The 225,979-nt window shown below is 58.7% G+C and carries 218 protein-coding genes and 17 pseudogenes (2 of these 235 running past the window's edge); 120 read left to right on the top strand and 115 right to left on the bottom strand.

Annotated elements, in window-relative coordinates; translation table 11 throughout:
- Window positions 1-711, bottom strand: the 5' portion of a protein-coding gene (locus ISN39_RS23500; RefSeq protein ID WP_022712652.1) for an ABC transporter ATP-binding protein. Its footprint begins 108 nt before the window's first position; only the first 711 of its 819 coding nucleotides appear in the window; the start codon lies at window positions 709-711; its stop codon lies beyond the left edge, outside the window.
- 76 nt (window positions 712-787) lie between these two features.
- Complete coding sequence (locus ISN39_RS23495) at window positions 788-1,789, bottom strand: ABC transporter substrate-binding protein (protein WP_194730660.1); 1,002 nt, start codon at window positions 1,787-1,789, stop codon at window positions 788-790.
- Between the two features lie 152 nt (window positions 1,790-1,941).
- On the opposite strand from ISN39_RS23495, the gene ISN39_RS23490 reads away from it, so the two are divergent.
- On the top strand, window positions 1,942-2,637 hold the full coding sequence (locus tag ISN39_RS23490) for a GntR family transcriptional regulator (RefSeq protein WP_194730659.1): 696 nt from the start codon (window positions 1,942-1,944) through the stop codon (window positions 2,635-2,637).
- 161 nt (window positions 2,638-2,798) lie between these two features.
- On the opposite strand, the gene ISN39_RS23485 is transcribed toward ISN39_RS23490, so the two are convergent.
- The 10 genes from ISN39_RS23485 to ISN39_RS23440 all read right to left on the bottom strand — a co-directional run bounded on the left by ISN39_RS23485 (window position 2,799) and on the right by ISN39_RS23440 (window position 11,942).
- Window positions 2,799-3,872 carry an ABC transporter ATP-binding protein gene (locus ISN39_RS23485; RefSeq protein ID WP_194731890.1) on the bottom strand — a complete coding sequence of 358 codons (1,074 nt, stop codon included), beginning with the start codon at window positions 3,870-3,872 and terminating at the stop codon, window positions 2,799-2,801.
- Window positions 3,869-4,669: an ABC transporter permease gene (locus tag ISN39_RS23480; RefSeq protein WP_194730658.1), complete on the bottom strand. Its 801-nt coding sequence runs from the start codon at window positions 4,667-4,669 to the stop codon at window positions 3,869-3,871. The genes ISN39_RS23485 and ISN39_RS23480 overlap by 4 nt, the downstream gene beginning before the upstream one ends.
- Window position 4,670: 1 nt before the next feature.
- Entirely contained in the window at window positions 4,671-5,543 is an 873-nt protein-coding gene (locus ISN39_RS23475) for an ABC transporter permease (protein ID WP_194730657.1), read from the bottom strand.
- 118 nt (window positions 5,544-5,661) lie between these two features.
- On the bottom strand, window positions 5,662-6,672 hold the full coding sequence (locus tag ISN39_RS23470; protein ID WP_194730656.1) for an ABC transporter substrate-binding protein: 1,011 nt from the start codon (window positions 6,670-6,672) through the stop codon (window positions 5,662-5,664).
- A gap of 39 nt (window positions 6,673-6,711) precedes the next feature.
- Window positions 6,712-7,044 carry an NIPSNAP family protein gene (locus ISN39_RS23465; RefSeq protein ID WP_194730655.1) on the bottom strand — a complete coding sequence of 111 codons (333 nt, stop codon included), beginning with the start codon at window positions 7,042-7,044 and terminating at the stop codon, window positions 6,712-6,714.
- Between the two features lie 5 nt (window positions 7,045-7,049).
- Window positions 7,050-8,513: an aldehyde dehydrogenase gene (locus ISN39_RS23460; protein ID WP_194730654.1), complete on the bottom strand. Its 1,464-nt coding sequence runs from the start codon at window positions 8,511-8,513 to the stop codon at window positions 7,050-7,052.
- 5 nt (window positions 8,514-8,518) lie between these two features.
- Window positions 8,519-9,559 (bottom strand): LLM class flavin-dependent oxidoreductase, encoded by a 1,041-nt coding sequence (locus ISN39_RS23455; protein WP_194730653.1) that lies wholly within the window; start codon window positions 9,557-9,559, stop codon window positions 8,519-8,521.
- Window positions 9,556-10,491 (bottom strand): flavin reductase family protein, encoded by a 936-nt coding sequence (locus tag ISN39_RS23450; protein WP_194730652.1) that lies wholly within the window; start codon window positions 10,489-10,491, stop codon window positions 9,556-9,558. The genes ISN39_RS23455 and ISN39_RS23450 overlap by 4 nt, the downstream gene beginning before the upstream one ends.
- Window positions 10,488-11,285 carry an alpha/beta fold hydrolase gene (locus ISN39_RS23445; protein WP_246763399.1) on the bottom strand — a complete coding sequence of 266 codons (798 nt, stop codon included), beginning with the start codon at window positions 11,283-11,285 and terminating at the stop codon, window positions 10,488-10,490. Before ISN39_RS23445 ends, ISN39_RS23450 begins: the two co-directional genes overlap by 4 nt.
- Window positions 11,286-11,342: 57 nt before the next feature.
- Window positions 11,343-11,942 (bottom strand): amino acid synthesis family protein, encoded by a 600-nt coding sequence (locus ISN39_RS23440; protein WP_194730650.1) that lies wholly within the window; start codon window positions 11,940-11,942, stop codon window positions 11,343-11,345.
- A gap of 376 nt (window positions 11,943-12,318) precedes the next feature.
- Here ISN39_RS23440 and ISN39_RS36670 point away from each other — a divergent pair.
- Window positions 12,319-12,508 (top strand): annotated as a pseudogene (locus ISN39_RS36670) (addiction module antidote protein, HigA family); the annotation flags it as partial.
- A 57-nt stretch (window positions 12,509-12,565) separates the two neighbouring features.
- Here ISN39_RS36670 and ISN39_RS23435 read toward each other — a convergent pair.
- From ISN39_RS23435 to ISN39_RS23400, 8 genes are all read right to left on the bottom strand, one after another.
- On the bottom strand, window positions 12,566-13,261 hold the full coding sequence (locus ISN39_RS23435) for a GntR family transcriptional regulator (protein ID WP_194730649.1): 696 nt from the start codon (window positions 13,259-13,261) through the stop codon (window positions 12,566-12,568).
- A gap of 143 nt (window positions 13,262-13,404) precedes the next feature.
- Window positions 13,405-14,289: a formyltetrahydrofolate deformylase gene (purU, locus tag ISN39_RS23430; RefSeq protein WP_074072547.1), complete on the bottom strand. Its 885-nt coding sequence runs from the start codon at window positions 14,287-14,289 to the stop codon at window positions 13,405-13,407.
- Window positions 14,290-14,371: 82 nt separating this feature from the next.
- Entirely contained in the window at window positions 14,372-15,679 is a 1,308-nt protein-coding gene (gene glnT, locus ISN39_RS23425; protein ID WP_194730648.1) for a type III glutamate--ammonia ligase, read from the bottom strand.
- Between the two features lie 81 nt (window positions 15,680-15,760).
- Complete coding sequence (locus ISN39_RS23420) at window positions 15,761-17,089, bottom strand: FMN-binding glutamate synthase family protein (protein WP_194730647.1); 1,329 nt, start codon at window positions 17,087-17,089, stop codon at window positions 15,761-15,763.
- Window positions 17,090-17,103: 14 nt separating this feature from the next.
- Entirely contained in the window at window positions 17,104-17,790 is a 687-nt protein-coding gene (locus ISN39_RS23415; RefSeq protein WP_194730646.1) for a GXGXG domain-containing protein, read from the bottom strand.
- A 39-nt stretch (window positions 17,791-17,829) separates the two neighbouring features.
- Entirely contained in the window at window positions 17,830-18,735 is a 906-nt protein-coding gene (locus ISN39_RS23410) for a glutamine amidotransferase family protein (RefSeq protein ID WP_194730645.1), read from the bottom strand.
- Between the two features lie 95 nt (window positions 18,736-18,830).
- Window positions 18,831-19,493 carry an XRE family transcriptional regulator gene (locus ISN39_RS23405; protein ID WP_194730644.1) on the bottom strand — a complete coding sequence of 221 codons (663 nt, stop codon included), beginning with the start codon at window positions 19,491-19,493 and terminating at the stop codon, window positions 18,831-18,833.
- 183 nt (window positions 19,494-19,676) lie between these two features.
- The gene (locus ISN39_RS23400) at window positions 19,677-20,636 is read right to left on the bottom strand and encodes a GlxA family transcriptional regulator (protein WP_194730643.1); all 960 of its coding nucleotides are present in this window, start codon (window positions 20,634-20,636) and stop codon (window positions 19,677-19,679) included.
- A 95-nt stretch (window positions 20,637-20,731) separates the two neighbouring features.
- On the opposite strand from ISN39_RS23400, the gene ISN39_RS23395 reads away from it, so the two are divergent.
- From ISN39_RS23395 to ISN39_RS23380, 4 genes are read left to right on the top strand one after another with little or no spacing between them, the layout of a single operon-like run.
- Complete coding sequence (locus ISN39_RS23395; protein ID WP_074072555.1) at window positions 20,732-21,982, top strand: sarcosine oxidase subunit beta family protein; 1,251 nt, start codon at window positions 20,732-20,734, stop codon at window positions 21,980-21,982.
- Between the two features lie 23 nt (window positions 21,983-22,005).
- A complete protein-coding gene (locus ISN39_RS23390) occupies window positions 22,006-22,284 on the top strand; it encodes a sarcosine oxidase subunit delta (RefSeq protein ID WP_194730642.1) in 279 nt (92 codons plus the stop codon).
- Window positions 22,281-25,244, top strand: coding sequence for a sarcosine oxidase subunit alpha (locus tag ISN39_RS23385; RefSeq protein WP_194730641.1), 2,964 nt, complete (start codon window positions 22,281-22,283; stop codon window positions 25,242-25,244). Before ISN39_RS23390 ends, ISN39_RS23385 begins: the two co-directional genes overlap by 4 nt.
- Window positions 25,237-25,770, top strand: coding sequence for a sarcosine oxidase subunit gamma (locus tag ISN39_RS23380; protein ID WP_074072559.1), 534 nt, complete (start codon window positions 25,237-25,239; stop codon window positions 25,768-25,770). Before ISN39_RS23385 ends, ISN39_RS23380 begins: the two co-directional genes overlap by 8 nt.
- Window positions 25,771-27,234: 1,464 nt before the next feature.
- Here ISN39_RS23380 and ISN39_RS23375 read toward each other — a convergent pair.
- The 14 genes from ISN39_RS23375 to ISN39_RS23310 all read right to left on the bottom strand — a co-directional run bounded on the left by ISN39_RS23375 (window position 27,235) and on the right by ISN39_RS23310 (window position 40,514).
- Entirely contained in the window at window positions 27,235-28,875 is a 1,641-nt protein-coding gene (locus ISN39_RS23375; RefSeq protein ID WP_194730640.1) for a phosphoethanolamine--lipid A transferase, read from the bottom strand.
- 138 nt (window positions 28,876-29,013) lie between these two features.
- A complete protein-coding gene (locus ISN39_RS23370; protein WP_194730639.1) occupies window positions 29,014-29,202 on the bottom strand; it encodes a hypothetical protein in 189 nt (62 codons plus the stop codon).
- A 50-nt stretch (window positions 29,203-29,252) separates the two neighbouring features.
- Entirely contained in the window at window positions 29,253-29,981 is a 729-nt protein-coding gene (locus tag ISN39_RS23365) for an SDR family oxidoreductase (RefSeq protein WP_194730638.1), read from the bottom strand.
- A 53-nt stretch (window positions 29,982-30,034) separates the two neighbouring features.
- On the bottom strand, window positions 30,035-31,051 hold the full coding sequence (locus ISN39_RS23360; RefSeq protein ID WP_194730637.1) for a carbohydrate kinase family protein: 1,017 nt from the start codon (window positions 31,049-31,051) through the stop codon (window positions 30,035-30,037).
- Window positions 31,052-31,071: 20 nt separating this feature from the next.
- Complete coding sequence (locus ISN39_RS23355; protein ID WP_194730636.1) at window positions 31,072-32,055, bottom strand: hypothetical protein; 984 nt, start codon at window positions 32,053-32,055, stop codon at window positions 31,072-31,074.
- A gap of 80 nt (window positions 32,056-32,135) precedes the next feature.
- The gene (locus ISN39_RS23350; RefSeq protein WP_194730635.1) at window positions 32,136-32,861 is read right to left on the bottom strand and encodes an SDR family oxidoreductase; all 726 of its coding nucleotides are present in this window, start codon (window positions 32,859-32,861) and stop codon (window positions 32,136-32,138) included.
- Between the two features lie 12 nt (window positions 32,862-32,873).
- A complete protein-coding gene (locus ISN39_RS23345) occupies window positions 32,874-33,644 on the bottom strand; it encodes a glucose 1-dehydrogenase (protein ID WP_074072568.1) in 771 nt (256 codons plus the stop codon).
- A 25-nt stretch (window positions 33,645-33,669) separates the two neighbouring features.
- Window positions 33,670-34,731 carry a sn-glycerol-3-phosphate ABC transporter ATP-binding protein UgpC gene (ugpC, locus tag ISN39_RS23340; protein ID WP_194730634.1) on the bottom strand — a complete coding sequence of 354 codons (1,062 nt, stop codon included), beginning with the start codon at window positions 34,729-34,731 and terminating at the stop codon, window positions 33,670-33,672.
- 10 nt (window positions 34,732-34,741) lie between these two features.
- Window positions 34,742-35,785, bottom strand: a complete 1,044-nt coding sequence (locus tag ISN39_RS23335) for an NAD(P)-dependent alcohol dehydrogenase (protein WP_092585804.1) — start codon at window positions 35,783-35,785, stop codon at window positions 34,742-34,744.
- A gap of 28 nt (window positions 35,786-35,813) precedes the next feature.
- On the bottom strand, window positions 35,814-36,053 hold the full coding sequence (locus tag ISN39_RS23330; protein WP_239603066.1) for a DUF2160 family membrane protein: 240 nt from the start codon (window positions 36,051-36,053) through the stop codon (window positions 35,814-35,816).
- A gap of 4 nt (window positions 36,054-36,057) precedes the next feature.
- Window positions 36,058-36,894, bottom strand: coding sequence for a carbohydrate ABC transporter permease (locus tag ISN39_RS23325; protein ID WP_194730633.1), 837 nt, complete (start codon window positions 36,892-36,894; stop codon window positions 36,058-36,060).
- Window positions 36,894-37,775 (bottom strand): sugar ABC transporter permease, encoded by an 882-nt coding sequence (locus ISN39_RS23320; RefSeq protein ID WP_022712687.1) that lies wholly within the window; start codon window positions 37,773-37,775, stop codon window positions 36,894-36,896. The genes ISN39_RS23325 and ISN39_RS23320 overlap by 1 nt, the downstream gene beginning before the upstream one ends.
- A 113-nt stretch (window positions 37,776-37,888) precedes the next feature.
- Complete coding sequence (locus ISN39_RS23315; protein ID WP_194730632.1) at window positions 37,889-39,322, bottom strand: extracellular solute-binding protein; 1,434 nt, start codon at window positions 39,320-39,322, stop codon at window positions 37,889-37,891.
- A 238-nt stretch (window positions 39,323-39,560) separates the two neighbouring features.
- Window positions 39,561-40,514 carry an AraC family transcriptional regulator gene (locus ISN39_RS23310; protein ID WP_074072574.1) on the bottom strand — a complete coding sequence of 318 codons (954 nt, stop codon included), beginning with the start codon at window positions 40,512-40,514 and terminating at the stop codon, window positions 39,561-39,563.
- Window positions 40,515-40,922: 408 nt separating this feature from the next.
- Here ISN39_RS23310 and ISN39_RS23305 point away from each other — a divergent pair, with 408 nt between their 5' ends.
- The 4 genes from ISN39_RS23305 (at window position 40,923) to ISN39_RS23290 (ending at window position 45,354) form a co-directional block, all read left to right on the top strand.
- Window positions 40,923-41,807: a sugar phosphate isomerase/epimerase gene (locus ISN39_RS23305; RefSeq protein WP_194730631.1), complete on the top strand. Its 885-nt coding sequence runs from the start codon at window positions 40,923-40,925 to the stop codon at window positions 41,805-41,807.
- A 102-nt stretch (window positions 41,808-41,909) separates the two neighbouring features.
- A complete protein-coding gene (locus tag ISN39_RS23300) occupies window positions 41,910-43,103 on the top strand; it encodes an ROK family transcriptional regulator (protein ID WP_074072576.1) in 1,194 nt (397 codons plus the stop codon).
- Window positions 43,100-44,083 (top strand): sugar kinase, encoded by a 984-nt coding sequence (locus ISN39_RS23295; protein WP_194730630.1) that lies wholly within the window; start codon window positions 43,100-43,102, stop codon window positions 44,081-44,083. Before ISN39_RS23300 ends, ISN39_RS23295 begins: the two co-directional genes overlap by 4 nt.
- Window positions 44,080-45,354 (top strand): D-tagatose-bisphosphate aldolase, class II, non-catalytic subunit, encoded by a 1,275-nt coding sequence (locus ISN39_RS23290; RefSeq protein WP_194730629.1) that lies wholly within the window; start codon window positions 44,080-44,082, stop codon window positions 45,352-45,354. The genes ISN39_RS23295 and ISN39_RS23290 overlap by 4 nt, the downstream gene beginning before the upstream one ends.
- Before the next feature lie 234 nt (window positions 45,355-45,588).
- Here ISN39_RS23290 and ISN39_RS23285 read toward each other — a convergent pair whose 3' ends face one another.
- Window positions 45,589-46,497: a hypothetical protein gene (locus tag ISN39_RS23285; RefSeq protein WP_194730628.1), complete on the bottom strand. Its 909-nt coding sequence runs from the start codon at window positions 46,495-46,497 to the stop codon at window positions 45,589-45,591.
- A 171-nt stretch (window positions 46,498-46,668) separates the two neighbouring features.
- Between ISN39_RS23285 and ISN39_RS37975 the strand changes: the two are divergent.
- Window positions 46,669-46,842, top strand: a pseudogene (locus tag ISN39_RS37975) (GFA family protein); the annotation flags it as partial.
- A gap of 115 nt (window positions 46,843-46,957) precedes the next feature.
- Here ISN39_RS37975 and ISN39_RS36665 read toward each other — a convergent pair.
- Together ISN39_RS36665 and ISN39_RS23275 are read right to left on the bottom strand one after the other, a co-directional pair.
- On the bottom strand, window positions 46,958-47,056 hold the full coding sequence (locus ISN39_RS36665) for a low affinity iron permease family protein (protein WP_246763497.1): 99 nt from the start codon (window positions 47,054-47,056) through the stop codon (window positions 46,958-46,960).
- Between the two features lie 234 nt (window positions 47,057-47,290).
- Window positions 47,291-47,677 (bottom strand): low affinity iron permease family protein, encoded by a 387-nt coding sequence (locus ISN39_RS23275; RefSeq protein ID WP_194730627.1) that lies wholly within the window; start codon window positions 47,675-47,677, stop codon window positions 47,291-47,293.
- 477 nt (window positions 47,678-48,154) lie between these two features.
- Here ISN39_RS23275 and ISN39_RS23270 point away from each other — a divergent pair, with 477 nt between their 5' ends.
- A complete protein-coding gene (locus ISN39_RS23270) occupies window positions 48,155-48,364 on the top strand; it encodes a hypothetical protein (protein ID WP_052451938.1) in 210 nt (69 codons plus the stop codon).
- 593 nt (window positions 48,365-48,957) lie between these two features.
- Entirely contained in the window at window positions 48,958-49,287 is a 330-nt protein-coding gene (locus tag ISN39_RS23265) for a hypothetical protein (protein ID WP_194730626.1), read from the top strand.
- Between the two features lie 528 nt (window positions 49,288-49,815).
- Here the strand turns inward: ISN39_RS23265 and ISN39_RS23260 are convergent.
- The gene (locus tag ISN39_RS23260) at window positions 49,816-50,022 is read right to left on the bottom strand and encodes a CsbD family protein (protein WP_194730625.1); all 207 of its coding nucleotides are present in this window, start codon (window positions 50,020-50,022) and stop codon (window positions 49,816-49,818) included.
- A 421-nt stretch (window positions 50,023-50,443) separates the two neighbouring features.
- On the opposite strand from ISN39_RS23260, the gene ISN39_RS23255 reads away from it, so the two are divergent.
- The 5 genes and pseudogenes from ISN39_RS23255 to ISN39_RS23240 all read left to right on the top strand — a co-directional run bounded on the left by ISN39_RS23255 (window position 50,444) and on the right by ISN39_RS23240 (window position 53,809).
- A complete protein-coding gene (locus tag ISN39_RS23255; RefSeq protein ID WP_194730624.1) occupies window positions 50,444-51,376 on the top strand; it encodes a LysR family transcriptional regulator in 933 nt (310 codons plus the stop codon).
- A 143-nt stretch (window positions 51,377-51,519) separates the two neighbouring features.
- Complete coding sequence (locus ISN39_RS23250) at window positions 51,520-52,233, top strand: SDR family oxidoreductase (RefSeq protein WP_194730623.1); 714 nt, start codon at window positions 51,520-51,522, stop codon at window positions 52,231-52,233.
- A 21-nt stretch (window positions 52,234-52,254) separates the two neighbouring features.
- Window positions 52,255-52,494: a 4-oxalocrotonate tautomerase family protein gene (locus ISN39_RS23245; RefSeq protein ID WP_194730622.1), complete on the top strand. Its 240-nt coding sequence runs from the start codon at window positions 52,255-52,257 to the stop codon at window positions 52,492-52,494.
- 146 nt (window positions 52,495-52,640) lie between these two features.
- Window positions 52,641-53,245, top strand: a pseudogene (locus ISN39_RS36660) (glyoxalase).
- Window positions 53,246-53,407: 162 nt separating this feature from the next.
- Complete coding sequence (locus ISN39_RS23240) at window positions 53,408-53,809, top strand: cupin domain-containing protein (RefSeq protein ID WP_194730621.1); 402 nt, start codon at window positions 53,408-53,410, stop codon at window positions 53,807-53,809.
- A gap of 1,157 nt (window positions 53,810-54,966) precedes the next feature.
- Here the strand turns inward: ISN39_RS23240 and ISN39_RS23235 are convergent.
- Window positions 54,967-55,404 carry a response regulator gene (locus ISN39_RS23235; RefSeq protein ID WP_239603042.1) on the bottom strand — a complete coding sequence of 146 codons (438 nt, stop codon included), beginning with the start codon at window positions 55,402-55,404 and terminating at the stop codon, window positions 54,967-54,969.
- A 407-nt stretch (window positions 55,405-55,811) separates the two neighbouring features.
- On the opposite strand from ISN39_RS23235, the gene ISN39_RS23230 reads away from it, so the two are divergent.
- From ISN39_RS23230 to ISN39_RS23185, 9 genes are all read left to right on the top strand, one after another.
- Entirely contained in the window at window positions 55,812-57,023 is a 1,212-nt protein-coding gene (locus tag ISN39_RS23230; RefSeq protein WP_194730620.1) for a glycosyltransferase family 4 protein, read from the top strand.
- An 8-nt stretch (window positions 57,024-57,031) separates the two neighbouring features.
- Window positions 57,032-58,009 carry an NAD-dependent epimerase/dehydratase family protein gene (locus tag ISN39_RS23225; protein WP_194730619.1) on the top strand — a complete coding sequence of 326 codons (978 nt, stop codon included), beginning with the start codon at window positions 57,032-57,034 and terminating at the stop codon, window positions 58,007-58,009.
- A 344-nt stretch (window positions 58,010-58,353) separates the two neighbouring features.
- Complete coding sequence (locus ISN39_RS23215; protein WP_194730617.1) at window positions 58,354-59,235, top strand: dihydrodipicolinate synthase family protein; 882 nt, start codon at window positions 58,354-58,356, stop codon at window positions 59,233-59,235.
- Between the two features lie 23 nt (window positions 59,236-59,258).
- A complete protein-coding gene (locus ISN39_RS23210) occupies window positions 59,259-59,918 on the top strand; it encodes a GntR family transcriptional regulator (RefSeq protein WP_194730616.1) in 660 nt (219 codons plus the stop codon).
- 51 nt (window positions 59,919-59,969) lie between these two features.
- A complete protein-coding gene (locus tag ISN39_RS23205; protein ID WP_194730615.1) occupies window positions 59,970-61,301 on the top strand; it encodes a sugar ABC transporter substrate-binding protein in 1,332 nt (443 codons plus the stop codon).
- Entirely contained in the window at window positions 61,301-62,236 is a 936-nt protein-coding gene (locus tag ISN39_RS23200) for a sugar ABC transporter permease (RefSeq protein ID WP_194731888.1), read from the top strand. Before ISN39_RS23205 ends, ISN39_RS23200 begins: the two co-directional genes overlap by 1 nt.
- Window positions 62,236-63,057: a carbohydrate ABC transporter permease gene (locus ISN39_RS23195; RefSeq protein ID WP_022712712.1), complete on the top strand. Its 822-nt coding sequence runs from the start codon at window positions 62,236-62,238 to the stop codon at window positions 63,055-63,057. Before ISN39_RS23200 ends, ISN39_RS23195 begins: the two co-directional genes overlap by 1 nt.
- A gap of 16 nt (window positions 63,058-63,073) precedes the next feature.
- Window positions 63,074-64,036: a PfkB family carbohydrate kinase gene (locus ISN39_RS23190; protein WP_194730614.1), complete on the top strand. Its 963-nt coding sequence runs from the start codon at window positions 63,074-63,076 to the stop codon at window positions 64,034-64,036.
- Window positions 64,037-64,358: 322 nt separating this feature from the next.
- Window positions 64,359-64,805 carry a GNAT family N-acetyltransferase gene (locus ISN39_RS23185; protein ID WP_194730613.1) on the top strand — a complete coding sequence of 149 codons (447 nt, stop codon included), beginning with the start codon at window positions 64,359-64,361 and terminating at the stop codon, window positions 64,803-64,805.
- A 45-nt stretch (window positions 64,806-64,850) separates the two neighbouring features.
- On the opposite strand, the gene ISN39_RS23180 is transcribed toward ISN39_RS23185, so the two are convergent.
- The 6 genes from ISN39_RS23180 to ISN39_RS23155 form a co-directional block, all read right to left on the bottom strand.
- Window positions 64,851-65,108: a hypothetical protein gene (locus ISN39_RS23180; RefSeq protein WP_194730612.1), complete on the bottom strand. Its 258-nt coding sequence runs from the start codon at window positions 65,106-65,108 to the stop codon at window positions 64,851-64,853.
- A gap of 104 nt (window positions 65,109-65,212) precedes the next feature.
- Entirely contained in the window at window positions 65,213-65,911 is a 699-nt protein-coding gene (locus ISN39_RS23175) for a TfuA-like protein (protein WP_194730611.1), read from the bottom strand.
- On the bottom strand, window positions 65,908-67,059 hold the full coding sequence (locus tag ISN39_RS23170; protein ID WP_246763398.1) for a YcaO-like family protein: 1,152 nt from the start codon (window positions 67,057-67,059) through the stop codon (window positions 65,908-65,910). Before ISN39_RS23170 ends, ISN39_RS23175 begins: the two co-directional genes overlap by 4 nt.
- A gap of 51 nt (window positions 67,060-67,110) precedes the next feature.
- A complete protein-coding gene (locus ISN39_RS23165) occupies window positions 67,111-67,329 on the bottom strand; it encodes a hypothetical protein (RefSeq protein ID WP_194730610.1) in 219 nt (72 codons plus the stop codon).
- A gap of 23 nt (window positions 67,330-67,352) precedes the next feature.
- Window positions 67,353-69,197 (bottom strand): peptide antibiotic resistance protein, encoded by a 1,845-nt coding sequence (locus ISN39_RS23160; RefSeq protein WP_194730609.1) that lies wholly within the window; start codon window positions 69,195-69,197, stop codon window positions 67,353-67,355.
- An 8-nt stretch (window positions 69,198-69,205) separates the two neighbouring features.
- On the bottom strand, window positions 69,206-69,649 hold the full coding sequence (locus ISN39_RS23155) for a helix-turn-helix transcriptional regulator (RefSeq protein ID WP_194730608.1): 444 nt from the start codon (window positions 69,647-69,649) through the stop codon (window positions 69,206-69,208).
- A gap of 401 nt (window positions 69,650-70,050) precedes the next feature.
- Here ISN39_RS23155 and ISN39_RS23150 point away from each other — a divergent pair, with 401 nt between their 5' ends.
- Window positions 70,051-70,248: a hypothetical protein gene (locus tag ISN39_RS23150; RefSeq protein ID WP_194730607.1), complete on the top strand. Its 198-nt coding sequence runs from the start codon at window positions 70,051-70,053 to the stop codon at window positions 70,246-70,248.
- Window positions 70,249-70,321: 73 nt separating this feature from the next.
- Here ISN39_RS23150 and ISN39_RS23145 read toward each other — a convergent pair whose 3' ends face one another.
- From ISN39_RS23145 to ISN39_RS23125, 5 genes are all read right to left on the bottom strand, one after another.
- A complete protein-coding gene (locus ISN39_RS23145; RefSeq protein ID WP_074072602.1) occupies window positions 70,322-70,606 on the bottom strand; it encodes an acylphosphatase in 285 nt (94 codons plus the stop codon).
- A gap of 92 nt (window positions 70,607-70,698) precedes the next feature.
- The gene (locus ISN39_RS23140; protein WP_194730606.1) at window positions 70,699-72,441 is read right to left on the bottom strand and encodes a TRAP transporter large permease subunit; all 1,743 of its coding nucleotides are present in this window, start codon (window positions 72,439-72,441) and stop codon (window positions 70,699-70,701) included.
- Window positions 72,438-73,145, bottom strand: coding sequence for a TRAP transporter small permease subunit (locus ISN39_RS23135; RefSeq protein ID WP_074072604.1), 708 nt, complete (start codon window positions 73,143-73,145; stop codon window positions 72,438-72,440). The genes ISN39_RS23140 and ISN39_RS23135 overlap by 4 nt, the downstream gene beginning before the upstream one ends.
- 37 nt (window positions 73,146-73,182) lie before the next feature.
- Window positions 73,183-74,325 (bottom strand): TRAP transporter substrate-binding protein, encoded by a 1,143-nt coding sequence (locus ISN39_RS23130; protein WP_194730605.1) that lies wholly within the window; start codon window positions 74,323-74,325, stop codon window positions 73,183-73,185.
- A gap of 237 nt (window positions 74,326-74,562) precedes the next feature.
- Complete coding sequence (locus tag ISN39_RS23125) at window positions 74,563-75,486, bottom strand: DMT family transporter (protein ID WP_194730604.1); 924 nt, start codon at window positions 75,484-75,486, stop codon at window positions 74,563-74,565.
- Window positions 75,487-75,597: 111 nt separating this feature from the next.
- Between ISN39_RS23125 and ISN39_RS23120 the strand changes: the two genes are divergently transcribed.
- Entirely contained in the window at window positions 75,598-76,473 is an 876-nt protein-coding gene (locus tag ISN39_RS23120; protein WP_194730603.1) for a LysR substrate-binding domain-containing protein, read from the top strand.
- Here ISN39_RS23120 and ISN39_RS23115 read toward each other — a convergent pair.
- Window positions 76,448-77,440 carry a GlxA family transcriptional regulator gene (locus tag ISN39_RS23115; protein ID WP_194730602.1) on the bottom strand — a complete coding sequence of 331 codons (993 nt, stop codon included), beginning with the start codon at window positions 77,438-77,440 and terminating at the stop codon, window positions 76,448-76,450. The two genes, ISN39_RS23120 and ISN39_RS23115, sit on opposite strands and share 26 nt — an antisense overlap.
- 101 nt (window positions 77,441-77,541) lie before the next feature.
- Between ISN39_RS23115 and ISN39_RS23110 the strand changes: the two genes are divergently transcribed.
- The 10 genes from ISN39_RS23110 to ISN39_RS23065 all read left to right on the top strand — a co-directional run bounded on the left by ISN39_RS23110 (window position 77,542) and on the right by ISN39_RS23065 (window position 91,286).
- Window positions 77,542-78,444: a 3-keto-5-aminohexanoate cleavage protein gene (locus ISN39_RS23110; RefSeq protein WP_194730601.1), complete on the top strand. Its 903-nt coding sequence runs from the start codon at window positions 77,542-77,544 to the stop codon at window positions 78,442-78,444.
- A 7-nt stretch (window positions 78,445-78,451) separates the two neighbouring features.
- Entirely contained in the window at window positions 78,452-79,954 is a 1,503-nt protein-coding gene (locus ISN39_RS23105; protein WP_194730600.1) for a carnitine 3-dehydrogenase, read from the top strand.
- On the top strand, window positions 79,951-81,111 hold the full coding sequence (locus tag ISN39_RS23100) for an acyl-CoA dehydrogenase family protein (RefSeq protein ID WP_194730599.1): 1,161 nt from the start codon (window positions 79,951-79,953) through the stop codon (window positions 81,109-81,111). Before ISN39_RS23105 ends, ISN39_RS23100 begins: the two co-directional genes overlap by 4 nt.
- Before the next feature lie 4 nt (window positions 81,112-81,115).
- A complete protein-coding gene (locus ISN39_RS23095; protein ID WP_194730598.1) occupies window positions 81,116-83,170 on the top strand; it encodes an acetate--CoA ligase family protein in 2,055 nt (684 codons plus the stop codon).
- 6 nt (window positions 83,171-83,176) lie between these two features.
- Window positions 83,177-83,959: a carnitinyl-CoA dehydratase gene (locus tag ISN39_RS23090; protein WP_194730597.1), complete on the top strand. Its 783-nt coding sequence runs from the start codon at window positions 83,177-83,179 to the stop codon at window positions 83,957-83,959.
- 120 nt (window positions 83,960-84,079) lie between these two features.
- Window positions 84,080-85,669, top strand: a complete 1,590-nt coding sequence (locus tag ISN39_RS23085) for an ABC transporter substrate-binding protein (protein WP_194730596.1) — start codon at window positions 84,080-84,082, stop codon at window positions 85,667-85,669.
- A 96-nt stretch (window positions 85,670-85,765) separates the two neighbouring features.
- The gene (locus ISN39_RS23080) at window positions 85,766-86,773 is read left to right on the top strand and encodes an ABC transporter permease (protein ID WP_194731886.1); all 1,008 of its coding nucleotides are present in this window, start codon (window positions 85,766-85,768) and stop codon (window positions 86,771-86,773) included.
- Window positions 86,770-87,597 (top strand): ABC transporter permease, encoded by an 828-nt coding sequence (locus tag ISN39_RS23075; RefSeq protein WP_194730595.1) that lies wholly within the window; start codon window positions 86,770-86,772, stop codon window positions 87,595-87,597. Before ISN39_RS23080 ends, ISN39_RS23075 begins: the two co-directional genes overlap by 4 nt.
- Window positions 87,590-89,221: an ABC transporter ATP-binding protein gene (locus ISN39_RS23070; protein ID WP_194730594.1), complete on the top strand. Its 1,632-nt coding sequence runs from the start codon at window positions 87,590-87,592 to the stop codon at window positions 89,219-89,221. The genes ISN39_RS23075 and ISN39_RS23070 overlap by 8 nt, the downstream gene beginning before the upstream one ends.
- Window positions 89,222-89,282: 61 nt before the next feature.
- The gene (locus ISN39_RS23065; protein WP_194730593.1) at window positions 89,283-91,286 is read left to right on the top strand and encodes a CocE/NonD family hydrolase; all 2,004 of its coding nucleotides are present in this window, start codon (window positions 89,283-89,285) and stop codon (window positions 91,284-91,286) included.
- 2 nt (window positions 91,287-91,288) lie between these two features.
- Here the strand turns inward: ISN39_RS23065 and ISN39_RS23060 are convergent, their stop codons facing one another.
- Both ISN39_RS23060 and ISN39_RS23055 read right to left on the bottom strand, forming a co-directional pair.
- A complete protein-coding gene (locus ISN39_RS23060; protein ID WP_194730592.1) occupies window positions 91,289-92,185 on the bottom strand; it encodes an alpha/beta hydrolase in 897 nt (298 codons plus the stop codon).
- Between the two features lie 91 nt (window positions 92,186-92,276).
- Window positions 92,277-92,753 carry an Lrp/AsnC family transcriptional regulator gene (locus ISN39_RS23055; protein ID WP_194730591.1) on the bottom strand — a complete coding sequence of 159 codons (477 nt, stop codon included), beginning with the start codon at window positions 92,751-92,753 and terminating at the stop codon, window positions 92,277-92,279.
- A gap of 102 nt (window positions 92,754-92,855) precedes the next feature.
- On the opposite strand from ISN39_RS23055, the gene ISN39_RS23050 reads away from it, so the two are divergent.
- Window positions 92,856-93,401 carry an alpha/beta hydrolase gene (locus tag ISN39_RS23050; protein ID WP_194730590.1) on the top strand — a complete coding sequence of 182 codons (546 nt, stop codon included), beginning with the start codon at window positions 92,856-92,858 and terminating at the stop codon, window positions 93,399-93,401.
- An 89-nt stretch (window positions 93,402-93,490) separates the two neighbouring features.
- On the opposite strand, the gene ISN39_RS23045 is transcribed toward ISN39_RS23050, so the two are convergent.
- On the bottom strand, window positions 93,491-94,195 hold the full coding sequence (locus ISN39_RS23045; protein ID WP_074072620.1) for a transcriptional regulator NanR: 705 nt from the start codon (window positions 94,193-94,195) through the stop codon (window positions 93,491-93,493).
- A 176-nt stretch (window positions 94,196-94,371) separates the two neighbouring features.
- On the opposite strand from ISN39_RS23045, the gene oiaX reads away from it, so the two are divergent.
- The 11 genes from oiaX (at window position 94,372) to dhaL (ending at window position 107,148) form a co-directional block, all read left to right on the top strand.
- Entirely contained in the window at window positions 94,372-95,628 is a 1,257-nt protein-coding gene (gene oiaX, locus ISN39_RS23040; RefSeq protein ID WP_194731885.1) for a 3-oxo-isoapionate-4-phosphate decarboxylase OiaX, read from the top strand.
- A 5-nt stretch (window positions 95,629-95,633) separates the two neighbouring features.
- Window positions 95,634-96,971 (top strand): four-carbon acid sugar kinase family protein, encoded by a 1,338-nt coding sequence (locus ISN39_RS23035; protein WP_194730589.1) that lies wholly within the window; start codon window positions 95,634-95,636, stop codon window positions 96,969-96,971.
- 387 nt (window positions 96,972-97,358) lie between these two features.
- A complete protein-coding gene (locus ISN39_RS23030) occupies window positions 97,359-98,186 on the top strand; it encodes a phosphogluconate dehydrogenase C-terminal domain-containing protein (RefSeq protein ID WP_194730588.1) in 828 nt (275 codons plus the stop codon).
- 82 nt (window positions 98,187-98,268) lie between these two features.
- Window positions 98,269-99,210 carry a D-ribose ABC transporter substrate-binding protein gene (locus ISN39_RS23025; RefSeq protein ID WP_074072624.1) on the top strand — a complete coding sequence of 314 codons (942 nt, stop codon included), beginning with the start codon at window positions 98,269-98,271 and terminating at the stop codon, window positions 99,208-99,210.
- A gap of 75 nt (window positions 99,211-99,285) precedes the next feature.
- Window positions 99,286-99,930 (top strand): DUF2291 domain-containing protein, encoded by a 645-nt coding sequence (locus tag ISN39_RS23020; RefSeq protein WP_194730587.1) that lies wholly within the window; start codon window positions 99,286-99,288, stop codon window positions 99,928-99,930.
- Entirely contained in the window at window positions 99,927-101,477 is a 1,551-nt protein-coding gene (locus ISN39_RS23015; protein WP_194730586.1) for a sugar ABC transporter ATP-binding protein, read from the top strand. Before ISN39_RS23020 ends, ISN39_RS23015 begins: the two co-directional genes overlap by 4 nt.
- Window positions 101,474-102,538, top strand: a complete 1,065-nt coding sequence (locus ISN39_RS23010) for an ABC transporter permease (RefSeq protein ID WP_074072626.1) — start codon at window positions 101,474-101,476, stop codon at window positions 102,536-102,538. The genes ISN39_RS23015 and ISN39_RS23010 overlap by 4 nt, the downstream gene beginning before the upstream one ends.
- A gap of 1 nt (window position 102,539) precedes the next feature.
- The gene (locus tag ISN39_RS23005) at window positions 102,540-103,574 is read left to right on the top strand and encodes a Gfo/Idh/MocA family oxidoreductase (protein ID WP_194730585.1); all 1,035 of its coding nucleotides are present in this window, start codon (window positions 102,540-102,542) and stop codon (window positions 103,572-103,574) included.
- Window positions 103,571-105,436 (top strand): hypothetical protein, encoded by a 1,866-nt coding sequence (locus tag ISN39_RS23000; protein ID WP_194730584.1) that lies wholly within the window; start codon window positions 103,571-103,573, stop codon window positions 105,434-105,436. The genes ISN39_RS23005 and ISN39_RS23000 overlap by 4 nt, the downstream gene beginning before the upstream one ends.
- A 56-nt stretch (window positions 105,437-105,492) precedes the next feature.
- Window positions 105,493-106,497: a dihydroxyacetone kinase subunit DhaK gene (locus ISN39_RS22995; RefSeq protein WP_194730583.1), complete on the top strand. Its 1,005-nt coding sequence runs from the start codon at window positions 105,493-105,495 to the stop codon at window positions 106,495-106,497.
- Between the two features lie 3 nt (window positions 106,498-106,500).
- Window positions 106,501-107,148, top strand: coding sequence for a dihydroxyacetone kinase subunit DhaL (gene dhaL / locus ISN39_RS22990; protein ID WP_194730582.1), 648 nt, complete (start codon window positions 106,501-106,503; stop codon window positions 107,146-107,148).
- A gap of 467 nt (window positions 107,149-107,615) precedes the next feature.
- Here the strand turns inward: dhaL and ISN39_RS22985 are convergent, their stop codons facing one another.
- The 3 genes from ISN39_RS22985 to ISN39_RS22975 are packed head-to-tail and all read right to left on the bottom strand — an operon-like array spanning window position 107,616 to window position 110,910.
- On the bottom strand, window positions 107,616-108,734 hold the full coding sequence (locus ISN39_RS22985; protein WP_074072631.1) for a site-2 protease family protein: 1,119 nt from the start codon (window positions 108,732-108,734) through the stop codon (window positions 107,616-107,618).
- A gap of 3 nt (window positions 108,735-108,737) precedes the next feature.
- Window positions 108,738-109,523 (bottom strand): slipin family protein, encoded by a 786-nt coding sequence (locus ISN39_RS22980; protein ID WP_194730581.1) that lies wholly within the window; start codon window positions 109,521-109,523, stop codon window positions 108,738-108,740.
- Between the two features lie 28 nt (window positions 109,524-109,551).
- On the bottom strand, window positions 109,552-110,910 hold the full coding sequence (locus tag ISN39_RS22975) for a nodulation protein NfeD (protein WP_194730580.1): 1,359 nt from the start codon (window positions 110,908-110,910) through the stop codon (window positions 109,552-109,554).
- 309 nt (window positions 110,911-111,219) lie between these two features.
- On the opposite strand from ISN39_RS22975, the gene ISN39_RS22970 reads away from it, so the two are divergent.
- On the top strand, window positions 111,220-111,453 hold the full coding sequence (locus ISN39_RS22970) for a hypothetical protein (RefSeq protein WP_194730579.1): 234 nt from the start codon (window positions 111,220-111,222) through the stop codon (window positions 111,451-111,453).
- Between the two features lie 678 nt (window positions 111,454-112,131).
- On the opposite strand, the gene ISN39_RS22965 is transcribed toward ISN39_RS22970, so the two are convergent.
- Genes ISN39_RS22965 through ISN39_RS22955 form a run of 3 tightly spaced genes read right to left on the bottom strand, consistent with a single transcriptional unit; the run spans window position 112,132 to window position 113,101 of the window.
- A complete protein-coding gene (locus ISN39_RS22965; RefSeq protein ID WP_246763397.1) occupies window positions 112,132-112,554 on the bottom strand; it encodes a DUF2243 domain-containing protein in 423 nt (140 codons plus the stop codon).
- A 50-nt stretch (window positions 112,555-112,604) separates the two neighbouring features.
- Complete coding sequence (locus ISN39_RS22960; protein ID WP_074072635.1) at window positions 112,605-112,811, bottom strand: hypothetical protein; 207 nt, start codon at window positions 112,809-112,811, stop codon at window positions 112,605-112,607.
- A gap of 59 nt (window positions 112,812-112,870) precedes the next feature.
- Window positions 112,871-113,101 (bottom strand): hypothetical protein, encoded by a 231-nt coding sequence (locus tag ISN39_RS22955; RefSeq protein ID WP_194730577.1) that lies wholly within the window; start codon window positions 113,099-113,101, stop codon window positions 112,871-112,873.
- Window positions 113,102-113,352: 251 nt separating this feature from the next.
- On the opposite strand from ISN39_RS22955, the gene ISN39_RS22950 reads away from it, so the two are divergent.
- Entirely contained in the window at window positions 113,353-113,703 is a 351-nt protein-coding gene (locus ISN39_RS22950; RefSeq protein WP_074072636.1) for an antitoxin Xre/MbcA/ParS toxin-binding domain-containing protein, read from the top strand.
- Window positions 113,704-113,712: 9 nt separating this feature from the next.
- Window positions 113,713-114,216 carry an RES domain-containing protein gene (locus ISN39_RS22945; protein ID WP_194730576.1) on the top strand — a complete coding sequence of 168 codons (504 nt, stop codon included), beginning with the start codon at window positions 113,713-113,715 and terminating at the stop codon, window positions 114,214-114,216.
- Between the two features lie 216 nt (window positions 114,217-114,432).
- On the opposite strand, the gene ISN39_RS22940 is transcribed toward ISN39_RS22945, so the two are convergent.
- Window positions 114,433-114,621 (bottom strand): hypothetical protein, encoded by a 189-nt coding sequence (locus tag ISN39_RS22940; RefSeq protein ID WP_194730575.1) that lies wholly within the window; start codon window positions 114,619-114,621, stop codon window positions 114,433-114,435.
- Between the two features lie 55 nt (window positions 114,622-114,676).
- Complete coding sequence (locus ISN39_RS22935) at window positions 114,677-115,966, bottom strand: ABC transporter substrate-binding protein (protein ID WP_194730574.1); 1,290 nt, start codon at window positions 115,964-115,966, stop codon at window positions 114,677-114,679.
- Between the two features lie 186 nt (window positions 115,967-116,152).
- Here ISN39_RS22935 and ISN39_RS22930 point away from each other — a divergent pair, with 186 nt between their 5' ends.
- The 6 genes from ISN39_RS22930 to ISN39_RS22905 are packed head-to-tail and all read left to right on the top strand — an operon-like array spanning window position 116,153 to window position 124,284.
- The gene (locus tag ISN39_RS22930; RefSeq protein ID WP_194730573.1) at window positions 116,153-118,663 is read left to right on the top strand and encodes a hypothetical protein; all 2,511 of its coding nucleotides are present in this window, start codon (window positions 116,153-116,155) and stop codon (window positions 118,661-118,663) included.
- Window positions 118,664-118,677: 14 nt separating this feature from the next.
- The gene (locus ISN39_RS22925) at window positions 118,678-119,772 is read left to right on the top strand and encodes a glycoside hydrolase family 88 protein (protein ID WP_194730572.1); all 1,095 of its coding nucleotides are present in this window, start codon (window positions 118,678-118,680) and stop codon (window positions 119,770-119,772) included.
- Complete coding sequence (locus ISN39_RS22920) at window positions 119,769-121,133, top strand: glycoside hydrolase family 28 protein (RefSeq protein WP_194730571.1); 1,365 nt, start codon at window positions 119,769-119,771, stop codon at window positions 121,131-121,133. Before ISN39_RS22925 ends, ISN39_RS22920 begins: the two co-directional genes overlap by 4 nt.
- A complete protein-coding gene (gene ugpC, locus ISN39_RS22915; RefSeq protein WP_194730570.1) occupies window positions 121,121-122,227 on the top strand; it encodes a sn-glycerol-3-phosphate ABC transporter ATP-binding protein UgpC in 1,107 nt (368 codons plus the stop codon). Before ISN39_RS22920 ends, ugpC (ISN39_RS22915) begins: the two co-directional genes overlap by 13 nt.
- A gap of 1 nt (window position 122,228) precedes the next feature.
- Window positions 122,229-123,224 (top strand): sugar ABC transporter permease, encoded by a 996-nt coding sequence (locus ISN39_RS22910; RefSeq protein ID WP_194730569.1) that lies wholly within the window; start codon window positions 122,229-122,231, stop codon window positions 123,222-123,224.
- 13 nt (window positions 123,225-123,237) lie between these two features.
- Complete coding sequence (locus ISN39_RS22905) at window positions 123,238-124,284, top strand: carbohydrate ABC transporter permease (protein WP_194731884.1); 1,047 nt, start codon at window positions 123,238-123,240, stop codon at window positions 124,282-124,284.
- Window positions 124,285-124,290: 6 nt separating this feature from the next.
- Here the strand turns inward: ISN39_RS22905 and ISN39_RS22900 are convergent, their stop codons facing one another.
- From ISN39_RS22900 to ISN39_RS22875, 6 genes and pseudogenes are all read right to left on the bottom strand, one after another.
- Entirely contained in the window at window positions 124,291-125,328 is a 1,038-nt protein-coding gene (locus ISN39_RS22900; protein ID WP_074072645.1) for a LacI family DNA-binding transcriptional regulator, read from the bottom strand.
- Between the two features lie 179 nt (window positions 125,329-125,507).
- A complete protein-coding gene (locus tag ISN39_RS22895) occupies window positions 125,508-126,338 on the bottom strand; it encodes an inositol monophosphatase (protein ID WP_194730568.1) in 831 nt (276 codons plus the stop codon).
- Complete coding sequence (locus tag ISN39_RS22890) at window positions 126,335-127,162, bottom strand: glycerophosphodiester phosphodiesterase family protein (RefSeq protein WP_194730567.1); 828 nt, start codon at window positions 127,160-127,162, stop codon at window positions 126,335-126,337. The genes ISN39_RS22895 and ISN39_RS22890 overlap by 4 nt, the downstream gene beginning before the upstream one ends.
- A 14-nt stretch (window positions 127,163-127,176) precedes the next feature.
- Window positions 127,177-128,280: a sn-glycerol-3-phosphate ABC transporter ATP-binding protein UgpC gene (gene ugpC, locus ISN39_RS22885; protein ID WP_194730566.1), complete on the bottom strand. Its 1,104-nt coding sequence runs from the start codon at window positions 128,278-128,280 to the stop codon at window positions 127,177-127,179.
- 2 nt (window positions 128,281-128,282) lie between these two features.
- Window positions 128,283-129,200 carry an ABC transporter permease subunit gene (locus ISN39_RS22880; RefSeq protein WP_194730565.1) on the bottom strand — a complete coding sequence of 306 codons (918 nt, stop codon included), beginning with the start codon at window positions 129,198-129,200 and terminating at the stop codon, window positions 128,283-128,285.
- A gap of 3 nt (window positions 129,201-129,203) precedes the next feature.
- Window positions 129,204-129,659, bottom strand: a pseudogene (locus tag ISN39_RS22875) (ABC transporter permease subunit); the annotation flags it as partial.
- A gap of 244 nt (window positions 129,660-129,903) precedes the next feature.
- Between ISN39_RS22875 and ISN39_RS22870 the strand changes: the two are divergent.
- A complete protein-coding gene (locus ISN39_RS22870; RefSeq protein WP_194730564.1) occupies window positions 129,904-131,058 on the top strand; it encodes an ROK family transcriptional regulator in 1,155 nt (384 codons plus the stop codon).
- Between the two features lie 19 nt (window positions 131,059-131,077).
- On the opposite strand, the gene ISN39_RS22865 is transcribed toward ISN39_RS22870, so the two are convergent.
- Window positions 131,078-132,136 (bottom strand): D-TA family PLP-dependent enzyme, encoded by a 1,059-nt coding sequence (locus tag ISN39_RS22865; RefSeq protein ID WP_194731883.1) that lies wholly within the window; start codon window positions 132,134-132,136, stop codon window positions 131,078-131,080.
- Window positions 132,137-132,344: 208 nt separating this feature from the next.
- Between ISN39_RS22865 and ISN39_RS22860 the strand changes: the two genes are divergently transcribed.
- The 7 genes from ISN39_RS22860 (at window position 132,345) to ISN39_RS22830 (ending at window position 137,219) form a co-directional block, all read left to right on the top strand.
- On the top strand, window positions 132,345-133,187 hold the full coding sequence (locus ISN39_RS22860; RefSeq protein WP_194730563.1) for a transporter substrate-binding domain-containing protein: 843 nt from the start codon (window positions 132,345-132,347) through the stop codon (window positions 133,185-133,187).
- Window positions 133,188-133,245: 58 nt separating this feature from the next.
- A complete protein-coding gene (locus ISN39_RS22855; RefSeq protein ID WP_194730562.1) occupies window positions 133,246-133,908 on the top strand; it encodes an amino acid ABC transporter permease in 663 nt (220 codons plus the stop codon).
- A gap of 6 nt (window positions 133,909-133,914) precedes the next feature.
- Complete coding sequence (locus tag ISN39_RS22850) at window positions 133,915-134,574, top strand: amino acid ABC transporter permease (RefSeq protein WP_194730561.1); 660 nt, start codon at window positions 133,915-133,917, stop codon at window positions 134,572-134,574.
- 12 nt (window positions 134,575-134,586) lie between these two features.
- Window positions 134,587-135,357 carry an amino acid ABC transporter ATP-binding protein gene (locus tag ISN39_RS22845; protein ID WP_194730560.1) on the top strand — a complete coding sequence of 257 codons (771 nt, stop codon included), beginning with the start codon at window positions 134,587-134,589 and terminating at the stop codon, window positions 135,355-135,357.
- 12 nt (window positions 135,358-135,369) lie between these two features.
- The gene (locus ISN39_RS22840) at window positions 135,370-135,759 is read left to right on the top strand and encodes a RidA family protein (protein ID WP_194730559.1); all 390 of its coding nucleotides are present in this window, start codon (window positions 135,370-135,372) and stop codon (window positions 135,757-135,759) included.
- Window positions 135,760-135,779: 20 nt separating this feature from the next.
- Complete coding sequence (locus tag ISN39_RS22835) at window positions 135,780-136,589, top strand: IclR family transcriptional regulator (protein WP_194730558.1); 810 nt, start codon at window positions 135,780-135,782, stop codon at window positions 136,587-136,589.
- A 231-nt stretch (window positions 136,590-136,820) separates the two neighbouring features.
- The gene (locus ISN39_RS22830) at window positions 136,821-137,219 is read left to right on the top strand and encodes a hypothetical protein (protein WP_194730557.1); all 399 of its coding nucleotides are present in this window, start codon (window positions 136,821-136,823) and stop codon (window positions 137,217-137,219) included.
- A 93-nt stretch (window positions 137,220-137,312) separates the two neighbouring features.
- On the opposite strand, the gene ISN39_RS22825 is transcribed toward ISN39_RS22830, so the two are convergent.
- From ISN39_RS22825 to ISN39_RS22800, 6 genes are all read right to left on the bottom strand, one after another.
- Window positions 137,313-137,987: a 4-carboxy-4-hydroxy-2-oxoadipate aldolase/oxaloacetate decarboxylase gene (locus ISN39_RS22825; protein WP_194730556.1), complete on the bottom strand. Its 675-nt coding sequence runs from the start codon at window positions 137,985-137,987 to the stop codon at window positions 137,313-137,315.
- 99 nt (window positions 137,988-138,086) lie between these two features.
- The gene (locus ISN39_RS22820) at window positions 138,087-138,917 is read right to left on the bottom strand and encodes an ABC transporter substrate-binding protein (protein WP_194730555.1); all 831 of its coding nucleotides are present in this window, start codon (window positions 138,915-138,917) and stop codon (window positions 138,087-138,089) included.
- Between the two features lie 29 nt (window positions 138,918-138,946).
- Window positions 138,947-139,714: an amino acid ABC transporter ATP-binding protein gene (locus ISN39_RS22815; protein WP_074072661.1), complete on the bottom strand. Its 768-nt coding sequence runs from the start codon at window positions 139,712-139,714 to the stop codon at window positions 138,947-138,949.
- A complete protein-coding gene (locus tag ISN39_RS22810; RefSeq protein WP_194730554.1) occupies window positions 139,711-140,469 on the bottom strand; it encodes an amino acid ABC transporter permease in 759 nt (252 codons plus the stop codon). The genes ISN39_RS22815 and ISN39_RS22810 overlap by 4 nt, the downstream gene beginning before the upstream one ends.
- On the bottom strand, window positions 140,466-141,173 hold the full coding sequence (locus ISN39_RS22805) for an amino acid ABC transporter permease (RefSeq protein ID WP_194730553.1): 708 nt from the start codon (window positions 141,171-141,173) through the stop codon (window positions 140,466-140,468). The genes ISN39_RS22810 and ISN39_RS22805 overlap by 4 nt, the downstream gene beginning before the upstream one ends.
- Complete coding sequence (locus ISN39_RS22800) at window positions 141,170-141,952, bottom strand: SDR family oxidoreductase (protein WP_194730552.1); 783 nt, start codon at window positions 141,950-141,952, stop codon at window positions 141,170-141,172. The genes ISN39_RS22805 and ISN39_RS22800 overlap by 4 nt, the downstream gene beginning before the upstream one ends.
- 240 nt (window positions 141,953-142,192) lie before the next feature.
- On the opposite strand from ISN39_RS22800, the gene nac reads away from it, so the two are divergent.
- Window positions 142,193-143,098, top strand: a complete 906-nt coding sequence (gene nac, locus ISN39_RS22795; protein WP_194730551.1) for a nitrogen assimilation transcriptional regulator NAC — start codon at window positions 142,193-142,195, stop codon at window positions 143,096-143,098.
- 63 nt (window positions 143,099-143,161) lie between these two features.
- Here the strand turns inward: nac and ISN39_RS22790 are convergent, their stop codons facing one another.
- The 7 genes from ISN39_RS22790 to ISN39_RS22760 are packed head-to-tail and all read right to left on the bottom strand — an operon-like array spanning window position 143,162 to window position 149,167.
- Window positions 143,162-144,367, bottom strand: a complete 1,206-nt coding sequence (locus ISN39_RS22790) for a pyridoxal phosphate-dependent aminotransferase (RefSeq protein ID WP_194730550.1) — start codon at window positions 144,365-144,367, stop codon at window positions 143,162-143,164.
- Between the two features lie 45 nt (window positions 144,368-144,412).
- A complete protein-coding gene (locus tag ISN39_RS22785) occupies window positions 144,413-145,180 on the bottom strand; it encodes a 5-oxoprolinase subunit PxpA (RefSeq protein WP_194730549.1) in 768 nt (255 codons plus the stop codon).
- Between the two features lie 31 nt (window positions 145,181-145,211).
- Window positions 145,212-146,207: a biotin-dependent carboxyltransferase family protein gene (locus tag ISN39_RS22780; protein ID WP_194730548.1), complete on the bottom strand. Its 996-nt coding sequence runs from the start codon at window positions 146,205-146,207 to the stop codon at window positions 145,212-145,214.
- A complete protein-coding gene (gene pxpB / locus ISN39_RS22775; protein ID WP_194730547.1) occupies window positions 146,204-146,911 on the bottom strand; it encodes a 5-oxoprolinase subunit PxpB in 708 nt (235 codons plus the stop codon). Before pxpB ends, ISN39_RS22780 begins: the two co-directional genes overlap by 4 nt.
- On the bottom strand, window positions 146,908-147,336 hold the full coding sequence (locus ISN39_RS22770; RefSeq protein ID WP_194730546.1) for an acetyl-CoA carboxylase: 429 nt from the start codon (window positions 147,334-147,336) through the stop codon (window positions 146,908-146,910). The genes pxpB and ISN39_RS22770 overlap by 4 nt, the downstream gene beginning before the upstream one ends.
- The gene (gene accC, locus ISN39_RS22765; RefSeq protein WP_194730545.1) at window positions 147,333-148,724 is read right to left on the bottom strand and encodes an acetyl-CoA carboxylase biotin carboxylase subunit; all 1,392 of its coding nucleotides are present in this window, start codon (window positions 148,722-148,724) and stop codon (window positions 147,333-147,335) included. The genes ISN39_RS22770 and accC overlap by 4 nt, the downstream gene beginning before the upstream one ends.
- Window positions 148,724-149,167 carry an acetyl-CoA carboxylase biotin carboxyl carrier protein subunit gene (locus tag ISN39_RS22760; RefSeq protein WP_194730544.1) on the bottom strand — a complete coding sequence of 148 codons (444 nt, stop codon included), beginning with the start codon at window positions 149,165-149,167 and terminating at the stop codon, window positions 148,724-148,726. The genes accC and ISN39_RS22760 overlap by 1 nt, the downstream gene beginning before the upstream one ends.
- A 659-nt stretch (window positions 149,168-149,826) precedes the next feature.
- On the opposite strand from ISN39_RS22760, the gene ISN39_RS22755 reads away from it, so the two are divergent.
- Together ISN39_RS22755 and ISN39_RS22750 are read left to right on the top strand one after the other, a co-directional pair.
- Window positions 149,827-150,027 (top strand): type II toxin-antitoxin system VapB family antitoxin, encoded by a 201-nt coding sequence (locus tag ISN39_RS22755; RefSeq protein WP_028739294.1) that lies wholly within the window; start codon window positions 149,827-149,829, stop codon window positions 150,025-150,027.
- Window positions 150,024-150,405, top strand: a pseudogene (locus tag ISN39_RS22750) (type II toxin-antitoxin system VapC family toxin). Before ISN39_RS22755 ends, ISN39_RS22750 begins: the two are co-directional and overlap by 4 nt.
- A gap of 123 nt (window positions 150,406-150,528) precedes the next feature.
- Here the strand turns inward: ISN39_RS22750 and ISN39_RS22745 are convergent.
- Window positions 150,529-151,026, bottom strand: a complete 498-nt coding sequence (locus tag ISN39_RS22745) for a GNAT family N-acetyltransferase (protein WP_194730543.1) — start codon at window positions 151,024-151,026, stop codon at window positions 150,529-150,531.
- Window positions 151,023-151,319, bottom strand: coding sequence for a DUF1778 domain-containing protein (locus ISN39_RS22740; protein ID WP_194730542.1), 297 nt, complete (start codon window positions 151,317-151,319; stop codon window positions 151,023-151,025). The genes ISN39_RS22745 and ISN39_RS22740 overlap by 4 nt, the downstream gene beginning before the upstream one ends.
- Window positions 151,320-151,848: 529 nt before the next feature.
- Here ISN39_RS22740 and ISN39_RS22735 point away from each other — a divergent pair.
- Both ISN39_RS22735 and ISN39_RS22730 read left to right on the top strand, forming a co-directional pair.
- A complete protein-coding gene (locus ISN39_RS22735; RefSeq protein ID WP_194730541.1) occupies window positions 151,849-152,322 on the top strand; it encodes a VOC family protein in 474 nt (157 codons plus the stop codon).
- Between the two features lie 126 nt (window positions 152,323-152,448).
- A complete protein-coding gene (locus tag ISN39_RS22730) occupies window positions 152,449-153,219 on the top strand; it encodes a hypothetical protein (RefSeq protein WP_246763396.1) in 771 nt (256 codons plus the stop codon).
- A 271-nt stretch (window positions 153,220-153,490) separates the two neighbouring features.
- Here ISN39_RS22730 and ISN39_RS22725 read toward each other — a convergent pair whose 3' ends face one another.
- Window positions 153,491-153,703 (bottom strand): hypothetical protein, encoded by a 213-nt coding sequence (locus tag ISN39_RS22725; protein WP_194730540.1) that lies wholly within the window; start codon window positions 153,701-153,703, stop codon window positions 153,491-153,493.
- A 179-nt stretch (window positions 153,704-153,882) separates the two neighbouring features.
- Window positions 153,883-154,368 carry an AAA family ATPase gene (locus tag ISN39_RS22720; RefSeq protein ID WP_194730539.1) on the bottom strand — a complete coding sequence of 162 codons (486 nt, stop codon included), beginning with the start codon at window positions 154,366-154,368 and terminating at the stop codon, window positions 153,883-153,885.
- 266 nt (window positions 154,369-154,634) lie between these two features.
- Here ISN39_RS22720 and tauA point away from each other — a divergent pair, with 266 nt between their 5' ends.
- The 3 genes from tauA to ISN39_RS22705 all read left to right on the top strand — a co-directional run bounded on the left by tauA (window position 154,635) and on the right by ISN39_RS22705 (window position 157,352).
- Window positions 154,635-155,651, top strand: coding sequence for a taurine ABC transporter substrate-binding protein (gene tauA, locus ISN39_RS22715; protein ID WP_194730538.1), 1,017 nt, complete (start codon window positions 154,635-154,637; stop codon window positions 155,649-155,651).
- A gap of 61 nt (window positions 155,652-155,712) precedes the next feature.
- Window positions 155,713-156,501, top strand: coding sequence for an ABC transporter ATP-binding protein (locus tag ISN39_RS22710; protein WP_194730537.1), 789 nt, complete (start codon window positions 155,713-155,715; stop codon window positions 156,499-156,501).
- A 65-nt stretch (window positions 156,502-156,566) separates the two neighbouring features.
- Window positions 156,567-157,352 carry an ABC transporter permease subunit gene (locus ISN39_RS22705; protein WP_194731882.1) on the top strand — a complete coding sequence of 262 codons (786 nt, stop codon included), beginning with the start codon at window positions 156,567-156,569 and terminating at the stop codon, window positions 157,350-157,352.
- A 405-nt stretch (window positions 157,353-157,757) separates the two neighbouring features.
- On the opposite strand, the pseudogene ISN39_RS36650 reads toward ISN39_RS22705, so the two are convergent.
- Window positions 157,758-157,881 (bottom strand): annotated as a pseudogene (locus ISN39_RS36650) (IS110 family transposase); the annotation flags it as partial.
- 154 nt (window positions 157,882-158,035) lie between these two features.
- Here ISN39_RS36650 and ISN39_RS22695 point away from each other — a divergent pair.
- Window positions 158,036-158,269 carry a hypothetical protein gene (locus ISN39_RS22695; protein ID WP_194730535.1) on the top strand — a complete coding sequence of 78 codons (234 nt, stop codon included), beginning with the start codon at window positions 158,036-158,038 and terminating at the stop codon, window positions 158,267-158,269.
- 244 nt (window positions 158,270-158,513) lie between these two features.
- On the opposite strand, the pseudogene ISN39_RS36645 reads toward ISN39_RS22695, so the two are convergent.
- A pseudogene (locus ISN39_RS36645) lies at window positions 158,514-158,843 on the bottom strand (SOS response-associated peptidase family protein); the annotation flags it as partial.
- Between the two features lie 156 nt (window positions 158,844-158,999).
- On the opposite strand from ISN39_RS36645, the gene ISN39_RS22690 reads away from it, so the two are divergent.
- From ISN39_RS22690 to ISN39_RS22675, 4 genes and pseudogenes are all read left to right on the top strand, one after another.
- Window positions 159,000-159,254, top strand: coding sequence for a type II toxin-antitoxin system ParD family antitoxin (locus ISN39_RS22690; RefSeq protein WP_194730534.1), 255 nt, complete (start codon window positions 159,000-159,002; stop codon window positions 159,252-159,254).
- A pseudogene (locus tag ISN39_RS22685) lies at window positions 159,254-159,548 on the top strand (type II toxin-antitoxin system RelE/ParE family toxin). The gene ISN39_RS22690 and the pseudogene ISN39_RS22685 overlap by 1 nt, the downstream one beginning before the upstream one ends.
- A gap of 449 nt (window positions 159,549-159,997) precedes the next feature.
- Complete coding sequence (locus tag ISN39_RS36640; protein WP_246763394.1) at window positions 159,998-160,138, top strand: type II toxin-antitoxin system VapB family antitoxin; 141 nt, start codon at window positions 159,998-160,000, stop codon at window positions 160,136-160,138.
- A complete protein-coding gene (locus tag ISN39_RS22675) occupies window positions 160,138-160,524 on the top strand; it encodes a type II toxin-antitoxin system VapC family toxin (protein WP_194731881.1) in 387 nt (128 codons plus the stop codon). The genes ISN39_RS36640 and ISN39_RS22675 overlap by 1 nt, the downstream gene beginning before the upstream one ends.
- A 1,148-nt stretch (window positions 160,525-161,672) precedes the next feature.
- On the opposite strand, the gene ISN39_RS22670 is transcribed toward ISN39_RS22675, so the two are convergent.
- From ISN39_RS22670 to ISN39_RS22660, 3 genes are all read right to left on the bottom strand, one after another.
- Window positions 161,673-162,254 carry a BA14K family protein gene (locus tag ISN39_RS22670; protein WP_194730533.1) on the bottom strand — a complete coding sequence of 194 codons (582 nt, stop codon included), beginning with the start codon at window positions 162,252-162,254 and terminating at the stop codon, window positions 161,673-161,675.
- Window positions 162,251-162,415, bottom strand: a complete 165-nt coding sequence (locus ISN39_RS22665) for a hypothetical protein (protein WP_194730532.1) — start codon at window positions 162,413-162,415, stop codon at window positions 162,251-162,253. Before ISN39_RS22665 ends, ISN39_RS22670 begins: the two co-directional genes overlap by 4 nt.
- A 441-nt stretch (window positions 162,416-162,856) precedes the next feature.
- On the bottom strand, window positions 162,857-163,261 hold the full coding sequence (locus tag ISN39_RS22660; RefSeq protein ID WP_194730531.1) for a response regulator: 405 nt from the start codon (window positions 163,259-163,261) through the stop codon (window positions 162,857-162,859).
- Window positions 163,262-163,411: 150 nt separating this feature from the next.
- On the opposite strand from ISN39_RS22660, the pseudogene ISN39_RS22655 reads away from it, so the two are divergent.
- Window positions 163,412-163,993 (top strand): annotated as a pseudogene (locus tag ISN39_RS22655) (alpha/beta hydrolase); the annotation flags it as partial.
- 26 nt (window positions 163,994-164,019) lie between these two features.
- Window positions 164,020-164,785, top strand: a pseudogene (locus tag ISN39_RS22650) (class I SAM-dependent methyltransferase).
- Between the two features lie 88 nt (window positions 164,786-164,873).
- Here ISN39_RS22650 and ISN39_RS22645 read toward each other — a convergent pair.
- A complete protein-coding gene (locus tag ISN39_RS22645; RefSeq protein WP_194730529.1) occupies window positions 164,874-165,464 on the bottom strand; it encodes a CGNR zinc finger domain-containing protein in 591 nt (196 codons plus the stop codon).
- Between the two features lie 120 nt (window positions 165,465-165,584).
- On the opposite strand from ISN39_RS22645, the gene ISN39_RS22640 reads away from it, so the two are divergent.
- The 5 genes from ISN39_RS22640 to ISN39_RS22620 all read left to right on the top strand — a co-directional run bounded on the left by ISN39_RS22640 (window position 165,585) and on the right by ISN39_RS22620 (window position 171,709).
- Entirely contained in the window at window positions 165,585-166,556 is a 972-nt protein-coding gene (locus ISN39_RS22640) for an alpha/beta hydrolase (protein WP_194730528.1), read from the top strand.
- A 136-nt stretch (window positions 166,557-166,692) separates the two neighbouring features.
- Entirely contained in the window at window positions 166,693-167,025 is a 333-nt protein-coding gene (locus tag ISN39_RS22635; RefSeq protein ID WP_194730527.1) for a YciI family protein, read from the top strand.
- A gap of 46 nt (window positions 167,026-167,071) precedes the next feature.
- Window positions 167,072-167,932 (top strand): NAD(P)H-binding protein, encoded by an 861-nt coding sequence (locus ISN39_RS22630; protein ID WP_194730526.1) that lies wholly within the window; start codon window positions 167,072-167,074, stop codon window positions 167,930-167,932.
- Window positions 167,933-168,282: 350 nt separating this feature from the next.
- Window positions 168,283-168,681 carry a VOC family protein gene (locus ISN39_RS22625; RefSeq protein WP_194730525.1) on the top strand — a complete coding sequence of 133 codons (399 nt, stop codon included), beginning with the start codon at window positions 168,283-168,285 and terminating at the stop codon, window positions 168,679-168,681.
- 430 nt (window positions 168,682-169,111) lie between these two features.
- On the top strand, window positions 169,112-171,709 hold the full coding sequence (locus tag ISN39_RS22620) for an AMP-binding protein (protein ID WP_194730524.1): 2,598 nt from the start codon (window positions 169,112-169,114) through the stop codon (window positions 171,707-171,709).
- 155 nt (window positions 171,710-171,864) lie between these two features.
- On the opposite strand, the gene ISN39_RS22615 is transcribed toward ISN39_RS22620, so the two are convergent.
- The gene (locus ISN39_RS22615) at window positions 171,865-172,395 is read right to left on the bottom strand and encodes an AAA family ATPase (protein ID WP_194731880.1); all 531 of its coding nucleotides are present in this window, start codon (window positions 172,393-172,395) and stop codon (window positions 171,865-171,867) included.
- Window positions 172,396-173,018: 623 nt separating this feature from the next.
- Between ISN39_RS22615 and ISN39_RS22610 the strand changes: the two genes are divergently transcribed.
- The 3 genes and pseudogenes from ISN39_RS22610 (at window position 173,019) to ISN39_RS22600 (ending at window position 176,410) form a co-directional block, all read left to right on the top strand.
- A complete protein-coding gene (locus tag ISN39_RS22610; protein ID WP_194730523.1) occupies window positions 173,019-173,990 on the top strand; it encodes an acyltransferase in 972 nt (323 codons plus the stop codon).
- 909 nt (window positions 173,991-174,899) lie between these two features.
- Window positions 174,900-175,441, top strand: a pseudogene (locus ISN39_RS22605) (dienelactone hydrolase family protein).
- 750 nt (window positions 175,442-176,191) lie between these two features.
- The gene (locus ISN39_RS22600) at window positions 176,192-176,410 is read left to right on the top strand and encodes a hypothetical protein (RefSeq protein WP_194730522.1); all 219 of its coding nucleotides are present in this window, start codon (window positions 176,192-176,194) and stop codon (window positions 176,408-176,410) included.
- A 58-nt stretch (window positions 176,411-176,468) separates the two neighbouring features.
- Here the strand turns inward: ISN39_RS22600 and ISN39_RS22595 are convergent, their stop codons facing one another.
- The gene (locus ISN39_RS22595) at window positions 176,469-176,636 is read right to left on the bottom strand and encodes a hypothetical protein (RefSeq protein WP_194730521.1); all 168 of its coding nucleotides are present in this window, start codon (window positions 176,634-176,636) and stop codon (window positions 176,469-176,471) included.
- Window positions 176,637-176,850: 214 nt separating this feature from the next.
- Here ISN39_RS22595 and ISN39_RS22590 point away from each other — a divergent pair, with 214 nt between their 5' ends.
- The 4 genes and pseudogenes from ISN39_RS22590 to ISN39_RS22575 all read left to right on the top strand — a co-directional run bounded on the left by ISN39_RS22590 (window position 176,851) and on the right by ISN39_RS22575 (window position 178,467).
- Window positions 176,851-177,060, top strand: coding sequence for a hypothetical protein (locus tag ISN39_RS22590; RefSeq protein ID WP_074066488.1), 210 nt, complete (start codon window positions 176,851-176,853; stop codon window positions 177,058-177,060).
- Window positions 177,056-177,606, top strand: a pseudogene (locus ISN39_RS37970) (exodeoxyribonuclease III); the annotation flags it as partial. The gene ISN39_RS22590 and the pseudogene ISN39_RS37970, both read left to right, overlap by 5 nt.
- A 157-nt stretch (window positions 177,607-177,763) precedes the next feature.
- Complete coding sequence (locus tag ISN39_RS22580; RefSeq protein ID WP_194730520.1) at window positions 177,764-178,249, top strand: VOC family protein; 486 nt, start codon at window positions 177,764-177,766, stop codon at window positions 178,247-178,249.
- Window positions 178,246-178,467, top strand: coding sequence for a DUF4287 domain-containing protein (locus tag ISN39_RS22575; protein ID WP_092587333.1), 222 nt, complete (start codon window positions 178,246-178,248; stop codon window positions 178,465-178,467). The genes ISN39_RS22580 and ISN39_RS22575 overlap by 4 nt, the downstream gene beginning before the upstream one ends.
- 135 nt (window positions 178,468-178,602) lie before the next feature.
- Here the strand turns inward: ISN39_RS22575 and ISN39_RS22570 are convergent.
- From ISN39_RS22570 to ISN39_RS22555, 4 genes and pseudogenes are all read right to left on the bottom strand, one after another.
- Window positions 178,603-178,958 (bottom strand): annotated as a pseudogene (locus ISN39_RS22570) (nuclear transport factor 2 family protein).
- Between the two features lie 5 nt (window positions 178,959-178,963).
- Window positions 178,964-179,860, bottom strand: a complete 897-nt coding sequence (locus ISN39_RS22565; protein ID WP_194730519.1) for an MBL fold metallo-hydrolase — start codon at window positions 179,858-179,860, stop codon at window positions 178,964-178,966.
- 64 nt (window positions 179,861-179,924) lie between these two features.
- The gene (locus tag ISN39_RS22560) at window positions 179,925-180,413 is read right to left on the bottom strand and encodes a heme-binding protein (protein WP_194730518.1); all 489 of its coding nucleotides are present in this window, start codon (window positions 180,411-180,413) and stop codon (window positions 179,925-179,927) included.
- Window positions 180,414-180,418: 5 nt separating this feature from the next.
- Window positions 180,419-181,105: a DsbA family protein gene (locus tag ISN39_RS22555; RefSeq protein ID WP_194730517.1), complete on the bottom strand. Its 687-nt coding sequence runs from the start codon at window positions 181,103-181,105 to the stop codon at window positions 180,419-180,421.
- Between the two features lie 107 nt (window positions 181,106-181,212).
- On the opposite strand from ISN39_RS22555, the gene ISN39_RS22550 reads away from it, so the two are divergent.
- The 17 genes and pseudogenes from ISN39_RS22550 (at window position 181,213) to ISN39_RS36610 (ending at window position 201,120) form a co-directional block, all read left to right on the top strand.
- Window positions 181,213-182,109 carry a LysR family transcriptional regulator gene (locus ISN39_RS22550; RefSeq protein WP_194730516.1) on the top strand — a complete coding sequence of 299 codons (897 nt, stop codon included), beginning with the start codon at window positions 181,213-181,215 and terminating at the stop codon, window positions 182,107-182,109.
- Window positions 182,110-182,301: 192 nt separating this feature from the next.
- A pseudogene (locus ISN39_RS22545) lies at window positions 182,302-183,176 on the top strand (arginase family protein).
- Window positions 183,177-183,694: 518 nt separating this feature from the next.
- Window positions 183,695-184,264, top strand: a complete 570-nt coding sequence (locus tag ISN39_RS22540; protein WP_194730515.1) for a TetR/AcrR family transcriptional regulator — start codon at window positions 183,695-183,697, stop codon at window positions 184,262-184,264.
- Window positions 184,265-184,276: 12 nt separating this feature from the next.
- Window positions 184,277-184,879, top strand: a complete 603-nt coding sequence (locus tag ISN39_RS22535) for a DsbA family protein (RefSeq protein ID WP_194730514.1) — start codon at window positions 184,277-184,279, stop codon at window positions 184,877-184,879.
- Window positions 184,880-184,958: 79 nt separating this feature from the next.
- Complete coding sequence (gene sseA / locus ISN39_RS22530) at window positions 184,959-185,837, top strand: 3-mercaptopyruvate sulfurtransferase (protein ID WP_194730513.1); 879 nt, start codon at window positions 184,959-184,961, stop codon at window positions 185,835-185,837.
- Window positions 185,834-187,210 (top strand): FAD-linked oxidase C-terminal domain-containing protein, encoded by a 1,377-nt coding sequence (locus ISN39_RS22525; RefSeq protein WP_194730512.1) that lies wholly within the window; start codon window positions 185,834-185,836, stop codon window positions 187,208-187,210. Before sseA ends, ISN39_RS22525 begins: the two co-directional genes overlap by 4 nt.
- A 43-nt stretch (window positions 187,211-187,253) precedes the next feature.
- Complete coding sequence (locus tag ISN39_RS22520) at window positions 187,254-189,587, top strand: molybdopterin guanine dinucleotide-containing S/N-oxide reductase (RefSeq protein WP_194730511.1); 2,334 nt, start codon at window positions 187,254-187,256, stop codon at window positions 189,585-189,587.
- A gap of 566 nt (window positions 189,588-190,153) precedes the next feature.
- A complete protein-coding gene (locus ISN39_RS22515; RefSeq protein WP_194730510.1) occupies window positions 190,154-191,806 on the top strand; it encodes an ABC transporter substrate-binding protein in 1,653 nt (550 codons plus the stop codon).
- Window positions 191,807-191,831: 25 nt separating this feature from the next.
- Window positions 191,832-192,836 (top strand): ABC transporter permease, encoded by a 1,005-nt coding sequence (locus ISN39_RS22510; RefSeq protein WP_194730509.1) that lies wholly within the window; start codon window positions 191,832-191,834, stop codon window positions 192,834-192,836.
- Window positions 192,836-193,684, top strand: a complete 849-nt coding sequence (locus ISN39_RS22505) for an ABC transporter permease (RefSeq protein ID WP_194730508.1) — start codon at window positions 192,836-192,838, stop codon at window positions 193,682-193,684. The genes ISN39_RS22510 and ISN39_RS22505 overlap by 1 nt, the downstream gene beginning before the upstream one ends.
- On the top strand, window positions 193,663-195,390 hold the full coding sequence (locus ISN39_RS22500) for an ABC transporter ATP-binding protein (protein ID WP_194731879.1): 1,728 nt from the start codon (window positions 193,663-193,665) through the stop codon (window positions 195,388-195,390). The genes ISN39_RS22505 and ISN39_RS22500 overlap by 22 nt, the downstream gene beginning before the upstream one ends.
- Window positions 195,387-196,468: pseudogene (locus ISN39_RS22495) on the top strand (LLM class flavin-dependent oxidoreductase). Before ISN39_RS22500 ends, ISN39_RS22495 begins: the two are co-directional and overlap by 4 nt.
- A gap of 314 nt (window positions 196,469-196,782) precedes the next feature.
- Window positions 196,783-197,886, top strand: coding sequence for an LLM class flavin-dependent oxidoreductase (locus tag ISN39_RS22490; RefSeq protein ID WP_194730507.1), 1,104 nt, complete (start codon window positions 196,783-196,785; stop codon window positions 197,884-197,886).
- A gap of 117 nt (window positions 197,887-198,003) precedes the next feature.
- Entirely contained in the window at window positions 198,004-199,185 is a 1,182-nt protein-coding gene (locus ISN39_RS22485) for an acyl-CoA dehydrogenase family protein (RefSeq protein ID WP_194730506.1), read from the top strand.
- 134 nt (window positions 199,186-199,319) lie between these two features.
- Window positions 199,320-199,880: an FMN reductase gene (msuE, locus tag ISN39_RS22480; RefSeq protein ID WP_194730505.1), complete on the top strand. Its 561-nt coding sequence runs from the start codon at window positions 199,320-199,322 to the stop codon at window positions 199,878-199,880.
- A 255-nt stretch (window positions 199,881-200,135) separates the two neighbouring features.
- On the top strand, window positions 200,136-200,678 hold the full coding sequence (locus ISN39_RS36615; RefSeq protein WP_246763391.1) for a hypothetical protein: 543 nt from the start codon (window positions 200,136-200,138) through the stop codon (window positions 200,676-200,678).
- Window positions 200,575-201,120: an NAD(P)-dependent oxidoreductase gene (locus ISN39_RS36610; RefSeq protein WP_246763390.1), complete on the top strand. Its 546-nt coding sequence runs from the start codon at window positions 200,575-200,577 to the stop codon at window positions 201,118-201,120. The genes ISN39_RS36615 and ISN39_RS36610 overlap by 104 nt, the downstream gene beginning before the upstream one ends.
- A 168-nt stretch (window positions 201,121-201,288) precedes the next feature.
- Here the strand turns inward: ISN39_RS36610 and ISN39_RS22470 are convergent.
- The 3 genes and pseudogenes from ISN39_RS22470 to ISN39_RS22460 form a co-directional block, all read right to left on the bottom strand.
- Window positions 201,289-201,724 (bottom strand): annotated as a pseudogene (locus ISN39_RS22470) (PLP-dependent transferase); the annotation flags it as partial.
- Window positions 201,725-202,040: 316 nt separating this feature from the next.
- Window positions 202,041-202,244, bottom strand: a complete 204-nt coding sequence (locus tag ISN39_RS36605) for a hypothetical protein (RefSeq protein WP_246763388.1) — start codon at window positions 202,242-202,244, stop codon at window positions 202,041-202,043.
- Window positions 202,237-202,488 carry a type II toxin-antitoxin system Phd/YefM family antitoxin gene (locus ISN39_RS22460; protein WP_194730504.1) on the bottom strand — a complete coding sequence of 84 codons (252 nt, stop codon included), beginning with the start codon at window positions 202,486-202,488 and terminating at the stop codon, window positions 202,237-202,239. The genes ISN39_RS36605 and ISN39_RS22460 overlap by 8 nt, the downstream gene beginning before the upstream one ends.
- Window positions 202,489-202,568: 80 nt before the next feature.
- Here ISN39_RS22460 and ISN39_RS22455 point away from each other — a divergent pair, with 80 nt between their 5' ends.
- The gene (locus tag ISN39_RS22455; protein WP_194730503.1) at window positions 202,569-203,138 is read left to right on the top strand and encodes a HEPN domain-containing protein; all 570 of its coding nucleotides are present in this window, start codon (window positions 202,569-202,571) and stop codon (window positions 203,136-203,138) included.
- A gap of 1,545 nt (window positions 203,139-204,683) precedes the next feature.
- On the opposite strand, the gene ISN39_RS22450 is transcribed toward ISN39_RS22455, so the two are convergent.
- The 3 genes from ISN39_RS22450 to ISN39_RS22440 form a co-directional block, all read right to left on the bottom strand.
- A complete protein-coding gene (locus ISN39_RS22450) occupies window positions 204,684-204,938 on the bottom strand; it encodes a hypothetical protein (protein WP_194730502.1) in 255 nt (84 codons plus the stop codon).
- A 95-nt stretch (window positions 204,939-205,033) separates the two neighbouring features.
- On the bottom strand, window positions 205,034-205,234 hold the full coding sequence (locus tag ISN39_RS22445; protein WP_194730501.1) for a KTSC domain-containing protein: 201 nt from the start codon (window positions 205,232-205,234) through the stop codon (window positions 205,034-205,036).
- Window positions 205,235-205,425: 191 nt separating this feature from the next.
- Window positions 205,426-205,770: a KTSC domain-containing protein gene (locus ISN39_RS22440; protein ID WP_194730500.1), complete on the bottom strand. Its 345-nt coding sequence runs from the start codon at window positions 205,768-205,770 to the stop codon at window positions 205,426-205,428.
- 644 nt (window positions 205,771-206,414) lie between these two features.
- On the opposite strand from ISN39_RS22440, the pseudogene ISN39_RS22435 reads away from it, so the two are divergent.
- Window positions 206,415-207,721: pseudogene (locus ISN39_RS22435) on the top strand (UDP-glucose/GDP-mannose dehydrogenase family protein).
- Window positions 207,722-208,017: 296 nt separating this feature from the next.
- On the top strand, window positions 208,018-208,710 hold the full coding sequence (locus ISN39_RS22430; RefSeq protein WP_246763387.1) for an SGNH/GDSL hydrolase family protein: 693 nt from the start codon (window positions 208,018-208,020) through the stop codon (window positions 208,708-208,710).
- 102 nt (window positions 208,711-208,812) lie between these two features.
- Here the strand turns inward: ISN39_RS22430 and ISN39_RS22425 are convergent, their stop codons facing one another.
- From ISN39_RS22425 to ISN39_RS22410, 4 genes are all read right to left on the bottom strand, one after another.
- On the bottom strand, window positions 208,813-209,295 hold the full coding sequence (locus tag ISN39_RS22425) for a glycosyltransferase (protein ID WP_194730499.1): 483 nt from the start codon (window positions 209,293-209,295) through the stop codon (window positions 208,813-208,815).
- Window positions 209,292-209,741: a glucuronosyltransferase gene (locus ISN39_RS22420; RefSeq protein WP_194730498.1), complete on the bottom strand. Its 450-nt coding sequence runs from the start codon at window positions 209,739-209,741 to the stop codon at window positions 209,292-209,294. The genes ISN39_RS22425 and ISN39_RS22420 overlap by 4 nt, the downstream gene beginning before the upstream one ends.
- 681 nt (window positions 209,742-210,422) lie before the next feature.
- Window positions 210,423-211,886: a DUF2264 domain-containing protein gene (locus tag ISN39_RS22415; protein WP_194730497.1), complete on the bottom strand. Its 1,464-nt coding sequence runs from the start codon at window positions 211,884-211,886 to the stop codon at window positions 210,423-210,425.
- A 56-nt stretch (window positions 211,887-211,942) separates the two neighbouring features.
- Window positions 211,943-213,076 (bottom strand): hypothetical protein, encoded by a 1,134-nt coding sequence (locus ISN39_RS22410; protein ID WP_194730496.1) that lies wholly within the window; start codon window positions 213,074-213,076, stop codon window positions 211,943-211,945.
- Window positions 213,077-213,233: 157 nt separating this feature from the next.
- Here ISN39_RS22410 and ISN39_RS22405 point away from each other — a divergent pair, with 157 nt between their 5' ends.
- Window positions 213,234-214,274, top strand: a complete 1,041-nt coding sequence (locus ISN39_RS22405) for a hypothetical protein (RefSeq protein ID WP_194730495.1) — start codon at window positions 213,234-213,236, stop codon at window positions 214,272-214,274.
- A gap of 21 nt (window positions 214,275-214,295) precedes the next feature.
- Here ISN39_RS22405 and ISN39_RS22400 read toward each other — a convergent pair whose 3' ends face one another.
- The 6 genes from ISN39_RS22400 to ISN39_RS36600 form a co-directional block, all read right to left on the bottom strand.
- On the bottom strand, window positions 214,296-214,472 hold the full coding sequence (locus ISN39_RS22400; RefSeq protein ID WP_194730494.1) for a hypothetical protein: 177 nt from the start codon (window positions 214,470-214,472) through the stop codon (window positions 214,296-214,298).
- 49 nt (window positions 214,473-214,521) lie between these two features.
- A complete protein-coding gene (locus ISN39_RS22395; protein WP_194730493.1) occupies window positions 214,522-215,979 on the bottom strand; it encodes an oligosaccharide flippase family protein in 1,458 nt (485 codons plus the stop codon).
- A gap of 136 nt (window positions 215,980-216,115) precedes the next feature.
- The gene (locus tag ISN39_RS22390; protein WP_194730492.1) at window positions 216,116-217,000 is read right to left on the bottom strand and encodes a glycosyltransferase family A protein; all 885 of its coding nucleotides are present in this window, start codon (window positions 216,998-217,000) and stop codon (window positions 216,116-216,118) included.
- Window positions 217,001-217,012: 12 nt separating this feature from the next.
- A complete protein-coding gene (locus tag ISN39_RS22385; RefSeq protein WP_194730491.1) occupies window positions 217,013-217,486 on the bottom strand; it encodes an acyltransferase in 474 nt (157 codons plus the stop codon).
- Window positions 217,483-218,349 (bottom strand): hypothetical protein, encoded by an 867-nt coding sequence (locus ISN39_RS22380; RefSeq protein ID WP_194730490.1) that lies wholly within the window; start codon window positions 218,347-218,349, stop codon window positions 217,483-217,485. Before ISN39_RS22380 ends, ISN39_RS22385 begins: the two co-directional genes overlap by 4 nt.
- An 848-nt stretch (window positions 218,350-219,197) precedes the next feature.
- On the bottom strand, window positions 219,198-219,428 hold the full coding sequence (locus ISN39_RS36600; RefSeq protein ID WP_246763386.1) for a hypothetical protein: 231 nt from the start codon (window positions 219,426-219,428) through the stop codon (window positions 219,198-219,200).
- A gap of 226 nt (window positions 219,429-219,654) precedes the next feature.
- On the opposite strand from ISN39_RS36600, the gene ISN39_RS22370 reads away from it, so the two are divergent.
- Window positions 219,655-220,254, top strand: a complete 600-nt coding sequence (locus ISN39_RS22370) for a transglutaminase-like cysteine peptidase (protein WP_194730489.1) — start codon at window positions 219,655-219,657, stop codon at window positions 220,252-220,254.
- Here the strand turns inward: ISN39_RS22370 and ISN39_RS22365 are convergent.
- The gene (locus ISN39_RS22365; protein ID WP_194730488.1) at window positions 220,251-221,723 is read right to left on the bottom strand and encodes an O-antigen ligase family protein; all 1,473 of its coding nucleotides are present in this window, start codon (window positions 221,721-221,723) and stop codon (window positions 220,251-220,253) included. The two genes, ISN39_RS22370 and ISN39_RS22365, sit on opposite strands and share 4 nt — an antisense overlap.
- A 338-nt stretch (window positions 221,724-222,061) precedes the next feature.
- Here ISN39_RS22365 and ISN39_RS22360 point away from each other — a divergent pair, with 338 nt between their 5' ends.
- The 3 genes from ISN39_RS22360 to ISN39_RS22350 form a co-directional block, all read left to right on the top strand.
- Complete coding sequence (locus tag ISN39_RS22360) at window positions 222,062-223,276, top strand: polysaccharide biosynthesis/export family protein (protein WP_194730487.1); 1,215 nt, start codon at window positions 222,062-222,064, stop codon at window positions 223,274-223,276.
- Window positions 223,277-223,419: 143 nt separating this feature from the next.
- A complete protein-coding gene (locus tag ISN39_RS22355; protein WP_194730486.1) occupies window positions 223,420-224,034 on the top strand; it encodes a hypothetical protein in 615 nt (204 codons plus the stop codon).
- A gap of 33 nt (window positions 224,035-224,067) precedes the next feature.
- Window positions 224,068-225,979 carry the 5' portion of a polysaccharide biosynthesis tyrosine autokinase gene (locus ISN39_RS22350; protein WP_194730485.1) on the top strand. 416 nt of this gene lie beyond the right edge of the window, so the window shows 1,912 of its 2,328 coding nt (coding positions 1-1,912); its start codon is at window positions 224,068-224,070; its stop codon lies beyond the right edge, outside the window.

The following is a 225,979-nucleotide window of genomic DNA, read 5'->3' as shown; positions in this document are numbered from 1 at the left end:
TTTGACGCGCCCCGGGTGGGGTGACAGAAGCAGAATACGGTTGGAGATCTTGATCGCTTCAGCGATCGAATGGGTGACGAAGATGACGGTAAACTTCGTATCATCCCAAAGCTGAAGCAGTTCGTCCTGCATCTGGCGGCGCGTCAGCGCGTCGAGCGCCGCGAAAGGTTCATCCATCAAAAGGATGTCGGGTTGCATCGCCATGCCGCGCGCAATGGCGACACGCTGTTTCATCCCGCCAGATAGGGTATGGGGAAAACTGTCGACGGCGCGCGTCAGCTTTACCTTGTCGATATAGGCGCGGGCGATTTCCTCTGCTTCCTTTGGCAGCAGCTTGCGCGCAACCAGCAGCGGAAACATCACGTTTTCCAAAACGGTCTTCCAGGGCATCAGCTGATCGAATTCCTGAAACACCATCATGCGGTCCGGACCCGGTTTCGTCACCGTCCGGCCGTTGATGCGGATGGAACCGCTGACGGGCTTCATGTATCCGCCTACGGCTTTCAGCAGCGTCGACTTACCGCAGCCCGATGGACCTAGAAGCACGAACCGGTCTGATTTCCTGACGCTGAAGGAAACCTGTTCGGTGGCGGTGACCAGGAGGTTCGGCGTCTTGTAGCGCAGCGTAACTTTCTCGACACTCAAGAGTGGTTCAGCCGCTTGCGCAATAGCCTGATGCGCCGGTGAAACAGCTGCTGCGGACTGGAACATTGACGACGTCCTCACATGAAAAGGGGGCGGGCTTATCCGGCAAAAAGCTGCCTGCCTTCTGCCGGATAGATGCAGCTCAGTTGCCGTTGAGGTCGGCGGATTCAGGCAAGTAGTAGTCGGTCCATGCTTTTGGCTGCATCTTCAGCGTCCCGATCTTGTTCAAATGCGTTGCGAACTTCATCGTCCCCTGCGGCTCGGTCCGGTAGTCGTCGATGAAACCCGGCTCGTTCATGATCGCCATGAGATCGTCGATCGACGTCTTGTCTCCGGTGATGGTCTTGTAGGCTTCGAGGGCGCCCTTTGGATCGTTCTTGATGTAGGCCACTGCTTGCTTGGTTGCCTCACGCACGGCCTTGATGATGACGGGATTGCTTTCAGCAAACCCGGTCGTCGTGAAGAACGTCGCCTGAGTGAGGGAACCTCCGATGATTTCGCGCGAGTCCGTGACGCGATGCACGCCCTTCTGTTTTAGCTCGATGTACTGGAAGGGCGGTGCTGAGAAATGGTTTTTGACTTCGTGATTGGGATTGGCGATGGCCGCGACCGCGTCCGGATGGCCAAGCTGTACGGTATTGCTGTCGAGCTTGCGGACCTGGTCTTCGCCATACTTTGCGGCGGCGACCATCTGCAGCAGAATCGCCTGCGTCGAGACGCCGACGGTCGGAACGGCGATCTTGTCGCTCGGGCCGATATCATCGAGTGATTTGATCTTGGGATCATTGGAGACCATGATGACCGGCTGCGCGGAACTCGGAATGATGCCTTTTACGCGGCCCTTTGTACGATCCCAAAGCAGAAGAAGATTACCCGACCCCGTGTTGACGATGTCGACATTGCCTGCGAGCAATGCATCGGTCTGCGCTCCACCGCCGCTAAAGGTTCGCCATTCGATCGTGAGGCCGTCCAGCCCCTCCTTCGCAGCCTGTTTCTCAATGAGCTTTTGCGTTTCCATGACGTGGCTCGCAAGATACAGAATCCCCGGCTGCCGTGTAATGGAGATCGCAGTCTTTTCCTGAGCCGAAGCCGGAAGCGTCGCGAAAAGAGCTGCGATCGCGGCAGCACCCAAAAGTCTCAACATCCTATCCTCCCACTGTAAGTCCCAAACGTACGAAACGTGCCTCCCAGCACCGGCAGAGTGAAACACTAAAATATCAGTTGGTCAACTATGTTAATATATTAGTTTGAGATCAAGATTCTTACTGGCTATAATGGCCGTCAAAGTGAGGTTTCATGGACGCTCTGAACGATCTTTCCCCGACAATTGCGCTCAAACGCACCTCGACCTCGCGCCAGCTCTACGACGTGCTGCGCGCTCGCATCATCTCGCTCGATCTGCCCCCGGGCATGCATCTGTCGCGCAGCGAGATCGCCATGGCCTACGGCGTCAGCCAGACACCGGTGCGCGACGCTCTGCAAATGCTAGAGGCGGAAGGCCTCGTGGTGGTTTATCCGCAGTCCCGCACGGAAGTCACGCGCATCGATTTGCGCCAGGCGCGCGAGACGCAGTTCCTGCGGCTCTCTCTTGAATTGGAAGTCATTCGGTCTCTGACGGAAACCCAGCCCGAAGCCGTCATCAAACGAGCCGATCGTCTGGTGGCCCTTCAAGAAACGGCGCTCAACGTGGATCATGACCTAGAACGCTTCGCGCTTCTCGATCGCCAGTTCCACCAAACCATGTTCGAAGGTGCGGGCGTTGCGGATCTGTGGGTGCTGGTCCAGTCGCGATCCGGGCATATTGATCGCCTTCGTAAGCTCAACTTGATGGATCCCGGCAAAGCCGGCACGATCTTGTATTCGCACCGGGAAATAATGGACAATGTGCGAGATGGAGACGTCCCGCGGGCACAGGAAGCCGTACGCCGCCACCTTACAGGCACGCTTGCCACCGTCGAGACAATTCGCGAGGCACATAGTCACTTCTTTTGAGAGGTAGCGCTTCCTGTGGAAGGAGATGTTGGTCTGGGCCTTGAAGGGGTCAGACCGACACAAGCTCAGATTGCTTGATACTAAAAGATCAGAGTCTAGCTAACGACGCGTCCAGACTTCTCTGTAGAGAGCGAACGATCGTCGGGCTTCATGCCCGAACCTCAACAGAACACGTGCGCGGCACCGGGGTCGAATTCAAGCCGAACCCGGTCCCCAGGGCTCAGGCCGGCGATTGCCTCGTGCCCAAAAGGCAGTCGCACCGACAGGGTTTCACCGGCGGCCGTTGCCGTTGCCACATGGATATTATTGCCGAGGAAGGTGATGTCCCTGACTGTTGCACTGAGACCGTTGCCGCCATGATGACGCGATAGCCGAATGCGTTCCGGTCTCAGCATGAGAGCCCCCTTGCCGTTAGACGCCATGCCATGGACCGGGATCCGGTCAAAAACTGCCGCCCCGCCCAGTGAGATCGTCGCCTTTCCATCTGCACATGACAACAGATCGCAGGAAATGAAGTCGCTGTCGCCGATGAATTCAGCGACAAAACGCGTACGCGGGTTGGCATAGAGTTGCGGCCCAGTGCCAATTTGATCGATCATACCCTTAGAGAATACCGCAATGCGATCGGACAGCCGCAGCGCTTCTTCCTGGTCATGGGTCACGTATAGGATCGTCACTTCAGTTTGCTGGTGGATCCTGCGTATTTCGTGCTGAATTTCCTCCCGCAGCTTCTTGTCCAGCGCCGAGAGCGGCTCGTCCATCAGAAGTACCGGAGGATCGTAGGCAAGCGCCCTGGCGAGGGCGACACGTTGCTGCTGGCCGCCCGACATCTGTACGGGCTTGCGATCCTCGTATCCTTCAAGTCTAACGAGACGCAGCATCTCCTTCACCTTGGTGTCGACCTCGGCCTTGGACTTGCGCCTGACCTTCAGTGGAAAGGCAATGTTTTCACCAACGGTCAGATGCGGAAACAACGTGTAGCGCTGAAAGACCATTCCGATGTTGCGCTTGTGCGAAGGGGTTTCCAGCAGGGTCTTGCCGTCAAGCGTGATGTCGCCTTTTGTCGGAGTTTCAAAACCCGCCAGGATGTAAAGCGTCGTGCTCTTTCCCGACCCCGACGGTCCCAAGAAGGTCAGAAACTCACCGCGCTGAACGTGCAGGTTGACATCGTGAACCGCGACAACAGGGCCGTACTCCTTGCGGATACCTTTGATCTGAAGGAAAGCGTCATTCATGATTTCAGTACCTTGCGTGCGAGAGCGACAAGCGCCATCAAGAGGATCGTGAAAAAGATGAGAAGCGTCGAGGCGGCAGCCACGACCGGCGTAAGATCCTGCCTGAGCGTGGCCCATACTTTTACCGGCAGGGTCTGTAGCGTTGGGCTCGCCATGAAGATCGCCACAACCACCTCGTCCCAGGATGTCAGGAACGAAAAGACAGCGGCGGAAAATATCCCGTGGCTGATTGCAGGCAGCGTTACGCGGATCCTCGCCTCAAGCGGCGAGGCGCCGCAAAGGATCGCCGCGTCCTCGATGGACTTATCGAAGCCTTCAAGCGCGCTGGAAATGGACAGAATGGAGAACGGAAGAGCAAGGACGAGGTGAGAGATCACGAAGCCCGCCAAGGTTCCACCGAGGCCCACCCTTAGAAAGAAGGCGTAGAGTGCGACGGCAAGAACGACGACGGGAAGGATCATCGGCGTCAGGAAGAGCGCCTTGAGCGCGTCACGGAACAGGAACGTTCCTCGAACCAACCCGAACGACGTCACAAGACCGAGCAGAACGGAAAGCACGGTGACGATCGATGCAATCTTAAAGCTCGTCCAGGCCGATTCCAGCCACCGGGGATCGGTCAGAAGTTCCCGGTACCATTGCAGCGTCCAGCCAGGAGGCGGAAAGATCAGCCACTGCGAGGATCCAAGGGAAAGGGCCGCGATAAAGAAGATCGGCAGCAGCAAAAATGCAGCCGCCAGGATGGTGATCGTCAAAAGCGCGTATTTCCACCAGCCGAGACGATCGAAGTTAAGCAGCATGTCAGCGCCCTCCGGTGTTCTGGCTGCCGAAGAAACGCAGCTGAACGACATAGAGCGAAAGCGTTACAACGAGGAGTACCAGGGCAGCCGCTCCCCCCATGCCCCAATTGACCAGCGACTGGACGAACTGGGCAATCAGCTCGGCCAGCATCATGTTCGCCGTACCGCCGAGAAGCGAGGGGGTAACGAAATAGCCAAGCGACATGACGAAAACCATGAGGGCACCTGCAGCCATGCCCGGCACCGCCAGCGGCAGGAGAACGCGCGTGAGACATTGCCACAGGCTGGCACCGCAAAGGGCAGCCGCCTGCAGGATTGCCGGGTCGATCTTCTTGATCACGCCGTAGAGCGGCAGGATGATGAAGGGCAGCATGATATAGGTCATGCCGATCGTCACACCTGTCAGATTGTTGACGAGCGGCAACGGCTGATTGATCAGCCCCATGCCCATCAGCATCTTGTTGATGAGACCCGTCCGTTGCAAAAGCACCATCCAGGCATAGGTGCGCGCCAGCAGATTTGTCCACATCGACAGCAGCAGGATCGCAAAAATCACCGATGCCAGCCTTCCAGGCATGATTGCCAGCGCCCAGGCAACGGGAAAGCCGATCAAGAGCGATATAGCGGTCACCAACCCTGATACGATGAAGGTATTGGCGAAAATCTTGAGATAGGTTGCAGATCCAAGCAGCTCAGCATAGTTGCCGAAGCCGGGAACCGGTTCCAATACACTTCGCAGCAACAGTGCCGCCACCGGCACGATGAAGAAGATGGCCACGAAGGCGAGAGCCGGAACGACCCCGCTGAAACCTGTTGGCCTGAGCGCTCTTGGCGCCGGCGCACTCACGCTGGAAGCATCACTATAGGTCGACATGACAGTCCTTCCTGCCGAACGTTCGGACAAGCGCCGCAGGTCCCGGGGCCGACCGAGCACGCTGCGCTTTTAGCACGGCGGGCATGGGCTCGCCGTGCGTTGCGCTGCATTTTTCAGCCTATTTTGCCTGCCATGCGTACCACCGCTCGCCGATAGCATCCCGGTTTTCTGCCCAGTAGCTCATGTCCGCATTGACCTGGCTGGCCGTTTGCCGATCCGGCAGTGTCTTGGCCGTCTCGGGATCCATCAACTTGGCCGATTCCAGATTGATCGGCGCGTATCCAGTGGCTTTTGCAAGCGCTGCCTGCGGTTCTGCCGAGGTTGCCACCGCGATGAACTTCATGGCTGCCTCAAGATTCGGCGCACCTTTCGGAACGACAAGCGAATCCGCGGCGGTAATATTCTGCTCCCAGGAGGTTTCGGCGTTAACGCCGCTTTTGGCGAGCGCTGTCATGCGGCCGTTCCACAGGCTTCCGAACGGTGCTTCGGCGGATGCCAGCAGCTGCTGCGACTGGGCGCCGCCTGACCACCAGATAATCTCCGACTTGATCGTATCGAGCTTCTTGAATGCGCGATCGAGGTCAAGCGGATAGAGCTTGTCGGCGGCAACACCGTCAGCCAGGAGCGCCGCCTCAATCACACCGGGCGCCGACCATTTATAGAAGGTGCGCTTGCCTGGAAACTTCGCCGTGTCGAACAGATCGGCCCAGGTCTTCGGGCAAGCAGCAACCGCATCCGCATTGCAGCCGATCACAAAGGAATAGTAGAAGCTGCCGACGGAATAATCCGTTACGAAACGCGGATCGAGCTTGGACTTGTCGATGACGGAGAAATCCAGCTTCTCAAGCAGTCCGTTTTTGCCTGCCTGCGCGGCATAGTCACCTTCGACATCGACGACGTCCCAGGTTACCTGGTTCGCCTCGACCATGGCCTTCAGCTTGCCGTAATCAGTGGGGCCATCCTGCACCACTTGCAGTCCGGTCTTTTCCGTATATGGGTTCGCCCAGGCTGCCTTTTGCGCGTCCTGCGTCGTTCCTCCCCAGCTTGAGAAGACGAGCGTTTCGGCTTTTGCGGGAATGGCTACTGCCATGATTGCCGCCAAGGCCGTGAATGCAAATGTGTGTTTCATGTTCCCTTTTCCTTGTTTTGGAGTGTCTTATGCGCATTCCTATGCCGGCAGTCCGTCCCCGCTTTTTGGAGAGAAGCTGGTTGCCTTCATAATCTTGTTTTCCGCCACTTCGATCAGATCACGAATCTTCGGCAGAAAGGCCTGCCACCGAGGGTCAGCCATAAGGCGCATGCGCCTTGCCTCACGGTCGTCCAGGCTCGAGAACGCCCAGATGTGGACAATCTCGTTGATGGTGCCGATCTCCGAATAGAAATAACCGACGAGGTTGCCGAGATGGCTCTTTTGAATGGCTATCCCCTCCTCTTCTACAACCTTCAGATATTGCGGGATCGCACCGTTCTTCAGTCTGTAGGTCCGGATCTCGTAAAACATCGCCATCACCGCATCACGAAAGGATCAGGGATCGGGTCGTCCGACGTCCTTAACCAGATCGTTTTTGTCCGGGTGTAGTCGAGCGCTGCGGCCATGCCGCCTTCCCTGCCATGCCCGGACAGACCGAACCCGCCAAATGGCGCGATCGGCGAGACGGCGCGATAGGTGTTGACCCAGACGATGCCGGCGCGAATTCCCTTCATCAGGCGATGAGCACGCGTCAGGTTTTGGGTGAAGACGCCAGAGGCAAGCCCATACTGCGTATCGTTCGCAAGCGCGAGCGCTTCGGATTCTGTTTCGAACGAGACGACGGACAGAACCGGACCGAAGAATTCGTTGACCAGCGAAGGGGAATTGACGCCGTCGCAGTCAAGAATTGTCGGCGGGAAGTAGTAGCCTTCACCGCCGGGCCTATGGCCACCGGTGACAAGGCGGGCGCCGCTTTGAAGGGACTTGTCGAGGAGCGCTGCTATGTGCTCCTGCTGGCGCCGCGTTGCAAGCGGACCGACCTCGGTCGCCATGTCCAACGGGGTACCGATACGGATCGCCTCTGCCTTGCCCTTCAAGAGGGTCAGGAACTCATCCTTGATAGACCGCTCGACAATCAGGCGCGAACCGGCGACACAGCTTTGGCCGGTCGCAGCAAAGATACCCGCGACCTGAGCATTGGCAGCACTCTCAAGGTCGGCGTCGGCGAAAACGATGAAGGGTGATTTGCCGCCCAGTTCGAGTGACGTGGAGGCAAGGTTCTCCGCCGAGTTTCGCACGATATGACGCGCCGTTTCGGGGCCACCGGTGAAGGCAACATGCGCGACCTTAGGATGGCGGCTGAGTGCTGCCCCGCAGGACGCGCCAAAGCCGGTGATGATATTGACGACGCCCGCAGGAAAGCCTGCCTCGTGAATGAGGCGCGCAAATTCCAGAAGCGGCGCTGGCCCGTCTTCCGAGGCCTTGACGACCATCGTGCAGCCGGCCGCAAGAGCCGGCCCGATCTTGACCGCAGACAAGAACAGCTGGCTATTCCAGGGCACGACCATCGCAACGACGCCGATCGGCTCACGGCGAAGCCAGACATCCATGTCAGGTTTGTCGATGGGAAGATAGGATCCTTCAATCTTGTCGGCGATGCCGGCGTAATAGCGGTAATAGTCCGCGACATAGGCGATCTGCGCCGACGTTTCCCGGATGATCTTTCCGGTGTCGCGAGTCTCGAGCTCTGCCAGCTTCTGTGCGTTGGCTGCGACCAGATCAGCGAGCCGGTAGATGAGCTTGCCGCGTTGCGTGGCCGTCATCTTTGACCAGGCCCCGTTATAGAGTGCCTGTTCAGCGGCGTTGACCGCCCGATCCACATCACCCTCGCGCGCTTCCGGCAAGTCAGCCCATTCCTTCCCGGTGGCCGGATCAACGCTTGGGAAGCGTGCTTCACCGTCTAGGAATTGACCATCGATATAATACTGGAAACGCTGCATAGACTTCACTCCGCAAATGCCGGCATCACTTCGGCGATAAAGCGCTGAAGCGATGCTTTCTTGCGCTCGAAGCTCATGCCCGTATCGATCCAGAAGGAATATTCGTCATAACCCATGGCCTCATAGGTCTTGAGGCGCGAGATTACGGTTTGTGGATTTCCGACAACGTTGTTGGTGCGCATGACGGCGTCCGACAGCATGGCGTTTGAGTTGATTTCAGCTTCGGGAATTCGCTCAATGAGACCTTGCGTGACCGGCTTCTCGTTCTTGAACCACGCGAAGAAGTAGTTGTAGTAGAGGCTGAGCTCATGAGCCGCCTGCGCGATGTCTGCGTCCGACGAACCGACATAGGTATGACGCAAAAGCATGATCTTGGGCCGCTCGATCGTCGGATGCTTCGCGCAAGCGTCATTGAACCGCCCCATCAGCGCTTCCACCTCGTCATCACCCTGCCAAAGCGGGGTGACCTGGACGTTACAGCCGTTGGCAACGGCGAATTCGTGGGAATTCGGATCACGGGCTGCGACCCAGATCGGCGGATTGGGCTTTTGCAGCGGTTTCGGCGCCGACGTGGTTGACGGAAACTTGTAGAACTCGCCGTCGTGGGCGTAGTCGCCCTTCCAAATACCTTTGACAGCCGGAATGAGCTCGCGCATGCGCTGGCCGGCGGCCCAGGCATCCAGACCGGGAAGCAGACGCTCGTATTCGAACGAATAAGCGCCACGGGCAATCCCGATATCGAGCCTGCCGTCGCAGATGATGTCGGTCATGGCCGCCTCGCCGGCAAGCTTGATCGGATGCCAGAACGGTGCGATCACCGTTCCTGTGCCTAATCTCACTCGCGACGTCCGACGCGCCAGGTCGGCGATGGTCACGAAGGGGTTGGGCGCGATGGTGAAATCCATGCCGTGATGTTCGCCCGTCCAAATCGCATGCATGCCACCTTTGTCAGCGATCTCGCAGAGAGCCACGAACTCGTCATAAAGGCGTTTGTGGCTCTGGCTTGCGTCGAGGCGTTCCATGTGGACGAAGAGAGAAAACTTCATGCCTGTGCCACCTTCGCTGCAACCGGGCGGACCGTACCAACAGTCTCATCGCCGAAATAAACCCCGAAATTGCCGATCGAACTCTCCAGCGCAAAACGCGCGATGATATCGGCCGTCGAACTTGTCTTGAATTGCTCGGCAGTGAGTGTTTTGGGCTTCAGGAAGCGTCCAGCGGCCGGAGCGCCTTCCGATGCAAAGGCACGGTAGACAATGTGCTGCTTTCCCTCGCTCTTGTCTTCATAGACCGAATACAGGAAACCGATCGTAACCTTCAGCCCGGTCAGATCTTCAAGATAATCTCGCAGAATTTCGGTCGGGCTGCCTTCCTTGCCGTCGCAGCCCGGCAGCGAAAGCATGTCATCGCCGAGAAGGAGAACATCGCCGTCGCGCTCCAGAACGGCACCGAGCTCAATATTACCTTCCGCTGCGGCCGAAACGGCCCGGCTTGTAAGGATTGGAGTGAAGTAACCGCCGCGGGCATAGCCCAATCCGTTGCGGCCGGTATTCTCGAAGGCCGTGATGCGCCCCATCAGGATGACGTGGTCGCCAGCTTCCACCATCTTCTCCATGGCGCACTCGAACCACGCCGCGACATTCGCGAATATTGGGCTGCCGGCCTTGCCTTCAGACCATTCGACTGCGGCGAAACGGTCCTCGACTGGCCGCGCAAAGGTGTTCGACACATCTTTCTGACGTTCCGAGAGGACGTTGATTGCAAAGTGCTTCGCACCCGTCATCGTCGCATAGTTGCGTGAGGTCTTTGCCAAGCAGACCAGCAGAAGAGGCGGATCGAGGGAGACCGATGTAAATGAGTTTGCCGTAAAGCCGATCGGCCGGTCGTCGCAATCGCGGGTGGTCACGACCGTTACCCCGGTCGGAAAAGCGCCGAAGGCGTCTCTCAGTGCGCGTGGATCGATGGATTCTGGTGTCATCTCGGCTCCTCCTCTCGATGTTCAAGCCATTCCGCAAGCAGCCTATTCACGGTATGAGGCGCGGTGAGATTAACCATGTGCCGATGGCTGTCGACGATACGAGCCCAGCCATTTTGGGTGATCGCCGCCATTTGCGTCGCCATTTCCGGCGTCGAATTGGGATCGTCAGAGCCTGTCAAGAACAAAGCTGGGCAGCGAACATCTCGCCAGCGGTCCGCATAGGTATCGTCGCCGCCGGCAAAGGCGCAATAGGCGATGGCGTAACCCTCGGGATCGACCATGCCCAGCCAGCCACGCGTGAGATCGCGCGCGGAAAGGCTATTGTCATCGTCGCCGAACCACCGTTTCAGCGGGCCATCGCGGTCGACGCCATTGGCGCGGATTGCAGCTGCGCGAGACATGACCGCTGCTTTCGCCTCGGGATTGCGGCGATAGACGCCGTTAAGATATGCGACCCGCCGGATCCGCCTGCCGAAGGTAGCAGCAGCCCCACCGGAGATCAGAGCTCCCATGGAGTGGCCGGCGACATTGGCGGCATCGATGTTCAACTCGTCGAGAAACCGGCCGAACCAGGCAACGAAGTCTTCAAGTTTGCTTCCGGTCGGCAGCTTGGCGCTTTCTCCGTGTCCAGGCATGTCGACGGCGATGACACGATGCGTCTTTGCAAACAGCGCGATCTGCGGGGCCCAAGCCTCGACCCGCATGCCGACGCCATGGATCAGAACCAACGGTTCGCCTTCACCGGCCTCGAAGTATGAGACGCCGTTGATTGTGTGCTGGCGCTGGAACTGCATCGATGCCTCTTTCGACAATCTGGAGTGTCTCGTTTGCATGACGCCAGCTGATCTTTCTCAAACGCCTGCAGGATTGGTGACGTCGTGGCCCAGATCCTTGAGGTCTTGATAGCGGTCGCCGATGCGATGATGCGGACGCCCCCCGACGGACGCACCCAGTGCTACGACGATCTCGTCGGCGGCCGGGGCATCGGGAATGGCTGTCTGAATGGTCAGGTAATGCGAACGGCGGCCCTCGTCGTTTTTGTCCATCAGCGGGATCATGATCGGCGCATTGGCCGGGCCACGGGTATTGCAGAAGGCAAGATAAGACTTGGCGCCGACGGCATTGCGGTAGTGATTGCCAAAACGCAGTGTGTGGATCAGCGCTGAAGCGTGTTCGATTTCGCCGTCGAGACCGACGACCGCGGCCTTGCCATAACCTTCGACGGCTTCGCCCGAACCAACGGCTTCGATGATCATGCGGGTCAGCAATTCTCCGAGCACAGGGGCGCCCACATGGATTTCCGGCTTGAGGTCCTCGACAAAGCCTTTGCCTGCCCATGGATTCTTAACCACCGCGAAAGCCGAATACAGTTTCAGCGGCAGCGGCGCGGTTTTTCCGCCTTCGATCAAGGTAGTTTCAACTTGCAACAGCGTCTTGCGAATCTGGATCATGCGACGTCCTCAGCAACATATGGTGTTATGGTATGCCATAATATTAATTCGTCAATAGCCTTGTTCGAACAACGGGCTGCGGCGCCTTCTTCAATCGATTTTGTATTTCGATCAGGTACTTAGAGAATTCTTGCTCGATCCCGACGCCATATGCGGGTTCACAGAGGCGAGCCACTCCGCCTCGTTTAGAGCCGAATTTGCTCCTCGGCGCGTCTGCATCCGATCTCTCGAAAGCCGCTTGTTTCGCAGACTCCACATGATTGACAATGAGAGCTTCGGTCAGGACATGAGGATCCCGCCGAGCAGTCAATTCGAGACGTTCAAGGCCGATCTCGACCCATAGCTGTCGATGAGGTGACAAAGTGGTGCGTAAAGGCTTTGCAACCATCGCCGCACGGTGACGGCTCCGACCGCGCTCATTCTGGCGCGTGTTCGGCAATAGTCCTGATTTTTGGAGTCCTGATTTTTGGCTGAACCTGCAGCGCCGCACCGATTTGTGGGAGGCAATGTACTCTGCGCGTGGGATTGAGCCAATCGAACGCGTCAAACCTCATGCTTCCGCAGCGTGCGTAAGCAGCGGCGCCCGGCAACGACCGCTGTGCTTCACGTCAACGACGAAGATGTCAGGCAGCCGGCGATTGGGAAGAAATCACGGCCTCGGCGATGGCTGCCGCACTTGTTACGTGGTCCATCGCAGCACGATAGGCGCCTTCACCATCGCCCCGCCTGATCGCCTCGATGATCCGCTCCATCTGTGCGGGACCCTCGACGTTGCGGTTATCCGTCTTGATCGTCATCGAGCGGAGATGATTGATCCTGACAGTCAGAAGATTGACAATACCCCAGGCAACGTGGCGATCGACCTTGCTGAAGAGCACCTGGTAAAAGGCCGAGGTACTGGCCAGGACGCCCGGCATGTCTTTTTCGCGGTAGCACTGGCGAATATCGTAGAGCGCCCCCTCGAGCGCTTCAACGATTGTAGAATCGTGACGCTCGGCGCACAGGCGCGCCGCCATGCCCTCTAGCGCTCCGCGTATTTCATAGATTTGTCGCGCTTCATCAGCATCGAGCCGGGCTACGATCGGGCCCTTGTTCGGAAGATTTGCAACAAGGCCTTCCGACTCAAGATGCCGTAGCACCTCGCGAACAATCGTTCGGCTTACGCCAAGCTGGGCGCAGAGATCTCGCTCCACCAGACGATCACCGGGCTTGAAATGACCGCTGTCGATCGCCTCGCGAACCTTGTCCAGCGCCAGTTCGCGCAGGGTTTTCGCGGGCCGTTCCACTTTGATCGTCGAATCTTTCAAACCAACCGCCACTGTCCGCCCCTGTCATGATATGCCATGCTCGCCGGCCTCGCCTAGAGTATAAGCCGGCCACACCATATTATGGCGTACCAAATACTTATCGACAGGGTCGGACGATTGCAACTGGCGGCGCAGTTATTCGCGCACGCTGCATTTTACCCCATGCGCTCGGACGCGTAGCTCCCCGGGCTTGGCGGAAAGACGATGGTGCGGTTGCCGTTGATGAAGGTGCGGCGATGGATATGCGCGTGTATGGCGCGCGCCAGAACCTGCGCCTCGACGTCGCGGCCGAGCGAGACATAGTCTTCAGGGCTCTGGGCATGGGTGACGCGCACCGTGTCCTGTTCGATGATAGGGCCTTCATCGAGGTCTGCGGTGACATAGTGAGCCGTCGCGCCGATCAGCTTTACGCCGCGACCGTAGGCCTGCTTGTACGGATTGGCGCCCTTGAAGCTCGGCAGGAAGGAGTGGTGGATATTGATGATCTTGCCTGACATCTCGATGCACATGCGATCAGAAAGGATCTGCATGTAGCGTGCGAGCACGATGAGTTCGGTGCCGGTTCCTTCCACGAGGTCCATGATCCTGGCTTCCGCCTGCGGCTTGTTCTCCTTGGTCACCGGAATATGGTGGAACGGTATATCATGATTGACCACTACTTTCTGGTAGTCGAAATGGTTGGAGACGACGCCGACGATATCGATCGGCAGTGCGCCAATTTTCCAGCGATAGAGAAGATCGTTGAGGCAATGGCCAAAGCGCGAGACCATCAGCATGACCTTCATGCGCCGCGAGCCATCGTGGACCTCAGCTTCCATCCGAAACTTTGCGGCGATCGGCTTTAGACCTTCGGCAAGCTCCGCAAGACCGAGGCCCTCTTCCGACAGGAAGCTGACGCGCATGAAGAAGAGACCGGTATCGAGGTCGTCAAATTGCGACGAGTCGACGATGTTGCAGCCGGCGTCCGCCAGGTAACCGGACAAGGCGGCCACGATGCCGCGCGTTGATTTGCAGGTGACCGTCAGGATGAATTGCGTCATGGCAGGCTCTCTTGCAGCGATGTCAAAAAGACACCCCGTGCGCAGCGCGGGTGGAAGGCCGCGAAGGGCATCGGGGAAAATATCAGACGTCGAGGGTCGTTTCATGCTCCCAGGCGGTAAACTGCGAGCAATAGGTGTTCCACTCGCCCTGCTTTAGCTTCAGATAGGCCGCCGAGAACTCCGTGCCGAGGGCGGCTTGCAGCTCGGTGTCTTTCTCGTACTCGCGAAGTGCATCCAACAGGTTGAGCGGTAGTTTGGGGGCGTCGGTTACAGTATGTCCGTCGCGGTACATGTCGATATCGTGATGCGGCCCCGGATCGGCGTTGCTGCGAAGGCCAGAAAGTCCCGCCGCGATGATGATTGCCTGCAGCAGATAGGGATTGACCGCACCGTCGGGCAGCCGCAACTCGAAGCGGCCGGGGCCGGGCACGCGCACCATATGGGTGCGGTTGTTGCCGGTCCAAGTCACCGTGTTCGGCGCCCAGGTCGCACCGGAGATCGTCCGCGGCGCGTTGATGCGCTTATAGGAATTGACGGTCGGATTGGTCACCGCGGCCAGCGCCGGGGCATGTTTCATGATGCCTCCGAGGAAGGTCTTGCCCTTGGCGGAAAGACCAAACGGCATTGCTTTGTCGGCAAACGCATTGTTTCTACCCTCGAGGTCCCAGACGGAGATATGGGCATGGCAGCCGTTGCCAGTCAGGCCCTTGAAGGGCTTCGGCATGAATGTGGCGCGAAGACCGTGTTTCTCGGCAACCGACTTCACCATGAACTTGAAGAAGGAATGCTTGTCTGCCGTCTGCAGCGCATCGTCATATTCCCAATTCATCTCGAACTGGCCGTTGGCATCCTCATGATCGTTCTGATAGGGCTTCCAGCCCAGTTTCAGCATGCAGTCGCAGATCTCGGCGATGACGTCGTAGCGGCGCATGACAGCCTGCTGGTCATAGCAGGGCTTTTCGGCATTATCGAACTCGTCGGAAATCTTCGAACCATCTGGCGAGATCAGGAAGAATTCCGGCTCGACACCGGTCTTGACGCGCAGGCCCGCCCTTTCAGCTTCGCCAATCAGTCTCTTGAGGAGAACCCGGGGAGCCTGCTCGACCGGTTGGTCTTCCATGACGCAGTCGGCTGCGACCCAGGCCACATCTTTTTTCCAGGGGAGCTGGATGACCGAGGATGCGTCCGGAATGGCGAAAAGATCGGGATGGGCAGGCGTCAGATCGAGCCAGGTGGCAAAGCCCGCAAAACCGGCGCCGTCTTTTTGCATGTCTGCGATCGCCTCGGCCGGCACCAGCTTGGCGCGCTGGCCTCCAAACAGATCGGTAAAGCTGATCATGAAATATTTGATGCCGTTGTCCGCGGCATATGTCGAGAGATCCAGTGTCATGTCATTCCCCTTTTTGTATTCAGACACTCAACGGAAACGAGCCGCATCCTCCCAAATGCGGCTCGCTGTTTTGATGCGGTTTCACAAACCTCCCTTGCCCGGATACCAGCTCGTCCCAGCGAGCGGGATCTGCGCCATGGCAGCCGCTTCCATGGTCAGCGCGCAAAGATCTTCCGGCTCCAGGTTGTGCAGGTGGTTCTTGCCGCAGGCACGAGCGATGGTCTGGGCTTCGAGCGTCATGACCTTCAGATAGTTGGCGAGGCGGCGGCCCGCGGCGATCGGATCCAGTCGAACCGCCAGTTCCGGATCCTGTGTCGTAATACCAGCCGGGTCCCTGCCTTCGTGCCAGTCATCATACGCGCCGGCTGTGGTACCGAGCTTTCGGTATTCGTCTTCCCATCTCGGGTCGTTGTCGCCCAGTGCAACCAGCGCCGCCGTACCGATGGCAACGGCATCGGCACCGAGTGCCAGAGCCTTTGCGACGTCCGCACCGGAACGGATACCGCCCGATACGATCAGTTGCACCTTGCGATGCATTCCCAGATCCTGCAGGGCCTGGACTGCGGGGCGGATACAGGCCAGAATCGGCATGCCGACATGCTCGATGAAGACGTCCTGCGTGGCCGCAGTGCCGCCCTGCATGCCGTCGAGGACGACGACATCCGCGCCGGCCTTCACCGCCAAAGCCGTATCGTAATAGGGGCGCGCGCCGCCGACCTTCACATAGATGGGCTTTTCCCAGTCGGTGATCTCGCGCAGTTCCATGATCTTGATCTCAAGGTCGTCCGGGCCGGTCCAGTCTGGATGGCGGCACGCCGAACGCTGGTCTATGCCCTTGGGAAGGTTGCGCATGTTGGCGACGCGATCGGAGATCTTCTGGCCAAGCAGCATGCCGCCGCCACCGGGCTTTGCGCCTTGGCCGACAACCACTTCGATGGCATCGGCGCGACGCAGATCCTTGGGATTCATGCCGTAACGCGACGGCAGATACTGGTAGACCAATATCTGTGAATGGCCGCGCTCTTCATCGGTCATCCCGCCGTCTCCGGTGGTGGTGGAGGTCCCGGCAATCGTCGCCCCGCGTCCGAGCGCTTCCTTGGCATTGCCGGACAGGGCGCCGAAGCTCATGCCGGCAATGGTGACCGGCGTCTTCAGGTGAATGGGCTTCTTGGCGAAGCGCGTGCCGAGGACAACCGACGTGTCGCACTTCTCGCGGTAACCTTCGAGCGGATAGCGCGAAATCGACGCGCCGAGAAACAGCAGATCATCGAAATGCGGAACCTTCCGTTTGGTACCTGCGCCACGAATATCGTAGATCCCGGTCGCCGCAGCGCGGCGGATTTCCGCCAGCGTATAATCGTCGAAGGTCGCGGACTTGCGCGGCGGGGTATAGGGGTTGTGATAGCTCATGATGGTCCCTCGCCTTAATATGCGTCGGCGTTGTCGATATTGAAATTGTAGAGATTGCGGGCCGAACCGTAACGCTTGAATTCCTCGGGCCTCACTCCGGTCACGCCCGCCTTTTCGAGGAGTTGGGCCAGCTTCGTCAGATGCTCGGGCCGCAGCTCCTTTTCGATGCAGTCGGCACCCAGGCTCTTGACCGAGCCGCGCACGAAAAGCTTCGCCTCGTAGAGCGAATCGCCCAGCGCATCGCCGGCATCGCCGAGCACCACCAGATGGCCGGATTGTCCCATGAAGGCGGACATGTGGCCGATATTGCCATGAACGACAATGTCGATGCCTTTCATCGAAATGCCGCAGCGCGACGCTGCATTGCCCTTGATGACCAGTAGGCCGCCACGGCCCGTTGCGCCCGCATACTGGGAAGCGTCGCCTTCGATCACGACTGTACCCGACATCATGTTTTCCGCCACGCCCGGGCCCGCCGAACCATGAACGGTAACGGCTCCGCCGTCGTTCATCCCGGCGCAGTAATAGCCGACGGACCCCTTCACATCGACCGTGACAGGCGTATCGATGCCAACGGCAACCGAATGGCTGCCGCGCGGATTGACGACCTCGAAGGAAAGATCGTTCGAACCCTGCTGGATGCTGTGCAGGGCGCTGTTGAGTTCACGCAAAGGGGTGATGGCGAGATCAATGACAGGCATGTTTTCAATAACCCTTGGAGAATGCGCAGGAGGTGCCGCTCAGGCGGCTTTCTGGTGATCCCAGAAATAGACGGTTGCAGGCTCAGGCTCCCAGACGCGCGCCGTTTCGATGCCCGGCAGGTTGACGAGCGCCCGGTATTCGGAACCGAAAGCGACGTACTGGTCCGTTTCGGCCATGACAGCGGGCTTGCAGGCAATCGGATCGCGCACGACGCCGAAGCCGGATTTGGTGCCGACCACGAAAGTGAAGAAGCCGTCGAGGTCGTCGAGCGCACCGGTCAGCGCCTGCCCGAGATCCTTGCCCTTGGCCATTTCGGAGGTGAGGTAGGCAGCTGCAACTTCCGAGTCGTTCTGGGTTTCGAAGGTCATGCCCTCCCGCGCCAGCTCGCGGCGCAGGTTGTTGTGGTTCGACAGCGAACCGTTGTGCACCAGGCATTGATCGGAACCGGTCGAAAACGGGTGTGCACCAAGCGTCGTGACAGCCGATTCCGTCGCCATGCGTGTATGGCCGATGCCGTGCGAGCCGCCCATGGAGCGGACGCTGAAACGGGCAACAACATCCTTCGGCAGGCCGGTTTCCTTGTAAATCTCGACGCTGTCGCCGGAGCCCATGACACGCACATCGGGCCGAAGCGCGGTTAGAAGCTGCCGGATCGCCATAAGTTTGTCCGCAGCGATCGCGATGACGGCATGGGTGCTCTTGATGCTGACGTTCGCCGGTATTCCGGCTTCTGCCAAATCATTTTCAAGGCCGGCGAAATCCGCCTCCGGCTTGGCCGACTGGATCGTCACCTTCGCTTTTCCCTCAGCAGCCGAGCCGTAGATTGCGATTCCGGCAGAGTCCGGACCGCGATCCGTCATGGTGATCAACATTTCCGAGAGCAGCTGCCCCAGCTGGGGCTCGAGGCTCCGGTCTTTGAGAAACAGTCCAACAATGCCGCACATGACCTGGCAACCTCCGTTCGTGTCTGAACGAGTGCTACCAGAGGGTTTGGCGATAATCAACTATGAAGAATAATTTTTTCTTTTAAGGCAATAAACTAGTCGCTGACGGCCTTCTGCTGCGGATAGGAAATGATCGAGAGATAGCGGCAGGGGAGCTTGACGAGTTCCTCCGGCCCATGTGGCGCATCCGCGCCGAAGAACAGGCTGTCGCCGGGTTGCATCCGGTAAAGGGCGTCTGAATGACGGTAGACCACCTCCCCCTCCAGGAGATAGAGAAACTCCATTCCGTCGTGCTGGAAGGTGGGAAAGACGTCTGATTCGACAGTCAGCGTGATCAGATAGGGCTCGACCGTGACGCCGCTGGTATTATTGTCTATATGGCCCAGCAGGCTGTATTGATGTCCGGCGCGCGTGCCGCGACGCTCGATATTCACCCCCTCACCCGCCTTGACGAAGGTTGCACTCCGTGGCTCCTCGAAGCGGCGAAAGAAGGCGGTAATCGGAACGCCGAGCGCCCTGGAGAGCGTTTGCAGTGTCGTCAGCGACGGCGAAATATTGCCGTTTTCGATCTTCGACAGCATACCGAGCGAAATGCCCGTCGCCGCAGACAGGTCGGTGACGGTGATGCCGAGCTTCTTGCGGAAATTGCGGACCTCGTGTCCGATCGCCATCTCGAGATTGTTGACGCGCGGTTCGCGAACCGCGTGCGGATTCTGATCCAGCGCTACGGCGTTTTCGATCTGTGTCTTGGAAGGCATGATGTCTCCGGAGGAAGCAATATTTATCTTCTCAGGAAATCTTTCACGATTCAAAGGAAAAACCCACGCCCTCCAAAAACAGGCCGGACTTACAGAGAAAAACGCGGTCGGGTGGGTGTCGGACATTTCGGAGCCGACAGCTTGGGACTGACCGCAATATGCGCGAACCAGTCTCCTGTTGTCCTACCGCCGCGCATCCGTCGGGTTTTCACCGAACGTCGCTTTGAACGATCTGGAGAAATGGCCGGGACTCGAAAAGCCGGTGGCAAAGGCGATCTCCGAAATCGACAGCGGGCTTTGCTCCAGCAGCCGGCGGCTGTGCCGCAGGCGGATCTGCCGGTAAGTGTCGAGGAAGGTCATGCCGCGATGCTTGAGAAAGAGGCGATCGAGATGGCGCGCGCTGATACCGACAAGGCTTGCCATCTCTGCACGGCTGAGCGGATTTTCGATCGCAGTCTCCATTTTCTCCAGCACGGCGAGAAGCGCCGGGTGATTGGTCCCGAAGCGGTTGGCGGCCGATGCCCGCTGCGGATCGCTCGGCTCGGCGACGGCAGTATGCAGGTACCAATCGCTCACCCGGCGGGCAAAATCGGCGCCCATCCGCTCGGAAATCACGGCGTGCATCATGTCGAGCGGTGCCACCCCTCCGCCACAGGTCACGCGTGCACCATCGATGACGAACCGCGCCTGGCGCGGGGCGAGATGCGGGAATGCCTCTTTCAGAACGGGGGCATGTTCCCAGTGGATCGTAAAATCGGTGTTGTCGAGCAGGCCCGCCGATGCCAGCACGTAGGAGCCGCTCGATATGCCGCCGATCCGCACGCCATTGCGCGCGAACTTCCTCAGCGGCGCATGCAGGGAGGCACTTGCGTACCAGTCTTGCGGATCGCCGCCGGCACAGACATAGATCGTATGACAGGTGCCGCCGGCCTCCGAAAGGCGGTTGCAACTGATCGTCAGGCCGGACGAACTGCGAACCGGAAGACCATCTGCCGATAACGGGATCGCTTCGTAAAGAGCACTTCCGGCAATCAGGTTTGCCGCCCGCAACGGCTCGGTCGCCGAGGCGTAGGACATCAGCGCGAAATTCGGCACGAGGACGAAGCCGATCCGCTGAAGGTTCTTCTGGTCGCCAGCGCTCATGTCCTAAAATTACATCATAATGTCCCAAGGATGCAACTCCGGATCACTTCCCCATGCTATCACCGGCAACAGGTCTTTCTTGGAAAGCGGCATCGATGCGCTACTCGGCACTATCCATCTTCTTAAACGGGCTTTTCGGCAACAGGAACTGGGCGCCCGCCTGGCGGCAGCCCGAGCCTAAGCCGCATTACGACGTGATCATTGTCGGCGGTGGCGGACACGGCCTTGCTACGGCCTACTACCTCGCCAAGGAATTCGGCATCACCAATGTGGCGGTGCTGGAGAAGAACTATGTCGGTTCCGGCAATGTCGGCCGCAATACGACCATCATCCGCTCCAACTACCTGCTGGCGGGCAACAATCCGTTCTACGAGCTTTCCATGAAGCTGTGGGAGGGGCTCGAGCGGGATTTCAACTTCAACGCCATGGTGTCGCAGCGCGGCGTGCTCAATCTCTTCCACTCGGATGGGCAGCGCGACGCCTATACCCGCCGCGGCAACGCCATGCGGCTGCACGGCGTCGATGCCGAGCTTCTCAACCGCGCTTCGGTCGAGAAGATGCTGCCCTTTCTCGATTACGACAATGCCCGTTTCCCGATCCAGGGCGGCCTGCTGCAGAAGCGCGGCGGCACCGTTCGCCATGACGCGGTCGCCTGGGGCTATGCGCGCGGCGCCGATCAGCGCGGCGTTGACATCATCCAAGGCTGCGAGGTGACCGGCATCCGTCTAAGCAACGGGCAGGTCATCGGCGTCGAAACCAGTCGCGGCTTCATTAGCTGCGGCAAGCTGGCGCTCGCAGCAGCCGGCAATTCTTCGCAGGTCGCCCGGATGGCTGGCCTGAAGCTGCCGCTCGAAAGCCATGTGCTTCAAGCCTTCGTCTCGGAAGGCCTGAAGCCTTTCATCGACGGAGTGGTCACCTTCGGCGCCGGACACTTCTACGTCTCGCAATCCGACAAGGGCGGCCTCGTCTTTGGCGGCGACATCGACGGCTACAATTCCTATGCCCAGCGCGGCAATCTGGCGACGGTCGAACATGTGGCGGAAGCCGGAAAGGCGATGATCCCGGCGCTGTCGCGCGTCCGGGTGCTGCGCTCCTGGGGCGGCATCATGGACATGTCGATGGACGGTTCGCCGATCATCGACCGGACCCATGTCGACAATCTCTACCTGAATGCCGGCTGGTGTTACGGCGGTTTCAAGGCGACCCCGGCGTCGGGCTTTTGCTTTGCCCATCTTCTCGCCCGCGGCGTGCCCCAGGAGACGGCGACGGCCTTCCGGCTCGACCGCTTTCAGCGCGGCTATCTCATCGACGAAAAAGGCCAGGGCGCCCAGCCCAACCTTCATTGATTTCGCGGATCGAGGACATTGAAATGGCAAGTCTCGTGCCCTGCCCGCATTGCGGGCGAAGACCCAAAGAGGAATTCACCATCAAAGGCGCTGCCCTTGCGCGACCGACGCCCGATGCCGGTCCTGACGACTGGTTCGACTACGTCTATCTGCGCGACAATCCCCGCGGTGCCTACGAGGAATATTGGCATCACACGTCCGGCTGCCGGCGGTGGCTGGTCGTCGCCCGCGATACGGTGACCCATGAGATCGCCGCATGCCGCGACGCTGCGTCTGGCGAGAAGGAAGGTACAGGCGCATGACATCCTACCGTTTGCCGAAGGGCGGGCTGATCGACCGCTCCAAGTCGCTGTCCTTTACCTTCGACGGCAAGGCGATGCAGGGCCTTGAGGGCGACAGCCTCGCCTCTGCACTGCTTGCCAACGGCCGCCAGTTCGTCGGCCGGAGTTTCAAATATCACCGGCCGCGCGGCATCCTGACTGCAGGCGCAGCCGAGCCGAATGCGCTGATGACCATCGGCCGCGGCGGCCGCACCGAGCCGAACACGCGCGCCACCATGCAGGAACTCTACGCCGGCCTCGAAGCGAGAAGCCAAAACCGCTGGCCGTCGCTCGACGTCGACATTGGCGCGCTGAACAGCCTTCTGTCGCCCTTCCTCGGCGCCGGTTTCTACTACAAGACCTTCATGTGGCCTGTCTCGTTCTGGGAAAAGATCTACGAACCCTTCATCCGCAAGGCCGCCGGACTGGGCAAGGCAACATATGAAACCGATCCGGACGCCTATGATAAGTGCTGGGCACATTGCGACCTGCTCGTCATCGGTGCCGGGCCGGCGGGGCTGGCTGCCGCCATCAGTGCCGGCCGTGCCGGCGCCCGCGTCATTCTCATCGACGAGCACTCGGTTGCCGGCGGCGCGCTTTTGAGCGAGACCGCATCGATCGGCAGCAAGGCGGCTGCCGATTTCGCAGCCGACTGCATCGGCGAACTCGAATCCTTGCCGAATGTCACCCTTCTGACCCGCACCACCGTCTTCGGCTGGTATGACGGCAATGTCTTCGGCGCCGTCGAGCGGGTGCAAAAGCATCTGTCCGAACCGCAGCCCAACGTACCTGTGGAACGTCTCTGGCGCATTGTCGCCAAGCGCAGCGTTCTGGCGACGGGAGCGGAAGAGCGTCCGGTCGTGTTCGGCGGCAACGACATTCCGGGCGTGATGATGGCGAGCGCCATGCGCCACTACCTTAACCGTTATGCTGTTGCCCCCGGCAAGGCGACAGCGATCTTCACCACCAATGACAGCGGCTATGCACTGGCCCGCGATCTCGAAGCGCACGGCATTCAGCTTGCCGCCATCGTCGACAGCCGCGAGGACGGCGGCAGCGGCTACTTTGGCCCGGCGCGCATCATCAGGGGTGCCGTGGTATCGGATGCCAAGGGCGGCAAGGCGTTGAACGCAATCGATATCCGCTCAAAGGGCCGCACGGAACGGCTGAATGTTGATGCCCTGGCCATGGCAGGCGGTTTCAGCCCGATCATCCATCTTGCCTGCCACCGCGGCGGCAAACCGGTCTGGTCGGATGACAATGCAGCCTTCCTCGCACCGGGCAATCTGAACGGGATGGCACTCGCCGGCTCCGTTTGCGCCGTTGGCGGCCTTGCCGCCTGCCTTGCGGACGGCGCGCGGCAGGGCGCGGCCATGGCAGAAGGGCTTGGCTTCAAGGCGGCAGCCGCTGAGTTCGGCGCGGTGGAGAACGATATCCTCGCCCCGCCTGAAAAGGCGGTCTGGTCCATAACCGGCGTCAAGGGCAAGGCCTTCGTCGATTTCCAGAATGACGTGCATCGCAAGGATCTCTGCCTTGCCGTCAGCGAGGGCTATGGCCATGTTGAGCTTGCCAAGCGCTACACAACCAATGGCATGGCGACGGATCAGGGCAAGCTTTCCAATATCAATGCCATCGGGCTTCTGGCTGAAGCGCGCGGCGTCTCGCCGGCAGACGTCGGCACGACGACTTTCCGGCCATTCTATACGCCTGTCTCCTTCGGGGCGCTGACAGGCGCCTATCACGGACATCATTTCCAGCCGGTGCGCAAATCGCCGCTGCACGGCTGGGCGGAAAAGAACGGCGCCGTCTTCGTCGAGACCGGTCTGTGGTATCGCTCCTCCTGGTTCGCGCGAAAGGGCGAACATACATGGCGCGAAAGCGTCGACCGAGAAGTGCTGAACGTGCGGCGGAATGCGGGGCTGTGCGACGTCTCAATGCTCGGCAAGATCGAGATCTGCGGCAAAGACGCGGCACAATTTCTGAACCGGATCTATTCCAATGGCTTCCTGAACTTACCGGTCGGCAAGGCCCGCTATGGCCTGATGCTGCGCGAGGACGGCATGATCTACGACGACGGCACGACGAGCCGCCTTGAAGAAGACCGCTTCTTCATGACGACGACGACGGCCTATGCCGCAGGCGTCATGAACCACCTGGAGTTCTGCGCGCAGGCGCTGTGGCCGGATCTCGACGTTCGCCTCGCATCGGTCACCGACCAGTGGGCGCAGATGGCGATCGCCGGGCCAAAAGCCCGCTCTATTCTCCAGAAGATCGTCGACGACGACATCGCCGACATTGCCTTCCCCTTTCTCGCAGCGAAAGATATCTCACTTTTCAACGGCACGCTTCACGGCCGCCTCTTCCGGATTTCCTTCTCGGGCGAACTTGCCTATGAGCTTGCGGTGCCGGCCGGTTACGGCGAAAGCGTTGCCGATGCCCTGATGGACGCCGGGAAAGACGATGGCATCATGCCCTATGGCGTCGAAGCGCTCGGCGTCATGCGCATCGAAAAAGGCCATGTCACCCACAACGAGATCAACGGCACCGTCGTTCCGGCCGATCTCGGTTTTGCAAAAATGGTTTCGTCGATAAAGGTCGATTTCATCGGCAAGGCCATGGTGGGGCGCGACGGCCTTGCGGCCGGCGACCGGCCGCGCCTGGTTGGTATTGTGCCGCTCGATCCCAACCAATCCTTCCGCACGGGTTCCCACATCCTCACCAAGGATGGGGCTGCAACGCTCGAAAACGACCAGGGCTACGTCACTTCAAGCGCGTTTTCACCCCATGTCGGATCGACCATCGGTCTTGCCCTCGTCAAGCGCGGATCCGAGCGGCACGGCGAAGAGGTGGTGGTTTGGAACGGCCTGCGCAACGAATTCACCCCCGCGCGCCTGTGCAATCCGGTTTTCTTCGATCCGCAGAACGAGAGGCTCCATGTCTGATTTCCGCCCGACCCTTCGCCCGGCGCTCGGCGCCAAACCGGTGATCTCTTCTACTGCCGTCAGCCTCTCTCCGCTTCCCGAAGGCGTCATCATTCATGTGCTGGCCCAGCCCGGCGAACGCGATATCGCGTCCTTCCTCGACGGCCTCGCCAAAGGGGCCGCCCTCGCCGTCCGTTCTGTTTCGCCCGGACAGTGGTTCATCGTTGGCGAAGAACCGATGGCATATCAGGATATGAAGGATCTGTTCGACGGGCTCGGACCGCGCGCAACCGGCGTCGACCAGAGCCATGGACGCGTGCGCATCCGGATCAGCGGCAAGTTGGCCAGGCGCGTCCTTTCGAAAGGCACGGCGGTCGATCTTGCGCCCGGCTCATTCCCCGTCGGACAATCCGCAACGACGTTGGTCGGCCATATCGCGGCCCATATCACCTGTGTCGATGCCGACACATTCGAGATTATCGTCCTGCGAGGATTTGCCGAAAGCCTGTGGGACGACCTCGCGCGCATGAGCGCAGAGTTTGGCTGAGCGCAGGTTTGTCAGGAATACCAAAGGAAGGCATGGCGTACCAGCATCATGCAAACTCCGTTTGAGGCTTCGCCATGGCGGCCGGCAATCAACATCGTCGGCTCAGTCACCCCCTCCACATCCACCTCCACTACATCCGCAGTCACCGTCCCCGGAAGATGATCCTCCGCTTCCGCCTCCACCACACCCGCTTGCGTTTTGCCTGTCCCTTCGAGGCCGGCGGACGGGAAGCAACATCGTGAGAGCAAAGTAGCCGGCGATGCCGGCGAGCACGGGCGCCACCGAAGAAAAGCTTCCTTCAAAACTCCATCCCGCAAACAGCACCAGAATGGCAAGGCAGCCAATGATACCGAGATGGTTCCTGGTGACGCTCAGGGATCGCCACCAACTGCTGCGGCGAGATCGCCGGGCGTCTTTGGGCATGCTGACGCCGGGTTGATCGAGGCTGTAAGTTTCAAGGCGGTTCCAGAGATTGGGATCGCTCGTTCTGCTCATGCTGCCCTCATCAGCCATGGTTCGACGACAGAATTATAGCACATCCGTGGATGCACCTGGGTCGGAAGCTGTCGAGGTCTGGCTCCTATCGTATGCGGCAAGGCTCGTTGTCAGATGAACATGCCGGGGCCACACGTCACGCCCTCCTGGAGCTGTCGCTCGACAGGTTCCCAGGCGTTCGGACCTTAGTCCAAGTTGACGGCATTTCAATCGCGGCTAAATTGCCTTGGGCGGAAATGACCGGGGGCGGTTTAAGTGCTGGGGGTATCATTCAAGGAAAGTGACCTGCGCTTGATGTCGGGCGCGGTCCAAGCATGGTACAGACACTTTGGCTTGGCACCAGAGCCGAGATGCTCTGCCTTGCTGTGCAGTTCGGTGATTGATCTCTTCAACCAGGGTCATGGTTCCGTCGAAGATCTGACAGCCCTCTTAATCGCTCTTTACGATGGACCGAAATCCATGGAGCGCTCCACGACATCTACCAAAGCTCACTAGCACTTGCTGGCGACCGCCGGTTCGCTCGCGGACAGATCGAAGAGCTTTCGGACCGAGCCAGACGATGTCGTCGCCGTTCCGTCCGAAAGCATGCCCGTTCTCCTGACGCAGGACGAAATCGAATTATTCGTGACGGCTTTACGGCAAACGGCAGGGTGTAACGCCTGCGGTCCAATGAGCGATGATGCTGCCATTTTAACGGCTCACTGGAAAGGATGGAACTTTTCATCCTCCTCAATGTTTGCTGCAGTGGATGACGTGGCGCGTTCTCCTCCCTTACGCGAGTCGCGTGATCTAAGTGCTACGGGAGATGGTCCCTCCCTCTCCAGGCACACCCAACTGGACAAGGGCTCGTCTTCCTCCACGACTTGAGGCGAGCCCTTGCCGCATTGCGGTTCTGCCAAATGATCACGAGCTCCGAACCGTTACGCTACGCGCTAGATCCGGATCTCCCTCTTACCCGGCCATGGAAACCTACCTTGCATCAGCGAGGTTGGTGCCTGGTCGACGACATTTCGCGAATATGTCGAGTGCGGGATCATAAACCTTTGTCGACACGTCCATGAGACCGAGAACACTGTGAAACAAGTTGTCATGGGAGTTGGGGAGCGCTGCATTCCGATCCAGGCATCCCATGTCAAACCCACCCGAGCGCTGCAGGTCATCCGCGATCCAAACGAGGAATGGGACATGGGTTTGCTGCGACGGCGCGAACACATATGGCGCGCCATGCAAATAAAGGCCGTGCTCGCCAAGCGATTCGCCGTGATCTGAAAGGTAGATGACCGATCCGGCAATCGTGGAGGAGCGCGCCTTCAGTCTATCGATCACCTGCGACACGATGTGATCGGTATAGAGGATCGTATTATCATAGGCGTTCTTGATTTCCTGCGCTGAGCAAGCGCCGAAGTCATTTGCCCGGCAATCTGGTAAAAAGTGCCTGAAATCGTTTGGATATCTCGAGAAATAGGCCGGGCCGTGGCTTCCTAGCTGATGCAGGATCAAAACACTATCGCCCTTGACGGTGCTAAGCCACGAATCCATGCGATCGAGAAGAATGGCGTCCAGGCATTCGCCGTCCTTGCAAAACCTGGGGTCGGCAGAACTCGGGAGGAATTGGTAAACGACGCGGTCGGTCACGTGATAACTGCCGGTATCATTGTCAAACCACGACACTGATACGTTTGCATGGGTTAGGACATCGAGCACGTTCTCTGTCTCAAGGCCCTTGCGATGTGTGTAGGCGCGGCGTGGATAGACCGAAAACATGCAGGGTATCGAGACGGCCGTGGACGTGCCGCAGCTCGTCGTGTTTGGAAAGTAGACGACGCCGCGCTCGCGGAGCTCCGGGTTCGTATCCCTGCCATATCCGCCTAGCGAAAAATCGTCTGCCCGAGCGGTTTCTCCTGCAACGATGACCGTCACTCGCGGCTTTGGCCTCAACCCGGTGCGATGTGCGTCCACTCCCAGTGGGTGCGCGGTAACCTCGGCATTCTGGGTCGCGTCTATTATGAACCGAACGGCGCTCGATATCGGAAAGAAGGGATTGAGTGGATCGAGGATGTCCCGGTGCGCCCGGCCGACCCCGGCAAAGGTTCGATAGTCGCAGGCCGCCGCCAGAGCTAAGATCCCGATGCATCCGACGATTATTGCGCTGTTGTGCGCCAGTTTCGCCAAGAATGGCCGATGCGCGACCCTTACCCAGACAACGACCAGCGATGGTAGGATTCCGGTCATAAGGAGATGGGTGGCGAAGCGCAAGGTTAAGAGGTGCCCCGCTTCAGCACCCGTTGAGACGGCGGCGTTTCGGATCATCTCGCGATCAACGACCACACCGAACTGATCGGTGAACCAGGACGCCGCAGACGCGGTTAGGATAAAGAAGATCAAAAATATCCTGGTTACATATTTCGCAGAAAAGGCCGTGATTATGGCCATGCTCATCGCCGAGATGCCGACGGCAAAAAGAATGAAGGCAAAGTGATCCTTTGCCAAATAACCGAACGCCTTGGTCCAGAATGTCCAGTTCGTGACAAGAAGCAGATACAGGGTCGTGACAGCGCAAATTGTCACGCTTCCGACCGTGGGCCGATAGCAATGCAAGACTTTGTTCATCCTAATGCATCCAACGCGCTCGATGTCCCGGCGCGGCGCAAAAGATTGGAACTTCCGGGCTAAGGATTTCAGGCATGGGCGCTCCAGAGTGGGTAGCGCCTAGGTGGCTGAAGAACCTGACAGAGACCTGAACGGACGTCAGGCGACGGCATTGCCGACGCCGGTCTCCTCCTCAGCGCCCGCCGCGTGCGACGCTTCAACGACGTGTTCGATCCGTTGAGCGATGCACTGGCGCATATCCGCCGTAGCGCGCATCATCGCCAGCAACATTCGAAAGCCCTGGATGAGATTGGAAATCAACCCCGGTCCCGGTTCGAGCTTCAGCATCCTGCCTGGTATCATCGCGCGAACTATCTGGCCAAAGATCGACTGCGCAGTCAGATATCAAAATTCGTCGGCAGCACAACGACATCGCGAATTGTGACATTTCGCGGCCTGGTCAGCATGAAGATGATGGCATCGGCCACCTCCGACGGTTCGATGAGGCTTCCGGATTCCTTCGCCTTTTGGAGATTTTCTTCTGGCCAGTCGGCAAGCAGCGCGCTGATCACCGGTCCGGGCGAAACCGAGCCCACGCGGATGCCCTTCTTGTTGACCTGGCGCCGCACGGTCTGAACGAAGCAGGTCATGGCCCATTTCGAAGCCGAATAGACGGGCTCCCATGGAACGGGATAATGCCCCGCCACTGAACTTGTGACGATAATGTCTCCCGAGCCGCGCGCGATCATGTGCGGCAGAACATCATGGACGTTCTTCATGACTGCGTTGACGTTGAGGTTGAGCATTCGGTCAATAACGGCGGTGTCGGCCTCGATCAGGTCACCCCCGATGTAGGTGCCTGCATTGGCGTGAAAAATATCGAGCTGGCCGGTCAGTTTCTCGATAGACGGCATCAGGCTCGCGCAACTGGCGGGATCGAGAAGATCGATCACCAGGGGGATTACGACATTACCGAGCTCGTCGCAAACTGCGTCCAGAGCCTTCTGGTCGCGATCGACGAGCACCACGCGCGCGCCCTCCGCGACCATCGCCCTCGTGCTCGCCAGTCCGATGCCGGAGGCCGCACCCGTAACTGCCGCCACCATACCTTCCAATTGCTTGACCATGCTCGTCTCCTTCTGCGTCAGATCACATTCTGCAAATCCAGCGGCCACCTCACTCAATGGCTTCCCCACTGGCTTGCCGTTTCGAGGCATTGCTTCCACTCAACGACACCGTCAGTCGTGCCCGCGCTCCGCAGCGAACAGGCGGCCGCCGCATGGCCGAGCCAAAGACAGTCCTTGATTGCCCAGTCTTCGTGCAGGCCGTACATGAAGCCTGCCGCGAAGGCATCGCCCGCACCGTTCGGTCCGACAATCGCATTGCGAGGTATCTTGACGGAGGGCACGAAGATCTTCTCTCCTGACCGCGTGACGGTGATCGCGCCTTCGGGAAAGTGGACGGTGATAAGCCGCATCGCGCCCTGCTTGAGAATGACGGCCGAGGCCGCCGCGCACGCATCAACGTCAGTCCTGCCGTCCCGAGTGGTTTCCATCTCTGCAAGCGCCCCGATCTCTTTGTCGTTGACAATGAGCGTATCGAGATGCGGTAGGCAGGGCAGGATCAGGCCGCGCAGGCGTTCCGGCGTGACCGTGCAAAGTTCGAGATTGGTCTCAAGACGAGCGGCGCGAGCGGCTTTGAGCACTGTCACCCAGCCGTTGGCATTGTCGCCCCAGGGCGCATCCATCGTGGGATGTATGCCGGGAAGTCCGAGATGCAAGAAGCGCGCGGTGGTTCCAGAAAAATCGAAATGATCCGGCGAAAGCAGCGCCGAAACGCCGATCTCGGAAATATGTGTGCGCAGTCCACTTGCCTGCGAGATGAAGGCCTCGGTCGTATGGGTGCTCGCCTGGTCGCTGACATGCATCTGCCGACGGTCGAGACCAGCTCGCTCGGCTTCGGCGATGAGCTTTCGGCCGGCCTCGTCGTTGCCCACCAATCCAATGGTTTCGACCGGGATTGCCGGGTCGAGCCTCTTGATGTCGATGGCAAGATTGCAGGCCGGGCCGCCGCCGCGTTCCTCGAGCCCCCAGGCGATACCGACGCTGTCTTCCCTTGGCCATGCGTCTATCCTGCGATTTCGGTCGAGGCACCAGGTCCCGCCGGCGATGAAACCGCGCCTGCTCGTTCCGGCCATGCTCTCCTCCCTTGGCGGTGTCAATTCATCAAAACCTTTTCGGTGATGACCGTGTCGTCGGAGAGTGTCCGCATCGGCTGCTGACCGCCTGCCTGCAGTGCGCCGTGATAGGCCCTGACCGCCTCCTCTGGTCTGAGATCACCATCTGCTACGGCACGCATGAATTTCACCATGGCGAGCGGGTCTTCGGCGAGATTGATCTTGCGACCGAAAAGCGCCACGCGGGCGCCGTATTTCTCCGCCTGGTGAATGAGTTCGAACGTGTCGCGCGCAGTACCCGCCCCGCCGCCTAGCACGCCGACGATCAGGCTCGGGTCGTAGGACGTGAGCTCCTCCAGCGCCTTCGGGCCATTGAACGGAATCTTCAGGAATTGCGGCCGCTGCGCACGTGTCAGCCCGGCCAGCGCCCGGCATATGCAATCATTTACGAAATGTGGTTGGAGGTCAGGCGAAATACCGGTGTCGACGTTCGGATTGAAGACTTCCAGGAAATAGTTGAAGCCGTGGTCGTGCGCGTCCTCTACGAAATCCAGGAAGGCGAGCAGCGAATTGTAGTCCGCGTCGAGATCGTTGTTGAAGGTGATCGAATAGAGGCCGAGATCTGTATGGCGCCGGTTGACCGACAGAGAAGCAGTGCGATAGGGCCGTGACGGCTGAGAGGCATAGGTCGCGCCGCGTCCCACCCAGATATCCGTCGCATCATTGGCGCGAATGGCGGGTTTTACATTGCTGCCTGCGTAAGCGCCGCTTTCCGTCAGCAATTCGAGATTGGAGGCGGAGGTCAGCATGATATCGACGATGTCCTGGGTGATCACGGCCTTGATCTGGTCGAGGAATTCCGCCCGCGTCCGGTAGCGCGTGTAGGAGCAGTCCTTCTCGAGCTTCGGGCCGCAGGATGGAATGCTCGGCCCCATGTCGCCATCCTTCGCGTCCGCGATGATGAAATCCGTTCGCTTGTAGTTGCCGGCCCTGATCTTGGCGATTTTTGCGTCAAAGCGTGTCATGCGCTGATCCTTGAAAATCTGAGGCCGCCAGACCGGCGGCGGGAAGGTTCACAATTTGAGGCATCTGCCTCGCAAAACCGTCAGGCGATCATGTAACCACCATCCACAGGCATCGACAGGCCGTTGACCATTGCTGCCTCGTCAGAGAGCAGGAAAAGAATGACCTCGGCAATGTCTTCGGGTTCGGCGAAACGGCCGACCGGAATGCGATTGAGCATGCCGGCTGCCTTTTTTGGATCGCTCCAGGCCTTGATAGCCATGGGGGTGAGCGTCACGGTGGGATGCACGCCGTTGACGCGGATGCCCTTCGGCGCAAGTTCCTTAGCCATTACCCGGGTCAGCCCGTCGAGAGCGGACTTGGAAGCGCAATAGGCCGCGTGATCGGGAATACCGACAAAGGCGGCGACGCTCGATACGTTGACGATTGCGCCTTTCCGGCTGTTCTTCACCATGTCGCGGGCGTATTCCTGGGAAATGATCATCGGTGCCCTCGTATTGACGGCATAGAGCAGATCGAAGTTCTCGACCTTGAGATCGAGAAAGGACTCAAGCTCGGTCGTGCCCGCACAATTAATCAGAAAATCGGCCGGAAGGGCCTCAAGGGCTGCAGCGCGCGTCGCGTCCGGATCGGCAAGATCGACCGCGATTGGGATACATCCGATTTCATTCTTCAGTTCCTCAAGATCGGCCGCCGAGCGCGATAGCGCGGTCACCTTGGCCCCACGCTGGGCCAGCATGACGGCAGTCGCCCGGCCGATGCCCTTGCCGGCGCCGGTCACCACCACATGCCTGTTTGAAAAATCCATCGCCAATACCTCCTACCAGCAAGTGAAGCCGCCGTCAGCCTTGACGGTCGCGCCAGTGATCAGGCTCGATGCGTCGCAGGCGAGAAAATGCACCACCGACGCAATCTCATGGGGCTGGCCCATGCGGCCCATCGGCGTGTCACGGATCCAGATGTCCATCATCTTCTTGTCGACCACAGTCTTCGTCATTTCGGTTTCGATATAGGTTGGTGCGACGGCGTTGACGCGAACGCCACGGTCGGCCCATTCCACGGCGAGTGAGGCGGTCAGATGGTGGACGGCGGCCTTTGAAGCGTTGTAATAAGTCTGCAGCTGTGGACGGTTGACGATATAGCCGGACATCGAACCGATATTGACGATTGCACCACGGCCGGCCTTCAGCATGTAGCGGCCGAAGGCGCGATTGCACCAGAAGACGCCGTTGTAGTTCACATCGTTGACATTGAGCCAGAGTTCGTCCGGCGTATCCTCTGCGGCCGTACCGGTCCGGGCAATGCCTGCGTTGGCGACCAGCGCGTCGATGCGACCGTGCTTTGCGAAGATATCCGCAGCGGCTTTGTCGACGGCTGCGGAATGAGTGACATCGAGGACCAGCGCATCGGCTTCGACACTCTTGCCAGCCAAGGCCTGCCGGCCCGATTCGGCGAGCGCTTCGTCGCGATCGATGATGACGATTCGGGCGCCTGCCTCGGCAAGCGCTTCGGCGCAGGCAAGGCCAATACCGCGTCCGCCGCCGGTCACCACAGCGGTTTGGCCATCCATCCGGAATTTCTCGAAGAACATGTCTTGCTCCAGTGGCTATGCAGAATTAGAGACGCCGGCCGCTCTTGGCATCAAACAGATGCACCCGGGCCGGGTCGATCCGCAGCGAGATAGCCGCGCCCGGCAGCGCGGCGATGCGGTCGCGAACGGCCGCCATGATGGCATCGCCGCCGAGATGTGCAAAGATCTGTGTTTCCGAGCCGGTGGGTTCGAGAACCGAGATCGTCGCCGGCATTCCGTCGGGCCGCACATCGATATGTTCTGGACGGATGCCGTAGATGACAGGCTCGCCGTGGCTCGGCGTGCCCTCTGGCACCGGCAACACGGTGCCCTTGTTGCTGACAAAGGCCAGCCGCCCGCTTTCCATCGACAATCTGCCGGGAACGAAATTCATCGACGGCGAGCCGATGAAACCTGCCACGAAGACATTGGCCGGGCGATCATAGAGATCGAGCGGCGCGCCGATCTGCTCCACCCGTCCGTCGCGCATCACGACGATCTTGTCGGCCATGGTCATGGCCTCGATCTGGTCATGCGTCACATAGATGGTGGTCGTCTTCAGCCGTTGGTGAAGTTCCTTGATCTCGACGCGCATGGTCACGCGCAGCTTGGCGTCGAGATTGGAAAGCGGCTCGTCGAACAGGAAGACCTGGGGATCACGGACGATCGCGCGTCCCATGGCGACGCGCTGGCGCTGGCCGCCCGAGAGCTGCTTCGGGTAGCGATCAAGCAGTTTGCCGAGATCGAGAATTTCGGCCGCCCTGCGGACCTTCGCTTCGATCTCGCTCCTCGGCGCGCCCTTGAGCTTGAGAGGAAAGCCCATATTGTCTGCCACGGTCTTGTGCGGATAGAGCGCGTAGTTCTGAAACACCATGGCGATGTCACGGTCCTTGGGAAGGACGTCGTTGACGACCCTGCCGCCGATGGCGACCGTGCCGCCGGAGATCGTTTCAAGCCCTGCGATCATCCGCAGCAGGGTGGACTTGCCGCAGCCCGACGGCCCGACCAGCACGACGAATTCGCCATCGGCAATGTCTATGCCGACACCGTGGATGACCGGCAGCGCACCATAATTCTTTGTAACGTTCTTGACGGTGACGTGAGCCATATGAGTTCCTCTATTGCGGCAGTGCGATCTGCATCTTGACTTCGCCCTTGGCAGCGGAAGCCGCGATCTCGAAAGCCCGAACGCTTTCGTCGAAATCGAACGTACGGGTGATGAGCGGTTTCACGTCGATCGCCCCCGATGACAGCATGGCCACGCAGCGCGGAAAGACATGGGCATAGCGGAAGACATGCTCCACGCGCGCCTCGCGCACCATGGCCTTGCCGACATCGTAGTGGATCGGATGGACCTGCGAACCGATGAAGACCACACGACCGCCGGGTGCCAGCGGGTCGAATACGCCCTCGGCACCTCCGGGATGGCCCGAGCACTCGAAAACGATCTCCACGCCCCAGCCGCCGGTGGCGGCAAGGATTTCCCTGGCCAGTTCCTGCCGCGCAACGTTGACCGGTGAGATTGGACCGAGCTTGGCGGCAAGCTCCAGCTTGGCGTCATCGATGTCGCTCACGAACACCCGCGCGCAGCCGGCCGCGACAGCCGACAGCGCTGTCACCAGGCCGATCGGACCAGCGCCGATCACCAAGGCTATGTCGCCCGGCCTGACCTGCGCCTTGGTGGCCGCATGCACACCCACTGCCAGCGGTTCGACCATGGCGGCTTCGGCGAAGGAAACGTTGTCGGGCAGCTTGTAGGAGAAATCGGCCGGATGGACGACCGTCGGCCTGAGTACGCCATGGATGGGCGGCGTCGCCCAGAAGCGGACTGCCGGATCAATATTGTAGAGGCCAAGGCGCGTCGCGCGGCTATTGGGATCGGGAATGCCCGGCTCCATGCAGACCCGATCGCCCACCTTGAGCGACGTGACCTCGGCACCGGTCTCGATCACGGTGCCGGACGCCTCGTGGCCGAGGATCATCGGTGCTTTCACCTGGAATACGCCGGTGCCGCCATGTGTATAGTAATGCACGTCGGAGCCGCAGATGCCCACGGTGTGGAGCTTGATGCGCACGTCGCGTGGGCCGAGCACCTCGTCACGCTCGATCGGGAAATCGCGCAGCGACAGCTTCATCTTCTCTTCCAGTACCAGCGCTTTCATTGTCTCTGTCCTATTGTCTCAAGAAGCATCAGCCGCGCCATACGATCAGGACCCCGAGCGCGATGGCCAGGACGTGGCAGACCGTCAGCGGAATTGATTGTTCGAGGAACCGCATCCAGAAGAGTTCGAGCGCGACGAACAGGTAGATGCCGACGAAGACGCGGTCGAACCAGTTGGTGATGATCGGCAGAAAGCCTGTCCGCTCGGATTTGCGGCCCGCCACTTCCGGTTCGGCATCGATCTGTCCGGAGTCAAATGGCTCTTGCATCGCTCTACTCCTTGACTGCGCCGAAGGTGAGACCTGCCACGATATGCCGCTGGACCACTGCGAATATGACGAGGGCGGGGATGAGCGTGATCACGGCGATCGCCGCCATCGCCCCCCATTCCGTTCCCGTTGTCGTCACATATTCCGAAAGGCCTGTGGTGATGGTGCGCGCGTTGAAGCTGGTCAGGGTCGCGGCAAGCAGGAACTCGTTCCAGGCGAAGACCCAGGTGAGGATCAGCGTGACGGCAAGGCCAGGCCGTGCAAGCGGGAAGATGACTTCGTGAATAACCTGCCACGTCGAGGCACCATCGACGGTCGCGGCCTCATCGAGTTCCTTGGGAATTCCGTCGATGGTGGGCCTCAGCGTCCAGATCGCGAAAGGCAGGTTGAACGTGCAATAGAGCAGGATCATGCCGATCTTCGTGTCGTAAAGCTTCCAGTCGCCGAACGTGATGATCTGGGTGAAGAGCAGGAAGAAAGGTAAAAGGAACACCGCCGCCGGCGCCATGCGGTTGGTGATCGTCCAGAAGAAGATGTTCTCCTTGCCTGCGAGGTCGAAGCGCGAGAGCGCATAGCAAGCCATGAAGGCCAGCACCGTGACCAGCACGGCGTTGCCGCTGGATATGATCATCGAATTGAGCATGTAGCCGCGCAGCGTCTCATTGCCCAAGACGTTGACGTAATTCTTCCAGTAGATCACGTCGAGAAACAGGCTCGGCGTCGTGAAGAGATCGACCGCCGGCTTCACCGAAATGACGAAAAGCCAATAGATCGGGAAAAGCGTCAGCAGGCTCAGCAACAGCCAAAGCGCCACGTAAAGAAGGGGATTGCGGCCCGGCATCAGAATGTCCTCTTCCGTTCGCGTCGAGCCACGAGGGCGACATAGAGCAGCCAGCACATCACCAGGGTGAGGTAAAGGACGATCACCGAGATCGCGGCGCCATAGCCGTAGTCGGTTTTTGGGAAGACGATCTTCCAGATGTGCAACCCGACATAACGGGTTGCGGCTCCCGGCCCGCCCGAGGTCAGCATCCAGACTTCATCGACAGTGCGCAGCGCATCCATCAGGCGGATAAAGACCGTTGCGAGAATTGCCGGTCGGATCATCGGCAGTGTGACGTGCCAGAAGATCTGGCGGCGGTTGGCGCCATCGATCTGCGCCTGTTCGAACGGCTCTTTCGGCAGGGCGAGCAGTGCGGCAAGCAGTGTCAGCGTCACCAGCGGCGTCCAGTGCCAGATGTCCATGATGACGGTCAGGGTGAAAGCGGTGGTGGCGTCGCGGCCGATGTTGAGATCGTATCCGAACCAGTTTCTCAGGAGATAGGGGATGATGCCGATGCTGGGCGTCGTCATCAGGCGCCAGACCGAGCCGACGACGATGGGCGCGACGATCAGGGGCAGTGTATGGATCGTGCGGAAGAAGCCCCGTCCAGGAAATTCCTTCATGAAGAGCTGGGCGAGGAGATAGCCCAGCGCGATCTCGCTCAGCACCGCGAAGAATGCGAATTTCATGGTAAAGGCAATGGAGGTCAGGAATTCGGCGTCGAAGACAAGGCGGCGGAAATTGTTGGCGCCGTTGTAGATCATGTCGGGGCTGGCGCCGAACGGGTTCCACTGGTGGAATGCCACGTAAAGCACGTAGATGAAGGGTATGATGCCGAAGATGCCGAGGATCGCGATCGTCGGGGCGAGCATCAGCCAGCCGACAGTGTTTGAACGCATGAATTCCGTGCTCCCGAAAGATATCCGTGCAGATCAACAGCCTGCACTATCCGGCAACTGCGCCCGGGTGGCGGTCCTGGGAGAGGCCACCCGGACGCAGGCTCTTGTCGGTGTTATTTGCGATAGCCGAGATTCTTCAGCTCTGCTTCGGCCGCCGCCGCCATCTGGTCGAGGCCCTCATCCGGACCTACTTCGCCTAAGAGGATCTTGTAGAAGATCGGCGCCGTGGCTTCACGCACCTGCGCATGGAAGGGGAAAGGCGGCGCGCCGGCGAAGAGCTTTCCCTGGTCCTTGAGCATGGTGTAGTAGCCATTCAGCTTCTTATCCATGTCGAGGACCTTGGGATCGTCATAGGTCGCGGTATTGGTGATGCGGGGTGCGGCAATCGCCCAATCGGGCTGGACCGAGTCCTGGCCGATGAACTGCAGGAAGAGCAAGGCCGCTTCCTTGTTCTTCGACGTCACCGGCAAGCCGAAGGCACCGCCGTCATAGTAGCCGAGATAGCCTTTGCCGCCCTCGACCTCCTTGAGGACGTCGGGTTCGGTGGGCGGAAGCGCGACGCCGACATTGCCGACCACCTTGGACTTTTCTGCATCCGACGCGATCCAGGCGGCGTTCTCGCCATAAACCAGGCCCTGTGCGACGCGGCCGGCGGCGAATGTCGTCCCGACTTCCGTCCAGGTTGAAGCAGCAGATTCAGGCGGAGCGATGTCCCGCAGATGCAGCCAGTATTTGATGGCGGCCTTGGCCTTGTCGCTGTTCATCTGGCCGCCATTCTCGACGGAGGCGGCATAGTTGTTGTTGGCGTCGATACCCCAGTTGTAGACGCCGAATGTCGGAGCGATCGACTCGAAGAATTCGTACCAGGAGGCCGGGTGACCGGTGTGCGCCTGGGCCGTCGTTCCCCAGAGCTCCATCCCGTTGTCCTTGCCGTACTTGGTGAAGAACTCAGCAATCTGGGTATATTCCTCATGGGTCTTGGCCGGAGCCAGATCCTTGCCGGTCTCCTTCTTGAAAGCTTCCTGGATTTTTGGATCATTGAAGAGGTCGGTGCGATAGAGATAGACCTTGATGAAGGCTTCCATCGGAATACCGAAGAGATCGCCGTCGGCGTTCTTGAAGTAGTTGGCGAATGTCGTGAAATGGGTTTCATCGAATTCCGGCGCCTTCAGTGACGGATCGTCCTTCAGCGATTTCGAAATGTCGGTCAGGAAGCTGCGCCCCAGATAGGCATAGATGATGTCCTGCTCGATATAGACCATGTCATAGATGCTGGTCTTGGCTTCCATGTCCTTGATGGCCTTGTCGTACATCTGGTCCCAGGAGGTGGTCTCGATCTGGACCTTGATGCCGGTCTTTTTCTCGAATTCCGGCGCAAGCACGTCCTTGATGTAGTTGGACGGCGGCGTGCTTTCGGTCACGCCGTGCAGGACGACACCCTTGTATTTTGCGCCGGCATCCGACCAGAAATCGGCCCTTGCGGGTATTACGCTCGTAAGAACACCGATCGCAAGCGCAGCGATTCCAATTCCACTTTTCCTGATCATAATTCCTCCTCCTTGTGCCTTTGCACCACTTGCGGGCGCTGGCCGGCAAGTACGTTCCCACGACCGACAGGTGTCGGCTCCTCCCAGGTTCCGGCAGCACGGCTCCTCCCGGCTTCCAGATACGGTTCGCCTTCATAGGATCGCGACCTCTGGGCTGCTTTCCCGGCTTCGTTCCTATTGGCGTAAGAAGAGCTTAGTGCGCGGTCTTTTGCTCCGCCACGCGTGGTTTGCCGGCGACCTATACTTTTTCGCCGACTGCCATGGCCGCCGAATAGGCACGAATTTCCCGGAAGGGATCGCTTCGCGCTTGCGTTCCGATCTTGTGGGCGTTGCGCCGGTAATCCGAGGGCGTGCGCCCGCAGATCTTGAAGAACTGCCTGTTGAAATTGGCAATGTTGTTGAACCCGACCTCAAAGCAGATCTCGGTGATCGGCCGATAGGTCTGGGTAAGCAACGAGCAGGCGGCATAGATGCGCGCAAGGATGACGTAGCGCGCGAAGGTATGACCGGTCTGGCGCTTGAAAAAGCGCGAGAAGGCCTGCGGCTCGAGACCGCAGACCTTTGCGACCGAGGCCAGATCGATGTCGTCGCTGTAGTGCTCCAGCACATAGCGCATGGCGACGTCCAGCTCATGGGGCAGTTCCATCTGCGAAGAGGCCGGCGCGAGCCGCGACAGCCTGCGCCGCTCGGCGGGATTGCGTGCCAGCGCGATCATCAGCTGCAGGAAGAGCACGACACGCTCGGCGCCGTGGGCGGAGCCCATCTGCGCAAGCAGCCGCCGGCCTTCAAGTGCCGTGGCGCCCAAGAATTGCACGCCGTAGACCGCGTCCTCATAAAGCGGCTTTATCGTGCCGAGCTCGGGACAAAATGAGCCGACGCGATCGGCCCATTCGGGGGTAAACTGGATCAGCACGTCGCGGTTGCGGATCAGCTTGCCGGGCTCGATATCGCTGACCCAATTGTGCGGCACGTTCGGACCAGTCAGCACCAGGCAGCCAGGCTCGAACTCGCCGATATAGTCGCCCACCATCATGACGCCCGAAGTCGTGCGGGTGAGATGCAGTTCGTATTCAGGATGATAGTGCCACTTCGCTCGGAAATAAGGGTAGTCATGCATGTTCCAGCGAAAGGATTCTGCTGGCGGGCAGATGATCATCTCGAAATCGGGTACGATCCGCAAATCGGCTTTCATGGAAATAACCTCCTCCCGACAGGCAGGTCGTGGTTCCGCGGGCGCCTATGTCGGCATGCACGCCAAAAGAGCGTTTCGTCGTTCGGCTCCCTTGGCCAGTCGCAGCTTAAGAGCAAGCGAGCCATTGGTTCCCCCTGCACGTCGGCCTTCCGTTGGCGCTGGTTTGCGCCTTATATGTTGCCTGAAAAAACAAATTAGTTCATTTGGGAAAGCTGTCAACACCAATCTCATAACCCCAAGTTCCCAAGCACCTGCAGGCCACTATTGAGGCATTTGCACGCCGAAAAAAGCATTTGCTCATTTTGACATCGAATGCTCGACCATCCTCGATCTGGAAATCCGCTTGACAGACGCGCCTGAAGCTTTATTTGTTGCGCAATGCAACATACTTTTTGATAGGGGGAGAAGATGGGCCGGTTAGGTATTCATTCTTTCGTGTGGACGGGCGGACAAACCCAGTCGATGCTTGAGGAAGCAATGGAGAAATCCGCCTCCTGCGGTTACAACCTCATTGAGTTCGCCTACCTGCGCCCGGAGAAATTCGATCTCGATGCACTCGCCCAGCGGGCTGCGGCGCTGAAACTCGATATTGCTGTCACCATGGGCCTTCCGGTCAGCCACGACGTGTCGAGCGAAGATGCGCAGGCGGTTCGAGCGGGCGAAGGCATGCTGGCCGACGCCGTGCGCGCCGTGCGCGACATAGGCGGGAGCAAGCTCGGCGGCATCCTTTATTCCGCCCACGCGAAATACGCCCGGATGCCGACCAAAAAGGGATGGGACAGCAGCGTCGCGGCCATCGCCAAGACGGCTGGCCTTGCCCAGTCTGCAGGGATCGACCTTGTTCTTGAAGTGGTGAACCGTTTCGAGACCAATCTTCTCAACACCACCGCCCAGGGTCTCGCCTTCATCGAGCAGGTAGGCTCAAAACATGTGCGGCTGCACCTCGACACGTTCCATATGAACATCGAGGAAGCGAACCCGGCGGCGGCCATCCGGCTAGCGGGCGATAAGATCGGCTACTTTCATATCGGCGAAAGCAATCGCGGCTATCTCGGCGACGGCGTCATCAATTTCGATCTCATGTTCGATGCATTGCTCGACATCGACTACGAGCGCGACATCACCTTCGAATCCTTTTCGAGCGCTGTCGTCGATGAAGGTCTGTCGCTTGCCTGCGCGATCTGGCGCGACACCTGGACCGAAAACATGCCGCTCGCGCAGCATGCAAAGCGATTCATCGACCTCAAGATGGACGAGGCGAAACGCCGTCGCGCGACCGTTGCGCGGCCGTGACGGCGAAAGATGGGGGAAAGGTGAAGTCCGGTAGATACCGGGCGTTTGCGGCCCAGTCATGATGTGTCAGTGGTCGGACAAGAGAGGCAAGGAGAATCGCCCGTGAATGAAGTGGGTCCAATCGCGTCTCCGAGCGGGATCCGCCAGCGCAATGAACTCGCGGCGATGCGGGCGCTCTATCGCCACGGCCGCTTGAGCCGGGCGGAGCTTGCGCGCATTCTAGGGCTCAATCGCTCCTCGTCCGGCCATATCATCGCCGGACTAACCGCCGAGGGCCTCGTCCGCGAGGTGGGAACCGCCGAGCAGGCCCAGACGACCCACGCGGGGCGGCCGGGCATCATGCTCGAACTTATGCCCGAAGCCGCCTTTTTTCTCGGCATCGAGATCGGCGTCGAACATATCACGGTGGTTGAGGTCGATCTCGCCTGCCGCATCGTCAACAACCGAATGGAGCCATTCGACGGCCCATCCGTCGATGTCGAGACTGCGGTCTCGCGCGCGATCGCGATCGCCTTCGACACATTGCCGGCCGAACACCGCAGCCGCTTCGAGGGCCTCGGCGTCGCCGTGCCGGCGCAAATGGACCGAAAGGGGCTGATCAACACCGCTCCCCTGCTCGGCTGGCAGAACATACAGCTTGCCGATCTCGTGCGTGCGGCCGTGCCGGCACAAATGCCGGTCATGGTGGAGAATGACGCAAACGCCTTCGCGACCGGCGCGAGCTACGGCGCTCGGGAGGTCCATTCGGGGGTCACGCTCTATCTCGTCATGGAAAGCGGCGTGGGCGGCGGCATCGTCGTCGACGGGACCGTGCTTCGCGGCGCGCGGGGACTTGCCGGCGAAATCGGGCATCTGCGCGTCGATGGTGCCGATGCGCCCGGCCGCAGCCTGGAAAGCGTCCTCGGTCTGGAGTGCATCCTGAGCATCTATCGTTCCGTCTCGACGCAGCCGGAACCGAACTTCGCGACTTTTCTGGCCGATGTGCGCGACCGCGTTCCCGGCGCCGTCGCCATAGCAGAAGACTGGGCGCGTGCGCTGGCTTACGGCCTGATTCAGGCCTGCAGGATCATCGATGCCGACAGGGTCGTCCTTGGCGGTTCGGTCGCCGCGCTCTATCCGTTGATGGCGGCGCGCGTCCTGCATCACATTCGCTCCATGCAGGAGGAGAGCTTTCCGCTGCCCTTGATCGAAACAAATGACGATGAGACGGTGGGGCCGGCCTTCGGCGCTGCCTGCATGCTTCACCAGCGCTATCTCCTGACCGACAGCGCGCGCCCTGCCGAGGATGCTGCATGACACCGACAGGCTTAGCCCCTGATGCCCTTGGACCAACGATAACGATCGGCGAGATCCTCGTCGAGATCATGGCAACGGATCGCGGCACGGGCTTTCTCGAGCCGATCACTCTCATCGGCCCCTACCCCAGCGGGGCTCCGGCAATCTTCATCGATCAATGCGCCAGAATAGGCGGTTCGGCCGGCATCATCGCCTGCGTGGGCGACGACGACTTCGGCCGCGTCAATGTCGCACGGCTGCGCGCGGACGGCGCCGATGTCTCGGCTATTTCGACCAGCCCAGAGTTTCCAACCGGCAGCGCCTTCGTGCGCTACCGGAATGACGGTTCGCGCGATTTCGTGTTCAACATAGCAAGATCCGCCGCCGCCCAGATCGACCTTACCGCCGCGGCGCGCGCGCTCATTGCCCGATCGGGCCACCTGCATGTCATGGGAACCGCGTTTGCTATACCCGGCGCCATCGAGATTATCGAACACGCGATCGCGGCGATCAAGGCTCGCGGCGGCAGCATCTCCTTCGACCCGAACGTCCGCAAGGAGTTGCTCGGGCAATCCGAAACCCGCGCCCGCTTCGCAAGGCTTGTCGATATCGCCGACCTGATCCTCCCGTCTGGAGAAGAGCTGTTCGTCGCGGCTGGCGTCGAGGGCGAAAGTGAGGCGGTCCATGCGCTCTTCGCCCGTAACGCCAGCGAAGTGGCACTCAAGCGCGGCGCAAAGGGCTCGACCGTCTTCACACGGGAAGGCCGACGCATCGACTGCCCGGCCTTCGCAGTCGAAGAAATCGATCCGACCGGCGCCGGAGACTGCTTCGGTGGCGCCTATGTCGCGTGCCGCCGGCTCGGTATGCCAATCGAACAGGCGCTCACCTATGCCAATGCGGCCGGCGCCCGCAATGTCACGGCCAAGGGGCCGATGGAGGGGGCCGGCACCCGCGCCGAACTTGACGCCTTCATCGCCATGACACCGGGGCACAGCCCATGACATTCGTACTCGCCAACCTAGCGCGCAGCCGACGCACGGGCGGCATGTTCGGCATCACTTCCGTTTGCTCGGCTCATCCCATCGTGATGCGCGCGGCCCTTCGACATGCCGTGGCGTGCGATGGTCCGGTATTGATCGAGGCGACCTGCAATCAGGTCAATCAGTTCGGTGGGTACACGGGCTTGAAGCCCCGTGATTTTGTGGCGCTGGTGGAAAAGATCGCCGGCGAAGAGCGCCTGCCGCGAGACAAGGTCATCCTCGGAGGCGATCATCTTGGTCCCAATCCATGGCGCGCAGAACCTGCCGAGGTCGCCATGACCAAAGCGGAAGAGATGATCGCCGCCTATGTCGAGGCTGGCTTCCGCAAGCTCCATCTCGATACGTCCATGGGCTGCGCGGGTGAACCGGTCACGCTCGACGACGCGACGACAGCCGGACGGGCCGTGAGGCTGGCGGCCGTGGCGGAACGGTGCGCGGCCTCTTCAGGCGGTGAGCCACCGGTCTATGTCATCGGAACCGAAGTGCCGCCGCCTGGCGGCGCGCATCATGTAATCACCACGCTCGAACCGACGGGCGTCGACGCGGCGCGCAAGACGATTGCGCTGCACCGGACGCGGTTTGACGAAGCGGGCCTCGGCAAGGCCTTCGACCGCGTGCTGGCGCTTGTCGTCCAGCCTGGAGTCGAGTTCGGCAATGAAAACGTCATTGTCTACGACCGGGCGAAAGCACAAACCCTTTCCGCGCTGCTCGACGAGGAGCCCGCGCTTGTCTATGAGGCGCATTCGACTGACTATCAGGGCGCGGAAGCGCTCCGCGAACTCGTCGAGGACGGATTCGCCATCCTCAAGGTCGGACCGGAATTGACCTTCGCACTTCGGGAAGCACTCTACGGACTTGACCTCATCGCAAGCGACTCCATCCCCGGTTATCCGAGCCGAAACCTCATGGTCGTGATGGACGCGCTGATGAGGAAGAACCCCGGCCACTGGAAAGGCCACTATCAGGGTTCGCAGGCTAAGCAGCATATCCTGCGACACTACTCCTATTCCGATCGTATTCGCTACTACTGGAACCACCCCGCGGCCGAGGGTGCCGTCTCGCGGCTCACGCAAGCACTCGACGGCCGGATCATCCCGGCACCTCTTTTCCGGCAGCATCTGCCCACTTTTGTGAGGTACGCTGGAAAGCCCCTTGAACCGCAGGAGTTGCTGATCGACGCGGTGCGGGCAGTTCTCGACGAATACCAAAGCGCTCATCAGCCGGGTCGATAACAACACGCATCGCAATCAACGACGACCCCACCCTAGCGCAACGTTGCGATGGACAGACCCAAGCGGTAAGCTCGCAACGAGAAACAAGGGCTTCGTCAGCGAGACGACACCTGCCGACGAGGTCGCCGGCGCCACGGTGATCCTGACGCTATGGTCTCGTCCCGGACTTCTGCCTCAAGCTGCCGGAGGTCCGGGACTGCAGAGCATTTACAGAACATGCGGCGGATGTCGGTTTCACATGCGATTTAGAATTACGTCTTCTTCCTCGTCTCGCTGTCGGCCTCCGAGTGCTGCGGCAGCAGAGGCAATGAAAGCGCCTATCAGGAGAGACAGAGCGCCGAGCATCGCAGTCGTTGCCGCTGCCTCACGTGCCTCATCTGCAGCTCTTTGGGCAGCGACCTTGGCATCCTCCACACGCTTTAAGATGGCGTCAACGCGCGTCTTGGCATCGGCCTCCGAAAGACCTGCGTGCGATGCCACGATCGTTGCGAGATAGTTTTTGTCCTCATCTGGGATCCCGCCTTGAGCGGCGCCTTGAAGAAGGATTCTCGAGACTTCAGCCGTGGCTGCACCCTGGTCGGTCGTGGCCTGCGCGCGGTTTCGGTCTGGTCGAAGCAAAGCATCGGTGAAATAGGACGCCGAGACATCGGTCGCCGGCGACTGTGATGATCCTGCTGCGACAGCGCCAGCAAGGCTTGCGTTGGTCGCCGCTTGGCCGACTGCCTGCGCGCCGGCCCCAGCAAGCGAGGTCAAAGATGACGTCAGGAAACCCACCACGAAAATCGTGGCAACCGCCCAACTGATTAAACCATGAGCGGTGTCCCGGAAGAAGACCTCGTCGGTGTGAACAGCTGCCCATCTTGTGCGGAGCCGGCCCGTGAGGTAGCCCCCTAACGCTGCCGACAACCACTGCACGACCACCAGCCAAATCGCGGCCGTCACGCCAATGGCCTCTGCCGAAGCGCTCTGTCCCGCCCAAGGTGACACCATCGTCAGCCCGACACCAGATCCGAGAAGCAAAAGGATCAGGGTAACGCCTGTGGCGGCAAAAGCACCACCGAGGATCGGTCCCCACGACATCGCGGACTTGGACGATTCGACAGGAGTGGCCGCGACGTCTGGACCTGTCATGGACATGGACATGGACACCCCCTATCGCATGAAGAGAACAAGGAGAATGACGATTGGCAGTGGAATGCCGAGAAGCCAAAGAAGAATACCGCGACCCATGGCGTTGCCTCCGATCTTGAGGTTTTGAAGTTATTGCAGAGACTTAACGCCGACGCCTGTTCAATGTTCCGGCGGTCTAACCGCGGGACGCCGCTCTTTCTGCAATACGACGGGGACGAATTGATACGACTGACCGCCGGGTCTCTCGATCATCCCGAGCGGATTCGACCGGCGGGGCACTATGGCGTCGAAAGCCGCCTGCGGTGGGCGGAATGCGGACCCGGTTTGCCAGAAGAGGAAACGCAGGAGAGATTCTAGCTTGCGAAGGACTTTGCTCGCAGCCGCCGTCGTCGTTCTGGCCTCGCGGGCCGCGACCAGGGTCACCCTCCCACAACCGGGGCGTCCTCGTCCCTCTCCAGCCGTTCCACACCAATCATGTGGTTTCGCGCGCCACTGACCTAATGAGTTCATCGACTTTCGTGTGAAGCACCCGCGTGTCGCGGTTCTGGGAATGCTGGAGAAGAACGAGGATGAAACAGGTTGCCAGTGTTCCCTAGCATATTTGTGGCCAGGAGCCATTGCTTGGTTGGACCCGTCGCCAAACCGAAAATAACCCAGATTGCGATAACTGCGGCAACGGCCATCAGGGCAAGCCTTGCTTCCGACGATACGGAGTGATCCGACAGGCGACCAACGAGCTGATGAGCTACTGGGGGTGCGCACGCTTTCCTCACCAGGCTGGTCAGGCGACGCATGGAGTGTCCTGCTAAACTGCCGTCTTCTCCTCCGCCTTTTGATCAACGCACTCGGCTTTTTCCGCCAGCATCTTGCTCATTGCTCGAAGCTCGTTCTCGCCGAGTTTTTCAATTCCGACGAACTTATTCTGCGCCTGGGATGTCAAGATCAGTTCATCGAGCTTCGCCTGAAGAGCTTTCCCGTCGCGATTTTGCGAGTTCTGCAGCACGAAGACCATCAGGAAAGTGATTATGGTGGTGGATGTGTTGATGACGAGCTGCCACGACTCCGAGAAGTTGAAGAACGGGCCGGATATCGCCCAAATCAGAACCAAAGATACCGCAAGAATGAAGGTCCCCGGTCGGCCGGAAAGGTCGGCCACTCCTGCTGCGAACTTGGAAAAAAACCTGGACGCCATTTGCTACCTCCGCGCTGATCGTTCCCATTAACGGCCGGGAAGCGTAGCGGTTCCTCTGCGCATCGACGTCGGTCCTCTGGCGGGTACGCATGAATATGTCGGCAGTGTTCCTTTTTCGCAGGCGGTCAATGTTCACGGCCCGGGGACGAGCTGCAATGCGGCTCACTGTCGGTTGTTGATTGGGGCCTGAAAAGTTGGGCAGCTGCATACCCCCAGATCCGCACTTGGTAGTTCCGGCGCTGACACTCGGGGTTGACGCATCTAGCGCAAACTCTAGCTGGAGTCCGGGCGCATCAACATCGAGAGGATGGCAAGTGCTCCAGCAAGAACGCATGGACCGTGCGAAGCGCACGACGCAGACCGCGAAGAATATCCTCGACGAAGAACGTCGCCTTCGTGTCGCGAAGAGCAAACGCCTTCGCGCAGCTCGAATGGCAACACCCCGAGAAAAAACCATCTTTAACAGGGGAGATGAAAATGCCTCAGCTAGATAGAATTCCAGCCATTCCGCTCCACGATGAACATGTCGTCACAGCAAGAGAGGCGCTCGAAGGGCTTTATCTGAAACTTCAGCAGGAGGCCGAAGTGCGCCTGGTTGCCGCAGCACTCCGTGCAGGCTGGTCCGCCGAGGAAGCGATAGATGCCATCGACGACCTTCGGAAGGAAGACGTGCAGGTCGTGAATTGACGCGGCGAGGTTTGTCGCAATGATACCGGCAGATCAGGGTAAGCCCCTCGAGGAAGGGTCGATGGCCAGCGTCATCGGCAATTTTGCCGCATTGTTCGGTTGTTTGGACGTGGCGCTCCCTCCATTGCACATGCAGGTAGAGGAACTTTTTTATCGCTCTGGTAGTTGAAGCCACCGACCGCGTTAAAATGCTGCAGACTGGAAGGCAACATCTCCTGCAGCACGTGCGGCCAAGGGCTCGCCTCTTCCTTCTTTGGAGGCGAGCCCATGACGACTCCTCCCAGGTAGCCGCTCCTTTTGGCTGGATATCATCGACGAAAGTGGCATTCCTCGCCAAGCCGATGCGCGCCAGCATTCACCGCTTGCCGGGTTGGAGCCGTGAAGTCGAAGATTGGGAATATCCGACGTCGCGGTCAGCCGCCGCCGGTCCTTCGCACCACCTGCTGATCGCCATTATTCCGGACGGCACGCGCTATGATCAGGACTTTTCAAGCCTTGGCGCCCGATCTCCCGTCAGTCAGGGAAAATGCCGTGGGAACCTCGAGTGTGCTGCCTCGTTAGGATGAATCAAAACAACAATAGGAGGAAGCGTCATGAAACTCACTTCGTTGGCTCTGATTGCCGTTGGCATGGCAGCTTTGACATCCCAACCGAGCTTTGCCGACTGCGTGGACATAACCGGGTCCACAACGACGGAGGGTCGTAGCGGCATCGCCAAAGATGGTACTCGTGCTCCGATGGAAGGCAGTGAAACCACGCAAGCGCAAAAGAACGAGGCTGGCGCCAATGCACCTCAGAAAGAGGGTGGAACACTGCCGTTGGCTACGAACCCCAATCTTGCGACGTCTGAACAGGACGTGGTGGCACAGCAGCATGGCGATAAAACCGCTGCTGCGAAGGCTCAGCAAGACAAGTGCGATTAATCAGGCGACTACATCGTAGATGTGAGGGAGGCATTCGCCTGCTAGGGCACCTGGCCGCCCAAAGTCTGCGACGGAACCACAAAGTGTGATTGGCGAGCTGCTCTGTTGGTGTGCAGGATCGAAAAGCGCGTAGCTCCCGGCTTCGGGCATGGACGTAAGCTCCTGCGCCGCGAGGTGCGCGGCTTGCGTGGGGGCTTTGGCGATTGCCGTTCTTGATCTTCTTGATGTTCTGGGCGGTTGCGACCATGAGCTCTGGCATCGGACCCGGATGCGACTTACCGCGGTGCCCATGAGGCCCCCTGGCATCGGCGAAGGAGCGTTCGAACGTCTCCTTTCGTCAGTTATATCTCGCCTTGCCCCAACTGCTGAGCAGATGAGCAGTGATCGTTCGGCATCAGCTCATCGAACGGCGCCATCTCGACCGTCTAGTCGGGAGGTTTCTTCACCATGTCCCTGTGAACACAAACCCCCGGCACAGCCAGGGGTTTGTCTGCAGTCTGACCCAGCGTCTAGCCGGGTTTTTCTTTCTTAGTGCCACGTCTGGTTTTCATACCAATCATCGACGTCTTGATGGACGCGGTCGCGGGCAATGCCGTAGCGCTCCTGGATCTTTCCCTCCAACTGCTCGCGCTGGCCGGCAATCTGATCAAGGTCGTCGTCTGTGAGCTTGCCCCATTGTTCCTTGATCTTGCCCTTCATCTGTTTCCAATTACCCTCGACGCGATTCCAATCCATAGTGCTTCCTCCTTTTGTTGTGTCGAGGAAACGGCCCTTGGCATGTTTTGTTCCGAGCAGCCGCGCCACCTGACGGCGCAGACAGCGCGGTCTGGCTGGCACTTAATGCCTTTCACAAAGCCGTCGAGACGGCTGCCTGTAACTCCCCTGTGGTTGATCCGAATACCACAAACAGCACGACCAACACCAAATCATCAGAGTCTTCCGATTGCAGACAGGCAGCGAACCCCCAGGAAAACACCGGCAATAGCAAGGCAGCTTGAATCTTGAGTCTGGTCACTTCATCGTAGACTAGCTGTGTGCGCTTCGATGAAGCCGGCGGAGGATGCTTGTTTAGGTCCGTCGCATGTTTACTTCCTGCTAATTTTAGGTGAACACTTTCTGAGTTGGCCTTCACTATCCCGAAGATCGGCAGAATAATATGGACCGTATCGATGCAATGAAAGTGTTCGTCACCGCGATCGACGAAGGCAGTCTGGCAGGTGCCGCCCGGCGGCTGAAGCGATCACCGACTGCGGTCAGCCGGGCGCTGAGCTTCCTGGAAGCACATGTCGGCGTTGAACTGCTGCATCGAACGACCCGCACCCTCAAACTGAGCGAGGCGGGTCAGCGTTACGCAGCAGCCTGCCGACGGGTCCTCGTCGATCTCGAGGAGGCTGACATGCTCGCCGGCGGTGAGCGTTCCGCCCCTCGTGGGATGCTGACGATTTCGGCGCCGCCAATCCTCGGGGAAGAAGTCGTGCATCCCATTCTGGACGATTTCCTTGACCTGCACCCGGCCGTTTCGGTTCGGCTTCTGCTGCTGGATCGGTTCGTCAATCTGGTGGACGAAGGTGTCGACATTGCCTTGCGCATCGGCCATCTCGCCGATTCATCACATATCTCCACCCGGCTCGGCGGCGATGTGCGGCGCGTAGTCGTTGCATCCCCTCGCTATCTAGCCACTCATCCCCGCGTCGAAGAACCCGCAGATCTCACGAAGCACCAAATCGTCGCCTTTACCAATTTCGGTCTCGACTCGTGGAGCTTCACGCCGGCACAGGGCTCATCCATTCCCCGGACAGTCCAGTTCACGCCGAGGTGCATCGTCAACAGCGTGCGGGCTGCAGTCGCTTCGGCCGCTGCCGGGCGCGGTTTGACCAGGCTCTATTCGTATCATGTTGCAGACTATGTGAGGGACGGCCGGCTGACGATCGTGCTCGCAGATGCCGAGCACCCGCCGCTGCCGGTTCATCTTCTCGCACCACAGGGCCGCATGCCCGTCCCGAAGGTCCGCGCCTTTGTCGATTTCGCCACGCCGCGACTGCGCTCGGAATTTGCACGCTTGGCATCGCAGGCAAGTACGCTCGGCTGATTATGCCGATTTCCGGAGGAGTGTCACGCAAACGCCGGCAATTCTCTCGGAGCGCGGATGGATCTAAATCAATTGCACCAACGTCGAGGGCGAAGGGCCGGCGCGATGAAGCGCCCGCTGCAATTGAAAAAGGATCCACGTCCATGAGTACTGAACGAAAAGTCGTCATCATCACCGGGGCATCACAAGGGATTGGCGCTGAATTGGTTCGCGCCTACCGCGACCGGAACTTCCGTGTCATCGCCACGTCCCGCTCGATCAAGCCCAGCACGGACCCGGATGTTCACGCCGTGCCCGGCGACATCAGTCAGCCGGCGACTGCCGAACGGATCGTGCGCGAAGGGATTGAGCGCTTTGGCCGCATCGATTCCCTGGTAAACAATGCCGGCGTCTTCCTCGCCAAGCCCTTCATCGAAATGACCCACGAAGACTATGACCACAACCTCGGTGTCAATGTGGCCGGCTTCTTTCACATTACCCAGCGCGCAGGCGCCTGGATGCTGAAGCAGGGTTCGGGCCATATCGTCAGCATCACCACGAGCCTTGCCGATCAGCCAATGGTCGGGATGCCCTCGGCGCTCGCCTCCTTGACCAAGGGCGGCCTGAACGCCGTGACCCGGTCTCTGGCGATGGAGTTCTCGAAGAGCGGCGTTCGCGTCAACGCGGTGTCTCCAGGCGTGATCAAGACGCCCATGCATCCGGTGGAGAGGCACTCGGCGCTCGCCGAATTGCATCCAGTTGGCCGAATGGGTGAAATCCGCGACATCATCGATGCCGTCCTTTATCTCGAAACCGCTGGTTTCGTGACCGGCGAAATCCTCCACGTCGACGGCGGCCAGAACGCCGGCCGCTGGTGAACTTCTCGAAGGGAGATCACAATGCCTATCGTCACCGTACAGGTTACCCGCGAGGGGACCATTCCTGACCGCAATTCGGTCACCGCCGAGGAAAAGGCCGCCATTATCAAGGGCGTCAGTGAGGTGCTGCTCAACGTGCTGAACAAACCCCTTGAGTCGACCTACGTTGTGATTGAGGAGGTCGATCTCGACAATTGGGGCTGGGGTGGCCTTCCGACCGTACGGTATCGCGGCATCCGTGGCGCGGCAGCAAAATCCTGAGCCGCCGGCAGGAAGCTTCGCACGCGAGGGTCGGGCTTTCGCCCAGGAACCCACGACACGATTGAGATCGCTGCGTTCGTCAATCTGATGATCTACAAAGGGCGCGTGCGAGACGCCGCCCTTTTTCAAACAAAACGAAAAATACCATGACACTCGTATCCAACAGCGAGAGACCGCAAAAGGTCGATCTGAAGCTCGAGGTCGTCATCACTGCCGTTTCGACGTCGAGCGCGCAAAGGATTTCTACGGCAGCCTCGGCTGGAGGCTCGACGCCGACTTTGTTGTTGATGACAACTTTCGGATCGTGCAGTTTACACCTCAAGGCTCGCCGTCCTCGATCCACTTCGGCACGGGGCTAATATCGGCTGCGCCCGGCTCGGCAAGCGGTCTCGATCTCGTCGTCTCGCGCGTTCGAGGCGGCCCGCGGCCAACTCATCGGCCACGGCGTCGAGGTAAGCGAAATCTTCCACGGTGCCGGTCCGGGGCAGCCTCCGGTCAGCGGCCTGCATCCTGAGCAGCGCAGCTACTTCTCGTACGCGACGTTCAGCGATCCAGAGGTCACCGAACGATCCCGGGATGCGTCGACACGGACGTTATGAGATTCCCGTCACCGGCCGACCTCACGAGCGCCTTGCGTCGTGCGATCGCCCACGGCGCCTACAAAAAGCAGCTCGGCCACAGGCGGGGACTAGCTTACCTGTACGCCGAATACATGGTCCGGGAGCAAACCGGCGAGCCGTTGCCGTCATGAAGAATGGCGCTGCAGTCCCTCGACATGAAAGCCCTTTATTCCTCTACATGGCGTTACAAAAGCGCAGCCCCGCGGACACATCGACGATACATGCTCTCGCTCAAATTGGCGGTGCCGTCCTCGAAGGTGACGGCTTGGTCTCAGCACGAAAGGATGACCATTATGAAAACGATCAAACTCGTAGCAGCTGCCCTGCTGATCGCCGGGAGCGGAGTGGCGCTGCACATGGCGCAGGCTCAACAACTGGGAATTCAGCGCACCGATCTTCTGCAGCACGATCTCGACGTGCCCGGACGCGAACTTGTTCAGGTGCGCGTCGACGTCGAGCCTGGCGCAGTTGCCGCTAAGCATTCTCATCCCGGCGAAGAGATCGCCTATGTCCTTAAAGGCTCGCTGGAATACCAGCTCGAGGATAGGACGCCCGTCACGCTCAAGGCCGGCGAAACTTTGTTCATTCCCGCCGGAGTAGCCCACACGGCGAAAAACGTCGGCAGCGGCAAGGCCTCGGAACTCGCCACATATATCGTCAAGAAAGGGACCCCACTCGTCGTACCGGTCAAGTAGATTTCAGATGCGGCTCAGCGCGCTGTCGCTGTCCGGAACCGATGCCCATTCCTCCGGGAATCAGAACCGAGCCGCATTGGTGTCCCCGCCCCGGCTGCATCAATCACATACCGGGTCGTGGCTTCAATCTGGTTTCTGCAATCAAGGCGTTCGGGCGCAGCAATCCGCCGGATTTCCCGGGTGATGCTTGACTTCGCTCCGCGTCCCCGCGGCGCCTTGCGGGACGGTAGTAGGCGAGATTGGACAGTTGGATCTTACTGGCTGTCGCCGTCACCGCAACGGCAGGCTTTTCTTGGATGGATCCGACTTCGAAGTCACTCGGCTACAAGTGAGTAAGGCCCCCGGGGCCTCGTATCCCGTTAGCCTTACCGTGCCTCATTCTTTGAGCTGCTTGAGCAGGTCAATGAGGAGGAGTAAGAACAAGGCCGCCTGCCCGAAGCTGCCGGCTAAGCAATCGCGGGTTGCTCAATGCTGTCTTTGGCCCTATATAGAAACAGCTGCCGAGGTGCCGCCAGCTGTTCCCCTCTGGAGGTTCACACCTTCACATCTCATGGGCCGCAACTACCCAGCGGCCCATTTTTTTGCGACACTCCGGCTCCATTACCGGCCAGCCTCCAGCAAGCCATCTACTCTTGAGGTGTCGTTTTTGCTCCGCGAGGAAACTGCCCGAGCGGGGTCGGTCGAGTGATGAACGGTGTTTCCGCAAGCCGAACAGGTCCTTCAAGCGAGCCGTTGTCCCCTTGCCACTCTGGGCGGGTACCCAGTTCATGCGATGCGACAAGGGCTCGCCCCGGAGGGTCTGGGGGTCGAGGCGAGCCCCGTCGCATCTCGCGCCGCAGGAGGTTAATCTACGGCACGTCGGAAGCTTGAGCGGACTGCCGCTGCGCAAGCAATGGCGTATCCGTCCAAGGCGAAAAATGCCAGATAGCCGCGCCATGGCGATCCCGGAAATAAGGTGCTCCAACCACCTGCGGCAAACTCCAGTGCGACCGCGTAGAAAAATGCCCCGCAAGCGGCGGGGCATTGAGAAATGCGAAATCGCCGCAGAGTGGACGACTAAGCCTAGTTTAGCTTGGAGGGGCTTGCCGTCAACTTGGACTAAGGTCCCACTCGGCGCAAGGCACTCTGGTTGTACTTGGATTCAGCTGGCCGCGTCATCATAAACCGGTGGTCCGGTTGGTGCCCTTTTTCAACGGGAGCCGCGTAGGTCGACCCTTGCGGGCGGAGTGTTCAAACGACCCGATAGCAGCCCGCGAGAGAGCGGCGATCAGTCTGTCGGGCTCACATGGCTTATAAAGCAGCTGGCCTGCGGAGAAGGCGGGTTCGCTCTCGATCGCCGCATCTGGTTCGCCAGAATAGAGAATGAAGGGGACACTGCGCTCTGCAAGGGTCTTCACCGCAAACGAGCAGACTCCATCGCTGAGACGCGGATCGACGATGGCGATATTCGGGGTGTTGACACCCAGCCACCCGATAGCCTCGGCACAGGTCGACAGGGTGACGACCTTGTCGGCGCCGTTTTCCTGCAGAAGCTTCTCGATGTCGAGAGCGATGATCGGCTCGTCCTCAAGAAGCAGAACAGTTCCAATTGTCATCTTGCACCCTTTGCTCTCGCAATTGTGCGCTATCAAATAGCGTACATCCGACACGGCTCGGAGTCACTTCACATTGTGAAGCGTCGAATGCGGCGCGCAGTCACAACTTACGTGTCATGTCATTCAGGCTTGCGTCTACGCAACGTTGCTTTTGTCCACCGCTGGCCGCCAGCAATACCCGGTCGGCGCGTTGAAGAAACTTCCAGCGGAGGTGATTACTTTATGTGGGTCGCGCACCAGCAGATTGTTATTAAATAGCAATCCCGCCGGCACTCTTTCCGGACTAATGCCATTGGGTGAATTGCAATCGGGCGTGATACATCGCCTCATTGAAAGCGGGGATTTTGTATTTCCTTTGCCGATGCTGGTCCCCGCTTGGCCCCTGCGTAAATTTGGGCGATTCGACCATGCGTCTCATTGTTGTGAACGACGTTTCCGTTGTCCGAGGTGGAGCCACGAAAGTCGCGATCCAGTGTCTGCAGGCTTGTGTGCAAGCCGCCGTGGATTGCACTTTCTTCGTCGGCGACGACGGGACCGGCCTGGAAGAGTCCGGTCTGCGCGTACCCGCGATCGCGCTTGGCGAGAAGCCGCTTCGAGATGGGCCTGTTATCGCCAATGTCTTCGACCGTCACTTCAACAAGCGGGCATACGAGGCGCTGGCGACGCTGTTGGGCCAATCCCGCGAAGAGACCGTCGTTCATGTGCACGGCTGGAACCAGATCCTATCGCCTTCGATCTTCCATGCATTGGCCGAGAGCCCGGCCCGCGTCATTATAACAGCCCACGACTTTTTCCTGAACTGCCCGAATGGCGGCCGCCTCAATTACAAGAGCGGCGAAATCTGCCCCGTCAAACCGATGTCATTCGAGTGCCTGGCAACCAACTGCGATAAGCGAAACTATCTGCACAAGCTCTGGCGCTTCCGCCGCATGCTGGGGCAGATTGGCGTGGGCGACGCCTTCTGGGAGCGCATCGAGGTGATCCTCGCGCATGAGAAAATGGAAGCCTATTTGACCCCCGGGCCAATCAGGAACTTCCAGACCTTGCGCACACCCACCGAGCCTCTCACGTGGCGGCCGACGGAACCTTGGCGGCGCCAACGCATCATGTTCCTCGGCCGCATGACCTGGGAAAAGGGCGTGCGTACGCTGGGCGAAGCGCTGCGCATGACCGGTCAGGCAGCAACGCTGATCGGCCGCGGGCCGCTTCTCGAAGAAATGCAGGCGACGCTTCCCCATTGCTGGGTACCCGGCTGGCTCGATGATGCAACCGTGTCCGAGCTTGCCGACCAAGCACGAATATTCGTGATGCCGTCTCGGATGCCGGAGCCTTACGGGCTGGTGGCCGCCGAGGCGATCATGAGCGGAATCCCGGTAATCATAAGCAGCAACGCTCTCATGGCTGACGAGGTTGAGCAAAACGGCGCAGGGCTGGTGTTCAAGAGCGGCGATGCCGCCTCACTCGCCGAAGCGTTGTTGAAGGTCAAGAGCGACAGCCTTGTGCAAAAGCTTGCAGAAGGCGCCCGCGCCTTTGGCAAGAAGATTGCGCCCAGCCGCCCAGAATGGGAACGCCGGATGATCGCGATCTATACAGGGGGGACTGCATTTCTTGCTGCTTAGGGGGGATCATGACGCGTGCACTCGTGACTGGCGGATGCGGCTTTGTCGGCCGGCATCTCTGTGACCGGCTTTTGGCCGAGGGCTTCGATGTGGTCTGCGTCGATTTGATGAAACCGGGAACGGGCGCAAGGCCACCGGTTTCAAGCCAGCGCCTGCATCGTCAGTTCACCTTGAATGAGCAGGATTGCCGGGCATTTTTCGAAAGCGCTGACGAGCATTTCGACTATGTGTTTCACCTCGCGGCGCTCGTCGGCGGGCGCATGACGCTCGAGAACCAGACGCTACTCGTTGCCGAAGATCTCGCCGTCGACGCAGCGCTCTGGCGGTGGGCAGGCGAATGCCGCCCCGGAACCGTCGTCTATTTCAGCTCCAGTGCGGCCTATCCCGTGGCGTTGCAGACTGAGGCGATGCAGACGAGGCTCTCCGAAGACATGATCTCTTTCGAGCGCCCGCTCGGCGTGCCTGACCTCAGCTACGGCTGGACCAAGCTCACCGGCGAGTACTTGATGAAGCTTTATGTCGAGCGCTATGGCGGCCGGGCCGTTGCCTACCGGCCATTCAGCGGCTACGGCGAGGACCAGGACCTCGCCTATCCCTTCCCCGCCATCTGCAGCAGGCTTCTCAAGGAGCGCGGCGCGCCGGAAGTCTCCGTCTGGGGGAGCGGACACCAATGCCGCGACTTCATCCACATTTCCGATTGCGTCGATTTCATCTGGGAAACGATGGACGCGCTGCCGTCAGGCGCAAGCCTCAACCTCTCGACGGGCAAGGCAACCTCTTTCATTGCGCTTGCCGAGCTTGTCAGCCGCGAGCTCGGCTGGGCACCGCAGGTGCGAGGAACGGCAAACCGTCCAGAGGGCGTATTCTTCCGCTGCGGCGACGTTGCGCTTCAAAAGTCGTTCGGACTCACGCCGAAGATCGGTATCGAAGAAGGCGTGCGGCGCTGCCTTGAGCATCACCACCGCCTCGAAGGTGCCTGCGTGTGACCCACGAACCTTATTGCGCAGGCGGGAAACTGACCTGAACCTGCAGGCTTGGCAGAATGCAGTCGTCCGCAGTTTCGAAAAGCGCAAGACGCGGCGCAGCCTCCTGGAACTGACGGCCGCGCAGCTGAACGATATCGGCGTCAGGTCACAAGAGGCCCGGGCCGAAGCGTCGAAATTTTGGTTTTGGCAGTAGCGTTCCCGGAGCCCTCACCCATGACGCTGCCTCGAAGCAGACCGCTCTCTGATAGGCCATAGCTCTCCAGAGGCGAGATTCCCACTTGCTCGGCTATAACTAACATGTTAGTCAATCTATACTGAATGGTCAGATCGCGGGATGTAGGTTCGTGGGGCGTTTTGGATTATCGGTCGCGCTGGCGACACCTTTCGACGGCGACGATAACATTGCAGTTTCCGCGATGATCGCTCAGGCAAAGCGCAGCCTTGCGGCCGGCTGCTCCAGCGTCACGCTGTTTGGGACGACCGGCGAAGGATCGTCGATCGGCAGCGCGGAGCGCCAGAGGGTGCTTGCGGCATTCATCGAGGCCGGTATTGATCCCTCCCAAATCGTCGTGGGCGTCCTGGTCGATGCCGCCGAGGATGCTGCCGCCCAGACGGGCTATGCCCTGTCCATGGGTGTCCGAAACATTCTCCTCGCCCCGCCTTGCTATTTCAAGAATGTCAGCGACGAAGGCATTTTCCGCTGGTTTTGTGCGGTATTCCGCATTCTCGGGGACCAAGCCCGCGACATCATCGTCTATAACATTCCCTCCGTCACGATGGTGCCCTTGAGCGTTGCGCTGATCGGCCGCCTGCGTCAGGCGTTTCCCGGAATTGTAACGGGCGTCAAGGACTCCTCCGGCGATTGGGCCTTTACCGAAAAGCTGCTCGAGGCCCATCACGATCTCATCATCCTGATCGGCGATGAGCGTCATCTGGCACAAGGCACGCGCCTGGGCGGCCAGGGCGCAATCTCCGGCATGGCGAATTTCATCGCCCCCGAGATCAAGCGCATGGCCGAAGAGGGAAAGGATGATCCGCGCGTGGTCGCTTTCGTAGCCGAGCTCCTGAAGTATCCGGTGACCCCCGCCGTAAAGGTGATGATCGCACATTTGAGCGACGATGAAATGTGGCTTGCGGTCCGCCCGCCGCTCGTTTCAATATCCGGCGAAGGATGCAACACGCTTGCCCTCGCCTTTGACGCCCTGTTTCGAAAAAAGGCCGCTTAATCGTCATGTACGAAGGGGGAACCATGGATGGACTCGACGAACAGCCGACCTTGCGGGAAAGAGCTTATGAGAGCTTTACCCGGCACTTGCTGGCGCGTGATGTCCGCCCTGGTCAGTTCGTCTCCCAACGCCGCCTCGTCGAACTGACCGGACTGACGCTCGGCGCAATTCGTGAACTCATTCCAAGGCTCGAAGCCGAAGGCCTCATCAAGACGGTGCCGCAGCGCGGCCTGCAGATTGCTCATATCGATCTCAACCTGATCCGCGAAGCCTTTCAGCTTCGCGTGTTCCTGGAGAAGGAGGCGGTTGCGCTTTTTACGCGGTCGGCCTCCGACGAAACGATCGCGGGCCTCCTGAAAATGCACCGGGACATCGCCGACGCCATCAATGGCGGCAACAATTCGCATGAACTTGAGCTTCACGCCCAGGCTGTGGACTGGGGAATGCATGACGCCTTCATCGATGCGCTCGGCAACACCATCATCTCGAACGTCTACCGGGTGAATTCAATCAAGATGCGCCTTATAAGCCAGGAACGCTTTCGTATCGACGGCCGTGTCGGGCCGGTCATGGGAGAACATCTGAAGGTTCTCGAAGCCATCGAGCGACGGTCTGCGGAAGATGCGGTCAGCGCGCTCGTCGCACATATCCATCACGCGAGGGACCGCGCACTCAGATTATAGGCAAAGCAAGCCGGCGGTGAGGAGATCTCCGGCAAGAAGAGGAGGAATGGCATGTCATCTTCAATTTGGAATCCAACTCGCCGGGGCTTTCTGGCTGGTTCTGCCGCTCTCGGCGCCGCCGGCTTTCTTGGCGTCCGGGCGGCTTCGGCCGCCCTTGACTGGAAACGGTTTTCCGGCACGACGCTCGAAGTCAATCTCGTCAAGAGCCCACGCAGTGAAATCATCCTCAAATATCTCGGCGAGTTCGAAGAGCTGACCGATATAAAGGTCAATGCCGAGGCGACGCCCGAACAGCAGCAGCGCCAGAAGACGACGATCGAACTCAGCTCCGGAAAGCCTAGCTTCGACGTTGTTCACATGAGCTATCATGTGCAGAAACGACAGTTCGAAAAGGGTGGCTGGCTTGCCGATATAAGCGGATTTCTCAAGGATCCGTCCCTTACCGATCCGTCTCTGGTCGAGGGCGACTTCGCCGATGCGGGCCTGCAGTTCGCCAAGGATTCCGACGGCCTCCTGCGCTCCCTGCCCTTCTCCGTCGACTACTGGATTGTCTACTGGAACAAGCAGCTCTTCGAGAAGAAAGGCCTTTCGTACCCGGCAACCTTCGAAGAGATGGCGAACGCCGCAGAGGCCCTGACCGACGCGTCGAGCAACACTTACGGCTTCGTTGCCCGCGGACTGAAAAACGCCAATGTCCCCGTCTGGACGGCCCTCATGCTCGGTTATGGCATGACCCCCCTCGGGCCCGACGGCAAACTGCGCACCACCTCCGACGAGGCCATCCAGGCGGCAACGCTCTACCAGCGTCTGATGACCAAGGCAGCGCCTGTCGGCGTCTCCGGATTCAATTGGGCAGAAGCGCAATCGGCATTCCTGCAGGGCAAGATCGGCATGTGGCTCGATGGCGTCGGCTTTGCACCGCCGATCGAAAACCCGGAAAAATCCCGCGTCGTCGGCCAGGTGGGTTACGGGATCATGCCGAAGGGCCCGAAAGCGCAGGCAGCCGCAACATTTGGCGACGGTATCGGCGTAACGGCAGCAAGCAAGAACAAGGAAGCGGCCTACCTCTTCTGCCAATGGGTGGTTTCCCATGACATGGGTGCCCGGCTTCTGCAGGCCGGTGCCGGCGTTCCCTTCCGCCAGTCTATCCTTGAAGATCCCAAGGTCCGCGAAGGCGTCACCATGCCGAGCGCGTGGGTCGACGCGGTCGTCGGCTCCGGCAAGATTTCGAAGCTCGCCCTGCCGGTCATCATCCCGGTCACCGAATTCCGGGACATCTATGGCGTCGGCCTGACGAACATGATCGGCGGCGCAGATCCGGCCGCCGAACTCAAGTCCGCCACGGCCCAGTTCGAGCCGGTGCTGGCGCGAAGCGAGGGATGATGTCTTCGGTGAGCATTGAAGCCGCCAAAGCGACGGCAACCAGTGCGAGGAGCAAGCCCAGTGGGCTTGCTCCGAACTACTGGCCCTTCGTCGTTCCAGCCCTGATCGTGATCGCGGCCGTCATCGTTTTTCCATGGGTTTTCACCCTGTGGATGAGCGTAAACAGCTGGACGCTTGGCCAGGCACAGGCCTTTTCAGGCTGGGACAACTATCTCCGTCTCGCGACTGACACGCGTTTTTGGGATTCTCTTTGGCATACCGTCCTTTATACGGTGCTTGCGGTGATCGGACCTCTGTTTCTCGGAACGCTCGCCGCCCTCATCTTTGACGCGCAGTTCCCGTTGCGCGGACTCCTGCGCGGCATATTCGTCATGCCGATGATGGCGACACCTGTTGCCATCGCGCTCGTCTGGACGATGATGTTTCATCCGCAGCTCGGCGTCCTCAATTATCTTCTCTCATTGGTGGGAATTGGGCCTCAGGAATGGATCTACAATCAGACGAGCGTCATTCCCTCGCTGGTTCTGGTTGAAACCTGGCAGTGGACGCCGCTGATCATGCTGATCGTGCTTGGCGGTCTTGCGGCTCTGCCGCGCGAGCCGTATGAAAGCGCGGAAATCGATGGTGCCAATGCCTGGCAGAAGTTCCGTTATCTCACGCTGCCGATGATTGCGCCCTTCCTGATGGTCGGCGTCATCATCCGCAGCATCGATGCCGTAAAGAGCTTCGACATCATCTATGCGATGACGCAAGGCGGACCGGGCACGGCCTCGGAGACGATCAATATCTATCTCTACAATACGGCCTTTTCCTATTACGACATCGGTTACGGATCTGCGATGGCCGTCGTCTTCTTCGTCGTCATCGTCGCGCTCTCCTTCGTTCTAATGATGGTGCGCGCGCGGACGAACTGGTCAAACACGGAGACACGCTGATGAAGCGCAAGACGCTCGATCGCATCGGTCTTTTCTTCGTCGCGCTGGTGATGGTCTCGCCGGTCATCCTCTTCTTTCTGTGGATGATCTCGCTGTCCCTGAAATACGAAATCGACAATGGAGCCTATCCGCCGATCTTCATCCCAGAGCGATTTGCCTGGTCGAACTACGTCAAAGTCTTCGAGGAAAACAATTTCTTCCTGTATTTCTGGAATTCCATTCTTGTGACGGGGGCGGCGACATTTCTGGCGCTTTTGATTGGCGTGCCGGCAGGCTATGGCATTGCCCGGCTCAAGGCCGAGCGTTCGGCAATGGTCATCATGATCGCGCGAATGACACCCGGGCTTTCCTTTCTGATCCCGCTCTTCTTGCTGTTCCAATGGCTGGATCTCCTCGGCACACTCTGGCCACAGATCATCATCCATCTCGTGGTGACTGTGCCGATCGTCGTCTGGATCATGATCGGCTATTTCGAAACGACGCCGATGGAGCTCGAAGAGGCGGCAAGTATCGACGGGGCAACGCCATGGCAGGTCTTCCGCTTGGTGGCGCTGCCGATCGCCAAGCCCGGCATTGTCGTCGCCTTCATCCTCTCCGTCATCTTCTCGTGGAACAATTTCGTGTTCGGTATCGTGCTCGCGAGCCGCGAAACCCGGACGTTGCCAGTGGCAGTCTACAACATGCTTTCCTTCGAGCAGGTCAGTTGGGGACCGCTTGCGGCGGCAGCTCTGATCGTCACGCTGCCGGTGCTGGTGCTGACAATGTTTGCCCAGAAGCAGATCGTTGCTGGTTTGACGGCGGGCGCCGTCAAAGGCAGCTGATGGCGGGCATGCTGTTTTGACGAGGGAGAGGGTTTCAAAGGCAAAAGACCGACAGCCGCACGTCTTGTGCGTCGGCGCAGCTGTGCTGGATACTCTGTTTCGCGTTCGTAAAATGCCGACGGGACAAGGCAAGGTTCTGCCATATGACATGCTGCAGATCGCCGAGGGTATGGCCTCGAGCGCGGCTTACGCTGTTGTCAGGCTTGGGGGCAAGGCAAGCCTGTGGGGTGCTGTAGGGGATGACGAAACAGGCAAGCGCATTATCGCGGATCTCTCTCTAGCTGGCATCGACATAAGCGGAATGCATATCGTGCAAGGCGCGAGATCTGCGGTTTCGACCATCCTGGTTGACGACGACGGCGAGCGCCTCATTGTCCCCTTTTACGACCCCGAACTGCATCGCTCCGTCAAACACATTTCGACAACTGAAATCGCCACTTTCGACGCCGTTTTAGTTGATGTTCGATGGCCAGAACTTGCTCTCAAGGTCCTGGAAACGGCGCAGAGCCTTGGCAAGCCGGCGATCTTGGATGGCGACATCGCCGCCGATGGGGTTATCGAGCGGCTGGGGCCGGCAGCGAGCCACATCGTCTTTTCGCACCCTGCAGCAGGCAAGCTGGCAGCGACGGAAGATTGTGCTGCGGCCATTGGCGTGCTCAAGCAGCGTTTCCCGCTGGCATTTATCAGCGTCACGGCCGGTGAAAACGGCGCCTATTGGTATGACGATGTCAACGATTGCGTGATGCATATGACCGCGCGACCCGCCAAAACAGTCGATACGCTTGCGGCGGGCGACATCTTCCACGGCGCGTTTGCCTTTGCCGTCGCACAGCAATTGCAAATCGAAGATGCCATGCGCATGTCATCGGCGGCGGCAGCGCTTAAGTGTCAGGTCTTCGGCGGACGCACGGGTGCACCCGATAGCGATCAGCTTGCCGCCTGTCTGGCACAGTGGACGCCGCAGATCTCGCGGGTGTAACTGCGCTTGGAGCGCTGGTTCAGCCGCCATGAAACAGCGTCCTTCCGAATTCACTTCTTTAAATTGTGTATTGTCATTACTATTCCCTCACTGAGGGTGTCACGATAAAGTCACGACATCTTTGTGCAAGCCTGTGCTTAGTTCTCTCGGAGGCGCGCCATGGAGCGGATCCAATGGAAACAGGATCGCCGATGGAGCGCATCATTTCGCGGTTTGGAGAAGATTGCAGGAAATGAGATTGCAGGCAGTCTTGATGCTCTCCAAGCAGGATTTAGTCGACGAGCAGGTTTCTTCTCTGCGAGCGTTTCAATAGCAGGTGTGGATGCCCATCGAATTCAGACGAATAACGCATGTCGAAGCGGCGCAAAGCGCAGCTATTATGGTGCAGGCTTACGCCGAGCCGCCTTGGAATGAAGAGTGGTCGATCGAGAATGCAGCTTGGCGTCTGGATGAACTGGCCACAACACCTGGCTGCCTTGGTGTGGCAGCGTTCGAGGCGAAAGAAGCCATCGGATTCGCCTTTGCCCTTCCGCATACCTCGGTGATCGGCCGCGGCCTGCACCTTGCTGAAATAGCCGTATTGCCCAAGCATCAAGGAAAGGGAGTTGGCTCGGGTCTGCTGGGCCGCCTCCAAATCGAAGCCCGAACTATGGGTTATCTGCAGATCTGGCTCGTTTCCCAGCAGAGCGGCCGTGTTGCGGACTATTACACGGGTAATGGGTATGAGCCGTCGAACAGGCTTGGCGTTTATTCCAAACGACTTCGCTAGCCGCGATGATGAAGCAATGAGCCATGGCCGAGCTTGTCGGCCGGGCTAGTGCTTGTGCAGATTAATGGCGTCCACCGACAGTGTCAGGTCGGGCAGCCCCGTTTCAGCGCCATCCCCGATCTCGCGGGTAACGGCCTTCAGGGCCAGGTCGAGCCAATGCGTCGCGTTGACAAGCTCAACGTCCTGCGCCGCGTATCTTGCGTAAGTGATCATTCGGGCGAGCGCGATGAGCTCATCCAATTCCTCAATGGATCTTGCATTGTGGCTTGAGCCATCTGGATTACCTGCAGAAGTGGCGCTCATCTCGATCTCCAAAATCTCTGGAGAACATATTGGGGATGACGGCGAAGAGCCCGTGAAAACCGCGTGACACAATCCGTAATTGCACTGAGCGGCGCATACGCTTGTTAAACTGGCGAAACAAATGTCTCGTTCATATGCCAGGTAATCTCTCTATCAAGGGGGAAGTCACTGATGGTGCGAACAGCTTCCAGAAGAGCAAGAGCATCAATCCGTTTCTGATCGACGGCGTTTGAGACCAGCAGCGAAAGCAACTCCCGCGGTGCCGCAATGTTGGCCGTGCCACAATTGGCGACGATCGATTGCCAGGTCCGTTCCTTGAAGAAGATTCGAGCAGCATTCTCTTCAAGCCTTACCCGCATTGCAGATGCAAGTTGCTTTTCGCTTTCCAATTTGTCGAGCGTTGCCCTGACATTCACGAGCGGCACCGTCAGGGATTTGTATCCATATTCCATTGGGCCGTGGAGCAAAGCGACGTCAGCGTCATCGACGGTCGCGCCCTTCTCGTATTCACGGAAGATCCGGCCGATGCCAATCATTCCAAAGAGCTGGCATTCTGCAGCGCGCAGTGCTCCCATGCTGGCCGCGCCTAATACAGCCACATTCTGCGATAGTGCGTAGAGGATCTCCTTGTGCCAGACCGGCGCCGTATAGTCGAACCCACCGTCGATTAGCCCGATGACACTCGCGCCACGCCTTACGGCGGCAAGAACATCGCCCTGAACCGCAGGTGGGCAGACGAAGGCCTCATCTCCAGCGAAGGATGCCGCATCCGGAAGGCTCGGACCGACAAAGATCACCTTCATGACATGATAGCCTTTGAAACCGCCCGATTTCCAAAGCGGCGTGCGCGCCCGCCCTCCGGATTTTCAAGGGCAGGGATAAAGATTTTCGCGACGCTAAAAGGAAGTGCGGGATCGCTGAGGGCCAGGACGATGACTTGATCTATTTGCTTTTCCCGCAAGGCACTCAGTGTGTAGTCGAGATGTTGAGCGAGAGATTGCGGATACGCCGGCGCAATCGTCGCCGGCATCGCCGGAACGGCCTGGAAAAGAGTGCGCGTCTGCAACGGGAGAGGTGCAAGGAAGGTTTCGGGCAAAATGTCGTCCCGTGCACCGCTGATATAGGTCAATCGGGATTGAGCTGCTTCGGTTACAGCCCGTATGGCCGCCCGAACGGGCGATGGATGAGCGCCGCTTCCTGCCGTCACTTCGACAAAACGGACATTTGCGTCGTCATGAATATCGCCTGGGCCTAAAATTGCGGTGAAGCACGGAACGGCGATATCGCTCATCATGTCGAAGAGCCGAAGTACCAACCCGGCCGTTTCGATCTTTTCGATCAATTGATCCAAGGCCGCGTCCTGGAGACCGCGTGGATCGATGCAACGCGAGTGGCGGTCTCTGTCATTGCCTATCTGCCAAAGGACATAGGCATCCCGTTCTATGCGCTCGAGAATGCCATGTAGCATTGCCTCCTCGAGCGTGTTTCCGGACGCCAAGCCATCGGAGGACATCCAGAAGCGGCAATCGCGTGTCCGGTCAAGGATCGCAGCCTCGAAAGGGACATAGATCTCGGTCCCCGACAAGAGTTCCCTGCCGAGCGCCCATTCGATCTCTTCGTCATTGCCTATGTCGTTCTTGTGGCGACCGATCAGACAGTTCAGCTTTTCGACCCTGTAGCCGGATTCTTGAAGGTGACGCGCGCTTGCTTGGACAGTATTGACGGAAGGATTGCCGGCAACGGCCCGTTCCAGGGCCTCCATGACGGCCGATACCTTCGCATCGTCGTCGCTCAGGCCCTTGCCTTGAGCGACGACGATCGAGCGGGCGTTGGGAGAATAGGCACACCAGACGGGTATCCCGATGCGATCGAGACCGGTGTGACGTGCGACACGGGTAACGCCGAAGTCAACCAGAAACGGCGCGACACGCGTGAGCGTCTCTGACGGCACGGTGGTCCGATCAGAATATGAAAAGACTTGAGCGGCTGTCAGAGCAGCATCTCAACCGTCGACGTGACCGGAAAACACCGTTTGCGCCGAAGAAACCGCGATGGCGAAGTCCACCTTCTTCACAAAGGCGCCTCCTGTCTTGCGGACATCCGCGACAACTTGTGCCAGCTCTCCAACCGGCGATCCAAGCGGCTTCACCGTGCCTGCGTCAAGATCCGCAATCCAGAGATCCGCTTGTCCTGCAACACCGAATACGACAGCTTTTTCCATGAATTTTCTCCATAAGGGTTGTTTTAAAATCCGGCCTTTAAAAGGCCTTCCCGATAAAGGTCCTTCTGCCATTGCTCCTTGAAAGGAACGACAGAGAGCCATTTCTCGACATCGAAAACTGGATTCAGTGCTTCGGCGCGTTGCCGGTAAAACTGTGACCGCTTTCGATCGCCGATCATCGCACAGCTCGCCGCCGCGATCCGGTGAGCCGGTGCTTTGTCTTTCATTGCCTCCACGTAATCGATTGCGTCTTCATACTGCTCAAGAAAGTAACATGCCCCTGCGGCGCACCAGAGATAGGCGTCGGGCGATATCGGGTTGAGCGAGATCGCTTTTTTGATCTTCGACAGCGCGTCCCCCGGGCGAGACGCATGTACGAGCGTGTCAGCATGGCTATAGATGACGTCGGCAAAATGCGGACTCAATTCCTCCGCCAGGCTGAGGGCGGAAACGCTGTGATCGACGTCGCCGAGATAAAGCTTGGCGACCCCCAATTCTCGATGTCCGCCGGCAAATATCGAATCCCCTTCGATGGCCTTCTCAGCGCTCGTTTCCGCAAGGCGCAGCAGCTCTTCGTTTCCCTGCGCGGTCACAAGCCACTCGCTCGTATAGGTGCGGGCAAGACCGGCAAATGCTGGCGAGAAGTTGGGATTGTACCGAAGAGCCTCCTTGAAGGCGCCACGTGCCTTGCGGATATGAGGCAACGTCAGTTTGCCCATCAAGCTCGCGCCAACAAGATAGGAATGATACGCTTGAGGATCGGCCTCGATGTTCAATCTGGCCTGCTCGTTCTTCGCCAGCTCCTGTACAAGGGAAAAGGTCAGCCTCTGAGCAATGAGCCGCCTTTGTGTCGGCAGTGCATCCGATGTCATCGTAAAGCGCGTTGCCCAGATGACCTCGTCGGTGGGAAAATAGATAAGCTGGGCATAGAGCCCCTCAGTCGAAAGCCGCGTTTCAAGGAGATAAGAGATCGAATGCCGCGCAACGACCTGGGCTTTGTCGGAATCGCGACGAATTTGCTCGGCCGTGTGCGGTGCGACAATAGAAATGTTGCGAAGTGCGCAAAGCTCGATGGTGACGTCTTCGATCAGAGCATTGGCAATAGCGAGCCCGGCAACATGTCCCTGTGGGATTGGCGGAAGCAGCACGACTCGAGGAAGAACTGACGACGAAGGCTTGCCGGGCTCGATGCGAACGAGCGCGTCTTGCGGGCTCGACGGCAGGGCGTCGATTTTTGGCCTGCTTGCCTTTTCACGCCTATTCCCGTCAGCCAGACTGGTTCCAGATAGTTGGCGAAGCATTTCCCTGATTTCTTCATCGCCCGGATCTTTCTCCAGAAGATAAAGGCCCGCGGTGGATACTGCCCGTACATCATCGTTGCTTTGGGCATGTGGCAGGGCGGCAAAGAGCACTTCGCGCAGCTTCAATCTATGATTCCGACGCTCTCCCGTGATCCAGTTGTCAATCGACCTGGTTGAGGGTTTCACGCTTGCCATGAAATCCCGCTGAAGCAGGTCGCTGATCGCTCTCAATCGTGCCAACGGGGGCATTGCGCTGTCGAGAGCCTGAAGATCGACGGCAAGAGCCTCCGTGCGAAGCCGGATCGAACTGGAGGTGATCTGAAGCAGCCCCGCGTTCGTATCGTCGTCGATCTGTCGAATACGTGAGATCAATTTGCGCAGGTTAAGTCCCGACAGCTCGGCCTCCGCGTCGGCCCATAGAAACTCCGAGAGCTCATGACGGCTCAGTTCATGGGTCTTGCGGCTGAAGAGATAGGCGACCATCACCAGGCCTTTGGCCGGATAGCGAATGGCGTTGCCATTCGCATCGGTCAGTCGCAGATCGCCAAATGTCTGCAGATACAGCATCAAAGTGTTTATCCTCGCTCGGGCTCTATCTGACTGGAACTGTCGCGATGGTTCTCGACCGGGTTTGCAGAGCCAAGGCTCCTGGTAAGGGCAAGCAATTTTTGACGAACGTTAGGATCTTCGATTGCCAGAAATGCCCTGCTGAGTGCCACTCCCTCCTTCGACGTCATAAACAGCGTGACATCATCCGTCTCGCGCCGCGGCTCGACATCGGGTGACGCGCTCGCATTGTTTTCGAAAAAGAACCCGACGGGGACTCTGAGAATTTCCGCAATCCTCTGGAGCCTGCTGGCACCAATTCGGTTCATACCCTTCTCGTATTTTTGCACCTGCTGAAATGTAATACCCAAGGCTTCCGCTAAACTGCCCTGGCTCAAGCCAAGAACCTGGCGCCGGAGCCGCAGACGCCCGCCTACATATACATCAATAGCATTTGGAGATTTCGCCTTCATGGGGCCCCTCATGGCTCATGCGACGTGCATCATGATGCATTCCGTCAAAAATGCAACTAAAGGTGATCTTTTATCGAACGATATTCTTGCTGTCGCACGACAGATCGTCATAATGTTATGCAACCAAGTCTAACTGGTTTCAATTTAAGGTATCTGACTTGGGAACAAACGTGCGACGAGTCCCGGGGCAGCGTGTTTTAGCATGAAATACTATACTGCTATTTAAAATTGTGTCACGTCGATTTCACGCATCCCCGGCAATTTTTACAGTTATGCTTCCTCCGTCAATATTGGGGGCTTTCGGCCGGTGGGAGCGAGCAATCGCAGTGTCAGCGAGCTTTTCTATTGGGTCGATGCGTCGTCGGTGATCACCACCGCTAAAGATCGGAGTTATGAGAACTATGGAATTACCTTCTATACAGGTCAATCATGCCGATCGTCTCTTTGCCTGCCGGCAGAAGATCGAAGAGGCCGTGCACGAGATCATTTTCAGCGAGAGGCTAATGGAGTTTTCGGCAGCAGAGATCGCCATGGCGGTCGCTGATATCGCCGACGATTATATCCTGACGATTACCAAGCAGAAATCGGCAACGCACTAGCCGAGCTTGTCATCGGATCCAGCGTTTGACGTCTGGGGCGCCATAACAAATGCCTCTCCGAAGGCCGTCAGCCTCAGCTCGTGATTCGGAAGTCCGATGGCGCCTCATCCAAGGAGGCCTGTTCGGTCACGACACTGGAAACGGACGCGCCGACGGGTCCGTTCCAAAACTGTTTCAACATTGCGGAAACCGCCGCATCCTGTCCGGCGATCAATGCGGTCACAGATCCGTCATCTTCGTTTCGCACCCAGCCGGTCAAGCCGAACCGCTGTGCCTGGGTCTTTGTCCATATGCGGAAGCTGACGCCCTGGACCCTTCCCGATATGTGCACGAGCGTCGCCTTGCGATCATCCGTCATGACCACCTCCCTCAATGCCTTTTCGTGAATGTGAAGTGCATGAAAGGAAATGCAAGCACCTTCTGTGCACGCAGTACGGCGCAAAGCATCTTTCAGCCGTAGAGATAGTTCGGAAGCCAAAGTGCCATTCCCGGCCAAACATACATGATGACCATGCAAAGGATGACGATCAGCATGTAGGGCATCATACCTGCGAAGATCTGGTTGAGCGTGACGTGCGGCGGTGAAACGCCCTTGAGATAGTAAGCCGACATCGCCACCGGCGGCGACAGGAAGGCTGCCTGCAGATTGACGAAGACGAGGACGCCCCAAAGGATGGGGTCGATATCGAAGTGTCTCAGCATCGGCAGGAAGATCGGCACGAAGATAATGATGATCTCGGTCCATTCCAGCGGCCAACCAAGAATGAAGATGATCGCCTGCGACAGGATCATGAACTGCACCGGTGTCAACTCAAGCGCCAGCACCCATTCTTCGATCAGCGCCTGCCCTCCCAGGATGGCGAAAACGGCGGAGAAAAGCGCGGAGCCGACGAAGAGCCAACAGACCATCGCCGTCGTCTTCGCCGTCAGGAATACTGCCTCCTTGGTGCGTTTCCAGTTGAGCGTTCTGGCCTGGAATGCCAACAGGAAGGCGCCGGCCGCGCCGACTGCGGCAGACTCGGTTGCCGTCGTGATACCGAACAGGATGACGGCGAGCACGACGATAGTGAGGACCGCGAGCGGCATGACGGAGGACACCAGAAGCTTTATTACCTGAAGCCGCTCCGCACCCATGTTGTAGTAGTAGCGGGAAAGGGCCGCAGCAGCGATTGCTGCAACGAGTGCGAACGACACGTAGAAGCTCGTCGCCGGGCCATTGACCATGGCAGCGCCCGCATCCGCCGCAGGCGCTCCGAGCTGCTCCAGCCCTTCCGGGGCTTCCGCCTCGCCTAAGGCCTGCGGATGGATAACAACATACCACCACACCAGCAGCAGCGTGAATGCAGTCAAGGAGAAGGGCACGAGGGCTGCACAGAAATTCTTGAGGAGCGTCCAGTAGGTGAGCCGTCCCTCAGCCGTTTCGAGTGCCGTCGCCTTCGATGGCGAGGTCAATGCACGCAGAAGACCGAGCATCATGTTTTGCGAATAGGCCGCCTGGAGACTGCGCATCCAGCTTGCCACCGGAACCCGCGTCTGCTCCTCCGGCAAGGCGGGCGCGACTTTCGGGTTGATCGCCGCCCAGGTGAGAATATAGGCGAGATAGAGGAACGCGAGGAAGAAACCTGGAAACATCGTCGCAGCGTAGAGCTTGACCACGGACTGCCCGGCAACCGCCGCATAGACAATGATCATCACCGAGGGCGGGATCAGGATGCCCAGCGTACCGCCCGCGGTTATGACGCCGGAGGCAAGCTTCACGTCATAGCCCGCTCGCAACATCGGGCTCATGGCGATCACCCCCATCAGCACGACGACGGCGCCGACGAGACCGCTCGCAATCCCCCAGAACGTGCACACGATCAGGGTTGCCACGGCAAGCGACGCAGGAACGCGCCGGAACGACAGCTGGATGCTGTAGAACATCTTGTCGACCAGCGCGCCGCGCTCCATCACGTAGCCCATCAATACGAAGAGCGGGATGGAGATCAAGACGTCGTTGGTCATTGCTCCGTAGGTGCGCTGAACCATCAGGTCGAAGACGCGATTGTCGATCCAGTGCTCGGCGGGATTATAGAAGGCGTAGAAGCCGAAGAGCATGCCGAGCCCCATCAGCGTGAAGGCGGTCGGGAACCCCATCATGATGACGACCACGATGAGAAGCAGCATCATCAGTCCGAGGAACGGATCGCTCACGTTTCGATATCTCCCCCCATTCCCCGTTGACGCGCGGCCCTGTCTAGGTCGTGGGCGCGCTCGATGGCTGCCTCGCGCGTCTTTGCGTCTACGTGCTCGCTTTGCGCAAGCTGCTCGGCAACAACGTCAATCTCCTCCACGTCCTTGAGCCGGGCCGGCCACGCGCCGGTCCTCAGGCAGACGATGCAGCGAAGGATTTCGGCAAGCCCCTGCAGCATGACGAGCGCGCCTGCCACCGGAATGACCGTCTTGAAGTAATAGATCGGCGGGCCTTCTGCGGTCACCGTCGAATGCTCGCCGATCCGCCAGGAAAGCGCCGCATAATCATAGCCGGCGTAAACAAGGGCAGCGACGCCAGGCAGGAAGAAGAGGACGTAAAGGACGAGATCGAGCCCGGCCTGGATCCGGGGCCTTAGCGAGCTATAAAGAAAATCGCCGCGCACATGCGCATTCTGCGCCAGCGCGTAGGCTCCGGCGAGCATGAACAGGGTGCCATAGAACATGTTGCTGGCGTCGAAGATCCACGCCGTCGGCATGTTCAGGATGTAACGCTTGAACACCTCGACGCAAACCAGCGTCATCAGGCCGATGATGAGCCAGGCCGAAGCTTTTCCGACCCACACGCTGACGGCATCCACCCTGAGCAGAAAATGCTGAACGTTCACGCGTGCCCCCGGGAAAGAGCATATCCTCACTGCAAGCATCACCGGGGCTCCTGCCCGGTGATGCTTGAATCATACGTCAGAGTTCCTTTGCCACCCCGTTCGGTCCGAAGTAGTGATCAAAGACCAAACGCCGGCCGACGACGGTGTCCTGCTCCCATCGCGTTGCCCGCTCCGCAAAGGCGATCTGCGATTGAAGAATCTCCTTGAACAGCGGGTTTTCGCCGGCCTTCTTCTTCACCACCTCGTCGTAGACCTCCAGTTGCCTTTTCAGGATCGCCTCCGGAGTCTTATAGAACTTCACCTTGTCGGTCGTCTGCATCTCGACATAGTCTTTCGAATAGCGGTCGATCGCCTTCCAGGCCATGTCCTGAGACGCCGCCTCGACGGCATTGATGATGATTGCCTTCATCTGTTCGGGCAGGCCGTCATACTTGGTCTTGTTGAACATGACCTCGAATTGCTCGGCATTCTGGTGATAGCTTTGCAGCATGCAGATTTTCGAAACGTCTGGAAAACCGAGGACCCGGTCGGATGAGGCATTGTTGAACTCGGCCGCGTCAAGCAGCCCGCGGTCGAGCGCCGCGACGATCTCGCCACCCGGCAAAGCGTTGACCGCCGCCCCAAGACCGGTGAACACGTCGATCGAAATGCCGACCGTGCGGAATTTCAGGCCCTGGATATCCTCGGCTTTGGCGACCGGCTTCTTGAACCAGCCGAGCGGTTGTGTCGGCATTGGGCCATAGGGGAACGAGACGACGTTCGCGCCGATCGATTCGTAAAGCTTGGCGAGCAGCTCCTTGCCGCCGCCATATTTATGCCAGGCAAGCAGCATGTTGGCATCCATCGCAAAGCCTGGACCCGAGCCCCAGAGCGCCAGCGCCGTCTGTTTGCCGTAATGATAGACAAGCACGCCGTGGCCGCCGTCGAGCGTCCCCTGGGAGACCGCATCGAGCAGGCCGAAGGCCGGCACAACGGCACCCGCCGGCAGTACCTCGATCTTGAGATCACCGCCGGTCATGTCGTTGACCTTCTGTGCAAAATCGAGTGCGAACTCGTGAAAGATATCCTTGGAAGGCCAGGTGCTCTGCCAGCGCATGTTGACCGGCCCCTGCGCCTTGACGACGCTTGGCGCCGCCATCATCGCCGCGCCGGCCATGGCTGCGCCGCTTAGGAATTTACGGCGCGACGTTTTCCTGTCGACCTGGGTTCTGCGTTTCATTTCTTCCTCCCGAAAGCATGGGCTTTTCTCGCCCTTTGATGGGCGGGATGAGGAAAGGGCATGCCGTGTCCGCCCGCATCCCGCTCATGATCTAGGTTCTTAACTTCAGATGATACTCCTCAACGAGCCCCAAGCAAAGATTGCAGAAATGGACACTTGAGCATTTCCTTAAATCCGCACGACTCATCGAAGGAAAACAGGCGATCGGGAAGATGGTTTGTGAATCTCCGCCCAATTCTAGAAAGGAGAATTCTCAGCCTTTGCGAGCATCCGGCGGCAACGGCGGAAGTCGATGATCGTATGCCAGAGCACGGCAGCCAGGATGATTGTACCGCCCAAGAACGTGGCGGCCGGCGGTTGTTCGGCAAAGAACAGCCAGACCCAGAAAGGAGTCAGAATGATTTCCATGGTGCCGAGAAGGGCAGCTTCCGCCGGCGCCATACGTCGTGCACCCGCAAGGAACAGAACCAGCGCAATGGAGAAATTCGTAGCCCCGAATGCCGCAAGCACGACCCAGTTGTGAAGATCAAGGGAACCGATCGAACCAAAAGGTGCAAAGAGGATAAGGGTGAGAAACGCACTGACGATAGTCGGGGGAAGGCTTGGCACATCGGGGTTGATGCGGGGAATGATGATGACAAGGGCAAATGAGACGGTCATTCCGAGCGCCAGAAGGTCGCCAGTTCCTGTGCCGCCGCCGATTGAAGAGGCCACGATGACCGCCACTCCCGAGAAACAGACGCCTCCGGCAACGAGGGTTCGCCTTGCGACTTTCTCCTTCAGGATCAGCCAGCCGAAGAGGGCGGCAATGAAGGGGGCGGTGGCGTAGATCATCGTGACGTTCGCAACGCTGGTCATATAGAGTGCGCCGATGAAGCAGGCCTGACTGAAGGTCTGACATCCAATCATCGCAAGACCCGAGGGATGGAAGACCGAGCGCCATTGACGCCTGGAAAAGCCGCCTTCCAGGAAGAGGCTCGGAACCAGGAGAAAAAGACCGCCGAACAGCGAGCGCCAGGCGATCGTCGTCCACACATCGACAGTCAAGAGCCGCGAATAGAGGCCACTGGCGCTCCAGGCAAGAGTTGCGGCGACCACAAGAGCAATGCCTTTTTCGTGCTCGCTAAGCGCGAAGGAACGTGCCTGAAGATGGATGGTCATGCGGGCTGCCTTGGGACAAGACTGAAGCGACACGATCTGTGTGCGCCCGTAATTGACATCAGGCAAACGAATAGTAGAGATGTCTGCCATCGGATTTCTTTGTGGCTGCCCATGCGTGAACCAATTGAAAGCGACCTGCTGAGGACCTTTCTGGTTGTGACCGAAACGTTGAACTTTTCGGCCGCCGCCCAGCGCATCGGCCGAACCCAGTCGGCTGTCAGCGCTCAGGTGAAACGACTAGAGGACACGATCGGCGAAACGCTTTTCGAAAGAGGCGCGCGCGGCGTTGCTCTGACAGGCGCTGGAACGCAGCTCCTTCCCTATGCCCGACGGGTGATCGACCTTCTGAACGAGGCAACGGCGACGATCCGGACCAAGCCGCTGGACGGGCCTGTTCGCATCGGTATCCCCGAAGAATATAGTCAGACCGTATTGCCGGCCGCACTTGCTGCATTCTCCGTGCGCCACCCGGCCGTCGAGGTGACGATCTCTTGCGATTACACATCCCATAATCTCGCAGCGCTCGAACGCGACGAACTCGACCTCGCCGTCGTCTTCGACTGGAGCAATCAGATCAACGGCGAGGTTCTTTGCATCGACCCTACCGTTTGGGTGACCTCGCTGGTGCATCGGTTACACGACGCCGATCCGCTGCCGATCGCAATTTACAGAAATTCAACCTGGTGCCGCGATTTTGCACTTCGTTCGCTGGAGCAGCACGGCCGCAGATATCGCATTGCCTTCATTGCCGATACTAGTTCCGGACTGAAGAACGCGGTCGCCGCCGGGCTTGCCGTGACCACGCTCTCCCGCAGCAACATCCCGCCCGGATGCCGGGAACTGACGAGTGCTGATGGCTTTCCGCTGGTCGATTCCTCCCGGGTCGTATTGCGCCGCAGCCGGCATCATTCCACCGCGGCGATCCAGGAACTGGCCGAAAGGGTGCGGGAGGCCTTCCAGCCTATGGCCGCTCTTGCGCCAACATGATGCGACGGCGAAGGCGTCGCCGGGTGTCGGAGGGGCTCTCGGAGAAGCTTGCTCGGTAGCTCCGGGCAAAGGCGGAAGCCGAATTGAAGCCGGTTGCGGCAGCGATATCGGCAAAAGATGCCTTGGTCTCGATCACCTTGCGACGGGCAGCATTCAACCGCAACGCCAGATAGTGCACATGCGGCGGCGCCCCAATGCTCTCCTGAAAGAGCCCCTGCAGGTGGCGCGCGCTGATGCCGACGCGGCGCGCAAGCCTGGCCAGAACCAAAGGCTGCTCGATGTTGTCCTCCATCAACCGGATCGCGTGAGCGACACGCGGATCGCGCATCCGCAAACTGACAGTCGATGGAGAAAGTTCGTGCTCGGAATGGAAATTTGCTTGTTCGTAGCTGAAGAGCCGGCTCACCTCCAGCGCCAGCGAATAACCTTGCCGCTGCCGGATCACCTCGAGCATCAGATCGACGGTCGGCAATGAGCCGGCAGTGGTCAGCCGCTTGCCATCGATGACGAAGCGGTCCCTTGAGGCACGAACTTGCGGGTAGGCGAGTGCGAAATCTTCGAAATCCTCCCAATGGATAGTCGCAGAATACCCATCAAGAAGGCTTGCTTCGGCAAGCAGCCACGTGCCGGATTCGATGCCGGCTATCATCCTTCGGTAGCGAGCAGCCTGCGAAAGCTGCATCTTCAGGGCCGGAGTGGCACTTTGCCGCCAGTTGTAGCTGGCGAGCACGAAGAGTGGCGCCGTATCGGCCTTTGCCTTGAAGGGCGCGCAGGCGGGAACCGGGATGTCGCTGGTGGTAGGAGCCGGATCGCCATCCGGGGTCAATAGACGCCAGCGATAGATCTCGCTGCCGGAAATGCGGTTGGCGCCTCGCAACGGCTCGATCACCGAGGCGATCAGGATCAGGTTCGTTTCCGGCAAAATCAGAAGGTCGATATCGAGCCGTTCTGTCGATCGCGTCAGCATTGACTCTCCACGATTTCCAAAACTGTATCATCTAGTTCCGTTAATGCAAAGCAATGGCCGGGGCTTTGCCGCGTAATAGCCTCAATACGAGGGAGAACAAAATGCCTCTTGTGATGAACCGCGATGTCTTCATCACCTGTGCCGTGACCGGCGCCGGCGATACGGTCTCGAAATCCAGCCACGTTCCCGTTACTCCCAAGCAGATCGCGGATTCCGCGATCGACGCCGCCAAGGCTGGGGCGGCAGTCGTTCACTGCCATGTCCGCGATCCGGACACCGGTGCCGCAAGCCGGCGCAACGACCTCTACAGGGAAGTCACCGATCGCATCCGCTCCGCCGAGATCGATGTCGTGCTCAATCTGACGGCCGGCATGGGCGGCGACCTGATTTTCGGCAATGTCGAAACGCCTCTGCCCCTCAACCCAAAAGGGACCGACATGGCGGGCGCCAGCGAGCGTGTCAGCCATGTCGGCGAATGCCTGCCGGAAATCTGCACGCTCGACTGCGGCACCATGAACTTCAGTCTCGGCGACTATGTCATGACCAATACGCCAGGCATGCTGCGCGCGATGGCGAAAAAGATGACCGATCTCGGTGTGCGGCCAGAAATCGAGGCGTTCGATACCGGCCATCTCTGGTTCGCCAAACAGCTTGCCGAAGAACGCCTGATCGAGGACCCGGTGCTGATCCAGCTCTGCATGGGTATCCCGTGGGGGGCGCCGGACGATCTCAATACCTTCATGGCGATGGTCAACAACGTGCCGCAGAGCTGGACCTTTTCGGCCTTCTCGATCGGCCGCAACGCCATGGCCTATCCGGCTGCGGCTATTCTCGCCGGCGGAAACGTCCGTGTCGGCCTGGAGGACAATCTCTATGCCGGCAAGGGCACGCTTGCCACCAATGCCCAGCTTGTCGAAAAGGCAGTCCAGGTGGTCGAAGGCATGGGCGCGCGCATCATCGGACCGGAAGAGGTCCGAAAGAAGCTGAAACTGACGAAGCGCTGAGGGCCGGATGATCAAGATCAACAAGGCAGCCTGCATAGGCGGCGGCGTCATCGGCGGCGGATGGATTGCCCGCTTCCTTCTGGCCGGTATCGACGTTGACGTCTTCGATCCACATCCTGACGCGCGCCGCATCATCGGCGAGGTCCTCACCAATGCCGAACGGGCCTATGCGATGCTGACAGGCGCACCGCTGCCAAAACGCGGCAAGTTGACCTTCTGCGGCAGCTTGGAAGAAGCCGTCGTCGATGCCGACTGGATCCAGGAAAGCGTGCCCGAACGGCTCGACTTGAAGCGTAGCGTGTTAGCCCAGATCGACGCGGCAGCGCGACCGGATGCCTTAATTGGCTCCTCGACGTCGGGCCTGCTGCCGACCGATCTTCAGCAGGACATGCAGTATCCGGAACGCCTCTTCGTCGCCCATCCCTATAATCCGGTCTATCTTCTGCCGCTGGTCGAGATCGTCGGCGGCGAGAAGACGGCGATGGCGACGATCAAGGCCGCGATGGAAAAATTGCCGCCGATTGGCATGAAGGGCGTTCACATCGCGAAGGAGATCGAGGCTTTTGTCGGCGACCGCCTTCTCGAGGCGCTCTGGCGCGAAGCCCTCTGGTTGATCCATGACGATATCTGCACAGTCGAGACGCTTGACGACGTGATCCGCTATTCCTTCGGCATGCGCTGGGCACAGATGGGTCTCTTCGAGACCTATCGGATTGCAGGTGGCGAGGCTGGCATGCGTCACTTCCTCCAACAGTTCGGTCCCTGCCTCGCATGGCCCTGGACGAAGCTCACCAATGTGGTCGATCTTGACGACGCGCTCGTCGAAAAAATCGGCCAGCAGTCCGATGAGCAGGCAGCCGGCCGTTCCATTCGTGAACTCGAACGAATTCGCGACGAGAATCTCGTCGGTATCCTTCAGGCCCTGAAGGGGTCCAATGGCGGCAAGGGCTGGGGTGCCGGAAAGCTGCTTAAGGATTTCGAGCACGCGCTTTGGGCAGCGAGCGGAAAGACGAAGGCATCATCGGATCTCTCGCAACCGCTGCGACTGGTCGAAACCAAGGTCAGCCCCGCCTGGGTCGACTATAATGGCCATATGACCGAGCACCGTTACCTGCAGGTTTTCGGCGACACTTCGGATGCCCTCTTGCGCCTCATCGGTGTTGATCTCGCTTATGTTGAGGCGGGGCAAAGCTATTATACGGTGGAGACCCATATCCGCCATCTCGGAGAGGCCAAGCTCGGTCAGGCGATCCACGCAACCTGTCAGGTGCTTTGCGTCGATGAAAAGCGGTTGCAGGTGTTCCACACGATCCATGACACGGCGGCTGGCGAGGCGATTGCGACCGCCGAGCACATGTTGCTGCATGTCGACACAAGGGCCGGCAAAGCGATACCCGCCGCAGCTGGGGTGCTTGAGAAAGCCGGGTCCATCGCCGCTGCCCATGCGGCTCTCCCCCGTCCTGAAGGAGCCGGCCGCCACGTCGGTCAGAAGCGTTGGGGTTCGTCATGAATTTTGCTCTCAACGAAGAACAGGAGATGATCGTCAAAACGGTCCGCGGCTTCGTCGAAACGGAAATCTATCCGCACGAAAACGCCGTCGAGCGCACTGGCGTCGTCGCGCCTGAACTTGGCCAGGCGATCCGGCGCAAGTGTATCGAACTCGGCTTTTACGCCTGCAATTTCCCTGAAGAGGTTGGCGGCGCCGGGCTCGACCATACCACTTTTACCCTGGTGGAGCGGGAGCTTGGCCGCGGCTCGATGGCCCTGACGGTCTTCTTCGGTCGTCCCTCGGGTATTCTCATGGCCTGCGAAGGTGACCAACGGGACCGGTATCTGCTGCCGGCTGTGCGCGGCGAGCGGATCGACGCGCTTGCAATTACCGAGCCGGATGCCGGCTCAGACATGCGCGGCATGAAGTGTGCGGCCCGCCGCCATGGGAGCGATTTCATTCTCAATGGCACGAAGCATTTCATCTCGCATGCCGACGTCGCCGATTTCGTCATCGTCTTTGCCGCAACCGGCGAGGAGGAGACACAGAAGGGAACGAAGAAGAAAATTACGGCCTTCCTCGTCGACCGCGGCACGCCGGGCTTCGAGATCCTCAAGGGATATGATTCCATATCGCACCGCGGCTACCACAATTGCATCTTGAACTTCACCGATTGCCGGCTTCCCGAGAGCCAGGTGCTGGGCGGGATCCATCGCGGATTCGATATTGCCAATGAATGGCTCTACGGCACGCGGCTGACAGTTGCCGCCACCTGCGTCGGACGGGCCCGGCGCGTCTTCGACATGGCCCTTCCCTACGCTGCCGAGCGCAGGCAGTTCGGCAAGCCGATCGGGGCCAATCAGGGCGTTTCTTTCAAGCTCGCGGATATGATCACCGAGATCGATGCGGCCGATTGGCTGACGCTTGCTGCAGCCTGGCGGCTCGATCAAGGTATTGGCGCCAACCGCGAGATCGCCTCGGCAAAGCTCTACGCTTCCGAAATGCTTGCGCGCGTAACTGACGAGGCGATCCAGATCTTCGGCGGGATGGGTCTGATGGACGATCTGCCGATTGCCCGTTTCTGGCGGGATGCGCGGGTCGAGCGCATCTGGGACGGCACTTCCGAGATCCAGCGCCACATCATCAGCCGTGAGCTGCTGCGGCCATTCGGAGCATGAAACGATGACCCAGCGCTCGCTCGACCGCCTGCTCAGACCTCAAACGATCGCTGTCTTCGGCGGTCGCGAGGCGCATCGGGTTATCGAGCAGTGCGACCGAATGGGGTTCGGTGGAGACGTCTGGCCCGTCCATCCAAAACTCGAAGAGGTTCATGGACGGCGCTGTTATCGTTCGATCCTGGAACTGCCCGCCGCGCCAGATGCCGCTTTCGTCGGCGTCAACAGGATGCTGACACTCGACATCGTCAGAGATCTTGCTGCAAGAGGAGCAGGCGGTGCGGTCTGTTACGCATCGGGCTTTAGCGAGGCGGCCGGCGAATTGGCCGACGGTGCCGATCTTCAAAGGCGCCTGCTGGACGCGGCGGGCGACATGCCGATCCTCGGGCCGAACTGCTATGGTTTGATCAACGGTCTCGATGGCGCATTGCTCTGGCCCGACCAGCATGGGATGCAACGTGTCGACCGCGGCGTTGCAATCCTTACCCAGTCCTCAAATATCGCGCTCAACCTGACCATGCAGACGCGCGGCCTGCCCATCGCCTATCTGGTCACGGTCGGCAACCAGGCGCAGACGTCACTTTCAGACGTCGCCTACGCGCTGCTCGAGGACCCTCGCGTCACCGCAGTCGGGCTTCACGTAGAGGGTTTCGGAAGCCTGCCGGCGCTCCAGGCGCTCGCGCTGCGAGCACGCGAGCTGAGAAAGCCGGTCGTTGCACTAAAGGTCGGGAAATCCGAGCAGGCGAAACGAGCGACGATTTCTCATACGGCCTCGCTTTCCGGCAGCGACGCGGTCGCCGATGCCGTTCTTGGCCGTCTGGGGATCGGCCGTGTCGGCTCATTACCGGAGTTGCTGGAAACGCTAAAACTCCTGCATGTTGCCGGACCGCTTACCGGCAATGCGATTTCCTCGATGAGCTGTTCAGGTGGTGAAGCGTCGCTGATGGCGGATGCCGCCGTCGGTCGCGCCGTAGAATTTCGCGCCTTGCGGCCTGGGCAGCTGGCGCCCCTTCGCCTCGCGCTCGGGCAAATGGTCACCCTTTCCAATCCCTTGGACTACCATACGTTTGCGTGGGGCGATCTCGGTCGCCAGACGGACGCTTTTACGGCAATGTTTGAGGGCGGCTATGCGCTCAACCTCGTCGTGCTTGATTTCCCGCGGACCGACCGATGCGATGCTGCCGACTGGACGACGACGGTCGATGCGATCGTTGCCGCTTCAGCCTCCACCGGTGGGTTTGCAGGCGTTGTCGCGACGCTGCCCGAAAATATGCCTGAAGATCGTGCCGTCAGCCTGATGAAGAGAGGCGTCGTACCTTTTTGCGGCATTTTCGAAACGCTTGCAGCAATCGAAATCGCAAGCCGCATCGGTCGGGAATGGAGCGTTCCACCAGAGCTACGCCTTCTCGACGTGCCACAAGTCGAAGGCGAGATCGAAACGTTGGATGAGGCCGATGCAAAGGCAGCGCTCTCGGCCTTTGGCGTTCCCGTCCCTGCCGGTTTCGTTGCGAATTCTCCGCAAGAGGCGATGGAGCGCTCGGACGAGCTCGGCTATCCCGTCGCGCTCAAGGGGCTCGCCATTGAGCACAAGACCGAGGCGGGTGCGGTGGCGCTCAACTTAAAGGACGCAACGGCGGTATTCGACGCAGCCACATCGATGAACGGCACCAAGGCATTCCTGGTCGAAAAGATGGTGGAGCACAGCGTCGCAGAGCTGATCATTGGAGCAGCACGCGATCCTGTCTTCGGATTGACACTCACAGTCGGTTCGGGCGGAATTTTGGTGGAATTGCTCGAAGATTCCGCCATTTTGTCGCTTCCAACGACAAGAACGGCGATAACGGAGACGATTTCGCGTCTGAGGATCGGAAAATTGATCAACGGCTATCGTGGCCGTCCAAAAGGCGACCTCGAAGCGGTTGTCTTCGCTGTCGCAGCAGCGGCAGATTATGTCGTAAAGAATGCCGCGCGTCTGGAGGAACTGGACATTAATCCATTGATGGTTCTTCCTGAAAACAAGGGCGTTGTCGCAGTCGACGCCCTTATACGGCGAAGGAGGTAGCAGAAGTTGAGCAGCTCCATTCGCACGAGACGCGACGGCGGCATTTTCGAGGTCATCATAGACCGGCCGAAAGCGAACGCCATCGATCTTGCAACGAGCCGCGAGATGGGCGTTCTTTTCCGCGACTTTCGAGACGATTCAGCCCTGCGCGTAGCAATCATTTCCGGAGCCGGCGAAAAATTCTTTTCCGCAGGATGGGATCTCAAGGCGGCAGCGGCAGGCGATGCCGTCGATGGCGACTACGGCATCGGAGGCTTCGGCGGGATGCAGGAACTGCGCGATCTTAACAAGCCGATCATCTGTGCTGTCAACGGCATCTGTTGCGGCGGCGGTCTGGAGATTGCCCTTTCGGCGGATTTGATCGTCGCGGCTGAACATGCGACCTTCGCGCTGCCGGAAATCCGCTCGGGAACGGTTGCGGATGCAGCTTCCGTCAAGCTTCCCAAGCGCATCCCCTACCATATCGCAATGGACATGCTCCTGACGGGACGCTGGCTCGACGTCCACGAGGCCCATCGCTGGGGCTTCGTTAACGAGGTCGTCGCGGCCGGCAAATTGATGGACCGTGCATGGGAAATTGGCCGGCTGCTCGAAAGCGGACCGCCGCTTGTCTATGCCGCAATCAAGGAAATCGTGCGCGAAGCGGAGGGAACAACGTTTCAGACTGCCATGAACAAGATCACGAAACGGCAGCTGGCAACCGTCGATACCCTCTATTCGAGCGGAGACCAATTGGAAGGCGCGCGGGCTTTCGCGGAGAAGCGAACCCCAATGTGGAAAGGAAAGTGACGAGGCGGCGGCAACCGCCATTTTCCCGCATGATCTCGGGCGGCGCAGGCGGAAGAGGAAACCGCATGCCGCCAATTGCCCGAAAGTTCTGTCAACGCATCAAGAAGAAGGAACAGGGGAATGAACGGCTATACGAAATATCTCACAAGTCGCGTAACTGCCGGTGGACTGAGCCGCCGTGAATTCATCGGACGTGCCATGGCAGCAGGCATCACGCTGGCGGTTGCCGATAAACTCTTTACTGAAAGCGCACAGGCGGCGGAGCCGAAGCGTGGCGGTCATCTGAAGCTCGGCCTCGAAGGTGGGGCAGCAACCGATTCCAAGGATCCGGCAAAATTCCTGTCGCAGTTCATGTTCTGCGTCGGCCGCTGCTGGGGCGATATGCTCGTTGAATCCGATCCGCTGACGGGGGCTGCAGTCCCTGCGCTTGCCGAATCCTGGGAGCCGTCGAAGGATGCGGCGACCTGGACCTTCAAGATCCGCAAGGGCGTCAAATTCCACGACGGCAAGGAATTGACAATCGACGACGTCGTCGCGACGCTGAAACGCCACACGGACGCCAAGTCCGAATCCGGCGCCCTTGGCGTGCTGGGATCGATCAAGGACATCAAGGCGGATGGCGGCAATCTCGTATTGACGCTGAGTGAAGGCAATGCCGATATGCCACTTTTGCTCACCGACTATCACCTGGTGATCCAGCCCAATGGCGGCAATGACGATCCGCTCGCCTCGATCGGCACCGGCCCCTACAGGCTGACGAGCTTCGAACCGGGTGTTCGCGCAACTTTCGAGAAGAACAGGGACGACTGGCGTTCCGACCGCGGTTATGTCGATTCTATCGAAATCATCGGCATGAATGATGCTACCGCCCGTATCGCAGCGCTGTCATCCGGCCAGGTACACTACATCAATCGCGTCGATCCGAAGACGGTCGATCTTTTGAAGCGCGCACCGAACGTGGAGATTCTGTCGACCTCCGGCCGCGGCCACTACGTCTTCATCATGCATTGCGATACCGCGCCGTTCGACAACAATGACCTGCGCCTTGCCCTGAAATACGCCATGGATCGTGAAGCCATGGTCAAGAAGATCCTTGGCGGTTATGGCAAGGTCGGCAACGATTTCCCGATCAACAATACCTATGCGCTGTTTCCCGAGGGCATCGAGCAACGTGCGTATGATCCCGACAAGGCGGCATTCCATTACAAGAAGTCCGGTCACAGTGGCTCTGTTCTGTTGCGCACCTCCGAGGTGGCCTTCCCGGGTGGAGTCGATGCGGCCGTTCTCTATCAGGAAAGCTGCAAGAAGGCGGGCATCGAGATCGAGGTCAAGCGCGAGCCCGGCGACGGTTATTGGACCAACGTCTGGAACGTCCAGCCCTTCTCGACGTCTTATTGGGGCGGGCGGCCGACGCAGGACCAGATGTATTCCACCGCCTATCTGTCGACAGCCGACTGGAACGACACACGCTTCAAGCGACCGGATTTCGACAAGCTGCTGTTACAGGCGCGCGCCGAACTCGATGAGACCAAGCGCAAGGACATGTACCGGACGATGGCGATGATGGTGCGTGACGAAGGCGGGCTCATCCTGCCGATGTTCAACGACTTCGTGAATGCTTCCACCAAGCAGGTAAAAGGCTATGTTCACGATATCGGCAACGACATGTCGAACGGTTACGTCGCGACCCGCGTCTGGCTGGAGGCCTAGCACGTGAAGGGGTTAACGCCCCTCATCTCTAACGCAGCCAGGACCGTGGGAATGCTCCCCGCGGTCCTCCCGACGTTTCAGCACGAGGCCTTTGCCATGTCCAATCCTCCGTCAGGTCACATCTTGCCCGGCCTGAGGTTCAAGCAGCGTTTTCCTCTGCTTGCCCTTATTCTCGAGCGCTTCGTGCTCAGCATCATCCTGCTCTTTGCCGTCTCCGTCGTGATCTTCGGAGGCCTGGAAGCACTGCCCGGCGATTTCGCGACAACCTATCTCGGCCAGTCCGCAACCCCTCAAGCCGTCGCCAATATCCGTCAGGAACTCGGGCTGAACCGTCCGGTAACGACGCGCTATTTCGAGTGGCTCGGCGATGCCCTACGGGGTGACTTCGGCTCGTCGTGGGCCAGTAAAAATTCCGTCGGCGAGCAGATCGGCAAGCGTCTTGGCAATTCACTCTTCCTTGCGGGCTTCGCTGCCGTCATCTCGGTACCGCTTGCCGTCGGTCTCGGTATGCTCGCCGTCCATTTCCGCAATCGTCTGCCGGACAAGATCATCAACATCATCTCACTGGCGGCGATTTCGCTGCCTGAATTCTTCATCGGCTATCTCCTGATCCTTTTCTTCGCCGTCAAACTCGGTGTCGCGACCTTTCCGGCGACCGTCTATGAAAGCATGGGCCTCGTCGACCGACTGAAGGCGATCGCCCTACCCACGGCAACCCTCGTTCTCGTCGTCCTGGCGCATATGATGCGAATGACGCGCGCTGCCATCCTTTCCGTTATGTCTTCAGCCTATATGGAAACTGCCGAGCTCAAGGGGCTCGGTGCCTTCCGATCAATCGTCAAGCACGCAGCCCCCAACGCGCTGGCGCCGATCATCAATGTGGTGGCGCTCAACCTTGCCTATCTCGTCGTCGGCGTCGTAGTTGTCGAGGTCGTCTTCGTCTATCCCGGCATGGGTCAGTATATGGTCGACGCTGTCACGGTTCGCGACATGCCGGTCGTGCAGGCCTGCGGTCTCATCTTCGCTGCCGTCTATATCTTCCTGAACATGGTGGCCGACATCCTCGCCATCATCGCCAATCCGCGACTGAGGCACCCGCGATGAGATTGCAAAATGTTCCCCTCACGGCCTGGATCGGTATGTTCGGCATTGCAGCCGCCTTCATCTGCGCGATCTTTGCGCCCTTGCTTGCCCCCTATGGCGAAACGGAAGTGGTCGGCAACGTCTGGCAGATAGCCGATGGCCAGTATTTCTTTGGGCTCGACAATCTCGGACGCGACATCCTCTCACGTCTGATCTTTGGCGCCCGCACGACGCTGTTTGTCGCCCTTGCCGCGACGATCATCTCCTTTTCGCTCGGCATCATCTTGAGCTTCACAGCGGCCGTCTCGCGCGGATGGATCGATATGGTCTTCTCACGATTCAACGATCTGATGATGTCGATCCCGACGCTGATCTTCGCGCTCGTCGTTCTCGCCGTGTTGCCACAAAACCTGATCGTGCTGGTTCTCGTGATGGCGATTCTCGATTCCACCCGCGTTTACCGTCTCGGTCGGGCGGTCGCGCTTGATGTCGCCGTCATGGAGTTCGTCGAAGCCGCGAAACTGCGCGGCGAAGGCAAGACCTGGATCATCTTCCGCGAGATCCTGCCAAATACGCTGACACCACTGCTTGCCGAATTTGGCTTGCGCTTCGCCTTCTCGATCCTGTTCTTGTCGACGCTTTCTTTCCTCGGTCTCGGCATTCAGCCGCCAGCCGCCGATTGGGGCGGCATGGTCAAGGATAACAAGGACGGCATCATCTTCGGAATTTCCGCAGCCCTTGTTCCCGGTTCGGCGATCGCAGCCCTTGCCGTCTGCGTCAATCTCGTGGTGGACTGGCTGTTGAAACGTACGTCCAGCCTCAAGGGAGGGCGCGGCGATGCCTGAGCTTCTTTGCGTCCGCAATCTGAAAATCGAAGCGACCAGCTATCCCCCCGGCGAGCCGCCGAAGCGCGTGACGATCGTCGATGACGTGTCCTTCGACCTGAAAAGGGGCAAGGTTCTTGGCCTCATCGGCGAATCCGGCGCAGGCAAATCGACGATCGGGCTTTCTGCCCTGGCCTATGGTCGAGGCGGTGCCGAAATTGCAGGCGGCGAGGTTCGTCTCGACGGCCAGAATATTCTCGCACTCAACAGGGACGGTATCCGCCGGATCCGCGGTGCGCGCGTCTGCTATGTCGCGCAGTCGGCGGCAGCCGCTTTCAATCCCGCACACCGGCTTGGCGATCAGGTCATCGAGGCCTCGGTGAAACATGGGCTCATGACCAAAGAGGAAGCGAAGGAAAGGGCAACGTACCTGTTTCGGGTGCTTGGCCTGCCGAACCCCGAGACCTTTGGAGATCGCTTTCCCCATCAGGTCTCCGGCGGCCAGCTGCAGCGCGCCATGACGGCCATGGCGCTCTGCCCCAATCCCGAACTCATCGTCTTTGACGAGCCGACGACAGCGCTTGACGTCACGACCCAGATCGATGTCCTTGCCGCTATCAAGCATGCGATCGAAAAGACACGCACGGCAGCACTCTATATCACCCACGATCTCGCCGTGGTTGCTCAGATTTCCGACGACATCATGGTGCTGCGCTACGGAAAGCAGGTTGAGTATGGCAGCGTGCAGCAGATCATCGAGGCGCCGCGGCAAGAGTATACGCGTGCCCTCGTCAATGTGCGTCAGGCTGTTCGAGAAGAAGCACCCGACCAGTCCGATACGCTCTTGAAGGTCGACCATGTCAGCGCTGAATATTCCAACGGCCTCAAGGTACTGCACGATGTCTCGCTGCATGTTCCAAGGGGCCAGACGCTTGCCGTCGTCGGCGAATCCGGTTCCGGAAAGTCGACGCTTGCGCGCGTCATCACCGGTCTTCTGCCGCCGAGCGAGGGCAAGGTGTTTTTCAACGGCAATCCTTTGACGTCGAATGTCAAAAGTCGCTCGCATGACGATCTGAGGCGCATCCAGCTAATCTACCAGATGGCCGACACGGCGATGAACCCGCGCCAGACCGTGCGCGACATCATCGGCCGGCCACTTACGTTCTATTACGGCCTGCGCGGGGCAGCCAAGACCGCTCGGGTCAAGGAACTGCTCGATCAGATCGAGATGGGCAACGGCTTCATCGATCGCTACCCGGCGGAGCTTTCAGGGGGGCAGAAGCAACGTGTCGCCATTGCGCGGGCACTTGCCGCGAAACCGCAACTCATTCTCTGCGACGAACCCACTTCAGCGCTCGATCCACTGGTCGCAGAAGGCATCCTGAACCTTCTTCTGCGGCTGCAGGAAGATACGCAGCTTTCCTACATCTTCATCACGCACGATATCGCCATCGTGCGGGCGATCGCCGACAGCGTTGCAGTGATGCATCGCGGCAAGCTCGTCCGCTTCGGACCAAAATCCAAGGTGCTCTCCCCGCCATTCGACGACTATACCGATCTCTTGCTCAAATCCGTGCCCGAGATGGAGATCGGCTGGCTTGAGCGGGTGCTCACCACACGTAGGATGGAGAGCGCCGGCAACTGAATTCAGGGGGCGGATTTTCCCATCGGTCCGCTATTCCTCCGCATTTGCTGACCAGGACACCATGACCGAACGCGGCTTCACGACCATCGAAAACCATTGGATCGCCCTCAAAGACGGTACGCAGCTTGCAGCGCGCATCTGGATGCCTGACGACGCGGTGGCCGATCCCGTCCCGGCGGTCTTCGAGTTCTTGCCTTACCGCAAGCGCGACGGAACCAGCCTTCGTGATGAATCGACCTATCCCGTCTTCGCCGCTGCGGGGATTGCAGGGGTGCGCGTAGACATCAGAGGGTCAGGCGAATCCGACGATGTCATTGACGGCGAATATACCGAGCTCGAACTCGCCAACGCCTGCGAACTGATCGCCTGGATCGCTGCTCAGCCCTGGTCGAACGGTTCTGTCGGCATGATGGGTATCTCCTGGGGCGGTTTCAACAGTCTTCAGGTCGCAGCCCTTCGCCCGCCGGCTCTTAAAGCGATCATCTCCATCGCTTCGACGGTCGATCGTTTTAACGATGACATCCATTACAAAAACGGATGCCATCTTTCGGCTCAGCTTTCCTGGGCTGCAACCATGCTCGGTTATCAATCACGCCCGCCGGACCCTGCAATCGTCGGCGACCGCTGGAAGGAAATGTGGCTGCAGCGCCTTAAGCGCGAACCCTTCTTCATGGAAGAGTGGCTCAAGCATCAGCGCAAGGATGACTTCTGGCGTCATGGCTCGATTTCGGAAGATTTTTCCCGCGTCGACATTCCCGCACTTGTCATCGCCGGTTGGGCCGATGGCTACCGCAATACGCCGCTGATGGCGGTGGAAGGCCTTGGCGGCAAGGCGAAGGCGCTCCTCGGGCCCTGGGTTCACAAATACCCGCATTTCGCCTGGCCAAAGCCACGCACCGACTTTCACGGGGAGGCAATCACCTGGTGGAACCGCTGGCTGCGTGGCGACAAAAACGGCGCCGATGCGCTGCCGCAGGTGCGCGCCTATATCCTCGACGCCATCCGGCCGGCACCGCGCCGCGATTTCGACCCCGGCTTCTGGATCGCCAAGGATGTCTGGGAGCCGCCGAAGATGCAGTGCTTTTATATCGAGCAGTTCGGCCGGCTGACTGAGGGGATGCCAATCCCCCAGGCGCCGGAGCATCGCCTCTATCTCCGTTCACCGCTCGATACCGGGACTGCGTCGGGCGAATATTTCACGCTGAAGCCGGATGCGGAGATGGCTCTCGACCAGCGCGGCGACGATGCGGGGTCTCTCGTTTTCGACACCGTGCCGATTGCCGAAGACCATGACTATCTCGGCCGGCCGGAACTCACTCTCTCTCTTCGCTCAGAGGCGGCGACCGCCAATCTTTGCGTGCGTCTGGTCGATGTTCATCCTGATGGGACAGCGACACGCATCTCCTTCGGCGTGCTCAACCTTGCTCATCGCGACAGCAATGCCGCGCCGGAACCGCTGAAGACGGGAGAACGAACCACGGTGCGCATCGTCCTTGATGCCTGCGGCTATCGCGTCCGCCGCGGTCACCGCATCCGCCTTTCACTCTCGACTGCCTATTGGCCGCTGATACTGCCGCCTCCGGAAGACGCTGGCGTGAGCATCGATATAGCCTCGATCGGCCTTGCGCTTCCCAAACTCGGCGACCATCAACAGATCGAGATGAAGGCGCCTGAGCATCCTGATCCTCTGCCGAAGTATATCGAGCACGCTCCTGCTGCCACGAAAAGACAGGTCGTCCGTGATCTGTGCGGCAATTTTACCCATTATCAGATCCATGAGGACACCGGTCTTTTCGAGCATCCCGAGACTGGGCTTTCGACACGGCAGCTGAGGCAAGAAGTCTGGTCGATCGCACCCGACGATCCTCTCTCGATGACCGGCACTTCGACGTGGACATGCGACATGCAGCGCCCCGGCTGGTCTATCCGCACCGTGTCGACGGCCTGGATCTCCTGCACTAAGACGAGTTGGATGACCAGCGCCGTTGTCACGGCCTATGAAGGCGAGACTCAGGTCTTTGAAAAGATCTTCGCAGAAAAGCAGATCCCGCGGGACCTGATGTAATGTCATGGTCCAGCAAAGCGGCTGGCGGCCTCGCACACTGCCCGAAAGCCGATGCGAGCTCCATCGCTCATATGACGCGCTCTTAGCCAGGCGTGCACCAATTGCGGCTCTTCGCGGAACCAGACCTCCACACCGGCCTTCGCAAGCTTGGCCGCGTAGTGGCGGCCATCGTCGCGCAGCGGATCGAAATGAGCAACGGTGATGAAGGCGGGCGGCAGCTCCGCAAATGAGGCGGCGGCAAGGGGTTCGGCGACGGGATCGCCTGGCGGAGCCTTCAGGCTTGCGCGGTAATAGGCGACGTCCGACGTTTTCAACCCCGGTGCATTTTCCATTTCACTGTAGGACCCGGATACAAGATCTCCACCAAGCGTCGGATAGATCAGCACCTGGCCAGCAATGCCGAGCAATCGCTGCTGCTGCGCTCTGATCGCCAATCCAGCGGCAAGATTGCCGCCAGCACTGTCGCCGATCAGCACGGCCTGCCTGCCTGAGACGAGCAGGTGTTTCAACACCTCGAAACAATCATCCGTTTGCGCCGGCCATCGATATTCGGGCGCAAGGCGATAATCGACCGAAATGAGCTCGGCACCGGCAAAATCGGCAATCTCGGCGCAGATCGCGTGATGGCTCTCAAGCGATCCCACGACAAAGCCGCCGCCATGCAGATAAAGCAGGACAGTTTCTGTCCTGATCGCCTTCGGCCGATAATGCCGTGTTGCTATCCTGTCGAGAACGAGGGCATCCTCAGTCGTCAGTCCCTCCGGCAGGGGCTGGTCGAAACGCGCACAAAGAGCATCGTACCATTGCCTTTGCTGGGAAATGGGAGCAGCCACCGCATCAGCGGGATAGAAGCTGTCACAAATTGCAAGGAACTGCCGAATCCCTGTCTCTGTCGGCATCGGATGATGCAAAGGCGTACCTCTTTTTGGTCGACGTTGCGTCCGTTTATTTCCTCGTAAAATCCGCTGGGTCGGCTTTGTGCTGGAATTCCTAAACCTGCTGGATCAGCGTGCGCCCGATGAATTTCGGCGGCTCGCCGCGCAAGACGAGGGACGTTGTTACGGCCCCGAACCTCGCGATCGAATCCACGATCGTCTCGAGGTCTCCCGGTGACGGGACCAGAACCTTCAAGAAAAAGCAGTCCTCTCCCGTCAGCCGCAGCACTTCTATGACATGCGGCATTTCGGAAAATTGCTTCAAACATGCACGGATGTGCTCGTGCGTCGTGCGAAGGCGCACGACCGCCATCATTCCCAATCCTAGTCGGGTGGCATCGATACGTGCTCCGTATCCAGCGATGATGCCACGTTCTTCCAGCCGCTTTACCCTCTCCGACGTCGCCGGTTGAGACAATCCAATCTTGCGCCCAAGTTCCGAAATCGCAATCCGTCCGTCCTCCTGCAATGCTTCAATGATGGCGATATCGGTCGGATCGAGCAGGAAGCGGCCGTTTTGGGCAGGTGTCATGCTTTGACCTTTAGTTCATCGGAAATCGGATGTGTTTTCCGATGATTGCCTATTCCAGAGACAGATGGAAGACGCCATTTTCCCGACGTGAAAGGAGAAAGCATGGCCGACATCATCATTCTGCCCGGTATTGGAGGATCAGGGGAGACACATTGGCAAACGCATTGGGAGCGGACAAATCCCCGAGCGATCCGTTTTCAACCGAAGAGCTGGGATAGGCCGGATTTACCGGACTGGGCCGCAGCGCTGGAGCGAACCGTCGCCGCCACGAAAAATGCGCCGCTGCTGGTGGCGCACAGCCTGGCGTGCCTTCTGGTCGTCCATTGGCAGCGCATTTCTTCTCTTCCCGTCGCAGGCGCCTTCCTTGTGGCGGTTCCCGATCCACGGTCCGAGGCCTATCCGCCTAAGGCTGCCGGTTTCGCCGACCCGCCGGAAGGCAAGCTCCGTTTTCCCTCTGTCGTCATTGCAAGTTCTAACGATCCTTATGGCAAGATTGAATATGCCCGCATGCGGGCGGCCGAATGGGGCAGCCACATTGTCGAGGTCGGAGCACTCGGCCATATCAACGGCCGCAGTGGGCTTGAGGACTGGCCGAGTGGGCTAGCCTTGTTCCAGGCCTTTGCCGAAAGCATTTCCAAGAGAACATGAGCAAGCGACTGCTGCCGAGCGGCGGCGCGAACGAACCTTCATCCGGAAAGCCGCTCGGATATCCGTAGTGATGGAGCCGCGTGAGTGAACTACTTCGTGTAGAGCGCCCGCGAGCGTTCGAGATGCTTCAGAACCGCTGCCTCGGCACCATCGGCGTCGTTTGCGGCAAGCCGCTCAAGAATTTCCTCGTGCTCGACCAGTGTAAGCTTTTCCTTGCCGGTCCAGATGAGCATTTCGGTGTGATATTCCTTCAGCCATGCGAGCATTGCCTCACTCACTGCGACGAATATCGGATTGCCGGAAATCTGAGCGATGCGCGTATGAAACTGCATATCCGCGGCGATGAATTCTTCTGCGTGTCCCAATGCGCGGCGCTGGCGGTCGATAATGTCGCGAAGCGCGTCGACGTCGCTCTGCTTGGTACGCTGGGCGGCCTCCCGCGCCATGCCCCGTTCGAAGAAAATTCGGGCGCTCTTCAGATGCTCCAGAGAATCGGCCGACTGGGACAGCATGATCTTCGCTGTCAAATCGACCTGACGGAAGATCGATTGAGCCGTCAGTTGCAGTACCTTGGCACGTTCACCATGGGAAATGTTCACGAGCCCCTTATTGGCAAGTGACTGCATCGCTTCGCGGATTGCAGGACGACCAACGCCAAAGCGCTCCATGAGAACGCGTTCGGACGGCATTTCATCGCCAGGCTGAAGTTCGCCTGACGTAATCATCCGCTCGAGTCGATCAAACACTTCGTCGGACAGTTTCCGGCGGACGATTTGTTCGATGGGTTGTGTCATAAGATCTCGCTGGCTCAAAATGTCTCCTCCTACCATCTTCCATGCCGAGAACAAAGCTCAGCCCGAAATGCGCGCATCGAAAGATTCCACTTTTCATCGATTGGAATACTGATTATACCAGATCATAAGTTGACGCCATGACAATCTTTCGTGGCGACAGGAGCAACCTGCACGTCATGATGATTACGCTGACCTACCGCATCGAGACGCCTGGGAGCGTCGAATCAATGGCGGACAAGATCGCAAGCGACCAGTCGACCGGAACCTTCGTGCCCGTTCCGGGTGAAACCGAGGAGCTGAAATCGCGTGTCGCCGCCCGAGTGCTGGCGATCCGCCGCCTCGGCGATGCAGGTCGTCCAACATGGCCGGAGGTTGGGCCCGGCACTCTGCTCCACCGCGCCGATGTCGACATCGCCTTTCCGCTGGACGCGATCGGCACAGATCTTTCGGCCCTGATGACCATCGCGATCGGGGGCGTCTACTCCATCAAGGGCATGACCGGCATTCGCATCGTCGACATGAAGCTGCCGGACGCATTCAAGGGTGCTCATCCGGGACCGCAGTTCGGCATTCCCGGAAGTCGCCGCCTGACCGGGGTAGAGGCCCGTCCGATCATCGGAACGATCGTCAAGCCGGCCCTTGGCCTGCGGCCGCATGAAACGGCGGAGCTTGTCGGCGAACTCATCAAGTCCGGCGTCGACTTCATCAAGGATGACGAGAAGCTGATGAGCCCTTCCTATTCGCCGCTCGAGGAGCGTGTCGCAGCGATCATGCCGCGCATTCTGGACCACGAACAAAAGACCGGCAAGAAGGTCATGTATGCGTTCGGCATCTCGCATGCCGACCCCGACGAAATGATGCGCAACCACGACATCGTCGCCAAGGCCGGCGGCAACTGCGCCGTCGTCAACATCAACTCGATCGGCTTCGGCGGTATGAGTTTTCTTCGAAAGCGTTCCAATCTGGTGCTGCATGCGCATCGCAACGGTTGGGACCTGCTGACGCGCGACCCTGGCGCCGGCATGGACTTCAAGGTCTATCAGCAATTTTGGCGGCTGCTAGGCGTCGACCAGCTCCAGATCAACGGCATCCGGGTAAAATACTGGGAACCGGACGAAAGCTTCATCGCATCGTTCAAGGCCGTCACCACGCCGCTCTTCGACGCCTCCGACTGCCCGCTTCCGGTTGCGGGATCCGGTCAGTGGGGAGGACAGGCCCCGGAGACCTACCAACGAACCGGCCGTACCACCGACCTTCTCTACCTTTGCGGCGGCGGCATCGTCAGTCATCCCGGCGGACCGGCCGCCGGCGTTCGGGCGGTACAGCAGGCCTGGCAGGCCGCAGTCGCCGGCATACCATTGGAGGCCTACGCTAAGGATCATCCGGAGCTTGCGGCTTCCATTGCAAAGTTCAGCGACGGAAAAGGCGCCTGATCGCGATGGACAAGCTTCTCGTCAGCTACTACGGCGATGACTTTACCGGCTCCACCGATGTCATGGAGGCCTTGGCGTCGAACGGCATTGCGACTGCGCTCTTTCTCGACATCCCTACGCCCGAAATTCTCGCCCGCTTCAAGGGTTGCCAGGCGATCGGTATTGCGGGAACAAGCCGCAGCGAGACACCCGCATGGATGCAACAGCACCTGACGCCCGCTTTCGAATGGCTGAAGTCGCTGGGCGCCGAGATATGCCACTACAAGGTCTGCTCGACCTTCGATTCCAGTGCTGAGATCGGCAGCATCGGCAAGGCGATCGAAATCGGCCGGACGACGTTCGCTCAGTCCATCGTGCCTGTCATCGTTGGTGCGCCGCAATTGAAGCGTTATACCGCCTTCGGCAACCTCTTTGCCGCCTACCAGGGCCGTATCTATCGCATCGACCGGCACCCGGTGATGCGCTGCCATCCGGTAACTCCGATGGATGAGGCCGACCTTGCCGTCCACCTGGCAAAGCAGACCCGCGTTCCCGTTGCAGTCGCCGACCTTGTTGCGCTCACATCCGCAAACGCCGACGCGCGTATCGACGAACTCGCGTCGATTTCAGACGGGATTGTGCTCATCGATGTCGAATCCGAGGCGACGCAGGTGGCTGCAGGTAAACAGCTACTCCGTCTTACCAGCAAATCCTCGAGTTTCGTTGCCGGCTCGTCGGGGGTCGAATACGCGCTTCTCAGTGCCTGGCGGCGAAACGGCATTATCGGCGAAAGCAGCATCGAGTTTGCCGATGTCGGCCCGGTTGACCGCCTCGCCGTCGTCTCCGGCAGCGTATCTCCGACGACCGAGCGTCAAATCCGAAATGCGGTCCATGACGGCTTTGAAAGCATTGCACTCGACCCTCTTGCACTGGTGTCGGAGGATAGCGAACGCTCGGCGGATGAGGCGGTACAGGCCGGCACCCGAAAGCTGAAGGAGGGAAAGAGCGTCATTTTCTATACCGCCCTTGGCCCATCGGCGGACGTTGGCGTCCACATCGACATGGTCCCGGGCGCTCGTCACAAGCTCGGAAGCGTGCTCGGCTCGGTCTTGCGCCGTTTGATCGAGAGCGAAGGGCTTTCGCGGGCCGTCATTGCCGGTGGCGATACCTCCAGTCATGCACTCAGGCAGTTGAAGATCGACGCTCTGACGACGCTACTTCCGCTTCCCCACACACCGGGTTCTCCGCTTTGCCTCGCGCATGGCAGCTATGAGCCGACGAATGGCCTGCAGATCGCTCTTAAGGGTGGCCAGGTTGGATCCGACGGCTATTTCGCGCAGATCCGCGATGGAAGGAAGAACTGAGATGAGCTTCTGGGTCGGCACCATAAGACCGTCGACGAAGTGCTCGCCTTCGCGCACCCTGCGCGGATGCCGACCGTGAACGTGACATTCGCATCCAGCGGTTCGTCATCCCTTCCTTCATCGCTATTTCCAAAGTCGGCGCCTAGAACATGCACCGGGAGGTCTCCGGCGCGTGGACGGGCGAAGTCTCGCCGATGATGGCGCGAGCATTTCGGGGAGACCGATAAAACGTCGGAATTCGATCCTTCTGGCCCTTCGGCTGAAAATGTGCGGGCGATTGATCGGCTTGACGAAGAAAACCATGCATCGTGATCTTTTTAGTGATATAGTGATTGACTCATTATACCAGTATATGATCCTATCGGACTGAGAAAAGGTGAGGGAAATATGACTAGAATTGCCCTATTCGGCGCAGGCGGAAAAATGGGATATCGGCTTGCCAAGAACCTCAAGGGTTCGCGTTTCGACGTGCGCCATGTCGAGGTTAGCGACGCCGGCAAAGTCCGACTGAAGAATGACCTCAACCTCGAATGCATGCCGGTCGATGCCGCCCTTGATGGCGCGGAAGTGGTCATCCTTGCCGTGCCGGACACGGCGATCGGAAAAGTCGCGGCAGGCATCGTCGACAAGCTCAAGCCCGCCACCATGGTCGTGGCCCTGGACGCTGCGGCTCCCTTTGCCGGTCATCTGCCAAAGCGCGACGATCTCACCTATTTTGTCACCCATCCCTGCCATCCGCCAATCTTCAATGACGAGACGGAGATGCAGGCGAAGAAGGACCATTTCGGGGGGGTGTTCGCCAAGCAGCACATTGTTTCGGCGCTGATGCAGGGACCAGAAAGCGCATACGCGCTCGGCGAGGAGATCGCCAAGGTCATCTGGGCGCCCGTCATGCGCTCGCACCGGGTTACGGTCGACCAACTTGCAATGCTCGAACCTGGCTTGTCGGAAACCGTCTGCGCATCGCTCCTCGTCGTCATGCGACAGGCCATGGACGAATGCGTCGCGCGCGGCGTGCCTGAGGAAGCGGCCCGCGACTTCCTGCTCGGCCATATGAACGTGCTCGGCGCGGTCATCTTCAAGGAAGTTGACGGCGTGTTTTCGGATGCCTGCAACAAGGCGATCGAGTTCGGCATCCCTGCGCTGATGCGCGAAGATTGGAAGAAGGTATTCGAACCACAGGAGATCGCCGAAAGCATCCGGCGTATCACCTGAACTGACCTGGGGAGGCAACGCCTCCCCTCAACCGCCCCAAGGGAGACGGGGCGCTATTTACATTCACACCCGGGAGGAGAAAATGAGACTAACACGTAAATTGACAATTGCGGCCTTCGCCGGCGCAATGGCGCTCGCAACGGCCATTCCGGCATATTCGGCCGACCTTATCGCCATCATCACGCCGGCCCATGACAATCCCTTCTTCAAGGCCGAAGCCGTCGGTGCCGAGGCCAAGGCGAAGGAACTTGGCTACGAAGCCCTCGTCATGACGCATGACGATGACGCCAACAAGCAGTCCGAAATGATCGACACCGCAATCGGAAGGGGCGCCAAGGCCATCATCCTCGATAATGCCGGTGCAGACGCCTCTGTCGCGGCCGTCAAGAAGGCCAAGGATGCGGGCATCCCCTCTTTCCTGATCGACCGCGAAATCAATGCGACGGGGGTCGCCGTTGCCCAGATCGTTTCCAACAACTACCAGGGTGCCCAGCTTGGCGCGCAGGAGTTCGTCAAGTTGATGGGTGAAAAGGGCAATTATGTCGAGCTAGTGGGCAAGGAGTCCGACACCAATGCCGGCATCCGCTCCCAGGGATACCATGACGTTATCGACGACTATCCGGACCTGAAACTGGTCGCCAAGCAGTCGGCGAACTGGAGCCAGACGGAAGCCTATTCGAAGATGGAGACAATCCTCCAGGCCAATCCCGACATCAAGGGCGTGATTTCGGGCAACGACACGATGGCCATGGGCGCGATCGCAGCCCTCCAGGCTGCCGGTCGCAAGGACGTGATCGTCGTCGGCTTTGACGGTTCCAACGATGTCCGCGACTCCATCAAATCCGGCGGCATCAAGGCGACCGTCCTGCAGCCGGCCTATGCCCAGGCGCAATTGGCCGTCGAACAGGCAGACGCCTACATCAAGAACAAGACGACACCCAAAGAAGAAAAGCAGCTCATGGACTGCGTTCTCGTTAACGCCGACAATGCTGACAAGCTCGAGACCTTCGCGCTCACTAACTAACCGCAGCCGTGTCTTGCAGAGGGCGCAGCACTGCGCCCTCTGCAGTGCATATTGTATGACGTCGAGGTTCATTGCATGTTGAGAATGAAGGGCGCTCTGCTCGCTGCAGTCGTGGCGGCGGCCTTGCCCGGTTGCAAGATCATCAAGACACCGACCGCAGAGGAAAAGGCGGCGGCAGCGGCCAAGACCGCCTTCGACCCGAATGCAAAGGTCGAGGCAATCTGGCAGCCCCAGGTCGTACCCTATTTCGAGAAGCGCGCAGGCGAGCTGAAAGAAGTCTTGCAGCTGGCCACCTCCAGCCCAGACCAGGCGGGAGAGAGATATGGCAACCCGCGCAAGCAGAGCAGCTCGCCGTGGACCTATGCGGTGAAATTCACCGGCAAGGTCATTGCGGCCGACACGGCATCGCGTGCAGCAACGCTCGATGTCGACGCCGATGGCGACGGAAAAGCCGATGCAAAGGTCCAGATCGGGCCGGCTGTGCGCGGCACGGCGTTGCGCGACACGCTCGACTTCGTCAATTTCAACGAATTCAAGAACCAGATCGAGTGGGCGCAGTTTGGCAAGGCGTTCAACGAGAAGGCCAATACGGCCTTCCTGTCCGCTATCTTCCGCGACGGCCTAGCCGGCAAAACAGTGACCGTCATCGGGGCCTTCCCTCTGCCAAACAGCGGACAGCTTCCACTTGTTACGCCTTGCCAACTGACGGTGGCATCATGACGGCGATCGCCACACCGAAGGACGACATTATCCTCCGCCTCGACGACGTGTCGAAGGTCTATTCCGGCATCGTCGCGGTCAAGCGCGCCAATCTCGAGCTGCACCGAGGTGCCGTTAACGTCCTGGTCGGCGAAAACGGCGCGGGCAAATCGACGCTCATGAAGATTATCGCCGGGGTCGAGCGCCCGACACTCGGCCGCATCATCCTGGATGGTGAGCCGGTCTCGTTCGCCAGCCCGGCCGATGCGCAAGCCTACGGAATCGGCATGATCTTTCAAGAGCTCAATCTCTTCGCCAACATGTCGGTCGCGGAGAACATCTTCGCCACTCGCGAGATCACACGCGGCCTGTTCGGCATCGACCACAAGGCACAGGCCGCGAAAGCCAATGAATTTCTGAAGCGTCTGGATGCCGGAATCGAGGCCGAAGCGATGGTCGAGGATCTGCCGATTGGCCAGCAGCAGCTCGTCGAAATCGCCAAGGCGATGTCGCTGAATGCACGCATCCTGATCATGGACGAACCAACCTCTGCCCTCTCGGCCGCCGAAGTCGAAGTCCTCTTTAAGGTGATTGCGGAGTTGAAGGCTCAGGGGGTGGCGATCGTCTACATTTCACACCGGCTTGAAGAGCTGATGCGCATCGGCGATTACATCACGGTGCTGCGCGACGGCCAGATTACCGGCCAGGCGATGGTTCGCGATATCGATACACGCTGGATCGTGCGCTCCATGATCGGCTCTGATGCTAAGGATTTCGCAAAGTCGGCAGATCACGCCATCGGAGACGAGGTCTTCCGCGCCGAAAACATCAGCCTGCCGCGACCGACGGGCGGGCTTGCGGTCGACAATGTCTCGCTTTCCGTCAAAGCGGGCGAAATTCTCGGCATCTATGGTCTCATGGGCGCCGGGCGCAGCGAATTCTTCGAATGCGTGATCGGACGTCACCTGCACTCGACGGGCAAGATCTTCATCGAAGGCAAGGAAGTACGCGCCCGCGATACCACCAGGCGTATCCGCCGCGGCCTTGCGCTCATTCCGGAAGACCGGCAGCGGGAGGGACTGGTCCAGGTGCTCTCCATCGCCTCCAACCTGACCTTGGCAAGCCTTGGTCGCTTTACCCGCCTCTTCCATATCGACAGCGGCGCCGAGAAGAACGCCATTCGCGATGCGATCCGGGACCTCTCGATCAAGGCGCCCAACCCGGATTTTGAAGTGACCTCGATGTCGGGCGGCAACCAGCAGAAGGTGGTCATCGGCAAGGCGCTGATGACCAACCCAAAAGTGCTTTTGATGGACGAGCCAAGCCGCGGCATCGATGTAGGCGCCAAGGCCGATGTCTTCCGCACCATGCGCCGGCTGGCGGCAAACGGGCTCGCCATTCTGTTTTCGACTTCTGACCTCGAAGAGGTCATGGCGCTTTCCGATCGCATCGCGGTCTTGAGCAACGGCCAACTGGTGGCCGTTTTCGATCGCAGCGAGGCAAAGGAAGAAGCCATTGTCCAGGCTTCAGCCAAGGGACATGGACATCAAGGGAAACACGCGTCATGACGGCCGCTACTTCATCCACCTCATCGCCGGCGAGCGCGAACGGCTCTTTCCTCCTGACGCTGATGAAGCTCAGAACCTTCATCGCGCTCTTCGCCGTCATCGTCTTCTTCGCGATCTTCGCACCGAACTTCACCTCGACTGCGAACATGATCCTGATGTCAAAACACGTCGCGCTCAATGCCTTCCTGGCGATGGGCATGACGTTCGTCATCATCACCGGCGGCATCGACCTGTCGGTCGGATCGATCGTCGGGCTTTGCGGCATGGTCGCCGGCGGTTTGATCCTTTACGGCATCGAGCTGCCAATCGGCTACACCATCTATTTCAACCTGTTCGAGATCGTTTTGATCACGCTCTCGATTGGCCTGATCATCGGGCTGATCAACGGGCTGCTCATTACGAAGCTCAACGTTGCCCCGTTCATTGCGACGCTCGGCACCCTGTATATCGCCCGCGGTCTCGCGCTGCTTTCCTCAGACGGTCAGACCTTTCCGAACCTTGTCGGCCGGCCTGAATATGCCACGACCGGCTTCGACTTCTTTGGCGCAGGTCGGGTGCTCGGCTTGCCGGTATCGATCTGGATCCTCATCGCGCTCGCCTTGCTTGCAGCTTATGTCGCGCGCTCGACGCCGATCGGCCGTCATATCTTCGCCGTCGGTGGCAACGAGCGCGCAGCGCGCATGTCGGGGATCCGCGTCGATCTCGTGAAGATCTTCGTTTATATGTTCTCCGGCCTTTGCGCGGCCATCGTCGGCGTCATCATCTCATCGGAACTTATGGCCTCGCACCCGGCGACGGGTGAGAGCTTCGAACTCAACGCGATCGCTGCGGCGGTTCTTGGCGGAACATCGATGTCGGGCGGCCGCGGGACGATCGGCGGAACGATTATTGGCGCCTTCGTCATAGGCATCCTGTCGGACGGGCTGGTGATGATGGGCGTCTCGTCCTTCTGGCAGATGGTCATCAAGGGACTGGTGATTATCATTGCCGTGGTTGTCGATCAGGCCCAGCGTCGACTGCAGCAACGCGTTACTCTCATGCAGATGGCAAAGGCGGGTTGAAATGACCGAATTGAAAGGTGCATTGATCGGCTGCGGCTTTTTCGCGATCAACCAGATGCACGCATGGAACGATGTCGAAGGCGCCAGGATCGTCGCGATCTGTGACCGCGATCCGGCAAGGTTGAGGGTCGTCGGAGATCAGTTCGGCATCGATCGTCGCTATAGCGATGCCGAAGCACTGTTTGCAGACGGCGGTTTCGATTTCGTCGATATTGCCACGACGGTAGAGAGCCACCGCGCCCTGGTGGAAATGGCGGCCCGGCACAAGGTACCGGCCATCTGCCAGAAGCCGTTTGCCAAGACGCTGTCGGATGCAAAGATCATGGTCGAGACGTGCCGCAATGCCGGCGTTGCGCTGATGGTGCACGAGAATTTCCGCTGGCAGACGCCGATCCAGGCGGTTCGAAAGGCGCTGGAGGCGGGCGCAATCGGCACACCCTTCTGGGGACGTTTCTCCTTCCGTTCCGGCTATGACGTCTTCTCGGGACAGCCGTATCTGGCAGAAGGTGAGCGGTTCATCATCGAGGACCTCGGCATCCATGCACTCGACATTGCGCGCTACATCCTCGGCGACGTCTCGGCAGTCACGGCCCGCACGACGCGGATCAACCCCAAGATCAAGGGCGAGGACGTCGCGACTATCCTGCTTGACCACAAAAACGGCGCCACATCGGTCGTCGACGTCAGCTATGCCACGAAACTTTCGACCGAACCGTTCCCCGAGACGTTGGTCGAGCTTGATGGATCCGAGGGCACGATCCGGCTCACCCAAGGTTACGGCCTCAAAGTGACCAACGCGCAGGGCACCACCACCACGAACGTGTCTCCGAAGCTGCTGCCATGGGCGTCACGGCCCTGGCATAACATTCAGGAGAGCGTGTACGCGATCCAGCAGCACTGGGTCGACCAGTTGAAGCGCGGCATGGAACACTCGACCTCCGGCGCCGACAATCTGAGGACATTCGCACTCGTCGAGGGAGCCTATGAAAGCGCGGCGAAGGGTCAGACGATCGATGTCGGAGCGATGCTGCAATGACGGTCGATCCATTTCTGCTCTACGGCACCCGCCTCGTCGAACCGAAGCCGGTCCGACTGCGTGCCGGAAAACTGGAGGCCGATCTTGCCAATGGCAGCCTCCGCACCATTACCTATGACGGAAGCGAGGTGCTGAGAGCAATCTCCTACCTTGTGCGCGACCGGGACTGGGGCACCTTGAGCCCGGAGATCTCCGACCACAAGATCAGCCAGAAGGACGATGGTTTCGAGGTCGGCTACCGGGCTCGGTGCGACGGACCGCAGCACACGACGCTCGTCATCGACGTTCGCATCGTTGGAAGCACCGACTGGCTCGACTTCGAGGCCGAAGCTGTCTCGGAAACAGGCTTCGAGACCAACCGCTGCGGCTTCTGTATCCTGCATCCGATCGTTGGAATAGCCGGAACGCGGGCTGCCGTCGAGCACGTCGACGGCAGGATCGTCGCGACAAGGTTTCCTGATTTGATCGAGCCGTGGCAACCGTTCAAGGAGATGCGCGCCATCAGCCATGACGTCATGCCTGCCGTCAAGGCCGAATGCAGGATGGAGGGCGACAGCTTTGAAATGGAAGACCAGAGAAACTGGTCGGATGCCTCATTCAAGACTTACGTCAGACCACTCGCCCTTCCGTGGCCTTATGCAATTCCAAAAAATCGGCCCGTCCGGCAGAAAGCATCGCTCATCATCAGGGATGGCCGCCGCGGCCAACGCCCCTCGGCTGCGGCCTTCGGCAAAACTATAAAACTCAACCTCGGGGCGCGGACCGGTACCATGCCGGCAATCGGTCTAATCATTACACCCGAGGAAGCTGATGCGACGCTCTCGGCAAAGACGATACTATCGGAAATCGCTTCCCAGGAACTCCTCTTCCATTTCGATCCTGGTTCTGGACATGGCGTCGAAGCACTCAACCGGTTCGCCGCAATCGCCGCCATTCACCGCGGACGCTCGACGCTGGAGATCGCACTTCCCTGCAAGCAATCCCCATTCTTCGAGGCGGCCGAGATTGCCCGACAGATGCAGTCGGCGGAATTCAAACCGGATGCGATCATGATCTCGCCCTCGGTCGACCGGCAATCAACACCGCCCGGCAGCAAATGGCCCGACTGCCCACCTCTTGAAGAGGTCTACGCGGGAGCCCGCTCGGCCTTTTCGGGCATTCGCATCGGCGGCGGCATGCTGAGCTATTTTACTGAACTCAACCGCAAACAGGTACCGGACGGACCCCTTGACTTCATCAACCACTGCACCAACCCGATCGTGCATGCGGCCGACGATCTCAGCGTCATGCAGACATTGGAGGCCCTGCCCTTCATCACGCGCTCCGTGCGTGCCATCTACGGCCGGAAGCCCTACCGGATCGGCCCGTCGACCATCGCGATGCGACAGAACCCCTATGGCAGCCGCACGATGGATAATCCGTCGGGTGCACGCATCCCCATGGCCAACCGCGACCCGCGGCATAACGGACGTTTCGCGGAGGCCTTTGCACTTGGTTACGCCATCCGAGTGCTGGATGCCGATCTCGAATGCCTGACGCTATCGGCGTTGACCGGTCCGTTTGGTTTGATCGCCGGTCCGACTGAACCGATCGAGGAAGGTGGCCGGCGCCCGCTATTCAATACGGTGCGGACGCTGTCTGCATTGGCTGGTTCATCCTGGCAGGAGTGCCTGTCCTCCTCCCCCGCCGAGGTCCTGGCATTTGTCGTTAACGGCACCAGAGCGGCAAGGCTTCACATTGTCAACCTGACGGGCAGCGAACAAACCATCGATCGTGGCGCGTGCACGAGAGTGTCAGGAGATGCGAGCGCAATCCTTCAACTCGCCCCGCTCGCGACAGCGGTCTTGCCACTTGCGGATTGACCTTCAGCGTCGCAACTGCATCTATGACATCGTGCCTCGATCAGGGGAGGATCGGCGTGAAGACCAAGAAGCTTATCAATTTCGGTGCAAACGTCGTCGATGAGATGCTGCAAGGTGTCCTGGCGGCTCATCCGGACCATCTTTATGCGGCCGAGGACATGCCACGGGCGATCATTGCCAAAAACGGGCCTCGCAAAGGCAAGGTCGGGCTGGTCATCGGCGGCGGATCCGGGCACGAACCGACATTCCTCGGTTTTGTCGGCAAGGGGCTCGCAGACGCTGCTGCTGTAGGCAATGTATTCGCATCGCCGCCGCCCGATCCCATTATCGCGTCTGCCAAAGCCGTCGACGGCGGTGCCGGTGTTCTTTTCATGTATGGCAATTATGCCGGCGACGTCATGAACTTCGATATGGCCGCCGAAATGCTTGCCCTGGACGACATAGAAGTGCGGACCGTTCTGACGACGGACGACGTTGCCTCGGCCCCTTCGGATCAAATGCACAAGCGACGCGGCGTGGCGGGCAACGTTTTCATATTCAAGGCCGCTGGTGCGGCATGCGATCTTCTGTATTCCCTCGACGACGTCGAGCGCGCCGCCCGGCACGCCAATTCGCGGACCTACACGATGGGCGTCGCGCTCTCGCCGTGCTCGCTGCCTCAGACGCTCAGACCGAACTTCCTGATCGGCGAAGACGAGATGGAGATCGGGATGGGAATTCACGGAGAGCCCGGCGTGGCTCGCGGGCCGCTGAAAACGGCCGACGAGGTGACCGACGAACTCATGGACAGCATTCTTCGGGAGATGAATGCCAGTCCCGGCGATCGTGTCGCAGTCCTGGTCAACTCTTTGGGTTCGACGCCGATGATGGAACTCTACATCATGATGCGTCGCGTGAAGTCCCGGCTTGATGATACCGGACTTGTCATCCACACGTCACTCGTTGGAAATTACTGCACGTCGCTTGAAATGGCCGGCGCCTCGATCACCGTCATGCACCTCGATGAGGAGCTTCAGCGCTTGATCGACCATCCCTGCGATTGCGCCATGTTTACGAGGTGACCAATGGCGATCACAACCAGGGACCTGCAGCACCTGTTTGCGCGCATCGCCGAGGAGATGGCGAAGAACCGCGACCGTCTTTGCGAGTTGGACGGTGTCATCGGCGATGGGGACCATGGCCTCGCGATGGACGCTGGTTGCCAGGCAGTCGCGAAGGCCGTTGGCGAACTCGACTCCACCCAGACTGCGCCGACGCCTGTGTTCAACACCGCCGCCAAGGCATTTTTGAACGCGGTCGGCGCTTCCTCGGGGCCCTTGTATGCCACGGCATTCATGCGCGCCGGATCTGCCGCGAAGGAAAAGCAGGCATTGAGCGACGACGACTTCCTATCTGTTGTCGCGGCGATGGTTCAAGGCATCCATGAGCGCGGCAAGGCAGAGCTCGGCGAGAAAACAATGATGGACGCCTGGGGGCCGGCGGCAAACGCTGCGCTGGATGCCCGGCGTCGGGGAGCTTCCCTTTCCCAATGCTTGGTGGCGGCCGTTCAAGCGGCGCGCGACGGCTGTGAGGCGACGAGCGGCATGATCGCGGGCAAGGGTCGCGCAGCCCGGCTGGGTGATCGGGCAGTGGGACACGTCGATCCGGGCGCGGCGTCGGCCGTCATCATGATTGAAGCGATGGCGCGGTTCGCATCTACGCGTGATGGTTAGCTCATCATTGCTCGGGATGCTCGAGATCCTGACCTAAAAGGCGAAGATGCCACTCATCCGGCATCAGCCGAACGGCCGCAATGCCCCTTCCATCTCTTTCGCTCGCGTCGGCTTGCCGGAGCCCGGCAACCCCAACCATCAGATGAAGCGTCGCCCGCTCGCAGTCGGCTCGGAGGACATTACTCTGACAAATAAAGCGGATGACCACTCTGGCACGTCGGGGCAGTTCTCGAGGCGGCGAAAAAGGATGCCGGACAACGACGCCCGAAGACGAATTCGACAGACCCGCCCATGGTTGTTCGCGTACGGCTCGCCATCGCCGGCCGTCCCAATCGCGTCGAGGAGGCGCGCCGTTCATCGAGAAGCTCCGGCGGCAACGTGGCTCTCGCCGGCGCGATGTCAGGGCTGCCTCACGATCAAAGCCGGCACATGACATTGGGTTTGGCCGGCGTCTTCTTGCGCGGGACCTACAAGGACTTGGATCTGCGCAGGCGGCCGAAGCGGAAACCGTCGGCTACGGCCGCACGAACCATCATCATTTCTCCGATCGTTTCATGCGTCAGAAGACCGATGAGATGATCGGCACCGTCCACGACCGCGATCGCCGGCACATTTCCCTGTTGCATCAAACGCAAGCTATCTTCAAGGCTTTTGCGATGATGGATTCTCGGAATGTCGGTACGCATCGCGCTTGCAACCGGCGTGTCCGGACCTTTGTCCTTCAAGGCGCGTATCATGTCGTCGCGCGTCAGCAGCCCTTCAAAGCGGCCGGCGGAATCGGTTACCGGAAATTCGCGCTGGGTTGTCGCAAGCAGCATCTCGATCGCCTCGTCGATACTTGCCGAGCGTTCAAGTTCTACGAATTTAGTGACCATCACGTCGCTGATGAGAACTCTGCTGGAGAGCTCGCGGATCTGCGCATTCTGCGCTTCAGCCGTTGCTGCGAGGTAGACGAAGATGCCGATGAAAATCAGCAGTGGATTGTAAAGAAGGCCGACGAAACCAAAAACAAAGGCTAGGCCTTGGCCGATCGTAGCGGCTATCTGCGTCGCGCGTGACCAGGTGAAGCGCGATGCGAGGGCAGCCCGCAGCACCCGTCCTCCATCCATCGGGAAGGCGGGGATCATGTTGAAAAGTACGAGGAAGATATTGACGCCGGCAAGCCTAGCCAGGAAACCGCCCCCAGGATCCTCGACATCGGCCATCTGCTCGATGCCCGCTGACGCGCCGATGGCAAGAATGATCAGCGCCGCAATCGCGACGTTGACGAGCGGGCCGGCGATGGCAATCAGCAGCTCCTGATGAGGCACCTCGGGCATGCGTTCAAGACGGGCGACGCCGCCGATCGGTAGCAGTGTGATATCAGGCGTCTTGATCCCGAAGTAGCGCGCAACGGCAATGTGACCGAACTCGTGCAGCACGACGCAGACGAAGACGGCGATGATGAAGGCGATGCCGCCCCAGGCCGCCTGCATGCCTCCGATCCGGTAATGCGTCATCCAAATCCAGACGAGCAGCAGCGCAAAGGTAATGTGAACCCGTACGGCCGTGCCGGCGATCGTACCCATCTTGAAGGACCAACCCATCGATCATCCCCTTGAGCTTTGCGAAGCTTGGGCCGATTTTAACGGCATCAGATTGCCGAGCTCCATCGGAAAAGGAAATATGATCGTCGAGGTCTTCTCGCCAGCGATCACGTTCAGCGTACTTAGATAGCGAAGCTGCATGGCCTCCGGCTGCCTGGCGAGGATTTCGGCGGCTTCAAGCAGCTTTGCTGCAGCCTGCTGCTCACCTTCGGCATTGATGACCTTGGCGCGCCGTTCGCGTTCAGCCTCCGCCTGCCGGGCGATCGCACGGACCATGGATTCATTGATGTCCACATGCTTGATCTCGACATTGGCGACCTTGATGCCCCATGCGTCGGTCTGCGCATCCAGGATTTCCTGAATGTCGCTGTTGAGCTTGTCGCGTTCGGCCAGCATCTCGTCAAGATCATGCTTGCCGAGGACCGAACGCAGCGTTGTTTGAGCGAGCTGGCTCGTTGCCGCCATGAAGTCCTCGACCTGGATCGTCGATCTTTCCGGATCGATGACCCTGAAATAAATGACAGCGCTGACGCGGACAGAGACATTGTCATGTGAGATAACGTCCTGACCGGGCACATCGAGCACCCGCGTGCGCAAGTCCACCCGGATCATTTGCTGGACATAGGGGATCAACAGGATCAAGCCGGGGCCTTTGACGCCGGTGAAGCGGCCGAGCGTGAACACGACGCCGCGCTCATATTCGCGCAGGATTTTGATCGCCGATGCGATCACGAGCAGCAAAACGAGGATGACCACAAGATAAAATGCGAGTTCTGCAAAAATGCCCATGACGCTTCCTCCTGCTTTCTGAAAGCCGCTAAGTCTCCTGCGCCCGGCGGACGACGTCTAAAGTCAGCCCGTTTCGACCGGTCACCCTAACGCTATCGCCGGCGACTAGCGGTTCGCTGGAGGTTGCCCTCCAGCGTTCGCCATGCGCGATGACATATCCCGAGGCGCCCTTCCAACTGTCGACTTTGCCCGAAATACCGATCATCTGCTCGGTGCCGGTGCCGACGTTGCGCCGATGCGAAACGATTGCGAGCCGGGCAACGATGAGACTGAAAGCGAAACAGGCAATGGCGATGCCGGCCAGTACGGACGAGGAGACTTCGAGCTCGGGGAGATCCGTGTCGAACAGAAGAGCCGCGCCGAGCACCAGTGCAATCCCGCCGCTGATGCCGAGGGCACCAAAAGAGGGCGCGTGCGCCTCGGCCACTGTCAAGCCGGCACCAAGGGCGAGCAATCCAACGCCGGCGTAGCTGACCGGCAGCAATGCCAGGGCATAGAGTCCAAGCAGCAGGCAGATACTGCCGATTGTACCGGGCATCAGTGTTCCCGGGGCAAGAAATTCGAAGATCAGCCCGTATATGCCAACCACCATGAGGATAAGGGCAATGTTCGGATCGGTAATCACGGAAAGCAGACGCGTTCGCCAATCCGGTTCGAGTACGTGAACAGCAAGCCCGGCGGTTTCGAGCAGGATATCCCTTTGGCCGACCCGCACCATGCGCCCTTGAGCCTGCCTCAGGAGATCCTCGATGGTGGCTGCGGTATAGTCGATTACATGCTCTCGTGCGGCGGCGGCTGATGAAAGGCTTGCAGCTTCGCGCACGGCGCGCTCTGCCCAGTCGGCATTGCGATTGCGCAGTTCGGCAAGTCCGCGAATATAGGCGACAGCATCGTTGACGGCTTTCGCTTCACTGGCATTACGTGGTGACTGCGGCTGCCTGCCCGGCTCCTTCGGTTCATCCTTGCCCGGTTCCGTGTCGCCATCGAAAGGGCTTCCGCCAAGCGAAATCGGTGTCGCTGCGCCCAGATTGGTGCCCGGGGCCATGGCTGCAATGTGGCTGGCGTAGAGAATATAAGTACCGGCACTGGCAGCACGTGCGCCACTCGGTGCCACAAAACTTGCCACGGGCACTGGCGAGGCGATGATCGCGCGGATGATGTCCCGCATCGAAGTGTCGAGGCCGCCCGGCGTGTCGATCTGCAGGACGACCAGGCTCGCACTGATTTCATCGGCATGTTGAAGACCGCGTTTCACATAGTCAGCCATCGCTGGTCCGACAGCACCGTTCAACTTCAGCACGATGGCAACGCGCTCTGCTGCAAACGCAGAAGCTGCGGAAGCGAACGGCGAAATCAGGATCAACGACAAGGCGAGTATCGACGACATTCGCCGCCAAATCCCTAAGCGCCTTGGCCTCTTCCATAGGATATTCATATTCGAGAATATATGGCGCGGCGGCCAAATGGTAAGGCGAACCTCGTTTCCGCCACGCACGAAGCTAACGACGGGTCCTAGGCTCCGTTCGTCTCATTTTGCTTAGCTGAACTCGCTTGCGACAGAACAGTATCGACACAAAAGCTCCGCGAAGTCATTTTGGCGCCTCTGTTAAAGTTTGTTATTCCAGCTGACACAGCATTGACAGCTATATTGCCCGATCTTAGCCGTCCTGGGTCCTGGGACGTCGGACACCGAACGATGAAAGCCAAGATATCGCTGGAAACTCACGGCGCGCGTAAGGGTGGACGGCTGGTCCATGTCGGGAGCGTCACGGGCGGCTTCAAGGAGGGCGTGGCATGGCAAATTGCAGGCTGGGTTCAACCGCTTTACGGTGAGAAAACCACCCGTCGAATACACCGATCGGCTCAAGGGCATTGTCTGGGTGAGGCCGACGCCGATTGCCGAAATCGAATCTCGGGCATGGACGCATGATGGGAAGCTACGGCAACCGCCATCAAGGGACTGCGCGAGATGCAGGAAACGCCGCATCATCCAACGGGCGCGTTGAAGCCATACGCCTCACGCACATTAGGTTCCCATATTTGGACGTTCATGCAACCTTTCTAAAGCATTAAGTATGGCGTCAAACAACGCCCAACAGTAGGGAGCGCGATTAATTGAGCGAGTTCGAGTGTACGCGTGGCAACAGTGCGTTGCGAACCTTATCGAGCAAAATTTGTTACCTGATCATTGCTGTCATTTTGCTGGCCTTGTGGGGAGGGACGGCTAAAAGGCACGAGGCGCATCAGTCGGCAGTTGCTGAGATTAACGGTCAACGGAACTAGGGGGCGGATCATTCGGTCCGGCCGAGAACGTTGAAAGGCAGAAGTACCTTCGTCGATCATCTTGCTGATATCGGCGTAGACCGCGTCCTGATTGGCGGAGAGTCATCCGGTGCGCATCTCGGATGTGAAGCGCTCCTTCATCTGCGGTTGGTCGGGAAGATCAGCCGCGTTGCCGGGTTCTACCTAATGTGCGGCGGTTTTGACCTGGATGCTGCGCGGAGTCTGCGCAAGGCGTCTCGCTCTGTTGCGAAAACCACACCGAAACCTAATGCTACCCATGTCAGCGCGGTTAGGATGTCTCCCAGAAATGCTTTGTCGCGCTCCGTCATGGGCGCCTTGCCATGACCAAACCCGCAGCCACCATCGCCGCGCCCCACGCCAAAAAGCCGATATCCCAGTATAGCCATGCTTCCCGGTCGACCGTCTCGTTGACGTGATGAATGCCTAGGACCTGGTGGTTCACAAGCCCCTCGATCACGTTGAACAGTCCGAAGCCGATCAACATTGTTGCGATCAGCACCTTCGTCGACCAGCGGAAGTGCGCGAGCCGGGCCGATCGCCATAGGATGAACAGTGCGCTGAGCACGAAAAGGTAGGTCGCCGAGTGGAAGACGCCGTCCCACAAAGTATTCAGCTCGAGGTTCTCAATCGAAGTGATCGGATACCAGGAGCTGAGCATGTGATGCCATTGCAGGATTTGATGTAGGACGATGCCGTCAAAGAAGCCACCAAGGCCGAGGCCGAACATAATGCCTGCCGTCCAGGGGAAGCTTTGGCCGGCTTTTGAACTGACCATCGTCACGCGGCTAGCAGGATAGCAGCCATCGCGACCGCGGAGATGACGCCAACAAGATTGAGGCCCAGCGAGACGAGCTCGCTTATTCGCTGCTTATCGTGCTGGCCAAGTCCATCGCCTGTACCCAAGACGGCCACTGCGCCTGCAACGATCCAACATGTCAACGTCAGCGAGCCGAGAAGGAGCGCCAAATTTGTCGCGTCATTCATTCGAGCTTCCTCATTTGGTGCTTCCCCAACCGCATCAGCATCCAATTGTTCCGGCCCCCTCAAAGAAAGGAGTCACCGGCGGCACTGGCCTCGCGAGTTGCCTTGAATGCCGCAATCTCGTGCTGCACGATGCCGACGGCTTGATGGTCGCTCGCAGCAGCGCATTGGCCTTTCGTCTGGCGTGACTTATCGGGAGTTTCCTTCAAGGCACGCGGATCATCACATACACGGTGCGGTGCTTCGAGGACTGCGGACGCGGCCTTGTGCCGGTCGTTGTCTTCTTTCGCCAAGACTTCCCCCACGTCCGCGGAACGGGCGGACCGGTGCAACTGGGGCCCAGCATCCCTGTGCGGGCTGACCAAGCAGGGCTTGAAGCTCTGGGTCGGGATCGCGGTTGGGCGAAAGGGCCCGGCCGGTCTGACCGATTCGACGACCAGCCCTTCCCTTCCGTCTCCCTGCTTCTATTATCGGATTGAAAGCCACAATTTCTGACGCTATATATTGTCAGTAAGTTTGGCAGTGTGGAACGGAGGTGAGAGAAATGGGTCTTGCCCAATATGCGGATAACGGGCTGTTTGCACCGCGAAAAATCGCGGACGCTTTCCACACGACCAGAGAAGAGATCGCCCGCACGGCCGGACTCGGCAAGGACGCAATCCAGCGCAAGGACCGTATCCGCTCCGGCAAGACGCAGCGGCGTCTGCGCGAGATGATCGAGGTCGTCAACAAGGTCGAGCCGCGTTTCGGCTCAGCTCTGATGGCCTATGCCTGGTACCGCTCCGAGCCCCTGTCCGGCTTCTCGGGCCAGACGGCCATGCAGCTGGTGCGAGACGGCCGTTCGGATGAGGTGCTCGACTATATTGACGCGGTCGACGCTGGCATACATGCATAGTCCCAGCCGATGCAATATGAAGGTAAGCTCTACCGGGCGCTGAACCCGATCTATGCTCGCCAGCCACTCTCGGGTCGGGGAGCTGAACTCTATGGCGGCCGGTTCAATCCAAAGCGGATGCCGGCGCTCTACACGTCGCTATCAGTGATGACCGCGTTGCGCGAGGCCAATCAGGTCGGCAACCTGCAGCCGACGTTGCTCGTCTCCTATGACGCTTCTTTCGAGCGCGTCTTCGATGGTCGCGACGAAGATGCGCTCCAGGCCGAAGGGATGGACGCCGCCGCGATTTCAGACCCGACATGGCGCGACCAGATGAAGGCAAGCGGCGAGGCCAGAACACAGAGCTTCGCCAGGCGGCTCGCCGCCGCCGGCTATCATGGTCTGCTCGTCCGAAGCTTCGCCCCGGGCGCGACCTGGGAGGATCTGAACCTCGTCCTTTGGGAATGGACTGAGAGCGCGCCAGCGCGACTGATCCTGATCGACGATGAGCACCGCCTAGGTCGTCCGGAATAGCTCGCCCAACTCATGGGAAGCGAAGCTCACGGACCGCCACTGAGCCAGCGCCTTCGATGTCTGCTGCGAACGCCTTTCGATATCCGCCAACTGCCTGCGTTGCCTAACATGTGGCCCAACAGCAACGTTGACCGCTGAGATTCGGGAAAGCGATCTGGAACGACTGCAGAAACAGAGAAAAACAGCAGGGCGATCGGCGCCGGTCGTTGCCTCTTCTTAGGTGGAACTTCGTTTCGGATTCAGCAGGTTGCGCTTCGGCAGCTCTTTGGGCAATTGCTCGAAGAACGTCGTGGTGAACAGCATGATGAACAACGAAAGGCCGAACGCAGTCTTTAGAAGGATCACCTCCAAAAACTGTCGAGCATTCGCACAGCCTGCACCGACCGCGTGGGCGCTGCTATCCACGGCCTTCGGTGAAGGCCGTGGATGGTTGGCATTCTGCCGAGATAAGTGTGGCCAGCTATTTGGCAGCGATTGCCTGGTTGGTCTTGTCGACATCGGCGCTCATCGCCGCATAGGTTTCGTCGAGCGAGAGTTCGCCGACGATCAACTGGCTCATTCTCTGGACGATCAACTGGTAGATCGCTGAGGATCCCTTCATGCGCTCCATGTCGCGCGCTGCCTGCGGCACGTTCTTGCGGCTCGCCAGGAAGACGGCCATCGCATCCTTAGCATTGTTGCTCGCGAGCTTGTACTGCGGGTCCTTGATGTCGGCGCCTGTCAGAATGACGTAATTCTCGGCGACCTCACGCTGGATTTTTTCGGAACCCAGAAACTCGATGAAGGCGGCGACGGCCTCCGGATACTTGGTGCGCTTGAAGCCAACAATCGCGGTGCCGCCCGGCATGGCGTAGCAGCCGGCATCGCCGCACGGCGCGCTGATCGCCGTCCAATCGAAAGCATCGCCAATCTTCTGCTGGAACGGGTTCACCATCCAGTTGCCGGCAAGATAGGTCACGACGTTACCGTTGACGAATTCGTCGCCCATGTTCTTGTACTGAGATCCGCCGGCCGCTCCCCACATTTCCTTCGGGAAGGAACCGTCCTGTGTCCAGCTGTAAAGATCTGCAATGTAACGCTTGGCGGCATCGTCCGGAAACGAGAACTTGCCGTCCTTGACGTAGGTCGCTCCATACGAGAATGCAGCGCCGGAAAAGCGATGCCCCGATCGATCCATCGTAAAGGGAATTTGAGCACCTGTGGCCTTGGCAACACGCGCGGACGCTTCCACGATTTCCTTCAACGTCGCGTCGGACTTCGGGAGCGGTTCGCCTGCCTGTTCGAAAAGCGTTTTGTTTACAAACGGCAGATTGAATGTCTGCGACGCGACATATCCGTTGATCGACTGCGGATCATTGACGCCCTGGAAGCGAAGAATGTTGAGACTGTCGCCATGCAGCTTGGCGAAGCCTTCGGGGTCTTTCATGTAAGGACGCATGTCGAGGTAATATGGCGCAAGCTGCCAGTCGGAAATCTTGGCGACATCCGGCCCCTCGCCGACGGCAAGCTGCACAGGCAGTTGCTTGGAAACGGCGTCATAGCCGGACGACACAAAGTTGACCTTGACGTCGGGATGTGCGGCCTCGAATTCCTTGCTGAGTGCTTCCATTCGCTCGACGTAAGCCTGGTCGTCGTCGGTGAACAGGAAAGTAATCGTCTTGGTTTGCGCCATGGCCATGCTGGACCACGCGAAGGAACCGGCCGTCAGAGCGAGCGCGAATGCTGCCGAAAGAGAGTGCTTCATTTTCATCCTCCCATGAAAACATTTTCATAAATCGCGATTGAGATCGTCGATAAACGAATTTCATATACTTGACATTCCTGCCGTCAAGCTATTTTCTGGGGCAGTTGCGCGGATATTTGAGCAAAACTCGAAAAGAACTCGCACAAAACCGGAAATGAAAAATTTTTCATTCGATTGCGGAGGAGGCGATCTGTGAACGAAGGGCCGGGCCTCGAGGCGGCTGCATATTATGTTGGCCAAGGTCAGACCGTGACGGCTTGGGCGGTTTCTGATCTCATCGCCAGCTATTTTCCTGGCATCGCTGCGCCGGCGGAAGATCGCGTCGACTATCGTTTCATCAATGGATTTGTCGACGTTGGGGATCTGCCGTGCCGCAAGGCTTTCTGGTCAACAATGGTCGGGCGGGAACTCGTTGCCGATACGTCGTGGCCGACAAAGAGCCTCTACCTACCTGGCTCAAACCGCCGCGTCGAGTTCACCGGATTCTGGCACGTGCCGACCCATCTGCGTCGATGGCTGAGGGGCACCTTCAGGACGGCGTCGCCCCGTCTCCTGCATCTCAGGCTCAAGACCTGCGGCGGGGTTCGCATATGGGTCAATGGGCAGGAAGCGGTGCGTTTCGAACCGTTCAGGCGCAATCTGGAAAGTTCAACGGACATCGCGCTGTCGCTGGAAGCCGGCGACAACCAGATTCTCGTTCACTCCGAGGACCTTGCCGAACGCGACACGACCTGGTTCTTCGAACTTGAAGTGCTGGACAAGGAGCCGCTATGCGTGCTGTTGCCTGTGGCGCTGGATCAGGACGAAGTCCGCGAACTGGAAAACCTTGCGCGCGGCGTGCGCCCTGCACGCGACGTCTTCGTCAACCAGCCATTGGAACTGGTATTCGATACGGCGCCCCAGCGCGACGTGCCGGTGGAGCTGAAGGTCATCGGCCACGGCCATGAGCGGCCTGTTCTCGCACACTCTCTCTTGACCCTGCGTGCCCATCAAAGCCGTCTGATAGCCGAAAATGTGTGTCGCATTGCAGATGGCTATCATGGCGTGCATCTGACGATCGGCAGCGGGCCGGGATCGGTCACGCGCGTCATCGATGCCGGCTTTCTTGCAAACATTTCTCCATCGTCACTCAAGGCGACACTGAAGGATCGCAAGCGGCAAGCGCTCGAATACAGCGCCCGCTTCGGTGCTGATCGTGTGGCGCGCATCATTGCAATGATGGAAACCGGCTACCAAGACCAGGCGAGCTTTGACCGCATCATGGAAGCAACGCTCGCCTCTATCGATGCGCGTGAAGATTGCTCGGATTTCATCATGGTGCCGCTTCTTTGGCTGCTTGGCGCCTATGCCGCTCAAATGCCGGCCGGCACCGTCGATCGCATAAAGCACTCCGTTCTGTCTTACCGCTATTGGGTCGACGAGCCGGGCAATGACGCAATGTGGTTTTGGAGCGAAAACCACGTGCTGTGCTTTCACACAAGCCAACTGTTGGCGGGGCTTTTCTTGCCGGAGAAGATCTTTTCAGCTTCGGGCAGGACAGGAAGACAGCAGGCAGAGCTCGCCGCCGCGCGCCTGGCGCACTGGTTCGACAGTGTGGAAGCACACGGCCTTGCGGAATGGAATTCGGCTGCATACTACCCGGTCGACTTCATCGGGCTGCTGGCGCTGGAGCGCTGGGCTGAGGCGTCCATTGCCGAGCGCGCGCGTGCGCAGCTCGATCTCATTTTCCGGATGATCGCTCTGCACACGCTTTCGGGTGTTCCGGCCGGATCGCAGGGCCGCGCCTATGACAAAGAGCTGCGCGCCGGCCCTCTGACCGAGCTCGCACCCTTCGCACAAGTCGCTTTCGGAACTGGTTGGCTCAACAGTGGGGTGGCGTCGTTGCCGTTGTTTTGCGCGGGCAGCTACGAACCGCCTGCCGATCTCGCCGATCTTGCAAACCTGGGTCCGGGCAGAAGCGTGGAGGCTCGCTATAGTCAGGGCCTGGAGAGCGCAAAGCTCGTCCTCTTCAAGAACGAAGCGGCACAGCTTTCGACCGTCATTGATCACAAGACCGGGCAGAAGGGACATCAGCAGCATGTCATCGATGTGCGCCTGGCTGGCCATCCCATGGCAAGGCTCTGGATCAACCATCCTGGCGAGGATGATCCATGGGGCAATCAAAGGCCGTCCTATTGGGCCGGCAACGGCATTCTGCCGCGCGTCGCCCAGCATCGTGACGTCGCCCTTCTGATTGAGGAAACCCGCGACGCACGGCATGCATGGACGCACGCCTATATCGGCCGCGACGGTCTGGACGATCTCGTCATCGACGCCAATTGGCTGATGGCGCGCTCGGGCAACGGTTTTTCTGCCATCTACGCATCAAACGGTCTGGACCTGATCTCGGACGGTCCAACGGCTGGCCGCGAAGTGCGTTCCTATGGGTCGCTTTGTGGCTGGGCAGCAATTGTCGGATGCGGCGATGGCGACGCGTTCACCACCTTCGTCGAGCGCATCCGTCAGACGGCGGTCTCCTTCGACCGCGAGCGTCGACGTCTTGTGCTGACGCCAGGGGGCGGTCCGGCCATCAGTTTGTCTTATGCCGACGGGCTGTCGCTCGGTGGGCAGGCCAGGCCCTTCGCTTACGATCAACCGCACCCAATCCTTACCTACGACAGTGCAGCATCCGACGCTGACACTGAAAGACCGTTCTACTCTTGAATATAGGTGCCAGCATGAACCCAACCTCTGTCGACAATACCGCCCTTCTTTCGACCATCGATCGGGTCGCGATGGCTTTCAGCCGTCTCAAGGGCATCAGGGAAGGCCTGGCGACCGCCGAGTCCACCTCGGGGATCCAGTTCGACGAATGGGATTGGGAAGTCGGCGTTGGTCTTTACGGCTTCCTAAGACGCGCGATTTCCACCAATGATCAAAAAGCGCTTCAGGACCTTGTGGCCTGGTACAGCAGCCAGATCGAGCGGGGCCTACCGCCACGCCAGATCAACAGCACGGCCCCGATGCTGCCGCTTGCCATCCTCGTTCAGCATGTCGATCGTCCCGATTTTGTCGCCCTTGTCGAAGACTGGGCCGAATGGTTGGTAAAGGAACTGCCCAAAACCGAGGACGGTGGCTTTCAACACGTTGTCAAGGAACGCCTCAACGAGGGCGAGCTTTGGGACGACACGCTGTTCATGGCCTGCCTCTTTCTCGCGCGCGCTGGCGTGCTTTGCAAACGCGACGAATGGATCGACGAAGCCGTCTATCAGTTCGTGATCCACACGCGCTACCTGTCGGATCCGGTGAGTGGGCTATGGTATCATGGCTGGACCTTCAATGGACGGCACAATTTTGCCAATGCCTTTTGGGCTCGCGGCAATGCCTGGATCACGGTGGCCATCCCGGAGCTGTTCGAGCTTGTGCCGATGCTGGGGGAGAAGGACCGGCGTTACCTTTCCAATGTTCTTGCGAGCCAGGTACGCTCGCTCAAGGCGTGCCAGAGGCCGGATGGAATGTTCACAACCTTGTTGGACGACCCCTCGTCGCCACTGGAGACGTCAGCCACCGCCGGAATTGCCTACGGCATCCTGCGTGGCGTAGATGCCGGCATTCTGGATAGCAGCGACCGGATCTACGCCGAGCGGGCGCTTTCGGCCGTGCTGGCACGCATCGACGAGGAAGGCGTGGTCCATGGTGTTTCGGACGGCACACCGATGGGCCACGACCTCGATTTCTATAGGCGCATACCGAATGTGCCGACGCCTTACGGCCAGGCGCTCACCATGCTGCTCCTGACGGAAGTCCTTATGGAGCGCGGTCACCTGCAATGAGCGCGGCGTCTCCAATCTCGATCGATGCGGCCGGCAGCGACGATACCGCTCGATTGCAAGCAGCGATCGACCAAGCGTCGGCTTCAGGCGGCGGGCGCGTGGTACTTGAGGCGGGTATCCATTTTTGCCGGGGGCTCCAGCTCAAATCCGACGTCGATCTTCATCTGGCCACCGGCGCGATCCTGCGTCCGGTCCCGGACTATGACGCGTATGCACATACGACCGTTTCGGTCATTGCCGAAAAATCAAACCGCGGCATGATCGTCGCCAAAAATGCGCGGCGGATAAGCCTGACGGGCTTCGGCCGCCTCGAAGCCGGTTGCGACGACTTCATCGTCGGTGACGACAAGACGGTAGGGACATTCATCCCGGCCGATTTTCGACCGCGCGTTGTCGTTTTCGAGGCGTGTGACGGGGTTGAGATCAGTTCCATCCATATATCCCGCTCGCCGATGTGGACGCTGCATTTTGTCGACTGCACGGATGTTGCGGTCAGGGGAGTGAGGATCGAGAACGACCATCGTCTTCCCAATACGGACGGTATCGTTCTCGATGCATGCCGCGGCGCCATCATCGAAGATTGCCTGATATCGACCGCTGACGACGGCGTTTGCCTGAAGACGAGTATGGGTCCGGCGGGTGGCGCCATAGGGCAATGCGAAAATATTCTCGTCCGCCGATGCTCGATCCAAAGCTTGAGTTGCGCCCTTAAGATCGGAACGGAAACGCATGGCGATATCACAAATGCCGTATTCGAGGATTGCAATGTCTCGGCCTCCAACCGTGCGCTCGGAGTTTTCTCGCGCGACGGCGGTCGGATATCGAACGTCAGATTTTCGAGAATTAGAGTAGAGTGCCACGAAACGCTCGACGGCTTCTGGGGTTCGGGAGAAGCGTTGACGATCAATGTCGTCGACCGCGTCGCGGCGCGGACTGCCGGGGCGATCGAGAACCTGATCGTCGAAGACATAACCGGCCGAATGGAGGGGGCGATCAGTTTGATTTCGACGTCTTCCGCCGGCATTCGAAACATCCGGATGGCGCGCATAAACCTGGTCCAGCAGCCCGGGCAACTGGGCACAGGACAATTCTATGACCTGCGCCCGACGAATGCGGATTTGGCGCCGCGTGCCGATGGAGGCGGCCGCGCCAATGCCTGGACGCGCGGTTCAGACGGACGGGTGATCGGTCTTGAGCGCTATCCGGGAGGAATGCCAGCCGCCTACGTGGCCGGGGTCACGGGTATCTTTCTGGAAGAGGTGCTGATTAAAAGGCCAGCACCCCTGCCGCAGGGATGGAACAAGATAGACGTCGCCTTCGAAACGGCGACACCTGATGGGAGCAGGGCATGGCAGAACTGAAGCTTTCCACCGTCAACAAGTCATATGGCGCCATCAAGGTCCTGCATGATGTCGAACTTGATATCAAGGATGGCGAGTTCGTCGTTTTTGTTGGTCCCTCCGGATGCGGCAAGTCGACCTTGCTGCGCATCATCGCGGGTCTCGAAGACATAACATCCGGCGCAATCTCTATCGGAGGGCGGGATGTAGGCCAGCTTTCGCCCGCCGAACGCAAGATCGCCATGGTCTTCCAGTCCTACGCGCTTTATCCGCATATGAGCGTTCGCAAGAACCTCGCTTTCGGCTTGGAGAACCTCAAGTTCAAGCGCGCCGAGATCGAGGCGCGGATTGCCGAAGCGGCCAGGATGCTGGCAATCGAGCCCTATCTCGACCGGCGTCCGAAGCAACTTTCAGGCGGGCAGCGCCAGCGCGTGGCGATCGGCCGGGCAATCGTGCGCGAACCGGATATCTTTCTCTTCGACGAGCCGCTTTCGAACCTCGACGCCGCACTGCGCGTCCAGACGCGAGCCGAAATCACAAAACTCCATCGTGAGATCAAAACCACGATGATCTACGTCACCCATGACCAGGTCGAGGCGATGACAATGGCGGACAAGATCGTCGTGCTGCGCAGCGGACAGGTAGAGCAGGTGGGCGCTCCGCTTGAATTGTTTGATTACCCGCGAAATCTTTTTGTGGCAGGCTTTCTCGGTTCTCCACGCATGAACATCATAAAGGGTAAAGTCGCCGGTATCGGTGAAAGCGGCGTTATCGTCGACGTCGGCAACGGCGGCAAGCTGATCAGTGACGTGGATCTTTCCGGAATTCAGGTTGGCCAGGCAGTGCTTGCCGGCGTCAGGCCTGCGCACTTTTCACGCTCCGGTCAAGATGGGTTGCCGTTCGTCGTCCAGTATCATGAGGGGCTTGGAACCGAAACCTATGTCTACGGCAACCTGGAGGGGCAGGACGAGCAGATCATCATTCACGAGCCAGGTCATTTCGCGCCGTCACCAGGTGACCGCGTCCTGATCAACTCTGTGCCTGTGCGCGTTCATCTCTTCGATCCCGAAAGCGGCCTGGCGTTTGGCCGGCGGCAAGGCCAAGGGAGGCTCTGATATGACGACGCTCAAGAAAGGTGCGGTCCTTTATCAGGCAGGCGAAACGATCATGCGAGTGGTCGAGGCCCCCGTGAACGGGATGGAGCGCGTCCTCGGCCGGAAACGCATGCCATGGCTGTTTCTGGCACCGAATTTGGTTCTGTTCGGCATATTCACGTTCCTCCCCATCGCAATCGCCGTGGGTTACGCCTTTACGGGCGGGACGAACCTTTTCGTGTCGGACCGGCCGTTTGTCGGCTTGGACAATTTTCGCACCCTGCTTGCCTGCGATGACTATCTGAGGCCCGGAACTTGCCGGGAATCGCTTTTCTGGACGGCTGTGTGGAATACGCTTTGGTTCGTGGCATTCAACGTCGTCGCCACATTGCTCGTCGCCCTGATCACCGCACTGATACTTAATCGAGCAATTGCCGCGCGAGGCTTCTTCAGAGCAATCTTCTTCTATCCGGTATTGCTGTCTCCCGTCGTTATCGGCCTGATCTGGAAATGGTTCCTTGATCGAAATGGTCTGCTTAACGCCTTCCTGCAGATGCTCGGCGTACCCCCGGAAATCTTCCTTCTGGATGTCGGTTGGTCGCGCTTCTTCGTCGTGGTCGTCTCCGTTTGGTTTCACATGGGTTTTTACACCCTCATCCTCCTGGCCGGTCTCCAGGCCATCCCGAAGGAGCTTTATGAAGCCGCGTCAATCGATGCAGCCTCGCCTCGCCGCACGCTTTTCAGGATCACGCTGCCCCTGTTGGGGCCGAACCTTCTGGTCGTTCTGATTCTTCTGATGATCCGGTCCGTCCAGATCTTCGACGAAGCCTGGGTTCTTACGAACGGCGGTGGCCCGGGCACAGCCAACAGCTTTATCGTGCAATACATCTACCAGATGGCTTTCAGCAGCGATCTGCGTCTCTTCGGCCTTGCATCCGCGGCATCGGTTCTCATGGGATTGGTGCTCTTGGTACTGACGTTGATACAGCTGCGCCTTGGCCGGCGAATGGAGTCATAAAATGAATAACCTTATGAACCCCATCAGGTTTCTCACGCGCACGCGCCGGGCCGGACGCATCGATATGACCGACATATTGTCATGGATCTGGCTATTTGCCGGAACCCTTGCGGTGCTTGTTCCCGTTGTCTGGGCGGGCCTTTCCTCGCTGAAGCCGGCGGCTGAAATCACCCGGTTTCCGCCGACGCTGCTTCCCCGCGCTGCCGTCGAGCAGACTGTACCCGGATTCGACAAGCCGCTTAGCCTTTGGCAGGTCACCATTGATGGTGAGAAGCGCGAAATGGCGATGGTCCGCCGTATCGGCCTCAAAGCCCAAATGGTTGACCCTGTCAGTCCGGAAAAGCCCGTCAGCGTCGATGTAAAGAGTATCACACCCGTGCAGCGGTTGACCGTGGCCACACAAAACTACGCCGATCCATTGACGCGTTTCAACTTCCTGACCTTCCTCAAGAACTCGGTGTTTGTCACGTTCGTCGCAACGGTTTTGACACTCCTGGTCAATGCCATGGCAGCTTTCGCATTGTCGAAATACCGGTTTCGCGGGGACAAGACGGTTTTCGTGATCATCATTTCAACCTTGATGATCCCGCTCGCCGTCGTCATGGTCCCGGCATATCTGGTGGTCGTTGGCGTTGGTCTTGCCGACAACCTCTGGGGCGTCATCCTTCCGACGATCGCCTCTCCGACAGCCGTGTTTTTGCTGCGACAATATATGCTGACGATTCCCGATGAACTCATTGAGGCTGCACGCGTTGATGCGGCCAGCGAATTTTGCATCTTCTGGCGTATCATTCTGCCGCTGACGGCGCCTGCCTTGGCGGTGCTGGCGATCTTCTCCGTCCTTTGGCGCTGGAATGATTTCCTCTGGCCGCTTATCGTCCTCAACAGCCGCGAGAATTTTACGCTGCAGGTCGGCCTGAATGCATTTCAGGGAGAATTCTCGGTGCAGTGGCATTACATCCTTGCGATGACTTTTCTCAGCCTGCTGCCTGTGACGATCGTGTTCGTGTTTCTGCAGAAATACATCACCACAGGTATCGCCGGAACCGGGATGAAGTGATCCCGGTCAGCGTGGCGGGGCAATGCTGCCACGCAAAACGAGATGGCATCCCAGTTCCAGGCGGTGGGCCGGCCGGTGCGGATCATTGGCGATCAGCCGCTGTTCGATCAGGGACAAGGCAGCAGCGCCGAGCCTGTCGGCCGGAACACTGATTGTCGACAATGGTGGACGGCTGAACTCGCCTCGGACGATATCATCGAATCCCAGCACGGAAATCGCCTCCGGCACGCGAATGTCGCGATCAGCCAATGCCTTCAGGCATCCAAGCGCCAGGTTGTCGGCGGCGCAAAAGATGGCGGTCGCCCCTCGCATTTCAGGATCCTGATCAAGCAGCGCATTGATGGCAGCCTCGCCATGTCTGGGTTCATATCCTTCAGCCTCAAGGATCATGCCGTCCAGAACAGGAAGCTGCGCGGCAAGAAACGCGTCGGAAAAGCCGTCATATCGGCGCTGGATCGTCGTTCGCCCCTTCCAGGTCAGGTGCAGAATTTGACGATGTCCGAGCGCCAGCAGATGTTCGATACCCAACCGCGCTCCGAAGCGGTTTTCCGGCGTCACCGTATCGACCAGCATGGCCGGATCTTCGCCGTTTATGATGACGACGGGCATGCCGGCAGAAGCAAGACTTCGGATGAGTTCCGGCTGATCGTCATTCAAGATCACGATACCATCAGCGCGCTCCGAAAGCGCAATCTGCCTTACCTGATTACCATCGATTCTCCGGCCGGTGCTGACGAAGGGTACGGTTCTTATCCCGCGTCGCTCACATTCCTTCCGAAGGCCGTTGAGGATCGTCCAGCTCACCAAGTTGAGGTCACTTTGCGGAGCGGCATCGTCGGGAATTGCAAGCAGCAAGACACGCAACGCCGCAATTGTCGCCCTCTTCCTTCGGCGCTCGAGATAACCCAGACGTTTTGCTGAATTCAAAACCCTCTCACGTACTTCGATCGTGAGTGGGGCGGTTCCGTTCAGGGCGTGCGAGGCCGTGCTGAGGGACACATCCGCATCGCGCGCGACATCTTTGAGATTGACTTTGCGTTCCACTTTTCCGTCACGAGTTCTAATCGCGCCTTCGAAGGCATGTGAGCTAACTCGATGTTTTTACATAAAAACTTTCAAAACGCCATGTGTATTATGCCAATAATTTGCGAGATCTTCGCCGAAGATCGACCGCAAAGCTGCCGCAACGGATCTCTGGTCGCGGCGGCCTTTGCGAAAAGACGTCATTCCGTCGACAAGACTGCCCTGATTTCCTCCCAGCTGCTCAGGTCCGGCGCCAGCAGCAGCCGACCCTTCGACATCCCCGGGCGATACGGCTCGCGGTTCAGCAAAGCCCCATAGCCGCCCGCTTCGCGGTGGATCAGAACGCCTGCCGCATGGTCCCAGGGCTTCAATTCCGCATTCAGGGAGAAGCTCATCGCGCCAGTGGCGACCATCCGGTATTCGAAAGCCGAGCAGCGCCACGTGGTCGTGCGGCCGAAATGGCGCAGGCGCGGAGCCAAAGCCCCCTGCTCCTCAGGCAAGAACACATGCAGCGGCACGAATCCATGCATTTCGCCGACAGGACCGGGCGCGGCAACGCTGAGGCGGGTCGGCCTTCCGTTCCGAGCGACATGCCAGGCACCTTTGCCTGGCCGCGCGACAAGAAAGTCGCCGGTCAGGGGATAGTGGATCAGCCCGGCCACGGTTTCGCCGCCGGAAACGATGGCAACGATCATGCCGAACAAAGGGACGCCATGGGCGAAATTCCATGTTCCGTCGACAGGGTCGATGATCACGGCGAGATCAGTATTCGTCAGGCGCGCAAGCAGCTCCGGATCGGCCGAAACCGCCTCTTCGCCCACCAGCAGTGCCTCAGGGAAGTGTGCCGAAAACGCCTCGGACAATCGGCGTTCCGCTCCGATATCGGCATCTGTTACCAGATCGTCCGGTGCAGTCTTCGTGCGGATGCCATCTGCGGTCACGCCGAGAAACCTGGGCAGGATCTCCGCCTCGCCTGCCTGGCGCATATCCTCCATCAGAACGGAGATCACGGCATCGGAAATCATGGTCATGCCTTGCGAACTTCCAGGTAAGATTTCAGGGCGGCGGGCTGGTCGGTCTGGATAACGCTGATGCCGGCGTCGATCAACCGGCCCCAGATAGAATCCGGATCGGCAAGCGCAGCGCTATCGGTCCATTCGCCGCTACCCGGCTGATCGAGCGTGTTGACCCAAAGCGCCATGCCCGCTTTGACGAAGGATTCGCGGTTGCGTGCGATCGTCTCCAGGCTGTCGAAGCGGATCTCGCACATGAAGGGCGAAAGTTCGGCGAGCACAGCAAGCGTGTCTTTCGTGCCTTCGGCGGTAAAGAGCGCCATGCCCATGAACGGTACGCCGTCGAGATTTTGGGCACGAACCCATGCGACATCGGCGCTGGTGTGTATCGTGGTCTTCAGATCGACATCGTTACTCGCAGCCTCTGCGCGCGCCAAGGCCGCGACTTCCGGAAAAAGCGCCCTGTCCTTGAGGTCGAGGTCGGCGAAGATGCGGCCGCGGACGACCTCCAAAGCCTGTTTCAGCGTGGGAATGCGCTGATCCGTGAGCGCACGGATTTCACCGCCGTCTCCATCACGCAAGGCAATCGACCGGAGTTCCGCCATCGTGAGACTCTCGGCCACCCGGTCGATACCGGCCATGCGCTCGAGGGTATCGTCATGCATCAGGAAAAGCTCGCCATCAGCACTTTTGCGGACATCGAGTTCCACTATTTCACAGCCGAGCGCGATGGCCTTTTCGATGGCAGCCAGACTGTTTTCCGGCGCACCATGCCAGGCACCGCGGTGAGCAACGACGGCACAGGAACGCGCCGGATCGGCGATAAAGTCTTTGTAGGTCATGAGGCTTTCTTTCTTTAGGCGCCGAAGACACCGGCTATGGCCCGGCCTGTCTGCGCATCGAAAAGATGCAGCCGGGAAGGAGGGAAATTCAGGGAGAGCTCAACGAGGTCGGCAGTGTCGACGCCGAAGGGTGTCGCGATGCGGACTACCAATCCGGCCAGCTCGGCCGCCAGTACCGAATGGGAGCCAAGGTCTTCGCGAAAACGCAGCATTGCCTTGCAAAGCCGTCCGGCGCCGTGGCCACTGGCGACGATGTCTTCTGGACGAATGCCAAGCTGATAATTGCCGGTCAAAGAGGCTTCGGCCACGACTTGCCCGTCAGCCAGCCGCAATGCGGAACCATCGCCGGTCACCGGCAGAATATTCATTGGCGGAGCGCCGATGAATTTTGCGACAAAGACCGAAGCTGGATGGTGGTAAATAGCCTTCGGTGTATCAAATTGTTCGATGCGCCCTCTGTTGAGGATCAGGATGCGGTCGGCGAGTGTCATCGCTTCCACCTGGTCATGGGTGACGAAAATGGTTGTGGCGCCGATGCGCCGATGGAGTTCGGCAAGTTCAACGCGCATATCGTGCCTGAGCTGCGCATCGAGGTTTGAAAGCGGCTCGTCGAAGAGCAGTACGCCTGGTTCGCGCACGATGGCGCGGCCGATCGCAACGCGCTGGCGCTGGCCGCCCGACAATTGCCCCGGCTTGCGATGAAGATAATCAGAAAGGCCGAGCATCTTCGCGACCGCCTCTACCCGCTCGGCACGCTCCACCTTCGGTAGGCCTGCGACTTTAAGGCTATAGGCCATATTCTCGAGCACGGTCATATGTGGATAGAGCGCGTAATTCTGGAAGACCATGGCACAGCCGCGCTGCTTCGGCTCGAGGTCCTGCACTTCCCGATCGCCGATGACGATCTTCCCTCCACTGACGCGTTCAAGCCCGGCGATCATCTGCAGAAGCGTGGATTTGCCGCAGCCGGAAGGGCCAAGCACGACGGTGAATTCGCCTGCCTTGAGTTGCACATCCATCGGCGGAATAACGACGGTCTGGGCGTCATAAGCCTTCGCAACGCCTGCGAGCTTGATATCGGCAGCTGCGGCTCGGATGGCCGTATCGATGGCGTTCATTGCTATTTCTCCGAAAGGACGAGACCCTGCACGAGATAGCGTTGCAGAAGCGCGATCATTGCGAGGGGAATGATGGAAACGATCACGGCACCGGCCATGATCATCGGAAAGTCCGGCACGGTGCCCTCGGCGTCCGGGACGAGCCGCGCAAGCCCCACCACGGCAGTCTGCATGTCAGGTGTCGATGCACCGACGAGCGGCCACAGATATTGCGTCCAGCCGCTGAGGAACGTCAGTACGAAAAGTGCTGCGAAGCTGGTGCGTGATAGAGGCAGAATAATATCGAAGAGAAACCGGATCGGCCCGGCGCCGTCCATGCGTGCAGCCTTGAACAGATCCGTCGGCAACGTGCGGAAGAACTGCCGGAAGAGGAAGGTTCCTGTGCCATGGGCGACAAGCGGCGCGATCAGGCCAAAATGTGTGTTGAGCACGCTCCATTCGAGATGAACGGGAGCTCCGGCGATTTGTGCGATCAGATCGTTGAGACCGGTGACGTCAAGCAACCCGTTCAGCGGGGAAAAGACGTTCGACGCCACCTGATAGGTGGTGATGACGCGGATCTCCAGCGGCAGCATGATTGTGGCAAGGATCAGCGCGAAGGCAACACCGGCCCATCGCACCCGGAAATAGACGATCGCATAGGCAGACAGAAGCGACAGGACACAGGTCGCCGCCGCATTGCCGAGCGCCACCAGAAAGCTGTTGAGCATCTGGATCGGGATGTGCGTCTCCGAAAAGACGCGCGCCATATTGGCAAGAAGCTCGTCGCCCGGGTACCAGGCAAGTCCGTTGCGCAGCATGAATTCGTAGGAATGCGAGGCTGTCGCAAGCGTCATATAGAGCGGCCCGGATATATAGAGTATGCCGATCAAAAGGATGAGGCTGGCAGCGAAATTGAGCGAACGCGCGTCTTCAACCATGGCTCACCTCTCGTAATTGATGCGCCGGCCGACAAACATGAACTGGGCGGCAGTAAGGGCGATGACGAAGACCATCAGGATCGCGGTCTGCGTCGAGGCGCCGGAAAGATCGTATCCACTGAAACCGTCCACATAGATCTTGTAGACGAGCAGCGTGGTCGCCCCGCCCGGACCGCCATCGGTGATCGTATCGATGAGTGCGAAGGCAGACGTTACGCTTTCGGTGAACTCCAGAACCAGCGTCAGGAAAAGCTGCGGCATGATCAGGGGCAGTTGCACGTCGAGGATGCGCCGCCAGGGCCCTGCCCCGTCCATCGCCGCAGCCTGGTGCATGGTGCGTGGGATTGATTGCAATCCTGCCAGGATGATGACGAAGTTGAACGGAATGCCGCCCCAGACATGCGCGGCGACAAGCGTGATGAAGGCGTCCGTACCGTCTATGCCGGGCGCCCAGATGCCTGCAGCCGCCAGCGTCGAAATCTTCATAATCGCTCTCACCTGTCCTGAAAAATACGGTCGAACTTAATCCAGACCATGAACGTGCCGATTTCTACACTTTGCGTGTAACAATTGGATGACGGTTTTGAAAAGCTTGCCGCAGCCGATATTTCTCGATATTGCAAGATGCAACTGAGCCATTTCGACGTTGAGACAGGCCAGAATTATTACACATGCATAGTAATTACCGACCGGTTTGTAAGAGATGCCCTATTTCCCCGAAGCGATCATTGCCCGCCGATTTCTAAGGGCCACTGAGGAAGGCGTCGTCTCGCCCAACGAGCGCAATCTCCTGCGACTTATCTGGCGCCATCCTGGACTGTCGCGCTCGGAAGTGACGGCTCATACCGATCTTACCCAACAATCGGTATACCGCATCATCGACCAGCTGGCAGAACGCGGTATCGTCGGCTTCGGCTCTCCGAAACCCGGTGTCGGCCGCGGTCAGCCGAGCCCCACACTGAGGCTGGAAGGCCGCTATGCCTATTCGTGCGGGATATCCGTCAATACCGACGTCATCGGCCTCTGTTTGATGGATCTGGCAGGCAATATCCTCGCCGAGACCAGCGTGACGCTGCGCGAACACACGATGGCGCAGTCTCTCGACCTGATCCGTGAGCAGCTTGCCGAACAGCAGAAAATCAAGGAATTGTCGCCGGACGCATTCTTCGGCATCGGTTTTGCCATTGCCGGCTATCACGTGGGGGGAACCCGTTATAATGCGCCGCTGCCGCTCCACGAATGGTCGCTGATCGAACTTGGGCCACTGCTTGCCGAATTCTTCGGTAAGCCGGTCTGGGTGCATAACGGCGCCAATACCGGTGCTGTCGCCGAATCCATGTTCGGCGTCGGCCGTTACATCAAGCACTTCGCCTATCTAAGCTTCAACTACGGCTTCGGCGGCGGATTGATCAGCGACGGAGAACTGCTTCTGGGCGGAAATGGCAATGCCGGAGAGTTCTCCGGCATCTATGACAATCAAGAAAACCAGCGCCGGCCGGCTCTGCAGCTTCTGATCGAACGGCTCAGCCGGAACGGCATCCATGTCCCTTCCATCACCTACATGCGCAAATATTTCAATCCGCAATGGCCGGGCGTCGTCGAATGGGTGGATGAGATTACCCCGGCCTACAACCGCCTCGTCAACGCAATATGGGCGATCTTCGACCCCCAGGCGATCGTCTTCGGCGGACAGGTCCCCTCGGACCTGGCCCAGATGATGATCGATCGCACCGAGTTGTTTGGCCGCCCGCGTTATGGTGTGGATCGTCCGCGCCCAAAACTCATTGTTTCTGAGATCGGCAGCGACGCCTCGGCCATGGGGGCTGCGATTACGCCTTTTCGATCAACCTTTTACTAGACAACAGGCAACTTCATCGTCAAACAATTTTTCCACGCGCGACGACGGGCCAGATTTCCGCTCCAGTCCGATCGCCACTCGTCACCATGACCGCGTCAACCATATTGGTGACGACGCAGACATGATTTGGCACGATCCGCACCTTGTCCCCGACCGTAAGGCCGATCGCGCCCGTGCTGACCAGCCTTCCATGCTCTTCCGAAAGCTGGTCGATCGTAACGTCGTCGCGTCCGAGCACATGACCGTAACCCACAAGGCCGAGCAAGTCTGAGGTCAGCGTCTTGGATCCGGCGTCGATCACAGCTCGATCCGGTGCGGGAACGGAGACGACGGTGGCGAGCACGTTCAGTGCACAGTCCTCCCAGCCGCAGACGCCGCGCGCCACGAGCGATCGGTCATTGTAGACATAGGTTCCGGGACGATACTCCGTCGTTATCGGGGACTCGGCCGCATGCATCATGGACGGCGTACCGCCTGAGGAAACAACCGGAACGGTGAGTCCCCGCGCATTGATGCGGGTAGTGGCCTGCCTCATGAAACGTTCGACCTGCGCCTCGCCGCCTGCCGGCGGATAGGTCATTAGCCCGCCGAAAACGAGGCCGGGTGCCGCCTGGATCGCGACAGCCAAGTTCTCGGCCTCCTCGACCGTCGCGACGCCGCAGCGGTTCGCGCCCGTATTACATTCCACGAGCACCGCCAACGGCGCAGGCGCGGCATGGAAAGCCGCCGACAGCCCGTCGACGACCGCGCGGCTATCGGCGACGACCGACAGATTTACTTTTCCGGCCAACGCCTTTAGGCGCTCCAGCTTGGCAGCACCCATGATGTTGTAGGTGATCAGTACGTCGCGTATGGCGTTGCTGCCGGAAACCATCGCCTCGGCTTCCGAAACCTTCTGGCAGGTGACGCCGATTGCGCCCGCTGCAAGCTGCATCTCTGCGACGGCTGGCAGCTTGTGTGTCTTGATGTGCGGGCGCACACGGAGACCGTGCCTGTCTGCATAATCCTGGAAGCGCTGGATGTTCCGCTTCGCGATGTCGAGATCGATAAGCACCGCCGGCGTGTCGATCGCCGTCAAATCTTTAGATGAGAAGGGCATGGGAGCCTCTGAAAACGGTATGGGGAATGCTGCACCGCCGGAAACCTGTCGTCAATCGACGCTGCATCTTTATGGCAGAGCCTATTGACAAGTCATTCCTCATACCTCTTGATATGTCAATCCAATAACACAGACATATGTCCGCTATATTGGATTATCAGAAAAACGGTCAATCAAGGGGAACACGATGACCAATTCCTTCCTCGCCGGCACGATGTCGCTGGCCGTCGCCACAGCTCTGTTTTCTACGCCCGTCCTCGCCGATGGCAGCAAGCTCGACGAAGTGCTTGCCCGCGGCCATCTCGTCCTTGGCACAGGCAGCACCAATGCGCCCTGGCACTTCAAGAGCGCAGACGACAAGCTTCAGGGCTTCGACGTCGATATGGGTCATATCATCGCCAAGGCACTCTTCGGCGATCCCGAAAAAATTGAGTATGTGAACCAGTCCTCCGACGCCCGCATCCCAAACATAACGACGGGCAAGGTCGACATCACCTGCCAATTCATGACCGTTACTGGCGAACGCGCTCAGCAGGTTGCCTTCACCATTCCTTACTATCGCGAAGGTGTGGGTCTGATGCTCAAAGCGGACGGAAAATATGCCGATTATGCCGCACTGAAGGCGGCTGGCTCGTCCGTCACCGTCTCGGTCCTGCAAAATGTCTATGCCGAGGCCATGGTGCATGCTGCGCTGCCGGAGGCGAAGGTGGATCAGTATGAATCCGTCGACCTCATTTATCAGGCGCTGGAATCTGGACGCGCTGATACAGTTGCGACAGACCAGTCGTCGCTCGCCTGGTACATGACGCAGAGCCCGGGCCGCTACAAGGATGCCGGCTACGGCTGGAACCCGCAAACCTACGCCTGCGGCGTCAAGCGCGGCGATCAGGATTGGCTGAACTTCGTCAACACCGCTCTGCACGAAGCCATGACCGGCGTTGAGTTCGACACCTACGCCAAATCTTTCAAAACCTGGTTCGGCAAAGATCTAACCCCGCCTCAGATCGGCTTCCCAGTCGAATTCAAATAACAGCCGTGTGGAGCGGGACCTGTTTTCCCGCTCCCTCAGCCTCAGGGGAAGGCACGCCATGGGTTACACTCTGAATTTCGCGGCCGTTTGGCGTAATTTCGATTTCCTGTTGAGCGGACTCGCGCTTAGCCTTGGCCTTGCGGTGATCTCGATCCTGATTGGAGCGGTGATCGGACTTTTTTCGGCCTTCGCACTGACGTCGAAGAACCGCTACGGGGTCGCAGCAGCGCAGCTCTATGTCACGGTGATCCGCAACCTGCCGATCCTCGTTCTGGTGCTATTTGCCTATTTCGCGCTGCCGCAGATGGGCGTCCGCCTCGATAAATTGGAAAGCTTCGTGCTGGTTTTATCCCTATATTCGGGTGCTTATCTCGCCGAAGTGTTTCGGGCCGGATTATTGTCAATTCCGGGAGGTCTGACGGAAGCCGGGCTCGCCATCGGCCTGACGGGGATGCAAATCCGCAGCTCCATCATCGCTCCACTGATGCTGCGTAACGTGCTGCCGTCGCTGTCTTCAACGATCATTTCGCTTTTCAAGGACACTTCGCTCGCCGCCGCCATCGCCGTGCCCGAGCTGACATTTGCGGCCCGCAAGATCAACGTCGAGAGCTTCCGCGTCGTAGAGACCTGGATGGTCACGTCCGCCCTCTATGTCGCAACCTGTTTCCTCATCGCCGCCTTGATGCGTTTCGTCGAGGGCCGTCTGGCCCTGCCGAGGTAAGCCTGGATGTCCCACACCTTTCTCGAACAACTCTGGATCGCCCGATACGTCATCATGAACGGCCTCGCCATGACTGTATCGATCTCTCTGCTGGCCATCCTCGCGGGTTCCGTACTCGGCGTTTTCGTCGGCTTGGCGCTCGTCTACGGCGGCGCAGTTTTGCGATTAACGGTCCGCGCCTATACGGACGTTATTCGCGGCACGCCGGTGCTCGTGCTCGTACTGGCGAGCTATTACGTCTCCTCCGCCGCCGGAGTTGATCTCGGGCCGTTTTCGGCAGGTGTCCTCGCACTTGCGATCTTCTGCTCCTCGCATGTCGGCGAAATCGTGCGCGGAGCCCTTCAGGCAATCCCCAAGGGACAGACCGAAGCCGCCAAGGCGATCGGCCTGACCTTCACCCAGACCTTCACTTCCGTGCTATGGCCGCAGGCCATGCGCCAGTGCTTGCCGTCGTGGGTGAACACGGCGGCCGAGATGGTAAAGGCCTCAACCCTGCTCTCTGTCATCGGTGTGGCGGAGCTTCTCCTGCGCACGCAGGAGATCATCTCCCGCAATTTCATGAGCCTGCAGTTCTATTTCCTGGCTGGCGCTCTTTATTTCATTGTCAACTACGGCATCGAGCAGTTCGGCAAATATGTCGAGCGCAAGACCGCCCTGCCGTCCTGAAGAGGCTCCCCAATGGTCAAGACCATTCTCGACATCAAGGGTCTGCGTAAGACCTACGGCATCCACGAAGTCCTCAAGGGCGTCGATTGTAGCGTCCAGGAAGGTGAAGTCATTTCTATCATCGGCTCGTCCGGCTCTGGCAAGACGACTTTGCTTCGCTGCATCAACATGCTCGAAGAATTCCAGAGCGGCACGATTAGCCTGGACGGTGAGGAGATCGGCTATCGCGTCGAAGGCGTGACCCGGCGCCGCAAGAGCGAGAAAGAAATTGCACGCCAGCGTGCGCTGACCGGCATGGCGTTTCAGCAGTTCAATCTCTTCCCCCACATGAGTGCGGCTGAAAACATTATGCTTGGCCTCGTCAAGGTGAAGAAAATGACGAAGCCGGAAGCCCGCGCCATTGCCGAAAAATGGCTCGACCGCGTTGGCCTCGCCGCTCGCATGGACCAATATCCCGGTCAGCTTTCCGGCGGCCAGCAGCAGCGCGTCGCGATCGCCCGTGCCATCGCCATGTCGCCGCGGCTGATGCTGTTTGATGAAGTGACCTCTGCGCTCGACCCCGAACTCGTGGGTGAAGTGCTCCAGGTCATCAAGGGGCTTGCCGCCGACGGCATGACCATGCTGCTCGTCACCCACGAGATGCGCTTTGCCTACGAAGTTTCGTCGCGCGTCATCTTCATGAACCAAGGCGTCATCTGCGAGGAAGGCGACCCGAAGAAAATGTTCGTCAGTCCGAAGACAGAGCGGCTCGCTGAGTTTCTCAAAACCTCAAGTTTCAACTAGAAGAGAGATCCCATGACAATCAAGCGTTACGGTGCTGGCGAAACCGGGGCCGGCGGACAACCGCTGCCCTTTGCCCGGGCGACGGAAGCAGCAGGCTGGCTCTATGTCTCGGGCCAGGTTCCTATGGAAAAGGGTGAAATCGTGCCCGGCGGTATTGTCGCACAGAGTCGCAAGGCGATCGAGAACATGATCAGTATTCTCGACGAAGCCGGCTACGGTCTGAAAGATGTCGTGCGCGTTGGGGTATGGCTCGATGACCCCCGCGATTTCTGGAGCTTCAATGGCGTCTATGCTGAATTTTTTGGCGGGAATGCACCGGCACGTGCTTGTGTTCAGTCGCGGATGATGGTCGATTGCAAGGTGGAAGTCGATTGCGTGGCCTATCGCGCCGATCGCGCCTGACAGCAACTCCGGAGAAGAACATGACCGAAGCCTCCGGCGACACGGTATCACGACGGACGCGAGGACTGGATCGCGCCTTCGAGATCCTTGAGTTCCTGCGTGTGAAGCGTCGGCCGATGCGCCCGAATGAGATCGCTGCGGAAATCGGGGCGCCGCGCTCCTCAATCTACGAACTCGTCAACCTGCTGCTCAACCACGGAATGTTGGATTATCAGGGCGGCGACGGCCGGGTCTTTCTCGGCCGCCGCCTCTATTTCCTCGGCACCGCATATGCCGAGCAGTTCGACCTTATGCGCGAGTGCGACCGTATGCTGGTCCATCTCGCCGAGGAAACGCGTGAGACGGCGCAGATGTGTCTGCTCGAGGGCAACAAATATACGGTTGCGATGATGCGCGAGGGCATCCGACCGTTCCGAATCTCCTCGAATGTCGGTGAACTCGTTTCCATTCCCTGGACCGCGTCAGGCCGCCTCCTCGTGTCAAACCTTTCGGATCAGGAAATCCTTGAACTTATCCCGCCGGAGGATTTCGTTTTGCCAAACGGCCGCCGGCTGGAGCCGGCGGATTTCATCGCCCAAGCAAGGCAGGCAGCACGCGATGGATATTTCACCTTCAATAGTGAAGTGGAGAATTTTACCCATTGTTTGGCTGTCCCGATTTATCAGGCTGATGGTGCCTGCATCGCCACGCTGTGCCTGGTTGCCCCGCGCGAGGACGGGCTGCGCAATCGCGCTGCCTATCTCGATAGCCTGTTGAACGCGGCACAAGAGATTTCCGAAAAGCTCGGATTCAATTCACTTTCAAGACGCGCTTCCACATCGCGCGTTTGAGAGTAACAGCACTCCGGCCTCGATTTCGCGACGGCCGCACCGGTTGCGCTGAGGAGCGTGATACCTTAGCCCGGGTTCCTAACCCTTGCGGATGAGATGGAAGATGGGCTAGAGACTACAATGCGTTTCGACCACAAACGTGCCGATTGCGCATGAATTGGGCAAGCGCGGCACCCGCCCGCCCGCGAAAGAAAGCTGGGGCGAGGAAGACCTCGCTGACATGTAGATTTGTTGCAGATCGAAAAGCTGTTTTACCGAGCGGAAGTGGCCTTGTGGCGCATTAAGGCCGTCTTGGGGCGGGACGGCACGGCTTGGCCCATGACGGTGGAAGTATCGCATCACATCGATGCATCCGAGCCTGACGCTGATGGGTTTTGCGACTACCATTACGAGTACGATGTGTTTGAGTTCACAGATGGGTCCGTGACCTTTCTGGCGCGTGCATATAGCGACGAGCCTGAAAAGGCGGCAATGATGGCGCGGATCGAAGGGCAAGACCATCATCTTCCGACAAAGCGGGATCTGCGTCATCCGCTGTTTCTTGAGGCCGCAGCCTATCTGCGCGCAGGCGGCAAAACCGACCTCGATTGGCTTGACAGAAGGAGCCGCGCCTATGTCCCGTTGACGTAGGAGATTGGGGTGTGTCGCGGCAATAATTGTATCCGCCGCGGCACTACAAAATAAAGCCGGCAACAAGCAGCTGGACTTCGGCGCGGGCCGGTTTCAGATGTCGACGACCAGCCCCTTGGCTTTCAAAACGGGTTCAAGCTTGCTGACTTCGATCACCGACTTGCCCTGCTTGTAGGCGTCGATATAGCCGGCTTCGGCATCCTCGCGGGCCTGCGATAGCCGGGCTGCATCCTGGACTTCAGCGCGCCGGACAACGACCAGGCCATCGGCATCGCCCACGATGATATCGCCGGGATTAATGATCTCCCCACCGACGATGATCGGATCATTCACGGCGGCGATCGTTTCTTTGACAGTGCCCTTGATGCAAACGCTGAGCGAGAAAACCGGGAAGCCGAGTTCCCTCAGCTGAAGCGTATCGCGCACTCCGGTATCGGTCACCAGTCCGCCGATGCCCTTGGCAAGGCAGGCATTGGCCAGAACGTCGCCGAAAGAGCCGGCCTCCTCGTATTCGCCGGCCGACACGACGATGATATCGCCTGGCTTTGCGTAGTTGATGGCGAGCTGCAGCATGATGTTGTCACGCGGCGCGCATTTTACGGTGAAGGCCGGACCGCACAGCTTCATGCGATAATCAACCGGCTTAAGGCGAGAGGAAAGCGCTCCCCTGCGTCCTTGAGCTTCGTGGATTGTTGCCGGCGAGAATTTGGAAAGTGCCTCGACATCAGCCTTGCTTGGCCGTTCAGCGATGTCTCTGATGTGGATCATAAAAAACCCCCTAGGTAAGACCGACGGCGAGCACGTCCCGCCGCCTGCAGTCTTCAGCGTTTTGAGATTAAGTTTTGGCCGCACCGAGCGAGTGGTGACTTACGGAATGGGATCGAACTTCAGCTCGGACAGCGATACGACCTTGTCGGTCCGCGTCATCTTGTATTCGGTGTTCTGGCCAAGCCACTTGTCCCAGATCTTGTTGAGCTCGCCCGACGTATCGAGCTTGCGAAGCACCTCGTTGATCTTGGCGGTCAGGTCCGGATTGTCCTTGGCCATACCGATGCCGATCGGCTGGTACAACATCGGTTCCTCGATCATCCGCATTTCTTTGCCCTTGGTCTTCGATTCGTTGACGAACTTGGTCGTCGTCATGGTATTGGCCACCATGCCCCTCGCCTTGCCCTGCTGAACGGCAAGATAGGCCGAAGCCGTGTCCTGGAATGTCAGGGGCTCGGACTTGTTGAGCTTGATCGACATTTCGGATGTGGAGCCCTTGGTCGAGGCAATTCTCTGACCCGCGAAATCCGCCTTGCTTTTGCCAGGATCGGAGGCCGGGACGATGAGCATTTCCTTCGCGAGATAGTAGGGATCACTGAACTGAATCTGCTCGGCCCGGCTCAATGTATAAGCGAGATTGGCAACCGTAATGTCGACACGGCCAAGCTTGACCTCCGGCACGCGCGCTTCAACCGAGACCGGCTTAATCTCGGCCTTGACGCCCAGTTCCTTGGCGATGGCGTTGCAAAGATCGACGTCGAAGCCGGCCATTTGACGCGTCTTCAGATCGGGGGACGCAAAGGGTGGGACGTCGGCAAAGGTCGCGCAGCGCAAAGTCCCTGCGGATTTGATTTTCTCCAGCTGATCCGCTTTCGCCGGCGAGATCGCGCCAGCTAGGACGACACCCAGGATAAGGTATTTCCAGTTCATTGCTGTTCTCCTTTGTTATGATGATTAGGTTAATGCCGTAGATCGGCCAGGAAGCGCTGGGCGCGAGGATGGCGCGGGCTCTTGAAGAAGTCTTCGGGAGACGCCGTTTCAAGGATCTGCCCCGCATCGATAAACCAGATGCGGTCTGCGACATCGCGGGCGAAGCCCATTTCGTGGGTGACGCAGAGCATGGTCATGCCCTCGGCCGCCAGGCTTTTCATCACGCTCAGCACTTCGCCAACCATTTCCGGATCGAGCGCGCTCGTGGGTTCATCGAAGAGCATCACCGGCGGCTCCATGGCGAGTGCGCGGGCAATGGCGACGCGCTGCTGCTGTCCGCCAGACAACTGACCTGGATAGGAATGGGCCTTGTCGGCCAGACCAACGCGGTCGAGAAGCTTGTTTGCCTTGTCGCGCGCCGCGTCGGGCGCAACACCCTTCACTCTGATCGGCGACATCGACACGTTGTCGAGCACCGACAGATGCGGAAAAAGATTGAAGCTCTGGAACACGAAGCCGATGCGGCTACGAAGAAGATTGAGTTCTTTCGCACGCATTGGCGCGTGAATATTGTGGCCGTCGAGTGTTATCGATCCACTGCTGATCTCCTCAAGCCGGTTGATGGTGCGGATCAGTGTGGACTTTCCCGAACCGGACGGTCCGCATATCACCACGACCTCTCCCTGGGACACTTCGGCATCAATGTCCTTCAAGACCGGATAGTCGCCATAGCTCTTGTAGACATTCGACAGGCGGATCGTCTGCAATTCCTGCGTCGATGGAATTGAAGTGCTCATAGCTGCTCCGATACGATTTTTGAGGTCGCAACCAAGGGTGTTGCGCGCAGGCTGGATGGACCGGCGCGCCGGAGGGCGATGCGCCGCTCGAGACGATTTGCGACGTGGGTCAGGCTCCAGCAGATTGCGTAGTAGACAATCGCGAGGATGAGGAACACCTGGAAAGGCTGCGTCAGAAGCTGGTTGTTGACCTGACTGGCCGCGAAGGTGAGATCCGGAACGTTGATCACATATCCGAGCGTCGTGTCCTTGATTGTCGAGACAAACGTCGAGATGATGCTCGGTATCATATTGTAGAGCGCCTGCGGCAGGATGATGTAGCGCATCGCACCAAGGTAACTGTGTCCGAGCGCTCGAGCGGCTTCCATTTGGCCGTGCCCGAGCGCGACAATCCCCGCACGGACCACTTCACTTAAGAAAGCGCCCTGATAGACCACCAGCGTCGTGAGCATGGTCACGAAACTCGGAACATCCGCCCCAGTCCAGAGCGGGACGAGGAAATAGCTCCAAAGGATGAGCATCAACAAAGGTACGCCGCGGGTGACATAGACGAGAGCGGTGACTGGCCAGCGCAGCATTGGCCATTTCGACAACCTGGCCAATGCGAAAAGAATGCTGACAGGAAAAGCGAGAGCGATGCTGAGGGCCGAAAGGATGAGTGTATTGGCGAGCCCGCCCAGCGGCCCGTTTGGATACTGGCCGATCAACAGCAGCAGCCAGTAGTCTTTGATGATCGCGATGATGTCGTTGATCATGCGCGTGCACTCCTTGCCGGGTCTGCGCGCATCGAGAGGTAGGCGCCGCCGGTCATGATCAGGAGCGAGAAAAAGAGATAGAGAACTGTGCCGACCAGGTAGATTTCGAAGGTCCTGAAGCTCAAGTTCTCGATTTCCTTCACGGCATGCGTGAGCTCCGATGCGCCGATGACGAGAGCAAGGCTGCTATTCTTGAAGAGGGAAACGCTGTGGTTTATGAGCGGCGGCAGCGCATTGCGAACGCCCTGCGGCATGATCACGAAACGCATCGCCGAGATATAACTGTGCCCAAGGGCCTTGGCGGCTTCCATCTGACCAGGATTGACGGAGCGCAGGCCCGAGCGCAGATCCTCGCTGAAATAGGCGGCCTGGCAAAGTCCCAGTCCGATAATCGCAAAGATGGCTTCGGCATTGTGGCCGGCGAGCCAGGTTGTCCACCCCTGCGGCATCAGCGTGAATATGCCGAAGTACCAAAGCATGAGCTGGACAAGAGTAGGAACGTTCCGATGATACGAAACATAGGCGGCGACAATCGAATTACCGAAACGCAGCGGGGAAAAACGCAGACCCAGGAACACAAGCGCGAGCGTCATCGCCAGCAACCACGAACCTATGTAGATGACAAACGTCATTTCGATGCCGTGCAGAAGCATCTCGACGTATTCCGGATTGCTCAAGATTGCCGAGAGATCGAAGCCGCTCAACGCTTCGGCTCCCCGGATTGGCCGGCCTCGGAAAAAGTCTTTTCCGGCTTGGCCGTCTGCAAGCCGCCCATCACCTGAAGCGTCGGCGTGATCTCCATGTGGCCGATATTCACCGCGACAGGCGCGGCGATTGCGAATGCGATTGCCTCCGCGATGTCAGCGGCCTGAGGCAATTCGAAACCGTCGATGAAGCGTTCGCGGACGCTCGGATCATTGCCGTGGACGTGGTTAAAGATATCCGTTGCGACGCGGCCGGGACAGATTTCCGTCACCCGCACGTGCTTGCCGAACACGTCGATCCGCAACTGGTTCGATAACATGGCAACGCCTGCCTTGACGGCATGATACGTTGAATTGCCGCCGAAATTGTAGTTGCCGGCGATCGAGGAGATGTTGATGACGTGTCCGCAATCGCGCGCCACCATTCCAGGCACGATCAGACGGCACAGGTGCAGGACGGCGCGAAGATTGACGTCGACCAGGAGATCGATATCTCCTTCGTCCGCTTCGAGGAACTTCTTCGGCCGGTCGACGCCGGCATTGTTGACCAGAATGTCGAATTGCACGCGCTTCGCGAGATCGGCAATTGCCGCGCGATCAGTCACATCAATGAGGTGCGCAATGCAGCCCGTACGCTCGGCCAGCTCCTTCAGGGCGCCGGTGCTGCGAGCGATCGCATGCACTTCGAGACTCTCTCGGCAAAGCCGCTCTACGACTGCGGCACCGATGCCGGAGGAAGCGCCGGTGACCAATGCGGTCTTGTAATCGGAGAATGGCATTTTGATCCCCTTTTCGTTGCTGTGGACAATAACGGAGCTTTAACGCTCTGCCTAAGACCGATTACTTTTGGAGTAATAAGCAACTTTTATGGAGATTGGCGGGCGACGGACGGACGGTCCAAAACCCAGGAATTCTCGCCTTTATTGAGGGTGAAGACGGCTTTCGGCCAGGGTCGCTTTGCAAAACAGGGGCGCGTCTGTAAACATGCTCCAGCGAAGATCACATAATGCCAATTCCCCATGGATATAAGACGCCTCAAATCCTTCATCGTCATCGTGGACAGCGGCAGCATCACGCGTGCGGCGGACATCCTGCATCTTGCCCAGCCGGCACTGAGCCAGCAACTGGCGGCACTTGAGGAACATTTCGGCCAGAAACTGCTGATCCGCAGCCAGCAGGGCGTCACCATGACCGACGCAGGACATGCGGTCTACCGGCATGCCCAGATCATCCTGCGCCAGATGGAACAGGCGCAGGCAGACGCCGCGGCCGCCGGTAATTCGCTTGCAGGGCGTGTTTCCGTGGGGCTCGTGCCGTTCAGCAGCGCCGCCACGCTGTCTGTCGAACTCCTGGCCGAGACAAGAAAACGGCATCCCGGTATTCTGCTTCACCTGACCGAAAGCGTCGGCCAGACCTATAGTCAGATGATCATGAACGGCAGGCTGGAAATGGCCCTGATCCACGGCGTCGGCCCGATCAAGGGCGTCCGGTTCGAACCGATTCTGAGTGAAGAATTCTACCTCGTGGCACATCGCGACTTCGCCATCGAAGCGGATTCCAAACCCATTCCGGTTGGAGCGCTCGACGGATTACCGATGCTGTTGCCGCCGACCTACAATTTCGTGCGCCGCGCCGTGGATACCGCATTCACGCGCAGTCGAATCAATCTCAAGGTCGTGGCGGAGGTCGAAATCGTGCGGACGCTCGCCCGCGCTGTAGGAACGGGCCTCGGAGCGACCATCATGCCGAAGGCCATTGCCGATCGCATCGTGTCAGAATCGAGCGAGCCTCTCGTTTGCCGGCTGCTCTCCCCCAGGCTCGAGGAAACGCTGTCACTTTGCACGTCCGATCAGAGTTCGCTGTCAGAGCCGGCATTCGCCGTCAAAGACATTCTCGTCGAACTGACCGAGCGGCTGAAACTTTAAAGCCGGCGAGCAGGACGAATGCCCTCCGGCGCGGCAACCGGACCGGAAGGCTGCGGTCATGAGTTAGCCCATATCCCCGCAGAACTGGGCGATGCGTGCGCAGCCCTCGTTGAGCATTTCCATGCTTGTCGCGTAGGAAATGCGGAAATAGGGGCTCATGCCATAGGCGGCACCCTGTACCGTCGCGACGTGATGCTCGTCCACGAGCGCCATGACGAAATCGATGTCGGTCTCGATCTTGCGCCCACCCTTCGTGGTCTTGCCGATCAGGCCGGAGACGTTGGGATAGATGTAGAAGGCGCCGTCGGGCTTGTGGCAGCGCAGCCCTTCGATCTTCGCCAGCTGGCCGAGGACGAAATCGCGCCTTTCCCTGTAGATTGCCGCCCGCTCCTTGAGGAGATCTTGAGGCCCGTCCAGCGCCGCAATGGCCGCGGCCTGCGTGACGGTGGTGATGCCGCCACCATTCTGACCGTTGACGTTGCTGATCGCGGCGATCAGTTCCTTCGAACCGCTGGCGCAATACCCCAACCGCCAGCCTGTCATAGCATAGGCCTTGGAAACACCATTCATCGTCAGGACGCGATCGTAGAGCCTGGGGTCAGCATCGGCGATCGTGCAAAACTCGAACCCATCATAGACCAGGTGCTCGTAGATGTCGTCGGCTAGAATCCAGACGTGCGGATGACGGTGCATGACCTCCGCGATCGCGGCCATGTCTGCACGCGAGCAGGCCGCCCCCGTCGGATTGTTCGGGAAGTTCAGGATAAGCCACTTGGTGCGCGGCGTGATCGCCGCTTCGAGATCTTCGGGGCGCAGCTTGAAACCGGCCTGTTCGAAACACGGCACGGCCACCGGAACACCGCCGGCGAACTTGACGATATCGGCGTAGCTGACCCACGACGGTGTGGGAATGACGACTTCATCGCCCGGATTGCAGGTCGCGAGCATCGCATTGAAGATCACCTGCTTGCCGCCGCCGGAAACGACGATCTGGCTGGCATTGTAATCGAGATTGTTGTCCCGCTTGAACTTCCTGCTGACCGCGGCCTTGAGCGCCGGCGTTCCATCCATCGGTGGATACTTGGTGTCGCCGCCGAGTGCTGCTGCATGGGCCGCCTCGATCGCATGAGCCGGCGTCGGAAAGTCGGGCTCCCCGGAGGAAAGACTGACAACCTTGATGCCCTTGGCGGCCAGTTCCCTGGCACGTTGGGTCATGGCTGCGGAAGCGGAGATGGAAACGTTTTTCAGACGGTCGGCTATGGAAGACATCGAGATGATCTTTCGGTGAGATGAACCGTGACGGTTAGGGCTCAATCAGGAAGCAAGTTCGGCCGCAGGCGCGAGAGTGGCGCCGGAAGCCTCGATTTCGCTGCGGACGATGCGGGCAAGCTCCAGCGCGCCGGGCGTATCGCTATGGACGAGGATCGACCGGGCCGGAATCGCGATGACAGTGCCGTCGATGGCCTCGACGGTACCGTCGGTCAGGAACTGGCGAACGCGCACCCGCACCGAGGCCTCGTCCTTGACCAGGGCGCCCGGCAGACCGCGCGCCACCAGCTTGCCACCGCGGTCATAGGCGCGGTCTGCCAAAAACAGCGCCAGCGTCTTGAGCCCGACACGGTTCGCCGCCCTTTCGATTTCGCTGTCAGGAGAAACGAATACCACGAGGCCTGGGTCTATAGTGGAAATGGCATCCATCATCAGATCGGCGAGCACGGGATCGCGATTGACCATATTGCCCATGGCTGCATGAAAGCTGAAATGGCCGACGGTCACGCCCTCGCTCTTGGCGATCGCGATCAGCGCACCGAGCTGGTAGAGCATCTGCTGGCGAAGTTCATCCGGATTGAATGGAATCTCGCGCCGGCCGAAACCGGCCCGATCCGGCAGGCCTGGATGCGCCCCGATGCCGACGCCGTTTTGTTTCGCAAGACGCACCATGCGTGCCATCGTGTCCGGGTCACCGCCATGAAAGCCGCAGGCGATGTTGGCGGATGATACGACCTTCATCATCGCCTCGTCATCGCATAGCCGGTAAGGACCGAAACCTTCGCCCATGTCGGAATTCAGATCGAACTTCACCGCCTCCTCCTTTTGAGCCGTTGAACTATCGTCATGCCATCGCCCTCAAAGCGCGCTTGACCATTTGTGACGTTCGCTGGACATCCTCGACATACCGGGCAACGGCCTGCTCAACGGCACGCGCTTCAGCATGCGTCGAACGCACGAACCGCAGCCGGCTGCCAACGCGCGCCTGGCCGAGCCGCCACAGATCGCATTCGATGACTCCGGCGATTTTCGGATAGCCACCCGCCGTGTTGGCGTCGCTCATCTGAATGATCGGCTCCCCTCCAGGCGGCACCTGGATCACGCCCGGAACGACGCCATGGGAGCGCATCTCGATCGTCTTCGTGGGCTTGATTGGCTCCCCGGACAGACGATAGCCGGTGCGGTCGCTGCGAGATGAAATGCGCCAGATCTGGCTCCAGAAGGCCTCGCCATCTGAGACAAACAGCTCTTGCTCGCCGGCGGCTATGGCACGGACAGGCAACGCGCCGTCGATGGGGGCGGGAAAGACATCGCCAAGCGCGACGGCCGGCTCGACGACGGCGATACCGTTGGCCGGCAGCGGGAGTTCATCACGTGTTGAGCCGATTTCTATCCTGTCCCCGTTGATGAGAGGACGCCCGGCATTGCCGCCGAATCCGCCGCGAAGCGCCGTGCTTCGCGAGCCCATGAGAACCGGCACATCCAGCCCTCCCCCGAGCGCGATATAAGCGCGCGCCAGCGTCGGCGGCTGCTTCAGTTCGAGAACCTGGCCCGCCTCAGCGACATGCGTGCACCACGCAAGCAGTTCCCTGCCATCGAGCAGCGGCTGGCCGTCGGCGCCTGTTACGGCGAAGACGGTGTGCATGTCGAAGCGCAATTTGAATGGAAAGGTCTGCACCTCTATTGCCGCCGCATCTTCATCGTTGCAAACGAGGATGTTGCCGATCCTGACAGCGAACGGATCCATGGCGCCGCCGGCAGACACACCGATATCGCGATAGCCGGGGCGGCCAAGATCCTGCACCGTATTGAATGGGCCGGTTTCGACGATCTCGATCATAGCTCGATCCTTGCCGGCACGAAGCGCACGGTATCGCCCGGCGCCATCAGGGCCGGTATCGAGGAAGCCGGATCGAACATCTGCAGTTCCGAATAGCCTATGGAGTTCCATCCATTCGGTCCGGTCAGCATCGCAACGCCCGTCTGCATTCCGCCAATCGTCACGCAGCCTTTCTCCATTCTCAGCGATGGGACTGTCTTTCTGGGCATGTATATCCGGGGATCGAGGCCATGCAGATAGCCAAAGCCCGGGGCGCTGCCCAAGGCGAATACGCGATAGGTCGCTTCATGGTGAATGCGTACGACGTCCCGGTCGCTTAGTCCGGAAAGGTCGCAGAGGGCGGGAAGATCAGTCGCATATGGCCCGCCGTAGTGGACCGGAATTTCGATCGTCTTCCCCGCCAGATCGAGGCTTTGGGCGTTATTCCATGCCTCCAGCAATCGGCTGACGACGATTTCGGGATCCTCGGGCGTCTCCTTGCAGATAGCCAGCAGATTGGTCATGCCGGGTATCACTTCCGCGATGTCCGCCCAACCCTTTACTGTTTGCGACAAAGCCCAGATCCATCGCTGGGAGGGAAGATCGAAATCGCCTGAGGTTTCAAGCAGGAAGGACCGCGCTCCAATGAAGGAGACCCGCGCCCGGCCTTTGGCGGCCGGGACGATTTCGCGTTGCGGCGCAAGGATGTTCAAAGTGGCAATCATGATTGCTGCTCGATTTCAAACAGGGGATCACCGAATCCGACCAGCGCATCGCGCTCAGCCAGCAGCCTCGTCAGCAAACCAGAGCGGCCAGCGGTAATGGGAAGCAGGACGGAACCGATGCGGATGAAACCGATCACGTCCTTGTCGGAAACCTCATGCGGTAGCTGTTTGACGTCGACCGGTGCTGCCGGATGCGAGACGCAAAAGCGGCCCGCCATCGGCGCCTTCACGATCGCTGACAGGGCCGCCATCAAACCCGGCTGCGCGTTTCGGCTCCGGGCGACTTGGGCACCCCCTTCCTTCGAAACGACGATGCGCAACTGTCCGCCGGGCCTGGAGATTTCCAGGCCGTCCACGCCGGCTGCCGCCAGCGCGTCCGTCAGGACTGCAATGGTCGCAGGATCGCTGAAGTCGATCGCGCTCATGCCGCCCTCCGCTGCTTGAGCCATTGCTCGAGATAGTGGATATCCGTCTCGCCACGGACGAAGGTTTCGTCCTCGAACAGCGCGCGCAGGAGTGGAAGGTTGGTATCAATCCCTTCTACGCGTGTGGCAGCCAGCGCCTCTCGCATTTTCGCCATCGCTTCCGCCCGGATCGGCGCATGAACGATGAGTTTGGCGATCAACGAGTCGTAATAGGGCGAAACCCGGTAGCCGGCATGGATATGGGTGTCGACGCGAATGCCCGGTCCCTCAGGCAGCGCGAGATCAGCGATAATGCCGGCCGAAGGCAGGAAGCTGTCGGGATTCTCGGCGTTGATGCGGCATTCGAAGGAATGCCCCTCGCATCTCATGTCGTCCTGAAGCAAATCCAGGGGTTCACCCTGCGCGACCCTTATCTGGGCATGGACGATATCGATGCCGCTGGTCATTTCTGTGACCGGATGTTCCACCTGCAGGCGCGTATTCATCTCGATGAAATAGAAGGCGCCATTTTCGTAGAGGAATTCGAAGGTTCCGACGCCTCGGTAGCCGATCTGCCGACAGGCTTCCGCGCAAGCCATCCCGACAGGCCGGATCGCATCCGGCGAAATCCCTGGCGCCGGCGCCTCCTCCACCACCTTCTGGTGGCGGCGCTGCATCGAACAATCGCGGTGCCCGAGCCAGACGGCATTGCCATGGGTGTCGCAAAGCACCTGTATCTCGATATGGCGCGGATGCTGGAGGAACTTCTCCATGTAGAGCACTGGAGATCCGAAGGCCTGACGGGCTTCCTCCCGGGTCAAGGTGATCGCCTCGTGCAGCGAGCAGGCCTCCGGTACGACGCGCATGCCTCTTCCGCCTCCGCCGCCGGCGGCCTTGATGATCACGGGATATCCGATCTCCTGCGCAATGCGCTCGATGGAAGCGGGATCGTCGTGAAGCGACGCATCCGGACCGGGCACGCAGGGCACGCCGGCGGCGATCATCGCCCGTTTAGCTGATATCTTGTCGCCCATGGTGGCAATCGATGAAGCGCCCGGACCGATGAAAACATAGCCCGCCTTCTCGACAGCTTCGGAGAACGCAGCGTTTTCCGACAGGAAGCCATAGCCCGGATGGATGGCCCCCGCGCCGGTCAGACGCGCTGCCAGGAGGATCGCATCCTGATTGAGATAGCTCTTGGCCGCATTCGCGGGACCGATGCATAGAAAGCTCTCGGCAGTCTTGCCGTAAAGCGCCTGCCTGTCTGCCTCGGAACAGATGGCCACAGTCTTTAGGCCGAGTTCACTGCAGGCGCGCTGGATCCGTGCGGCGATCTCGCCCCGATTGGCGATCAGAACCGTATCGAAACGTTGCTTAGGCGATGCAGCGTTATCGAGAGGCTCGGCCATTACGCAATCTCCGCCAGCACGTCGCCTGTCTCGACGTCTCCGCCGTCGACTTCGGTCAGTCGCGCAATGCGGCCGGCATACGGCGCGGCAATTTTGTTGAAGACCTTCATCGCTTCGATGATGAAAAGGGTTTGTCCTTCCTCCACCACGTCGCCGACTTTGACGAACGGCTCCTGGCCTGGTGCAGGCGCCCGATGCAGAACGCCGAAGACAGGCGCCTTCACGGGGAAAGCCGACCTCTCGGCAGTTGCCGAAGACGCATCGCGAGCGGACTCGATGGAACCAGCTGCTACCGCCTTCGGCGCTTGCGCCGCGCCCTGTGATGCTGCCTGATCGGGCGTCCGGAAGATCCGAACCGTGACGCCCTTTTCCGTCACCGTCAGCTCGCTAATGTTCGATCGCCCGACAAAAGCAATTAGCGTCTTTATCTTCGACAGGTCCATAAGCACACTCGGTATTCGAATTGCCTCATCACGGTCCGGACAATTCGGACCGCGTTCGGCTGAATTCTCCGTAACACGATGACCTGCACGATGGGGTCAGAAGAACTTTTGATGGACGGCCTCAATTCGCAAAGAAAGGCATTCAAGAGTGCTTCCGCGTCACGACCGACCTGTCGGCGTTATTGCCGTTCTTTACGTGCGGCTGACGGCATTTAGCTCGGCCGGACAGCCGCCTGGCGGAACGTCGAGCGACCGTCGATCGATGAGCACGCCAACACGGACATTTTTGCGTGCCACCAACACGGGATTCCCGATGTAGATGCAGGCACATGGATCAAGGCCAAAGCCCGAAATCAGAAAGGGAGGCGGCCGACCGCCATACCCTTGCGCAAAAGGCCATCGCATCCTTCTGGAATCGTGGCTCAACGTGTTCGCCTTGAACAGTTTCGGACCGTGGGCCCGCAATTTATTCGGGTTGAGAGGCATCATTTCATACGCATATGGCAGGCCAAATAGCGCTCGCTTCAGCTTCGGGCATACCCGGCTGTCCAAGAAATAAAGTGGAGTGCTGCTTCAGTTATAGGACTGCGTTGGATATAACGGGGCGTGGATTTGCTCACCAAATGGTGCTAGTTTGCATGCTGCCAAGGAGCCAGATCATGCGATCGACTATTAACCTCGACGACACGCTTTTGGAAAAGGCTAGGTCCTTAACCGGCACAAAGGAGACCGCTGCGCTCGTCCGCCAGGCGTTGGAGACGCTTGTTCGTGTGGAGTCCGGAAAACGCCTCATCGCGCTCGGAGGAACCATGCCCGATGCCGAGGCAGCGCCGCGCCGCCGGAGCACAGCAGCCAAGTGATCCTAGCGGACACCTCGATCTGGATTCATCATTTCCGCCTTGTCGATGCCGAGCTGCGCAGGATTATTGAGGACGATCGCCTTCTTTGCCACCCGACCGTGATCGGCGAGCTTGCGCTCGGCAGTCTTCGGGATCGCGGCAGTGTAATTGCTTTTGGCGGCGCAGCGCGGAGCGGTTGTCGCCACCCACGACGAAGTCATGACAATGATCGATCGCCACGGCATTTTCAGCATGGGCATTGGCTACACGGATGCGCACTTGCTGGCATCGGTCCTTCTTGACCAGCGAGCGGCCTTATGGACAAGAAACAAGCGCCTGCAGGGAGCGGCCGAAAAGGCGGGCGCTTCACTTTATATACCGGTCAACCTGTCCCACTAAATTCTGAAACAATACTGCTACGAGGTTTTGGACAGGCTTTCGATCCCTACCGCCTTGATGGGAATAGAAACCGACGACCATCAGATGAAATGTGCCGCCAATTCAGCGGCGCCGACGATGATGTCAAGGATTGAGCGCGTTGTTCAAATCACGCAGCCCAACCATCAGCATCATGGGGTCGGACGGCGAAGGCAGAAAACCGACTGCCTCGTAGAAGGCTCGCGCATCATCGGAAATCGCATGTACCAGCACGCCGCGGATACCGAGGATTTCAGCGGCATTGAGCAGACGCAGGCCCGCATCGCGCACCAATGCCCTGCCGAGACCGCGCCCCTGAAAGGTCCGGTCGATGGCGAGGCGGCCGAGAACGGCAACCGGAATCGGGTCGGGCATGTTGCGTCGGAAACGGCCAGGTGCTTCCGGCTGCTTAACGGCGCCGGAGGCAAGCGCATAATAGGCGATCACGCGGTTGCCCTCGCACACGACGAATGTGCGCGATGCGCCGCCTGCCTGATTGGCGCGGGCGCGGCGACGCAGCCAATCGTCCAGTTCAACGACGCCGGAAATGAATTCCGCCAGTTCGTGATGGTCGGCCAGTGGTGTCGGTGCGCTGAGGGTCACGCCTCATCCCACGGCGCCTTGGTCGTCATAGTACGTTTCAGTCGCTCATTGGGTTGCGCGGGCGCATCGAGCCGGGCAAGGTACTCGGCATAGAGTTCGGGACTAACCGTGAATATCGTACGGTCGAGCAGAACTTCCTCGGCGCGGCGCTCGGAAGCCTCCAGCATGAAATCCGTGCGCGTCTTGCCAAGCAGCTCGGCGGCGCGATCGATAAGGTTTCGGGTCGCCGGCTTGATGCGGATATTCAGCGGCACGCTGGCATCTGCGCTTTTACTGGTGTGGGATGTGGGCATGGAGAACTCCTTTACCTACCCATTATAATGTAACGACATCGTCGTTACAAGGGCCATAACGACGATGTCGTTACAGGCGCTACTCCATCGCGTGCTCGATAGAGCTCTAAACTGCGACGCGTTTGAGCCGATAACGCTCTTGAGCGGAATCGAACCGCGGACCCGTTAATCAAGCAGCACCGTGACGCGCATTCTGGCATAAAGATTCCCTGCCAAATTTTGCCTTTAAAGCCAGCTGCCGACTACCGGAGAAGCTCAGGGAATCCCTTCTCACGAAGTTACTCTATCGCCTTTTTCGACGATTTCCATGGCTCTCCGTTGAGCAGCGGAAGGGTTTCTTTCCGCGCATGCGGCTATGAAAACCACTCATCAATGTATCGCCATCGACGATTCCAAGGGCGCGGAACGGATATCCTGTCATATGGCCCCTTGACCTCGACTATAGTTGAGGTCTTATGAACGCAATCAACCCACCAAGCAAGCCTTCCAGCGCATGGCGCTTCGGATTGCCGATACGGAGTTGATATCCATGATCTCAATCACAGGCCTGTACGAAAGCCACCTGACCGTTTCCGATCTTGATCGGTCGATTGACTTCTATCGCGATGTCGTCGGCCTAGAGCTTGCCCACACAATACCAGATCGGCATGTCGTGTTTTTCTGGGTCGGTGGCCGTGATCGCTCGATGCTTGGATTATGGTCAATTCATCGCTCGCCAATAAACACGAGAATGCATGTCGCTTTTCAGACGACGCTCGATCAGATTATCCGTTCTCCGCAATATCTCCGTTCGAAAGGTATCACTCCCCGTGGTTTTGGAGGTAAACCGGAGATCGATGAACCGGTTGTTTTTCCATGGATGCCAGCAGCAAGCGTCTACTTCGATGATCCGGACGGACACTCGCTGGAATACATCTCGATTTTGCCGGAGGCGGCAAGGCCAGATATCCCAGGAGTTACAAGTTGGACTGAATGGCAGCGATCAACCCGAATTCTGACGTAAGTCAAGCTCGCAAAGTGGGCAGCCCCTCCATCGGGTAGTGCGAGGAAGGCCTCAAAGGATTTCCGAGGAAGTTATTTGAGCGAGCGATCCTGAGATGGACGGGAACGTTGTTGTAGAGGAGACCTAATGCCGGTCGGTTTCACGGAAGGGCTCTCATTCGACCACACCAGGACGAACTGGACTGGTGACGGCCCTCGTCCGCTCTCCTGGACTGTGTGGTATCCGGCCGTCGACAGCGCCAACGAAACGCATGCGATAGAACATCCGATTTTCCGGCTGCATCCCATCGCTCCGGATGCTGCACTGAAGAATGCCGGGAAGGCTCGTCCTCTCGTCCTGCTGTCGCACGGCAGTGGCGGCGTCACCTTCGGTCTTGACTGGCTGGCACATCGCCTCGCGCAAAGCGGATACGTCGCTCTGGCCGTAAATCATCACGGACATACGGGCGTCGAGGCATACCGCCCGGAAGGCTTCCTTTGCCTTTGGGAGCGAGCGGCTGATCTGACAGCGCTCCTGAATGATCGGACCTGGCGTGTGAAGCTCGGCGGTCAAGTTACCGATCACGCTTTCGTCGCAGGGTTTTCAGCCGGTGCCTATACGGCAATGCTGATTGCGGGGGCGCGTGTCTCGTACTCGCAGTTCGAACCGGAAAATCCGGTTAAAAGCCCAATTCGGGGACCGCGTGAATTTCCTGATGTGGCTGACCATCTTCCTCGCCTTATTCAGGAAAACGAAGTCTTCAGAACGTCATGGAACCGCAGACGTGATGACTTCAGAGATGATCGGGTTAAGGCCGCCCTCGTTCTCGCACCGGCCAGATCAGTGGTGGGATTCTCGCACGACAGTTTGCGTTCTATCTCCAGGCCCATCCATGTTGTCTCAGGAGATGCGGATTGAATGCCCCTGCAGCTGAGTTCGGCGCGTGGCTTCATAGGCATGTGCCTGACAGCAAGTTCAGTATCCTCAACGGAGGCGTCGATCACTATGCTTTCCTTTCGGAGCCGACAGAGCAAGGCCTGCGATTGATCCCTGATTTCGAAACGGCAGAAGGGCTTGATCGACGGACGTTGCACCATGAAGTGGCGCATCTCGCTATCGAATTTTTCGAATCGGGATGAATTTGGTGAGGCTCTCAGAAAGAGTGTCGAGGGCGACATCAACGCGCCCCCTATGGTTTTGTGTTTTTTCCCAATTGCCACTCACCTGTCGCATCCGCCTCGACGCGCTTGTTACCGCGATAGAAGATTGGTAGTCCGGTCTTCTTATCCATCGAGAAGCGGCTGGGCGCATATTTTTCGTGCTCACGGCCATGGATGGCAAGGCCGAGCGCTTCCCTAAATTTACCGGCCTTGCACAGGCTGATGAAGAGAGTTTGATCCATCGTCTGCTCCAGTTCCTTTCACATCTCATGGATTGCCTGACAGCGTCAGGTGATTGGGTCAACCGCTAATGAAGATTCCTATCAACACCGTTTTGCCCACACTGGGCGGCCGTTTTGCGCCGCTAGTGGCGGACATGCCTGAGAGCGCGTCGGCCTCCGGATGAATCGTCGAGACGAGTTCAGACCGTCGCCAAGAAAGTTGCAATATCCGACCGGCTCGACAGCCTTAACTTTTGAAACGGATGATCCTCGAAAAACCGTTCATGGCCGTCGAAGGAATTCATGTGGTTTTTCCTGAGGCGGTAACCGCGCGTGTATTCCAACAATTCCTCGAACTGCACCTCCGTCCCACCACCGGTTTGTCCTCGTTGCAAGAGGTTTGAAGTGCACTCGCTATCAGAAACATCGAGCCAGATAAGAGTATTCACACGCGGAAGTACCTGCCTGAGGATCAACCCGTAAATGCCCTCCATACCCCAAGAGGTGCTATCCGCAGCCTCTGCCACCAATCGGTCACGTTCATCGCGCGGACGCTCTCCGGCAAAATTCGGCATCCAATGGAGATCATCGAGATGAACCGCTGGGATTTGAAGTCTATCGGCTAGCTGCTCGGCCAGCCAGGTCTTGCCGCTTCCGCCATTACCCATGATGAAAATTCTGTCCATCACTCGTTCCATTTCACTGAAGGGTAGATTGGTGATGAGCTATGCCGCCATTGATGTGGCTGGATTGGCCGATTGCAAGCGGTCGCGGCATGGCCCCAAGGCGCAACTCACATGAAGAATGTTAGCAGGTGCCAAAACGACGATAAACATTTATCCCCATAATCTATAATTATAGTTTGGTATTTCTCTTCCTTGCCTTTCTCCGACGCTACGCTTTGAGCGTGAATTTCTTCGGCGCGAAGGCCAGGGCAAAAAGGGGCATCACCATGAATATCAAAAATCTACTGACCGCAGTCGTGATCGGCGTCGGCAGCCTGACCATCGCAGCTGCCGCTGCTGATGCAGCGGACAGGAAGGTTGTCGTCGCTTATCAGACCGACGCCCTTCCCTCGTCCGTGGCCATCGCCAATGGCGACTTTGCGAAGGAGACCGGATACGATATCGACTTCCGCAAATTCAATTCCGGCGCCGAGATCTTCGCCGCCATCGCCTCCGGTGACGTACAGATCGGCTATGTCGGCTCGAGCCCGTTTGCAGCTGCGGCCTCACGCGGGCTGGAGGTCAAGGCCTTCTACCTCTCGTCGATCTCGGGCATCGACGAAGCGCTGGTCGTGCGCAACGACGCGGGCATTGAAAGCCTTGATGATCTGAGGGGCAAGAAGCTTGCAGCAGCGCCGGTTTCCACCGACCATTATCAACTGCTCGCGCTGATCAAGTCACTCGGCCTGTCCGAGAGGGATGTTCAGGTCTTCGCAATTCCCCAGCCTGAGATCGTTGCGAGCTATAACCGCGGCGACATCGACGGCGGCTTCGTCTGGGATCCGGCGCTGACCGAACTCAAGAAGAACGGCAAGGTGCTCGTCACATCCAAGGATGTCGCCGACAAGGGCGCGCCGACTTTCTCCGCATGGGTGGCGACATCGCAATTTGCGGCAGACAATCCCAAATTCCTGAAGAGCTTCGCTTCGGTCATCACTAAGAACTACGCGTCGTTCGCAGCCGACAAGGCGGCATGGGGTCCAGATAGCGACAATGCCAAGTCGCTTGCCAAGCTCCTGGGCGGCACCGCTGAACAGCAGGCTGCGGCTCTCAAGAACCTGACGCTTTTGACGCCAGAGGTGCAGGCGTCCGACGCCTGGCTTGGCGGCGGCGAGAAGTCTGGCGCGGCGAAGATCCTCAAGGACACCGCAGCCTTCCTGAAAGAACAGGGCAAAGTGTCGGAGGTCCTGCCGAACTACGGCCACTTTGTTACCGCCGACGCGCTGAACAACGCCACGAACTGATCCCTCCCTGACGCTGGCGCGCAATCCGGTGCGCCGGCGTCGAACCTTATGGAAATGACAGATGCTGAAAGTCGATCGTGCCAGCGTTTTCTTTGCGGCCCGCGATGGCCGAACCGTTCATGCGCTGGATCGGGTATCGTTCGATATCCCCGAGAGCGGTTTCGTCGTCGCGCTCGGCGCTTCGGGGTGCGGCAAGTCCACCCTTCTCAACGCCATCGCAGGGTTCCTTCCGCTCTCGGAAGGAGCGATCACACTCGATGGCCGCGCCGTCCAGCGCCCTGGCGCCGATCGCGGCGTCGTATTCCAAAAGGATTCGCTTCTTCCATGGACGTCCGTCGTCGAAAACGTGGCTCTCGGTTTGAAGTTCGCTGGCGTCAAGAGGCAGGCGCGAAATGACCTAGCATTGGAATTGCTCCGCCTCGTCGGCCTTGCCGAATTCGCCAAATCCTTTCCCTACGAGCTTTCCGGCGGCATGCGCCAGCGCGTCGGAATCGCGCGTGCTCTCGCGACCGATCCGGACATCCTGTTGATGGACGAGCCCTTCGGCGCGCTCGACAGCCTGACGCGGGAGCAGATGCAGGAACTATTGGTTTCTGTCTGGGCCAAAACGGCCAAAAAAGTCTTCTTCATCACCCATTCGATCGAAGAAGCGTTGTTTCTCGGCACTCAGGTCCTGTTGATGTCGCCGCGGCCGGGCCGCGTCATAGCTCATTTCGATCTCGACTTCGTAAAGCGCTTTGCCGAAACCGGCGATGCCCGCTCCATCAAGGCCTCGCCGGAGTTCGCGGAGTTACGCGAGGAGATCCGCAGCATTCTTCATCGAGGCGACGATTTCAGGAGCGCCGCGTGAGCGAGGTAACAGATACATCATCACTCGCCACGGCGCTTGCGAGCCCGCAGGTCAAGGTCGTGAAAATGGCGAGTTTCGGCGTCGGCGAACAGCCGACGGTTTCGATCAGCATCGCAACTGGGGTGGCGATTGTCGGTCTCTGGTGGCTCGTCTCAGAACTCGGTCTCATTCCACATCTTTTCCTTCCGCGGCCTGACGAGGTCCTCACTCAGATCAGCGTCGTCTATCGCGATGGTTATGCGGGTGCGTCCCTGTTCGAGCATATTCGCGCCAGCCTGTTGCGCATCGTCGTTGCCGGGATCGTCGCGGTTGCCGCGGGTATTCCGCTGGGGCTGCTGATGGGGCTCAATCGTTGGGCAAAGGGCATTCTCGATACGCCCATCGAGTTCTACTGGCCGCTTCCTCCCCTCTCCTATCTACCTTTAATGATCATCTGGCTCGGCATTGGCGAGACATCGAAAATCACATTGCTGGTGCTTGCGATGTTCGCTCCCATCTGCCTATCGGCCCAGGCCGGTGTCCGCTCCTTGCCGATCGAGCGCGTCAACGCGGCCCGCTCGCTCGGTGCAAGCCGCCTGCAGCTTTTCATAGATATCGTACTGCCATCGGCACTGCCTGAAATTTTGACTGGAGTGCGAATCGCCGTCGGCATCGGCTGGGGAACCCTTGTCGCTGCCGAGTTGATCGCCTCCACACGCGGTATCGGCTTCATGATCATGTCGGCCTCCCAATTCCTCGCAACCGACGTCGTCTTCGTTGGCATCGGCATTATCGCCATCTGCGCTTTCGCATTTTCCGCCGCGATCCGGTTTTTGGAGGCTCTGCTGGTGCCTTGGAAGGGGAAACTTTGATGAAGCATAGACGGACAGCGGGTGAGAAAGCCACGGAATGACAGACGATATTCCGGATCATTCTGACCACCCGTCACAAAAGCGCTGGCCACGAGCGTTCTGGCTCGCTTGGGCGGCATTGGTTGCGCTGCCGGTCGTTATCATCTGGATTTGGGCGGATTAGTTTTCAGAGAGCTTACTGCCTTGGCGGCGCTTCCACCTTAACCGACCTCAAAAACGCAGGAATGACTGATGGTTCACAGGGGTCAGATTGTATCCGCCGAGAGCTGCCGCAGGACGCTTGCGGGGTCTGCATCGCTCACGCTGCCGCTGGAAATATGGATGCGGATAACCGGAGCTTGTGGGCAATCTTCGCAAGGAACGCCGGTGGTCGCCGGATCGACGGTGCTGCGCAGCCGCACGTAACATCCGCTCACGGAGCGCGGCGCGAAGCTCTCGGGCCTTCGCTCGGTGCCCAGGCTTCCGGGACCAGGCCGGCTCGAAGCAGATGCGCCAGCACCGTCGCATCGATCTTGTCCGTCTTTGATCTTGGCGTTGGCGATCGCCCAGGCATCAACGCCGATGACAGCCGAGGGATCCTCATGTATGGTCACCGCCCGGTGGGGTACCGGCACTCAGTAGGACTTCGGCCCGGTGCACGGTTCAATGGTAGCATGCGAGTTGGGCAATGTGGGAGTTCGCGGATGCTTGAGTTGTTGGCCTTGGAGCCCGAATACTTCTACTGGGCAAGACGCAGGGAAACCGGAGGCGCCTGGGAAGTCGTGCAAATTTCAACGGTGTTCGGCGCCGGCCGCGACTATTGGACGGTCGCCAGAACCGGATCGGATGTCCACCACATGGTGGACGACTTCGAATTTCTGGCACGGATTGCCTTACCGGAGGCCGATATCATTCCTCTATCGCAGGCCGCCGAGTGAGCATCGAACGGTGGCAAGGGCGATGGCGGCCGGCGTTGGCTCCATCCGAATTTCGTCCGCCGCCTCAGCATCTATTGCATGCCGAGCCTACCGAACTAGCCCGGCCGGCGCTTGGCTGCGATCGGGGACGTGAGCGATGATGGGCAATCGGCTAACGAAACCGATCTTCCTGCCGCGAAAAAGGGGTACGCTTGCTTGGCGTATCGCTGGCTTCTGGAACGGAGCCGCAGTTGCGGCTGGCGCTTTAGACCGCCAGCATTGGCTGAACAGGAGAGGTCGAAGGACGCCTAACCCGGAAAGTCCCTGCCGGCAGCGAGCGCAGATTTCGTCTTCCGGTACCAATCCATCGAGCCAGGCCATGCGTTGATCGCGGGTGAGAACCGCCATCTGACGGTCGTGGAACGGCGCGATATCGGCATTCACCTCGATCGTCAGGATGGCCGTAGGCATCCGTCCAATCTGCGGTCGCAGACCTCCATATCGCTGAAAAATAGAACCCATCGTCGTTGGCGAGCGAGAAGCTGTAGTTCTTGCCGCCACTGTGATGGCGGAACACGGATGCTGGCACAAGGCATTCCTGGCCACAATGACGCTCATGCGGCTGTAGTTATTCGTTCAATCGGCGAGGCCGTGAATGAACCTGCCGGAGTTGCGCCTCCGCGTCCAAAGTGGTCGAATTTGACAAACTTTGCCAAGTCCAGCCAAAATTGGGCGCAATATGGAGGCTCGAATGGCTACGATGAACGTAGCTTTACCGGACCCAATGAAGGATTGGGTCGAGGCGCAAGCGAGGACCGGGCGATATTCCAATGCAAGTGACTATGCGCGCGACCTGATTCGGAGGGACCAAGCGCGCAGTGATAAGATTGCTGCCATGCAACGCTTCGTCGATGACGGTCTCAAAAGTGGTGTTGGCAGCCGGTCGAAGGACGAACTTTTTGCCGCGGCAATCGCGCGCGGGGAAACGACGCGCGGCAGCAGATAATGCATTTTAGCCTCTCTGTCGACGCCGAAGAGGACATCATTGCGATCGCCGAGCAAGGCGTCCGCATGTTAGGATCCGCACAGGCGAGGCGGTATCATGACGAGCTGTCCGCGGGTGCTTGACCTGCTTGCCGCAAATCCGCGAATAGGGCGTGAGCGAGAAGAGATTTCGCCGCCGGTTAGAATCCATCCGTTCAAAGCCCATCTCGTTGTCTACCGAATCGAAGATAACGGGGCCAGTTTCGTGATTCGAATACGCGATGGACATGAAGATTGGGCCGGCGATCCTGTTTAGACACATCGCGCACCACGCCGCAATAGTATCCTCTCGATAATGTGAAACGCCAAATCTCTAAATGGCGGTCCGATGGGATGCGAACGTGTGACCCGTTTAGTATGCTCCGAATATTACGATCGACATCGGCCGTGGCGAAGTCGACTGCTCTCCCGGATAGGTTCAAAAGCTCGCTCAATGAGCTAGCCGATATCGAGCGTCTCCCTCGAAATCACGGGGGCGTGTCCACGATGCAAACACCATTGAAGAAGTGTAAATCCTGTTATCGGACGTTTTGACGATGAGGCAGTCTCGAGGTAGAAATAAGGGAAAAGGTAGACCTGTCGGAGCGCCCATGCTCCTTAATATTAAGAACCCCGCCCCAGTCGCTCTCGTTGACGAACTTGCGCGTCGCCAGGGCATTAGCAAGACCGCACCATTCATTAGGGCCTGAGCGAGCGCCTACTCGCATGGGATACGGTGACGTAGCGCAGGAGCGTCTGCTCACCGAAATGCGTGCAATCCGCGGACGAGTGGCGCGGTTACCTGAGCTCGACAGCCGCCCCGATGACGAGATCATCGGCTTCGATGAACACGGCATTCCGAACTGATCGTGATTGACACCTCCGCCATCGTCGCAATTCTGCGCAGCGAACCTGAAGCTGCAGCACTCGAGCGAACGGTCGTCGCCAACCCTATTCGCTTGGTCCCTGCGACATGTGTATTGGAGGCCCCTATGGTGTTGGTCAGCCGGCGCGGCGAACACGCTCTGGCCGAGATCGATCTGCGGCTCGCCAGAATCAAGGCCGATATCGTTCCAGTCGACGCTGATCTGGTGGATATGGCGACACAAGCCTGGCTCACCTGTGGCAAGGGTCACCATCGGGCGGCATTGAATTTTGCCGATTGCTTCTCGTACGCCCTCGCAAAGCGCGCAGACGAGCCGCTGCTCTTCATCGGCGAGGATTTTTCGCAGACCGATATCGAGGCTGCATAGTGAGGTCAAGCTACTGGGGTTTCCGATCAAGACCTGCCTGAGATCGTCCCTCCCGGTACCGGCGCATTTGGATCTTACCAATAGCACGCGCGGATATCTGGAGGCGGCGAGCTCCGCCACGACCCGCAAGGCCTGAGCCAGCGACTGGAAGCATTTTGGAGTCTGGCGCCGCGTTCGGACCTCTCTCCCTCTCGCCATCCTCAAAGGATCGGCCTCTATATCACCGGCTGCGCCTCCGGCACGGCCGGGCACGGCGCCACAGCGAATTTCTGTGTTAACGATCGAACGTCGCTCTTCTCGCTGTCCCGGCTTCCTCGAAGAAGCGTAGGATCGCATTCGATGGCTGATCAGCGAGAACATCGGCTTGTTCCGAACATCGCATCCGAATTGAGCATCAGACGAGGAGCGGCGCCAGCGCGTACGGAAGTGAAAACGACTTCGTCGGCTCGTCTTGACGCGCAACGGCAGGAGCATCAACGCGAGTGGTGCATCATTCCGAGGGCCACTTTCTTGGTCATGGCCGGGTAAGTGACGTGTAACTATGGGCTCGCGCCGTGCGGTTGCGTTGTCGGCACGTCACAGGATCGATGATGGAACAGACAGCGCTGACTGACGTTTGGCAGCGTGACCGATCACGGTCTCGATGGAGGAAACACCTAATGGCATCAACTGAAAAGAAGCAGGGAAGTAGCTCAGGCAAGGGCGAAAAGAGCGCATCCAGCTCCTCGCCCTCGAAGTCTTCTTCGTCCGGAAAGCAGGGCGGTTCTCACGAACAGCACGTCAAAGCGGGTCAGCAGAGCCACAAGACCTCAAAGTAGCCACTCACCCGATGGAGTGGAGCCCGCGGTTGATCCGCGGGCTCCCAGCGCCAGCCTGCAACAATTTCTATACCGACGATAGGCACGCGGCGGCGACTTCACCATGTCGCCGGTTGAGGTGAGCGGCTCGACCATCGCCCAGTTGAACGGCACCTGCGGCATTCGTCGAACGGCTGCACGTTCCAGCCACCGTAAAGATTTGGCTTTCAGGCTGCATTTTACAGCAGCTCTTCGACGCCGGATCGACTGACCCCATGACGAGCGGGCCTCTGGACCTCTTTATTATCGAGCACGCAACCGCCCTCCACACCCCGCTATCACCGCCGGTGATCAGTTGCTCGTCGCGACGAGGTCCGACGCGTCGCAGCTGCGCCGCGGCCCTTCCCATGGTTGATACGTATTGTCTTCCGGTCGATACGACTTGTATCGAGCGGCGCACCGGGCTGCCGCCTGTGTATTCATTTTCGTGCCGACGCGTTCATTAGCTTCGGCGACAATTCGATGGAACGGCGAAAAGCACTCGCGGGTCTCACCGCTATAGGATCGATAGCTATTGGTCGCGGGATTGAAGGAGCGGTAGCGTTCCGCACACCAAGCAAGGTGTTCGGTCGAAAGTTTTGATTGCGTTGTCTGACGTTCGGTTGACGGGCGAGCGGAATCCGGCCTCGATCTTGAGGTCATAGTCGCCGAGGCTTCGGTGACATAGCTCGAATAGAGAGGCGGAATTCGTTCATAGCGCTGCTGCCGAGGATCGACTTTCACCGGCCTCGTCGTCCATAGATCACCGGCTGCAAGGTCATTGAAAGCATGAGGTTCGGCACCCCCCACGACGTGTGACGCGACAGATGCGGCGGCTACGCACGCCCCGACCGAGCTGACGATTCCGAAAACAATGGATGCGATGGCTTTCATCTTCCCGACCCCCTGCTATTGAGTCTGTGGAACCAGACGCGCCCGGCGGTACTCCTATGTCGGCCGCTGGTGGCGAAAGGCGCCGCCGGAATGCCGGCACTTGCCAGCAGGATGGCGAGCGGCACGGTCAGATCACTGGATTTCTCTTCGGAATAGATCATTGTTCCTTCTCCTCGGCCCTGGCGGCGGAGGGCACCGCCGGGGGGCGGCCTTTCGTGACCGCTGCCAACGAACGACCTGGGTAAGGGGTCGTTCCACGCCCCAGGACCTCAGTCTGATAGACCCCGGCCTTTGGTCTGAAACCCACTTCAATGTGTATTTGCGGATCGTAAGGCGCTGCGGTCGCGGACACAGGCAGGAGATCGAAGGAGATGGCATGATCCAACCGCCGGGAAGCTGGACGCAGGCGCCTGGCGATGCGTCTGCCGCAGATGCGGAAAGCTGATAATGGGAGCTCGCGACCTGTGGAAGTTCGAGCTCTTCGAGCCCTCCAGATGGAGTCGAGTCGCGCGACTCTCTTCCGGGGCGAGCATTCAAATTCGAACCTGGTGCACTGGATCCTTCTGTTGGGTTTGACGCAACCGAACACTATGACACGACGATCATTCCTCGAGCCCTTTGTCGACAGGCGCCATCGAGCTTTCGTTGAGCAATTGCGAGATCGCGGTGACCAACTGCGCGAGGGCGAATGGCTTCTGAAGCATGACACTCTTCGGAACACCTTTTGATGCCCACTCGGCGGAACTGTCCCCACTCGTGTAAACGACAGGCATCCCCGGCGCGATTTCGCGCGCAGCGCGGGCCACCTCCCAGCCGTCCGGCCCGTCTCCCAACCGGATTTCGGAGATCAACCCTTGCACGGGCCGATCGGCCGCGCCCAGATACTGTATGGCCTTCCTTCCGTCAGATACCGTATGCACCTCGAATCCCGCGTCGGTGAGCACGTGTTGGAAGACCTGCAGCACCGAAGCGTCATCATCCACGAGCAATATTGTGATCGGCTGCATCTGGAATCCCTCGGAAAGCAAAGACTCGCTCGGCAACGCGCGATAGATGAAACGGTTCCACTGAACTGTCGTATCGAAATGCTCGCATCCATCCGCGATATTCGGTCAGAGCGCCTTTAGCGGGTGTCCGTGGCGACAAGAAGCCCCGCGACTCTTGCCAATTTATCGGCGGGCTTTTCCCTCGGGGGTATGGTCGGCCAGGTGGCCGCACTGAAGAATCCGGAGCGCGTGCTTTCCCTGACGGCGATCAGCAGCTCGCCGGTCGGGGTGGACCAATCGCACTTCCCTCCGAGCGGCGAGGCCTGGATGGAACACATGACCGTGGAGGCGGACTGGTCGGACCGGGCAGACGCGGTCGCGTACCTGGTCGAGGACGCGCGCCTGACCGCGGGGACGGCACATCCGTTCGACGAAGCCGGGACCCGAGCCTTCCTCGAACGGGATTTCGACCGTTCCGGAGGCTATCTCAGCGCCACCAACCACAGCATCCTCTTTGAGGTGGGCGACCCATGGCAGGGCCGGCTGAATGAGATGAAAGTGCCGCTTCTCGTCGTTCATGGCACGGCCGATCCGGTTTTCCCGCTGGCGCACGGCGAGGCACTCGCGGGAGCTGTAGCGGATGCGAAGTTCGTGACGGTCGAAGGTGGCGGCCACGAAATTCATCCCCATGATTGGGACGAGATCATTTCTGCCATCGACGAACATGTCAGAAGGCGAACGTCCGTCAAGTGACCGAGACAAAACCAAGTGAGGTGGAGATGTTGAATCGTGCTGACTTCTATGACGCAGAATTAAAGCGGCACAATGGGCATTTGCGCGCCGCCGCGAGCGTTGGCGTACGTGACCGCGTGCTCGATATCGGTTGCGGGGCAGGACAATCGACTCGTAAGGCCGCCCGTGTCGCGGTGCAAGGCGCTCGGCGTGGATACGTCCCTGGAGATGATCGAGGTTGCGCGACGACGTTCCAACGAAGCGGGGTTGCGAAATGTTACGTTTGAGCAGGGTGATGCCCAGCACCACGCAATTCCCGCTGCCAGCTTCGACCTCTGCATCAGCCGGTTTGGCGTCATGTTCTTTGCTGATCCGGCGGCGGCGTTTGCTAATGTCGCCCGCGCGACGCGTCCGGGCGCGCGCCTTGTATGGATGGTGTGGCAGAGCCAGGAGCGCAACGAGTGGTCTGGTGCCATCAGGCGAACCTTGGCCCCAGCAACCGCGGTTTCCGCAGATGCTTCCATGCCGTTTTCACTTGGCGATCCCACCATCACCACGGAACTTTTGAGCACGGCCGGCTTTGTTTCGATCGATTTTACCGACGTGCGCGAACCGGTCTTCTATGGGCCAGACGTCGATAGGGCGTTCGACGCGCTCATCGAGCTCTATCTTGTGAAGGACGCGCTCGCGCGAACCGATGAAGCGCCCGACAAGGCATTGCAGCGACTGCGCGATTTACTGGAGGCGCATATGACCACCGAGGGCGTACTCTTTGACTCGCGCGCGTGGATCGTAACCGCCCGCAGGGTGTGAATCGGCGCCGAAGGTTGACTGACGAGTGGGCGTCCTCGTCGCTGCATGTGCGTTTTGGCCGCCACGCCTCGTCGCGGACGAAGCCGTTCTATTCATGCTCCCTGTGGCGCGACACCTTCTCGCGGTTTCCGCAGGTCCGCATGCTGCACCAGCGGCGCTTGCCGCCGCGCGACGTGTCCAGGAACAACCAGCCGCAACGGGGGCAGGAATGCAGCCTTTCGCGCGGCAAGGTGAAGTAGCCTTCGATCGAGAGCATGGCCAGAAGGGCGGTGACGGCTTCGGGGTCCCGCCACCGGGCAAGGGCGAGGTCGGGTCTTGTGTCGTTCAGTCCCACCGCCCCGCCGGAAAGTCCGCTTGCTGCGCATTCGAACAGGAAGCCCAACGCTTCCGTCGCGGGCGGCTCTTTCGCGGCAATCGATCCGAAGATCCGAGCCGATGCCTCCCTTATCGCATGGATCCGCTCCACGAAAGGCTCGCCTCCTATCCCGGCGACCGCTTCGGCCTTGCGAGCGCCGGCAAGCCCGGACGCCTTGAACCAGTTTCCGACATCCCGGGCGGATTTGAGCAGCTCGTTGTCGGGCTCGGGCACCCTCCGGTTGAACACGGCGTTCGCTAGGTCGAGGGCGGGATGCCCGCCAATAAAGTGCTCTTCTACCCATTTCGTCTGCGTGCTCGCCACGGAACATAACCTCTTTTTGCGTGTTATCCGGTTACAATGGTTCGTAACCGCTATTATAGCGATATCCGGTTTCGATGCCAGACGATGCTCCTGTCAAAGCGTGAGAAGGAGAAATGAGAGATGCGAAACCATCGCCACAAGACCCGCCATGAGACCGTCAATGTCCAAGGCTTGGACATCTTCTACCGACATGCTGGAGACCCGGACATGCCGGCGATCCTGCTGCTGCATGGCTACCCGACTTCGTCCTACATGTATCGCAACCTCATCGAGCCATTGGCAGAAACCGCCTATGTCGTCGCCCCGGACCTGCCTGGTTTCGGCTACTCCTCCGCGCCATCCGCCGATGCTTACGACTACACGTTCGAGAACATTGCCGACACGATCGACGCGTTCCTCGCTGCCCTAAACCTCCAGAGGTTCTTCCTGTTTATCCACGATTTCGGCACGCCCGTGGGCTATCATCTCGCGACGCGCCGGCCGGACCGCATCCGTGGCCTGATCGTCCAGAACGGCAATGCCCATGACGAGGGGCTGGGGCCAGGTTGGGACGCTCCGAAAGCGTTCTTTGCCGATCCCACCGAGGAAAATAGGGCCAAGCTGCCCGACTGGATGAATTTCGAGACAACCCGCTACCAGTATATCGGAGAACAGCCGGAGCGCCTGATGCGTCTCTATCCTCCAGAGGGCTGGCAGCTCGACTGGGAGCGCCTGTCACGGCCCGGAACCATCGACATCCAATTTAAGATCTTCTCCGACTACGGGTCGCACATCGCGCGTTTCCCGGCCATCCGGGCCTACCACCGCGAGCACCAGCCGCCGTGCCTTCTGCTTTGGGGCAGGCACGACCCCTTCTTTGATATCAACGAGATCATGGCATACAACCGCATGCTTGATGCGCTGGAAATCCACGTCTTCGAAAGCGGACACCAGCTGTTGGAAACCCATCACAGAGAATGCGCGGCTCTTGTGAGCCGCTTCATGCTCGACGTGGACGCGGGGCGAGCTCAGATTCCTCCAAGTGACGTCATAGCGAGCATGACCGTGGCGGGCATATCGGTTTTTCTGGATTGGCCTACCTGCCGCTCCTGATGGCTGAACCAGCGCTTGATGACTCCCGCCAGAGTAGACCGGTGCAGCTTTGAGGGGAGCGGTGCGTGATCGGTCTGCGGAACATCGCCGAGCGTGCCGTCTTTACCTGGCATCCACGATCCAGGAGGATATCCGCATGCCCAGATTCATCACCATCGGATATGGCGATCAAGCGGGATATGACCGCACTGAACCGGCTGTCCGCGACAAGGCTCACGCCCATGACAAGGAACTTCAGGACAGAGGGGTCCTGATGGGGATCGCCGGCTCCCCGGTTCAGGTCCGAAACCACGATGGCGCGAAAATCGAAACCACCCAAGGGCCGTTTCTGCAATCGCCCCTCCCACTCGCCGGCTTTGCAATCATCGAAGCGGACAGCCTTCAAGACGCAATCGACAAGGTTTCGTGGACGCCCTGCGCTGTCGCGCAAGGGGTCGTGGAAGTATGGCCGTTGGAGCAACCGAAGTAAGCCGCGGATCAAGTTGACCGCACATCGCTCTTGGGAGGCGGGAAGAATGTTCGTTGTTCTGGGCGCAACAGGTCACATCGGATCGGTCGTTGCCGAAACCCTTTTGAACGAAGGGCATGAGGTTACCGCCGTCATGCGGGACACCGCAAAGGCGGCCTCTCTGAAGTCAAAAGGCGCGCAGATCGCCGTGATTGACGTAGGCGATACGCTAGGACTTCGCGCTGTGTTTCGCCGTGGTCGTCGCGCATTTCTTCTCAATCCCCCGGCGCGCATCGATATGGACACCGATGCCGAGGAAAATCGCACCGCGGCAAGTATCGCCGAAGCCGTCGAGGGATCGGGTCTGGAGAAGGTTCTTGTCGAGTCCACCTACGGTGCACAGCCCGGCGACGCGATCGGCGATCTTTCCGTGCTCTGGAACTTCGAAACAAGTGTCGGCTCCTCCAAAAGTCCGATGGCAATCAATCGAGGCGCGTATTATTTCACCAATCTCGACATGCTTCTCGACGGCGCCCGGGACGGCACGATCACGACGATGTTTCCGCCCGACCTCAAGATCCCGATGGTCGCGCCTTGCGACCTAGGTGCCGCCGCCGCCAGGCGTCTGACAACCGGCCTCGATGACACCGGCATTCGATATGTCGAAGGACCGGAGCGGTATTCGTTCGACGACATAGCGATCGCCTTCGCCAACGCTCTCGGTCATGCCGTCACCGCAAAAACGATCGAGCGAGCGGACTGGGAGACGAGTTTCCGGGGGATGGGCTTTTCAGAGACCGCCGCGCGAGCCTATGCCAGGATGACGGCCGCGACGGTGGATCGTCTCGAACTGCCCCAATCTCCGTCGCGAGGATCAATCAGTCTCCAGACCTACATTTCTGAACTGGTAGGATCGCGGGTCTCTTGAGGGTAACTAATGTCTCAGATGACGGGAAAGGGTTGATGCGATCGTCTCAAGGACGTCATGTGTTGCCGGATCGCTCAACATCGCAACCCGTCACACCCACCCAGACACGACCAAAATTTTAGAGGGAGGACTTAGTCGACACCGGCGTTATGCCGTAGATAGCCAAAGGGGCGCTGCCCTGATCCCGCACCTCTGTTCCTTGCCATGAATGGCTGACGCATGGCATTGAAGTCCGAGAAGCAAAGCGGCCGCGAAGGACCGCTTGCCGCGCAAGCAGACATTGCAACGCGCGGAGCATGGCGCTCCGATTGCGCGTTTGTCAGTCAGGCTCACACACTTCAGGAGGACTCATGTTCGACCACGTTAAATTCGGAGCCACCGACTATGCGGCGAGCAAAGCGTTCTTCCTCAAGGCACTTGAACCGCTCGGCGTTGCGGTTGTCTCGGAAGGACCGCCGACCTACGGTGTCGAGCTCAGCTCAAAGGGAAAGGCTTCATTGTGCATATTCAAAACCGAGGAAACGCCGGCGCATCTTCACTTGGCATTCATTGCCGATAATCGCCAGCAAGTCGAAGCTTTCTATCGCGCGGCTCTGGAGGCGGGTGGCAAAGACAATGGTGCGCCTGGTCTGCGCCCGCACTACCACGCCAACTACTATGCAGCTTTCGTTATTGGGCCGGACGGGCACAACATTGAAATGGTTTGCCACCAACCCGAGGCCCAGCCCTTCCATCGAGAGCGCTCATAAGCGGCTTTGCTCACTTGCGACCGCCCCCCACACCTCGTCGACGGCATCGCGGTAGCGTGACCATTCACCCATTTCTTGCCCATCCCGCGCCTGGCAGGTGACGTTGCTGCGTTTCGCCAATCGACGCGCAGTCGACTGACAGCTGCTCAAGATCCCCTTCGGCTGGAGACGGTCACAGATGCCGAGCATTCCGGCACCGAGCACGACCGTCATGCGGCTCGCGGCAATAGACGATGGAGCTTGCGTACCATGGCCAGCGCAACCGTGAAGCCTCCGTATTCCGCAGCTCATATCCGTTTTCCGCAATATATTGGCAGCCCTTCAGGGCCCCGATGCTGCAATTGCGTAGTGTACGGCTTACCGGATTAGTTGACTCGATACTCAAGGAATATAGGCGCTTGCGTTCTAGCCTCATAATCGAAACGTAATCATGCCCCTGACCGACATTGTTTCCGTAATCGCTCGCAGAGAAGATCGCACGGCGCTTCTTTTCGGCAGCGGACGGGCCCTTTCCTACGCGGAACTCGATGAGCAAACGCTCCGTTTCGCAAACCGGTTGGGACAGGGACAAAAGCGGCTCGTGGCGATTGCTGCCGAAGCCTCGGAGCATGCGATCGTCGCCTATCTCGCAGCACTGCGGGCGGGACACGCGGTCGCCATGCTGCCACCCTGTGATGAGAGGCTGTGGGATGATTTTCTTAACGCCTTCCAACCGGATTTCATCTTCCGTCCAACTGATGACCACTGGCGTCTGACCGAGGAGGTCCGGCCTGGAAAAGGCAGTCAGGCGATCCACCCTGATCTCGCCCTGCTGCTCATGACATCAGGCAGTTCGGGCGCTGCCAAAGCAGTGCGTCTTTCCTATGCCAATCTCGACGCCAATTCGCGTTCGATCGCGGCCTACCTCGAACTCTCATCCACCGACCGTGCCGCGTTGGTCCTGCCCCTCCACTATTCTTACGGACTGTCGGTTCTGAATTCCCATCTAATTGCGGGCGGCAGCGTTTTCTTTCCCGGCATTTCTGTAATGGACGGCGACTTCGCCCGCATCATCGACGAGAGCGGCTGCACAAATCTCTCCGGCGTACCCTATTCCTATGAACTCCTGGAAAGGTCGAATTTCCGCACCTCACAGAGCAAGGCACTGCGTGTCATGACCGTAGCAGGCGGCAAGCTCAACGCCGATCTGATCCGCCTTTACCGTGACCATATGCGTACGAAAGGCGGTCGCTTCTTCGTCATGTATGGCCAAACCGAGGCGACGGCACGCATCGCTTTCGTTCCACCGGAAAGCGTATCCGACAAGGAGGAGCGCATCGGGACTGCCATACCCGGGGGTAGCCTCACGCTCGTCGATGACGAAGGAGCGCCAATTACCCAATCAGGCACGGCCGGAGAACTCGTCTATCGGGGGCCGAACGTGATGATGGGCTACGGGATGCAGCGCAGCGACCTTTCGCGCGGCGCCGAGATCGAAGCGCTGAATACTGGCGACATCGCCGTGCAAGACGAACATGGCTTCTTCCGTATTGTCGGGCGAAAGAACCGTTTTGCCAAGATTGCTGGCCTCAGGATCGGCTTCGACATCATGGAACAGGCGCTGCTGCGCGAGGGCATTGCGGCCGCGGTAATCGGCGACGATGCGGGGCTGCAGGCCTACGTGATCGGTGCGGACTCTGTGGAAAGAGCACAACGCATCCTCGCGCAGGCCAGCCGCCTGCCGGCCAATCTGATTTCCGCGACAGCTCGCGACAGTTTTCCAAGGCTGGCTTCGGGCAAGATTGACTATGCCTGCCTCCAGGACGAGACGCGGAAAAGGCGGGCGGAACCCCGCGTGGTGTCTGGCAATGTGCTTGATGCTTATGCCCGTGTATTCTATCCGCTCGCCGTCAGTCGCAAGGACAGCTTCGTTTCACTCGGCGGAGATTCACTCCGTTTCCTGCAGTTGGTCATGGAACTCGAACAGCTCGGCGTCGATGTTCCTGACGGCTGGGAACGCATGACAATCGCCGAGCTCGGCACGCACCATCCGGCGGTGTTTTCGTCGAAGCGCGACGGAGCAAGGGGGTTGCCGACCCACTTGGTGCTGAGAGCAATTGCGATCCTGCTGGTGGTCATTCAGCATGAGACGCTCTGGCCTGTTCCCGGCGGCTCCGGCGTAATGATGCTGCTGGTCGGCTTTAGCCTGGCGCGCTTTCAATCGACCCATTTGCTTGCCGGCCGGCTTAGCCTGGCGCTGAGACCCGCAATCAATGTCCTGATCCCATATTTCCTGATCGTCGCCGCTTATGCAGTTATCTGGCAGACAATTCCCTGGGCTTCGATCACGCTGACCGGCAATTTCGGTTACGCCGAACCGGAGCGCCACGAGATGATCCCCTATCTTTACTGGTTCATCGAAGCCTATGTGCAGGCGCTTATTGCCTTCGCGCTTCTCTTCGCCATACCGGCTGTGCGCAGGTTCGCGCAGACGCGACCTTTCACTTTCTCAATCGGGCTATTGGGTTTTGCCATTGTGGCGCGCTTTTCGCTGCCGCTGTTCATTGAAATCGGTGGACGTCAGATCTTCGCAATCTATTGGGTCTTCCACCTCTGTGTTTTCGGCTGGTGCGCGGGCTTCGCCGACAGCCCGGCAAAGAAGCTGGTTTTGACAGCGTTAGTTGCCCTAGTCCTAGGCTATCTCGCCTTCTGGGAGACCGTCTGGATCGGAACGACGGTCAAGTATTTGACGATCTTTGCAGCGCTTCTTGCTCTTGTTTATATGCCGCGCATTCGATTACCGGCGGATACGGGACGGCTCGTGACATTGATTGCCACATCAGCCTTTCCGATCTACCTGTTGCACCGTTTTGTCCCGGAATTGCTGATGGCACCTGCGGCAGGCATTCTACCTGTTGCGGCCTTTCATCTCATGGCGATCGCAGGCGGCGTCGTGGCCGGTATCGCTGCCAACTACGCGGTGGCGGGGCTTCGCAACCTGCTCAGCAGATACTCGATCGAGCGCCGGACGGAGTTGCGTTCCGCCTAGCTTCCGACTGGCTTTAGCCAAGCTCATCTTGACGCAGCGCTGCCGCAAGCGATTTGTCCGTGACAATCGCGTAAAGGTCATTGTGGGCCGACCGCTTATACCAAAGCTGACATCCGCCAGCCACGCGATCGAACTAGACTACGGCGCGCCGGCCCTTAGTCGGCCTCTCGGCATTTCGATAGAATATCGTCGACGACGGAGGTGAGCGGCGCAGTGGCGTCAATGGTCGTCGCGTTCTTGGGATTGTCTTCTTTCGTTGCATGCAGTCGCACAACCACTTCTCGTTCGGCTGGTTTTCCGCCAAACTCGTCTTCAGGTCTGCTGGCAAGCCGCCTCTTCAACGTGTCCAAATCGACGTCGAGAACGAAAACCCCGTCAAACAAATCAATAAAGTGATGGAAATTCCTTGAGCCGCCGCAGAAGAAGGAAATCGGGTGGCTTCGATCGGCCACCAGGGATTTGACTTTGTCGACATCCCAAAGGTGGTGCTCGTGCCAAAAGGCCACATCCAGACTGTTCTGCCTATGCGCAGAGCGATCCAGCGGTTTACCCGTCTGGGGATCGCCTTGATAAGCCAACTCACGGTCACCGTGGATGGCGTGGTAACCGCGCTGCTGCAGTTCAGTGGCGACTGAGGTCTTGCCAGTCCCGGAAACGCCTTCGATCAAATAGTTCTTGACGCCCATTTTGCTCTCATTCGATGAACCGCACTTCTTGGCAATAGCCACCCCTGTCGCCTTATGGCGCAGGACGGATACGGTGTACAAATCAATATTATGCACAGATTTCCGGCACTTCCATTCCAACGGGCTTGCACGGTGACCGTGTCACCGGACGATAATGCTGCAGGAAGTTGTTGGCGACGAAGAGGACCGTCGGAAGACATTCAAAAGATGAATGCCTGATAGGGATCATGGTTTCTGTACACCAACATACCGATGCGCGAAGAATTGAGGCGGACCGCACGGCCACGTGCAGGGGCTAAAGCACGGTTACAGGAGAGATTGGCCGCACGATCCATTCCGCCGAACATCCGAGGCGGTCGGATGTTCCTAGTCCTCCGGCGCCTTAATTTTCATCAACCGGCACCAAAGCCGCCTGCGCTGCAAAGATCGCCTCAGCGTTGTAGCCGCGCTCGACACCTCTGCGGCATTCCGGTAGTTATTGCGCCTGCGAACTGAAGGTTTTCCGCGGCATCGGGGCGCCGACCGAGACCAAGCAAATGCGCTGCAATTGATCGCAACTTTGATGTTTTGATACCGGGCCGATTGCGGGCGATGCGATATCGGCTTCTAAGGAGCTTCTGCCGATGAGCCTGCCAACGGATGCTTTGAGTCCAAAACGCCATATGGGCATCGACCTGTTTCGGGTCGTCTCCTTCGTTGCTGTTGTCGCAGTTCACGCGCGCGGCTTTTACCTCGGGCCGCGGGCAACAGAGTTTTTCTTGCTCGTTCCACGTTTCGCAGTGCCCTATTTCTTTCTTGTCGCCGGATATTTTCTCAGCCGGAAACGCTTGTCCTTGGTTTCCACGGCCAAGCTTTATCTTACTCGGCTTTTCCCTGTGTTTGCCGGATGGCTGTTCATATACCTTTTGGCGCATGAACTAATTTTTGGCGATAGCGGGATTATGGGCGTCCGACAGCTTCTCGTTGAAGGAGTTCCCGCTTACCATCTTTGGTTCCTGCCGTCTTTGGGTGTGAGCGCCGTTACCTTCGCCCTGTGTCTGAAGGTCTCAGGCATAAGAGGAGCACTCGTCGCCGGGATGTTGCTCTACTGCCTGGGAGTGCCCTTCGTGGAACTGAATGTGGAGGGGCCTTTACACTGGAACTTCCGCGACGGACCGTTTTTTGGCTGCATCTTCATCGCGATCGGCTATTGGATCGGCAAGTCCGGCCTATCGCTGACGATAAAGCAGTCTGTCGCCATCGCATTGGCCGGATTTCTGCTTCAGTGCCTCGAGAGCTTTTTATTGTGGCGCTTTTTCCAGGTGCCGCCCACACGTGACATCGATTATTTCATATCGACCGTCCCTTACGCCGTCGGGATTTTTTTCCTTGCTCTTGGTTGTCAAAGCCACGTGCCGGGCACCGTCGCGAAGCTTGGCGAGAAGACGCTCGGATCGTACTGTATCCACCTTTTGTTCCTGTGGATGGTTCAGACCGTGTTTGTGCCGTCTTCCATCCCACGCGTGTTAATCACCATTGTCATCGTCAGCATCGCTTCGCTCATTGCTAGCAACTTGATGTCAAAGATAAAGCTTTTGTCCCTGCTCGTGCAGTGACTAACGTTCAATGCAGCCAAGGCCACCGTCGCCTGTCGGCCTCGCGGCGACAATAAGCGCAGGAGGCGCGAGAGCTGATTATAGGTGCTCGCTACTGAATGAAATGAAAACCCGACGGAAGCGGGGTATAACGCCTTCACGCGGCAAGGACTCGTCTAAGAGAGGTCAAAGGCGAGCCCAAGCCATGAGTACCAGGGGGATAACCCGATGGCACTTGGGATCACGCAGTTTTAGTAGCTGTGGAAGCCCGAAACGCGTGACTTCAATAAACGCCCGGTGGAAGGGAAGGTTCCCTGCGATCGACCAGAGAAGAAAAATCCTCTCTTGCGAAAATCTACGACAATCTACGAATATCCTCAGGGGCCGGTGCATCCTATCATCTCCGTGCGCCCGCGAACGGCTGAAACCGCGGCGCAGGGGGGAATCCTGGCCGTGGCCGTGTGGCGATGACGACCGCCGTTAGTCTCGCCATTGGTGGCGAGCATTCATCTCAAGCGCTCGCCGAGGCCCTCGGCCGCGCTATGCGGATCGAGCAGTTCAAGCGGCCGGTAGAGTAGCATCCTCGTAGATTTCGCGGTGGATATTTGCGCATTGCGCGATTTAATTGTTGGATGGCAAAGCCCCCGCGTTCCTGGCCTCTGCAAGCCACCGACCAACCATTGCGAACGCGACCGCGAAAGCCTCGCGATCCGGCGTAGCCGAACCTTCCCCTCGATCCCTTGGGTTACGCCTCAAGCACGAAGCCCAGGGGCGCGGCCTGAGAGTTCCGCTTATTCGAGGCGAACCTTGGCGGCCGTTACTGGAGTCGCCGACGTTACTTCTGTGGCGTGTCCGCACTCTTCCCAGCGAGTGCGATGCCGCTGTAGGGTGGCCGAACGTGCGCCTGACCATCTCACCCGGAGGCTCGGTATGGCCGAGATCTTGTTGTTCCACCACGCACAAGGGCTGACCCCGGGTGTGCGCGCGTTCGCCGACGACTTGCGGGCTAGCGGTCACATCGTGCATACGCCGGATCTGTCGACGGACGCACGTTCCAGAGCATCGATGAGGGTCTCGGCTACATCGGTGAGATCGGATTCGACGACATGCGGGAGCGCGGCGTCAGCGTCGCCGACGAGCTGCCTCCCAAGCTCGTCTATGCCGGGTTCTCGTTCGGTGTGCTGCCGGCGCAGAAGCTGGCACAGACACGGCCGGGAGCCCGCGGAGCCCTGCTCTTCTCCTGGCCAGACGGCGTCGCGGTCCAGATTCACGGCATGGAAAACGACCCGATCTTCGTCGGCGAGGGCGACATCGACGCCGCCCGTGAGATCGTGGAGAAGGTCGAGGACGCGGAGCTTTTCCTGTACCCCGGCGATCAGCACTACTTCGCCGACAGTTCGCTCCCATCGTATGACGCGCATGCAACCGCACTACTCACCATTCGAGTGCTTCAGTTCCTGGATCGCGTTTGATCCATGCCGGCGTCTTGGCTTGAGCTCAGTCCCGAAAGGTCGTCCCGCAACAGTGCTTACTTTCCGGCCGCGATAGCGATCGATCCTTGTAACATCGTCGTTCTTCGATGGGCGAGAAAGGCAATCCGCAATCGATCCATTTCAAAGTCCGCTTTCGGCAATACCACGATTGCAGCCAACCGAACCCTTTAAAGAACAACTACTTGAGATTTTCAATGTCCGGTGTTGGCGGGCGCAATCCGGCCGACCGCAGAATGGGTATTGTTATGCCGAGCTTGCCATCCCGCCCTATCGGAAATCTCGAGCTCTAGGGAACTGGCTCGGCATAGTATCCGGCTCGGGATAAATTCCGTTTCTCCACATCGATACGCTGAAGGTGAAGAGCCGAAACTTCCACCGACATAGGGGGTGCCGGAGTGCGAGCGCCTCGAGCCGGTCCAAAAAGTGGTTCGAACGATCCAGAATCTGGATCGTTCTGCTCGGAGGTTCGACGCCTCGTCGTTAGCGCGCCGGAACTTGCCGGCCGGTTCAGCGTTGCCGTCGTTGAGGAGGAGTTCCAATGTCAGTCCCTTTCGAGCCTATTGTACCGCGGCCGGCCCCGCCGCCGGATCCTGACCGTATTCCCGGCGATGAGTCACTTCCCGATCCCGAACCCGATGAGGGCGCCGCACCAGTCGACCGGATGTCGGCACACTGCCCAACAGGGAAAATCCATTTTCGAGGCGTCCGTCTGCAATCCGAGGGTCGGCCATGAGCGAAGATTGGAGAGCTGATCTCAAGGTAGCGCTCGAGGACTTCGTAGATACCTATGTGGTTAGGGGCGCGAAACAGGCTGACGTCTACGATGCTATCATCGAGGAGATCGGAAATCTTCGGGCGAACTACGAGCGGGATCCTGATCCAGCCGAAGATCGTGCGCGAGCCGTTGTCGAGGAACCGTCGAACGACTGGCCCGGCGCTCAGCGCTGAGCACCAGGCAATAAAAAAGGCCGGGGCGAAACCGCACCGACCTTCTCGACATCGCTCTTCACACCAGTGCCAGTACATCCGTGGTCAAAAGCAGATAAGCGACTTCGGCAGTCGCGAACGCTCGCGTGGAGCGCTCACCAGCAACGCCGATGAGCTGCAGATAGCCGATGATTGTGTTGGTTTCAAGGGCGCGGAGGGGATGCGACGTCGATCTTCTAGCCGGCATCTCCGCGAAACGGGGCCGGGATCGCTATTATAGTCTCTGCTGGAACCTTCGCTAGGAACGGAAGTTAATTGCGCGAGGTCGCGGTGTGTTAATCGGACACGACGGAGATGATGAACGCACCGGTTTTTCCGATTTCTCGGTGCGGGCAACGAAACGCCAGGCGAGCATCTAACCCGTCCGCCGCGACCTTATCCCTCTGAAAGGCAACCTCGCCATGATCAATCCACCGAGCACCCAGCCAGATAGTCCGGAACGAAAGGTCGAGCTCGACCAAACTGTCGACTACGCCGTCCAGATCCTCGTGGAGGAGGCCCACCTCGTCGGTTGGACCCGCGTCGAGTTCCTGACCGCAATCCTCGACGCCGCGAACGCCCGGTTGTCGGCGATCGAAGAGGAACGCGAACTTGAAGCAGGCGGCAATTGAAGATCGCGACCTACACGTGAACGGGGTGAACGGTCGTCTCGAGGTTCTTCTTGGATGGCTCGCTGAGGCGTCGCCCGACGTCGTATGTTTGCAAGAATTGAAAGCGCCTCAAGAGAAGTTTCCGATGAAAGCGATCGAAGAGGCGGGATACGGCGCGGTCTGGCAGGGTCAGAAATCTTGGAACGGCGTGGCCCTGCTTGCCAAGGATCAGGAGCCCACACCTGAGGCGGAAAGGACTTTTCGGGCGATCCGGACGACCTTCACAGCCGATACATCGAGGCGATCGTCAAAGGAATCGTCATCGGCGGCCTGAAGCTACGTTGGTTTGAGCGGCTCCATGACTACGCTGCCGAGTTGCTGGCGCTTGAGGTGCCCGTTGTGCTTGCCGGCGATTATAACGTCATGTCCACGGAGTTCGACGTCTACAAGCCCGCGCGCTGGGTGAAGGACACATTGTTCCGCGTCGAGGTCCGTGATGCCTTCAAGAACCTCGTCGCCCAAGGTTGGACGGATGCACTTCGCAAACTGCACCCGGACGAGCGTATTTGCCTGTCGGCCCGAGGCGTTTGGCCCGCGCAGGACGAGAGGAGTTAAAAGAGAGCAGCGATTTTGATCATGATGTCGGATCGGGGGCGGCTGGTGCGTCATCGTATCATCAGGTCGGGCTCTCGATCTGAAGGACAACGACCAGGAGAACGACGCGATGTCTAAGAACACCATTTGTCTATGGTACAACAAGGACGCTGAGGAAGCCGCCCGCTTCTATGCCGACACCTTCCCAGACAGCAAGATCGGAGCCATCATCCGCGCGCCCGGCAAATACCCCGACGGAGAAGAGGCAGACGTGTTGGTCGTCGAGTTCACGGTGGCGGGTGTCGCGTGCATCGGATTGAACGGCGGCCCCACATTCAAGCACAGCGAAGCCTTCTCATTCCAGATCAGCACCGAGGATCAGGAAGAAACAGATCGCTATTGGAACGCCATCGTCGGCAATGGCGGTCAGGAAAGCGAATGCGGCTGGTGCAAGGATAAGTGGGGAGTATCCTGGCAGATCACACCTCGCATTCTAATGGACGCGCTTGTAGCAGGTGGCGAACAAGCAAAGCGCGCATTCGACGCGATGATGACGATGAGGAAAATCGACGTAGCTATGATCGATGCGGCACGAAAAGGGGATGACGCGCTATGACCACCGAGAAGATCAAAGGACCTGCTTCCTATTTTCCATCAATCGAGAAGAAATACGGCCGTCCTATCGATGACTGGCAAGAGCTCGTGCGAAAGCACTATCCTGCGAAGCACATGGAACTTGTCGGTATGCTGAAGAGCGAACACGGAATGGGCCACGGTCATGCAAATGCGGTCGTGGCGCACACTCTCGCGGAAGACAAGCAGCCAGCCTCTTAAACGGAGTGTGGTGTGAGGCGAAACGTCTTGTCTGCTTCCGGCCCTAAGCGGACGACATGTCGTTGACGCGACGTGAAACCTGACATCCAAATCCGCAGAGGTGTTGTCAGGTTTCTACGGGCGCGACAGCGATGGTCAGTCGGTACTCAGCGCCTTCATGACCATATGGCTATCGACATATTGGACCATGCTGGCAATCTTGCCGTCCTTCCGGTAGCCTTGTATGTGCCGGAATAGACGCCGAAGGCGGCAACACGGTCATCATCCCCGATATAGGTGTGAACGTCAGCGCGATAACCGATCCATTCGGTGCCGAGCCGGTGAAACACGCCGGCGACGATCGCGTCGGGTCCCACATAGGTACCAGCATAGGGGAAGCCATCGGCTTCCGTCCACGTCGCGTCGGGTGCAAGGGCCGCAAGCAAGTTGCGGCCGTTGTCTTCCGACGACCCCTCGTAAGTGGCCCGGATGATTACGAGATTAGCGCCCATGGCGATCAGCCCCACTTCATTTCGCCGGTCGCGACCTTGGAGCCGATATCGAGCGCAACGCCCATGCCGAGGCCCGGGAAACGGCTTTCCATGGCGGCCTTCAACGTTGCAGAGTCCTTGGCCTTGACCAGTTCCTCCTCGAAGGCCTTCAGGTAGGCGATAGTATGTTCCACACCCGAGAGGTCGGTCTTGGCGTCGGGCATCATGTGTCCGGCCACGACGACAGCTGGCTTGCGCGCGGCGAGCTTTTCGAGATTGGCAACCCAGGCGGCGCGCAGTTCCGCGCTGTTGGTATCTGCCGTCCAGACGTGGACGCCGTTGAAGATCATCACGCCGCCGAACACGGCATTCAGCGATGGAACGAAGAGGTAGCGACGATTGGCCATGCCTTCCGCATCGACAATCTCGATGGTCTCGCCATCAACAGTCAGCGTCTTTCCGTCAAAGGCTTCCGGCATGACGATGTCAGCCAGGGTCTGGGGACCGTTTTCCTTGAGCTGCGGCCCCCAGACGGCCAGCTTCTTTTCGACACTCGCCTTGATCGCATCGACAGTCGCCGAGGCGGCGACCACCTTGGCATCGGGGAAAGCTACCCTGATCGGGCCGAGGCTGAAGTAATAGTCCGGATCGGACTGGCTGATGTAAATCGTGGTCAGCTTTTTGCCCGTGGCCTTGATGGCGTCGGTGAGCGCCTTTCCATCGGGCAGCGTGAAGCCGCCATCGATCAGTACAGCTTCGTTCGCGCCGGAAACCAGAACGGGGGCGCGGAAGAAGCCATTCTGCCCTGCAGGGAAATGCTTCCAAGTCAGGCTTCCTGCTGCGTGGCCGAGGCCTGCGGGTGCAAGTACGGCAGTCGCGCCAGCGGCGAGAGTGGTTCTCATGATGGTTCTCCTGGTGAACATGGTCCTGGTATCCTGACTTGATTTATTCATGCGTCTTAACAACATCGATTGGCGGCCGGGCTACCTAGAGCGCCTTCGCCCCGGCGTTGGCGATCGCGCCATCATCAGTGGGCATGCCGCCACTGACGCCGATCGCACCAACCACCTGGCCATCGACAACGAGAGGCACTCCGCCTTCGACCGGAAAAGCTCCCGGCACGGCAAGCAGATTGCTCTGGTTGTTATGAAGGATCATATCCCCGATCGCCTTGGTCGGGGTCTTGATGCCGTTGGCGGCTTTCGCCTTGCCAAGTGCTGCGTCGATCGTGCCGATGCCGGCATCGTTGGAGCGTTCGAGATAGACGAGGTTGCTGCCGGAATCGACTATGGCAATCGTCATCTCAAAGCCCTTCCTGCGCATTTCCGCGAGGGCGGCCGCTGCGACCTGCTTGACTCGGTCGATGCTGATCGGCGCTCCGTAGGGTGGCACATTCTGGGCGAAACCGGGCGTCGCCGATACTACGCCGAGCATGAAGACGGCCAGTGCTGTATGGATCGTACGCTGGATCATCATCGAGGTTATCCTTTCATCGGATGGCTGTTGCGAGCGAGACCCGCGGATGACACGCCTGTGTTGGACAGCCTGGCGACGAGATCGCTGTCATTGAACAGGTCCTGCGCCTTGAGCAAAGTCCGGTGCGCGCCGTCGTCCACGATCAATCCCGGTACGCCGTTGACTGGGAACTCCCGCATCAGGGCGCGCGCTGAAGCCATGCGTTCTCGGTTGGCGGCCAGCAGATCGGAATCGGGAGAAGCGAGGCGGGAGGCTGCCGCACCAAGTCCGACACTGGCGAGCACGTTCTGCAGTTCGGACATGTCCGTGACATCGCGGCCTGAAACATAGCGCGCCTCCTGGATGGACCGGAGCGCATCGACTTCGTGCTCAGCCGCCGTCAGGGCAACGGCAGTCAGTGCCAGCGTGGCTGGGCCAGAATCCAGCATGCCGCCTTTTGCCAGAACCTGGCTCCGGTAGGCATCGGTAAACCGCTGCCCCGTGAGGCTTCCAATACGCTGGTCATTTGACCAGGCGAAGGCGGCGAACTGCTCGTCCATCGACCTAGCGCCGGAATCGGAAAACAGACCGGTCGGGGCGAGCGTGATTGTCAGATTAGGTGCCGCGGCGAGCTGCGCGAGCAGCGGAGATGCGCCATAGCACCAGCCGCAAAGTGGATCGAAGAGATAGGTGATGTGGGTCTTGCCAATCATGTCGGCTCCTTCATGGAGCTATTGGTGACATGAGCCAATTAGAACGAGAAGATCGAGAAAAATGACAGAATGTATGCTAGAGGCTGACAATAAAATCGGAGGATACTATGCAGGAAGCGACCAATCTCAATCGGCTGGCCTATTTCGTGGCCGTCGTTGACGCGGGATCGTTCACGAGAGCTGCAGAATACCTGGGCATCACCAAGGCGGTTGTCAGCCAGCAGGTCGCGAAGCTTGAACAGGAGGTCGGCACCACCTTGCTGATGCGCACCACGCGGCGCGTGCAGGCGACCGAAGCCGGGCTGTTGTTTCACGCCCGATGCGTCTCAATCTTGCGCGAGGCGGAGGACGCCCTGGGAGAGTTGGCTCAGGGCAGGACGGAACCCAAAGGCCTTCTGAGGATCACCGCCCCCTACGACTACGGCACCTCGGTTGTCGTGCCCTTGGTCACCGCCTTCAGCCGGCGCTATAACGATTGCAAGGTGGAACTGAACCTCAGCGATACGATGGTTGATCTGGTTGCCGAGAACATAGACCTTGCCATTCGCGTTGGCTGGCTGGCCGATTCCAGTATGCAGGCACGACGGATTGGCTCGTTCCGCCAACTCCTGGTGGGATCGCAAGCCTTCGCCGGGAAGATAGCGGCACTGAGCGAGCCGATTGACTGCACGCCTCTGCCCTTCGTGGCTAACAACGCTTTGAGAGAGCCGCTTGTATGGACATTTACAGGCAGTGATGGAGCCGTCAGGAGCGTCCGCTTTAAGGCCGACATTGCGATCAATACCACGCCAGCAGTCATGGAGGCGCTCCGCCAAGGCGCAGGTCTATCGGTCCTGCCCGATTTTCTCGCGGCCTCGGGCCTGTTGGCCGGAGACCTCATTCCTGTCCTGCCTGAATGGCAGCTCCCATCCGGCGGCGTCTACACAGTCTATCCAGCGGCGCGATTTCGGCCGCCCAAAGTTTCCGTGTTTGTCGACATGCTGATCGCAGCATTGAAGGTTTGAACTTCTCGAATGTCGCGTAAACAATCGGAAATTTCACCTCGGATGTTGTAATGAACTCTGCCAAGTCTGCGGAGCGTTGTCTGGGTCTGACCCATTGCGGACCCCAGCCATACTCCGTTTTGATTTGGGTTCTGTTCTTCAACGTGCTCATAATACCGCCTGACCGCACACCTATACGACTTGGAGTAAGACATGGGCGACAAAACCTTACGTCTGCATTTCCCCCAATGGCAGGGTGGGAATATCGAGGCCTATCATTTTGGCTCCCAGTTGCTGGCCATGCTCGCACCTGCTGCAGATGGTCCGGTTGAAACTGTCGAAGTAGCGGAACCCAACGGCTCCGTTCTCCCCTTGGAGAACGGCATCGTTGCCCGCAGAACGCTCCTGCGGCAGATCGATTCCGCAGAACGAATATTGAAGAAGGAAGTACCGGATAAGGTCGTCGTTCTGGGCGGCGACTGTTTGGTAGACCTCGCACCGTTTGCCTATCTCAACGAGCGGTATGGAGGTGATCTTGCCGTCCTATGGGTAGATGCACACCCCGACGTGATTACGCCTGAGCACGCTGCGCATGCGCACGCCATGGTGCTGGGCAATCTGATGGGTGAAGGCGACGCAGAGTTCACAAAGAGGGTTGCTAACCCGATCAACCCGAGAATGTCATGTACGCAGGTCTCTACGACATGTCGCCTGTGGAATGGCAGATCGTTGAAAGGCTTGGCCTTAGAATGGCAACGCCTTCTCAGTTGGCCGATGACAGTGAGGCTGTGCTCGATTGGCTGCGATCAACGGGGGCGAAGCACGTCGCCATCCATTTCGACCTCGACGTCATAGACCCCGCGCAGTTCCGCTCACTTAACTTCACAATGCCCAATATCGCTCCAGATGCCTTTGTTGGGGTGCCACGCGGACGGATGGCCATTCCGCATGTCATACGTCTCCTGAACGATGTCGCATATCAGGCCGAAGTGGTGGGGTTGGGTATCACGGAACATCTGCCGTGGGACGCGCTGATCATTAGAGATATGCTGCGGCAACTTCCGCTGATTGGGAAAGGACGAACTTAGGGGAAGCGTGACAGACGCTCTGGCGTGCCATGGCCGCTTTGGCGCACAGGAGACCTCAGCAAAGGGGCTCAAGTTAGCCCGAAGCAGCCCGCATCCCGGCGATCCGGAAGGATCGGGATCGAAGGCGTTCCACTCCACGTCAGAACTTCTGCGGGAGCGAAGCCAACGGTATTGGATCCTCGCGCACCGGGGACATTCAAAGGGAAACAATGGATGGCCGTTCCGTGCATAAATAAGGTTGCTGCCTGTGCCACGAAAAAGTCGGCTCTCTGCAAGAGCCGTGGACGAAACATTTTCTACAAAGACAATGGAAAAAGAACGACCTGTCTTTCTCGCCATTTGTTGATCCTCTAGCGTTTCCACATTGCAAGTCGACGGAATCGTCCGTCAACGGCGGCTAGGAAGTGCGGCTTGAAAGGAAGAAACATAAAATGGCTTGCTGCTGAAGGGATCCAATCAGCCGCAGGCAGCGCAGCGAGCCTTCCGAAAATAAAACATTCTCAACCCGAAGCAGTCCAATGAGAGAAGCCATATCAGATCAGATCCTCACCGCCGCCGGCGCGCTGTTTTACAGCGAAGGTATTCGGGCCGTTGGGATAGATCGCATTATCGAAGAAGCGAACGTTGCAAAGGCAACGCTGTATCGACACTTCCCGTCCAAAGATCATCTCGTTGCAGCCTATCTTCAGGATCGCCATGATCGTGTAATCGGCTCCTTGCAGGAGGTCTTGGACGCGACGGGCGATCCGAGAGATCAGATCAGAGTTATTTTCGAGCGTCTATATGAAAAGGCCGATAGCCCGGAGTTCCGCGGCTGCGCATTTGCTCTTGCAGTGGCCGAGCACGGCGATTCCGAACGCGTCGTGTCGGTCGCCCGAACACATAAGAAAGCAGTGAGGGACATCTTCCGCGCCGTCATGTCCAAGGCCGAGGTGGGGCTTGATCAGGCTGCTGCTCATCTATCGCTTCTTTATGAAGGAGCGCTTGCAACGGTGGCAGTCGGACGTGATCCAACAGCGGTTCTCGTCGCCCGAGACTGCGCACTCTCCGTATTCGACGCTGCGATCCCCCATGACCGGACATCTTGAGAGTACCATCAAATGACAAAGACCATCGACTACTTCTTCGGCGTCGGCTCGCCCTGGGCCTTCATCGGCCTGGAGCCGTTCGCCGCACTTGCTTCCGAGCAGGATGCCACGATCCGTCCTTACGTCATCCCGCTGATCGAGGATAACGGCGCGATCTACTCTCGCAACCGGCCGGAGGCCCGTCGGGCTTACTGGACGAAGGACCTCAAGCGTTGGGCGGCGGTCCGTGGAAAAGTACTGAACTTTGAAAATCGTGCCGCCCTTTCGGACCCGACGCCGGCAGGCTTCATGATCATCGCGGCCATCGATCGGGGCGACGACTGGCTCAAGCTGACAAAAGCCCTGCAGGAAGCTTTCTGGTCACGCGGGAAAAATATCGGCGACGCAGAAGTCCGCCGCACGATCGCGGATACCGCCGGCTTTGATGGCGCGGCGTTGGATGAGCGTGCCCAGAGCGACGCCGTGCAGTCGATATGGAAGGCCAATTACGAGACCGCTAAGCACGCCGGTGTCTTTGGGCTCCCGACATTCCGCTACGAAGACGAGCTTTACTGGGGACAGGACAGTCTGCCCTTCCTCGAACGTCATCTGAAGGACGAAAAACTGATCGCCTGAACCTGTCGCAGAATCGAGCTGCGCGCCGCGCGAACGCAGCCTGGTTGCGAATCTCCAGACCGTACTTACGGGGTTTCTCATGCCTCTTTCCCTGCCGGGTTCCCTCGTCTCCACCGAATGGCTGGCGGCGCATTTCGATCATCCTGGCCTCGTCATTCTTGACGGCTCTTTCAAGCTTCCCGGTGTAACACCCATTGCCGCCGACGATTTTGCTGCCCGGCACATTCCCCAAGCGCGCTTTTTCGATATCGACGACATCGCCGATCACGACACGGTCCTGCCGCACATGCTTCCGTCTCCCGGGGCCTTCGAAACCTACGCCTCCGATCTCGGCATCTCGAATGACAGCATTGTCGTGGTCTACGATACGCCCGGCCTGATGTCGGCCGGCCGCGTCTGGTGGACATTGCGGACTTTCGGTCATGATAAAATCGCCATTCTTGATGGCGGTTTGCGCAAATGGATAGCGGAAGGACGAGCGGTCACTGGTGAGGCCACGCCTGCGCCAAAGGCTACCTTTCACGCCACCTTCCATCCTGACGCTGTGCGTTCAAAGGCGCAGGTTCTCGACAATCTGGGAAGCCGGGCGGAGCAGGTCATCGATGCGCGCTCAGCCGGTCGGTTCACGGCAGAGGAAAAGGAGGCGCGGCCGGGCCTGCGCTCCGGCCATATTCCCGGCAGCCTCAATCTTCCATTTGACGCGCTGGCCGATCCGCAATCCGGCAAACTCCTCCAGGTGGCGGACCTCCGCAAGGCATTCGAGACTGCCGGCCTCGATTTCTCAAAACCCGTCATCGCGAGCTGCGGCTCGGGCGTGACCGCCGCCGCACTTGCTTTTGGACTGCATCTGACCGGCAAGGACGACGTCGCCGTCTATGACGGCGCCTGGACCGAATGGGGCCAGCCGGGCGACACACCTGTCGAGACTGGTGCGGGCAAGCGTGATGACCGCAAATGAGCGCGCTGTCTCCCGCTCTTTGTGAAGCGCTTCGCACCCGTTTCGGCGATCGCTTTTCCAAATCGCAGGCCTTGCGCGAACAGCACGGCCACGGTGAATCCCACCACACGCCCGCAATCCCGGATGCGGTGGTGTTTGCGGAAAGCACCGAGGAAGTGGCCGAGACCGTCCGGCTCTGCGCGGCCGAAGGCGCGCCGGTGATCGCGTTTGGCGCCGGCACCTCGCTCGAAGGCCATCTGACGGCGGTGCGCGGCGGCGTCTCCATCGATCTTTCACGCATGACGCAGATCATCCGCGTCAATGCCGAGGACCTCGATTGTACGGTTGAGGCCGGCGTGACCCGCGAACAACTGAACAGCCGCCTGCGCGACATGGGCCTGTTCTTCCCGATCGATCCCGGCGCCAACGCCTCAATCGGCGGCATGGCCGCGACGCGGGCATCGGGGACCAACGCCGTGCGCTACGGCACCATGCGCGAAAACGTGCTGTCGCTGACCGTCGTTCTGCCCAGCGGCCAGATCATCCACACCGGTGGGCGCGCGCGCAAGTCATCTGCCGGCTACGATCTGACCCGGCTCTTCGTCGGCTCTGAAGGTACGCTTGGGATCATCACCGAGGTGACGATCAGGCTCTACGGCATCCCGGAGACGATTTCCGCAGCACTCTGCTCGTTCGAAAGCGTCGAGCAGGCGGTCAATGCCGCGATTGCGGTCGTACAGCTCGGCATTCCGGTTGCCCGCATGGAGTTGATGGACCGCGGCCTGATTATGGCCGTCAACGCCTATTCCAATCTATCGCTGAAGATCGAGGATACGCTCGCCTTCGAATTCCACGGCTCTCCCGCCGGCGTGCAGGAGCAGGTCGAGATGGTGGCGGCGATTGTCGCGGACAATGGCGGTAAGGATTTCGAATGGGCAAACGCACTAGAAGAGCGCAACCGGCTGTGGAAGGCGCGTCATAACGCCTTTTACGCGGTCGTCTCCCAGCGGCAAAACGCCAAAGGCTGGTCATCCGACGTTTGTGTACCTGTCTCACAGCTCAGCAGCTGCATCCTAAAGACGCGTGGGCTTTTGCGCGACTGCAGTGTCCCCGCCGCCATTCTTGGCCATGTCGGCGATGGCAACTACCACGTCGTCTTCGCCGTCGATCCAGAAAACCGGGCCGAACTCGAAGAGGTCGCGGCCATCAACAAAAAGATGGTGCAATATGCGATTTCGGTTGGCGGTACCTCTACCGGCGAACACGGTGTTGGCACTGGCAAGATCGCCTATCTGCGCGAAGAACATGGCGACGCCGTCGACCTCATGGCCGTCATCAAGCATGCCATCGATCCGACAGGCATCATGAACCCGGGCAAAGTCTTGCCCGATTAGCTTCAGTGCCTGTTGAAACGCCTTGATAGATTGGAGCTTGCAAATGAGTTCGTTTCAGACCCATAGCTCCCACTGGGGCGCCTTTTCGGGCCGCTACGAAGATGGAAAGCTCGAAATCCGTCCCCATCCAGCCGACCCGCATCCGTCGCCCCTTTTGGGCAACTTGCCGGCGATTGCCCATAGCCCAGCGCGCATCAGGCGCCCGGCAGTCAGGCGCGGCTGGCTCGACGGCACCCCCGGCAACGCGCTCAATCGTGGGGCGGATGACTATGTGGAAGTCGGCTGGCCGCAGGCTGTGGACCTCGTTGCGAACGAATTGCGGCGGGTTTACCGAGACTTCGGCCCCAAGGCCGTGTTCGGGGGATCCTACGGCTGGTCGAGTGCCGGACGCTTCCATCATGCGCAAAGCCAGATCCACCGCTTTTTGAATGTGCTGGGCGGATACGTGCGATCCGTCAACACCTACAGCTCCGGTGCTGCAATGGTCATCATACCGCATGTATTGGGACCATACGACCATTTCGACCGCAAGAGCGTCACCTGGGAGGCCATCGAACGGAGCAGCGAACTGGTCGTCGCCTTCGGCGGAATGGCGATCAAGAACACCGACGTGCATGGCGGCGGCATCAGCGCGCATATCGTGCGCCAGTCGCTGAACGGCGCGAACGCGCGAGGTGCGCGCTTTGTCCTCGTTAGTCCGCTGAAAGATGATTTCCCCGCCGAGCTGAACGCGCAGTGGCTGCCGATCGTGCCGGGCACCGATGTTGCGCTGATGCTCGGCCTTGCCCATGCGCTCGTCACTGAGGGATTGCACGACCGCGAATTTCTCGACCGCTATACGGTCGGTTACGAACGTTTCGAAGACTACCTGCTTGGCCGGAGCGATGGCGTCGAAAAGAGCCCGGAATGGGCTTCCGGCATCTGCGGCATCGGCGTCGACGCCATCAGGAATCTAGCGCGGACCATGGCTAGCGCCCGGACATTGATCACCGTCAGCCATTCCCTCCAGCGAGCCGACCATGGCGAGCAGCCCGTCTGGATGGGCATCGTGCTCGCTGCAATGCTCGGGCAGATGGGACTGGATGGCGGCGGCTATGCCTATTCACTCGGCGCGCTGGGGAATATCGGCAAGGGCCAGCTCGCAGTCCCGCTGCCCACGCTCAGTCAATTCAAAAATCCTGTGCCGGATTTCATTCCCGTCGCGCGGATCGCCGACATGCTCCTCAATTCAGGCGACGAGTTCCACTATAACGGCCAGGCGATGCGTTATCCCAATATCCGCCTCGTCTATTGGGCAGGAGGCAACCCGTTTCATCACCACCAGGATCTCAACAGACTGCGGGCGGCGTTCAAGAGGCCGGAGACCATCATCGTGCACGAGACGGCCTGGACGTCTTCGGCGCGTCACGCGGATATCGTGCTGCCTGCGACCACCACGCTCGAGCGTGACGATATCGGCGCGGCGGACCGCGATCCGTTGATGATCGCGATGAAGAAGCTGATCGACCCGATCGGCGAAGCGCGGGACGATTATGAGATCTTCTCCAAGATAGCACGCCGTCTCGGTAAGTTCGAAGAGTTCACGGAAAACCGGACCAGCAAGGAATGGCTCGCGCTTCTTTTCGAGACCACGCAAAAGGCGCTTGCAGCCGCCGGGCACGAGGCTCCCGATTTCGAGGCGTTCTGGAAACGCGGAGAGATACGCCTGCCGCTGAAGCCCGACGACGGTGGACCAGCGCGCGCCTTTCGAGATGATCCGTCCGGATCTCCGCTGCAGACGCCATCCGGAAAGATCGAGATCTTTTCGCAAACAATCGAAAGCTTCGGCTACGACGACTGCCGAGGGCATCCGCGATGGTATCCTCCTGGGGCGAAGGCGGAGACTGACGAGAGCCGCTACCCGCTGCATCTGGTCTGCAACCAGCCACATTCGCGGCTGCATAGCCAGCTGGACTATGGTGATTTCAGTCGCTCCACCAAGATCAAGGGCCGCGAGCCAGTTCGCATCAACCCAGCCGATGCGGCCGCGCGCGGCATTTCGGATGGCGATATCGTGCGGTTGTTCAACACCCGTGGCAGCTGCCTCGCCGCAGCGGTGATAAGCAAGGACGTGCGTAAGGGGGTCATGCAGCTGGCGACAGGCGCGTGGTTCGAGCCCGATAATCGTTGCGCGGAGAAAGCCATGTGCATTCATGGCAATGCGAACATTCTCACTCGTGATGTCGGCACCTCCCAACTGGCCCAGGGCTCGACCGGACAGCTCACCAGAGTGGAGGTGGAACGTTTTGTCGGCGAGCCGCCTCGTGTGCGGATATTCGAGGCGATGAAATTTATGGACGGCGCTGCCGGGCCGAGCAGGGTCGCTGATCGATCGTGAATCTTGGTGGCACCTGCCCCCGCAACCACCACCTGTGGAAGCCATTGCCTACGAGCGTCACCGAATAAGAAAGCCCCGAAAATCCTTGGTCCGAAATCGCCGCGGCGTTGAAAACACGCCGCCACGCCGCCCCGCGAGACGCTCGAAAAAGCTGATCCTTACCAGGGCCAGAAACTGAACAAAAAAATCTATAAATTCTATAGAAAAAGAACAACTAGTCTTTCTCGGTTGATGCGTGTTGCCTAGGCTGTCCCTCATGATTTTTGTCAAAGCTACTCAGAAACGCAGCATATGCTGAGAGGTAAACAACGCCAGCAAACGCATGCCGTGACGCAAATAATGATCAGGGAGTGAGCCTTGGCCGCAGCGCCGCGACAACCATCAGGCCTCTTAACCCAGTCATAGGCACCTCGCTGTCAGGGCGAGCGCTTAGCCGATTAATGGTCTGGCGGCGGCTGATATCGCGCGCCTGCCGTCGCGATATCAGGATCAAAACACATTTGCGGAACGGTAACAGCCCGCGCCACGACCGTATCAGACTCAACCCGAACCATCAGGATTTCCTCATGATCGAACGTTCTACGTTGCTCTCTCTTTCCCGACGCCGTCTGCTGATAACAACGTCCGCGGCAGCGACTGCTATTTTGGTGGCAACGGCAGGGTTCACTCCGGCTCTGAGCGCTGACAGCCCGCGCAATGGCGGCGACGTCACATTCCTCATTGATTCGCTGGGCGATACCTGGATCCCGAACAATAGCGCAATCTCCAGCTTCCAGGGCCACATCTGGGGCCACGTGGCCGACAAGCTCCTCTATGTCGACGCTGACGGCAAGGTCAGCCCCTGGCTTGCCGAGCGCTGGGAGCAGAACGACAACGCCACCGAGTTCACCTTGCACCTTAAGGACGGCGTGACCTTTTCCGACGGCACCCCGCTCGATGCGGCGGCCGTCGTCGCCAATCTCGACATCTGGTACGCCGGCCGCAAGAGCGAGGGCATCAATCCGATTGGCCTCTTCCCGAAAACCTACGATCATGCCGAAGCGGTTGACGCGACCACAGTAAAGGTCTTCTTCAAGAAGCCGACGCTCGGCTTCATTCCAACGCTCGGCTACCACGGCTCGATCCTGATCTCGCCGAAGACCATCGCGCAGCCCGCAGCCCGGCAGGCCGACTTGAGCAAGACTTCCGGCAGCGGCCCGTACGTGGTCGATTCCTGGAAGGAGGGTGACTTCGTCAAGCTGGTCAAGCGCAAGGATTACAATTGGGGTCCTCCTGCAGTTGGCCACACCGGCCCGGCCTTTCTCGACTCTATCACCTATAAGCTAGTGTCCGAGCCGTCGCTCAGGGTCGCCTCGGTTCAGTCCGGCCAAGCAGACGTCGCCTACAACGCCTCCCCCCAGGAGCTGAAGTCCCTCAAGGAGGAGGGCTTCACCATCGCCACCCCGCGCTATCTCGGCTTCGTCAATGGCTGGGCGGTCAACACTAAGCTGACACCATATGACGACGTCAAGGTCCGCCAAGCGCTGCAGGCCGGGATCAACCGCCAGGAAATCATCGACACCGTTTACACCCCCGACTGGAAACTCGCGACGTCCTTCATCCAGAGCAATGTGCCCGGAGTGACCGACCACAGCGACCTGCTAGCGTTTAATCCCGATAGGGCCGAAAAGCTCCTCGACGAGGCGGGCTGGACGAAGGGTGCGGACGGCGTCCGCACGAAGGACGGCAAGCCGCTATCGCTGACAATCCACTCCAATCCTTACCTTGCGACCTCGAAGTCGGTGGACGAGCTCATTGCTCAGCAGCTCGGCAAGATCGGTTGGAAAGTTGTTATACGAGCTTACGACGTCGTGACGTTCGGAGAGAAGGTCAAGTTCGGAGGCGCGGCTGTTCCAACCTATGAGGTGACGCGCAGCTTCATCGATGCTGGCACCGTTGCGAGCATCCTGACAAACGCAAACAACGGCGAGAACTGGTTCGCCCTCGGGGAAAGCGATAACAAGCTCAACGAACTGCGCGACAAGATCGCCGGCGCTGGCTCTGCCGAAATTCGAAAGCCGCTTCTCGACGAGCTGCAGAAATACGTCCTCGAGCAGGGCTATTTCATCCCGCGCACACAGATCGTCCAGCGCATCTATGTGCAATCGCCGACGCTCAAGGGCGAGACATATAACGGCGTCGCCTACGCCAGTTACTACACGGCCACCAAGAGCGATTGACGCGCAACGTGAGGAGGTAACCGGCATGAGCAATGCCTACCTAACCTACGCCGCAAAGCGGCTCGGCCAGGCTGTCGTCGTTATACTGCTGGCCTATGTCTTCACCTTCGTGGTCGTCAGCATTCTGCCAGGCGACCCGATCACAAGCGTCCTTCGCAACCCCCAGAACGGGTTCACGGAGGAAGAGATTGCCGAAATCATCGCGGCTCAGGGCTTGGACAGACCAGTCCTGGTGCAACTGTGGACGTCCCTTTGCGGCTTTCTGACTGGCGACCTAGGCATGTCGATGCGGTCCAATCGGCCCGTGGCAACGTTGATTGCCGAGGTGCTTCCCTCAACGCTGATTCTCGCAACGACAGGTCTCGCGGTCGCATTGCTGCTGGCAATGGCGGTTTCGTATGGGACTCGGTTCGTTCCAAAACGGTTGGGACAGGGCTTGCTGCGGGGCTTCCCGTCGTTGTTCCTGTCGGTACCCAATTTCGTGATCGGCCTGGTCCTGATTCACGTCTTCGGCTTCCAGATCGGGCTCTTCCGCGTCATCGAACCCAATAGCTTTTGGGCGACCCTGTTTGCGGCAATCGCGCTCGGAATTCCTGTTTCAGCGCAGATCGCCGAGGTGCTCATTGCAAACCTTGATCACGAGGCAGAGCAGGAATACGCCGCGGTCGCGCGTGGTCGCGGTATCGGGCAAATGCGTCTTTTTGCAAAACACTTGCTCAAGCCGGCCTCGCTGCCGGTTGTCACCGTCATCGCACTCACCATCGGCGAACTGCTCGGCGGCTCGCTGATCACCGAGACCGTCTTCGGACGCACCGGTGTTGGCAGTCTGGTGCAGCGTTCGGTGAGCACTCAGGACCTTCCCGTCCTGCAAGCTGTCGTTTCGTTGGGGGCAGTGGACTTCGTGCTCGTCAACCTGATCGCTGACCTGGTCTACCCGTTGCTCGACCCGCGTGTGAAGCTCATCGGCGGCTCCAAGTACCGACCGGCTACCGCCGACGACTCCATTGATCTCAGCAAGGCGGTGACTTGATGACCCTCGCCTCCACTTCCTCCCCCTCGACCGTGAAGGCCTCCCAGTGGGTCACGGCCCTTCGGGTGCCGCCGACCGTCGCGCTCGCCTTCGCGGTTATCGCGCTGGTGATCGCCTGGTCGCTCCTCCCCGGACTGTTCGCGAGCCATAGCCCCGTCGTCGGGGTGCCGGCCGACAAATTGCTTGGCCCCGGCATCGGGCACTGGTTCGGTACCGATCACCTCGGACGAGACGTCTATACCCGCGTCGTATATGGTACGGCCTCTTCTGTGTCGAGCGCGCTCATCGCCGTTGTGATAGGCGTCGTCGCTGGCGGTCTCATCGGCCTTCTGGCCGGCTTTCTCGGAGGTTGGGTGGACATCGTATTCGCCCGTCTGGTCGACGTACTGCTGGCCATCCCAAAATTCCTGCTTGCGGTCATCGTTGTTACTGCGATCGGTTTCGAGACCATAAACGCCGCAATCGCCACCGGCGTCTCAGCGGTGGCGATCTTCGCCCGGGTCATGCGCTCGGAAGTCATCAAGACGAGGCAGGCGACATTCGTTGAGGCGTCGTTCCTGATGGGCGGCTCGCGCCGATACATTCTTTTGCGCCACGTGCTGCCGAACGCCTCACGTTCGGTACTGCCGCTTGCAGTGTTGCAGTTCGGCGAGTCGATCCTGGTGATCGCCAGTCTTGCCTTCCTTGGCTATGGCGACCCGCCGCCCGCCTCCGACTGGGGTCTGCTGATCTCCATCGGCAAGGACTACCTCAAATGGCCGTGGCTCGTGTACGCGCCGGCCCTTGTCACAATCGCGACCGTCCTCTCTGTGAACAGGATCAGCCGATGGCTCCGCAAGACAGACTGACCGCCAATTTCTTAAGCGTTGAAAACGACGCGTCCAAGCCGCAGCGATTAGGTCCGCTGCTTCGAACCGAGGGACTTTCGGTATCTTACGGGCCACACCAAGTCGTTAGCAACGTCAGCTTCGAGCTAGGGCGCGGCAAGAGCCTCGCGCTCATAGGCGAGTCGGGTTCGGGCAAATCGACCATCGCACGCGCGGTGCTGCGGCTGCTCCCGAGTGAAGGGCGCGCGACCGGGCGCGTTGAATTCGATGGTCAGGACGTGCTCGCGCTTTCCGAGCGTCATTTCCGGCCACTACGGGGACGGGCGATCGGTTTCGTTCCGCAGGATCCCGGCACCTCGCTCAATCCGGTCAGGACGATCGGTGCGCAAGCGATGGAGGAGGCCGCCCTTATCGACGAGCCTAATGCGGCCATCCGCAAGGCGCTCATCCTGGAAACATTCGCCCAGGTCGGGCTCGACAACCCCCAACGGGTCTACGAGTCTTACCCCCACCAGTTGTCAGGGGGCATGCTGCAGCGCGTACTGATCGGCCTTGCGGTCCTGCCGCGGCCCGCGCTCCTGGTCGCAGACGAGCCGACGTCCGCGCTCGACGTCACGATCCAGAAGCGGATCCTCGACTTGGTTTCGCGTCTCCAGCACGAGCTTGATATCAGCCTGCTTCTCATTACCCATGACCTTGCGATCGCCGCCGAGCGAGCGAACTCGCTCGTGGTACTCAAAGAGGGCGCCGTCCAGGAAGCCGGCAAAACCGCTTCCGTCTTCTCATCGCCCACTTCGGCATACGCAAAGAAGTTGCACGCCGATGTTCCAGCCCTCAACCCCAATCGCTACGCCACATTGCGCGATCCCGGCTTTCGTCTCCTTGATGCCGCCGGCAAGGCACCGAAGATCGAGGTCAGCGCCGTCACGAAGGCATTCAAAGTCGATGGCAAAGTATTGACAGCCGTCAACGACGTGTCGTTCAGCGTCCCGGCCGGCACGACCCATGCGCTGGTGGGCGAGTCCGGCTCGGGCAAGACGACGACGATCCGGCTGCTCGTCGGACTCGAGGTGCCCGACACCGGCGACATCTCGGTCGCCGGCGAGCAGCTCACCGGTCGCTCGCACGGATCGCTGCGCATGGCTTGGCGCCATCTCCAGCTTGTCTATCAGAACCCGTTTACCTCGCTCGACCCGACCTGGAAGGTCGAGCAACTGGTGCGCGAGCCGCTCGACCGGTTCAAGATCGGAACGCCCAGGGAGCGGGTCGAACAGGCCAGAGAGGCGCTAGCCAATGTGGGGCTCGGCGAGCAGCTCCTTTCCCGTAAGCCGTCAGCCCTCTCAGGCGGCCAGCGCCAGCGCGTGGCGATTGCACGCTCCTTGGTGCTGCGGCCGGACGTGATCGTACTCGACGAGCCGACCTCCGCGCTCGATGTCAGCGTCCAGGCCGATATCGTAGAGGTATTGCTATCGCTGCAGGCCAAGCTTGGCCTGACCTATGTGTTCGTGTCCCATGATCTGGCTCTCGTTCGCCAACTTGCGCACACCGTCTCTGTGATGCAGCGGGGTCGCATCGTCGAACGCGGAACAGTCAGTGACATCTTCGACAACCCGCAACACCCCTATACCGCGTCGTTGCTGGAATCGATCCCGTCCGGCATTGCCGGTGTTGCCCGCGTGCCACGCCTGCAACCCCGGCGGATCATCGGCAGGGAAAAGATCGCATGACCATCGCTGCGCCTGTCAGTACCCTGCCCGCATCGTTCCGCCCAAAGCGGTGGCTCGGCTTCAATACCAGGGTGTCGTTCAACGACGAAGCCGGACCGGCGCAGGGCCTGCGCGAGGGGATCGAGTTGTTCAAGGAAGCTGAGCGGCTGGGCTACAGTCAGGCTGGGCCTATCAGCGACACTTCGACCACTACCTGTCCTCTCCGCTTCCGTTCTTCGCCGCCGCCGGTCAGCACACCAAGCGCATCAAGCTGGGATCGGCGGTCATCCCAATGCGCTACCAGGACCCTATCCTGCTCGCCGAGGCGGCCGGCACGACCGACTTGCTCATCGATGGCCGGCTCGAACTTGCCATATCGACCGGTGCCAACGCGGCGTTCGACGCAGTCTTCGGTGCCGTCGACACCGACGCCCGGACGGAGGCCAAACGCCGCCAGGCGCGCTTCCTCGCAGCGATTGGCGGCGAAGTCCTCCACACTGTCGCCGGAGCGGGCCAGGGTGTCCCGGAGGGCACCGAGCTGCGCGTGACACCGCACAGCCCGACCCTGCGTTCCAGGATTCGCCAGGGCTCGGCTAGCTTGGGCAGCGCGGTGCAGGCGGCCGAGCTTGGGATCGGACTCATCTGCGGAACCGTGCAACACGACCAGGCCGAGGGCGAGACCTTCGGACAGTATCAGGCTCGCATTATCGAGGCGTTTCGTGCCACCTGGCGCAAGACGTGGGCAACCGAACCGCCGCCGGTCGCCGTCGCCGCCTCCATCCTGGTTGGGACCACCGCTGAGCTCCGAGAGAAGTATGCGGCCTATGACCTTGAGCGTCGCACCAAGGGAATTGCCGCGTCGCGTCCCAAAGGTGCCCTCGAGCCCGCCCGCCAACCCCCCGGGGTTCAGATTTCGCCTGTCTTTCAAGGCACGCCCGATCGAGTGATTGAGGCAGTGTTCAATGATCCGGGCCTCGCAGCCGCGGACGAGGTGGTGCTCTTCCTGCCTCCTGCCTTCAGCCTCGCCGAGAACGTCCGCTTGCTGACCGATCTGGCCGAGACAGTCGCTCCAGCACTTGGCTGGTCGCCTGCCTCGTAACCGTTCACAAGCCATACGATTGCATACTAGGTCTGGAAGACGTCCATTAAGTTGCAGGTTGTCGCCGCAACAATGATTACTCTGCGCTGTCCTCGGATGAAAGCGCATGTTGTGCCCAGCGGTCAGCCAATTTTCTTATTTCGTCGGGAGCCGGGGCCTGCTTGAACGGCATGGCGGTGACCGTGAGTCCTACTTCAAAAGCCGCAATAGCGAATATTTTCTACAGAATCTATAGAAAAAGAAAGACCTGTCTTCCTCATGTCGCTGTCGCACCTTACCCTCAGTGCATTGGTCGGCAACCTGAAGGAGCTCACATGGCCGCGGAATTCATTAGTGTAAGCTTTCCTAACGCGTCGAACGACCTGAACCCCATACCTGACGCGCCTGTGGATCCACGTTTCCTGGAGCGCTATGCGCGCGCGCTCGACGACTATGGCTTCAACTATACGCTGATCCCCTACTCCTCCTCGTCTTTCGATCCCTTCACGCTCGGCGCTACGGTCCTGGCACACACGAAGAATATCAAGATCATCGTGGCCTTGCGCCCTAACACCATCTATCCAACGGTCGCAGCCAAATCACTTGCAACACTCGACCAGTTGAGCGGTGGGCGTGTAGTCGTTCACTTCATCGCAGGCGGCAGCGACGAAGAACAGGCTCGTGAAGGCGACTTCCTCAACAAGGAGCAGCGCTACGAGCGTCAGGAAGAATACATCCGGATCCTACGTCAAGCCTGGACGTCCACAGAACCTTTCGACTTCGGTGGGAAATACTACCGGTTTAAGCAATTCCGCAGCGCAGTGCGCCCAACCAATGGACTGATCCCGATTTCGCTCGGCGGTTCGTCGGATGCCGCTTATCGGATCGGTGGTTCACTGTGCGACATTTTCGGGCTCTGGGGGGAGCCGCTTGCAGAAACAAAACAGCAGATCGAACGGATCTACGCGGAAGCGGCAAGGGCAGGTCGGACGGATCGCCCGCGCATCTGGGTCACCTTCCGGCCGATCGTGGCGGAAACCGACGAGTTGGCGTGGCAAAAGGCGCACAGAGTTCTAGACCAGTTGAACGAAAACCGTCAGAAAGGCTTGGCACGTGCGCCACTCAATGCTGGGCGCCCGGCCAATGTCGGTTCACAGCGGCTTCTGGACATTGCGGCACGCGGTGATGTGCATGACCGAGCCTTATGGTATCCGACGGTCACAGCAACCAATGCCAGCGGCGCCACCACCGCGCTTGTGGGCTCGCCGCGCACCATTGCAGATTCCATCCTCGATTACATCGATCTTGGCGCCGATCTGATCTCGATCCGCGGCTATGACAACTACAATGATGCGGTCGATTATGGCCGTTACATCCTGCCGCTTGTGCGTGAAGGCATTCGCGAACGGGAAGATGCGAGGAAAAGGACTGCCGCGTGATGCGTGCCGCCTGGCCTGAACGCCAGACCGCACGTCCCTTTTTGTCAACGCAGCCGGATCTGCTCGTTCTTTGCCGAGGGATGTCGCTCCCTCACCAGCCAGAAAGCTTCGACCCGCATGTCCCATGATAAAATCGTCCCAGATGAAACCGTGCGCGTTCTCGCAGAAGCCGCACCGGATGCGGATCGAACCGGTCAATTTCCCTGGACGGGTATCCGTGCCGTTCATCAGAGTGGCCTCCTTGAGAGCACTGTTGCAACTCGCTATGGCGGCGAAGGCGCTACGCTCGGTGATACGGCCCACATTCTGGCGGCGCTGGGGCGGGGTGATCCCTCGGTAGCGCTGATCAGCGCCATGACGATCTTCAATCATCTCGGCCAGGCCGCAAAGAACCATTGGCCGGACGATCTATACAGGCGCCTACTGGCAGAGGGAAAGCAGCGACCGCTGCTGCTCAACGCAGCGCGCGTCGAGCCGGAACTGGGGTCTCCGGCGCGCGGCGGTTTACCCGCGACTCTCGCCCGCCGCACTGCAAACGGCTGGTCAATTACGGGTCGCAAGCGCTTCGTGACGGGCGCACACGGCCTTACCCATTTCCTTGTCTGGGCGCATACGGACGAAACGCCTGCGCGCGTCGGAACGTTCGTCGTACCAAACGGACTGCCCGGCATCCACGTGATTGAGAACTGGAACAGCCTGGGCATGCGCGCCACAGGTTCGCATGACGTCGAATTTATCGACGTCAAGATCCCGAGGGAAGACGTTCTGGAACTCGTCGACCCATCGGTGGCGCAGCAGGACAATCGCGCCCATGCGGCGATCACGTTGGCGCTGACTGCAATCTATCTCGGCGCGGCCGAAGCCGCGCAAGCGGCCTTCATTCGGTTCGCGCATGAGCGCGTGCCGGCCAATCTGGGCCGTCCCATTGCCCAAACAGAGCGGTTTGTGGCACTTTCAGGTGAGATCGACCTGCTCGTCTCCGGTGCCCGACAGATCATTTTCGGGGCGCTCGAAGCCAACCATGGTGACGCGGAAAGGCTAATAAGGGCCCGGCTCCTCGCGGGTCGGCAACTGCGCGAAGCGGTGCAGATCGCGGTACGCGGCATCGGCAATCCGGGCCTCAACGCCGACCTGGGACTTGAACGGCATTTCAGGGATGTTCAGTCCGTACTCGTCCATGCGCCGCAGGAAGATACATCGATTTCGATATTGGGCCGTGCCGCGTTTGATCGATGGAGTCGCGAGGAAACCACCCGCTCGAGCTATCCGACAGGGCTCACCGTCCTGAAAACAGCCTAACGAAACAGCAGGACCCCCCGATGACATCCCTTAGATATCAGGCCCTTCTGGGTTTCCACATGGGGGCTCCCCGCCTTCCCCGTGGTCTGCAACCTGCGTTGCATGATCGAGACGAACTCGTAAAAGGAATTTAGATGAGCAACGATCTGATCGTCGGCTTTTCGGGCAATATCTCCCGCCCGTCGAGCACCAGGCGTTTCGTGGAGAGCGTAACAGGTTCGCTGGCGAAGCAGGCAGGCCTGCAGCATGCTGTCTTCGACGTGGAAGACCTCGGCACGTCACTGGCGGCCGCAAGATCGGTCGCGGACCTCGATCCTGCCGCAAGAAAAATGATCCAAACAATCGTCGAGGCCGAAGCGCTCATCATCGGGTCGCCAACCTACAAAGGGAGCTACACGGGCCTGTTCAAGCACGTCTTCGATCTACTTGATCCCGCAGACTTGCGCGGTAAACCTGTCATCCTGACGGCGACCGGCGGGGGCGATCGACACTCCCTCGTTGTCGAGCATCAACTTCGCCCACTGTTCGCTTTTTTCGAGGCTTTTGTTCTGCCGACAGCAATCTACGCCTCGAGCCGCGATTTCACCGATGGCAAGCCGTCAGCAGCTATTCTCGGTCGCGTAAACCAGGCGCTGGTGGAGGCTTCCGTCCTTGTGAAGTCCCGCTCGACAGCCGACGCAATTGCCGCGGAATAAGTACTCAAAGGCTGATCGCCGCCGAGCATGTTCGGTGCCTCTTCCGGCCGTGGCGGCTGGGTTGATACGTATTCCAGAACATCAACGAGCTCCACGCCCACAGGGTTTTCGCCGGGCTTATCATGGTGACCCTGTTCGGCCCTCTGCTGGAGAACGTTATGTTCCGTCAATCGGAGCACCAGACCGCGGTAGAATGGGGAATGACGCTGACGCGGCAATATCGGTAGAACGGGAATGACAGCACATAAGAAATACGTGGTCGGGATTACCGATCACATGATCGGCACGCCTGACCTCGAAGCGAAAGTGCTCGGCGACGATGTCGAGATCGACTTCTTCGCCAGCACCGATGAAGCATCTTTCGCTCCAGATCGGCTAGCAAGGCTCGATGCCCTGATGGTCTGGGGCGCGCGCCTCGGGCCGCGCAGCATCGCCCATCTGACGCGTTGTCGTGGCGTCGTGCGATATGGTGTCGGTTACGAGAAGATCGATCTTTCGGCGCTCACGAGCGCCGGCATCCCGTTTGCCAACAATCCCGATTATGGCACGGAGGAAGTTGCTGATCATGCGGTCGCGATGATCCTGTCGCTGACCCGGCGGCTCTGGGAGCACGACGCCCGGGCCCGCGGATACACGTCTGGATGGCAGGTCCATAGCTTGAAGCCGCTTTCTCGCTCGAACCGGACCACGGTGGGTGTCGTCGGCGTCGGGCGGATCGGGCACGGCGGTCGTCAACCGGCTGAAGCCATTCGGTTTCCGTATCCTTGGTTACGATCCCGGCCAACCGCCCGGCCATGAAAAGGCCGTCGGTTACGAGCGCTCCGACCGGCTGGACAAGCTTCTCGCCCAGTCGGATGTGGTCACGCTTCATTGTCCGGCGACCGAAGAGACGCGCGGCATTATGGGCGCCGACGGTCTTGCCCGACTTAAACCGGGAGCGCTTGTCGTAAACACAGCACGCGGCGAGCTACTCGACGACCTCGATGCGCTAGAAGCCTCGTTGCGAAGCGGCCATCTGGCTGCGGCCGCAATCGACACTCTGGCGCAGGAGCCGCCCGGTGACCATTCTTTGCTGACGGCTTGGCGCAAACGTGAAGGCTGGCTTGCCGGGCGGCTCGTGATCACGCCGCATAACGCCTTCTATTCCGATCATGCGGCTGTCGAGATGCGTTCCAACGCAGCGCAGACGGTCCGGATATTGCTCGACGAAGGCAGGCTGCGAAACAAGGTGGCGGCTTAAAAGTCCATTATACTAGATGCCCGCCTCGACAGGATTCGAACAGGCGGCCGCGCCAGCTGACGTCCGATTGAACCGCCCTTTCGCCCTGGAGACAGAGACGCTGCCTGATTGAGTATTGATAACGAGAGTCTAACGACTTGATGTTGCTCACGAAGAGAGCGAATTCCGCTACGACGCACGCCGCAAGGCCTGATCGAGATCGCAGATCAGATCATCGACATCTTCAAGACCAATCTGCAGGCGTAGCAGCGCCCCTTTATACAAAGTCTTTAATACTCGACGATTCTCAAGTTCGATCTCCATCGCAAGACTGCGGAACCCGCCCCACGAGTATCCCATTCCAAACAGCATAAGACTGTCGAGGAAGGCATGTGATTTGTGCTTGGCATCTGTGTCATCGTATTGGGTGAACGAATGATACGATGTCGATCGCGCCCTTGAAATCACGTTTCCAAAGAGCGTGACCGTGAAAGCTTGGGAGCGCGGGGACATAAAACCGGCCCTACTGTTTTGTGCGCCTCAAGCCATTCAGCGACGGCGAGCGCGCTTGATTGATGTCGTTCCAGCCCCTTGCGCCCATCGCACGAAGCCCGCGCAGGACTCTACATCGTCGGTTTCACGATCTTCGGAATCGGCCATCTGACAGGGGCAGCTTGCCTAACCCCTCAAAAGCGAGGGGTCTTTGGCGCAGTCTCGTTTTCCGGCCGGAACGCGGCCGGGAGATCGACAGGGACCCCAATGGGTATGAAGTGTTTCAGGTTGGCGGTTAGCCGTTGCGGCAATGATGAGATCACCAAGGCCGGGATGACGGCCCTTAGCCGTGGCAGCGTCTTCCAGCGCCCCGGCGATCCGGGCAACGATGGGATCAACGTTCAAGATGCGATCCCCAAAGGAATCCACGACGAAATCAAGCCAAGCATTCAAGCGCTTCGCCCGACCCCACCGCGACGGTGAAGGCTGCGCATGCCCTTCTCGATCTCGGCAAGGGTCATGGCTGGCAGATAGAGCATGTCAGCCTCACCTTGCTCATGGAACCATGCTTTGACCGCATCAGATGGCTTTTCCTTTTGATCAGGTGAGAATATCGATATGATGTTCGTATCAAGCAGCAGGCCATTACTCATCAATTTCCCTCATTTTTGAGGGGTTTCTTTCGAGAGCGGCAGGGCCGGGATACGTCATCAAGAAGTCGCCAAAATTCGGCCGTGGCTTCTTCAAAGCCCGCTTTGCAAGCTCGGCCGCTTCGACCGACACAAGCACGGCGGCGGGCTTTCCGTGCCGCGTGATCGTCACGAATTCGCCGTTTGCGGCCTCATCCACCAGCCCGGCGAACCCGGATTTTGCTTCCGCTACGCTAATTGTTGACATTACGGCCTCCTATCTAAAATGACCATATATAGTCAAAATAAACATTGCCGCGGATAGAATAATCAGCCACCGGATCGCCGGTGATCCCGATCGTGCACTGCCTGGCAGACGTCAACGACCAGCTTTCGCGCGGCCGGCCGTTCTTTACCGACATCGCCAAAGACGAGATCGTGCTCTACGAGGAGCCCGGCCATCCCCTCGCCCAGCCGAAGGCTCTGACACCGGAGGAGGCAAAGGCCGAGGCGCAGCGGTATTTCGATCAGTGGTTCGCAAGCGGCGCAAAATTTCTAAAGGGCGCAAAGTTTTACCTTGCTCAACAAGACGACAACCACGCGTCCTTCATGATGCACCAGGCAACGGAACACTTTTACCAATGTGTGCTCCTGGTATCGACCCTCTACGGCCCGAAGTCTCACCGCATCAAGGTGCTGCGCTCGCAAGCCGAAAGCACCGATGCGCGGCTGGTCGCGGCCTGGCCGCGCGACACCCGCTTTGCCCGCCGCTGCTTCGAGCTGTTGTCACGGGCTTATGTCGAGGCGCGATATTCGTCGAAATACACGATCAGCGATGATGAACTGCAATGGCTCGTCGCGCGCGTGAAGGATCTGCAGCAGCTTGTGGAGACGATCTGCAAAGAACGTCTCTCATGAGAGCAGATCTCGCCATATGAGCGGTGTCAACTTTCGGAAGCCCAGTTCAAGCTGGCACCCACCGCCGGTGTTCTGACCGGAGTCCGCGTGCCAGGATCATCCCTAAAATGGAAGGTGACTGCCCTAACATGGAAAGCCGGCCGTTGCGCCAGGCCTTTGACTCCAAATGAGAAAACGAGCATAGAGCGATCGAAGCCTTTCCCAAAGATTCGCTAGTAACATCAATGGCAACTTCCAGATTGACACGCGAAAAACGCCTGCTGCTCATCGCTGAATATATGGCAGGAGCAAAGATAGACTTCCTAGCGAAGAAATATGGCGTTCATCGCTCGTATCCACGCATTCTGTATCGTCGCTATTTTACGAGCCACACGCGCAAAGCCGTTTGACTTAGATTTACGTGCTCACTGGTTTTCGAAGCTCTTGATTTTTTGCCAGTTGCCCCCAAAAAAAGGATACTGACTTTGGAAGCCACGCCCGGCTACCAATCGACACGTCCGACTTTCAAGCGCGGAATTTCAATTGAGATTTCGGGTTGCGGCTTCGGTGGTGCCGGCCGGTCGCGTCAATCATTCGCCATTCGCGCTCTAGCTTCTCGACGACGCTCTGAGGTATCATTTCCGCCACGTTGCCTCCTCTGGTCCTTCTCTTGGTGCTTGCCTAGAAAAGAAAGCCAGCGGGGGTTGCAAGTTCATTTTGCGGTTACGGCTAGAACCTGAGGTAAATGTCCAATTCGCCTGTCGTATGAAAGAGCATGGCGTGCCGGAGAGAACGAGATGCAGGATGCCGAAGTCCTGGTTGTTGCGTAGCGAACGCGCGACGTCCACCGATGACGACGCCTTGTTGCGGATTCTGACACAAAGCAAATCCGTGCGAGCTCTGATGCATTTGACGTTTCAGATTGTGCGAAAGCTTGAATTGCAATCAATCTCAAAACGCTGCCTCATTGAGTGGGGAGATCTAGACCACGATCAACTTCGCGCCCGACAAGCATGCGGTAGGCGCTTGCGTATTGCTGGATGCCTGACTGGGTTGATGACGAAACGGTGTCCGAGCTGGCCGCCGAGGCGCGGAAACCTGTAACCGTCAGCCGTAACGCCTTGATTGCAAAGGAGATAGAAGACCACGACGCCGGTCAAGCCTCCCAGAAGTTCAATTTAGCACACTCGAGGGAAGATATTTACTGTATATTATCCAATTGGGTTATCAATGAGTGTGCGCATGTTGGAACGGCGTCTAGCGTTTCCCTATGACGACTCGCTTAAAATATTTGCTGATGGCAATTGTTCTCGCGCTGGTGATGTGGGGTGGCCTCATCGCCGGCGCTGTCTGGATCTTGAGCGATGGAACCGATTATGGGTTCACCGCTGGAACAAGGTGACGTGAGCATCGCCGATGCCTTCCCACGGCGCGGGAAGGCTGGACAGAGTGGCTCCACAGATAGGATTATGCCTGCCTCAATATCAAGAAACAACTCGAGTCTAAGTCCGCCGCAGCGACCCCGCCGGGCGTAGAGCGTTATATTTCCATCCCTTATCGACGTCTTTAGAATACAGGCGGGTGACAGATCGTTACAACCTCGGTGAGACCTGTCTGTCGGTATTCGATGAGGAGATCGTCGCATTCCCGAACTGGCTGGCCAGCATAGGTGGTCCTGACCATCCGGTACGGACGATCTACCTGGACATGGGCCGCACGTTCCTCGTTGCGCGTCACCATATCCGCCGCGTACGTTTGTGCCGCAAACAACCAGGAGCCCGCAACGACTGCCGTCATCGATTTTTGAAATGTAAGCGACATAACGCTTCTTCCTTCAGAGTTCGCGTCGACTGGTTGTACTGCTGCATGAACGCGAAACAGAAGTTTCGCTACCCTACTCTCCAAGAGCTCCACCTTTACTCAGCGGAAAATTTGTGCCGAATGTTCTCGATATAGAATGAGCCTGGGGAAAGACTTCTGGCAAGACCTTCCACGATATCTTTGGGCACATCCCGATAGACACGTATCTGGCCGCTTGTGAGATGAAGGCGAAGTAACTGATCCTCCTCGTCGTAGACGAAGCTCTCAATCAACTTCGAATTAAGATCACGTTGCATGCGAGTATGGTATTTTACGGTTCAAAAAATGCAAGCGCATCGTTGGCCCACACCGACCTTGAGTATTCGGCGGCAGTACTGCGGCCAAGCGTAATACCAGGCGAGACAATACAGGTCACCGCCGGTACGCCACGGCCGATGCAGCGGGGTCCGGCGAGTAGACCTAAGTTAGGATGGGTTCGATTAAAATGTCACTGCTGAAATGACAAGCGTCGCACTCGAGAAACCGACGCGGACAAGCTTTCGGGTATTCGGTATATGGATGCCTTGAATAAGATAGCTGAAAAACCGAGTGGGGAAAGCGGCGAACCAAGCAAGTGACGCATCACCTTCTCGTAAAACAGGCCGGGCGCTCGGTGATGCACAAGCGCATCGACGTAACTTTGGGGAACATCTTTCCAGATGCGAAAGCCACCGGCGCGCATCTCGATAGCCATGGTCCCTGAAGATGGTTGATAGTAGCAAGCGCGGATCACGCGGGATTGCAACGGAGACTTGAAAATCTGCAGGCTTGGGTAGGTGTCCAGCTCAGTCATCGCTCCGACCCTCGGGTTGACTACGGAAACGAAGGGTAAATGGCCAAGGCCAGCACCCGCGGCGAAATTGCACTGCACTATACTATCCCGCAGCGCAGCAAATGCAACTTTAATTACGCGTTCTCAGGATCAAATTGAATAAACCCGCCCAAGGGCGCCAATCCGCAATGCTATGCGCTCTATCTTATGCTGGCTGTCGAGGTTTGATCCGTCTGATTGATCAATGACCGGTAGACGAAATTCCCCCCTCCGATAATGCAAACCCACATTGAGATTGATACGCCGAACGCGCAAATAAGGCTTTTAAATCGGATTGACATACCAAATCCTCGGGTTTCTGCAGCCTGAAGATTGCAAAGAATAGTATCAAATTATTCAACAGAGTTGGTTAATGGATAGCAGCAACCCCCTTCCCCGATATACTTGAGCAACCCGATGACAAAACCACGGTCGCACCCATCATGAAGACGCCCAACATCGACGCGGGCGATACGGCTGGCAAAGCGGCGAATGCCCACGATTCAATTCTGAGATTCCCGATGATCGCGTGCAATTAACCCCGTGCCACGAAATGTAACAAAGCTACTTGCTTGTGGCACTAACTCCCAATACACAGCAATCACAAATCAATATTTGAGGGTACCATGCGCATTGTTATGATTGGTTCGGGCTATGTCGGTCTCGTCTCCGGCGCCTGCCTTGCGGATTTCGGCCACCACATCACCTGCGTCGATAAATCCGAAGCGAAGATCGACGCCCTTGAACGCGGCGAAGTGCCGATCTTCGAGCCGGGCCTCGATGCCATCATCGAGCACAACCGCAGCGCCGGCCGCCTGGATTTCTCCAAGGATCTGGCTGCACCGGTTGCAGACGCCGATGTCGTCTTCATCGCGGTCGGCACGCCGTCGCGCCGCGGCGACGGCCATGCCGACCTGAGCTACGTCTATGCCGCCGCGCGCGAGATTGCCGCAGCCGTCAGCGGCTTCACCGTCGTCGTCACGAAGTCCACCGTTCCCGTCGGCACCGGCGACGAGATCGAGCGCATCTTCCGCGAAGAGTTCCCCGGCAAGGACATCGCCGTCGTCTCGAACCCGGAATTCCTGCGCGAAGGTGCTGCCATCACCGACTTCAAGCGCCCCGACCGCATCGTCATCGGCACCGAAGACGCGCGCGCCACGGAAGTCATGCGCGAAGTCTACCGGCCGCTCTACCTCAACGAGGCACCGCTTATTTCTGCGAGCGCCGCACGTCGGAGCTGATCAAGTACGCCGCCAACGCCTTCCTCGCCATGAAGATTACCTTCATCAACGAGATCGCCGACCTTTGCGAACAGATCGGTGCGGATGTGCAAAAGGTTGCCAAGGGCATCGGCATGGACAAGCGCATCGGCGACAAGTTCCTGCATGCCGGCCCCGGCTATGGCGGCTCGTGCTTTCCGAAGGACACGCTGGCGCTCGTCAAGACCGCGCAGGACTATGACAGCCCGATGCGCCTCATCGAAACGACGGTTGCAATCAACGACAACCGCAAGCGCGCCATGGGTCGTAAGGTGATCGCCGCCTGCGACGGCAGCGTGCGCGGCAAGAAGATCGCCGTCCTCGGCCTGACCTTCAAGCCGAACACCGACGACATGCGCGATGCGCCGTCGATCACCATCATCCAGGCCTTGCTCGACGGCGGCGCCACGGTTCACGTCTATGACCCGGAAGGCATGCAAGCGGCCAAGGAAATGCTCGGGCCGGTGACCTACGGCAATGACCCTTACGAGATTGCCGAGAGCGCCGATGCCATCGTGCTCGTTACCGAATGGGATGAATTCCGCGCGCTCGACTTCAAGCGCCTGAAGACCACGATGAAGAAATCTGTCGTCGTGGACCTGCGCAATATCTATCCCGTCGCCGAAATCACGCGCCACGGCTTCAGCCACTTTGCCGTCGGCAAGAAGCATTGATCCGGAATCAAGTTTGCATTTGAGCCTTGTCAAAGTCATCCTCAGCGATGTCGCACGGAGGCGGGCGACATGAGTCCCTAGCAGACACGTCTCCGTTGACTATCCGTACACCGAGTACAATCGGCATTTTGCACGATAGGGTGGATGTCGAGACGCATCCTTACCTGGTTGGGTCAGTGGCATGTGAAGTCGCTTTGAGTATTAAGCGCATACCACAATTACGACGCCAGAACGCTTTTGTTGCGATCGAGGTGCCGGTTTGGGTAGCATTCCAAGTCAAACCGGATGGGTAACGGGTGCGTATTTTACATCTAAAGGTTGAGTATAAGCAAAAAACTGGCGTAGCGGCATGGATGCTTATAGTGTCGACCCTATTGCTCCTGTTCTTTGCTGCAAATACAGCATCGGCATCTCAGTACGGATCTCCATTGAAGATCGTTGCTTTTGGAACCTCTCTCACTTCGCGCGGCGGATGGCCACAGGTGCTTGAGAAGGAACTTGGTGCCTGTTTGAAGCAGCCGGTTTCGATCAAGATCGTGGCGCTCGCTGGTGCTACGTCCGAGTGGGCACTCAGCCAAGTCGCCTGGGTCACTGCGGAGCAACCAGACATCGTTTTGGTCGAACTCTATGCTAACGACGCGGCACTCGATCGTTTCATTCGCTTATCTACTAGCCGAACAAATATCGCCATGATCCTCGACGGGCTGCATGCTGGCGCCCCCCAAGCTCGAATTGTTGTAATGGCGATGAATCCCGTCTCAGGTTTGCGAGGCTGGATGAGGCCCTTTCTTGATTCCTATATCGCGGCGCATCGCCAGGCTGCGGAAAGCCGTGGCATGGGGTTTGTTGACTTCCGACCTGCATGGTTTGCACTGCCAGAACTAGAGCGCATCGAAGCAATTCCAGACGGCCTGCACCCGAAGCCAGAAAAGGCCGGCGAGATCATGGCAACGATGCTGGTTCGCTACCTTGTCCGGGGGTTGTGCTGAAACGGAAGGCCAGGTGCCCTCGAGTAGGTCTACGAGAATAACGATGCTGCCGCGTCGCCACGATGCTTGCGAAGGACTATAGGCATGACCTTACTAGTCCTATTACGTCAGCATTTCGACCATTGTCTGCCGTACGTAGCCCAGCAATCTTTCCTTACTTGCTTCCATATCACTAGCAGCTACAGCTGGCCGCAAATCTCCGTGTAGGAGATCCTTTAATTCTTCTTTTGATCCGGCAACATAGATGCCAGGCCTGTTCTTTAGCTGTGAGACCGTGGCTAGCTGATGATCGTTACGATGCTCGCCAAGAGATGAAAGTCGCGGAACGAGGACTATTGGCTTCATATATCTATATGCTTTGAGCACCGTTCCGATCCCGGCATGGGACACGATGATCGAACAATGCTTCAGTCTCTCGTCAAACTCAGAAGCTTCGACATTAGCACTCCAAGCATGATATTTGGGTGTATAGCTGCCTGCACCTATCTGCGCGAAGACCTCCTGCTTTAGCGAAGGAGCGAGTTCATCGACCATTTTGATCAGCCGATCGAAAGCAAGCTGTGTGCCAACGGTGACGATAATCACAGCAAGGCTCCATGGAAGCTAGGGCCTGACCCACTGCTCAAATGTTCCCATTGCGTAACCCAGCGGTTACATAGAAAGCGGGCCAATTTGCCCGACATCGACAATTGCTCTACATTAGCGAAGCTATCGATCCAAATCGTCTTGGCGCCGATCATTCTCCCGAATGCGATGCAGATCAGGCCAGGTGCAGCTCCGGTGGAGAGGATTACTTTTGGTCGCAGCGAAAGGACGATCCGTGCGCATTGCAGCAAGCATCTTACTACCCGCAATGGCTGGTTGCGATTGCAGTCTTCGACTACAAAACCATTTGTCTTTCCGGACTGCCTCAGAAGTTCATCTTTCGTCGTGACGAAGACTGGAGACAGATCATCGAACGCTTCCGACAATAATAGCAATTGCTGCCAATGGCCGCCACTCGATGCGACTGCTAGGATAGGATTTTTCATAACTGTGTGCCTGTTGGTTTCTTGCAAGGGCGCGTCACTGCCCTATCCATGGCGACGTCGGTCGGCATGGTAATCCTCGCGGTAGCCTATCGACTGAAGCCCTATGCGGAGAAATATGCTGCGATATCCCAGTAGATGATGGGCGGCTGGCAATTACCACATCCTCAATACGCAGGACGGCGGAAACCTCATGACACTGTTCAACTTGCAGCATACGGTCCAACATGATTAAATTTGGCAGAAGAAACTTCTATCGATAACGATCATTCTTGGCTCGAAGTAAGTTCAACTTGAACAATGGCTGAGTCTATTCGTATAGCTATAAGAACACCCGTCGTCACTTCATCCCTTATAAAAGGCGAATTGTCAACGTGTTGCAATGCAATATCAACTTCAAGGGCGTTCCTCGCATGCTAGAAATTTGGCTTTAGGCTGCCTCCAAGTTAAGCCCAGCGGAGAAGATTGGATGCTTGAATCAGGGATTTTAGCTGTTGTGCAATCTTTGATTTATTTATACTTTAATTGGCAAGCATCGGGAGTATTCGTAGCATTGATCGAGATCAAGAAAATCCAGCCTCATTTCTATCGTTCCCCAATATTCTCCAATACATTTGATCGTAATTGTAGTCGGCCGATATTTGATCTCGGCGGTCCAGCGGCGCAACAGCCTTAGCACCAAGGCTACATTGCCGGCTGTAGGTTTGAGTACTGCGGCATCTCATACTTGATGCCGTGGTTATAGGGCCGCCATGGCCGTCCAACGATCCAAGATATTGCTTTCCTCCACCAACCAATTTCTTCAAGGGCTGGCTTCTTTCCCTCATTGGCGGGAATTCTCACAACAATCTCACCGGACTGCTGTTTGCCTTCGATCACCCATCCGAGCTTAGCGTATCTCAATTGGAAATCCGAACTCTCGACCGGAAGCAAACCATACGGAGTATTCCATAGAGGGTTTCCAGCCGGACGCATGTAGGCGGCAATCAACGAGCGCAAAGACCACAAGCAACTTGACGTGCCGGAATATTCGTCCAGGAACCGTTCGTCCGTGCGATAAAAACCCTGCGTAACGCCGCCTTGAAACAAGGCACCTTTCTGAGCAAATTCTGTCCAGACTACGTTGAGCGCGCGCATCGCGACACCCGGCTCCATATCTCCGGTTAACAAAAGGGGCGTGGGTATCGCCATTCGATAGCAAGGACTACGACCCATTATGGGGAGCCCCTCCGGCGATATCAGGTGAGAGGTCAGCTGTGCAGAATCATACAACGCCCTCACGATGAAATCGTGGTCGAACTCCGGCGAAATTCTGTCAATCCAGTACAAGCTGTAGGGAATTCCCCATGTGTTATAGAAGTCGACACCATTGGGATGATCAAAGAACCACCCGGATTCGAGATAGTCCTTTTTAAACTGTTCGTAGGCCGCTCTTCCATCCGACACATCAATCTCGCGATTAGATAAAGTGGCCAACGTCTGGTAAATAGTTGTCTTGAATAAAAGCCAATTATTCGGATTGACCTTCCTCTGAGCGTTTAGCAGCAACCACTTTTCAATTTGGTCACGCTCCGCTTGATCGAGATTTACCCATATTAAATTCCTCGTCATCCACAGCGCAACCGAGATGTCAGCAGCTTCAACAATTCGCTGATCCAAATCATGTGGGTCTCCCCAATAGGTGGGCGCCGATGGATTGGTACCGGCAAGCAACCCATCCTTGATCAGATCGACCAAGTTCACCGACGTGCCGATTTTACGAGGATCCTCAACTACCACGGGGCGACCAGATGCGATCCACGCGCCTAACAATGGGATCGTGCGCGCATAGCCTTCAAGCCCCTCAATTTGCGACCCTCGTTTCCCTCGTACGCCGGGGCGATCTACTAACTCTCCAGTCTCGTTTCTGAACTGCAAAAATCCAGCGAGGAAATAATCAAAAAGCACTCTAAAATGTCGCTCAGGAGTGTCACTATCGGAAGATAGAAATTTTTGAGCAAAGCTTTTATCGCCTTTTTCGAAGAATTCTGAATGCTCCGGGGTCGTCTCCCAACCGGAGACCGCGTATTTCCCACGCACCATGGCTCCAGCTGAAGCAGATGCAATAAGCAAAAGCAGTACAATGCCGAAAACATAAGGTCGCTTCATAATAATCTCATAGCCCTTTTATCGCCCTAGGGCATATCGAGGTCACACGTCACCAATTATTGCCCGCGTTTCATCCTCCGCGAAGGAGCATATGCAACTGGCTCAGAGCAACCATAGATCCCCACCAACACGAGGAAAAAGATAGGCGCGGCGCTGAAGGCATTGTCGGTCATCGAATATATAAAAAGCGAGAGACCCGCTATCCAATAACCCCATCTGTTGGTGACTACCGATTGATTAGCCCTGATAAACAGGAGGAGAGCAAGCAAACAGAAAAACACAACACTGAGGACCGAACCTAGTTCTACAGCAAAACGAAGATACTCATCATGCGCAGCCACGGTGGCAACTTTCAACGTTAGGTCCTCTGGAAAGATTATGTATTGGTGCCCCAAACCGACACCCCATTGCGAGTAGCTCGCCGCTATATCTTCCAAGAACTCCCGGATAAGATCTCGCCCGCTCTCGCTGCCGCTCGAAAAGCGCGCGATGATCGTATTCGATACAAAGAATAGGCCAACAATCGCTAGAAACGCTCCCACGTAAGTCGCGATGAATTTAAACGTGGCGTTCCCTCGGGACCCGAAATAAAACAGTGGAAGGGCATTGAGGAGCATGATTGCAAACGCCATCCGGCCTCCTGCCAAGGCGCACACTCCCGCACATATCGCGGCCCAAAGATAGTATCTCAGATTGCCGGTTTTGCTACCGAGGACGATGGCCGCCAAAACACCGGCAGCGCTGGCAGCAGATAAATAAGCTGCCTGTGTCGAGCCAGAAAGTCTGGTGACCCCGAGGAAATCTGCTCTCATGATTTCCCTTATTCCAGCAAGCTGCAGTAGCACGCCGAAGCCAAGGTACAAGAACGGAAGAGCTAGGATCCACTGCAGTATAAATCTCTTCGTCCGCGGCGGAGGTGAACACATGAGAAACATCATCGGAACAGCCAAACTGATCAAACCACTCGCATAGGTTCCCCAGCTAAAGCCAACATAATCCGTCATCACTGCGCTCAACAGGGTGATGATCATGATCGAAAAAAATAAGGCGATGGAGCTTCGCTTCGGAGGATGGCATCTCAGAAGAAAAAGGCACGCAATTGCCAAAATGGCCTTTTCGATTGGATTAGCTTTAAAACCGAAATTGTTCAGGTTTATCCCTATTACAAGAATAGAGATCGCGAAGGTCACGCGAAAGCAAGTCTCATAAAACCTCGGCGAAAAAACTGCGCCGCTATTGCGGCGGCCAACCCGATTCTGATTAGGTAGATATGTCAAAGGTTTGCTCATTCTAAGCATACGCGTCTGCAGATGCTGGACATTATTTCGTACAAGGAATTGTTGCAAGATGCTCTCAAGGCGTGAATTTGTTGCACTAGCAGTCGTTGGCGCCTCTTCGCTCCAGGCCTTCGGCTCAGGTAGCCGTATTGTATTGAACCTTGATGACTTCGGCCTTGAGGACGAGGTCAACACCCCCCTGTACGCTGCAGACGTCGATATCATTGTTTCAGGAGCGACTAAAGGAGCACGGCTCGCCTTCACGCGTATAAACGGAGGGCGCAATGTAATCTTGCTCGGTGGGGCCTATCGAAACGCAGTGATGCTTGATCGCTTTAGTGTTAGTGGCCTTGTGGAAGGCGTTTACGTTAAGTTTCCCCCTGGCTTGGAGAGAGATGCGATATCCCTTCGGCCGGCGGCGAATTCGAGGAAACTCGCACGGCCATATGGCGGCACGCGAGCAACCATCCGCAACTGCAGATGTGAAAACATCCAAGGTCACCGCAGTGGCGTGCACGGTGACGCCTTTCAACTTGCAGGATCGCTGAACGCCCCGCCGGAGTTCGTAGTGATTGATGGGTTCACAGCGACCTGCGGATACCAGGGCTTATTCTTGTCACCGCAGACAACCAATCTCAGCCTCACGACAGATCATGAGCAAGGCACTTTTTCGGCAACAGATGGGCCAACACCGAAGGAATGCAGAATTCGAAGATGCAATCTCAGAAAGACGTCGCGATTTATCCCCAATAGCAACCACGAGAACATCTCCCTCTTCTCGCCGATCGACACTACGAGTGCAAAAAACGGAAACCGCGTCTACCCGAAATTCTTGGACGATTTTTGGGTGTCGCCTTTTGCAGAAGAGAGTATCCTGGAGTGCCTTGCGAAAGGCGGAATTGATAGGAAGGCGAACATCGACAGTCGTCCAATCGCCGATAGCTCGGGACAGTTTGCGACATACCATACAGGCATGTTAATTTTTGACAAATCTGGCAGTTCTCCCGGTAGGGTAAATCGAGGCGTCCCGCAAGGCGGAGACTTCGTCTCCTACTCTGCAGAGATGATTGGCGGTATCGGCAGACCAGGCATCGGTTACAAATCTCCCTGAGGACATACCTGGAACAACCCTCTAGACAACCGTGAAACTGTAGTGGCTTTTTGCCGAACGTAGCGGCATTGCGGGGTTTGCGTTGTCGCGAAGAACCCTGCCCCAAGACAGCAAGTTCATCGCGCCAGCGGCGCCATCGAGTGAGAGGTCGCGAAGCAGCGGTGGCGTTTGCAGCAGGGCGGTGATCGAGGTAGTCATTGGCGACGTGATCGTGGGTGCCGTTATGCAGCCAACTCGAAGCTATCAGTTACGCGGCTTTTTCGCGCCGCATCAATTGTCGGCAGATCGTCATAGCCGCATTGCGGTCCAGCGTGAGAAGGCTCGCGATATAAACTACACCGAAAACAACTCCTAGCGAGACTCCAGCAACGATGTCATGCATTACTGCGTTGCCCGGGATGGGCGAGCTCCAGCCCTCGAAATAAGCCCGCACCAGCCAGACCACCGCGAGGGAAAGGCTGCTGGACGCAAAGTAAGGGGAGATGATTCGGACCAATCGACGAAATGATATGCCAGAAAAGTGACCGCCGACGAAGAAGTAAAGCGGGATCAGGATGCACTGCGATAGAGCATAGGCATAGATGAAAGTGTAGAGATCGGTATTCCGCGCAACGTAGAATACCACCATCGCCAACGCCGCATTGGCGAGCGAGAGCCACAAGCTGATGCCCGACATTCCTCGGGAATTAAGGACGATCTGATTATAAGCCCCAACCGATTGAAATGCGCTGACGATCGCAAGCGGCAGCAGCAAATGTTCTGAACCGCGCCCGTTCTCGCCGAATGCGACCCAAGTGATTTCGGGCGCAAGTGCGCCAAGCAGGAAAAATGCGGGTACGCTCACGCCCGCGGCAAAGATTAGATTGTTATAGAAGGCATCAATGAGTGCGTCCGGATCGTCCGCGAGTTTTGAAAAGCTCGGCAGACCGAGATCGGTGACCACCGTCACGAGCAATTGGCTGAGAACGGCGGGCAGCCGGACGCTCATGAAATAGATCGCGAGGGCAGTCGGCCCAAAGAGCACCGGCAGAAGGATTTCCATGACCCTGGTAGAGGAGTAATAAAGGATACGGGTTGCGAATACGCGCGAACCAAACTTGATAAAAGGTGCGCTGGCAGCGAATGCTGGCCGAGCCGGCTTTAGGATAGGGGGATGCCAAGCCATCACGGCGTTCACGGCGCCGAACACGAGGAACTGAGCGACCATGCTCCAGACGCCGAGGCCTCCCGCGGCCATGACAATGCCAACGACGGCGCTGAGCACAGTCGCGGCAAGCGAGCGCATAGCGAGCCGCTTGAACTGGAACTCCTTCCGCATCAGCGCCTGCGGCACGAAGCTGATGCTATTGAGCGGAAGCACGATCGCGGCCACGCGCAACACGTTTTCCGCGCCTTCTATTCCGAGGAATACGGATATCTGTTCGGCGAACATTTGAACCCCGAGATAAAGAAGAAGCGCGATGCCGAGATTGATGACGAGAAGAGCGGTGGAAACCGCTGGCGGCACCGCTTTGGCCTGAACGACAGAATCGCCGAGACCGTTATCCGTGAAAAGATCAAGCAGAGCCATAACCGCTGCAGCCGCCGCGAAAATGGCGATTTCTTGCTGCGTCAGCAGTCGGACGAGGACGAAAAAGGTCAGTACCGCGCCAAGTCGCTGGCCCCAATTGCGTACGGCGGACCAGACCACTGATGCACGGTTCATCGTTTATCACTTTCAGAGAGCGTTTGATTTTCGGCTTGAGACTGCCAAAAAAAGGGGTTTAGGAGCCGACTAGACTCGGTTCAGTATATGATAGGCGAAGCATGCTCTTGTAATGAGTCGGCCATTAGGTATTCCTTCATTTTGAGAAGGCAAAAGCCACGACGTTCGCCGTTGCTTTCAGGGCCATGTAGACAATCCGTGGCCGCAGGTCGAGAAAAACGGCCTTCGAAGCATTGCCCAGACTCGCAATTGGGTCGTAACACTGCTTGGCATAGACCTCCGCTAGTCTAATGGCCTGAAGAGCCTTCACCTTTCGCAACTCTAACGGATCGCTGATGGAGTCGTTGACGATCTGAAAAATGCGTTGGTGGCCAGCTTCCACATTCGCGCGATTTTTGGAGATGCGCGTGTTTCCGTCGAAGTGATATTCAACCAGTGGCGCCGGATCGCTGCGAAGCGGCCCCAGCTTAGCCAGGCGCAGCCAGAACTCCCAGTCCTGGCAGGCGGGCATGTCTGGTGCGAAGCCACCCGTCTCGTCGAAGGCGGATCGGCGCACAACTGCCGAGGAGGTGCCACCCAGCACATTGCGCCCGTAAAGATCCTTGCGCTCGACTAAAACTGGCGTCTTGCTCGAACGCATCGGTACGGAAGGATAGTAGAACTCGAATCCGGTATAGACGGCCGGCGTTTCAGGATACGCGTTGAGAAGCGCAGCCTGTCGCTGCAGCTTTGTTGGTTTCCAGCAATCATCGGAATCCAGAAACGCGATCGCCTCCCCTCGCGTTTCCAGCGCGCCGGCATTGCGCGCCCGCGGCGCGCCTCGGCTGTTCTTTTCTCGGATAAGCCGTACACGTGGGTTACTTTCGGCTATCCTTTCGACGACTTGCGGTGTTTCGTCAGTCGAACCGTCATCAACGACAATTACCTCAATCGGCGGGAGAGTCTGTGTTAGTGCGCTTTCTACTGCCCGATGGATCACGGTCGAACGGTTTTTAACCGGAATCACCACTGAAATATGCATATTTGCGATATCCTACCTAGTGGAAGTCCCGGCCGCAGCGGCGGCGCGAACCTTAAGCACAGCGGACTCAAGACGGCCATAGGGCAACGTGTTTATGTTTTCCCGGATGATAGTAGCGGGGTTACCGGCGACAACACAGTTGTCGGGCACATCTTTGGTGACAATCGCGCCTGCTGCTACTATGCAATGATTCCCGACGGCTACTCCTGGCATGATAATGCTGCGGGCGCCGATGAAGCAGCACCTGCCAATTCGCGTGTCAGTCTTGAGCGCGCGGGACATGTCATGGCTGAGAACCGCGGCGCCGAAGGACAGGTAAGTTTGCGCGCCGATATGGATACCCTTAGGATAGGTCAAATCCAACTTCGCACTCATGGACATGACCACCGTTGGATCGATGTCCATGCCCCAGAATTTCACGAGATAAATACGGCGAATCTTCACCAGCATACGCTGCAGCTTAATTAGCTGATTAAGCGACTTCATGTTCTGCTTCCCACTGAAAGCCGAAAAGCCTTAAGTAAATCCATTGCAGACATACGCCCGAGCAAAGCAAGGGCGACGCCCACCAATGCCTTGCGGGCCGCCGCCCACAATCCAGCCGGGCTGTTCCAGGCATGCCGCCATATAGCCACCATGGAACCAGCAAAATAGCGCGTCTTAAGTTTCGGATCGATATCACGATGACCAATGGCACGGACATTTAGAAAAAGGACCTTTCTCGCCAAATAGTAGCTCCTCAAAGCATAGTCAGTATCTTCTCCACCATTGATTTTCGCGCCTACTCCGAGGGTTTCGTCAAAACCGCCTACTTTGTTAACCAAAGTCCCGCGGAAAAAAATAGTGTTCGAAGAGGCCCGACCGATTACCGTCTGCAACGATGGCTCCGTTTCCGAATGAGCGCCGGGTGACAACGGCTCGGAACCATATCGGCAAAACCAAAAATCGACATCGGCGTTTTGCGAAAAGGCCGAGACGACACGACCCAGCGTTCCGGCGGGATACCAGCAATCGTCGTCAGGAAAAGCGACAACATGGGCTGCTGCCAGCCCCTCCCTGCAGGTCTTCGCCGAGAGAAGCATGTTACGGGCCTTTGAAAGCGACACCCGGTTGTCAATCGCATGAATCGTAACGAACTCAGGAAAACGCATGACCAGCGCCTTCATCTGTTCTGCGCTGGTGCGCTGCATAAGAAGGAAATGCCGCAGATTAATGCCTGAAGTCGAATTAACAAAACTTGCGACGGACCCGAATAAACGGTCGAGATCGTCCATTCGAGGTGATTGTCCGTCACTTGTCGTAAACAGCATCACGGAAAGTGGCTTATCGCCGAATTTTTGTTGGATCAATCGGCATATCCCCAAAATATTGCTTGCTTCAAACGGTCAGGTACAAAACTGCACCATGTAAAACCTAAATACCTAGGTTCTATGTCTGCAGCTTTCTGCCACTCTACTTAATTCTTCGCGGCACTCAAGAACGAAATTCAGCAGGGCCTGCCGGATTCACAGCGCAAATTGTGATTGGGTCAGATGTATCCTGTTACTGAATTTCGCGGGCATCTTCCGCTCCTGTTGCGCGGGTCGTGAAGCCTGTTGGCTGAAGACGATATTATCCGTCTCATCAGATTTAGAAGGCTCTAAGTATCAATATGCTGCAGAACGTGGGCCTTGCCGTCCTTCAGCCGAAGAACGGTCAAGCGTCCGGTTGCGAAGGCGCCGGTGTCATTGCCGACACGGTTTGGTCTAAAGGACGGCTGCACGCTGACCGTATGCCCATGCACCACCAAGTAAGGGAGTTTTGCCCCTTCTTGCAGAAATGGCTCCCGGATCCACATGAGGTCCTCGTCTGCCTGATCGGCGAGCGGGATGCCTGGACGCAAGCCAGCATGAACGAGATAACTCCACCAACTTGCAGCATAACAGGTAGCGAGGCGAGCAATGCGGTATGGGACGCCGGTATAGCGTCTTGAACGGCCTGCTCCAGGGCTACCAAAGCGCGACCGTTCTTCATAATTTGATCGAAATGAATGCCATAGGACCGTAGAGTTTCAATGCCGCCAAAATTCAGCCAGCCCACGTTGGCTTTCGGGCTTTGGATGAATTTTAGAAACTCGGCGTCATGATTGCCACGTAGAAGGACCTGTTCGAACCCCTCAGGCGGTGATGCACGCAGAAAATCAAGGACTGCGGAAGACTCAGGTCCACGGTCGGACATAATCTCCGAGAAGAACGATCAGCTTTCGGCCGGCAATGGTCTCGCCATCCTTATAAATAGCATCATAGGCAAACTTAAGTTGGGCCATGGAGCCATGGATATCGCCGAGCGCATAAATCGCTGCGAAGCTCTTGTCATCGAATGCTAGCCGCGTGCGTGCCGTCTCCTGATATCTGTCGGTCCCGAGTATTTTCTTAAACAGAGATTTCAACTGACGCTTCCACGGCGGTAATTCCGCCCTCTCGCTTCGAACCGGCACACTATTCCCGATAGAAAAACGCAATTCGATAAAATTGATTCTATCCGTTTAAGCGCAAAGTGACTCGCCTTGTCTATCGTGACCTCCAATCGCGGAGAACACGAGGATCGCGGACAGGCGATCAAGCGGTCTCTGCTCAAAACAAAACACTCCGGCGGGGTGTGAGACGGAGAGAACAATGAAAAACGCGATCTTGACGACCGTTATTACAATCAACCTGGCACTCGCGGCCGGATCGGCTTATGCAGCAAATCTGAGCAGTCTGGCAAGGGGCGTCTCAAGTGCGCCGTCCTTTGCATTCATCAAGAACGGCCAACCAACACTTGCACCGTTTGCCCATGTTAAGTTCTGCATGGAAAACCCCGACGAATGCCGCGCCAGTGATGGATCGACCACGGTTTCCTGGACCGCAGCGATGCAGCGCAAGATCAGGGAGATCAACGACTCGATCAATCGGACGATCATTGGGATCAATGACACCTCAGCTGACGACTACGCCGACGACTGGAAGGTCAATGTCAAGCAGGGCGACTGCGAGGATTTTGCATTGAGCAAACGCGACCAGCTGATCGCGTCGGGCATTCCAGCTCGCGCCCTGCGCATTGCAGTCACAAGAACCCCTTCCGGCGAGGGCCATGCGGTCCTAGTCGTCAAGACAACGCGCGGTGATCTGGTGCTGGATAACCGCACGAACCGCATCAAAAACTGGCGCAAAACGGACCTGCAATGGGTCAAGATCCAATCCGGCGACAATCCGCGCATGTGGTATGACATCTAGGGCAATGCTGGCGAGGCCGTAGTTTCCTCGCCAGCATTTGTCTGACGTCTTAGTGAGATCGACGACGTCGCGCCAAGAAGTGCCGCCAAGTAGGTCGCAACGCCCGGTATTTGCAGCGAAAAGTCCACAAAAGCGTGCAGAACGACGAGCAGCAGACTTGCCAGCCCAAGCGATGCATAGGAGCGCATACGCCGTCTTGTCTTCAGCCCAATAAGATGGGCGATGATCAATGCAGCTAGGACGACGACCAAGACGATAAAGAATATCGCCCCAAGCCCACCCCACCCTTCCAGGTAAGAATTATGGGCGCGATCCCATACCAAGCTTAGACCGCAATTGGGATCGCGGTATGGGGGAAAAGCATATCGAAACGCCCCAAAACCATATCCTAGGATCGGCTGGGTTTTGACGAGTTCAAGGATGCCCGGCAATACACAGAAACGTCCATCGTCGTCACCTTTGACTTCGGCTCGCATAAGGACACGCCCGCCAAACACAACGACGGCGAATGCCATCACCGCGATCGTAAGTACCAGACGCATGAAAATCGGCCACTGCCGTGATTTCTGGATCTGTGAGAAGCTTGTCAGCCTCGTTGCCGGTTTCTCCGCCATAAGCATGAACGATAGAAACGCAACAGCAATAAAGCTACTAGCAATTGCGCCGCGCGATTTCGTTAAAAACAGGGCGATAGCCGTCAAGCCAAGCAGCATGATCACTGCAAGAAGCCGGCGCAACGCCTTTTTTTTCGACGGACGATTGCCCTTCGAATAAAGAATGACTTCGGCAAAACGCATCTCTCGCTGTATTGACCATCCGTAGCGAAGTAACACTAAACAGACGAGCCCGAGGAATGTTCCTGCCGAGTTTCGATTGATAAAGGTGGCCGTCAGGCTGTCGATATAGGCGGTCTTCGTCAAAAAGAGATTTGTTTGTGGAAACAATAGGAATTGAAGCAAGCCGTAAATCGCAATCGCCGCGCCGCCCATTGTAATAAAGGTGATCAACCGGCGGCTCTCGTCGTCACTTCTCAGGATCGTCAATGCGGAAAGAAACGTAAGGACTGGCAGCCCCAGATACATCAGTGTGTAAATCGCATCAGCCGGTTCGATGGAGACGCTTCCGCCATAACCAATGGCGAGCATTCCGAGGTCGTGCCACACAGGATTGGAAAACACGGCTGGTAAAACCGTCGAGGCTTGCAAAAATACCCAGGCGATCATGGCTGCCAACGCCGAAAGAATAGTGTTGAACAACCAGCGTCCCCGCACCGGTGCAGCATAGACAAGTGTGCCCGCGCATGCGGTAAAGCACGCGAACAATGTTGCCAATGTCAACGGCACAGGCCAAACCGCGCCAAAAGGAACAATCGCGAACACGAGCGTCGCGAGTATCAGGCCGAAAAACGCCCGACTGACCATTTTTGGGACTTGTTGTTTTTCCGAATGCTTTTTTGAAGGATTTTGCATATTCGAGATCGGCCCGCTGCCTACATTGCAATCGACGTTTTCTCTACACGCAGTCTAGCGCATTCGAAAGACGGCAGCTTCGTGGCAAGCTCGAATAGTACGAAGTTCTGTTTTCCATCCTAACGCCGCGCCCGAATCGCCAGGGCCTTTTATATTAGTAAATCGGCCCACACGTCTTCAAATGTAAATCCATTATGCTTAATTCAAATGGAGCAGCACTAAATTGTTGCTGCAGTGCAACAGTAGACAAAAAGGATTATGCCTAATAAGAAATTGCTCGCTTTTTAAAGGTTACATCGTATTCAGGTCATTAGGGGACAACGGGTTGGGTTTTCGGAATGAGTAGAGACTTAGTGAAGCTGCGTAGCTCGGCACTTTTGACGGTTGCGCTTTTGTCAGGCTGCACGTCGTTGCCGCGTTCTGGTCCGGATGATATGGCTGTTGATCGCGGTGCGGCAGTTAAGGTTACGACAAAAGATCGCAAGGTCGGTATCGACTACGCCGTGATCGATCTCAGCAAAGGCATGTTGAGCCACTTTGATAAGGCCGCACCGACCTCTATCCGGGACAGCTTTGGCGGTGGCCGCGGTGGAGCTCCCGACATTCCGCTTGGCATCGGTGATGTTGTACAGGTGTCGATCTTCGAAGCCCAGGCTGGCGGTCTCTTTATTCCGACCGAAGTCGCAGGCAGCCGCCCCGGAAACTTTATCACGCTCCCGCCGCAAACGATCGACCGCGGTGGAACATTGACGGTTCCCTATGCAGGTCGCGTTCAAGCAGCCGGCCGCGCAAAGGAAGTTGTCGAGCAGGATATCGAGGACCAGTTGGCAAATCGCGCGATCGAGCCGCAAGTCGTTATCACTATGGTAACGAGCCACTCGAGCGAGGTCGCTGTGACCGGTGACGTAAACAGCGCCGGAAAGATTGAAGTCACGGCGTCTGGCGACCGCGTCCTCGATGTCATCGCCGAAGCCGGCGGCATTAGCTCGCCGAGCAAGGAAACGACCGTGACGCTGCAACGTCGCGGCATGATCGGGACAATCTCCTACGACAAACTCCAAAATACGCCGGCGGAAAATATCTATGTCGCGCCCGGAGACATAATTCTGGTCAACCGCGAGCGACGCACCTATACCGCTTTTGGCGCCTCGGGCCTGAACGGCCGGTTCGATTTCGAAGACACGAATCTATCTCTTGCTGATGCGCTCGGCAAGGCGGGCGGCCTTCTCGACAGCCGCGCAGATCCCGGCCAAGTTCTTCTATACAGAACAGTGGATCGGCGCACGCTGGAGCAACTCGGCGTCAACACGACTCGCTTCGCAGGGAACAGTGTGCCTGTGATCTTCCGCGCCAATATGCGCGACCCGGCGACGTTCTTTGCAGCTCAGAAATTTGCGATGCAGGACAAGGATATTCTGTATGTCACAAACTCCGATTCGGTCGAACTGCTGAAATTCCTGAACATCGTCAGCTCTGTCTCTGCGACGGTATCGGGCACGGCAGTCGATGTGACAGATACACGCTCGGCGGTTCAATCGCTTGGCCATTATTAACCAGCCTAGAAGAAATGTGCGCGAAGTCTAGTTTCGACCCACGCCCCTTCTACCTTACTACTTGTAACTTAAGCATCGTTAATATAACCACTAATTTTATATTAATGATGCTCCACAGAGAAAGTTCTAGGATGAGCTCAAGAATGAAGTATCGTGTAGGTATTGCTTTGATGGCGTTGATGACTGCTGGTTTTAGCGTTGACGCGCTTGCACAAGAGGTTGCGAACGCATGCTTTACTGGGCCAGCGCGACTTTCTGACGCCGATATTAGCTCGTTCCTCAGTAACCCGGGCGGATTGCTCAGCGAATTTCCAGCCGCAGGACTTCCGATGACGAGCCGGGTTCGCTCACTTGCTGGTTCCAGTGCGTCGACACTTGATCCGATTATGGCGCTGCTGCCACAGGCCAGCAGCCCGCAAAAAAGCGCAATTGGAGCTGGATTAGCTCGAGTTGCCAAGGCGTGCGCGGCCTCGAGCCCCGCTTACGCACAGTTGATCCAGGAAAAGATTGCGGCCGCCAACTCACCTGAGTTGACGACGGCATTCCTGCAGACCACCAATGAAGTCCAGACGGCCGCACTTGCGGGTGGCGCTGGTGGCGGCGGTGGCGGTGGCGCTTCCGGTCTTGCCGGCGGCGGTAGCGTTGGCGGTAGCACAGGTGGCGTCGGCGGAGATTCGTCGGTTGCTTCCGGAACGACCACTTTTAGCGTTGGCAGCGGTGGAAGCTTTACGGCTGCAGCTCGATCCGTAAGCCCATAAGATTTCATAGGAATTTAAAGGGGCCGCAGTGAAATGCGGCCTTATTCTATTCCAGACTTTGAGGATCTGCATTTGTTATCCCCGGATAAGGTCGTATCGTCTCGCCAGTCATGGGATGACGAAAGTAATACGGAAGATCTGGTCGATTTCGAGAAGCTGCTGGCAATTGCCAGGCGCCAATGGTCGATCGTTGTGGTTGCGGTATTTGCGGCCGTCATCGTCGGCATTGCGTATGTTGTGACTGCGGTTCCGCTCTATACCGCGACCGCAAGCCTTCTGATTGACCGCGGCAACAATGGCCTTGTCAACAAGCTCACGATGGATGGCCTGACAACAGACGACGAGGCATCGACGCTCAGTCAGGTTGAAGTGCTGAAGTCGGACACTATCGCCATTGCGGTTGTCGATAACCTCAAACTTGCCGACAATCCGCTATTCATGGCTGAGAGTACTTCGGTCGTCTCGACGGTTCGCGGGATTTTGTCCAGTGTGCTGAACGTGACAAAGTGGTTTGTCAGCAACGACGTTGACTCCACCCTGAAGGAAAGGCAGCGCCGCGCTGCACTTGAACAGGTGCTGGACAATATGGAAATCTCTCGCGTGGGGCGTTCCTATGTTCTCAGCGTTAGTTACACCTCCCCCTCACCTGCACTTTCGGCGCAAATTGCCAACGCGATCGCTGAGGCCTATATCGTTGATAAGCTCAATTCGAAGTACGACGCGACTCGACGCGCGAGCGACTGGCTGCAGGCACGTATCGATGAGCTCAAGCAGAAAGCTCTCGAAACCGATCTTGCCGTGCAGAAGTTCCGCGCCGAAAACGGGCTTCTTAATATCGGCATCAATGGTCAGCTGATAACAGACCAGCAGCTATCGGAACTGAACAGCGCTTTGATCGTGGCGCAAGCTGAAACCGCAAAGGCACGGGCAAAATACGACCGCATTCAGCAGATCGTTCAAAACGGTCAGTCCGATGCAATCGTAATTGATGTCCTCGACAGCTCCATTTCCAATCAGCTTCGCCAGAAGTACCTTGCCGCGTCGAAGCTGGAAGCGGAAATTTCAAGCCGCCTCGGACAGAACCATGTGCGTGCCGTGCAGCTTCGTAGCGAAATGTCTGAATATCGCCGCCTCATGTTTGAGGAACTCAATCGGATCGCAGAGAGTTACAAGAGCGAGTATGACGTCGCGCAATCGCGCGAAAAAGAGCTTGTCGCCAACGTTAATCAGGCCAAAAATGAGAGCGCGACAGCAGGTGAGACCGGTGTCCAGTTGCGCGAGCTCGAGCGTTCTGCGGAGACTTATAAGAACCTCTATCAAACCTTTCTGCAGCGCTACCAGGAAGCGATCCAGCAGCAGTCCTTCCCGATTACGGAAGCACGGGTCATCACCCGTTCGAAAACACCTGATAAGCCAAGCTATCCGCGCAAGCCGCTCGTCGTCGCATTGTTTGCGATATTCGGCGGTGCGGCCGGCGCCGGGATCGGAGCGTTTCGAGAGTTTCGCGACCGGTTTTTCCGGACAGGAGAACAGGTTCGAGACGAGCTTCAGAAAGAATTCCTCGGACTCGCACCGCTGATCAAGTCGTCTGACGTTAAGGAGATCAACACCAATCCTGAGGCCCATCCACGGGCACTGCGGCGCATCAACAGCATCTCTCAATATGTTGTGGAACACCCGCTGTCGGCTTTCGCTGAAACCCTGCGCAGCGCAAAGATAGCAATTGATCTCGATGGAAAGGAGAACGGTGCCAAGGTTATCGGAATTGTCTCGACTCTTCCCGGCGAAGGAAAGTCCACGATTTCCATGAACTTTGCGGAGCTTCTGGCAATGCAAGGCGCCCGCACATTGCTCATCGATTGCGATCTTCGCAATCCCGGCGCGACACGCGCCTTGGCGCGTCACGCCGATGTCGGCCTACTGGAAGCACTGACCGATGGCCGAT

Source organism: Rhizobium sp. 007 (genome assembly GCF_015353075.1).
GTDB lineage: Bacteria > Pseudomonadota > Alphaproteobacteria > Rhizobiales > Rhizobiaceae > Rhizobium.
The sequence above is the reverse complement of the archived record's forward strand: the minus strand, read 5'-3'. Positions and strand labels throughout refer to the sequence as shown.

What these genes read in the sequence shown, in the direction of transcription:
- ISN39_RS23495 (WP_194730660.1), bottom strand. Translation starts at nt 1,789, where the DNA reads ATGTTGAGACTTTTGGGTGCTGCCGCGATCGCAGCTCTTTTCGCGACG.
- ISN39_RS23490 (WP_194730659.1), top strand. Translation starts at nt 1,942, where the DNA reads ATGGACGCTCTGAACGATCTTTCCCCGACAATTGCGCTCAAACGCACC.
- ISN39_RS23485 (WP_194731890.1), bottom strand. Translation starts at nt 3,872, where the DNA reads ATGAATGACGCTTTCCTTCAGATCAAAGGTATCCGCAAGGAGTACGGC.
- ISN39_RS23480 (WP_194730658.1), bottom strand. Translation starts at nt 4,669, where the DNA reads ATGCTGCTTAACTTCGATCGTCTCGGCTGGTGGAAATACGCGCTTTTG.
- ISN39_RS23475 (WP_194730657.1), bottom strand. Translation starts at nt 5,543, where the DNA reads ATGTCGACCTATAGTGATGCTTCCAGCGTGAGTGCGCCGGCGCCAAGA.
- ISN39_RS23470 (WP_194730656.1), bottom strand. Translation starts at nt 6,672, where the DNA reads ATGAAACACACATTTGCATTCACGGCCTTGGCGGCAATCATGGCAGTA.
- ISN39_RS23465 (WP_194730655.1), bottom strand. Translation starts at nt 7,044, where the DNA reads ATGTTTTACGAGATCCGGACCTACAGACTGAAGAACGGTGCGATCCCG.
- ISN39_RS23460 (WP_194730654.1), bottom strand. Translation starts at nt 8,513, where the DNA reads ATGCAGCGTTTCCAGTATTATATCGATGGTCAATTCCTAGACGGTGAA.
- ISN39_RS23455 (WP_194730653.1), bottom strand. Translation starts at nt 9,559, where the DNA reads ATGAAGTTTTCTCTCTTCGTCCACATGGAACGCCTCGACGCAAGCCAG.
- ISN39_RS23450 (WP_194730652.1), bottom strand. Translation starts at nt 10,491, where the DNA reads ATGACACCAGAATCCATCGATCCACGCGCACTGAGAGACGCCTTCGGC.
- ISN39_RS23445 (WP_246763399.1), bottom strand. Translation starts at nt 11,285, where the DNA reads ATGCAGTTCCAGCGCCAGCACACAATCAACGGCGTCTCATACTTCGAG.
- ISN39_RS23440 (WP_194730650.1), bottom strand. Translation starts at nt 11,942, where the DNA reads ATGATCCAGATTCGCAAGACGCTGTTGCAAGTTGAAACTACCTTGATC.
- purU (WP_074072547.1), bottom strand. Translation starts at nt 14,289, where the DNA reads ATGACGCAATTCATCCTGACGGTCACCTGCAAATCAACGCGCGGCATC.
- glnT (WP_194730648.1), bottom strand. Translation starts at nt 15,679, where the DNA reads ATGACACTGGATCTCTCGACATATGCCGCGGACAACGGCATCAAATAT.
- ISN39_RS23420 (WP_194730647.1), bottom strand. Translation starts at nt 17,089, where the DNA reads ATGAGCTATCACAACCCCTATACCCCGCCGCGCAAGTCCGCGACCTTC.
- ISN39_RS23415 (WP_194730646.1), bottom strand. Translation starts at nt 17,790, where the DNA reads ATGCCTGTCATTGATCTCGCCATCACCCCTTTGCGTGAACTCAACAGC.
- ISN39_RS23410 (WP_194730645.1), bottom strand. Translation starts at nt 18,735, where the DNA reads ATGTGCGGCATTGTTGGACTGTTTCTCAAAGACCGGAGCCTCGAGCCC.
- ISN39_RS23405 (WP_194730644.1), bottom strand. Translation starts at nt 19,493, where the DNA reads ATGCCTTCCAAGACACAGATCGAAAACGCCGTAGCGCTGGATCAGAAT.
- ISN39_RS23400 (WP_194730643.1), bottom strand. Translation starts at nt 20,636, where the DNA reads ATGAGCGCTGGCGACCAGAAGAACCTTCAGCGGATCGGCTTCGTCCTC.
- ISN39_RS23395 (WP_074072555.1), top strand. Translation starts at nt 20,732, where the DNA reads ATGCGCTACTCGGCACTATCCATCTTCTTAAACGGGCTTTTCGGCAAC.
- ISN39_RS23390 (WP_194730642.1), top strand. Translation starts at nt 22,006, where the DNA reads ATGGCAAGTCTCGTGCCCTGCCCGCATTGCGGGCGAAGACCCAAAGAG.
- ISN39_RS23385 (WP_194730641.1), top strand. Translation starts at nt 22,281, where the DNA reads ATGACATCCTACCGTTTGCCGAAGGGCGGGCTGATCGACCGCTCCAAG.
- ISN39_RS23380 (WP_074072559.1), top strand. Translation starts at nt 25,237, where the DNA reads ATGTCTGATTTCCGCCCGACCCTTCGCCCGGCGCTCGGCGCCAAACCG.
- ISN39_RS23375 (WP_194730640.1), bottom strand. Translation starts at nt 28,875, where the DNA reads ATGAACAAAGTCTTGCATTGCTATCGGCCCACGGTCGGAAGCGTGACA.
- ISN39_RS23370 (WP_194730639.1), bottom strand. Translation starts at nt 29,202, where the DNA reads ATGCTGAAGCTCGAACCGGGACCGGGGTTGATTTCCAATCTCATCCAG.
- ISN39_RS23365 (WP_194730638.1), bottom strand. Translation starts at nt 29,981, where the DNA reads ATGGTCAAGCAATTGGAAGGTATGGTGGCGGCAGTTACGGGTGCGGCC.
- ISN39_RS23360 (WP_194730637.1), bottom strand. Translation starts at nt 31,051, where the DNA reads ATGGCCGGAACGAGCAGGCGCGGTTTCATCGCCGGCGGGACCTGGTGC.
- ISN39_RS23355 (WP_194730636.1), bottom strand. Translation starts at nt 32,055, where the DNA reads ATGACACGCTTTGACGCAAAAATCGCCAAGATCAGGGCCGGCAACTAC.
- ISN39_RS23350 (WP_194730635.1), bottom strand. Translation starts at nt 32,861, where the DNA reads ATGGATTTTTCAAACAGGCATGTGGTGGTGACCGGCGCCGGCAAGGGC.
- ISN39_RS23345 (WP_074072568.1), bottom strand. Translation starts at nt 33,644, where the DNA reads ATGTTCTTCGAGAAATTCCGGATGGATGGCCAAACCGCTGTGGTGACC.
- ugpC (WP_194730634.1), bottom strand. Translation starts at nt 34,731, where the DNA reads ATGGCTCACGTCACCGTCAAGAACGTTACAAAGAATTATGGTGCGCTG.
- ISN39_RS23335 (WP_092585804.1), bottom strand. Translation starts at nt 35,785, where the DNA reads ATGAAAGCGCTGGTACTGGAAGAGAAGATGAAGCTGTCGCTGCGCGAT.
- ISN39_RS23330 (WP_239603066.1), bottom strand. Translation starts at nt 36,053, where the DNA reads ATGCAAGAGCCATTTGACTCCGGACAGATCGATGCCGAACCGGAAGTG.
- ISN39_RS23325 (WP_194730633.1), bottom strand. Translation starts at nt 36,894, where the DNA reads ATGCCGGGCCGCAATCCCCTTCTTTACGTGGCGCTTTGGCTGTTGCTG.
- ISN39_RS23320 (WP_022712687.1), bottom strand. Translation starts at nt 37,775, where the DNA reads ATGCGTTCAAACACTGTCGGCTGGCTGATGCTCGCCCCGACGATCGCG.
- ISN39_RS23315 (WP_194730632.1), bottom strand. Translation starts at nt 39,322, where the DNA reads ATGATCAGGAAAAGTGGAATTGGAATCGCTGCGCTTGCGATCGGTGTT.
- ISN39_RS23310 (WP_074072574.1), bottom strand. Translation starts at nt 40,514, where the DNA reads ATGAAAGCCGATTTGCGGATCGTACCCGATTTCGAGATGATCATCTGC.
- ISN39_RS23305 (WP_194730631.1), top strand. Translation starts at nt 40,923, where the DNA reads ATGGGCCGGTTAGGTATTCATTCTTTCGTGTGGACGGGCGGACAAACC.
- ISN39_RS23295 (WP_194730630.1), top strand. Translation starts at nt 43,100, where the DNA reads ATGACACCGACAGGCTTAGCCCCTGATGCCCTTGGACCAACGATAACG.
- ISN39_RS23290 (WP_194730629.1), top strand. Translation starts at nt 44,080, where the DNA reads ATGACATTCGTACTCGCCAACCTAGCGCGCAGCCGACGCACGGGCGGC.
- ISN39_RS23285 (WP_194730628.1), bottom strand. Translation starts at nt 46,497, where the DNA reads ATGTCCATGTCCATGACAGGTCCAGACGTCGCGGCCACTCCTGTCGAA.
- ISN39_RS23275 (WP_194730627.1), bottom strand. Translation starts at nt 47,677, where the DNA reads ATGGCGTCCAGGTTTTTTTCCAAGTTCGCAGCAGGAGTGGCCGACCTT.
- ISN39_RS23270 (WP_052451938.1), top strand. Translation starts at nt 48,155, where the DNA reads ATGCCTCAGCTAGATAGAATTCCAGCCATTCCGCTCCACGATGAACAT.
- ISN39_RS23265 (WP_194730626.1), top strand. Translation starts at nt 48,958, where the DNA reads ATGAAACTCACTTCGTTGGCTCTGATTGCCGTTGGCATGGCAGCTTTG.
- ISN39_RS23260 (WP_194730625.1), bottom strand. Translation starts at nt 50,022, where the DNA reads ATGGATTGGAATCGCGTCGAGGGTAATTGGAAACAGATGAAGGGCAAG.
- ISN39_RS23255 (WP_194730624.1), top strand. Translation starts at nt 50,444, where the DNA reads ATGGACCGTATCGATGCAATGAAAGTGTTCGTCACCGCGATCGACGAA.
- ISN39_RS23250 (WP_194730623.1), top strand. Translation starts at nt 51,520, where the DNA reads ATGAGTACTGAACGAAAAGTCGTCATCATCACCGGGGCATCACAAGGG.
- ISN39_RS23245 (WP_194730622.1), top strand. Translation starts at nt 52,255, where the DNA reads ATGCCTATCGTCACCGTACAGGTTACCCGCGAGGGGACCATTCCTGAC.
- ISN39_RS23240 (WP_194730621.1), top strand. Translation starts at nt 53,408, where the DNA reads ATGAAAACGATCAAACTCGTAGCAGCTGCCCTGCTGATCGCCGGGAGC.
- ISN39_RS23235 (WP_239603042.1), bottom strand. Translation starts at nt 55,404, where the DNA reads ATGACAATTGGAACTGTTCTGCTTCTTGAGGACGAGCCGATCATCGCT.
- ISN39_RS23230 (WP_194730620.1), top strand. Translation starts at nt 55,812, where the DNA reads ATGCGTCTCATTGTTGTGAACGACGTTTCCGTTGTCCGAGGTGGAGCC.
- ISN39_RS23225 (WP_194730619.1), top strand. Translation starts at nt 57,032, where the DNA reads ATGACGCGTGCACTCGTGACTGGCGGATGCGGCTTTGTCGGCCGGCAT.
- ISN39_RS23210 (WP_194730616.1), top strand. Translation starts at nt 59,259, where the DNA reads ATGGATGGACTCGACGAACAGCCGACCTTGCGGGAAAGAGCTTATGAG.
- ISN39_RS23205 (WP_194730615.1), top strand. Translation starts at nt 59,970, where the DNA reads ATGTCATCTTCAATTTGGAATCCAACTCGCCGGGGCTTTCTGGCTGGT.
- ISN39_RS23200 (WP_194731888.1), top strand. Translation starts at nt 61,301, where the DNA reads ATGTCTTCGGTGAGCATTGAAGCCGCCAAAGCGACGGCAACCAGTGCG.
- ISN39_RS23195 (WP_022712712.1), top strand. Translation starts at nt 62,236, where the DNA reads ATGAAGCGCAAGACGCTCGATCGCATCGGTCTTTTCTTCGTCGCGCTG.
- ISN39_RS23185 (WP_194730613.1), top strand. Translation starts at nt 64,359, where the DNA reads ATGCCCATCGAATTCAGACGAATAACGCATGTCGAAGCGGCGCAAAGC.
- ISN39_RS23180 (WP_194730612.1), bottom strand. Translation starts at nt 65,108, where the DNA reads ATGAGCGCCACTTCTGCAGGTAATCCAGATGGCTCAAGCCACAATGCA.
- ISN39_RS23175 (WP_194730611.1), bottom strand. Translation starts at nt 65,911, where the DNA reads ATGAAGGTGATCTTTGTCGGTCCGAGCCTTCCGGATGCGGCATCCTTC.
- ISN39_RS23165 (WP_194730610.1), bottom strand. Translation starts at nt 67,329, where the DNA reads ATGGAAAAAGCTGTCGTATTCGGTGTTGCAGGACAAGCGGATCTCTGG.
- ISN39_RS23160 (WP_194730609.1), bottom strand. Translation starts at nt 69,197, where the DNA reads ATGCTGTATCTGCAGACATTTGGCGATCTGCGACTGACCGATGCGAAT.
- ISN39_RS23155 (WP_194730608.1), bottom strand. Translation starts at nt 69,649, where the DNA reads ATGAAGGCGAAATCTCCAAATGCTATTGATGTATATGTAGGCGGGCGT.
- ISN39_RS23150 (WP_194730607.1), top strand. Translation starts at nt 70,051, where the DNA reads ATGGAATTACCTTCTATACAGGTCAATCATGCCGATCGTCTCTTTGCC.
- ISN39_RS23145 (WP_074072602.1), bottom strand. Translation starts at nt 70,606, where the DNA reads ATGACGGATGATCGCAAGGCGACGCTCGTGCACATATCGGGAAGGGTC.
- ISN39_RS23135 (WP_074072604.1), bottom strand. Translation starts at nt 73,145, where the DNA reads ATGCTTGCAGTGAGGATATGCTCTTTCCCGGGGGCACGCGTGAACGTT.
- ISN39_RS23130 (WP_194730605.1), bottom strand. Translation starts at nt 74,325, where the DNA reads ATGAAACGCAGAACCCAGGTCGACAGGAAAACGTCGCGCCGTAAATTC.
- ISN39_RS23125 (WP_194730604.1), bottom strand. Translation starts at nt 75,486, where the DNA reads ATGACCATCCATCTTCAGGCACGTTCCTTCGCGCTTAGCGAGCACGAA.
- ISN39_RS23120 (WP_194730603.1), top strand. Translation starts at nt 75,598, where the DNA reads ATGCGTGAACCAATTGAAAGCGACCTGCTGAGGACCTTTCTGGTTGTG.
- ISN39_RS23115 (WP_194730602.1), bottom strand. Translation starts at nt 77,440, where the DNA reads ATGCTGACGCGATCGACAGAACGGCTCGATATCGACCTTCTGATTTTG.
- ISN39_RS23110 (WP_194730601.1), top strand. Translation starts at nt 77,542, where the DNA reads ATGCCTCTTGTGATGAACCGCGATGTCTTCATCACCTGTGCCGTGACC.
- ISN39_RS23105 (WP_194730600.1), top strand. Translation starts at nt 78,452, where the DNA reads ATGATCAAGATCAACAAGGCAGCCTGCATAGGCGGCGGCGTCATCGGC.
- ISN39_RS23100 (WP_194730599.1), top strand. Translation starts at nt 79,951, where the DNA reads ATGAATTTTGCTCTCAACGAAGAACAGGAGATGATCGTCAAAACGGTC.
- ISN39_RS23095 (WP_194730598.1), top strand. Translation starts at nt 81,116, where the DNA reads ATGACCCAGCGCTCGCTCGACCGCCTGCTCAGACCTCAAACGATCGCT.
- ISN39_RS23085 (WP_194730596.1), top strand. Translation starts at nt 84,080, where the DNA reads ATGAACGGCTATACGAAATATCTCACAAGTCGCGTAACTGCCGGTGGA.
- ISN39_RS23080 (WP_194731886.1), top strand. Translation starts at nt 85,766, where the DNA reads ATGTCCAATCCTCCGTCAGGTCACATCTTGCCCGGCCTGAGGTTCAAG.
- ISN39_RS23075 (WP_194730595.1), top strand. Translation starts at nt 86,770, where the DNA reads ATGAGATTGCAAAATGTTCCCCTCACGGCCTGGATCGGTATGTTCGGC.
- ISN39_RS23070 (WP_194730594.1), top strand. Translation starts at nt 87,590, where the DNA reads ATGCCTGAGCTTCTTTGCGTCCGCAATCTGAAAATCGAAGCGACCAGC.
- ISN39_RS23065 (WP_194730593.1), top strand. Translation starts at nt 89,283, where the DNA reads ATGACCGAACGCGGCTTCACGACCATCGAAAACCATTGGATCGCCCTC.
- ISN39_RS23060 (WP_194730592.1), bottom strand. Translation starts at nt 92,185, where the DNA reads ATGCCGACAGAGACAGGGATTCGGCAGTTCCTTGCAATTTGTGACAGC.
- ISN39_RS23055 (WP_194730591.1), bottom strand. Translation starts at nt 92,753, where the DNA reads ATGACACCTGCCCAAAACGGCCGCTTCCTGCTCGATCCGACCGATATC.
- ISN39_RS23050 (WP_194730590.1), top strand. Translation starts at nt 92,856, where the DNA reads ATGGCCGACATCATCATTCTGCCCGGTATTGGAGGATCAGGGGAGACA.
- ISN39_RS23045 (WP_074072620.1), bottom strand. Translation starts at nt 94,195, where the DNA reads ATGACACAACCCATCGAACAAATCGTCCGCCGGAAACTGTCCGACGAA.
- oiaX (WP_194731885.1), top strand. Translation starts at nt 94,372, where the DNA reads ATGATGATTACGCTGACCTACCGCATCGAGACGCCTGGGAGCGTCGAA.
- ISN39_RS23035 (WP_194730589.1), top strand. Translation starts at nt 95,634, where the DNA reads ATGGACAAGCTTCTCGTCAGCTACTACGGCGATGACTTTACCGGCTCC.
- ISN39_RS23030 (WP_194730588.1), top strand. Translation starts at nt 97,359, where the DNA reads ATGACTAGAATTGCCCTATTCGGCGCAGGCGGAAAAATGGGATATCGG.
- ISN39_RS23025 (WP_074072624.1), top strand. Translation starts at nt 98,269, where the DNA reads ATGAGACTAACACGTAAATTGACAATTGCGGCCTTCGCCGGCGCAATG.
- ISN39_RS23020 (WP_194730587.1), top strand. Translation starts at nt 99,286, where the DNA reads ATGTTGAGAATGAAGGGCGCTCTGCTCGCTGCAGTCGTGGCGGCGGCC.
- ISN39_RS23015 (WP_194730586.1), top strand. Translation starts at nt 99,927, where the DNA reads ATGACGGCGATCGCCACACCGAAGGACGACATTATCCTCCGCCTCGAC.
- ISN39_RS23010 (WP_074072626.1), top strand. Translation starts at nt 101,474, where the DNA reads ATGACGGCCGCTACTTCATCCACCTCATCGCCGGCGAGCGCGAACGGC.
- ISN39_RS23005 (WP_194730585.1), top strand. Translation starts at nt 102,540, where the DNA reads ATGACCGAATTGAAAGGTGCATTGATCGGCTGCGGCTTTTTCGCGATC.
- ISN39_RS23000 (WP_194730584.1), top strand. Translation starts at nt 103,571, where the DNA reads ATGACGGTCGATCCATTTCTGCTCTACGGCACCCGCCTCGTCGAACCG.
- dhaL (WP_194730582.1), top strand. Translation starts at nt 106,501, where the DNA reads ATGGCGATCACAACCAGGGACCTGCAGCACCTGTTTGCGCGCATCGCC.
- ISN39_RS22985 (WP_074072631.1), bottom strand. Translation starts at nt 108,734, where the DNA reads ATGGGTTGGTCCTTCAAGATGGGTACGATCGCCGGCACGGCCGTACGG.
- ISN39_RS22980 (WP_194730581.1), bottom strand. Translation starts at nt 109,523, where the DNA reads ATGGGCATTTTTGCAGAACTCGCATTTTATCTTGTGGTCATCCTCGTT.
- ISN39_RS22975 (WP_194730580.1), bottom strand. Translation starts at nt 110,910, where the DNA reads ATGTCGTCGATACTCGCCTTGTCGTTGATCCTGATTTCGCCGTTCGCT.
- ISN39_RS22970 (WP_194730579.1), top strand. Translation starts at nt 111,220, where the DNA reads ATGAAAGCCAAGATATCGCTGGAAACTCACGGCGCGCGTAAGGGTGGA.
- ISN39_RS22965 (WP_246763397.1), bottom strand. Translation starts at nt 112,554, where the DNA reads ATGTTCGGCCTCGGCCTTGGTGGCTTCTTTGACGGCATCGTCCTACAT.
- ISN39_RS22960 (WP_074072635.1), bottom strand. Translation starts at nt 112,811, where the DNA reads ATGAATGACGCGACAAATTTGGCGCTCCTTCTCGGCTCGCTGACGTTG.
- ISN39_RS22950 (WP_074072636.1), top strand. Translation starts at nt 113,353, where the DNA reads ATGGGTCTTGCCCAATATGCGGATAACGGGCTGTTTGCACCGCGAAAA.
- ISN39_RS22945 (WP_194730576.1), top strand. Translation starts at nt 113,713, where the DNA reads ATGCAATATGAAGGTAAGCTCTACCGGGCGCTGAACCCGATCTATGCT.
- ISN39_RS22935 (WP_194730574.1), bottom strand. Translation starts at nt 115,966, where the DNA reads ATGAAAATGAAGCACTCTCTTTCGGCAGCATTCGCGCTCGCTCTGACG.
- ISN39_RS22925 (WP_194730572.1), top strand. Translation starts at nt 118,678, where the DNA reads ATGAACCCAACCTCTGTCGACAATACCGCCCTTCTTTCGACCATCGAT.
- ISN39_RS22920 (WP_194730571.1), top strand. Translation starts at nt 119,769, where the DNA reads ATGAGCGCGGCGTCTCCAATCTCGATCGATGCGGCCGGCAGCGACGAT.
- ugpC (WP_194730570.1), top strand. Translation starts at nt 121,121, where the DNA reads ATGGCAGAACTGAAGCTTTCCACCGTCAACAAGTCATATGGCGCCATC.
- ISN39_RS22910 (WP_194730569.1), top strand. Translation starts at nt 122,229, where the DNA reads ATGACGACGCTCAAGAAAGGTGCGGTCCTTTATCAGGCAGGCGAAACG.
- ISN39_RS22905 (WP_194731884.1), top strand. Translation starts at nt 123,238, where the DNA reads ATGAACCCCATCAGGTTTCTCACGCGCACGCGCCGGGCCGGACGCATC.
- ISN39_RS22895 (WP_194730568.1), bottom strand. Translation starts at nt 126,338, where the DNA reads ATGACCATGATTTCCGATGCCGTGATCTCCGTTCTGATGGAGGATATG.
- ISN39_RS22890 (WP_194730567.1), bottom strand. Translation starts at nt 127,162, where the DNA reads ATGACCTACAAAGACTTTATCGCCGATCCGGCGCGTTCCTGTGCCGTC.
- ugpC (WP_194730566.1), bottom strand. Translation starts at nt 128,280, where the DNA reads ATGAACGCCATCGATACGGCCATCCGAGCCGCAGCTGCCGATATCAAG.
- ISN39_RS22880 (WP_194730565.1), bottom strand. Translation starts at nt 129,200, where the DNA reads ATGGTTGAAGACGCGCGTTCGCTCAATTTCGCTGCCAGCCTCATCCTT.
- ISN39_RS22870 (WP_194730564.1), top strand. Translation starts at nt 129,904, where the DNA reads ATGCCCTATTTCCCCGAAGCGATCATTGCCCGCCGATTTCTAAGGGCC.
- ISN39_RS22860 (WP_194730563.1), top strand. Translation starts at nt 132,345, where the DNA reads ATGACCAATTCCTTCCTCGCCGGCACGATGTCGCTGGCCGTCGCCACA.
- ISN39_RS22855 (WP_194730562.1), top strand. Translation starts at nt 133,246, where the DNA reads ATGGGTTACACTCTGAATTTCGCGGCCGTTTGGCGTAATTTCGATTTC.
- ISN39_RS22850 (WP_194730561.1), top strand. Translation starts at nt 133,915, where the DNA reads ATGTCCCACACCTTTCTCGAACAACTCTGGATCGCCCGATACGTCATC.
- ISN39_RS22845 (WP_194730560.1), top strand. Translation starts at nt 134,587, where the DNA reads ATGGTCAAGACCATTCTCGACATCAAGGGTCTGCGTAAGACCTACGGC.
- ISN39_RS22840 (WP_194730559.1), top strand. Translation starts at nt 135,370, where the DNA reads ATGACAATCAAGCGTTACGGTGCTGGCGAAACCGGGGCCGGCGGACAA.
- ISN39_RS22835 (WP_194730558.1), top strand. Translation starts at nt 135,780, where the DNA reads ATGACCGAAGCCTCCGGCGACACGGTATCACGACGGACGCGAGGACTG.
- ISN39_RS22825 (WP_194730556.1), bottom strand. Translation starts at nt 137,987, where the DNA reads ATGATCCACATCAGAGACATCGCTGAACGGCCAAGCAAGGCTGATGTC.
- ISN39_RS22820 (WP_194730555.1), bottom strand. Translation starts at nt 138,917, where the DNA reads ATGAACTGGAAATACCTTATCCTGGGTGTCGTCCTAGCTGGCGCGATC.
- ISN39_RS22815 (WP_074072661.1), bottom strand. Translation starts at nt 139,714, where the DNA reads ATGAGCACTTCAATTCCATCGACGCAGGAATTGCAGACGATCCGCCTG.
- ISN39_RS22810 (WP_194730554.1), bottom strand. Translation starts at nt 140,469, where the DNA reads ATGATCAACGACATCATCGCGATCATCAAAGACTACTGGCTGCTGCTG.
- ISN39_RS22800 (WP_194730552.1), bottom strand. Translation starts at nt 141,952, where the DNA reads ATGCCATTCTCCGATTACAAGACCGCATTGGTCACCGGCGCTTCCTCC.
- nac (WP_194730551.1), top strand. Translation starts at nt 142,193, where the DNA reads ATGGATATAAGACGCCTCAAATCCTTCATCGTCATCGTGGACAGCGGC.
- ISN39_RS22790 (WP_194730550.1), bottom strand. Translation starts at nt 144,367, where the DNA reads ATGTCTTCCATAGCCGACCGTCTGAAAAACGTTTCCATCTCCGCTTCC.
- ISN39_RS22780 (WP_194730548.1), bottom strand. Translation starts at nt 146,207, where the DNA reads ATGATCGAGATCGTCGAAACCGGCCCATTCAATACGGTGCAGGATCTT.
- pxpB (WP_194730547.1), bottom strand. Translation starts at nt 146,911, where the DNA reads ATGATTGCCACTTTGAACATCCTTGCGCCGCAACGCGAAATCGTCCCG.
- ISN39_RS22770 (WP_194730546.1), bottom strand. Translation starts at nt 147,336, where the DNA reads ATGAGCGCGATCGACTTCAGCGATCCTGCGACCATTGCAGTCCTGACG.
- accC (WP_194730545.1), bottom strand. Translation starts at nt 148,724, where the DNA reads ATGGCCGAGCCTCTCGATAACGCTGCATCGCCTAAGCAACGTTTCGAT.
- ISN39_RS22760 (WP_194730544.1), bottom strand. Translation starts at nt 149,167, where the DNA reads ATGGACCTGTCGAAGATAAAGACGCTAATTGCTTTTGTCGGGCGATCG.
- ISN39_RS22755 (WP_028739294.1), top strand. Translation starts at nt 149,827, where the DNA reads ATGCGATCGACTATTAACCTCGACGACACGCTTTTGGAAAAGGCTAGG.
- ISN39_RS22740 (WP_194730542.1), bottom strand. Translation starts at nt 151,319, where the DNA reads ATGCCCACATCCCACACCAGTAAAAGCGCAGATGCCAGCGTGCCGCTG.
- ISN39_RS22735 (WP_194730541.1), top strand. Translation starts at nt 151,849, where the DNA reads ATGATCTCAATCACAGGCCTGTACGAAAGCCACCTGACCGTTTCCGAT.
- ISN39_RS22730 (WP_246763396.1), top strand. Translation starts at nt 152,449, where the DNA reads ATGCCGGTCGGTTTCACGGAAGGGCTCTCATTCGACCACACCAGGACG.
- ISN39_RS22725 (WP_194730540.1), bottom strand. Translation starts at nt 153,703, where the DNA reads ATGGATCAAACTCTCTTCATCAGCCTGTGCAAGGCCGGTAAATTTAGG.
- ISN39_RS22720 (WP_194730539.1), bottom strand. Translation starts at nt 154,368, where the DNA reads ATGGACAGAATTTTCATCATGGGTAATGGCGGAAGCGGCAAGACCTGG.
- tauA (WP_194730538.1), top strand. Translation starts at nt 154,635, where the DNA reads ATGAATATCAAAAATCTACTGACCGCAGTCGTGATCGGCGTCGGCAGC.
- ISN39_RS22710 (WP_194730537.1), top strand. Translation starts at nt 155,713, where the DNA reads ATGCTGAAAGTCGATCGTGCCAGCGTTTTCTTTGCGGCCCGCGATGGC.
- ISN39_RS22705 (WP_194731882.1), top strand. Translation starts at nt 156,567, where the DNA reads ATGGCGAGTTTCGGCGTCGGCGAACAGCCGACGGTTTCGATCAGCATC.
- ISN39_RS22695 (WP_194730535.1), top strand. Translation starts at nt 158,036, where the DNA reads ATGCTTGAGTTGTTGGCCTTGGAGCCCGAATACTTCTACTGGGCAAGA.
- ISN39_RS22690 (WP_194730534.1), top strand. Translation starts at nt 159,000, where the DNA reads ATGGCTACGATGAACGTAGCTTTACCGGACCCAATGAAGGATTGGGTC.
- ISN39_RS36640 (WP_246763394.1), top strand. Translation starts at nt 159,998, where the DNA reads ATGGGATACGGTGACGTAGCGCAGGAGCGTCTGCTCACCGAAATGCGT.
- ISN39_RS22670 (WP_194730533.1), bottom strand. Translation starts at nt 162,254, where the DNA reads ATGAAAGCCATCGCATCCATTGTTTTCGGAATCGTCAGCTCGGTCGGG.
- ISN39_RS22665 (WP_194730532.1), bottom strand. Translation starts at nt 162,415, where the DNA reads ATGATCTATTCCGAAGAGAAATCCAGTGATCTGACCGTGCCGCTCGCC.
- ISN39_RS22660 (WP_194730531.1), bottom strand. Translation starts at nt 163,261, where the DNA reads ATGCAGCCGATCACAATATTGCTCGTGGATGATGACGCTTCGGTGCTG.
- ISN39_RS22640 (WP_194730528.1), top strand. Translation starts at nt 165,585, where the DNA reads ATGCGAAACCATCGCCACAAGACCCGCCATGAGACCGTCAATGTCCAA.
- ISN39_RS22635 (WP_194730527.1), top strand. Translation starts at nt 166,693, where the DNA reads ATGCCCAGATTCATCACCATCGGATATGGCGATCAAGCGGGATATGAC.
- ISN39_RS22630 (WP_194730526.1), top strand. Translation starts at nt 167,072, where the DNA reads ATGTTCGTTGTTCTGGGCGCAACAGGTCACATCGGATCGGTCGTTGCC.
- ISN39_RS22625 (WP_194730525.1), top strand. Translation starts at nt 168,283, where the DNA reads ATGTTCGACCACGTTAAATTCGGAGCCACCGACTATGCGGCGAGCAAA.
- ISN39_RS22620 (WP_194730524.1), top strand. Translation starts at nt 169,112, where the DNA reads ATGCCCCTGACCGACATTGTTTCCGTAATCGCTCGCAGAGAAGATCGC.
- ISN39_RS22615 (WP_194731880.1), bottom strand. Translation starts at nt 172,395, where the DNA reads ATGGGCGTCAAGAACTATTTGATCGAAGGCGTTTCCGGGACTGGCAAG.
- ISN39_RS22610 (WP_194730523.1), top strand. Translation starts at nt 173,019, where the DNA reads ATGAGCCTGCCAACGGATGCTTTGAGTCCAAAACGCCATATGGGCATC.
- ISN39_RS22600 (WP_194730522.1), top strand. Translation starts at nt 176,192, where the DNA reads ATGAGCGAAGATTGGAGAGCTGATCTCAAGGTAGCGCTCGAGGACTTC.
- ISN39_RS22595 (WP_194730521.1), bottom strand. Translation starts at nt 176,636, where the DNA reads ATGCCGGCTAGAAGATCGACGTCGCATCCCCTCCGCGCCCTTGAAACC.
- ISN39_RS22590 (WP_074066488.1), top strand. Translation starts at nt 176,851, where the DNA reads ATGATCAATCCACCGAGCACCCAGCCAGATAGTCCGGAACGAAAGGTC.
- ISN39_RS22580 (WP_194730520.1), top strand. Translation starts at nt 177,764, where the DNA reads ATGTCTAAGAACACCATTTGTCTATGGTACAACAAGGACGCTGAGGAA.
- ISN39_RS22575 (WP_092587333.1), top strand. Translation starts at nt 178,246, where the DNA reads ATGACCACCGAGAAGATCAAAGGACCTGCTTCCTATTTTCCATCAATC.
- ISN39_RS22565 (WP_194730519.1), bottom strand. Translation starts at nt 179,860, where the DNA reads ATGTTCACCAGGAGAACCATCATGAGAACCACTCTCGCCGCTGGCGCG.
- ISN39_RS22560 (WP_194730518.1), bottom strand. Translation starts at nt 180,413, where the DNA reads ATGATGATCCAGCGTACGATCCATACAGCACTGGCCGTCTTCATGCTC.
- ISN39_RS22555 (WP_194730517.1), bottom strand. Translation starts at nt 181,105, where the DNA reads ATGATTGGCAAGACCCACATCACCTATCTCTTCGATCCACTTTGCGGC.
- ISN39_RS22550 (WP_194730516.1), top strand. Translation starts at nt 181,213, where the DNA reads ATGCAGGAAGCGACCAATCTCAATCGGCTGGCCTATTTCGTGGCCGTC.
- ISN39_RS22540 (WP_194730515.1), top strand. Translation starts at nt 183,695, where the DNA reads ATGAGAGAAGCCATATCAGATCAGATCCTCACCGCCGCCGGCGCGCTG.
- ISN39_RS22535 (WP_194730514.1), top strand. Translation starts at nt 184,277, where the DNA reads ATGACAAAGACCATCGACTACTTCTTCGGCGTCGGCTCGCCCTGGGCC.
- sseA (WP_194730513.1), top strand. Translation starts at nt 184,959, where the DNA reads ATGCCTCTTTCCCTGCCGGGTTCCCTCGTCTCCACCGAATGGCTGGCG.
- ISN39_RS22525 (WP_194730512.1), top strand. Translation starts at nt 185,834, where the DNA reads ATGAGCGCGCTGTCTCCCGCTCTTTGTGAAGCGCTTCGCACCCGTTTC.
- ISN39_RS22520 (WP_194730511.1), top strand. Translation starts at nt 187,254, where the DNA reads ATGAGTTCGTTTCAGACCCATAGCTCCCACTGGGGCGCCTTTTCGGGC.
- ISN39_RS22515 (WP_194730510.1), top strand. Translation starts at nt 190,154, where the DNA reads ATGATCGAACGTTCTACGTTGCTCTCTCTTTCCCGACGCCGTCTGCTG.
- ISN39_RS22510 (WP_194730509.1), top strand. Translation starts at nt 191,832, where the DNA reads ATGAGCAATGCCTACCTAACCTACGCCGCAAAGCGGCTCGGCCAGGCT.
- ISN39_RS22505 (WP_194730508.1), top strand. Translation starts at nt 192,836, where the DNA reads ATGACCCTCGCCTCCACTTCCTCCCCCTCGACCGTGAAGGCCTCCCAG.
- ISN39_RS22500 (WP_194731879.1), top strand. Translation starts at nt 193,663, where the DNA reads ATGGCTCCGCAAGACAGACTGACCGCCAATTTCTTAAGCGTTGAAAAC.
- ISN39_RS22490 (WP_194730507.1), top strand. Translation starts at nt 196,783, where the DNA reads ATGGCCGCGGAATTCATTAGTGTAAGCTTTCCTAACGCGTCGAACGAC.
- ISN39_RS22485 (WP_194730506.1), top strand. Translation starts at nt 198,004, where the DNA reads ATGTCCCATGATAAAATCGTCCCAGATGAAACCGTGCGCGTTCTCGCA.
- msuE (WP_194730505.1), top strand. Translation starts at nt 199,320, where the DNA reads ATGAGCAACGATCTGATCGTCGGCTTTTCGGGCAATATCTCCCGCCCG.
- ISN39_RS36605 (WP_246763388.1), bottom strand. Translation starts at nt 202,244, where the DNA reads ATGAGTAATGGCCTGCTGCTTGATACGAACATCATATCGATATTCTCA.
- ISN39_RS22460 (WP_194730504.1), bottom strand. Translation starts at nt 202,488, where the DNA reads ATGTCAACAATTAGCGTAGCGGAAGCAAAATCCGGGTTCGCCGGGCTG.
- ISN39_RS22450 (WP_194730502.1), bottom strand. Translation starts at nt 204,938, where the DNA reads ATGTCGCTTACATTTCAAAAATCGATGACGGCAGTCGTTGCGGGCTCC.
- ISN39_RS22445 (WP_194730501.1), bottom strand. Translation starts at nt 205,234, where the DNA reads ATGCAACGTGATCTTAATTCGAAGTTGATTGAGAGCTTCGTCTACGAC.
- ISN39_RS22440 (WP_194730500.1), bottom strand. Translation starts at nt 205,770, where the DNA reads ATGACTGAGCTGGACACCTACCCAAGCCTGCAGATTTTCAAGTCTCCG.
- ISN39_RS22420 (WP_194730498.1), bottom strand. Translation starts at nt 209,741, where the DNA reads ATGAAAAATCCTATCCTAGCAGTCGCATCGAGTGGCGGCCATTGGCAG.
- ISN39_RS22415 (WP_194730497.1), bottom strand. Translation starts at nt 211,886, where the DNA reads ATGAAGCGACCTTATGTTTTCGGCATTGTACTGCTTTTGCTTATTGCA.
- ISN39_RS22405 (WP_194730495.1), top strand. Translation starts at nt 213,234, where the DNA reads ATGCTCTCAAGGCGTGAATTTGTTGCACTAGCAGTCGTTGGCGCCTCT.
- ISN39_RS22400 (WP_194730494.1), bottom strand. Translation starts at nt 214,472, where the DNA reads ATGACTACCTCGATCACCGCCCTGCTGCAAACGCCACCGCTGCTTCGC.
- ISN39_RS22395 (WP_194730493.1), bottom strand. Translation starts at nt 215,979, where the DNA reads ATGAACCGTGCATCAGTGGTCTGGTCCGCCGTACGCAATTGGGGCCAG.
- ISN39_RS22390 (WP_194730492.1), bottom strand. Translation starts at nt 217,000, where the DNA reads ATGCATATTTCAGTGGTGATTCCGGTTAAAAACCGTTCGACCGTGATC.
- ISN39_RS22385 (WP_194730491.1), bottom strand. Translation starts at nt 217,486, where the DNA reads ATGAAGTCGCTTAATCAGCTAATTAAGCTGCAGCGTATGCTGGTGAAG.
- ISN39_RS22370 (WP_194730489.1), top strand. Translation starts at nt 219,655, where the DNA reads ATGAAAAACGCGATCTTGACGACCGTTATTACAATCAACCTGGCACTC.
- ISN39_RS22365 (WP_194730488.1), bottom strand. Translation starts at nt 221,723, where the DNA reads ATGCAAAATCCTTCAAAAAAGCATTCGGAAAAACAACAAGTCCCAAAA.
- ISN39_RS22360 (WP_194730487.1), top strand. Translation starts at nt 222,062, where the DNA reads ATGAGTAGAGACTTAGTGAAGCTGCGTAGCTCGGCACTTTTGACGGTT.
- ISN39_RS22355 (WP_194730486.1), top strand. Translation starts at nt 223,420, where the DNA reads ATGAAGTATCGTGTAGGTATTGCTTTGATGGCGTTGATGACTGCTGGT.